General features: G+C 61.9%; 191 protein-coding genes and 12 pseudogenes (1 of these 203 cut by a window edge). 102 read left to right on the top strand and 101 right to left on the bottom strand.

Features of this window, described 5'->3' with window-relative positions; translation table 11 throughout:
- The 3 genes in view from bioA to A7A09_RS00990 are tightly spaced (each overlapping or abutting the next) and all read left to right on the top strand, a layout consistent with a single transcriptional unit that may run on beyond the window.
- Positions 1–53 carry the final stretch of an adenosylmethionine--8-amino-7-oxononanoate transaminase gene (gene bioA / locus A7A09_RS01000; protein ID WP_106689499.1) on the top strand. It extends 1,234 nt beyond the left edge of the window, so 53 of the gene's 1,287 nt are visible here — the last part of the coding sequence; its start codon lies off the left edge, out of view; the stop codon is at positions 51–53.
- Positions 50–670 (top strand): pimeloyl-ACP methyl esterase BioG family protein, encoded by a 621-nt coding sequence (locus A7A09_RS00995; protein WP_106689497.1) that lies wholly within the window; start codon positions 50–52, stop codon positions 668–670. The genes bioA and A7A09_RS00995 overlap by 4 nt, the downstream gene beginning before the upstream one ends.
- Positions 667–1,452 (top strand): methyltransferase domain-containing protein, encoded by a 786-nt coding sequence (locus A7A09_RS00990; protein ID WP_170166983.1) that lies wholly within the window; start codon positions 667–669, stop codon positions 1,450–1,452. Before A7A09_RS00995 ends, A7A09_RS00990 begins: the two co-directional genes overlap by 4 nt.
- On the opposite strand, the gene A7A09_RS00985 is transcribed toward A7A09_RS00990, so the two are convergent.
- The 3 genes from A7A09_RS00985 to A7A09_RS00975 form a co-directional block, all read right to left on the bottom strand.
- Positions 1,431–2,039, bottom strand: a complete 609-nt coding sequence (locus tag A7A09_RS00985; RefSeq protein ID WP_106689494.1) for a GntR family transcriptional regulator — start codon at positions 2,037–2,039, stop codon at positions 1,431–1,433. The genes A7A09_RS00990 and A7A09_RS00985 overlap by 22 nt on opposite strands.
- Positions 2,040–2,208: 169 nt before the next feature.
- A complete protein-coding gene (aptA, locus tag A7A09_RS00980) occupies positions 2,209–3,519 on the bottom strand; it encodes an omega-aminotransferase AptA (RefSeq protein WP_245999062.1) in 1,311 nt (436 codons plus the stop codon).
- 131 nt (positions 3,520–3,650) lie between these two features.
- The gene (locus A7A09_RS00975) at positions 3,651–4,973 is read right to left on the bottom strand and encodes an MFS transporter (protein WP_106689490.1); all 1,323 of its coding nucleotides are present in this window, start codon (positions 4,971–4,973) and stop codon (positions 3,651–3,653) included.
- 198 nt (positions 4,974–5,171) lie between these two features.
- On the opposite strand from A7A09_RS00975, the gene cyoA reads away from it, so the two are divergent.
- Genes cyoA through A7A09_RS00950 form a run of 5 tightly spaced genes read left to right on the top strand, consistent with a single transcriptional unit; the run spans position 5,172 to position 10,082 of the window.
- On the top strand, positions 5,172–6,377 hold the full coding sequence (cyoA, locus tag A7A09_RS00970; RefSeq protein ID WP_106689488.1) for a ubiquinol oxidase subunit II: 1,206 nt from the start codon (positions 5,172–5,174) through the stop codon (positions 6,375–6,377).
- Positions 6,378–6,390: 13 nt separating this feature from the next.
- Positions 6,391–8,394 (top strand): cytochrome o ubiquinol oxidase subunit I, encoded by a 2,004-nt coding sequence (cyoB, locus tag A7A09_RS00965; protein WP_106689486.1) that lies wholly within the window; start codon positions 6,391–6,393, stop codon positions 8,392–8,394.
- A gap of 4 nt (positions 8,395–8,398) precedes the next feature.
- Complete coding sequence (gene cyoC / locus A7A09_RS00960; RefSeq protein WP_106689484.1) at positions 8,399–9,004, top strand: cytochrome o ubiquinol oxidase subunit III; 606 nt, start codon at positions 8,399–8,401, stop codon at positions 9,002–9,004.
- On the top strand, positions 9,004–9,372 hold the full coding sequence (gene cyoD / locus A7A09_RS00955; protein ID WP_106689483.1) for a cytochrome o ubiquinol oxidase subunit IV: 369 nt from the start codon (positions 9,004–9,006) through the stop codon (positions 9,370–9,372). The genes cyoC and cyoD overlap by 1 nt, the downstream gene beginning before the upstream one ends.
- On the top strand, positions 9,369–10,082 hold the full coding sequence (locus A7A09_RS00950) for an SURF1 family protein (protein WP_245999061.1): 714 nt from the start codon (positions 9,369–9,371) through the stop codon (positions 10,080–10,082). The genes cyoD and A7A09_RS00950 overlap by 4 nt, the downstream gene beginning before the upstream one ends.
- On the opposite strand, the gene A7A09_RS00945 is transcribed toward A7A09_RS00950, so the two are convergent.
- Positions 10,051–10,980: a LysR family transcriptional regulator gene (locus A7A09_RS00945; protein ID WP_106689479.1), complete on the bottom strand. Its 930-nt coding sequence runs from the start codon at positions 10,978–10,980 to the stop codon at positions 10,051–10,053. The genes A7A09_RS00950 and A7A09_RS00945 overlap by 32 nt on opposite strands.
- Before the next feature lie 116 nt (positions 10,981–11,096).
- Between A7A09_RS00945 and A7A09_RS00940 the strand changes: the two genes are divergently transcribed.
- From A7A09_RS00940 to A7A09_RS00860, 18 genes and pseudogenes are all read left to right on the top strand, one after another.
- Positions 11,097–12,296 (top strand): acyl-CoA dehydrogenase, encoded by a 1,200-nt coding sequence (locus tag A7A09_RS00940; protein ID WP_106689477.1) that lies wholly within the window; start codon positions 11,097–11,099, stop codon positions 12,294–12,296.
- 1 nt (position 12,297) lies between these two features.
- Positions 12,298–13,452 (top strand): CaiB/BaiF CoA transferase family protein, encoded by a 1,155-nt coding sequence (locus A7A09_RS00935; protein ID WP_106689475.1) that lies wholly within the window; start codon positions 12,298–12,300, stop codon positions 13,450–13,452.
- Positions 13,453–13,509: 57 nt separating this feature from the next.
- Positions 13,510–14,073 carry a DUF4202 domain-containing protein gene (locus A7A09_RS00930; RefSeq protein ID WP_106689473.1) on the top strand — a complete coding sequence of 188 codons (564 nt, stop codon included), beginning with the start codon at positions 13,510–13,512 and terminating at the stop codon, positions 14,071–14,073.
- Between the two features lie 10 nt (positions 14,074–14,083).
- Positions 14,084–14,455 (top strand): CbiX/SirB N-terminal domain-containing protein, encoded by a 372-nt coding sequence (locus A7A09_RS21245; RefSeq protein ID WP_245999060.1) that lies wholly within the window; start codon positions 14,084–14,086, stop codon positions 14,453–14,455.
- Positions 14,419–14,775 carry a sirohydrochlorin chelatase gene (locus A7A09_RS21240; RefSeq protein WP_245999059.1) on the top strand — a complete coding sequence of 119 codons (357 nt, stop codon included), beginning with the start codon at positions 14,419–14,421 and terminating at the stop codon, positions 14,773–14,775. The genes A7A09_RS21245 and A7A09_RS21240 overlap by 37 nt, the downstream gene beginning before the upstream one ends.
- Before the next feature lie 41 nt (positions 14,776–14,816).
- Positions 14,817–17,102 (top strand): bifunctional salicylyl-CoA 5-hydroxylase/oxidoreductase, encoded by a 2,286-nt coding sequence (locus tag A7A09_RS00920; RefSeq protein WP_106689471.1) that lies wholly within the window; start codon positions 14,817–14,819, stop codon positions 17,100–17,102.
- Positions 17,099–17,827: an SDR family NAD(P)-dependent oxidoreductase gene (locus tag A7A09_RS00915; RefSeq protein ID WP_106689469.1), complete on the top strand. Its 729-nt coding sequence runs from the start codon at positions 17,099–17,101 to the stop codon at positions 17,825–17,827. Before A7A09_RS00920 ends, A7A09_RS00915 begins: the two co-directional genes overlap by 4 nt.
- Positions 17,824–18,261 carry a MarR family winged helix-turn-helix transcriptional regulator gene (locus tag A7A09_RS00910; protein WP_106689467.1) on the top strand — a complete coding sequence of 146 codons (438 nt, stop codon included), beginning with the start codon at positions 17,824–17,826 and terminating at the stop codon, positions 18,259–18,261. Before A7A09_RS00915 ends, A7A09_RS00910 begins: the two co-directional genes overlap by 4 nt.
- Entirely contained in the window at positions 18,258–19,070 is an 813-nt protein-coding gene (locus A7A09_RS00905; protein WP_106689465.1) for an enoyl-CoA hydratase family protein, read from the top strand. Before A7A09_RS00910 ends, A7A09_RS00905 begins: the two co-directional genes overlap by 4 nt.
- A gap of 57 nt (positions 19,071–19,127) precedes the next feature.
- Complete coding sequence (locus tag A7A09_RS00900; RefSeq protein ID WP_245999058.1) at positions 19,128–20,291, top strand: acyl-CoA dehydrogenase family protein; 1,164 nt, start codon at positions 19,128–19,130, stop codon at positions 20,289–20,291.
- Positions 20,288–20,677, top strand: a complete 390-nt coding sequence (locus tag A7A09_RS00895) for an acyl-CoA thioesterase (protein ID WP_106689463.1) — start codon at positions 20,288–20,290, stop codon at positions 20,675–20,677. Before A7A09_RS00900 ends, A7A09_RS00895 begins: the two co-directional genes overlap by 4 nt.
- Positions 20,670–21,065, top strand: a complete 396-nt coding sequence (locus A7A09_RS00890) for a RidA family protein (protein WP_106689461.1) — start codon at positions 20,670–20,672, stop codon at positions 21,063–21,065. The genes A7A09_RS00895 and A7A09_RS00890 overlap by 8 nt, the downstream gene beginning before the upstream one ends.
- Before the next feature lie 28 nt (positions 21,066–21,093).
- Positions 21,094–22,712, top strand: a pseudogene (locus A7A09_RS00885) (AMP-binding protein).
- Positions 22,709–23,530: a tryptophan 2,3-dioxygenase gene (gene kynA / locus A7A09_RS00880; protein WP_106689459.1), complete on the top strand. Its 822-nt coding sequence runs from the start codon at positions 22,709–22,711 to the stop codon at positions 23,528–23,530. The pseudogene A7A09_RS00885 and the gene kynA overlap by 4 nt, the downstream one beginning before the upstream one ends.
- 159 nt (positions 23,531–23,689) lie before the next feature.
- The gene (locus A7A09_RS00875) at positions 23,690–25,210 is read left to right on the top strand and encodes an ABC transporter ATP-binding protein (protein WP_106689457.1); all 1,521 of its coding nucleotides are present in this window, start codon (positions 23,690–23,692) and stop codon (positions 25,208–25,210) included.
- A 236-nt stretch (positions 25,211–25,446) separates the two neighbouring features.
- Positions 25,447–26,282: pseudogene (locus A7A09_RS00870) on the top strand (ABC transporter permease).
- The gene (locus A7A09_RS00865) at positions 26,279–27,166 is read left to right on the top strand and encodes an ABC transporter permease (protein ID WP_106689456.1); all 888 of its coding nucleotides are present in this window, start codon (positions 26,279–26,281) and stop codon (positions 27,164–27,166) included. Before A7A09_RS00870 ends, A7A09_RS00865 begins: the two are co-directional and overlap by 4 nt.
- Positions 27,167–27,197: 31 nt before the next feature.
- Entirely contained in the window at positions 27,198–28,277 is a 1,080-nt protein-coding gene (locus A7A09_RS00860) for a BMP family ABC transporter substrate-binding protein (protein ID WP_106689454.1), read from the top strand.
- A gap of 100 nt (positions 28,278–28,377) precedes the next feature.
- On the opposite strand, the gene A7A09_RS00855 is transcribed toward A7A09_RS00860, so the two are convergent.
- The gene (locus A7A09_RS00855) at positions 28,378–29,352 is read right to left on the bottom strand and encodes a glutathione S-transferase family protein (RefSeq protein ID WP_106689452.1); all 975 of its coding nucleotides are present in this window, start codon (positions 29,350–29,352) and stop codon (positions 28,378–28,380) included.
- 209 nt (positions 29,353–29,561) lie between these two features.
- Positions 29,562–30,302, bottom strand: a complete 741-nt coding sequence (locus tag A7A09_RS00850; RefSeq protein WP_106690011.1) for a glucose 1-dehydrogenase — start codon at positions 30,300–30,302, stop codon at positions 29,562–29,564.
- 91 nt (positions 30,303–30,393) lie between these two features.
- Between A7A09_RS00850 and A7A09_RS00845 the strand changes: the two genes are divergently transcribed.
- The 9 genes from A7A09_RS00845 (at position 30,394) to plsY (ending at position 41,226) form a co-directional block, all read left to right on the top strand.
- The gene (locus tag A7A09_RS00845; protein WP_106689450.1) at positions 30,394–31,335 is read left to right on the top strand and encodes an ABC transporter permease; all 942 of its coding nucleotides are present in this window, start codon (positions 30,394–30,396) and stop codon (positions 31,333–31,335) included.
- Complete coding sequence (locus A7A09_RS21235; protein ID WP_245999057.1) at positions 31,332–32,144, top strand: ABC transporter permease; 813 nt, start codon at positions 31,332–31,334, stop codon at positions 32,142–32,144. The genes A7A09_RS00845 and A7A09_RS21235 overlap by 4 nt, the downstream gene beginning before the upstream one ends.
- Positions 32,141–33,709 carry an ABC transporter ATP-binding protein gene (locus A7A09_RS00835; protein WP_245999055.1) on the top strand — a complete coding sequence of 523 codons (1,569 nt, stop codon included), beginning with the start codon at positions 32,141–32,143 and terminating at the stop codon, positions 33,707–33,709. Before A7A09_RS21235 ends, A7A09_RS00835 begins: the two co-directional genes overlap by 4 nt.
- 184 nt (positions 33,710–33,893) lie before the next feature.
- Positions 33,894–34,634, top strand: a complete 741-nt coding sequence (locus A7A09_RS00830) for a proteasome-type protease (RefSeq protein WP_106689444.1) — start codon at positions 33,894–33,896, stop codon at positions 34,632–34,634.
- A 42-nt stretch (positions 34,635–34,676) separates the two neighbouring features.
- Positions 34,677–35,948: an MFS transporter gene (locus A7A09_RS00825; RefSeq protein WP_106689442.1), complete on the top strand. Its 1,272-nt coding sequence runs from the start codon at positions 34,677–34,679 to the stop codon at positions 35,946–35,948.
- A gap of 53 nt (positions 35,949–36,001) precedes the next feature.
- On the top strand, positions 36,002–38,281 hold the full coding sequence (locus tag A7A09_RS00820) for an NADP-dependent malic enzyme (RefSeq protein ID WP_106689441.1): 2,280 nt from the start codon (positions 36,002–36,004) through the stop codon (positions 38,279–38,281).
- 115 nt (positions 38,282–38,396) lie between these two features.
- Positions 38,397–39,359 carry an aspartate carbamoyltransferase catalytic subunit gene (locus A7A09_RS00815; RefSeq protein WP_106689439.1) on the top strand — a complete coding sequence of 321 codons (963 nt, stop codon included), beginning with the start codon at positions 38,397–38,399 and terminating at the stop codon, positions 39,357–39,359.
- Positions 39,356–40,648 (top strand): dihydroorotase, encoded by a 1,293-nt coding sequence (gene pyrC / locus A7A09_RS00810; protein WP_106689437.1) that lies wholly within the window; start codon positions 39,356–39,358, stop codon positions 40,646–40,648. The genes A7A09_RS00815 and pyrC overlap by 4 nt, the downstream gene beginning before the upstream one ends.
- A complete protein-coding gene (gene plsY, locus A7A09_RS00805; RefSeq protein WP_106689435.1) occupies positions 40,645–41,226 on the top strand; it encodes a glycerol-3-phosphate 1-O-acyltransferase PlsY in 582 nt (193 codons plus the stop codon). The genes pyrC and plsY overlap by 4 nt, the downstream gene beginning before the upstream one ends.
- Positions 41,227–41,229: 3 nt before the next feature.
- On the opposite strand, the gene A7A09_RS00800 is transcribed toward plsY, so the two are convergent.
- From A7A09_RS00800 to A7A09_RS00745, 13 genes and pseudogenes are all read right to left on the bottom strand, one after another.
- Positions 41,230–41,649: a hypothetical protein gene (locus A7A09_RS00800; protein WP_148043594.1), complete on the bottom strand. Its 420-nt coding sequence runs from the start codon at positions 41,647–41,649 to the stop codon at positions 41,230–41,232.
- 108 nt (positions 41,650–41,757) lie between these two features.
- Positions 41,758–41,919 (bottom strand): hypothetical protein, encoded by a 162-nt coding sequence (locus A7A09_RS20700; protein WP_170166982.1) that lies wholly within the window; start codon positions 41,917–41,919, stop codon positions 41,758–41,760.
- A 156-nt stretch (positions 41,920–42,075) separates the two neighbouring features.
- The gene (locus tag A7A09_RS00795; protein WP_106689431.1) at positions 42,076–43,446 is read right to left on the bottom strand and encodes a glutamate--cysteine ligase; all 1,371 of its coding nucleotides are present in this window, start codon (positions 43,444–43,446) and stop codon (positions 42,076–42,078) included.
- Positions 43,447–43,687: 241 nt separating this feature from the next.
- Complete coding sequence (locus A7A09_RS00790) at positions 43,688–44,194, bottom strand: hypothetical protein (RefSeq protein ID WP_106689429.1); 507 nt, start codon at positions 44,192–44,194, stop codon at positions 43,688–43,690.
- Positions 44,195–44,326: 132 nt separating this feature from the next.
- The gene (locus A7A09_RS00785; protein WP_106689426.1) at positions 44,327–44,761 is read right to left on the bottom strand and encodes a molybdenum cofactor biosynthesis protein MoaE; all 435 of its coding nucleotides are present in this window, start codon (positions 44,759–44,761) and stop codon (positions 44,327–44,329) included.
- 3 nt (positions 44,762–44,764) lie between these two features.
- The gene (moaD, locus tag A7A09_RS00780) at positions 44,765–45,016 is read right to left on the bottom strand and encodes a molybdopterin converting factor subunit 1 (RefSeq protein WP_106689424.1); all 252 of its coding nucleotides are present in this window, start codon (positions 45,014–45,016) and stop codon (positions 44,765–44,767) included.
- Positions 45,006–45,637 (bottom strand): annotated as a pseudogene (gene pgsA / locus A7A09_RS00775) (CDP-diacylglycerol--glycerol-3-phosphate 3-phosphatidyltransferase). Before pgsA ends, moaD begins: the two are co-directional and overlap by 11 nt.
- A gap of 125 nt (positions 45,638–45,762) precedes the next feature.
- Entirely contained in the window at positions 45,763–46,149 is a 387-nt protein-coding gene (locus A7A09_RS00770; protein WP_106689422.1) for a hypothetical protein, read from the bottom strand.
- Positions 46,150–46,333: 184 nt separating this feature from the next.
- Positions 46,334–48,184 (bottom strand): excinuclease ABC subunit UvrC, encoded by a 1,851-nt coding sequence (uvrC, locus tag A7A09_RS00765; RefSeq protein WP_106689421.1) that lies wholly within the window; start codon positions 48,182–48,184, stop codon positions 46,334–46,336.
- A 301-nt stretch (positions 48,185–48,485) separates the two neighbouring features.
- Positions 48,486–49,262, bottom strand: coding sequence for an SDR family oxidoreductase (locus tag A7A09_RS00760; protein ID WP_106689419.1), 777 nt, complete (start codon positions 49,260–49,262; stop codon positions 48,486–48,488).
- Positions 49,259–50,185 (bottom strand): calcium/sodium antiporter, encoded by a 927-nt coding sequence (locus tag A7A09_RS00755; protein ID WP_106689417.1) that lies wholly within the window; start codon positions 50,183–50,185, stop codon positions 49,259–49,261. Before A7A09_RS00755 ends, A7A09_RS00760 begins: the two co-directional genes overlap by 4 nt.
- A gap of 105 nt (positions 50,186–50,290) precedes the next feature.
- Complete coding sequence (locus A7A09_RS00750; protein WP_106689415.1) at positions 50,291–51,100, bottom strand: S49 family peptidase; 810 nt, start codon at positions 51,098–51,100, stop codon at positions 50,291–50,293.
- A gap of 157 nt (positions 51,101–51,257) precedes the next feature.
- A complete protein-coding gene (locus tag A7A09_RS00745; RefSeq protein WP_211341005.1) occupies positions 51,258–52,661 on the bottom strand; it encodes an Nramp family divalent metal transporter in 1,404 nt (467 codons plus the stop codon).
- Between the two features lie 375 nt (positions 52,662–53,036).
- On the opposite strand from A7A09_RS00745, the gene A7A09_RS00740 reads away from it, so the two are divergent.
- Both A7A09_RS00740 and A7A09_RS00735 read left to right on the top strand, forming a co-directional pair.
- Positions 53,037–54,056: a 2-dehydropantoate 2-reductase gene (locus A7A09_RS00740; protein ID WP_106689414.1), complete on the top strand. Its 1,020-nt coding sequence runs from the start codon at positions 53,037–53,039 to the stop codon at positions 54,054–54,056.
- Positions 54,057–54,184: 128 nt separating this feature from the next.
- The gene (locus A7A09_RS00735; RefSeq protein WP_106690009.1) at positions 54,185–54,958 is read left to right on the top strand and encodes a fumarylacetoacetate hydrolase family protein; all 774 of its coding nucleotides are present in this window, start codon (positions 54,185–54,187) and stop codon (positions 54,956–54,958) included.
- 79 nt (positions 54,959–55,037) lie between these two features.
- On the opposite strand, the pseudogene A7A09_RS00730 reads toward A7A09_RS00735, so the two are convergent.
- From A7A09_RS00730 to A7A09_RS00710, 5 genes and pseudogenes are all read right to left on the bottom strand, one after another.
- Positions 55,038–56,041, bottom strand: a pseudogene (locus A7A09_RS00730) (NAD(P)H-quinone oxidoreductase).
- 69 nt (positions 56,042–56,110) lie between these two features.
- Positions 56,111–56,845 (bottom strand): GntR family transcriptional regulator, encoded by a 735-nt coding sequence (locus A7A09_RS00725; RefSeq protein WP_106690008.1) that lies wholly within the window; start codon positions 56,843–56,845, stop codon positions 56,111–56,113.
- A gap of 151 nt (positions 56,846–56,996) precedes the next feature.
- Complete coding sequence (gene sucD, locus A7A09_RS00720) at positions 56,997–57,914, bottom strand: succinate--CoA ligase subunit alpha (RefSeq protein ID WP_106689412.1); 918 nt, start codon at positions 57,912–57,914, stop codon at positions 56,997–56,999.
- Positions 57,914–59,113 (bottom strand): ADP-forming succinate--CoA ligase subunit beta, encoded by a 1,200-nt coding sequence (gene sucC / locus A7A09_RS00715; RefSeq protein ID WP_106689410.1) that lies wholly within the window; start codon positions 59,111–59,113, stop codon positions 57,914–57,916. The genes sucD and sucC overlap by 1 nt, the downstream gene beginning before the upstream one ends.
- An 84-nt stretch (positions 59,114–59,197) precedes the next feature.
- Complete coding sequence (locus A7A09_RS00710) at positions 59,198–61,324, bottom strand: acetate--CoA ligase family protein (protein WP_106689408.1); 2,127 nt, start codon at positions 61,322–61,324, stop codon at positions 59,198–59,200.
- Between the two features lie 414 nt (positions 61,325–61,738).
- Between A7A09_RS00710 and A7A09_RS20695 the strand changes: the two genes are divergently transcribed.
- The gene (locus A7A09_RS20695) at positions 61,739–61,894 is read left to right on the top strand and encodes a hypothetical protein (RefSeq protein ID WP_170166981.1); all 156 of its coding nucleotides are present in this window, start codon (positions 61,739–61,741) and stop codon (positions 61,892–61,894) included.
- Positions 61,895–62,043: 149 nt separating this feature from the next.
- Here the strand turns inward: A7A09_RS20695 and A7A09_RS00705 are convergent, their stop codons facing one another.
- The 18 genes from A7A09_RS00705 to trkA form a co-directional block, all read right to left on the bottom strand.
- Complete coding sequence (locus A7A09_RS00705; RefSeq protein ID WP_106689406.1) at positions 62,044–63,309, bottom strand: amidase; 1,266 nt, start codon at positions 63,307–63,309, stop codon at positions 62,044–62,046.
- The gene (locus tag A7A09_RS00700; protein WP_366465311.1) at positions 63,306–63,974 is read right to left on the bottom strand and encodes a DUF2848 domain-containing protein; all 669 of its coding nucleotides are present in this window, start codon (positions 63,972–63,974) and stop codon (positions 63,306–63,308) included. Before A7A09_RS00700 ends, A7A09_RS00705 begins: the two co-directional genes overlap by 4 nt.
- Positions 63,975–63,985: 11 nt before the next feature.
- A complete protein-coding gene (locus A7A09_RS00695) occupies positions 63,986–65,269 on the bottom strand; it encodes a TRAP transporter large permease (RefSeq protein WP_106689402.1) in 1,284 nt (427 codons plus the stop codon).
- On the bottom strand, positions 65,266–65,811 hold the full coding sequence (locus A7A09_RS00690) for a TRAP transporter small permease subunit (RefSeq protein ID WP_106689400.1): 546 nt from the start codon (positions 65,809–65,811) through the stop codon (positions 65,266–65,268). Before A7A09_RS00690 ends, A7A09_RS00695 begins: the two co-directional genes overlap by 4 nt.
- A 24-nt stretch (positions 65,812–65,835) precedes the next feature.
- Positions 65,836–66,873, bottom strand: coding sequence for a TRAP transporter substrate-binding protein (locus A7A09_RS00685; RefSeq protein ID WP_106689399.1), 1,038 nt, complete (start codon positions 66,871–66,873; stop codon positions 65,836–65,838).
- An 88-nt stretch (positions 66,874–66,961) separates the two neighbouring features.
- A complete protein-coding gene (locus A7A09_RS00680) occupies positions 66,962–67,723 on the bottom strand; it encodes a putative hydro-lyase (RefSeq protein ID WP_366465310.1) in 762 nt (253 codons plus the stop codon).
- A gap of 93 nt (positions 67,724–67,816) precedes the next feature.
- The gene (locus A7A09_RS00675; protein WP_211341004.1) at positions 67,817–68,734 is read right to left on the bottom strand and encodes a LysR family transcriptional regulator; all 918 of its coding nucleotides are present in this window, start codon (positions 68,732–68,734) and stop codon (positions 67,817–67,819) included.
- A gap of 16 nt (positions 68,735–68,750) precedes the next feature.
- Positions 68,751–69,563 carry an ATP-binding cassette domain-containing protein gene (locus A7A09_RS00670; protein WP_106689396.1) on the bottom strand — a complete coding sequence of 271 codons (813 nt, stop codon included), beginning with the start codon at positions 69,561–69,563 and terminating at the stop codon, positions 68,751–68,753.
- Positions 69,556–70,590, bottom strand: coding sequence for an ABC transporter ATP-binding protein (locus A7A09_RS00665; protein ID WP_106689394.1), 1,035 nt, complete (start codon positions 70,588–70,590; stop codon positions 69,556–69,558). The genes A7A09_RS00670 and A7A09_RS00665 overlap by 8 nt, the downstream gene beginning before the upstream one ends.
- 1 nt (position 70,591) lies before the next feature.
- Positions 70,592–71,488 carry an ABC transporter permease gene (locus tag A7A09_RS00660; protein WP_106689392.1) on the bottom strand — a complete coding sequence of 299 codons (897 nt, stop codon included), beginning with the start codon at positions 71,486–71,488 and terminating at the stop codon, positions 70,592–70,594.
- Positions 71,485–72,492, bottom strand: a complete 1,008-nt coding sequence (locus A7A09_RS00655) for an ABC transporter permease (protein ID WP_106689390.1) — start codon at positions 72,490–72,492, stop codon at positions 71,485–71,487. The genes A7A09_RS00660 and A7A09_RS00655 overlap by 4 nt, the downstream gene beginning before the upstream one ends.
- Positions 72,493–72,552: 60 nt before the next feature.
- Entirely contained in the window at positions 72,553–74,130 is a 1,578-nt protein-coding gene (locus tag A7A09_RS00650; RefSeq protein WP_106689388.1) for an ABC transporter substrate-binding protein, read from the bottom strand.
- 75 nt (positions 74,131–74,205) lie between these two features.
- Complete coding sequence (locus A7A09_RS00645) at positions 74,206–78,048, bottom strand: hydantoinase B/oxoprolinase family protein (protein WP_106689386.1); 3,843 nt, start codon at positions 78,046–78,048, stop codon at positions 74,206–74,208.
- 17 nt (positions 78,049–78,065) lie between these two features.
- Positions 78,066–78,803 carry an IclR family transcriptional regulator gene (locus tag A7A09_RS00640; protein ID WP_106689385.1) on the bottom strand — a complete coding sequence of 246 codons (738 nt, stop codon included), beginning with the start codon at positions 78,801–78,803 and terminating at the stop codon, positions 78,066–78,068.
- Between the two features lie 363 nt (positions 78,804–79,166).
- Positions 79,167–80,507 (bottom strand): GTPase HflX, encoded by a 1,341-nt coding sequence (hflX, locus tag A7A09_RS00635; RefSeq protein WP_106689383.1) that lies wholly within the window; start codon positions 80,505–80,507, stop codon positions 79,167–79,169.
- Positions 80,508–80,741 (bottom strand): RNA chaperone Hfq, encoded by a 234-nt coding sequence (gene hfq / locus A7A09_RS00630; RefSeq protein ID WP_106689381.1) that lies wholly within the window; start codon positions 80,739–80,741, stop codon positions 80,508–80,510.
- 143 nt (positions 80,742–80,884) lie between these two features.
- The gene (locus A7A09_RS00625) at positions 80,885–82,513 is read right to left on the bottom strand and encodes a potassium transporter TrkG (protein ID WP_106690007.1); all 1,629 of its coding nucleotides are present in this window, start codon (positions 82,511–82,513) and stop codon (positions 80,885–80,887) included.
- Between the two features lie 10 nt (positions 82,514–82,523).
- Positions 82,524–83,900 carry a Trk system potassium transporter TrkA gene (gene trkA, locus A7A09_RS00620; RefSeq protein WP_106689379.1) on the bottom strand — a complete coding sequence of 459 codons (1,377 nt, stop codon included), beginning with the start codon at positions 83,898–83,900 and terminating at the stop codon, positions 82,524–82,526.
- Positions 83,901–84,187: 287 nt separating this feature from the next.
- On the opposite strand from trkA, the gene A7A09_RS00615 reads away from it, so the two are divergent.
- The gene (locus A7A09_RS00615) at positions 84,188–84,592 is read left to right on the top strand and encodes a hypothetical protein (protein WP_148043593.1); all 405 of its coding nucleotides are present in this window, start codon (positions 84,188–84,190) and stop codon (positions 84,590–84,592) included.
- 132 nt (positions 84,593–84,724) lie between these two features.
- Here A7A09_RS00615 and A7A09_RS00610 read toward each other — a convergent pair whose 3' ends face one another.
- Both A7A09_RS00610 and A7A09_RS00605 read right to left on the bottom strand, forming a co-directional pair.
- Positions 84,725–86,059: a condensation domain-containing protein gene (locus A7A09_RS00610; RefSeq protein ID WP_106689375.1), complete on the bottom strand. Its 1,335-nt coding sequence runs from the start codon at positions 86,057–86,059 to the stop codon at positions 84,725–84,727.
- 55 nt (positions 86,060–86,114) lie between these two features.
- The gene (locus A7A09_RS00605; protein WP_211341003.1) at positions 86,115–90,407 is read right to left on the bottom strand and encodes an AMP-binding protein; all 4,293 of its coding nucleotides are present in this window, start codon (positions 90,405–90,407) and stop codon (positions 86,115–86,117) included.
- 132 nt (positions 90,408–90,539) lie between these two features.
- On the opposite strand from A7A09_RS00605, the gene A7A09_RS00600 reads away from it, so the two are divergent.
- The 3 genes from A7A09_RS00600 to A7A09_RS00590 are packed head-to-tail and all read left to right on the top strand — an operon-like array spanning position 90,540 to position 93,056.
- The gene (locus tag A7A09_RS00600; protein ID WP_106689373.1) at positions 90,540–92,156 is read left to right on the top strand and encodes a (2,3-dihydroxybenzoyl)adenylate synthase; all 1,617 of its coding nucleotides are present in this window, start codon (positions 90,540–90,542) and stop codon (positions 92,154–92,156) included.
- Between the two features lie 28 nt (positions 92,157–92,184).
- The gene (locus tag A7A09_RS00595; RefSeq protein WP_211341002.1) at positions 92,185–92,424 is read left to right on the top strand and encodes a phosphopantetheine-binding protein; all 240 of its coding nucleotides are present in this window, start codon (positions 92,185–92,187) and stop codon (positions 92,422–92,424) included.
- Positions 92,421–93,056, top strand: a complete 636-nt coding sequence (locus tag A7A09_RS00590; RefSeq protein WP_148043592.1) for a 4'-phosphopantetheinyl transferase family protein — start codon at positions 92,421–92,423, stop codon at positions 93,054–93,056. Before A7A09_RS00595 ends, A7A09_RS00590 begins: the two co-directional genes overlap by 4 nt.
- Here the strand turns inward: A7A09_RS00590 and A7A09_RS00585 are convergent.
- The 6 genes and pseudogenes from A7A09_RS00585 to A7A09_RS00560 all read right to left on the bottom strand — a co-directional run bounded on the left by A7A09_RS00585 (position 92,993) and on the right by A7A09_RS00560 (position 98,494).
- On the bottom strand, positions 92,993–93,766 hold the full coding sequence (locus A7A09_RS00585; RefSeq protein ID WP_106689367.1) for a 2,3-dihydro-2,3-dihydroxybenzoate dehydrogenase: 774 nt from the start codon (positions 93,764–93,766) through the stop codon (positions 92,993–92,995). The genes A7A09_RS00590 and A7A09_RS00585 overlap by 64 nt on opposite strands.
- Positions 93,763–94,407 carry an isochorismatase family protein gene (locus tag A7A09_RS00580; RefSeq protein WP_106689366.1) on the bottom strand — a complete coding sequence of 215 codons (645 nt, stop codon included), beginning with the start codon at positions 94,405–94,407 and terminating at the stop codon, positions 93,763–93,765. The genes A7A09_RS00585 and A7A09_RS00580 overlap by 4 nt, the downstream gene beginning before the upstream one ends.
- Positions 94,408–94,422: 15 nt before the next feature.
- A pseudogene (locus A7A09_RS00575) lies at positions 94,423–95,318 on the bottom strand (isochorismate synthase).
- A gap of 275 nt (positions 95,319–95,593) precedes the next feature.
- On the bottom strand, positions 95,594–95,995 hold the full coding sequence (locus tag A7A09_RS00570; protein ID WP_106689364.1) for a chorismate mutase: 402 nt from the start codon (positions 95,993–95,995) through the stop codon (positions 95,594–95,596).
- Complete coding sequence (locus tag A7A09_RS00565) at positions 95,992–97,614, bottom strand: (2,3-dihydroxybenzoyl)adenylate synthase (protein WP_106689362.1); 1,623 nt, start codon at positions 97,612–97,614, stop codon at positions 95,992–95,994. The genes A7A09_RS00570 and A7A09_RS00565 overlap by 4 nt, the downstream gene beginning before the upstream one ends.
- 223 nt (positions 97,615–97,837) lie before the next feature.
- Positions 97,838–98,494, bottom strand: coding sequence for a GntR family transcriptional regulator (locus tag A7A09_RS00560; protein WP_106689360.1), 657 nt, complete (start codon positions 98,492–98,494; stop codon positions 97,838–97,840).
- 180 nt (positions 98,495–98,674) lie between these two features.
- On the opposite strand from A7A09_RS00560, the gene A7A09_RS00555 reads away from it, so the two are divergent.
- The gene (locus tag A7A09_RS00555; protein WP_211341001.1) at positions 98,675–100,111 is read left to right on the top strand and encodes a YfcC family protein; all 1,437 of its coding nucleotides are present in this window, start codon (positions 98,675–98,677) and stop codon (positions 100,109–100,111) included.
- A 227-nt stretch (positions 100,112–100,338) separates the two neighbouring features.
- On the opposite strand, the gene A7A09_RS00550 is transcribed toward A7A09_RS00555, so the two are convergent.
- The 8 genes from A7A09_RS00550 to A7A09_RS00515 form a co-directional block, all read right to left on the bottom strand.
- Positions 100,339–101,595: a glycerate kinase type-2 family protein gene (locus A7A09_RS00550; protein ID WP_106689359.1), complete on the bottom strand. Its 1,257-nt coding sequence runs from the start codon at positions 101,593–101,595 to the stop codon at positions 100,339–100,341.
- Positions 101,596–101,600: 5 nt separating this feature from the next.
- A complete protein-coding gene (locus A7A09_RS00545) occupies positions 101,601–102,578 on the bottom strand; it encodes an HpcH/HpaI aldolase/citrate lyase family protein (protein ID WP_106689357.1) in 978 nt (325 codons plus the stop codon).
- Positions 102,579–102,615: 37 nt separating this feature from the next.
- Positions 102,616–103,515: a bifunctional methylenetetrahydrofolate dehydrogenase/methenyltetrahydrofolate cyclohydrolase FolD gene (folD, locus tag A7A09_RS00540; RefSeq protein WP_106689355.1), complete on the bottom strand. Its 900-nt coding sequence runs from the start codon at positions 103,513–103,515 to the stop codon at positions 102,616–102,618.
- 88 nt (positions 103,516–103,603) lie between these two features.
- Positions 103,604–105,280 carry a formate--tetrahydrofolate ligase gene (locus tag A7A09_RS00535; protein WP_211341000.1) on the bottom strand — a complete coding sequence of 559 codons (1,677 nt, stop codon included), beginning with the start codon at positions 105,278–105,280 and terminating at the stop codon, positions 103,604–103,606.
- A gap of 184 nt (positions 105,281–105,464) precedes the next feature.
- Positions 105,465–107,054 carry an OFA family MFS transporter gene (locus A7A09_RS00530; RefSeq protein WP_245999053.1) on the bottom strand — a complete coding sequence of 530 codons (1,590 nt, stop codon included), beginning with the start codon at positions 107,052–107,054 and terminating at the stop codon, positions 105,465–105,467.
- Between the two features lie 363 nt (positions 107,055–107,417).
- Complete coding sequence (locus tag A7A09_RS00525) at positions 107,418–109,385, bottom strand: sensor histidine kinase (RefSeq protein WP_106689353.1); 1,968 nt, start codon at positions 109,383–109,385, stop codon at positions 107,418–107,420.
- 3 nt (positions 109,386–109,388) lie between these two features.
- Positions 109,389–110,741 carry a sigma-54-dependent transcriptional regulator gene (locus A7A09_RS00520; protein ID WP_106689351.1) on the bottom strand — a complete coding sequence of 451 codons (1,353 nt, stop codon included), beginning with the start codon at positions 110,739–110,741 and terminating at the stop codon, positions 109,389–109,391.
- 629 nt (positions 110,742–111,370) lie between these two features.
- Positions 111,371–113,443: a serine/threonine protein kinase gene (locus tag A7A09_RS00515; RefSeq protein ID WP_106689349.1), complete on the bottom strand. Its 2,073-nt coding sequence runs from the start codon at positions 113,441–113,443 to the stop codon at positions 111,371–111,373.
- A 249-nt stretch (positions 113,444–113,692) separates the two neighbouring features.
- Between A7A09_RS00515 and A7A09_RS00510 the strand changes: the two genes are divergently transcribed.
- Genes A7A09_RS00510 through A7A09_RS00495 form a run of 4 tightly spaced genes read left to right on the top strand, consistent with a single transcriptional unit; the run spans position 113,693 to position 117,622 of the window.
- Positions 113,693–114,778 (top strand): DUF2169 family type VI secretion system accessory protein, encoded by a 1,086-nt coding sequence (locus A7A09_RS00510; RefSeq protein WP_106690003.1) that lies wholly within the window; start codon positions 113,693–113,695, stop codon positions 114,776–114,778.
- Positions 114,775–115,800 (top strand): 3-oxoacyl-ACP synthase, encoded by a 1,026-nt coding sequence (locus tag A7A09_RS00505; protein ID WP_106689348.1) that lies wholly within the window; start codon positions 114,775–114,777, stop codon positions 115,798–115,800. The genes A7A09_RS00510 and A7A09_RS00505 overlap by 4 nt, the downstream gene beginning before the upstream one ends.
- Entirely contained in the window at positions 115,797–116,768 is a 972-nt protein-coding gene (locus A7A09_RS00500; protein ID WP_106689346.1) for a DUF4150 domain-containing protein, read from the top strand. The genes A7A09_RS00505 and A7A09_RS00500 overlap by 4 nt, the downstream gene beginning before the upstream one ends.
- An 11-nt stretch (positions 116,769–116,779) precedes the next feature.
- Entirely contained in the window at positions 116,780–117,622 is an 843-nt protein-coding gene (locus tag A7A09_RS00495) for a WD40/YVTN/BNR-like repeat-containing protein (protein ID WP_106689344.1), read from the top strand.
- On the opposite strand, the gene A7A09_RS00490 is transcribed toward A7A09_RS00495, so the two are convergent.
- A complete protein-coding gene (locus tag A7A09_RS00490; RefSeq protein WP_106689342.1) occupies positions 117,619–117,972 on the bottom strand; it encodes a hypothetical protein in 354 nt (117 codons plus the stop codon). The two genes, A7A09_RS00495 and A7A09_RS00490, sit on opposite strands and share 4 nt — an antisense overlap.
- Positions 117,972–118,400: a DUF6484 domain-containing protein gene (locus tag A7A09_RS00485; protein ID WP_106689340.1), complete on the bottom strand. Its 429-nt coding sequence runs from the start codon at positions 118,398–118,400 to the stop codon at positions 117,972–117,974. Before A7A09_RS00485 ends, A7A09_RS00490 begins: the two co-directional genes overlap by 1 nt.
- A gap of 226 nt (positions 118,401–118,626) precedes the next feature.
- Here A7A09_RS00485 and A7A09_RS00480 point away from each other — a divergent pair, with 226 nt between their 5' ends.
- The 14 genes and pseudogenes from A7A09_RS00480 to tagF all read left to right on the top strand — a co-directional run bounded on the left by A7A09_RS00480 (position 118,627) and on the right by tagF (position 134,767).
- Positions 118,627–119,793, top strand: coding sequence for a type VI secretion system protein TssA (locus A7A09_RS00480; protein WP_245999100.1), 1,167 nt, complete (start codon positions 118,627–118,629; stop codon positions 119,791–119,793).
- 39 nt (positions 119,794–119,832) lie between these two features.
- Positions 119,833–120,372, top strand: a complete 540-nt coding sequence (tssB, locus tag A7A09_RS00475) for a type VI secretion system contractile sheath small subunit (protein ID WP_106689338.1) — start codon at positions 119,833–119,835, stop codon at positions 120,370–120,372.
- 2 nt (positions 120,373–120,374) lie between these two features.
- A complete protein-coding gene (tssC, locus tag A7A09_RS00470) occupies positions 120,375–121,883 on the top strand; it encodes a type VI secretion system contractile sheath large subunit (RefSeq protein WP_170166979.1) in 1,509 nt (502 codons plus the stop codon).
- A gap of 134 nt (positions 121,884–122,017) precedes the next feature.
- Positions 122,018–122,494: an Hcp family type VI secretion system effector gene (locus A7A09_RS00465; RefSeq protein ID WP_106689334.1), complete on the top strand. Its 477-nt coding sequence runs from the start codon at positions 122,018–122,020 to the stop codon at positions 122,492–122,494.
- Between the two features lie 44 nt (positions 122,495–122,538).
- Positions 122,539–123,240: a type VI secretion system baseplate subunit TssE gene (locus tag A7A09_RS00460; protein ID WP_106690002.1), complete on the top strand. Its 702-nt coding sequence runs from the start codon at positions 122,539–122,541 to the stop codon at positions 123,238–123,240.
- Positions 123,240–125,123: a type VI secretion system baseplate subunit TssF gene (tssF, locus tag A7A09_RS00455; RefSeq protein ID WP_106689332.1), complete on the top strand. Its 1,884-nt coding sequence runs from the start codon at positions 123,240–123,242 to the stop codon at positions 125,121–125,123. Before A7A09_RS00460 ends, tssF begins: the two co-directional genes overlap by 1 nt.
- The gene (gene tssG / locus A7A09_RS00450) at positions 125,087–126,154 is read left to right on the top strand and encodes a type VI secretion system baseplate subunit TssG (protein ID WP_106689330.1); all 1,068 of its coding nucleotides are present in this window, start codon (positions 125,087–125,089) and stop codon (positions 126,152–126,154) included. The genes tssF and tssG overlap by 37 nt, the downstream gene beginning before the upstream one ends.
- A pseudogene (locus tag A7A09_RS21950) lies at positions 126,151–126,297 on the top strand (type VI secretion system-associated FHA domain protein TagH); the annotation flags it as partial. The gene tssG and the pseudogene A7A09_RS21950, both read left to right, overlap by 4 nt.
- A 56-nt stretch (positions 126,298–126,353) precedes the next feature.
- Positions 126,354–128,015 carry a type VI secretion system-associated FHA domain protein TagH gene (gene tagH, locus A7A09_RS00440; RefSeq protein ID WP_106689328.1) on the top strand — a complete coding sequence of 554 codons (1,662 nt, stop codon included), beginning with the start codon at positions 126,354–126,356 and terminating at the stop codon, positions 128,013–128,015.
- A 20-nt stretch (positions 128,016–128,035) separates the two neighbouring features.
- Complete coding sequence (gene tssK, locus A7A09_RS00435; protein ID WP_106689326.1) at positions 128,036–129,370, top strand: type VI secretion system baseplate subunit TssK; 1,335 nt, start codon at positions 128,036–128,038, stop codon at positions 129,368–129,370.
- Between the two features lie 7 nt (positions 129,371–129,377).
- Complete coding sequence (gene icmH / locus A7A09_RS00430; protein WP_106689324.1) at positions 129,378–130,730, top strand: type IVB secretion system protein IcmH/DotU; 1,353 nt, start codon at positions 129,378–129,380, stop codon at positions 130,728–130,730.
- Between the two features lie 3 nt (positions 130,731–130,733).
- Entirely contained in the window at positions 130,734–131,378 is a 645-nt protein-coding gene (locus A7A09_RS21230) for a hypothetical protein (RefSeq protein WP_245999052.1), read from the top strand.
- A complete protein-coding gene (tssM, locus tag A7A09_RS00425; RefSeq protein WP_245999051.1) occupies positions 131,375–134,287 on the top strand; it encodes a type VI secretion system membrane subunit TssM in 2,913 nt (970 codons plus the stop codon). The genes A7A09_RS21230 and tssM overlap by 4 nt, the downstream gene beginning before the upstream one ends.
- A gap of 3 nt (positions 134,288–134,290) precedes the next feature.
- Positions 134,291–134,767, top strand: coding sequence for a type VI secretion system-associated protein TagF (tagF, locus tag A7A09_RS00420; RefSeq protein ID WP_106689322.1), 477 nt, complete (start codon positions 134,291–134,293; stop codon positions 134,765–134,767).
- A gap of 7 nt (positions 134,768–134,774) precedes the next feature.
- Here the strand turns inward: tagF and A7A09_RS21735 are convergent, their stop codons facing one another.
- From A7A09_RS21735 to A7A09_RS00395, 5 genes are all read right to left on the bottom strand, one after another.
- Positions 134,775–135,992, bottom strand: a complete 1,218-nt coding sequence (locus tag A7A09_RS21735) for a type VI secretion system Vgr family protein (RefSeq protein ID WP_281277291.1) — start codon at positions 135,990–135,992, stop codon at positions 134,775–134,777.
- A complete protein-coding gene (locus A7A09_RS21730; RefSeq protein WP_106689319.1) occupies positions 135,965–137,164 on the bottom strand; it encodes a type VI secretion system Vgr family protein in 1,200 nt (399 codons plus the stop codon). The genes A7A09_RS21735 and A7A09_RS21730 overlap by 28 nt, the downstream gene beginning before the upstream one ends.
- 94 nt (positions 137,165–137,258) lie before the next feature.
- The gene (locus A7A09_RS00405) at positions 137,259–139,703 is read right to left on the bottom strand and encodes an ImcF-related family protein (protein ID WP_106689317.1); all 2,445 of its coding nucleotides are present in this window, start codon (positions 139,701–139,703) and stop codon (positions 137,259–137,261) included.
- 3 nt (positions 139,704–139,706) lie between these two features.
- On the bottom strand, positions 139,707–140,588 hold the full coding sequence (locus A7A09_RS00400; RefSeq protein ID WP_106689315.1) for a M15 family metallopeptidase: 882 nt from the start codon (positions 140,586–140,588) through the stop codon (positions 139,707–139,709).
- A complete protein-coding gene (locus A7A09_RS00395) occupies positions 140,588–141,280 on the bottom strand; it encodes a PP2C family protein-serine/threonine phosphatase (protein ID WP_245999050.1) in 693 nt (230 codons plus the stop codon). Before A7A09_RS00395 ends, A7A09_RS00400 begins: the two co-directional genes overlap by 1 nt.
- Before the next feature lie 198 nt (positions 141,281–141,478).
- Between A7A09_RS00395 and A7A09_RS00390 the strand changes: the two genes are divergently transcribed.
- The 4 genes from A7A09_RS00390 (at position 141,479) to A7A09_RS00375 (ending at position 150,756) form a co-directional block, all read left to right on the top strand.
- Positions 141,479–142,129 (top strand): OmpA family protein, encoded by a 651-nt coding sequence (locus tag A7A09_RS00390; protein WP_245999049.1) that lies wholly within the window; start codon positions 141,479–141,481, stop codon positions 142,127–142,129.
- Between the two features lie 416 nt (positions 142,130–142,545).
- Positions 142,546–144,309, top strand: coding sequence for a ShlB/FhaC/HecB family hemolysin secretion/activation protein (locus A7A09_RS00385; RefSeq protein WP_106689313.1), 1,764 nt, complete (start codon positions 142,546–142,548; stop codon positions 144,307–144,309).
- Positions 144,260–148,834, top strand: coding sequence for a two-partner secretion domain-containing protein (locus tag A7A09_RS00380; protein ID WP_106689311.1), 4,575 nt, complete (start codon positions 144,260–144,262; stop codon positions 148,832–148,834). The genes A7A09_RS00385 and A7A09_RS00380 overlap by 50 nt, the downstream gene beginning before the upstream one ends.
- The gene (locus A7A09_RS00375; protein ID WP_106689309.1) at positions 148,834–150,756 is read left to right on the top strand and encodes a caspase family protein; all 1,923 of its coding nucleotides are present in this window, start codon (positions 148,834–148,836) and stop codon (positions 150,754–150,756) included. The genes A7A09_RS00380 and A7A09_RS00375 overlap by 1 nt, the downstream gene beginning before the upstream one ends.
- A 203-nt stretch (positions 150,757–150,959) precedes the next feature.
- Here A7A09_RS00375 and tssH read toward each other — a convergent pair whose 3' ends face one another.
- The 4 genes from tssH to A7A09_RS00355 form a co-directional block, all read right to left on the bottom strand.
- Positions 150,960–153,689, bottom strand: a complete 2,730-nt coding sequence (tssH, locus tag A7A09_RS00370; RefSeq protein WP_106689307.1) for a type VI secretion system ATPase TssH — start codon at positions 153,687–153,689, stop codon at positions 150,960–150,962.
- 637 nt (positions 153,690–154,326) lie between these two features.
- On the bottom strand, positions 154,327–155,037 hold the full coding sequence (locus A7A09_RS00365; RefSeq protein ID WP_106689305.1) for a sulfite exporter TauE/SafE family protein: 711 nt from the start codon (positions 155,035–155,037) through the stop codon (positions 154,327–154,329).
- Positions 155,034–156,443 (bottom strand): amidohydrolase, encoded by a 1,410-nt coding sequence (locus A7A09_RS00360; protein WP_106689303.1) that lies wholly within the window; start codon positions 156,441–156,443, stop codon positions 155,034–155,036. Before A7A09_RS00360 ends, A7A09_RS00365 begins: the two co-directional genes overlap by 4 nt.
- The gene (locus A7A09_RS00355; protein WP_106689302.1) at positions 156,443–157,777 is read right to left on the bottom strand and encodes a uracil-xanthine permease family protein; all 1,335 of its coding nucleotides are present in this window, start codon (positions 157,775–157,777) and stop codon (positions 156,443–156,445) included. Before A7A09_RS00355 ends, A7A09_RS00360 begins: the two co-directional genes overlap by 1 nt.
- 253 nt (positions 157,778–158,030) lie before the next feature.
- Here A7A09_RS00355 and A7A09_RS00350 point away from each other — a divergent pair, with 253 nt between their 5' ends.
- Positions 158,031–159,023 (top strand): substrate-binding domain-containing protein, encoded by a 993-nt coding sequence (locus tag A7A09_RS00350; RefSeq protein WP_106689300.1) that lies wholly within the window; start codon positions 158,031–158,033, stop codon positions 159,021–159,023.
- Between the two features lie 27 nt (positions 159,024–159,050).
- Here A7A09_RS00350 and A7A09_RS00345 read toward each other — a convergent pair whose 3' ends face one another.
- From A7A09_RS00345 to A7A09_RS00320, 6 genes are all read right to left on the bottom strand, one after another.
- A complete protein-coding gene (locus A7A09_RS00345) occupies positions 159,051–160,073 on the bottom strand; it encodes an ABC transporter ATP-binding protein (RefSeq protein WP_245999048.1) in 1,023 nt (340 codons plus the stop codon).
- A complete protein-coding gene (locus A7A09_RS00340) occupies positions 160,073–161,059 on the bottom strand; it encodes an ABC transporter ATP-binding protein (RefSeq protein ID WP_106689296.1) in 987 nt (328 codons plus the stop codon). The genes A7A09_RS00345 and A7A09_RS00340 overlap by 1 nt, the downstream gene beginning before the upstream one ends.
- Positions 161,059–161,937 (bottom strand): ABC transporter permease, encoded by an 879-nt coding sequence (locus A7A09_RS00335; protein ID WP_106689294.1) that lies wholly within the window; start codon positions 161,935–161,937, stop codon positions 161,059–161,061. Before A7A09_RS00335 ends, A7A09_RS00340 begins: the two co-directional genes overlap by 1 nt.
- Positions 161,934–162,911, bottom strand: coding sequence for an ABC transporter permease (locus A7A09_RS00330; RefSeq protein WP_245999046.1), 978 nt, complete (start codon positions 162,909–162,911; stop codon positions 161,934–161,936). Before A7A09_RS00330 ends, A7A09_RS00335 begins: the two co-directional genes overlap by 4 nt.
- 78 nt (positions 162,912–162,989) lie before the next feature.
- On the bottom strand, positions 162,990–164,567 hold the full coding sequence (locus tag A7A09_RS00325) for an ABC transporter substrate-binding protein (RefSeq protein ID WP_245999045.1): 1,578 nt from the start codon (positions 164,565–164,567) through the stop codon (positions 162,990–162,992).
- Between the two features lie 114 nt (positions 164,568–164,681).
- Positions 164,682–165,617 carry a LysR family transcriptional regulator gene (locus A7A09_RS00320; RefSeq protein WP_170166978.1) on the bottom strand — a complete coding sequence of 312 codons (936 nt, stop codon included), beginning with the start codon at positions 165,615–165,617 and terminating at the stop codon, positions 164,682–164,684.
- 113 nt (positions 165,618–165,730) lie between these two features.
- Here A7A09_RS00320 and A7A09_RS00315 point away from each other — a divergent pair, with 113 nt between their 5' ends.
- The 3 genes from A7A09_RS00315 to A7A09_RS21945 are packed head-to-tail and all read left to right on the top strand — an operon-like array spanning position 165,731 to position 168,280.
- Positions 165,731–167,371, top strand: a complete 1,641-nt coding sequence (locus tag A7A09_RS00315) for an amidohydrolase (protein WP_106689288.1) — start codon at positions 165,731–165,733, stop codon at positions 167,369–167,371.
- The gene (locus tag A7A09_RS00310) at positions 167,371–168,027 is read left to right on the top strand and encodes a CobW family GTP-binding protein (RefSeq protein WP_170166977.1); all 657 of its coding nucleotides are present in this window, start codon (positions 167,371–167,373) and stop codon (positions 168,025–168,027) included. Before A7A09_RS00315 ends, A7A09_RS00310 begins: the two co-directional genes overlap by 1 nt.
- Positions 167,975–168,280 carry a GTP-binding protein gene (locus A7A09_RS21945; protein WP_170166976.1) on the top strand — a complete coding sequence of 102 codons (306 nt, stop codon included), beginning with the start codon at positions 167,975–167,977 and terminating at the stop codon, positions 168,278–168,280. Before A7A09_RS00310 ends, A7A09_RS21945 begins: the two co-directional genes overlap by 53 nt.
- Before the next feature lie 18 nt (positions 168,281–168,298).
- On the opposite strand, the pseudogene A7A09_RS00300 reads toward A7A09_RS21945, so the two are convergent.
- Positions 168,299–168,463 (bottom strand): annotated as a pseudogene (locus A7A09_RS00300) (phosphate acyltransferase); the annotation flags it as partial.
- A 369-nt stretch (positions 168,464–168,832) separates the two neighbouring features.
- Between A7A09_RS00300 and A7A09_RS00295 the strand changes: the two are divergent.
- The 4 genes from A7A09_RS00295 (at position 168,833) to A7A09_RS00280 (ending at position 172,833) form a co-directional block, all read left to right on the top strand.
- Entirely contained in the window at positions 168,833–170,119 is a 1,287-nt protein-coding gene (locus A7A09_RS00295) for a flavin-containing monooxygenase (RefSeq protein WP_106689283.1), read from the top strand.
- Between the two features lie 105 nt (positions 170,120–170,224).
- Positions 170,225–170,641 (top strand): RidA family protein, encoded by a 417-nt coding sequence (locus tag A7A09_RS00290; RefSeq protein ID WP_106689999.1) that lies wholly within the window; start codon positions 170,225–170,227, stop codon positions 170,639–170,641.
- Positions 170,642–170,645: 4 nt separating this feature from the next.
- Positions 170,646–171,320, top strand: a complete 675-nt coding sequence (locus A7A09_RS00285; RefSeq protein ID WP_106689282.1) for a DUF1028 domain-containing protein — start codon at positions 170,646–170,648, stop codon at positions 171,318–171,320.
- Between the two features lie 16 nt (positions 171,321–171,336).
- Complete coding sequence (locus A7A09_RS00280; protein ID WP_106689281.1) at positions 171,337–172,833, top strand: aldehyde dehydrogenase; 1,497 nt, start codon at positions 171,337–171,339, stop codon at positions 172,831–172,833.
- A gap of 15 nt (positions 172,834–172,848) precedes the next feature.
- Here the strand turns inward: A7A09_RS00280 and A7A09_RS00275 are convergent.
- From A7A09_RS00275 to A7A09_RS00250, 5 genes and pseudogenes are all read right to left on the bottom strand, one after another.
- Positions 172,849–174,332: pseudogene (locus A7A09_RS00275) on the bottom strand (amidohydrolase).
- A gap of 222 nt (positions 174,333–174,554) precedes the next feature.
- Positions 174,555–175,571 carry an extracellular solute-binding protein gene (locus A7A09_RS00265; protein WP_106689278.1) on the bottom strand — a complete coding sequence of 339 codons (1,017 nt, stop codon included), beginning with the start codon at positions 175,569–175,571 and terminating at the stop codon, positions 174,555–174,557.
- A gap of 31 nt (positions 175,572–175,602) precedes the next feature.
- Entirely contained in the window at positions 175,603–176,406 is an 804-nt protein-coding gene (locus tag A7A09_RS00260) for an ABC transporter permease (protein WP_106689277.1), read from the bottom strand.
- Entirely contained in the window at positions 176,403–177,341 is a 939-nt protein-coding gene (locus A7A09_RS00255; RefSeq protein ID WP_106689276.1) for an ABC transporter permease, read from the bottom strand. Before A7A09_RS00255 ends, A7A09_RS00260 begins: the two co-directional genes overlap by 4 nt.
- Positions 177,338–178,411 carry an ABC transporter ATP-binding protein gene (locus tag A7A09_RS00250; protein WP_106689998.1) on the bottom strand — a complete coding sequence of 358 codons (1,074 nt, stop codon included), beginning with the start codon at positions 178,409–178,411 and terminating at the stop codon, positions 177,338–177,340. The genes A7A09_RS00255 and A7A09_RS00250 overlap by 4 nt, the downstream gene beginning before the upstream one ends.
- Positions 178,412–178,957: 546 nt before the next feature.
- Between A7A09_RS00250 and A7A09_RS00245 the strand changes: the two genes are divergently transcribed.
- The 3 genes from A7A09_RS00245 to A7A09_RS21940 all read left to right on the top strand — a co-directional run bounded on the left by A7A09_RS00245 (position 178,958) and on the right by A7A09_RS21940 (position 182,534).
- A complete protein-coding gene (locus tag A7A09_RS00245; RefSeq protein ID WP_106689275.1) occupies positions 178,958–179,899 on the top strand; it encodes a LysR family transcriptional regulator in 942 nt (313 codons plus the stop codon).
- 87 nt (positions 179,900–179,986) lie between these two features.
- Entirely contained in the window at positions 179,987–182,056 is a 2,070-nt protein-coding gene (locus A7A09_RS00240) for an oxidoreductase (protein WP_106689997.1), read from the top strand.
- Entirely contained in the window at positions 181,977–182,534 is a 558-nt protein-coding gene (locus A7A09_RS21940) for a M20/M25/M40 family metallo-hydrolase (protein ID WP_106689274.1), read from the top strand. The genes A7A09_RS00240 and A7A09_RS21940 overlap by 80 nt, the downstream gene beginning before the upstream one ends.
- Positions 182,535–183,400: 866 nt before the next feature.
- On the opposite strand, the gene A7A09_RS00230 is transcribed toward A7A09_RS21940, so the two are convergent.
- The gene (locus tag A7A09_RS00230; RefSeq protein ID WP_211340998.1) at positions 183,401–184,516 is read right to left on the bottom strand and encodes a LacI family DNA-binding transcriptional regulator; all 1,116 of its coding nucleotides are present in this window, start codon (positions 184,514–184,516) and stop codon (positions 183,401–183,403) included.
- A gap of 123 nt (positions 184,517–184,639) precedes the next feature.
- Here A7A09_RS00230 and A7A09_RS21225 point away from each other — a divergent pair, with 123 nt between their 5' ends.
- The 5 genes from A7A09_RS21225 (at position 184,640) to A7A09_RS00205 (ending at position 190,182) form a co-directional block, all read left to right on the top strand.
- The gene (locus tag A7A09_RS21225) at positions 184,640–187,135 is read left to right on the top strand and encodes a substrate-binding domain-containing protein (protein WP_245999044.1); all 2,496 of its coding nucleotides are present in this window, start codon (positions 184,640–184,642) and stop codon (positions 187,133–187,135) included.
- A 123-nt stretch (positions 187,136–187,258) separates the two neighbouring features.
- The gene (locus tag A7A09_RS00215; RefSeq protein WP_245999043.1) at positions 187,259–188,128 is read left to right on the top strand and encodes an ABC transporter permease; all 870 of its coding nucleotides are present in this window, start codon (positions 187,259–187,261) and stop codon (positions 188,126–188,128) included.
- Positions 188,125–188,283, top strand: a complete 159-nt coding sequence (locus A7A09_RS21220) for a hypothetical protein (protein ID WP_245999042.1) — start codon at positions 188,125–188,127, stop codon at positions 188,281–188,283. Before A7A09_RS00215 ends, A7A09_RS21220 begins: the two co-directional genes overlap by 4 nt.
- Positions 188,280–189,296 carry an ABC transporter permease gene (locus A7A09_RS00210; RefSeq protein ID WP_106689272.1) on the top strand — a complete coding sequence of 339 codons (1,017 nt, stop codon included), beginning with the start codon at positions 188,280–188,282 and terminating at the stop codon, positions 189,294–189,296. Before A7A09_RS21220 ends, A7A09_RS00210 begins: the two co-directional genes overlap by 4 nt.
- 31 nt (positions 189,297–189,327) lie before the next feature.
- Entirely contained in the window at positions 189,328–190,182 is an 855-nt protein-coding gene (locus A7A09_RS00205; RefSeq protein ID WP_106689271.1) for a sugar phosphate isomerase/epimerase family protein, read from the top strand.
- A 501-nt stretch (positions 190,183–190,683) separates the two neighbouring features.
- On the opposite strand, the gene A7A09_RS00200 is transcribed toward A7A09_RS00205, so the two are convergent.
- The 8 genes and pseudogenes from A7A09_RS00200 to A7A09_RS00165 all read right to left on the bottom strand — a co-directional run bounded on the left by A7A09_RS00200 (position 190,684) and on the right by A7A09_RS00165 (position 199,343).
- Positions 190,684–191,121, bottom strand: a complete 438-nt coding sequence (locus A7A09_RS00200; protein ID WP_106689270.1) for a carboxymuconolactone decarboxylase family protein — start codon at positions 191,119–191,121, stop codon at positions 190,684–190,686.
- Positions 191,122–191,263: 142 nt separating this feature from the next.
- Positions 191,264–192,712 (bottom strand): NAD-dependent succinate-semialdehyde dehydrogenase, encoded by a 1,449-nt coding sequence (locus tag A7A09_RS00195; protein WP_106689269.1) that lies wholly within the window; start codon positions 192,710–192,712, stop codon positions 191,264–191,266.
- Positions 192,713–192,781: 69 nt separating this feature from the next.
- On the bottom strand, positions 192,782–194,452 hold the full coding sequence (locus A7A09_RS00190) for a BCCT family transporter (RefSeq protein ID WP_245999041.1): 1,671 nt from the start codon (positions 194,450–194,452) through the stop codon (positions 192,782–192,784).
- Between the two features lie 72 nt (positions 194,453–194,524).
- A complete protein-coding gene (locus A7A09_RS00185; RefSeq protein WP_106689267.1) occupies positions 194,525–195,991 on the bottom strand; it encodes an aldehyde dehydrogenase in 1,467 nt (488 codons plus the stop codon).
- 9 nt (positions 195,992–196,000) lie between these two features.
- Positions 196,001–197,038 (bottom strand): LLM class flavin-dependent oxidoreductase, encoded by a 1,038-nt coding sequence (locus A7A09_RS00180; protein ID WP_106689266.1) that lies wholly within the window; start codon positions 197,036–197,038, stop codon positions 196,001–196,003.
- Complete coding sequence (locus A7A09_RS00175) at positions 197,035–197,961, bottom strand: flavin reductase family protein (RefSeq protein ID WP_106689265.1); 927 nt, start codon at positions 197,959–197,961, stop codon at positions 197,035–197,037. Before A7A09_RS00175 ends, A7A09_RS00180 begins: the two co-directional genes overlap by 4 nt.
- Complete coding sequence (locus A7A09_RS00170) at positions 197,958–198,767, bottom strand: alpha/beta fold hydrolase (protein WP_106689264.1); 810 nt, start codon at positions 198,765–198,767, stop codon at positions 197,958–197,960. Before A7A09_RS00170 ends, A7A09_RS00175 begins: the two co-directional genes overlap by 4 nt.
- A pseudogene (locus A7A09_RS00165) lies at positions 198,742–199,343 on the bottom strand (amino acid synthesis family protein). Before A7A09_RS00165 ends, A7A09_RS00170 begins: the two are co-directional and overlap by 26 nt.
- A gap of 101 nt (positions 199,344–199,444) precedes the next feature.
- Between A7A09_RS00165 and A7A09_RS00160 the strand changes: the two are divergent.
- The 6 genes from A7A09_RS00160 to A7A09_RS00135 all read left to right on the top strand — a co-directional run bounded on the left by A7A09_RS00160 (position 199,445) and on the right by A7A09_RS00135 (position 205,108).
- A complete protein-coding gene (locus A7A09_RS00160; RefSeq protein ID WP_106689263.1) occupies positions 199,445–200,131 on the top strand; it encodes a GntR family transcriptional regulator in 687 nt (228 codons plus the stop codon).
- Positions 200,132–200,136: 5 nt separating this feature from the next.
- Entirely contained in the window at positions 200,137–200,424 is a 288-nt protein-coding gene (locus tag A7A09_RS00155) for a DUF1330 domain-containing protein (protein ID WP_106689262.1), read from the top strand.
- 86 nt (positions 200,425–200,510) lie between these two features.
- A complete protein-coding gene (locus A7A09_RS00150; protein ID WP_106689261.1) occupies positions 200,511–201,278 on the top strand; it encodes a GntR family transcriptional regulator in 768 nt (255 codons plus the stop codon).
- A gap of 122 nt (positions 201,279–201,400) precedes the next feature.
- Positions 201,401–202,240, top strand: coding sequence for an alpha/beta fold hydrolase (locus A7A09_RS00145; protein ID WP_106689260.1), 840 nt, complete (start codon positions 201,401–201,403; stop codon positions 202,238–202,240).
- Positions 202,241–202,612: 372 nt separating this feature from the next.
- On the top strand, positions 202,613–204,115 hold the full coding sequence (locus tag A7A09_RS00140; RefSeq protein WP_106689259.1) for a TRAP transporter permease: 1,503 nt from the start codon (positions 202,613–202,615) through the stop codon (positions 204,113–204,115).
- 30 nt (positions 204,116–204,145) lie between these two features.
- On the top strand, positions 204,146–205,108 hold the full coding sequence (locus A7A09_RS00135) for a TAXI family TRAP transporter solute-binding subunit (protein WP_106689258.1): 963 nt from the start codon (positions 204,146–204,148) through the stop codon (positions 205,106–205,108).
- A 305-nt stretch (positions 205,109–205,413) separates the two neighbouring features.
- Here the strand turns inward: A7A09_RS00135 and A7A09_RS00130 are convergent, their stop codons facing one another.
- The gene (locus tag A7A09_RS00130) at positions 205,414–205,794 is read right to left on the bottom strand and encodes a winged helix-turn-helix transcriptional regulator (RefSeq protein ID WP_106689257.1); all 381 of its coding nucleotides are present in this window, start codon (positions 205,792–205,794) and stop codon (positions 205,414–205,416) included.
- A gap of 153 nt (positions 205,795–205,947) precedes the next feature.
- Here A7A09_RS00130 and A7A09_RS00125 point away from each other — a divergent pair, with 153 nt between their 5' ends.
- The 3 genes and pseudogenes from A7A09_RS00125 to A7A09_RS00115 form a co-directional block, all read left to right on the top strand.
- A complete protein-coding gene (locus A7A09_RS00125) occupies positions 205,948–206,559 on the top strand; it encodes an NAD(P)-dependent oxidoreductase (protein WP_106689256.1) in 612 nt (203 codons plus the stop codon).
- Positions 206,560–206,614: 55 nt separating this feature from the next.
- Positions 206,615–207,169 (top strand): DsbA family protein, encoded by a 555-nt coding sequence (locus tag A7A09_RS00120; RefSeq protein ID WP_106689255.1) that lies wholly within the window; start codon positions 206,615–206,617, stop codon positions 207,167–207,169.
- A pseudogene (locus tag A7A09_RS00115) lies at positions 207,150–207,979 on the top strand (integrase core domain-containing protein); the annotation flags it as partial. The gene A7A09_RS00120 and the pseudogene A7A09_RS00115, both read left to right, overlap by 20 nt.
- 75 nt (positions 207,980–208,054) lie before the next feature.
- On the opposite strand, the gene A7A09_RS00110 reads toward A7A09_RS00115, so the two are convergent.
- The 3 genes from A7A09_RS00110 to A7A09_RS00100 form a co-directional block, all read right to left on the bottom strand.
- A complete protein-coding gene (locus A7A09_RS00110) occupies positions 208,055–209,089 on the bottom strand; it encodes a class I SAM-dependent methyltransferase (RefSeq protein ID WP_106689254.1) in 1,035 nt (344 codons plus the stop codon).
- A 465-nt stretch (positions 209,090–209,554) separates the two neighbouring features.
- On the bottom strand, positions 209,555–210,625 hold the full coding sequence (locus A7A09_RS00105) for a helix-turn-helix domain-containing protein (protein WP_211340997.1): 1,071 nt from the start codon (positions 210,623–210,625) through the stop codon (positions 209,555–209,557).
- 55 nt (positions 210,626–210,680) lie between these two features.
- Positions 210,681–211,895 (bottom strand): GGDEF domain-containing protein, encoded by a 1,215-nt coding sequence (locus A7A09_RS00100; protein ID WP_106689996.1) that lies wholly within the window; start codon positions 211,893–211,895, stop codon positions 210,681–210,683.
- 269 nt (positions 211,896–212,164) lie between these two features.
- Between A7A09_RS00100 and A7A09_RS00095 the strand changes: the two genes are divergently transcribed.
- The 6 genes from A7A09_RS00095 (at position 212,165) to A7A09_RS00070 (ending at position 219,096) form a co-directional block, all read left to right on the top strand.
- Positions 212,165–213,178, top strand: a complete 1,014-nt coding sequence (locus tag A7A09_RS00095; protein WP_106689252.1) for a UDP-glucuronic acid decarboxylase family protein — start codon at positions 212,165–212,167, stop codon at positions 213,176–213,178.
- Positions 213,179–213,320: 142 nt separating this feature from the next.
- Positions 213,321–214,304: a UDP-glucose 4-epimerase GalE gene (galE, locus tag A7A09_RS00090; protein ID WP_211341015.1), complete on the top strand. Its 984-nt coding sequence runs from the start codon at positions 213,321–213,323 to the stop codon at positions 214,302–214,304.
- A 155-nt stretch (positions 214,305–214,459) separates the two neighbouring features.
- Positions 214,460–216,145: a glycosyltransferase family 2 protein gene (locus A7A09_RS00085; RefSeq protein ID WP_211340996.1), complete on the top strand. Its 1,686-nt coding sequence runs from the start codon at positions 214,460–214,462 to the stop codon at positions 216,143–216,145.
- A gap of 18 nt (positions 216,146–216,163) precedes the next feature.
- A complete protein-coding gene (locus tag A7A09_RS00080) occupies positions 216,164–217,594 on the top strand; it encodes a UDP-glucose dehydrogenase family protein (RefSeq protein ID WP_106689249.1) in 1,431 nt (476 codons plus the stop codon).
- Positions 217,581–218,144, top strand: a complete 564-nt coding sequence (locus A7A09_RS00075; RefSeq protein ID WP_106689248.1) for a DUF995 domain-containing protein — start codon at positions 217,581–217,583, stop codon at positions 218,142–218,144. The genes A7A09_RS00080 and A7A09_RS00075 overlap by 14 nt, the downstream gene beginning before the upstream one ends.
- Positions 218,145–218,148: 4 nt before the next feature.
- Positions 218,149–219,096 (top strand): glycoside hydrolase family 26 protein, encoded by a 948-nt coding sequence (locus A7A09_RS00070; RefSeq protein WP_106689247.1) that lies wholly within the window; start codon positions 218,149–218,151, stop codon positions 219,094–219,096.
- Between the two features lie 123 nt (positions 219,097–219,219).
- Here the strand turns inward: A7A09_RS00070 and A7A09_RS20960 are convergent, their stop codons facing one another.
- Complete coding sequence (locus tag A7A09_RS20960; protein WP_211340995.1) at positions 219,220–219,513, bottom strand: hypothetical protein; 294 nt, start codon at positions 219,511–219,513, stop codon at positions 219,220–219,222.
- A 723-nt stretch (positions 219,514–220,236) separates the two neighbouring features.
- Between A7A09_RS20960 and A7A09_RS20460 the strand changes: the two genes are divergently transcribed.
- The 4 genes from A7A09_RS20460 (at position 220,237) to A7A09_RS00040 (ending at position 225,381) form a co-directional block, all read left to right on the top strand.
- Positions 220,237–220,545, top strand: coding sequence for a hypothetical protein (locus A7A09_RS20460; protein ID WP_148043589.1), 309 nt, complete (start codon positions 220,237–220,239; stop codon positions 220,543–220,545).
- Positions 220,546–221,075: 530 nt separating this feature from the next.
- Positions 221,076–223,034 (top strand): putative bifunctional diguanylate cyclase/phosphodiesterase, encoded by a 1,959-nt coding sequence (locus A7A09_RS00050; protein ID WP_106689244.1) that lies wholly within the window; start codon positions 221,076–221,078, stop codon positions 223,032–223,034.
- A gap of 527 nt (positions 223,035–223,561) precedes the next feature.
- Positions 223,562–224,734 carry a GGDEF domain-containing protein gene (locus A7A09_RS00045; protein ID WP_106689243.1) on the top strand — a complete coding sequence of 391 codons (1,173 nt, stop codon included), beginning with the start codon at positions 223,562–223,564 and terminating at the stop codon, positions 224,732–224,734.
- 197 nt (positions 224,735–224,931) lie between these two features.
- Positions 224,932–225,381, top strand: a complete 450-nt coding sequence (locus A7A09_RS00040; protein WP_106689242.1) for an RrF2 family transcriptional regulator — start codon at positions 224,932–224,934, stop codon at positions 225,379–225,381.
- A 174-nt stretch (positions 225,382–225,555) separates the two neighbouring features.
- Here the strand turns inward: A7A09_RS00040 and A7A09_RS20685 are convergent, their stop codons facing one another.
- A complete protein-coding gene (locus tag A7A09_RS20685; protein WP_170166972.1) occupies positions 225,556–225,795 on the bottom strand; it encodes a hypothetical protein in 240 nt (79 codons plus the stop codon).
- On the opposite strand from A7A09_RS20685, the gene tnpC reads away from it, so the two are divergent.
- Positions 225,785–227,026: an IS66 family transposase gene (tnpC, locus tag A7A09_RS00035; RefSeq protein WP_170166971.1), complete on the top strand. Its 1,242-nt coding sequence runs from the start codon at positions 225,785–225,787 to the stop codon at positions 227,024–227,026. The genes A7A09_RS20685 and tnpC overlap by 11 nt on opposite strands.
- 90 nt (positions 227,027–227,116) lie before the next feature.
- Here the strand turns inward: tnpC and A7A09_RS00030 are convergent, their stop codons facing one another.
- From A7A09_RS00030 to blaOXA, 3 genes are all read right to left on the bottom strand, one after another.
- A complete protein-coding gene (locus A7A09_RS00030) occupies positions 227,117–227,710 on the bottom strand; it encodes a type 2 periplasmic-binding domain-containing protein (protein WP_106689240.1) in 594 nt (197 codons plus the stop codon).
- Positions 227,711–227,811: 101 nt separating this feature from the next.
- The gene (locus tag A7A09_RS00025; RefSeq protein WP_106689239.1) at positions 227,812–228,039 is read right to left on the bottom strand and encodes a helix-turn-helix domain-containing protein; all 228 of its coding nucleotides are present in this window, start codon (positions 228,037–228,039) and stop codon (positions 227,812–227,814) included.
- Between the two features lie 6 nt (positions 228,040–228,045).
- Positions 228,046–228,852, bottom strand: coding sequence for a class D beta-lactamase (gene blaOXA, locus A7A09_RS00020; protein ID WP_170166970.1), 807 nt, complete (start codon positions 228,850–228,852; stop codon positions 228,046–228,048).
- A 338-nt stretch (positions 228,853–229,190) separates the two neighbouring features.
- On the opposite strand from blaOXA, the pseudogene A7A09_RS21215 reads away from it, so the two are divergent.
- Positions 229,191–229,559 (top strand): annotated as a pseudogene (locus tag A7A09_RS21215) (sulfate ABC transporter substrate-binding protein); the annotation flags it as partial.
- A gap of 654 nt (positions 229,560–230,213) precedes the next feature.
- Here A7A09_RS21215 and A7A09_RS00010 read toward each other — a convergent pair.
- A complete protein-coding gene (locus tag A7A09_RS00010; RefSeq protein WP_106689236.1) occupies positions 230,214–230,498 on the bottom strand; it encodes a hypothetical protein in 285 nt (94 codons plus the stop codon).
- 41 nt (positions 230,499–230,539) lie between these two features.
- Positions 230,540–230,686 (bottom strand): annotated as a pseudogene (locus A7A09_RS00005) (lipoyl synthase); the annotation flags it as partial.

Here is a 230,686-nt window from a genome sequence, read left to right as displayed (position 1 = left end):
AACTCTCGCGCGTGACCGCCGAAATGGTTTCGCTGGCCGCTGGCGCGTCATGAAACGACACTGGCTGCAACGGAACGGGGCGCGTCATCTGCTGATCGTTTTCGGGGGCTGGGGCCTCGGGCCAGGGATCTTCGCGGGCATGCAAAGCAGGGCGGATCTGCTGGTCGTCGAGGATTACCGGCAACTCGATCTCGATCCGATGATTGCAGCTTCTTACGAGCAAAGCAGCCTGCTGGGATATTCCTTCGGGGTGGCCTCGATGCTGCATTGGCTTCACGGGACCGGCTGGCATCCGGCCCGGCTTGTCGCCGTGAACGGGACCGCCCATCCCGCGAGCAGGGACATGGGCATTGCACCCGAGATCATAGAGGCAACGGCGCGCAGCTTGTCCCCCGCCAGTTTTGCCGGCTTCGCCCGGCGCTGCGGGCATTCCGCTTCACTTCCCGCAATCGATCCCGATGCAAGGCAGCAGGAACTGCGCGCCATCATCCAGCGGGGATCCGCGCCTGAACGGTCATTTGACAGGATCTGGATCGCGGAACGGGACCGGATCATCCCGCCCCGGGCGCAGATCGCCGCCTGGTCCGCACAGGCTGATGCGGTTCGCTTCCTGTCCGCTGCGCATCAGCCTTTCGCGGCGGGGCAGAGATGGGAGGATTGGCTGACATGAGCGCCATCGCGGCGCCGCGGATCCGGCGCAGTTTCGAGCGCAGCTTCGACAGCTATCACCGATGCGCCACCCAGCAGGCCGCGATCGCCCGGTTTCTGATCGCGCGCCTGGCAGCCAAGGGTGCACCCGACAAGTTCGAGAATGTCTTCGAGTTCGGATGCGGCACCGGGCACCTGACACAGGCCTTGCGCCGCAGCTTTCAGGTCACGAGGCTCTCGCTCAACGATCTGGCCATGCCGGCCGCAGAAACCGCCGCAACATTCAATGCGGAATTCATCTGCGGCGATCTGCGCGATATCGCCTGGCCGGAGGCGCCGGACCTGATCCTTTCGGCCTCGACCATCCAATGGCTGGACGATCCGGCGTCGCTGGCAAGACGTGCTGCGGAAAGGCTGAGGCCCGGCGGGTGGCTGGCGATTTCCGGCTTCGGGCCGTCGCAATATCGCGAACTCTCCGGGCTGGGTTTTGAGCCGCAGGCACCGGGCCTCTGTCGTCCGGAAACGCTGGCCGATGCGCTTTGCGATACCGGCGTCACCATTGTCGAAACCGGGGAGAGGCTTCATCGCCTGACCTTCGATACGCCCATGGATGTGCTGCGTCATCTTCGCGCGACGGGGGTGAATGCGGGTTCCTCACGCAACTGGACCAGGGGAGATCTGAACAGGTTCTCGCGGGATTATATCCGGCAATTCGGCGGTCCCGGCGGCGTGCCGCTGACCTATCATCCGATATGGATCATCGCGCGCAGGAACCGGCGCGATCAGGTCAACCGCGACAGGTGACGTTGCAGGACCACGGATGCCCGGCGGGCGTCACGGGCGCGGATCGCGGACATGATCGCCTGGTGATCCGTGTCATCGCGCTGCCGCCAGCGGGCCGTGTGATGGGCCAGGAAATGCCGCGCATAGAGGAGTTGCAGCTTGCCGATCTCCTCGATCAGCCGCGGCATCCCGCAGCCTGCGATCACCAGGTTATGGAAGGACCTGTTGGCCTCCTCCCATTCGAAGACGGCCTGCGCCGCATCGCATCTCAGCCGCGCCTCATCGGCCGCCTCGATCTGCTCGCCGGTCAGGTTCGGCACCGAATGCAGCAAGGCGGTCGGCTCCAGCGCCTGCCGCATCACCTTGAGTTCGTGAATGGCGGTCTGATCCATCGGCGCCACGCAGATACCACGGCGCGGCAGGCTGATGGCAAGTCCCTGCGCGACAAGCTGCAAGAGCGCCTCCCGCACCGGTACATGGCTGGTCCCGAATTCCTGTGAGATCCGATCCTGGCGCAGCTTTTCGCCGGGCGCGAACCTGCCCCTGACGATCTCCATCGCAAGGGTCTGCGCGACATGATCGGATTTCTTGCGTCTTTCTGTGGCCATCGGAATTTTTCTGCTGGTTTCAGCCGTCTATAGCGCGAGAAGCAATTGACTTGGAGTGGAAAACGCATCCGGCCCGGGCCAGGCCGGCGGCCTGCGCAACCATTTCACCCTGCAGGAGACGGCAGGCCGCGGAGCATCGCCGCGGCCTGCCTATTCGACGACGCGAGGATCAGGCCGTTTCGGCCAGGACCCCGCGCAGCGTATCGGTCATGAAGCCGATATCGGCTTCCGACAGGATCAGCGGCGGCGACAGGGCGATGATGTCTCCGGTCACGCGGACCATGAGCCCCTTGGCCCAGGCCCGTTTCATCACCTCATAGGCCCGTGCACCGGGGGCGCCGTCACGGCTGGCAAGCTCCACCCCCGCAACCAGCCCGATGGTGCGGATATCGGTAACATATGCGGCATCCTTCAGCGCATGGAACGCATCGCCCCAGGCCTGCTCCAGATTGGCGGCGTTCTCGAACATCCCCTCTTCGGTATAGGCACGCAGGGTCGCCAATGCCGCCGCCGTGGCGACCGGGTGGGCCGAATAGGTATAGCCGTGGAACAGTTCGATCGGAGTCTCGGAATTCTCGACCACCGCATCATAGATGAATTGCGCCGCCGCCACGCCCCCCATCGGGATCGTGCCGCTGGTCACCCCCTTGGCGAAGGTGATCAGGTCGGGTGTCACGCCGAAATATTCCGAGGCGGTCGCACGGCCCAAGCGACCGAAGCCAGTGATCACCTCGTCGAAGATCAGCAGGATGTCATGTTTCGTCGCGATCTCGCGCAGGCGCTCAAGGTAACCCTGCGGAGGCGGCAGAACGCCGGTCGAGCCCGCCACCGGCTCGACGATCACGGCGGCGATGGTTTCCGCGCCATGCAACGCCACCAGACGCTCCAGGTCATCGGCCAGCTCGGCGCCATGCGACACCGCACCGCGGGTGAAACGGTTCCGATCCGGGTCATGGGTGTGGCGCATGTGATCGACGCCGGGCAGATGGGTGTTGAACTGCTTGCGATTCGCCACGATGCCGCCGACCGAGATGCCGCCGAATCCCACCCCGTGATAACCCCGCTCGCGCCCGATGAAACGGGTCTTTCCGGCCTTGCCCCGCGCCTTGTGATAGGCCAGCGAAATCTTCAGCGCCGTATCCACCGCCTCCGAGCCGGAATTGGCAAAGAAGATGCGGTTCAACGGATCGGGAAACAGCGTCGCAAGCTGGGCCGCCAGCCGGAACGCCTCGGGATGGCCGAAATTGAACATCGGCGCGAAATCCAGCGTCTTGGCAGTGCTGGAAATCGCCTCGACGATCAGCGGGTGGCTGTGCCCGGCATTGGCGCACCACAGGCCCGCGGAGCCATCCATGATCTGCCGCCCGTCCTCCGAGGTATAATACATCCCCTCGGCCGACACGACCATGCGCGGATCGGCCTTGAAATCGCGATTCGCGGTAAACGGCATCCAGTAGTTTTCGAGCGTATTCGGATTCATCGAATCCTCCCTATCCATGTCCTGGCCCCACTCTGTCCCGGACGGCATGGAAAATGAAGATGCCATCTGCCGCAGAAATCCGGGCGGCGCAAAGCCGCGCCGCCCATGTGCCGGTCACGGGACGGGATGGATCAGGATTTGCCGAATTCCAGCCTGCGCGCCAGCCACAGGGCCAGGAACGTGCATATCGCGCCCGACAGCAGGTAAAGTCCCGAGGCAGGCAAGCCGCCCCATGCCGACAGGGCCAGCGCAGCCAGGGGTGCAAATCCCGCCCCGAACAGCCATGCCAGGTCCGACACGATGGCCGAGCCGGTATAGCGGCGGCGCCTCTCGAACAGCGAGGCGACCGCGCCGGAGGACTGGCCGAAATTCAGGCCCAGAATGACGAAACCCATGATCATGTAGATCGCCTCACCCAGATCCCCCTGTGCCAGGAGCAGCGGCGCGAGGATGGCGTAGCCTGCGATATAGACCGCCCCCTGAAACAGGAACTTCCGGTGCCCCATCCGGTCGGCGAGCAAACCCGAGAAGAAGATGGCCGCGATGCCGAACACTGCGGCCAGGGATTCGATCAGCAGGAAGCGGGTCAGGCTTTCATCGGTGTAAAGAAACACCCAGGACAGCGGGAACACCGTGACCATGTGGAACAGGGCGAAGGTTGCCAGCGGCACGAAAGCGCCGACCAGGATCGTCATTCCGTCATTGGCGACCGCCTCGCGCAGGGTCGAGGGCTCCAATTCCCGGGCATGGAACATCCGTTCATATTCCGGCGTCACCACGATTCGCAGCCGGGCGAACAGGGCCACCACGTTGATCGCGAAGGCGACGAAGAACGGGTAGCGCCATCCCCAATCGAGGAAATCCTCTTGCGGAAGCTGGGCGACGAGATAGGCGAACAGGAGGCTCGCCACGATCAGGCCAAGCGGGGCGCCGAGCTGCGGCACCATCGCGTAAAACCCCCTTTGATCCTTCGGCGCGGTTACCGCCAGCAGGGCGGGCAGCCCGTCCCATGCGCCGCCGAGCGCCACGCCCTGCCCGATTCGCAAAATGCACAGGAAGACGATCGCGGCTGCGCCGATATTTTCATAGGATGGCACCAACCCCATCGCGACGGTCGAAGTTCCCAGCAAAAGCAGGGCGATGGTCAGTTTGACCCCCTTCCCGTAGACGCGGTCGATTGCGGTGAAGATCGCCGTTCCCAAGGGGCGGGCGAGAAACGCGAGCGCAAAGATCGCGAAAGACCAAAGCGTCGCCCTCAGCGGCTCTTCGAACGGGAAGTATCGCAGCGGGAAGACGATCACCGAGGCGATCGCGAAAACGAAGAAATCGAAGAACTCGGAGGTCCGCCCGATGATGACGCCGACGGCGATATCCGACGGTGACACGGCATGTCCCGAGTCGCCCGCATCACCCGAACTATTGTGAGCAGGTTCGGAGATTGATCTATTGCTCATATCAGATGAACTCCTTCATCGCTCGGCGGTGATCCCGTTGTGCTGATCCCGACCTTATCGCAGTTCAGACCGTTCCTAGCCAAGAATGTGCATCGAATTGTATGTGTCAAATTGTCCAATATCGGACGGATGTCGTACAAACTAGAAACCGCATCGATCACGTTCCGCTTCCCTCGTCATGAGAGGACACAGATTTTCATGTCCAGATTATCAGGCACTGCTCGACTCGCCGCACTGGTTCTTGCCTCCTCATCGCTCTCGGCCTGCAAAGCCGTCGTTCTTTCCCCCGCCGGCGACATTGCCGAGCGGCAGAAGGATCTCTTGCTGGCGGCAACCGGCCTGATGCTCATCATCATCATTCCCGTCATGGCACTGACCGTCTTCTTCGCGTGGAAATACCGGGCATCGAAAAAGGCGGTCTACAGCCCTGATTGGGACCATTCGACCAAGTTCGAACTGGTGATCTGGGCCGCTCCGCTGCTGATCATCATCTGCCTGGGCGCCCTGACCTGGGTCGGCACGCATCTGCTCGATCCCTATCGCCCGCTGGACCGGCTGAGCGCCACCGAAGAGATCGCCGGGGATCATGAACCGTTGAAGGTCCAGGTCGTCGCCCTGGATTGGAAATGGCTGTTCATCTACCCGGAACAGGGTGTCGCCTCGGTCAACGAACTGGCCGTCCCGGTCAACCGCGAGGTCGAATTCAGCCTGACCTCCTCCTCGGTGATGAACGCCTTCTATATCCCGGCGATGGCGGGGATGATCTATGCCATGCCGGGGATGGAAACCAAGCTGCACGGCGTGTTCAACAATCCCGGCAGCTACCAGGGGCTTGCCTCGCATTATTCGGGCTGGGGCTTTTCGGGCATGCGCTTCAAGGCCCATGCCACCGACCAGGCGGGTTTCGAGGAATGGCTGGCCAAGGCCCGCGAAGCGGGCGGTGAGCTGAGTCGGGAAGAATACCTGGATCTCGAGGCGCCCAGCCAGAACGTCCCGCCCCGTCTCTATGCCGAGGTCGATCCGGAATTGTTCAACCGCGTGGTGAACCTGTGCGTGGAGCCGGGCAAGATGTGCATGGCCGAAATGATGGACATAGATGACCGGGGCGGGCTGGGGCTGGAAGGCACGGTCAATATCCAGGCCCTGACCCATGACAAGCATATCCGCCGCGGCTCCGGCGAGCCGGTGCTGGGCAAGACGCCTTTCATGGTCTCGTCCATCTGCACGCCGCAGGACACCGCGATAATGCTGGCCGGTATCGACGAAGGGCCGGCCAGGCGCGTCGACCGGACCCCGATGCGCGGTCATGCCCTGCCCGTGCCCACCGGGATCTTCGAGCGACTGAACGCGCCGGTGATCCGCGATGCCCGGACGAGCGCCGGCACCCCAGAACAGAAACTTTGAACGGATATTCGCGATGGCCATCCCTGCCAATGTCGAGACCACCTTCCTGCTTGGCCGCCTGAACTGGGACGCCATTCCAAAGGAGCCCATCGTGATCGCCACCTTCGTGGTCGTCGCGGTCGGGGGCATCGCAATGCTCGCGGCTTTGACCCGATACCGGCTCTGGGGATATTTGTGGCGCGAATGGTTCACCTCGGTCGATCACAAGAAGATCGGGATCATGTACATGATCCTTGGCCTGATCATGTTCGTCCGAGGCTTTGCCGATGCCATCATGATGCGGCTGCAGCAGGCGATGGCCTTCAACGGCTCCGAAGGTTACCTGAACGCGCATCACTACGACCAGATTTTCACCGCCCATGGCGTGATCATGATCTTCTTCGTGGCGATGCCATTCGTCACCGGGCTGATGAATTATATCGTGCCCCTGCAGATCGGCGCGCGCGACGTGTCCTTTCCCTTCCTCAACAATTTCTCGTTCTGGATGACCGTGGGCGGCGCGGTGATCGTGATGGCCTCGCTTTTCGTGGGCGAGTTCGCGCAGACCGGCTGGCTGGCCTTTCCGCCGCTTTCGGGCTTGTCCTACAGCCCTTGGGTCGGCGTCGATTACTATATCTGGGGCCTGCAGGTCGCGGGCGTCGGCACGACATTGTCGGGGATCAACCTCTTGGTGACGATCCTCAAGATGCGCGCGCCGGGCATGACCATGATGCGGATGCCGGTGTTCACCTGGACATCCTTTTGCACGAATATCCTGATCGTCGCCTCTTTCCCGGTGCTGACCGCGACCCTCGTGCTGCTGACGCTGGACCGTTATGTCGGGACGAATTTCTTCACCAATGACCTTGGCGGCAATTCGATGATGTATATCAACCTCATCTGGATTTGGGGCCATCCCGAGGTCTATATCCTGATCCTGCCGCTCTTCGGGGTCTTTTCCGAGGTCACCTCGACCTTCTCGGGCAAGAAACTGTTCGGCTATACCTCGATGGTCTATGCGACGGTCTGCATCACCATCCTCAGCTATGTCGTCTGGCTGCACCATTTCTTTACCATGGGGTCGGGCGCTTCGGTGAACTCCTTCTTCGGGATCACAACGATGATTATCTCGATCCCGACCGGCGCCAAGATCTTCAACTGGCTGTTCACCATGTACCAGGGACGGTTGCGCTTCGAACTGCCGCTGATGTGGACCATCGCCTTCATGCTGACCTTCGTTGTCGGCGGCATGACCGGGGTGCTGCTGGCCGTTCCGCCGGCGGATTTCGTGCTGCACAACTCGCTGTTCCTGGTGGCGCATTTCCATAACGTGATCATCGGCGGCGTGCTGTTCGGCATCTTCGCGGCGATCAATTTCTGGTGGCCCAAGGCCTTCGGCTACAAGCTGGACGTTTTCTGGGGGAAGGTGTCCTTCTGGTTCTGGGTCATCGGCTTCTGGGCCGCCTTCATGCCGCTTTACATCCTCGGCCTGATGGGCGTGACCCGGCGCATGCGCGTCTTCGACGACCCCGGGCTGCAGATCTGGTTCGTCATAGCGGGCTTCGGCGCGGTCCTGATCGCCTGCGGCATCGCAGCCATGTTCGTCCAGTTCGGAGTCTCGATCTGGCGACGGGACCGCAACCGCGACCTGACCGGCGATCCATGGGACGGGCGGACATTGGAATGGGCGACCTCCTCGCCGCCCGCAGCCTATAATTTCGCCTTCACGCCGGTGGTGCGGGGGCTGGACGCATGGGCCGAGATCAAGGCGCATGGCGCCGCGCGGCCCGAGGCCGCTCACCTGCCCATCCACATGCCGCGCAACACCGGGGCGGGGGTGATCCTCGCGGCGCTCTCCACCATCTGCGGCATGGCGCTTATCTGGTATATCTGGTGGCTGGCGGCGCTGTCCTTTGTCGCGCTGATAGCTACGGCCATTGCGCATAGCTTCAACTATCACCGCGATTACCACATCCCCGCCGACGAGGTGCGCCGCACCGAGGAAACCCGATCGCGCCTTCTGGCACAGGGAGCCTGAACCGATGAGCATGACCACGCGAGATTTCTGGCAGACCGAGCCGCATCACCACGAGGAAGGCGCCTCGACCAATATCGGCTTCTGGGTCTACCTGATGAGCGATTGCCTGATGTTCGCGGTCCTTTTCGCGACATTCGGCGTGCTGCACGGCAATTACGCCGCGGGCCCCGGCCCCAAGGACCTGTTCGACCTGAAACTGGTCGCGGTGAACACGGCAATGCTGCTGCTGTCCTCGATCACCTATGGTTTCGCAATGCTGGCCATGATGCAGGACAACCGGGCCGGGACGCTTCGCTGGCTGGGGATCACGCTGGTCTTCGGGCTGTGTTTCCTGGGCATCGAGCTTTACGAGTTCCGCCACATGATCCACGAGGGTGCGGGACCGCAGCGTTCGGCCTTTCTCTCGGCCTTCTTCACGCTGGTCGGCACGCATGGGCTGCATGTCACCTTCGGTTCGGTCTGGCTGGTGACGCTGATGGTGCAGGTCTCGAAACACGGGCTGATCGCCGCGAACCGGCGGCGGCTGATGTGTCTCAGCCTGTTCTGGCATTTCCTCGACGTGATCTGGATCGGGGTATTCACGCTTGTCTATCTGCTGGGGATGATCTGATGTCGGCACATACGCATTATGACAACAACCATGACCACGGCAGCTACCGCGGCTATATCACCGGCTTCCTGCTGTCGGTGGTCCTGACCGCGATCCCCTTCGGGCTGGTCATGGCCGGAGGATTTGAAAGCCATCTGCTGACCGTCGGCATGGTGGTCGGCTGCGCGATCGTGCAGGTTCTGGTCCACATGGTGTATTTCCTGCATATGAACAGCCGCGCGGAAGAGGGCTGGACGCTACTTTCGACCCTGTTCACCGTCATCATCGTGGTCATCATGATCGCAGGCTCGCTATGGGTCATGTATCACCTGAATACGAACATGATGCCGCAGATGAACCACGACCTGCTGCCCGAGCAGTTGCGGTGACATCCGCCACGCCCCATCGCCGGAAAGCCCTGACCGGGTTTCTGGTGTTGGTGCTGGTCGTGGTGCTGATGGGGCTTGGCATCTGGCAGGTCCAGCGCCTTGGCTGGAAAACCGACCTGATCGCCCGGGTCGAGGAACGTGTTGCCGCCCCGGTCGTCGAGGCCCCCGCCCCGCCCGGCTGGCCCGATCTGAATGCGCGCGAGGACGAATATCGCCGCGTCACGGTGACCGGCGCCTACCTGCCAGAGAGCGAGGCGCTGGTGAAGGCGGTCACCGAGTATGGGGCCGGTTTCTGGGTCATGTCGCCGCTGAGCACGCCCGAAGGCTGGACCGTCTGGATCAATCGCGGCTTCGTCCCGCAGGAGCGAAGCGCCGAGCCGAACCGCCCCCTGCCCGCCAGACAACAGCAGATCACCGGTCTCTTGCGCATGAGCCAGCCAGGCGGCGCCTTCCTGCGAGGCAACGATCCCGCCGCCGACCGCTGGTTTTCGCGCGATACCGGGGCGCTGGCCCTTTCGCGCGATATTGGCGAGGTCGCCCCCTATTTCATCGACGCGGCCCGCAATGACGAAAGCGAGCTTCCGATCGGCGGATTGACGGTGGTCAGGTTCCGCAATCCTCATCTGGGCTATGCGCTGACCTGGTTCGCGCTCGCGGCGGGACTGGCCATAGCCAGTTTCATCCTTCTGCGCCGGGAATGGCGTCGCTGAATTCATCCGCGATCCGGGCGGTGATCCAGCCCCGGAACGCCTCCAGCGGCTTCAACCCCTGCCGGGCCGCCGGCCAGGCCAGCCAATAGGCCCCCGTCCCCGGCACCGCCGTCCGCAGGATCGGCCGCAAGCGACCCTCGGCGATCTCGATTCGGGCGAGGTAATCCGGCAGCAGCGCCACCCCCAGCCCCGAAATCGCCGCCTGTATCATCATCGAGAACTGGTCCATCAGCATCCCGTTGCGGACCGGCGGCGCCGCGGCCCCCTGCCCCGCGAACCAATCCGTCCATGCGCTCAACCGGGTCTCGAGTTGCAGCAGCACCAGGTCATGCAGATCCTCGGCCCGCTCCACCGGGTGCTGGCGCAGGAATTCGGGCGAGGCGCAGGCCGTGACGCGCTCATCGAACAGCTTGACATGCACCGCGCCCGGCCAGTCGTCATGACCGAAATAGATCACCGCGTCGAACCGCTCGGCATCGAAGCTGAAGGCCTTGAAGCGCGTCGCCAGGTTGATCGACACTCCCGGGTTGGCAGAAAGGAAAGCAGGCAGCCGGGGCGCGAGCCAACGGGTGGCGAAGGTCGGCAAAACCGCCAGATCAAGGCTGCCGCCATCGGGATTGGCGATTAGCGACATGCTAGAGCGCTGGATCTGGTCCAATGCCTGCGAGATCTCGCGGAAATAGCGATGCGCGGCCTCGGTCGGAACCAGCCGCTTGCGATGGCGGATGAACAGCGGCTGCCCCAGCTGCGCCTCCAGCGACTGGACCAGGCGGCTGACCGTGCTTTGCGTCAGGCTCAGATCCTGCGCCGCGCCGGTGACCGATCCGTTGCGCATAACCGCATCGAACGCCATCAGCAGGCTGAGATTGGGAAGAAAGCGCCGTTGTCGCAACTTCATTCATTCCATGCATGAACTGATACGGATTATCCGATTTCCGTGCGGCTTGCAAAGCGTTATCTGTTGCCGCCAGAATATCAGGCGCGGCAAGCTGCCGCCCAAGAGGGAGAATTCCGATGTCCACCAAATCGCATAAGGGTGCGCCCTTCTCGTGGTCCGATCCGTTCCTGCTGGATGAGCAGTTGACCGAGGAAGAGCGGATGATCCGCGATTCCGCCGCCGCCTTCGCCGCGGAAAGCCTCGCGCCGCGCGTGCAGGACGCCTACATGAACGAACATACCGACCCGGAAATCTTCCGCGAGATGGGCGCGGCGGGCATGCTGGGCGTGACGGTGGCCGAGGAATATGGTGGTGTCGGCGCCTCCTACGTCTCCTATGGCCTCGTCGCCCGCGAGATCGAGCGGATCGATTCAGGCTATCGTTCGATGGCCTCGGTGCAGTCCTCGCTGGTGATGTTCCCGATCGAGGCCTATGGCAGCGAAGAGCAGAAGCAGAAATACCTGCCGAAACTCGCCAGCGGCGAATATATCGGCTGTTTCGGCCTGACCGAACCCGATGCGGGCTCGGACCCCGCCGGAATGCGCACCCGCGCGGTCAAGACCGATGGCGGTTACCGGCTGACCGGCGCCAAGATGTGGATCTCGAACGCGCCCATCGCGGATGTCTTCGTGGTATGGGCGAAATCCGAGGCGCATGGCGGCAAGGTCCGCGGCTTCGTCCTGGAAAAGGGCATGAAGGGCCTGTCTGCGCCCAAGATCGGGGGCAAGCTGTCCCTGCGCGCCTCGATTACCGGCGAGATCGTCATGGATAATGTCGAGGTCGGCGAGGATGCGCTCCTGCCCAATATCGAGGGCATGGGCGGTCCCTTCGGCTGTCTCAACCGGGCCCGCTACGGCATCAGCTGGGGCGCGATGGGCGCAGCCGAGGATTGCTGGTTCCGCGCCCGCCAATACGGGCTGGACCGGCACCAGTTCAACCGCCCGCTTGCCGCGACGCAGCTTTGGCAGAAGAAGCTGGCCGACATGCAGACCGAGATCGCCCTTGGCCTGCAAGCCAGCCTGCGCGTGGGCCGGCTGTTCGACGAGGGCAAGTTCGCGCCCGAGATGATCTCGATCGTCAAGCGCAACAATTGCGGCAAGGCGCTGGACATCGCCCGCATGGCCCGCGACATGCATGGCGGCAACGGCATCCAGATCGAATATCACGTGATGCGCCACGCCCAGAACCTGGAAACCGTGAACACCTACGAGGGCACGCATGATGTCCATGCGCTGATCCTTGGCCGTGCGCAAACCGGCCTGCAGGCATTCGGTTGAAATGTCCGACGCACCGCTGAAGGGGCTGAAGGTCGTCGAATTGGCCCGGATTCTCGCCGGGCCATGGATCGGCCAGACCTTGGCCGATCTGGGCGCCGAGGTGATCAAGGTCGAAGCCCCCGAGGGCGACGACACCCGCCGATGGGGTCCGCCCTTCATCGACCGCCCCCGCGCCGACGGCACCACCGAAAGGGTCGCCGCCTATTTCCACGCCGCCAATCGCGGCAAACGCTCGGTCACCTGCGATTTCAAGAATCCCGACGACCTGGAACGGCTCAAGCGGTTGATCGACAGTGCCGATGTGGTGATCGAGAATTTCAAGCTGGGCGGCTTGCGCCGTTTCGGGCTGGATTACGACAGCCTCGCCGCGCGCAACCCGCGCCTCGTCTATGCCTCGATCACCGGTTTCGGACAGGACGGGCCGCGCGCGGCGCAGCCGGGCTATGATTTCCTGATCCAGGGAATGAGCGGCATCATGGACCTGACCGGCGAACCGGGAGGGGAGCCGCAAAAGGTCGGCGTCGCCTGGATCGACATCTTCACCGGCCTCTATGGCGTCATTGCGGTGCAGGCGGCGCTGACCGAGCGCGAAGGCTCGGGGCGCGGTCAGCAGATCGACCTGTCGCTGCTGGATTGCGGTGTGGCGGTGCTGGCCAACCAGGCCACGAATTACCTGCTGGGCGGGGCCGTGCCGCATCGGCTTGGGAATGCCCATCCGAATATCGTGCCTTACCAGTTGTTTCCGGCATCCGACGGCCATGCGATCATCGCCTGCGGGAATGACCGGCAATTCGCCGCCCTCTGCCGCGTGCTGGAGCTGCCGTCCCTGCCCGAGGATCCCGATTACGCGACCAACCCCGCCCGCGTGGCCAACCGGGCGCGCCTGACCCCGCTACTTGCACAAACCACGGAACGCTTCACCCGCTCCGATCTGATATCGATGCTGGAAGGTGCCGGTGTTCCCGCCGGGCCGGTCAATGACGTGGCCGAGGCCCTGGCCGACCCGCAGATCATGGCGCGCGGGTTGCAGGTCGCCCCCGAAGGTATTCCCGGCCTGCGCAGCCCGATCCGCTTTTCACGCAGCGATACCGTGGCCGAACGCGCCTCGCCCGCATTGGGGGAAGGGGACTGGGCGTTCAGCAGAGAGGGCGAATAACGGCTTGCAGCATGGGGTCCGGTCGGGCGACACTGGGGCAGCAGATCGGAACAAGCCATGACCACACAGCTAGATCACGTCTTTACCGCCATCGACGCCGCCAATGCCAAGGATCCCACGCTGGAAGGCGACCAGCCCGCAGCCCTGCTGTACGGGCAAAGGATGACCGCCGAACAGCAGCGGCTCTTTCCCGACGCATCCGAGCCGCTGCGTATCGCCTGCCGTGGCCAGCATATCGAACGCTGGCTCCTGCCGCGCAGCAACTATCCGATGGACCGGTCGGGCTACCTGCAATGGCGACAGGAACAGGGCCGCCGCCATGCCGAGCGGATCGCCGGGATCATGACCGAGGCGGGCTATGGCGACGATGATATCGACCATACCCGCAAGATGCTGATGAAACAGGGGCTCAAGCGTGACGCGGATGTGCAGGCGCTGGAGGACGTGATCTGCTTCACCTTCATCCGCTGGTATCTGGGCGATTTCGCCGCCGAGCAACCGGACGAAAAAATACCCCGCATCATCGAAAAGACTGCCCGCAAGATGTCCGCCGAGTCCCGCGCGAAGGCGCTGGAGGAATTCGACATCCCCGACGCATTCGCGCCATATTTCCGCGATTGACGGGCGCGGGATGAGGCGCGCCGTCATCGTTTCCCACGGACAACCCGGAGATCCGGGGCCACAGCAGCGCGCCATCGAGGAATTGGCGGCACGGGTGGCCGATCACGACCCCGGCTGCCCGGTTCTTGGCGCAACGCTTGCCATGCCCGGCGCGCTGAACGGAACCTGCGACAATGATAGCCTGATCTACCCGATGTTCATGGCCGAGGGCTGGTTCACCGGCAGCGAGCTCCCACGCCGGCTGACTGCCGCAGGGGCGGCGAATGCGCATGTCATGCGCCCCTTCGGGACCGATCCCGCCCTGCCCGCGCTGATCGTGGCCAAGGCACATGAGGCGGCAGCTCGATGGGTTGGCATCCGCAGGAAACCACGCTTCTGCTGACCGCGCATGGCTCGCAACGCTCGCAGGCCAGCTTTCATATCACCCAAGCGCTGGCCGACCTGATCGCACCCCGTTTTGCCTGCGTTGTCACCGGCTTTGTCGAACAGGAACCCTTCATCGCCAAGGCCGCAAGCGGCCTCGGGCAAGCCGTCAGCCTGCCGCTATTCGCGCTCAGGGCAGAGCATGTGCTGGACGACCTGCCCTCAGCGCTGGACGAGGCTGGCTTCACCGGCCCCCGCCTTCCCCCCATCGGGCTTGCCCCCGAGGTGCCCGGGTTGATCGCCGCCGCCATCCGTCAAGAAATTTCAAACTTGAAATAATTTTGCTCCTGTGCCAGCTTCTGCGCAGGAGGTAGTCCAGCATGAAGATTCTTTGCCTCGGCGGCGGCCCTGCAGGTTTGTATTTCGCGATTTCCATGAAGCTGCGCGATCCGGCGCATGAGGTGACGGTGATCGAACGCAACCGCGCCAATGATACCTTCGGTTGGGGCGTGGTGCTGTCGGATGACGCGCTGTCGCGGATGCAGAACAACGATCCCAAATCGACCGACGCGATCCGCGACAGTTTCATCTACTGGGACGACATCGCCGTCATTCGCGACGGGCGGCGGGATGTTTCAGGCGGGCACGGCTTTGCAGGCATCGGGCGCAAGAAGATGCTGACCTTGCTGCAGGAACGTGCCCGCGAGCTGGGCATCGAAATGCGCTTCGAGACAGAGTTCGACAGCGCCGAATCCTATCGCGCGGATTACGATCTGGTGGTTGCTTCGGATGGGCTGAACAGCAGGATCCGGGGCGAATATCAGGATGTGTTCAAACCCGATATCGACACAAGGCTGTGCAAGTTCATCTGGCTTGGCACGCATCAGAAATTCAACGACGCCTTCACCTTCATCTTCGAGCGGACCGAACATGGCTGGATGTGGGCGCATGTCTACCAGTTCGATGATGAGACTGCGACCTTCATCGTCGAATGCAGCCAGCAGACATGGGACAATTTCGGCTTTGAATTCATGTCCAAGGAAGAGATCGTCGAGACCTGCCGTAGGGTCTTCGAAAATCATCTGGACGGGCATGAACTGATGTCGAACGCCGCCCATCTGCGCGGCTCGGCGGTCTGGATGAACTTCCCCCGGGTGATCTGCGAGCGCTGGTATCACGACAATGTCGTGCTGATGGGGGATGCGGCGGCGACCGGGCATTTCTCGATCGGATCGGGCACGCGGCTGGCATTCGACAGCGCCATCGCGCTGGCCGATTACCTGCATAGCGAGCCGACATTGCAGGCCGCCTTCGAACGCTACCAGGAAGAGCGGCGGCTGGAGGTCCTGCGCCTGCAATCGGCGGCCCGCAACTCGCTGGAATGGTTCGAGGATGTCGAGCGTTATTTCGACCTGCACCCGATCCAGTTCACCTATTCGCTGCTCACCCGTTCGCAGCGCATCAGCCATGAAAACCTGCGCCTGCGCGATCCCGAATGGGTGCGCCGCGCCGAGGACTGGTTCCAGGAGCAGGCAGGCGGGCAAACGGGACGCGCGCCGATGTTCGCGCCCTTCAAGCTGCGAGAAATGACGCTGAAGAACCGCGTCGTCGTTTCGCCCATGGCGCAATACAAGGCGGTCGACGGCAAGCCGACCAACTGGCACCTCGTGCATTACGGCGAGCGCGCCAAGGGCGGCGCCGGGCTGGTCTATACCGAGATGACCTGCGTCTCGCCCGAGGGCCGCATCACCCCCGGCTGCCCCGGCCTCTATACGCCCGAGCATGAGGCCGCATGGACCGAGATCGTGGATTTCGTGCATGGCGAGACCGATGCGAAAATCTGTTGCCAGATCGGCCATTCGGGCCGCAAGGGCAGCACGAATATCGGTTGGGAAGGCATGGACAAGTCGCTCAAGGATGGCAACTGGCCTGTGATCTCGGCCTCGCCCATTCCCTGGTCGCCGGAAAATGCCGTGCCGCAGGAGATGACGCGGGCGCAGATGACCGAGGTCACGGACCAATTCGTTACTGCTACAAGGATGGCCGAGCGGGCGGGCTTCGACATGATAGAGTTGCACGCCGCCCATGGCTATCTGGTCAGCGGCTTCATCTCGCCCGTCTCGAACCAGCGCGGCGACGAATATGGCGGCTCGCTGGAAAACCGGATGCGCTGGCCGCTGGAGGTCTTGCGGGCGATGCGTGCGGCATGGCCCGGGAACAAGCCGATGTCGGTCAGGATCTCGGCCAATGACTGGATCGGCGAGGATGGCGTCACCCCGCAGGAAGCGGTCGAGATCGCCCGGATGTTCCGCGAGGCGGGGGCCGATATCATCGACGTCTCGGCCGGGCAGACCACGACCGAGGCCCGCCCGGTCTATGGCCGCATGTTCCAGACCCCCTTTTCGGACCGCATCCGCAACGAGGCCGGGATCGCGACCATGGCCGTCGGCAATATCTATGAAACCGACCATGTGAACTCGATCCTCATGGCGGGCCGCGCCGATCTGGTCTGCCTTGCCCGCCCGCACCTGGCCGATCCCTACTGGACGCTGCATGCGGCGGTGAAGCTGGGAGATACCGCCAGCGAATGGCCGCTGCCCTATCTGGCGGGCCGCGACCAGGCCCGCCGGCTGGCCGAGCGCGAAGCCGAGGAGATCCGGGCATGAGCCCCCGCGTCCTCATCACCGGCGGCGGCAGCGGCACCGGCGCGGACATGGCCCGGGCCTTTGCCGCGCAGGGGCATGAGGTCGTCATCACCGGCCGCAGCATGGACAAGCTGCAAGAGGTGGCGGGGGACGGTATTCGCGCCGTGCAAGGCGACGTCACCGAACCGGATCAGCTTCGCAGCATCTTCGAGGCCGCAGGCCCCTGCCAGATCATCATCGCCAATGCGGGGATGGCCGAGGCCGCGCCCTTCCAAAAGGTCACGGCGGATCACTGGCACCGGATGATCGCCACCAACCTGACCGGCGTTTTCCTGACCTTCCAGCATGGTCTGGCACAGATGTCCGAGGGCGGGCGGCTGATCGCCATCTCCTCCATCGCGGGCATCCGCGGTGCTGCCTATGCCGCGCCCTATGCGGCCAGCAAGCATGGGGTGATGGGGCTGGTCCGCTCGCTCGCGCTGGAAGTCGCGCGCAAGGGCATCACCGTCAATGCCATCTGCCCGGGTTACCTGGATACCGAGATGACGCAGCGGACGCTCTCCAACATTACCGAGAAGACCGGGCGCAGCCGGGACGAGGCGCTGGCCTCGCTGACCGCCAAGAACCCGCAGGGGCGGTTAGTCGCGCCGGGGGAGGTGACGGCAGCGGCGCTTTGGCTGGCCTCGGAAGGCGCGGCCAGCGTCAACGGGCAGGCGATCCTGCTGGACGGAGGGGAAAGCGCATGAGCGAGTTGTCGAAACGCCGTCTCAAGCTGTGGATCAGGATGCTGGGCGTCACCCGCGCCGCCGAGAACCGCTTGCGCGACTACCTGCGGCGCGAGCATAATACCACCCTGCCCCGTTTCGACGTGATGGCCGCCCTGTGGCGGCGGCGCGAGGGCGTGACCATGTCGGAACTGTCGCGGATGCTGCTGGTCTCGAACGGCAATGCCACGGCGGTGATGGATCGGCTGGAGGCGGACGGGTTGGCCAAGCGCGAATCCGAGGATGGCGACCGTCGCCGGGTCCGCGTGCGACTGACGCCCGAAGGGCTGGCCGCTTTCGAGGCGATGGCCGTGGGCCACGAGGCCGAGGTCGATGCGATCTTCGCCGATCTGACCGAAACCGATCTTGATACGATGCGCGAGATACTGGCGCGCGCAGGCAGGAGGGCCGAATGAAGAAAACCCAGATGGCCGGGCTGAAACCCGAACATTTCCTGTGGGAGATCACGGACCGCATCGCGGTGATCAGGCTGAACATCCCCGAACGCAAGAACCCCCTGACCTTCGACAGCTATTCCGAGTTGCGCGACACGTTTCGCGCGCTGGCCCAAGCCGATGACGTGGATGCTGTCGTGCTGGCCTCGAATGGCGGCAATTTCTGCTCGGGCGGGGATGTGCATGACATCATCGGCCCGCTGGTCGCGATGGAAATGCCGGAGCTGCTGGCCTTCACCCGCATGACGGGCGATCTGGTGCGTGCAATGATTCATTGCGGCAAGCCGATCATCGCCTCGGTCGAGGGTGTCTGCGTCGGCGCGGGCGCGATCATGGCGATGGCATCGGACCTGCGGCTGGCCGCGCCTTCGGCCAAGGCAGCCTTCCTGTTCACCCGGGTCGGTCTGGCGGGCTGCGACATGGGCGCTTGCGCGATGCTGCCCCGGATCGTCGGACAGGGCCGGGCGGCGGAGCTGCTTTACACGGGCCGGGTGCTGCGCGCCGAGGAAGGCGAGCGTTGGGGCTTCTGGAACAGCCTGCACGAGGATGTCGAGGCGGCGGCACTTGATCTGGCGCGGCAGATCGCGGCAGGGCCTGTCTGGGCGCATGGCATCACCAAGACCCAGCTGAACCAGGAATGGAACATGGGGCTGGACCAGGCGATCGAGGCCGAGGCGCAGGCACAGGCGATCTGCATGCAGACCCGTGATTTCGAGCGCGCCTATCGGGCCTTCGTCGCCAAGGAGACGCCGGTTTTCGAGGGAAACTGAGGGATCGGGGGCGCTGCCCCCGTCGCGCCGATAGCGCGACTCCCCCGGGATATTTGGATGAAGAAGATGGATCGAAGCTTTCTGGATTGGCCGTTTTTCGAGGATCGTCATCGCGAGTTGGCGGCGGGGCTGGACGGATGGGCGCAAACCGCCTTGCCAGTGGGTCATGACGATGTCGATGCCGCCTGTCGCGGGCTGGTCGCGGCCCTGGGCGATGGCGGATGGTTGCGCCATTCGGGGGGCGAGAAGCTGGATATCCGCAGCCTCTGCCTAATCCGCGAGACATTGGCACGGCATGACGGGCTGGCGGATTTCGCCTTTGCGATGCAGGGGCTTGGCATGGGGGCAGTGAGCCTGTTCGGAACACCAGCGCAGCGGGAATGGCTGGATCGCACGCGGGCGGGGCGGGCGATTTCCGCCTTTGCCCTGACCGAGCCGGGATCAGGGTCGGACGTGGCCCGCACTTCGACCACGGCGCGGCGCGAAGGCGGCGAATGGGTGCTGGATGGCGAAAAGACCTATATCTCGAATGGCGGCATCGCCGATATCTACGTGATCTTCGCTCGCACCGGCGAGGCGGAAGGCGCCAGGGGCCTCTCGGCTTTCCTGTTGCCCGCCGACACGCCGGGGCTTGGGGTCGTCAGCCGCATCGAGGTGATCGCGCCGCATCCGCTGGCGCATCTGCGGCTGGACGGGGTTCGGCTGCCCGAAGACGCCCTGATCGGAGAGGCGGGGGCGGGTTTCCGCATCGCCATGACGGTGCTTGACCATTTCCGCCCCACGGTCGGGGCTGCGGCACTGGGCTTTGCCCGCCGCGCGCTGGACGAGGCGATGGCGCGGGTCACCGAGCGGCAATTGTTCGGCGCGCCGATGTCGGAATTGCAGATGGTCCAGGGCCATATCGCGGACATGGCGCTGAAGGTCGATGCAAGCGCGTTGCTGGTCTATCGTGCAGCATGGGCCAAGGATCAGGGCGCGGCTCGGATCACCCGCGAGGCGGCGATGGCCAAGCTGCATGCGACCGAGGCCGCGCAGCAGGTGATCGATCAGGCCGTGCAGCTTTTCGGCGGCGATGGCGTGCGCAGCGGCACTCCGGTCGAAAGCCTCTATCGCGAGATCCGGGCGCTGCGCATCTACGAGGGGGCCTCGGACGTGCAGAAGCTGATCATCGCGCGGGCCGCCCTGGGCGATTTCCTTGCGGATCGGGACAGGACGTCATGAGCTATTCGCGCATCATCCCCATCGAATTCTGCCATTGCGACCCGGCGGGCATCGTCTTTTATCCCCGCTATGCCGAGATGGTGAATTCGATGGTGGAAAATTTTTTCATCGATGAGGTCGAATATCCTTTCGCGCGGATGATGGCGGCAGGCCAGGGCATGCCGACCGTCCGGCTGGAGATCGACTTCCGCAAGCCTTCGCGCCTTGGCGACCGGCTGGAATGGCAACTCCGGGTCGAACATGTCGGGCGCAGCTCTGTCCGCTTCCTTGTGAATGCCGGAGACCGGCTGGAGGCGCGCAGCACCGTGGTCTGGATGGATCGCGACTTCACCCCTTCGCCATGGCCCGACCATATCCGTCAAACATTGGAGGCGCATCATGCATGAACAGCTTCACCCCGCGAACTGGAAACGTGCCGTGGGCTACGCGAACGGTATCTCGGCCCGTGGCCGGATGATCTTTACCGGCGGTCTTGTCGGGTGGGACGCGGATCAGCAGTTCCAGAGCGATGATTTCGCCGCCCAGACCCGGCAGGTGCTGGAAAATATCGTGGCGGTGCTGGCCGAAGGCGGGGCCGGGCCCGAGCACCTGGTGCGGCTGACATGGTATGTGACCGACAAGCGGGAATACCTTGACGCCCTGCGCGAGATCGGCACGGCCTATCGCGAGGTGATCGGGCGGCATTTCCCGGCCATGGCACTGGTGCAGGTCGTCGCGCTGGTCGAGGACCGCGCCAAGGTGGAAATCGAGGCAACGGCGGTCGTGCCTGACTGAACAAGAAGAAAACCGACAGGAGAGGAAAATGGCAAATCTGGGACCAAGCGGGCATATCGACAGCTTCACCCGCGACAATTTGCCGAAGCCCGGGGAATGGCCGCAGATCGAGTTGTCGGGCTTTGACTATCCCGACTGGATCAATGCCGGGGCAGAGCTGACCGATCACATGGTCGAGCGCGGCTTTGGCGACCGCAACGCGCTGGTCGGCAATGGCCGGGCGCGAACCTACAAGGAACTGTCCGACTGGACCAACCGCCTCGCCCATGCGCTGGTCGAGGATTACGGGGTCAAGCCGGGCAACCGCGTCCTGATCCGCTCGGCTAACAATCCCGCCATGGTGGCCTGCTGGCTGGCTGCGACCAAGGCCGGGGCGGTGGTGGTCAACTCCATGCCGATGCTGCGGGCGGGGGAACTGACCAAGATCATCGACAAGGCGGAAATCAGCCACGCGCTTTGCGACACAAGGCTGATGGACGAACTGGTCTCGGCCGCCAAGGGCTCGAAACACCTGAACACCGTGATCGGTTTCGACGGCACCGCCAATCACGATGCCGAACTGGATCGCGCCGCATTGACCAAGCCGGTGCGTTTCGACGCCATCCGCACCGGCCGCGACGACGTGGCACTGCTCGGGTTCACCTCGGGCAGCACGGGCGAGCCCAAGGCGACCATGCATTTTCATCGCGACCTGCTGATCATCGCCGACGGCTATGCCAGGGAGGTGCTGGGCGTCACCCCCGAGGATGTCTTTGTCGCTCGCCGCCACTGGCCTTTACCTTCGGCCTTGGCGGGTTGGCGGTGTTTCCGCTGCGCTTCGGCGCCTCGGCGGTGCTGCTGGAGAACGCCTCGCCTCCGAACATGATCGAGATCATCGAGAAACACCGCGCCACCATCTGCTTCACCGCCCCCACCGCCTATCGCGTCATGCTGCGGGCGATGGATGACGGTGCCGACCTGTCCAGCCTTCGCGCCGCGATCAGCGCGGGCGAGACCCTGCCCGCACCGATATGGGAGGAATGGCAACAAAAGACCGGCAAGCCGATGCTGGACGGCATCGGCGCAACAGAGATGCTGCATATCTTCATCACCAACCGCTTCGACGACAGCCATCCCGGCTGCACCGGTCGCCCCGTCGGCGGCTACCGCGCCCGCATCGTGGACGAGGACGGCAAGGAGGTGCAGCGCGGCGAGACCGGGCGGCTCGCGGTGATCGGCCCGACCGGCTGCCGCTACCTCAACGATGAGCGGCAGGCCGAATATGTGAAGGACGGCTGGAACCTGACCGGCGACAGCTTCTGGCAGGACGAGGACGGGCGCTTTCACTTCGCCGCCCGCTCGGACGACATCATCCTGTCCTCGGGCTACAATATCGCCGGTCCCGATGTCGAAGCCGCGCTTCTCGCGCATGACGAGGTGCTGGAATGCGCAGTCATCGGCATCCCCGACGAGGAACGCGGCCAGATCGTGCAGGCCCATGTCGTGCTGGCCGAGGGCGTTTCCGCCGACGAGGCGACGGTCCTGCGGCTGCAACAGCATGTCAAGGACACGATCGCGCCCTATAAATACCCGCGCAGCGTGGTCTTTTGCACCTCGCTGCCAAAGACACAGACCGGCAAGATCCAGCGTTTCAGGTTGCGGCAATGAGCTATGATCCCTCTGACGACGGCGCCCGCATGTCCTTTGACGGCAGGATGTCCTATGGCGATTACCTGGGGCTCGACCGGATCCTGACTGCGCAGCATCCGCTGTCCAAGGCCCATGACGAGATGCTGTTCATCATCCAGCACCAGACATCCGAGCTGTGGATGAAGCTGGCACTGCACGAGATGAACGCCGCACGCGAGGCCATCGCAGCGGGCAACCTGCAACCCGCCTTCAAGATGCTGACCCGGGTGGCGCGGATCATGGAGCAGCTCAACTCGGCATGGGATGTGCTGCGCACCATGACCCCGTCCGAATATACCGAGTTCCGCGAAAGCCTTGGCGAAAGCAGCGGGTTCCAGTCCTACCAATATCGGATGATCGAATTCGTCGCCGGAAACCGCAACATGGCGATGCTCCGCCCGCACGAACATCGCGAGGAACTGATCGCCCCCTTGCGCACCGAGGCCACGCGACCCTCGCTTTACGACGAGGTGCTGGCACGGCTGCGGGCGGCGGGTTTCGATGTGCCCGAACGCGAAAGACTGGACCAGCCGCACCGCCCCGATCCGGCCGCCCGCGCCGCATGGGCTGCCGTCTATCGTGATCCGGCGCAGTGGTGGGAACTCTATGAACTGGCCGAGAAGCTGGTCGATTTCGAGGACTACTTCCGCCGCTGGCGTTTCAACCACGTCACCACGGTAGAGCGCATCATCGGCTTCAAGCGCGGCTCTGGCGGCACCTCGGGGGTGAACTATTTGCGCCGGATGCTGGATGTCGTCCTGTTCCCCGACCTGTGGGAATTGCGGACCGAGTTATAGCCCCCGCAGACCCGGCATGCCCGCGAAATGTGCATGCCGGAAAAAACCGGAAGTTTTCTAAAGACATATCGGGACAAATCCGCAAGCATGTCGCAGCCCACGATTGCCCGCATGGATGATGCCGGGTTATGAAAGGAAAAATTGACCGGAGGGACAAGATTGACCGAGGCCGCAGTGTTCCGGGCCGAAGGGATCGGCAAGAGCTATCCCGGCGTGCGCGCCAATGACGACCTGTCCTTCACAGTGACGCGGGGCGAAATTCATGCGCTGCTGGGAGAGAACGGGGCAGGAAAATCCACGCTGGTCAAGATGATATACGGGCTTGTGCGGCCCGATGACGGGCGGATGTTCCTGAATGACCGCCCCCATGCCCCGACCGATCCACGTGCCGCCCGCAATGCCGGTGTCGCGATGGTGTTCCAGCATTTCTCGCTTTTCGATGCCCTGAGCGTGGCGGAAAACATCTCGCTCGGGATGGAGAACCCGCCTCCGCGGCGCGAGCTGAAAGCCCGGATCTCCCGTGTCAGCCAGGAATATGGCCTGCCGCTTGATCCTTCGCGCCGCGTCGCCACCCTCTCGGCCGGGGAACGGCAGCGGGTCGAGATCATCCGTTGCCTGCTGCAGGATCCTCGCCTTCTGATCATGGACGAGCCAACCAGCGTGCTGACCCCGCAAGAGGCGGAACTCCTGTTCGCGACCCTGCGCAAACTGGCGGATATGGGCAGATCGATCCTCTATATCAGCCACAAGCTCGAGGAAATCCGCAGCCATTGCGACCGGGCCACCATCCTGCGTAACGGCAAGGTCGTGGCAAGCTGCGATCCCCGCGCCCATTCCGCCCGGGAACTCGCCGCGATGATGGTCGGCGGCGAGATGCGGCTGATCGACCGGAGCGGACGGCAGGCGGGCGAGGAATTGCTGCGGGTCGCAGGGCTGTCCCTGCCTGCCGTGAGCGCCGAGGGCACGGCACTGAAGAATGTCTCGCTTTCCCTGAAGGCGGGGGAAATCCTTGGAATCGGCGGTGTGGCCGGCAATGGGCAAGAGGAATTGCTGGCGGCCCTGTCCGGCGAGCATCCGAGCGCCCCCGGCGCGATCACATTCGAAGGCCACAGCATGGGCACGCTCGGCCCGCAGCAAAGGCGGGCAGCGGGGCTTCTGGCCGCGCCGGAGGATCGGTTGGGACATGCCGCGGTCCCCGATTTCAGCCTGACCGAGAACAGCCTGCTGACCGCCGGTCCGCGCAAGGGGCTGGTCCGGCACGGGCTGATCGACCATGCGGGCGCGCGCGCCTTTACCGAGGACGTGATCCGCGCTTTCGATGTGCGGACCCCCGGCCCCGACACCGCTGCCCGGGCGCTGTCCGGCGGCAATCTGCAGAAATTCGTGATCGGGCGGGAGGTCATGCAAGCCCCCCGCGTGCTGGTCGTGAATCAGCCGACTTGGGGCGTCGATGCCGGGGCCGCCGCTGCGGTCCGGCAATCGCTGCTGGACCTGGCGCGGGACGGCGCGGGCGTCATCGTCATCAGCCAGGACCTGGATGAACTCATGGAACTGTCCGACCGCTTCTGCGCCCTGAACGAAGGGCGCCTGTCCGAGCCGCGCATGACCGCGTCTCTCAGCCTCGACGAGATCGGGCTGATGCTGGGCGGCGCGCATGGCATGGAGGATGCGCAGATATGATCCGGCTGATCCCACGCGACGAAATCTCTGCGGGCTGGCAGATCGCGACTCCGCTGCTGGCCGTCCTGGCCACCATGATCGCCGGAGGGTTCCTGTTCGCGGTAATGGGCTATGACCCGGTCGCCGCGATCCGCACGATCTTCTGGGATCCGTTGTTCGGATCGGCAGCCTCCTATTCACGGCCGCAACTTCTGGTCAAGGCCGCGCCGCTGATCCTGATCGCCTCGGGACTGGCCATGGGGTTCCGCGCCGGTATCTGGAATATCGGCGCCGAGGGGCAATATATCATCGGCGGCATCACCGGCGCGGCGGTGGCGCTGGCCGCTATCCCGCCGATGGGATGTGGATCTTCCCGGCGATGGTGCTGGCCGGGGCCTTGGGCGGTTGGGCCTGGGGCATGATCCCCGCGATGCTGCGCAACTGGTTCGGGGCATCCGAGATCCTGGTCTCGCTGATGCTGGTCTATGTCGCGCAGAAGGTAGCCGCCTGGATGGCCTTTGGCCCGATGAAGAACCCCGAGGGATTCGGCTTTCCCGGCTCCCGCAACCTGCAGCAATACCCGGCCGCCTCGAACCCCGAACTGATCGCCGGAACCGGGGCGCATTGGGGGGTGGTCGCGGCTGCGCTCGCGGTGCTGGCCACGTGGTTCCTGATCAGCCGCCATATCCGCGGCTTTCATATCCGCGCGGCTGGCCTCGCCCCTCGTGCGGCACGTTTCGCAGGGGTCCGGCCCGAAACCCTTGTCGCTTTCTGTCTTGGCCTGTCGGGCGCCTGTGCCGGGATGGCAGGGCTGTTCGAAGTATCCGGCCCCGCCGGTCAGATCACCGACAGTTTCGGCTCGGGCTACGGCTTCACCGCAATCATCGTGGCCTTTCTTGGCCGTCTGCACCCGGTGGGCATCCTGCTGGCGGGCCTGCTGCTGGCGCTGACCTATATCGGAGGCGAGTTGGCGCAACTGACCCTGCAACTGCCCGCCGCAACGGTGCAGGTATTCCAGGGGATGCTGCTGTTCTTCCTGCTTGGCTTCGACTTGCTGACCCGTTTCCGTCTCCAGCGGAGGATTACCGCATGATCGACCCGCTTTCCGTTTTCCTGCTGCTCCTGTCCGCCTCGACCCCGATCGTGTTCGCCGCCCTGGGCGAGTTGGTTACCGAGCGCGCCGGTGTGCTGAACCTCGGGGTCGAAGGGATGATGATCGTCGGGGCGCTGGCCGGGTTCGCGGCGGCCCATGCGACCGGCAGCCCGTTCATCGGCTTCGTGGTGGCCGCACTCGCCGGTGCCGCGGTCTCGATGACATTCGCGATGCTGACGCAATTCCTGCTGGCCAACCAGGTGGCCTCGGGCCTTGCGTTGACCCTGTTCGGGCTGGGGCTGGCGGCACTGTTCGGCAAGCCGCTGGAGGGGATCAAGGCCCCTGCGATGGTCCCCGGACCGCTGCGCATCAACTGGATCGTCTGGCTGGGGATCGCGATGGTGCCGCTGATCTGGTGGTTCCTGAACCGGTCCCGGGCAGGATTGATCCTGCGCGGCGTGGGCGAGAATCACGACGCGGCCCATGCCCTCGGCTACCCGGTGCGCATTGTGCGGATCACGGCAATCGGCTTCGGCGGCGCGATGGCGGGTGTCGGCGGGGCCTTTCTCTCGATCGCGATCGTGCTGCAATGGACCGAGGGCATGACCGCGGGCGCGGGCTGGATCGCGCTGGCCATCGTTGTGTTTTCCAACTGGACCGCGCTCGGCGTTCTTGCCGGGGCCTGGCTGTTTGGCGGCGTCACCGTGCTGCAATTGCGATTGCAGGCGGCAGGGGTGGCGGTGCCGGTGCAGTTCCTGTCGATGGCGCCCTATCTTGCCACGATCATCGTGCTCGTGCTGATATCGGCACAGCAAAAATACAGCAGGCGGTCTGGCCGCGCCGCGCCCGGTTCGCTTGGACAAAACTTTTATGCGCTGCGCTGAGACGTGGCGACAACCCAGCAGGAGAGTAATCATGAATCGCAGAAAACTGATGGCAAGCCTTGCCGTGATCCCGGCAATCGGCCTCGCCACCCCTGTATTCGCACAGGAAGAGCCGCTGAAGGTCGGCTTCATCTATGTCGGCCCGGTAGGCGATGGCGGCTGGACCTATCAGCATGACCTGGGCCGCCAGGCCATCGAGGAGGAGTTCGGCGACAGGGTCGAAACGACATTCATCGAAAGCGTTCCCGAAGGTGCCGATGCCGAACGTGCGCTCAGCCAGCTCGCGCTGGCGGGCAACGAATTGATCTTTGCCACCAGTTTCGGCTTCATGGATCCGGTGATCAATGTCGCCGCCAAGTTCCCCGATGTGAAATTCGAGCACGCCACCGGCTACAAGCGCGCCGAGAATGTCGCCACCTATGACGCCCGCTTCTACGAGGGCCGCGCCGTGATGGGGACCATCGCCGGCCGGATGACCGAGTCGAACAAGATCGGCTATATCGGCTCTTTCCCCATCCCCGAGGTGATCCAGGGGATCAACAGCAGCTTCATCCATGCCCGCAAGGTGAACCCCGATGTCGAGATGAAGGTGGTCTGGGCCTATAGCTGGTTCGATCCCGCGAAAGAGGCCGACGCGGCCTCGGCCCTGATCGCCGAGGGCGTGGACGTGATCCTGCAACATACCGACTCGACCGCCCCCTTGGCCAAGGCGCAGGAAGCCGGCGCCATCGGTTTTGGCCAGGCCAGCGACATGTCGAATTTCGCGCCCTCGCCCCGGGTGTCATCGATCATCGACAACTGGGCGCCCTATTATATCGAGCGCGTCGGCCAGGTTCTTGACGGCACCTGGGAATCCAAGGGCACATGGGCGGGGATCGCCGGTGGCGAGGTCGAGATCGGCGAAATCACCGAAGCCGTTCCCGCCGAGGTGAAGGAAGAGGCGCTGGCGCTGAAGGACAGCATCGCCTCGGGCGAATATCATCCTTTCACGGGGCCGTTGAACAGGCAGGACGGCAGCGAATGGCTGGCCGAGGGGCAGGTCGCGACGGATGAGGAACTTTCAGGCATGAACTTCTTCGTCGAAGGGATCACCGCCAAGATCCCCGAATAGGTGAACCGAACGTGACGATCCGACAGGCCGGATGATCCCCCGGCCTGTCGGAAAGCATTCCTCATCCGTTTCCGACAGTCAGCCCTGCTGGATCGGCAGTTCAGCCGCGGCCATGTGGCGCGGTCCAGTCGATCACCGGATTGACCGGGATGATCCGGTTCGGGTTTATCGTGTCATGGCTGTAATGGTAATGCCGCACGATATGATCGAAATTCACCGTCCCGGCAATTCCCGGCACCTGGTATAGTTCCCGCGTCCAGCCCCAGAGATTGGGGTATTCCCGCAACCACGCCCGATTGCATTTGAAATGCGTGTGATAGACCGGATCGAAACGCACCAATGTGGTGAACAGCCGCCAATCGGCCTCGGTCAGCCGATCACCGGTCAGGTAGCGGCGCGTGCTCAGGAGTTCCTCCAACCAGTCGAGGCTGTCGAATAGCGGAACCACCGCCTCGTCATAGGCCTGCTGGCTGGTGGCGAAACCGGCCTTGTAGACGCCGTTATTGACGTTGTCGTAAATTCGCTCGTTCAGCGTGTCGATCTCGGGGCGCAGATCGGCGGGGTAATAATCATCCGTGTTTCCGGTCATCCCGTCGAATGCCGAGTTGAACATTCGGATGATCTCGGCGCTTTCATTGCTGACGATCGTGCCGCGCTGCTTGTCCCACAGCACCGGAACGGTCACGCGCCCCGAGGCCTTGGGATCGGCGCGCAGATAGATGTCGCGCAGGAATTTCTTGCCGAACAGGTCGTCACCTGTCGCACCCGGGAAATCGGTGCGAAACTCCCACCCGTCGGACATCATGTCCGGATGGACGACAGAAACGCCGATATGGGACGCCAACCCCTTGAGTTCGCGAAAGATCAGCGTCCGGTGCGCCCAGGGACAGGCAAGGCTGACATAGAGATGGTAACGCCCGCTTTCGGCGGGAAACCCGCCCTCGCCGGATGGTCCCTTCGCCCCGTCGGCGGTGATCCAGTTGCGCCACGAGGTCGTGCTGCGCTGGAACCGCCCGCCGGTGCTTTTCGTGTCATACCAGATGTCATGCCAGACGCCGTCGACAAGCTGTCCCATCTGAAACCTCTCCTGATTTTCGCCTTGGCCGGTGCCGGTTGCACGGGCCTTTCATGTCACGCATCGCAAGGACAATGCCCATTCGAGCCGTTCCGATCCAGACAAGGAGGCCGGAACTCCGCGTTCGCTTGTGCCGAACACCAGAGGCTTTTGCGGCGGCAAGCGGGATAACGAGCCGGGACGATGGCCGGGCAAGCGGCATGTCCCGCCTAGATGCAGCGCCCGCCATCGACCTCCATCGCGACCCCGGTGATCATCGAGGCTTCGTCCGAGGCCAGGAAACAGGCGGCATTGCCCAGGTCCTCGGGCGTCGAGAAACGGCCGAGCGGGATCGTCGACAGGAATTTCGCCCGCATTTCCGGCGTATCCTCGCCCATGAAACGTTTCAGCAGGGGCGTTTCGCCCGCGACAGGGTTGAGCGCGTTCACGCGGATGCCGAAAGGCGCGAGTTCCACCGCCATGGCCTTGGTCGCGGTGATCAGCCAGCCCTTCGAGGCATTGTACCAGTTCAACCGCGGGCGCGGAGAGACCCCCGCGGTCGAGGCGATATTGACGATCGCGCCCCGCCCCGCCTCTTTCATGATCGGCACGATCTCTCGCGACATCAGGTAGACCGACTTGCAATTGACCGACATCACCCGGTCGAAATCCGCCTCGCTGACCTCTTCCATAAGGGCGGGCAGATGCGTCACCCCGGCATTGTTCACGACGATATCGATCCCGCCCAGCCTTGCCCGCGTCTCTCGTGCCAGTTCGGCCACGCTCCGGGCGTCGGCCACATCCGCGCGAACGGCCTGACCGCCGATCTCATCGGCGATCCGCGCGGCGGCTTCGCCATTGATGTCGGCCACCATGACCCGCGCGCCCTCCGCCGCGAATTTACGGGCGATGCCCGCGCCAAAGCCCGAACCGCCTCCGGTGACGATCGCCGTCTTGTCCTGCAATCTCATCTTCGCCTCCATCCTTTGCCGGCATGATCGCAGAGTGAGCCGCCGCCGCAAGCCACTTTACCGCGCCCGATGCGCGGATTAACGTCCTGTCATGCTGCGTTATTCCTTCCGCCGGATATTGTCGTTGGGGCTGAGCCTGCTGGTCGCCTCGGCGGTGATCTTTTCGGTGGTCGAACTGGTGCCCGGAGACCCGGCAAGCTTCATGCTGGGAACCGGCGCGCAGCCCGAGACCATCGCCGCATTGCGCGAGCAGATGGGGTTGGACCAGCCCCTGCCGCTGCGCTACGCGAACTGGCTGGGGGCGCTGCTGCAGGGCGATTTCGGGCAAAGCTTCACCTACAAGGCCCCCATTTCCGAACTGATCGGCGACCGGTTGCAAGTGTCGCTGGCGCTGGCGGTTCTGGCCTTGCTCCTGGCGGTTGCCATCGCGCTGCCGGTGGGCGTCTATGCCGCCGCCCGCCGGGGGCAGGCCGGAGATGCGGCGGTGATGGGAGGCACGCAGCTTGGGATCGCGCTGCCGAATTTCTGGTTCGCGATGCTGCTGGTGCTGCTTTTCGCGGTCAAGCTGCGATGGCTGCCTGCCGGTGGTTTCCCCGGCTGGTCCGATCCGCTGGCCGGGCTGAAGGCGCTGATCCTGCCCGCCGTGGCGCTGGCCCTGCCGCAGGCCGCGATCCTTGCCCGGGTGCTGCGATCCGCGCTGATCGAGACGCAGGGACAGGATTATATCCGCACCGCCCGCGCCAAGGGGCTGAGTGCCGGGCAGGTGCTGCGTCGGCACGCACTGCGCAACGCGCTGATCCCGGTGCTGACGATCATGGGGATGCAGTTTTCCTTCCTGCTGGCCGGGGCGATCATCATCGAGAATGTCTTCTACTTGCCGGGGCTGGGGCGGCTGATATTCCAGGCGATCAACCAGCGCGACCTGATCGTCGTGCAATCCGCCGTCCTGGTATTGGTGGCGGCAGTCATCACCGTGACCTTCATCGTCGATCTCGCCTATGCGCTGGTCGATCCGCGATTGAGGCGGCGATGAGGCCCGGCACGATCCTTGGCGCCCTGCTTGCCGGTTTGGCGGTGCTGGCGGCGGCGGTCTCGTTCCTGTGGACGCCCTATGACGTGACGCAGATGGCCATCGCGGACAAGCTGATGCCGCCAAATGCCGGGCATTGGCTGGGCACCGATCATTTCGGGCGGGACATCCTGTCGATGATCATGGTCGGCGCAAGGGTGTCCATCGCCGTGGCGCTGGTCGCAGTCGGGATCGGCATGGGGTTGGGCGTGCCCCTGGGGTTGATCGCGGCAGCGCGGCGCGGCAGTTGGCTGGAAGAGACGATCATGCGGGGCAATGACCTGATCTTCGCCTTTCCCTCGTTGGTCATCGCGATCCTGATCACGGCGATTTTCGGGCCGTCGGCGGTCAATGCCATCATCGCCATCGGCATCTTCAACATCCCCGTCTTCGCCCGTGTCACAAGGGGCGGCGCCCTGCCCTTATGGACGCTGGACTATATCCGCGCCGCCGAGGTCTCGGGCAAGGGGGCGGCCTTGATCAGCCTGCAGTATATCCTGCCCAATATAGCCAACCTGCTGATCGTGCAGGGCACCATCCAGTTCAGCCTCGGCATCCTGGCCGAGGCCGGGCTGTCCTATGTCGGCCTTGGCGCGCAGCCGCCCACCCCAAGCTGGGGCCGGATGCTGGCCGAGGCGCAGACCATGGTGACGCTGGCCCCGCATGTCGCGATCATCCCGGGGCTCTGCATCCTGCTGACGGTGCTGGGGCTGAACCTGCTGGGCGACGGGCTGCGGGACGCGCTCGACCCGAGACTGAAGGTGATGCGGTGATCGAGACTCAGGAATTATCCGTATCGATCAACGGCACCGCGATCCTGCAAAAGGTCGATCTGCAGCTCACCCCCGGCACGATCACCGGGTTGGTGGGTGAATCCGGCAGCGGCAAGTCCATGACATCGCTGGCGATTATGGGGCTATTGCCGCGCGGGGCAAGGACATCGGGGCAGGTCACACTGGATGGGCAGGACCTGCTGACCACGCCCGAGCCGCAGATGTGCAAGATTCGCGGCAACCGGATCGGAATGATTTTCCAGGAACCGATGACCGCCTTGAATCCGTTGATGAATATCGGCGACCAGGTGGCCGAGGTTCTGCGCATCCATCATCGTATGGACCGGACGGAGGCGCTGGCCCGTGCGCGTGAGAAACTGGACCGCGTCGGCCTGCCAGAGCCGCGTTTTCCCCTGACCCTCTTCCCGCATGAACTGTCGGGCGGGCAACGTCAGCGGGTCGCCATCGCGCTGGCCATCGCCGAGCGTCCCGACCTGCTGATCGCGGATGAGCCGACCACCGCGCTGGACGTGACGACACAGGCGCAAATCCTTGACTTGCTGGCAGGCCTGGTCCGTGACGAAGGCATGGCGCTGCTGCTGATCACCCATGATCTGGCGGTGGTGGCGGGCATCGCCGACCGGGTGGCGGTGATGAAGGCCGGAGAGATCGTCGAGGAAGGCCCGACCGAGATGCTGTTCCGCAGGCAGGCGCATCCCTATACGCGCGAACTTTTCGCAGCCTCGCGCCATGTTCCGGCAGGTGGCGGCCAGATAGCCGAGCAAGAACCGCTGCTGCAGGTCGAGAACGCGGTGCGGGAATACCGGCTACCGGGCAAGGCAGGTGTCCTGCGGGCGGTGGATGGCGTCAGCCTGACAATCGGGCGCGGCGAAAGCGTCGGGCTGGTGGGGGAATCCGGCTGCGGAAAATCCACGCTGACACGGGCGATCCTTGGGCTCGACCCTCTGCAAGGGGGAAGGATCCGCATTTCAGGGCAAGAGGTCACGGCAGGCCGTTCGATGCCACGAGAGTTGCGGGCCAAGGTGCAGGTGGTCTTTCAGGATCCGTTCGGCAGCTTCAACCCGCGCTGGCGGGTGGACCGGCTGGTGGCCGAGCCATTCCACCTGACCGGCCGCCCCTCCGACTGGCGCGACCGGGTCGGCGCGGCTTTGGAAGAGGTTGGTTTATCAGCGGCGGACAGTCGGAAATACATCCATGAATTCTCGGGTGGGCAACGCCAGCGAATCGCAATCGCCCGCGCGCTGATCATCCGTCCCGATCTTATCGTTCTGGACGAGGCGGTCAGCGCGCTGGATGTGCGGGTCCGGTCACAAGTGCTCGATTTGCTGGCCGATCTGAGGCAGAGCCACGGGCTTTCCTATCTCTTCATCAGCCATGACCTGTCGGTGGTGCGGGGCGTGGCCGACCGGGTCCTGGTGATGGAAAAGGGCCGGATCGTCGAGGACGGCCCCGCCGGGCAGGTGATCGAGACGCCAGCCCATCCCTATACGCAAAGCCTGATCAGGGCGATGCCACGTATCCCCGAGGATTGGGTCGCCGCCTGAATCTTGCCATCCGGGGATGAAGGCGCAGAAGCAGGTGCTCTGGCGAGGACAGGGCGGGACCGTGTTCCGGGCGCGAGGCCTCATCAGGCCGAAACACTCTTGCCAAAACAGATCATAGAGCAGAAATTACGCTCGGAAATCCCGGCCCTCCCGTGTCGGGCGGTTAAATCGGAACACTTTTACAATGACCTATTGCGTCGGTCTGAAACTGAATGCCGGGCTTGTGCTGTTGTCTGACACGCGCACCAATGCCGGGCTCGACAATATCGCCAGTTATCGCAAGATGTTCTTCTTCCAGCAGCCGGGAGAGCGCGTGATCGCGATCATGACCGCCGGCTCGCTGTCGCTGACCCAGACCACGCTTGCGCGGCTGGAGGAAGCCACCGAGGGAGAGGAGGCGGACGAGACCAGCTCGATCCTCAAGGCCCCTTCGATGCTGCGCGTCGCCTCGATCATCGGGGATACGCTGGCCCGCACACGGCGCGAGATCGTCGAGCAGCATCGCGAACTCAGCCAGCAGGCGACGGCCAGCATGATCGTTGCCGGGCAGCGCAAGGGCGGGGATATGCGGATGTTCCTGATCTACCCGGAGGGCAATTTCATCGAGGCGACCGAGGACACGCCCTTCCTGCAGATCGGCGAGCATAAATACGGCAAGCCGATCCTCGACCGGGTGGTCCGCCCCGAGACCAGCCTGGCCGATGCGCAGAAGGCCGTGCTTCTGTCGATGGATTCGACTCTGCGTTCCAACCTGTCGGTAGGGATGCCGCTGGACCTGGCGGTGATCGAAAAGGATGCCTGCGCCATCACTATGAGGCGCCGGATCGAAGAAGGTGATCCGGATTTCATGCAGATGAGCGCCGCATGGTCCGCCGCCCTGCGCGACAGCTTTGCCAAGGTCTCGCTCGGACGCCAGGACGAATAACCGCCGCTTGCGGGTCATGATGCGCGGCGCTAGCTTCCGCTGATGCGCAGCCCCCTTGCCCGTTTCATCGCAGCTTCCGGCCTCACCAATCTGGGCGACGGAATCGCCTTGGTCGCATGGGCATGGCTGGCCACGCAACTGACCCGCGACCCGTTGCTGATCGCCCTGGTGCCCGTGGCGCTCAAGGCGCCGTGGTTCGTATTCTCGCTGCCTGCGGGGCTGCTGATCGACCGGATGGACCGGCGCCGGGCGATCCTTGCCGCCGATTTGGTCCGCGTCATCGCCTATGCCAGCGCCGCCCTTGCCGTCTGGCTGGCACTGCCCTTCGATCCGCCGCCGCTGCGCGGCACCGACCGGCCTGCCATCTTCACCCTGATCGCGATCTGCGCCATCACCGTCGGCGCGGCCGAGGTCCTGCGCGACAATGCCGCCCAGACCATCCTGCCCGCGCTGATCCCCGAGGAAGGGCTGGAGCGCGCGAATGGCCGGCTCTGGTCGGTCGAGATGGTGATGAATCTTTTCGTCGGCACGGCACTGGCCGGGGTTCTGATCGGCGTCTCGCTGGCGCTGCCATTCGCCGTCAACGCCGCCGCCATGGCGCTGGCCGTGGGGCTGGTCTTCTGCCTGCAGGGCGATTTCCGCGCTGATATCTCGGGCGAGGCAACGCAGGACCGCAACTGGCGCGTCGAGTTGCGCGAGGGTATCGCCTTCCTGCTCGGCCAGCCGATCCTGCGTGGGCTGGCAATCTTGACCGGCTTCTTCAATTTCGGTTTCGAGGCGATGATGGTCACGCTGGTCCTGATCGTGCAGGAACGGCTGCAACTCGGCCCGCTGGCCCTTTCGGCGATCATGGCCTCGGGAGCGGTGGGCGGGGTCGCGGCCGGGCTGGTCAATGACCGCATCGTGACCTGCTTTGGCCGGGGCCGCGTGCTGCAAGCGGCGATGATCTCGACCTTTGCCTTTCCACTGACGGTCCTGCTGTCGGGCAGCGGCTACGGTGCGCTGATCCTGATCTGTGCGGGTTTTCTCGTCAGCGAGTTCTGGGGAATCCTGTGGAACACGGTTTCGGTCTCGTACCGCCAGCGGCATATCCCGCGCAAACTGCTGGGGCGGGTGAACTCTGCCTATCGGTTATTCGCCATCGGCATGGCTCCTTTCGGGATGCTGGTGGCGGGCCTCTTGACCCGCGGTGCCGGAAACATCTTCGGGCGGGAACTCGCGCTGACCGTGCCGTTCTGGCTGGCGGTGGCCACTTTCGCCACGATCACCCTGCTTTACTGGCGTTTCCTTGGCCGTTCATTTGAAATCCGTTGAGGCCCCCGTCGCAGCACGCTAAGCAGGTCAGACGCAGTCCGGGGGGAACCAGTATGGTCGATAAGAACCGCAGCAAGTCACGCATCACGCCCGAAGAGGCGCTGGCCTATCACATGGAGCCGCGGCCGGGGAAATTCGACATCGTCGCCTCGACCCCGATGACCACGCAGCGCGACCTTTCGCTGGCCTATTCTCCCGGCGTCGCGGTGCCGGTGCAGGCCATCGCCGACCAGCCCGAGACCGCATATGACTACACCACCAAGGGCAACATGGTCGCGGTCATCTCGAATGGCACGGCCATCCTGGGGCTCGGCAATCTGGGCGCGCTGGCCTCCAAGCCGGTGATGGAGGGCAAGGCAGTGCTGTTCAAGCGCTTTGCCGATGTCAACGCCATCGATATCGAACTGGACAGCGAGGACGCCGAAGAGATCATCAATGCCGTCCGCCTGATGGGTCCGACATTCGGCGGGATCAATCTCGAGGACATCAAGGCGCCGGAATGTTTCATCATCGAACAGCGCCTGAAGGAATTGATGGACATCCCGGTCTTCCATGACGACCAGCATGGCACCGCCGTGATCTGCGCCGCCGGGCTGATCAACGCGCTGGAGCTGTCGGGCAAGAAGATCGAGGATGTGAAGATCGTGCTCAACGGCGCCGGGGCTGCGGGGATCGCCTGCCTGGAGTTGCTGAAATCCATGGGCGCGCAGCATGACAACTGCATCATGTGCGACACCAAGGGCGTGATCTACCAGGGCCGGACCGAGGGCATGAACCAGTGGAAATCGGCCCATGCAGTGACGACCGAGGCGCGCAGCCTCGAAGACGCGATGAAGGGTGCCGACGTGTTCCTGGGCGTGTCCGTCAAGGGGGCGGTGACACAGGACATGGTGCAATCCATGGCCGACAACCCGGTCATCTTCGCCATGGCCAATCCCGATCCCGAGATCACCCCAGAGGATGCCCATGCCGTGCGCGCCGACGCCATCGTGGCCACGGGGCGCAGCGATTACCCCAACCAGGTCAACAATGTGCTGGGCTTTCCCTATCTGTTCAGGGGCGCATTGGACATCCATGCCCGCGCCATCAATGACGAGATGAAGATCGCCTGCGCCCGCGCCCTGGCGGAACTGGCGCGCGAGGATGTCCCCGACGAGGTCGCCGCCGCCTATGGCCGCAAGCTGCAATTCGGCCGCGATTACATCATCCCCGCCCCATTCGACCCCCGGCTGATCCATGTGGTGCCCCCGGCGGTGGCCAGGGCCGGGATGGATACCGGGGTCGCCCGCCGCCCGATCATCGACATGGAGGGCTACATCCAGTCGCTGAAGGCCCGGATGGATCCCACCGCCGCCATCCTTCAGGGCATGCATGCCCGCGCGCGCAAGACTCAGGCCCGGATGATCTTTGCCGAGGGCGACGATCCGCGCGTGCTGCGCGCAGCCGTGGCATGGCAACGTGGCGGCATGGGACAGGCTCTGGTTGTGGGCCGCGAGAATGACGTAAAGGAAAAGCTGGAGGCAGCGGGACTTGCCGATGCCGTCCGCGAGATCGCGGTGGTCAACGCCGCAAATACCCGCCATCTCGAAGCCTATCACGATTTCCTCTATGCCCGGCTTCAGCGCAAGGGCATGGACCGCGAGGACACCAACCGGCTGGCCAATCGTGACCGGCATGTCTTTGCCGCCCTGATGCTGGCGCATGGGCATGGCGACGGGCTTGTCACGGGGGCTACGCGCAAGAGCGCGCATGTGCTCGACCAGATGGGCCAGGTCTTCGATCTGCGCCCACAGGACGGGGCGGTGGGGATCACCGCGGTTCTGCACAAGGGCCGGATCGTGCTGATCGGCGATACGCTGGTGCATGAATGGCCCGAGGCCGAGGATCTGGCCGACATCGCCACGCGCGGCGCGGTCGTGGCGCGGGGGTTGGGGCTGGATCCGCGTGTCGCCTTCCTGTCATTCTCGAATTTCGGGTATCCGGTCAGCGAGCGGGCCACCAAGATGGCACAGGCGCCGATGGTGCTGGACGCGCGCAAGGTGGATTTCGAATATGAGGGCGAGATGACGGTGGATGTCGCCCTGAACCCGGAATCGGCGGCGCGCTATCCCTTCAGCCGCCTGACCGGGCCTGCCAATATCCTGGTGATGCCTGCAAGGCATTCGGCCTCGATCTCGGTCAAGCTGCTGCAAGAGATGGGCGGCGCGACGGTGATCGGGCCGATCCTGACCGGGGTGCCGCAGCCGATCCAGATCTGCTCGACCACCTCGACGGTGAACGACATCCTGAACATGGCCGCCATCTCGGCCGGTGGTTTGGGGACGGTGAAATAGGGTGACGAGGCCACCTCGGATCCTTTGCTGTTCAGCTTGTAGAAAGACCGCCGCTTGCCGCACCGTCCGCCATCTGCGATAGAAGACCCGATCCCGTCCCGATCAGAGGCCGCCCATGACATTCCGCGCCCGTCATCTTCTGGGCATCGACCACCTCGCCCCTGTGGAAATCACCACCCTGCTGGATCTGGCCGAGGAATATGTCGCCCTGAACCAGCGCACGGTGAAACATTCCGACGCGTTGGCGGGGATGACCCAGATCAACATGTTCTTCGAGAATTCGACCCGCACGCAGGCCAGTTTCGAACTGGCCGGAAAGCGGCTCGGGGCGGATGTGATGAACATGGCCGTGGCACAGTCCAGCGTGAAGAAAGGTGAGACGCTGATCGACACCGCGCTGACGCTGAACGCCATGCATCCCGACCTGCTGGTCGTGCGCCATGACCATTCCGGCGCGGTGAACCTCCTGGCCGAAAAGGTGAACTGCGCCGTCATCAACGCCGGGGACGGGCGGCATGAGCATCCTACCCAGGCATTGCTTGACGCGCTGACCATCCGCCGCGCCAAGGGCAGGCTGCAACGGCTGACCATCGCCATCTGCGGCGATATCGCCCATAGCCGGGTGGCGCGCTCGAACCTGATCCTGCTGGGCAAGATGGAGAACCGGATCCGCCTGATCGGGCCTTCGACGCTGATGCCCTCGGGCGTGGAGGAGATGGGGGTCGAGCTCTACGAGGACATGCGCGAGGGGCTGAAGGGGGCCGATGTCGTCATGATGCTGCGCCTTCAGCGTGAACGCATGGATGGCGGCTTCATCCCGTCGGAACGGGAATATTACCACCGTTGGGGGCTGGATGCCGAGAAGCTGGCGCTGGCAGCGGATGATGCCATCGTCATGCATCCCGGCCCGATGAATCGCGGCGTCGAGATCGATGGCACCATCGCCGATGACATCAATCGCAGCGTCATCCAGGACCAGGTCGAGATGGGCGTGGCCGTGCGCATGGCGGCGCTGGACCTGCTGGCCCGGAACCTGCGCGCCGAACGGGGACGCGCGGCGGCGGAGGTGACGGTATGAGCGCGGATGCGACCATTCTCTTCGCCAATGCCCGCCTGATCGACCCCGAGGCGCAGAGCGACATGCCGGGCAGCCTTCTGGTCAGGAATGGCCGGATCGAGGGGACCGGCGCCCCGGACGAGGCCGCCCCCGAAGGTGCGAGTGTGATCGATTGCGGCGGCCGCGCGCTGGCCCCCGGCTTGGTCGATTGGGGCGTCAAGATCGGCGAACCGGGAGAGCGGCACAAGGAAAGCTTCCGCAGCGCCGGCCTTGCGGCGGCGGCGGGCGGCGTGACCACCCTGATCGCCCGGCCCGACACATTGCCGCCCATCGACACGCCGGAGTCACTGGAATTCGTGACCCGCCGCGCCCTGGACGCGCCGGTGAACATCCGTCACATGGCAGCGCTGACCAAGGCGCGCGAGGGCCGCGAGATGGTCGAGATCGGCTTTCTGACCGATCTTGGCGCCGTGGCCTTCACCGATGGCGTTCGCGCAGTCACCGATACCAAGCTGCTGTCGCGCTGCATGAGCTATGCCCGAGGCACCGGCGCGCTGATCGTCGGCCATCCGCAGGACGCGGGACTGTCGAAAGGTGCGGCGGCGACCAGCGGCAAATTCGCCTCACTCTACGGGATCCCCTCGGTGTCGCCCATGGCCGAGGTGATGGGGCTGGACCGCGACCTGTCGCTGGTCGCCATGACAGGCTGCCGCTGGCATGCCGACCAGATCACCACGGCGCGCGCCCTGCCCGCGCTGGCCCGCGCTCGTGATGCCGGGCTGGACGTGACGGCGGGGATCTCGATCCACCACCTGACGCTGAACGAATATGACGTCGGCGATTACCGCACATTCTTTCGCTTCACCCCGCCGCTGCGCTCGGAAGAGGACCGGCTGGCGATGGTGCAGGCGGTGGCGGATGGGGTGATCGACGTGATCGCCAGTTTCCACACCCCGCAGGACGAGGAATCCAAGCGCCTGCCCTTCGAAGCCGCCGCGCCGGGTGCTGTCGGGTTGCAGACATTGCTACCCGCGGCGATGCGGCTTTACCATCAGGGCGGGTTGTCGCTGCCGCAGCTTTGGCGGGCGCTGGCGCTGAACCCGGCCCGCAGGCTGGGGCTGGAAGCCGGGCGGCTGAGCAAGAGCGCCCCCGCCGACCTGGTCCTGTTCGATCCCGATGCACCCTTTGTGCTGGACCGTTTCAAGCTGCTGTCCAAATCCAAGAACACCCCCTTTGACGGCGCCCGGATGGAGGGACGCGTGCTGGGCACCTGGGTCGCGGGCAAGCGGGTATTCGGAGGCGAGAAATGAGCCTGATCCTGTGGACGGTGCTTGGCTACCTGCTTGGTTCGATCCCCTTCGGCATGGTCATCGCGCGGCTCATGGGGCTGGGCGATCTGCGCCAGATCGGCTCGGGCAATATCGGGGCGACCAATGTGCTGCGCACCGGCAACAAGCCCGCCGCATTGGCCACGCTGCTGCTGGATTCCGGCAAGGGGGCTGCTGCCGTGCTGCTGGCGCGCTGTTTTGCCGGCGACCTCGCGGCCATGCTGGCAGGCGGAGCTGCCTTTCTGGGCCATTGCTTCCCCGTCTGGCTTGGTTTCAGGGGCGGCAAGGGCGTGGCCACGTTCCTTGGCACCCTGATCGCGTTGCACTGGCCCCTGGGGCTCGGCGCCTGCGCCATCTGGCTGCTGACCGCGATCATCAGCCGTATCAGCAGTCTTTCGGCATTGATGGCTGCCGCCTTTGCACCGGTGCTGGCATGGGCAATGGGCCGGAGCGACCTGGTCCTTGTCTGCCTGTTCATCGCGGCGCTGATCTTTATCCGCCACAAGACCAATATCACCCGGCTTCTGGACGGATCGGAGCCCCGGATCGGCAGGAAATAACGCTTAACGCTGCGCGACCAGGCGCTTGCCTTCGGGACGGGAGGGACGCGAGGGTGCCGTGATTGCGTCAGGTTCGGGCTCGGGCTCTTTCGCGGCTTCGCGGATCGGGCTGGAGGAGAAGGGACGTGCCGGAGCCGCGACCGGAGCGGCCACCCCGCCCTGAGCGGCCATGCGCCGCAATGCATCCGCCCCACGCCGTGCCGATACCGCGATGGAGATCAGCGCCAGGCAGGCCCCGGCCAGCAATATCAGCGCCACGGCCCCGACCAGACCGGCATAGATCGGCAGTGGCGGCACGCCCTCGGCCTGACGGACAAGCGTCGTTATTGCCGCAACCAGGGCCACCAGCCCGATCACGAATACCATAGCCACCAATCGCTGCACCCAGCCCATCAGATCCGCCCGCATCTCATCCTCGGTCACATATCCGCTTTCCTTCGGGTGCCACCGGAGGCCGCCCTTTTCAAGCGGGCAGGACGATGCGTGCGGTCACCTTGTCGTGCGTTGTCTGGCAGGTCCAGATCGAAGAGATCACGAACGCGCGTTCAACTGTTCGATCGCGTCGGCGGTGCGACGGGTGTTGTTATAAATCCCCAGCCCGAGATAGATCATGCCACCCATCAGGACCAGGTAGATCGCACCGATGGCCCAGACCAACAGGCCCTGCAGGAAACCGCCCTGGGCGTTGAACATGGTGGCGAAGCCGCAATCACCACGACAATCGCACCGAGGACGATCACCACATTGATGATCCGCTCCATCCACAGAATGAAAAAGTCACGCATCCAATAATCTCCATAAATTCTCACGATACCGTGAGGCTGTCATGGCGACTATCGGAGCGCAAGTTCAGTAGGAATATTCACCATAGATTTTCGACAGATCGCCGTGCCAGTCGCCGTGATATCGGTCCAGCAACTCGTCGGCGGGCACCTTGCCGGTATCGACGCTTTCCCTGAGCGCGTTCAGGAAATGCGTCTCGTCCGGCACAAGGCCGCCTGCACCCTCGCGGCGGCGGTTCTTTAGCCCCTGTTCGGCGATTGCCAGCACCTCGCGCGCGAGATCATGCAAGCGGATCCCGCCCGCCTCTCCGGCCAGGGCATGCTTGCCCGCCGCGCGCCGCAGCCCCTCGCGGGTCTCGTGGTCCCAACCCTTGACCAGGTCCCATGCGGCATCCAGCGCCTCCTGGTCATAGGTCAGCCCGACCCAAAGCGCCGGCAAGGCGCATAGCCTGCGCCACGGACCGCCATCGGCGCCGCGCATCTCGATGAATTTCTTGACCCGCGCCTCGGGAAACACCGTGGTCAGGTGATCGGCCCAGTCCGACAGCGTCGGGATCTCGCCCGGCAAGGCGGGCAGCCTGCCCTGCAGGAAGTCGCGGAAGCTCTGGCCAAGCGCGTCGATATAGCGCCCATCGCGATAGACGAAATACATCGGCACATCGAGGACGTAATCCACCCAGGCATCATATCCGAAGCCGTCCTCGAAGACGAAGGGCAGCATCCCGGTCCGCGCATCGTCCAGATTCTGCCAGATATGCGCGCGCCAGCTTTTCATGCCGTTGGGCTTGCCGTCGAGGAAGGGAGAATTGGCAAACAGTGCCGTTGCCACCGGCTGCAGCGACAGCGCCACGCGCAGTTTCTGCACCATGTCGGGTTCAGAGGCAAAATCCAGGTTCACCTGCACGGTGCAGGTGCGATACATCATCTGCTTGCCCAGGGTGCCGACGCGATCCATGTAATCGGTCATCAGCCGGTAACGCCCCTTTGGCATCATCGGCATCTGATCCTGCGTCCAGATCGGCGCGGCGCCCAGGCCGATAAAGCCCGCGCCGATCTCGTCGGCGACGGTTTTCACCTCGGCCAGATGCTGGTTCACCTCGTCGCATGTCTGGTGGATCGTCTCAAGCGGCGCGCCGGAAAGTTCAAGCTGCCCGCCGGGTTCCAGGCTGACATTGGCGCCATCGCGTTCCAGCCCGATGATGTTGCCCTGCTCAAGGACCGGGCTCCAACCGAACCGCTCCTGCAGGCCGGTCAGCATCGCCTTGATCGAACATGCCCCCTCATAGGGGAGCGGCAGTCGCTTGTCCTTGCAATAGCCGAATTTCTCGTGCTCGGTGCCGATCCGCCACGCATCGCGGGGCTTTTCTCCGGCGGCAAGATAAGCGGCCAGTTGATCGCGGCTTTCGATCGGGCCTCCGCCCTGTTGGGGAATGGACATGGGAACGGGGCCTCTCCAAGGTTACCGGTCGGTCACAGGTGGCAACAGGCGGAGCCCAAGTCAACCCGCCGTGGACCGTTTCCGCTTTTGGTCGGAGCCGTTTCATCGCATCCCGCGATAGCCGGGGGCTGACGGCCCGCCACCGGGTGGTTCTAGAACTGGTGGCGCACCCATCGGAGATCCCGGATGATATTTGCATGAGGATAAAGGGTGGAGCGAATTCCGGGCGTGAAAGCCGCCATCAATCCGGTCTTCGCCAGACCGTGCGGACCGCATCGCTCTGTTCCGCGACATGCTCCAGTGCCGCTGAAAGCGCCCCCATATCCAGCCCCGGCAGAGCGGTGAAGGCATGTGCCAGCCCATCGGCCCCGGCCGCATCAACCGGCACCAGCAAAGCCTCCTGACTGCTTGAGCGCAGCCACCAGTAACCGCGCCCCTTCAGGCGCAGCAACCGGATCTCGGTCAGGTCACGCAGGGCGACCTCACCCCCCAGAACGGTTGCACCGTAATAGCGGATCGCGCCTTCATCGATCTCGACCACACCTTGCGCCCGGACCTGTCGGCGAAAGGGCAGACGCCGCCATGCGCCAATCAGCAGCGCAGCCCCAACCAGAACGACCAGCGCCCCGACCAATGCGAAGAACCAGCCACCCCGCAGGATCAGCCAGAGACCGGCCAGCGTCACGGCGGCGGCGACCAATGCTTCGGACCAGCGGGACAACCATATGCGCAGTTCAGGACGTATCATGACCGGATCTCGACCGGGTTTTCATGGATGATGAGCCTCATCCGGCCTGCCGGCTGGAAACCCAAGGCGGCATAGGCGCGGGCATATGGGCGGGCTGGCGGCCATGGGCAGGTATTTGGACAAAGAAGAAGCTCACCACCTGGTCAGGGCCTCTTCATCGCTGGTCCTGGCTTCGACCCATTTCCCGCTGCCGTCGCGGGCGATCTCGCGCTTCCAGAAGGGGGCGCGGGATTTCAGCCAGTCCATCAGGTAATCGGCGGCGTCGAATGCCGCGCGGCGGTGGCGGGCGGCGGTGGCGACCATCATGATCTGCTCGCCCACGGCGAGACGCCCGTGGCGATGGATAATCCGCCAATCGGCGAGATCGAAGCGCCGTGCGGCTTCCTGCCCGTAATCGTTCAGGGCCCGTTCGGTCATGCCGGGATAATGCTCGATCTCCAGCGCGGTCATCCGGCCGTTATCGTCGCGCACGATGCCGGAGAAGGTGACGACGGCACCCGCACCCTCGCCAAAGCCGCGCAGCTCGGCGGCCAGATCGAACGGAGCGGTCTGGACGCGGGCGCTCATGGCTCAGCCTCCCGTCATGGGCGGGAAGAAGGCCACCTCACGGCTTCCCGCCAGCGGCGTGTCCAGATCGGCCAGTTGCTGATCGACGGCGCAGCGCACCGCCGACATGTCGGCAAAGGCGGCGGCATGCCATTCATCGCGGGCGGCCAGTTCCGCCACCAGGTCGCGGATCGTGGTGGCCCCGGTCTCGACGCGTTCGCGGGGCTGGCCGATGCGTTCGCGCAACCAGGCGAAATAGAGGATATCAAGCGTCATCTCTCGGCTCCCGCAGGTAGGGCAGCGCTTGGTGAAATATTCCCATCCGGTCCAGCCGGTCAGCGCCGCCGCCATCCAGATCAGCAGCAGGCCAAGCTGGGTGGCAAGATCGGACCAGCTGTCGGACCATGGCAATTCCCCCTCGCCGACCAGCGGCGGGCGGCCGTGCTCGACATAGGCGAGGCCGGTGCCCAGGAACAGAACGGCGATGGCGACCATCTGGAAGGTGGTTTTCCATTTCGCCAGCCGGGTGACTTTCAGCAGCCTGGCATTCGCGCCCAGGAATTCGCGCAGGCCCGACACGAAGACCTCGCGGAACAGGATCACCGCCGCGGGCAGGATCAGCCAGGGATTCATCCCCGAATAGCCGGTGATGACCACGAGGGCGATCACCACCATGGCCTTGTCTGCGATCGGGTCCATCGCCGCACCGAACCGGCTTTCCTGCTGCCAGGCGCGGGCCAGATAGCCATCGAACCAGTCCGTAACGGCCGCCAGCAGGAACAGCGCCAGCGCCGCCCAATCCGCCCATGGCCGATGGAAATACAGGAACATCAGCGGCACGGCAGGCGCCGCGATCAGCCTCAGCAGGGTCAGGATATTCGGGACGGTCCAATGCATGCCGGCAAGCTAGTCTTTGCCGGCGCGCTTGGAAAGGGGCAGCTTCGCCGCGATGACAGCAAAATGACAACGGAACGCGCCACGGGGATCGCGGCCGGCGCAGGGCCGGGCACGGAGCCCCCCGGTCAGGAGGCGCCGTTCGGTTCTTCGGGATAAAGCTGGTAATCGCGATCACCGATGGTCAGTTTGACCGCCTTGATACGGTTCTCGCCAAAGTGATGCGTGCGGCGGCCGACGACCAGGACCGGATCGCCCGGTATTGCGGGCGCATCCTCCAGTCCCGCCTCGCGGTTGCGGCCGTGACCGCCCAGTTCAATGGTCCAGTTGACGCCATCGCTGGCGCGAACCTGCAGCGTCGGGTCGCTGCCCGAGATATTGATATCGGTGATCGTGGCATCCAGCCGGGTCAGGTCATCCTCGAAATCCGACCAGCGGTCATGCGACAGCGCATCGTCGGGCGCGAACAGGCGCGTGGGGGTGGCACTGATGCCAAGGCATGGAAATCGGGGCATGGCAGCCTCCTTCTGCGATATGGGTGAGCAGGGGGAAACCTTAGCCTGATTCTGGCATATTCGAGCGGTAGCATAGCACCCACCCCGCTGCTGCCCCGGACATTGCAAGGCTTTAGTTGAAGGAATGCCGGAAAGTTGAACGAAAGCAGGCCACCAAGGAGATCGGCAAGAAGCCGCCTATCCTTCAACCCTTGGCGTGGAAATGGTCATAGACCTTCTGCGCCAGCGCCGCCGAGATCCCCTCGACCGCCTGCAGATCCGGCAATCCCGCCCGGCTGACCGCCTTGGCGCTGCCGAAATGCGCCAGGAGCGCGCGTTTGCGGGCCGCGCCCACCCCGGCGATCTCGTCCAGCGGATTGGCCATCACCGATTTGGCCCGCCGTGCCCGATGCGTGCCGATCGCCCATCGATGCGCCTCATCGCGCAGCCGCTGGACGAAATACAGAACCGGATCGTTCATCCGCAATGCGAAGGGCCGTCTGCCGGGGCGGTGGAATTCTTCCTTGCCGTGATCCCGATCCACCCCCTTGGCGACGCCGATGATGGGAACGTCGTTGACGCCCAGTTCGGTCAGGATGCTTTCGACCGCCGAGACCTGCCCCGCCCCACCATCGATCAGCAGCAGATCTGGCCATGCCTCGGTCTGCCGGTCGGGATCCTCTTTCAGCAAGCGCTGGAACCGGCGGGTGAGAACCTCTTTCATCATCCCGAAATCGTCGCCCGGCGTGATCTCGGTGCCCTTGATATTGAACTTGCGATACTGGCTTTTGACATAGCCCTCCGGTCCGGCGACGACCATGCCGCCCACGGCATTGCTGCCCTGGATATGGCTGTTGTCATAGACCTCGATCCGGCGCGGCGCGGCTGGCAGGTCGAAGGCCTCGGCGATCCCGGTCAGCAATTTTTGCTGTGCCGCGCTTTCCGACATGCGGCGGGCAAGGCTTTCGCGGGCATTGCGCAGGGCATTGGTTACCAGTTCGAATTTCTCGCCCCGCTGCGGTGCTAGAACCTCGACCCGGCGCCCCGCCCGCTGGCCCAGCACCTCGGCGGTCAGCTCCGGATCCTCGGGCGGATGCGACAGCAGGATCATCCGGGGAGGCGGCTTGTCGTCATAGAACTGCATCAGGAAAGCCTGCATCACCTCGTCCGGCGCTTCCGCACCGCCAAGACGCGGGTAGAAATCGCGGTTCCCCCAGCTTTGATTGCCGCGGATGAAGAACACCTGCACGCAGGCCTGCCCGCTTTCCATATGCAGCGCGACGATATCGGCCTCGGGCACGCCGCGCGGGTTGATGGCCTGTACAGATTGCACGGCGGTCAGCGCCTTGATCCGGTCACGCAGGGCGGCGGCACGCTCATATTCCATCGCCTCGGCGGCCTCGGTCATCTCGCGGGCCAGCGTCGCCTGGATATCGGTGGATTTGCCCTGCAGGAACCGTTCGGCATCCGAGACCAGCCCGGCATAATCCTCTTCCGAGATCCGGCCCACGCAGGGCGCACTGCAACGCTTGATCTGAAAAAGCAGGCACGGGCGGGTGCGGGACTCGAATACCGAGTCCGTGCAATTGCGCAGCAGGAACACCCGCTGTAACTGGTTCAGCGTCCGGTTCACGGCCCCCGCGCTGGCGAAAGGCCCGTAATAGTCGCCCTTCTCGGACTTGGCGCCGCGATGTTTCTTGATCTGCGGGAAGGCATGCGACTTGGCGACCAGGATGTTGGGAAAGGACTTGTCGTCGCGCAGCAGCACGTTGTAGCGCGGCTTGAGCTGCTTGATCAGGTTCTGCTCCAGCAGCAGCGCCTCGGTCTCGGTCCGCGTGGTCAGGAACATCATCGAGCAGGTTTCGCGGATCATCCGCGCAATCCGCGCCGAATGCCCCGAAGGACGTGCATAATTCGACACCCGCGCCCGCAGGTCGCGCGCCTTGCCGACGTAAAGCACCGCCCCCTGCGCATCCAGCATCCGGTAAACCCCGGGGCTGCGCTCGAGCGTGCGAAGATAATCCTGGATCAGCGCGTGGCCGGTCTTTTGGGTCATGGCATCAGATTGGTGATTCCCGCCCCGGGCTGCAAGTTCCCGCAGCCAAATGCAAGCTTTAACCTTTCCACGGAATCTGTGGATAACTCTGTGGAGGGGCTGTTGGGGAGCAAGGCTTTGTCCTGCAATTGTTACGGTTTTGTTACCATGCCTAAAAGTTAAGCAAATATTGAGGCGACTGAAAACAAATAGTTTTTTACCTTAGCTCGCCAATAGGCTGAAAAAACGGCAAGAATCCGCAACCGGCGTGAACAAAAATGTTCTCGGTGGACAAGACGCGGCGTCAAGCGCTCCCTCGCGGTTATTCCAGCCCCCTGATATCCGGCGTCCGCCAGCCCAGATGCTGCCCCCCATCGACGCAGATCAACTGCCCGGTCACCGCCTTCGCATCCAGGAAATATGCCAGCGCATCAGTCACATCACCCGGGTTCGCACCGCGCTGCAAAATCGTCGCGGCACGCTGCGCGGCGAAATGCTCCTGGCTCTGCCGGGCGCCGATCATGGTCGGCCCCGGCCCGATCGCATTCACCCTGATCCCCGGCGCCAGCGCCTGCGCAGCGGTGCGGGTCAGCGCCCACAGCCCCGCCTTGGCCAGCGAATAGGTCATGAATTCCGGCGTCGGCTTGAGCACCCGCTGATCGACCATGTTGACCACCAGGCCGGTCGCGACAGGCTCGCCCCCTTCATCGGTCCCGGCAGGGGCTGCCTGCGCGGCAAACGCCTGTATCAACTGGAACGGCGCCCGCAGATTCGATCCGATATGACGATCCCAACCCGCCATCGTGGCATTGTGGATATTGTCGTAGTCGAAGATCGAGGCATTGTTCACCAGCACCTCCAGACGGCCCATCCGCTCGGCCACTTGCGGGATCAGGGCCGCCGTTGCCGCCTCGTCCAGCAGATCGACCCGGAATGCCTCCGCCGATACCCCCATGGCACGCGCTTCGGCCGCGGTGGCTTCGGCCGCGTCGGCAGAGCGATCGTAATGGATTGCCACGTCATGACCACGCCCGGCGAGGCATAACACCATCGCGCGCCCCAACCGCCTTGCTCCTCCGGTCACCAATGCGACGCTCATAGCAGCACCCAGACATAAGCCGCATAAGCGGCCAGAAACGCCGCTCCCACCTGTCGTGTCATCGGGATGCCGCGAAACAGGAACGGCGCAAGCAGCAAGGAGCTGCCCAGCATCACCCACAGGTCGAAATGCAGCATCTGCGACGGAACCGGCAATGGCGCGACCACGGATGTGATACCAAGAATGGCCAGGATATTGAAGATATTCGACCCGACCACATTGCCAAGCGCCAGATCCGCCCGCCCGCGCACCGCCGAAGCGACCGAGGCCGCCATCTCGGGCAGCGAGGTGCCGATGGCAACCAGAGTCAGCCCGATCACCGCCTCGCTTATCCCCATCAGCCGGGCGATATCGCTTGCCCCGGTAACCAGCAGATGCGCTCCCGCAGGAAGGGCGACCAGCCCGCCGATCAGCCAGAAGCCGATCTGCCGCCCCGTCGCGCCCGGCTCGGCGCCCTCGATCTGCTCCGGCCTTTTGGCCCTGGCTCCCGATATCTGCCGCCACAGCACCAGGACCAGCGCCGCCAGCAGCACGAAGCCCTCGATCCGCCCGATCTCGCCGGTGAAAGCCAGCGCGATCACCAGCGCAGAGGCCGCAATCATCATGACCCAGCTTTCGCGCAGGTCATGCCCCTTCGTGACGATCCCCGAAACGACGGCGGAGGCACCCAGGATGATCAGCACATTCGCGATATTCGAACCAACGACATTACCAAGCGCGATATCTGTCGATCCCCTCAGTGCCGCCGAGAGCGAGACCAGCAATTCGGGCGCAGAGGTGCCGAAAGCCACGACCGTCAACCCGACAACGATCGGCGCCACACCCAATCTCAGCGACAGGTTCACCGCTCCCTTGACCAACAGATCACCACCCAGAACCAACAGCAGCAACCCGGCAAGCACCAGCAACAGATCAACGACCACGTCGATTTATCCCCAACAATTTCAACAGGAATTTGCGGAAACCCGGGCCACTGACCAATGCCAGGATCACCATGATCAGCAGGAATACGATAACGAAACGGACACTCATCCCCTTGCACCGAAACTGGCGAAGGCCGCCCGTTCCTCGGCCGCATCCAGCACCGCGTCGGCAGATAATCCAAGACGGCGGAACAGTGGCCGGCGCGGGCTGTGAACCGAGAACCGGACCTTTTCGCCATACAGCGCCTTCATCCTCGGCACCAGGTGGCCGATCCCGTCCGCGAGCCCCAGTTCGACGGCCTCACGCCCCGCCCAGAACTCGCCGGTGAACAGGTCCCGCCCCTCGGGCAGGCGGTCGCCTCGGCGGGAGGTGACATGCGCCTTGAAGGCGGCATGGATCGGCTCCAGCACATTGCGCAGGCGCTCTACATCCTCGGGGTTCTCGGGGCGGAACGGATCCAGCGTCGATTTCGAGTGCCCGGCGGTATGCACCCGCCGCTCCACGCCCCAACGCCCGATCAACTCGTGAAAACCGAACCCCGCCGAGATCACCCCGATCGAGCCCAGGACGGAACTGTCATCCGCCCAGATGTCATCGGCCGCGCAGGCCAGCCAATAGCCGCCCGAGGCCGCAACATCCTCGACGAAGGCGTGGACGGGAATCCCGGTCTCATCCGCCAGCCGCCGGATTCGCGCCGCGATGAGCGAGGACTGCACCGGCGAGCCCCCGGGAGAGTTGATCGCCAGGGCCACTGCAACGGGTTTGCCCCGGCGGAAGGCCCGCTCGACCAGCGGAGCAAGCGCCGCATCGTTCAGCCCACCACCACGCCCCGCCATGCCGATGGCGCCCTGCATGCGAAGCACGGATACGAGCGGCCCACGGTTCAGGATTCTGTTGAGAAATGGAATATGCATGCCGTCTCACATAGGCCCACCCCGCACATCCGGCAAGGCGGGATGCCCGCCTTTCGTCGAAGCCATCTTCGCGATTCGTGCCCGCGTCCCGGGCGATCATTGAAAAAAGGGGCCTTACGGCCCCTTTTCATCTTGATACCAATATGTTCAGAGGCGGTCAGCTCAGAAATTGCAGGTAGAGGACGTAAAGGCTGATAATGCCCAGCCCGATCGTTCCGCACCACGCCCAGGTGAACATGAGCTTGGAGGGCAGGAACTCCGCATCCTGCTCGGTGAAGTTCTCCTTCACGGCCCTGATATTCAGCCAGTAGATCACCGGCGAGAACAGCAAGGCGAGAACCGAAGCGATCTGCACCACGAAAATCGGGCGCGGCAGCCCGTAGATGATCGCCGCACCGGCAATCACCCACAGAACCTGGAAGCCACGATACAGCAGCTTTCGCATGCGGGGCTCGTCCCAGACACTGTTCAGGCGGACACAGCATTCCTCGAAAATCCGCGCCTGCCCGTCGAAATAGGTGAACACGGTCGAGAACAATGCCGAAACGCCGCCGGCGATGATGACCGGGAAGATCCATGCACCGAAGGTTTCCGTGTACATGAACGCGATGGTCGTTCCCATTTCGGCCTTCGCCGGAACGATCCCCTTGGGGAACAGCACGACGGCCCCGACGATGAGGAACGCGATACCGGTCAGCATCGAGATGATATAGCTGATATTCATGTCGCGCTTGAACAGGGTGAAGTAGTTGCGCATGTAGTTCGGCGCGAGATCCACCTTGTAGCCCTGGCGCTCCAGTTCACGCACCTTCACCATGCCCGTCTTCTTGTCGACGGCCCAGTTGGATTGCATCGGCGACACCTCGACCGTGGTCGGGAAATAGCCGAACATCGCACCGAACAGTATCGCCGCGCCGATCGGCGGCAGCGTCGGCAGCAACCGCCCCATATATTCCGAAGGCGACGGCATCTGCAGAAGGAATGCGATCAGCGATGCACCGGCAAAGACGATGATCGCGATCTTCACGGCTCCTTCCAGGGCCGCGTATTTCCCTGCCCAGAGAATGCCGACACAGGCCACAAGGATGACCAGCGCCCAGATTTCCAGTGGCAGGAACGGGAATGCCGCCCAAAGAAGCGCCGCGCATCCAAGGGCGCGGCCGGCGATTCCGAAGGTGTTCACGAGAGACTGGAAGCCCAAATACCAGAACGGCCATTTGCCGACCCGGCCATAGGCCTCCATGATGCTTTCGCCACGAACCAATGTGTAACGATGCGCGAACTCGAAGGCGCAGTATTTCATGAGATATGCGAATGGAATGATCCATAGCAGGGCATATTCGTATTGCGCCCCCGCTGTGGGCCCATGCATGATGTGGCTTGCGCCGATACCGGTCATCGCCGCCGCGATACCGGGCCCCATCGCCCTCCATGTATCCCTTGCGCCTGTTCCCGGCGCGTCCAGCGTTATGACCTTGCCTTTTCCGGCCAGTTCGGTCTCCTCTTCCCGAACCAACGGATCCGTCAGGTTGTCTGTTTCCAAGTCCGATGCTGTACTCACGGCATCCCTCCCCCGTTTGATGTTTTCTACAACTTGCTATTGACCCGCTTGCAGGCCGACTCGTTCATCACCTCTTGTCTTCTGGCAAAACCATCTGGCATAACGTATTACCAATTTCTCATACATGCAACAACATTGATCAAATGCCGCAATCAACGGCTGAATTCGTCTGATCGGAAATAGGACGAATCCGGAAACGCAAGATTTCCGACCGCTTTAATCCCCAGCCAAACACGCCTTTTCCGCCCCCATGACGTTGCCAGCGGATGTCCATGGGAAAGGACAGGGTTTGACTTGCATATTTTCTGGCATTACATATTCCACAACTATTCGGCGCATTCTGTGCGCGCTCCGTTTCCAGACCAGGGAGGAACAATGAAAATCTGCATCTACGGCGCAGGTGCCATCGGCGGTTACATGGCGGTGATGTTGAAGCGCGGTGGCGCTGATGTCTCGCTCATTGCCCGCGGGCCGCATCTTCAGGCGATTCGGGATCACGGCCTCACCCTGCGAATCGATGGCGAGGAGATCGTTGAACATATGACCGCCAGCGACGATCCGGCGGCAATCGGTCCGCAGGATCATGTAATTGTCGCGCTCAAGGCGCATCAGGCCTGGGAGACCGCAAGGGCACTCTCTCCGCTATTGCATGATCGGACAGCGGTGGTGACGGCGCAAAACGGGCTTCCGTGGTGGTATTTCCACGGGCTCGATCCGGCCTATGCCGATCTGCGCCTGAAAAGCGTCGATCCCGACAACCGTCAATGGAACGCGATCGGACCGGAGCGGGTCATCGGCTGCACCGTGTATCCCGCAGCCGAAATCGTCGAGCCCGGCATCATCCAGCATATCTATGGCAATCAGTTTGGCCTGGGCGAGCCTGATCGCAGCAACAGCGCGCGGATCGCGGAACTGGCTGCGGCATTGGAGGCGGGCGGGCTGAAAGCGCGGATCTATGACGATATTCGCGACGATATCTGGCTCAAGCTGTGGGGCAATCTCTGCTTCAATCCCATTTCCGCCCTGACAGGTGCGACGCTCGATGTCGTGGCGACAGAGCCGGGCACCCGCGCTCTTGCCCGCGGAATGATGCTCGAGGCACAGGAAATCGCCGAACATTTCGGCGCCAGTTTCCGCGTCGACGTGGACCGCCGCATCAACGGTGCCGCCAAGGTGGGCGCACATCGCACATCCATGTTGCAGGATGTCTCGCGCGGCAGGCCGATCGAGCTGGACGCGCTGCTGACCTCGGTCCAGGAGATGGGGCGGCTCGCCAATTTCGAAACGCCGTTCATCGACAGCGTGCTGGCGCTGGCTCAGCAAATGGGGCGTGTGAAAGGAATCTATCCCACATTCCCGGACAGCGAAACGATTCAGGCTCGACGCGCATCCTGAGCCCCTTCCGATTCGGAATGGGCGAGGCTCCAAAGCCCGGAAAAACGGCACGCAAGATCGCGATGCCGTTGCGCATCGGCATGCATGGCGAACAGCACGCAACAACGCGAGAATATGAGGAGGAGACAATGGCAAAATGGGTATGTTTCGAGGATGAGGGCCAGGAACGGATCGGTCTGCTGGAGGGCGAAACCATCATCGCCCATACCGGGGACCTGTTCGACAGCCCGGCGCCGACGGATATCCGGCGCCCGCTCGGCGCGGTCCGGCTCTTGCCGCCTTGCCGCCCGTCGAAAGTCATCGCCCTGTGGAACAATTTCCGTCAGTTGGCCGCAAAGCTGGACGTGCCCGAACCCGATGAGCCGCTTTACCTGCTCAAGGCCGTGTCCAGCATCGCCGCACCGGGAGCCACAATCACCCGCCCGTCCAGCTATAGCGGCAAAGTCGTCTATGAGGGCGAGTTGGGCATCGTCATCGGACGCCCCCTCGGCAACGCAACCGAGGCAGAGGCCGAGGCCGGGATTTTCGGCTATACCTGCGTCAACGACATCACGGCCGCCGAGATCATTGGCCGCGACAAGACATTCGCCCAATGGGCACGCGCCAAGAGCTTCGACGGTTTCGGCCCGTTCGGCCCGGTGATCGCCACCGGCCTCGATCCCAGGGGGCTGCATGTCCGGACCGAGCTCAACGGGGCGGAGCGGCAAAACTACCCGCTCGACGACATGATCTTTCCGCCTGCGCGCCTGATCAGCGCCCTGTCGCGGGACATGACCCTGCTTCCGGGCGACCTGATCTGCTGCGGTACCTCGCTCGGGGTCGGTTCAATCAAGGAGGCGAGCAATTCCGTCACGGTCACGATAGACGGAATCGGAACCCTGTCGAACAGGTTCACCCAATAGCCGAGCCGATATCGAAACCCGGCCCGCGCTAGGTAGCGGGTCGGAAGCTCTTGCCGACATTGGTGGCACTCGGTGCGGTTCAGGCCCCGCCGACCTCCAGCACGATCTTGCCGATATGCGCGTTGGATTCCATCAATTCATGCGCTCGGAACGCCTCGGCAAACGGGAAGCGGGCATGAATCAATGGCAGGCATTGCCCCCTTTCCAGTAATGGCCACACCTGTGCTTCCAACCGGGCCGCGATCCCGGCCTTCACCTCGATCGGTTGGGCCCGCAGGGTCGATCCGGTATGGGTCAGCCGTTTCATCATCAGCCGCATGAAATCCACCTCCCCGCGCGATCCCTGCAGGAAGGCGATGCTGACGATCCGTCCTCCGACGGCTGCGGCCTGGTAATTCTTTTGCAGATAGGGGCCACCGACGATGTCGAGGATCACATCCGCACCCCGGCCGGATGTTGCTTCCTTGATGGCGGCAACCCAGTCCTCATCGCGATAGTTGATCGCGATATCCGCCCCCAGTTTCCGGCAGGCGGCACATTTCTCGTCCGATCCCGCGGTAACCGCGACCGTGGCGCCGAAAGCTTGGCAAGCATCGTCGCCGTCGTTCCGATGCCCGACGCCCCTCCGTGCAGCAGCAATGTCTCACCCGGCTGCAATGCCGCGCGGTCAAAGACATTGTGCCAGACGGTGAAGAAGGTTTCAGGTATGGCGGCAGCCTGCAAATCCGATACGCCTGCGGGTATCGGCAGGGTGTTACTGCCATCGACCAGAACATATTCCGCGTAACCGCCGCCCGGCGTCAAGGCGCAGACCGCGTCACCCGGCTTCCATCGCGTGACCCCGGTGCCGACAGCCGCAACCCGTCCCGCGACCTCGAGTCCCGGAATATCCGACGCCCCCTTCGGAGGCGGATAGACCCCGGAGCGTTGCAGGACATCGGGACGGTTCACCCCGGCGGCCATGACCCGGATCAGGATTTCGCCGTCACCTGGACGCGGAACCGGCCGTTGCTCGGGCTTCAGCATCTCCGGTCCGCCAGGCGCAGAAATGCCTATGGCAGTCATGCTTTCAGGAATATCCATTCCGCAGCCTCTCCGTGGGTTGCTTGCAGACAGACCTATTCGGCACGCCCATATCGCAGGGCAACTGCGTCAGTCGAACAGGTCCTCGCTGTGTTTTTCGACATAATCGGCCAGGCCAAGCGTATGATCGCGGCAGAGCTTCTCCGCCCGCTCGGTATCGCGCTTTTCGAGAGCGTCGATGATCGCCAGGTGATCGTTGATCGATTGCTTGGCACGGTCGTGACGGCCAATGGTCATCTTGCGGATACCGCGTACATGCAGCACGATATCCTCGATCATCTCTTGCAGGGTCGGCGATCCGGTCATCTGGATCAGCGTCTGGTGAAACAGCAGATTGGCCTCGGAATATTCGCTCAGGTAATCCTCGGGCGCATGTCCGTCATGGAACTTCTCGAAAATCTTCCGCAGGCGCCCGATATCGCGATTACCGGCATTCAGCGTGATCAGCCGGGCAGCCATGCTTTCCAGGGCCGCCCAGATCTGGATCATCTCGATCACCTCGCGCTTGGTCTTGCGCAAAACGATGATCCCCCGCCGCGGAACGGATTTCACGAAGCCCTGCTGCTCCAGCATGGCCAATGCCTCGCGGATCGGGGTGCGGCTGACGCCCAGGCGTTCGGCCAGATGCCGCTCGTCCAGCCAGGTATCCTCGGACACGCCATAGATATCCATCCCGGTGATCGCCTGTTTCAGCATCGCGTAGATCCGCGTCTTGAAATTCGGCTCCGCCGCAAAAGGCTCCAGGACAAGGTCTGGCCCTGTCTTGTCGGAAACCGGCCAACGTGTCTGGGATTTGGAACTCACAAATGCCTCCTGCAATCAACGGGTGGAATCCATAATAACATATCTCAACTGGAACAGATCACCGGATAATGCAAGGGTTGCAGACTGTTTGGCACGGCCGGGGAAAGCCGTCGCGAACGATCCCCGGCCGGGAACAGCCCTTCACGAAGGGCTATTCCGCAGCGGCGATCTGCGCGTCCTCGGACCGTCCGTCGAGCAGCCCTACCAGCGTCTCACCGATCCGTGCAGGCGTGGGTGAAACCCGGATCCCCGCTTCCCGCATCGCCGCGATCTTGTCCTCGGCCCCACCCTTGCCGCCCGAGATGACAGCCCCGGCATGACCCATGCGCCGTCCCGGAGGTGCCGTGCGTCCCGCAATGAACCCGACCGTCGGCTTGGAGCGTCCGCGCCGCGCCTCGTCGGCAAGGAACTGGGCGGCGTCCTCTTCGGCCTGACCGCCGATCTCGCCGATCATGACGATGGATTCGGTCGCGGGATCGGCCAGGAACATCTCGAGCACGTCGATGAACTCGGTCCCCTTGATCGGATCCCCCCCGATCCCGACCGCCGTGGTCTGGCCCAAGCCCTGCTGCGATGTCTGGAACACAGCCTCGTAGGTCAGCGTCCCCGAGCGCGAGACAATCCCGACCGAACCCTTGCGAAAGATCGACGTGGGCATGATGCCGATCTTGCATTCATCCGTGGTGATCAGTCCCGGGCAGTTCGGCCCGAGCAGGCGGGACTTAGAGCCCGTCAGCGCACGATTTACCCGCTGCATGTCGAGAACCGGAATCCCCTCGGTAATGCAGACGATCAGTGGAATCTCGGCATGAATGGCTTCGCAGATGGCATCGGCGGCGCCAAGCGGCGGCACATAGATGACAGTCGCATCAGCATCAGTCGCTTGACGCGCTTCCATCACCGTGTCGAAAACCGGCAGATCCAGATGCGAAGATCCACCCTTTCCGGGTGCCACGCCACCGACCATCTTCGTGCCGTATTCGAGTGCGGCCCTGGTGTGAAAAGTGGCTGTCTTGCCCGTCATGCCCTGGCAAAGGACACGGGTATCCTTGTCGATGAGAATGGACATCAGTTGGAGCCTCCGACCGCCTTGACTATCTTTTGCGCTGCATCGTCGAGATCGTCGGCGGAAATGACGTTCAACCCCGACCCTTCGATGATCTGCTTGCCCTCGGCGACATTGGTGCCTTCAAGACGCACCACCAGCGGCACGGAGAGCCCGACCTCCCTGACCGCCGAGACGATCCCCTCGGCGATCACGTCGCAGCGCATGATCCCGCCGAAGATATTGACGAGAATGCCTTTCACATTCGGATCGGCGGTGATGATCTTGAACGCGGCCGCGACCTTCTCTGTCGTCGCACCGCCGCCGACATCAAGGAAATTGGCGGGCGTGCCGCCGTGATACTTGATGATATCCATCGTGCCCATGGCAAGACCGGCGCCATTGACCATGCAGCCGATATCTCCATCAAGCGCGATATAGGACAGGTCGTGGCGCGAGGCCTCGATCTCCTTGGCGTCCTCTTCGGTCTCGTCGCGCATCTCCGCGATATCCGGGTGGCGGGGCAGCGCGTTGGAATCGAAACCGATCTTCGCATCCAGGCAACGCAGCTCACCGTCGCCGGTCAGCACCAGCGGATTGATCTCCAGCATTTCCATATCGCGGGCGGTAAAGGCGGCATAAAGCTTGGCCGCCAGCGCCTCGGCCTGTTTCGCAAGATCGCCGGTCAGGCCCAACGCCTTTGCCACCGCGCGTCCGTGATGCGGCATGAAGCCCGTCGCCGGATCGACGCCAAGCGTCAGGATCTTGTCGGGCGTTTCCTCCGCCACCGCCTCGATATCCATGCCGCCCTCGGTCGAAACGACAAAGGATGTGTAACCCGTCGCACGGTCGACCAGCAGGGACAGGTAGAATTCCTTGTCGATCTCTGATCCCGCCTCGACATAAAGCCGGTTCACCTGCTTGCCATCCGGTCCGGTCTGCACCGTGACCAGCGTATTGTTCAGCATTTGCACGGCATGCTCGCGCACTTCACTTGCCGACCGCGCCAACCGCACGCCACCCCCGGCATCTGCGCCGAGTTCCTTGAAACTGCCCTTGCCGCGCCCCCCGGCATGGATCTGCGCCTTGACGACGTAGACCGGACCGGGAAGCTTGTCCGCCGCATCCCCTGCGGCATCGGCATCCATCGCCGCGAACCCGTCGGGAACCGGCACGCCATAGGATCTCAGGACATCCTTGGCCTGATATTCATGTATATGCATTATGTAGTTTTCCTCTCTCGGACCGCCAGAATTTCAATGCGGCCCGGCCCCGGCACAAAACCGGAGCCAGACCGGGTAGGAAAATCAGAGCAGGCCCGCGCCGCGCGCCCATTTATACTTGGCGCCCAGCACCTCGACCGGCAGTTCCGTGGAATAGGCATAGGCGGGAATGCCATGCTGGTAGAGATATTCCGCCGCCTCCTCGACCTCGACATCACCGGCAAGCGAGGCAACCATCGGCTTCTCGATCCCCTTGGCCGCCATTTCCTCCTTCACCTCGACCATAAGCTTGGCAAAGACCATGGGCGGCGTGACGATGGTGTGCCAGTAACCAAGGATGAGCGAATGGATGCGGTCATCCTCCAGCCCGAGGCGGACGGTGTTCTTGTAAGTCTCGGGAGGCTCGCCGCCGGTGATGTCCACCGGGTTGCCCGCCGCGCCGAAAGGCGGAATGAACTTGCGGAACGCCGCGTCCAGATCATCCGGCATCGACATCAGGTTCAGATCATTATCGACGCAGGCATCCGACAGAAGCACGCCGGATCCGCCTGCCCCGGTGATGATCACCACGTTTTCGCCCTTTGGCGTGGGCATGACCGGAATGCCTCGCGCGAATTCCAGAAGCTGCTTGAGCGACCGGGCGCGGATCACGCCGGATTGCTTGAACACATCCTCGTAGATCTTGTCGTTCCCGGCCAGTGCCCCGGTATGCGACGAGGCCGCCTTTGCGCCAGCCGAAGTGCGTCCGGCCTTCAGCACCACCACCGGCTTGGTTTTCGAGACGCGCTTGGCGACTTCCGCAAAGGCACGCCCGTCCTTCAGATCCTCGCAATGCTGGGCGATGATCTTGGTGTTCTCGTCCTGCTCGAAGAAGGTCAGCAGGTCGTCCTCGTCGATATCGGACTTGTTGCCCAACCCGACGATCGCGGACACGCCCATCTTCGCCGAACGCGAGAAACCGATGATCGCCATGCCGATCCCGCCGGATTGCGACGACAGCGCGGCCGAGCCCTTCACATCGTAGGCGGTGCAGAATGTCGCGCATAGATTGTCCGGGGTATAATAGAAGCCATAGATATTCGGCCCCATCATGCGGATATTGTATTTGCGGCCGATCTTGACGATCTCTTCCTGCAGTTCCGGCGCGCCCGCCTCGGCGAACCCCGAGGGAATCAGCACCGCACCGGGAATGCCCTTCTCGCCGCATTCCGTCAGCGCACCGGCCACGAGCTTGGCGGGGATGGCAAAGACGGCTGTATCGATCTCGCCCGGCACGTCCTTGACGCTTCTATAGGCCTTGTAGCCAAGGATATCGTCAGCCTTCGGGTGAATCGGATAGATATCGCCGTTATATCCCCCGTCGATCAGGTTGCGCATCACCGAGTTGCCGATCTTGCCCTGCTCGTTCGAGGCTCCGATGACCGCAACCGCACGCGGACGCATCACCTTGTTCATCGCCGTGACGATCTCTTCCTGGCTGGGCCGGTGACGAGGCTCGGGCTGATCATGGTCGAGCACGATCCGCACATCCGCGGCAATGGCGCCATCCTTCGTCGCGAAGACCGGGTTCAGGTCGAGCTCCGAGATTTCCGGATGATCGCTGATCAATTGCGAGACGCGCACGATCATGTCGGCCAGCGCCTCGCGGTTGACGGGTTCGCCGCCACGGACCCCCTTGAGCATTTCGGACGCCTGGATGCCGTCGAGCATCGACAGCGCCTCGTCCTTGTCGACAGGCGCGAGCCGGAATGTGATGTCCTTCAGGACCTCGACCAGCACGCCGCCAAGGCCGAACGCCACCAGCTTGCCGAAACTGCCATCGGTCACGGCGCCGATAATGACTTCCTGCCCCGCGGGCACCATCTGCTGGACCTGGACACCGCTGATATCGGCATCGGGCTTGTAGCGCTTTGCATTGGCGATGATCGTGGCATAGGCCGCGCGCGCGTCCTCGGCCGATTCGACGCCGACGATCACCCCGCCTGCATCGGTCTTGTGAAGAATATCCTGCGAGACGATCTTCATCACCACGGGGAATCCCATGTCGGAGGCCAGTTTCACGGCCTCGTCAGCACTTGTAGCCAGCCCCTCGTCGGGGACGGCGATACCATAGGCATCGCACAACAGCTTGCCCTCGGGCGCGGTCAGCGCCGTACGGCCTTCGGCCTTTACTGTTTCCAGCGTTTTCCGGACATTGGTCTTGTCGAGCATGATTCCCCTCTCTGACGGCCATTTCCTCTTCGAATCGCGCGGGTTCGATTATCCGTGCCATTCGCCCTTTTCTGGCATTACGAATGATGAATGCCAGATACCTGTCATGTCAACCCAAAGTTTCCCGGGCAGGCGAACAAGAGGGAGAGAAGTTAACTTTGATCATTAAGATCAGCGCAATAGCAGGCATCGACTCATGATCGCAGGCCGACGAGACCGTCCCGCTCACGCTTACCCGGCCGGGAAATCACGATGGATAGTGCACAAGGAAACCGCTCCCTTCGCGCATGCAGAAAGCTATGCTGCAAATGCAAAGGCGGTATGCGCGCCCTGGTATATCTAATTGCAGAAAGATCCCCTACATAGCCCGCAGAAGCGAGAAATATGTCGATCTGAAAAGCAAGGAGAGAGCAAATGACCTACATCACTTCCGACGCCGCCCCGAAATCCCAAGGCTGGCTGAACAATTTCGGCAAGGCTGTCGCCGCTTTCATGCGCGAAACCTCGGATCGTAGCCTGTCGGTCACCGAGGCACCCTGGCCCGCGCAAGACCGCCACGAGGTTAAGTAATCTCGCAAAGACCGGCTCCCAAGCCGCGAAAGGCCGCCTCTCGGCGGCCTTTGCCCTACCTATCCGGCGGGTGCTGACGCGACCTCATGCTGCTGGCTTCACGCCCTCCCGGATCGCGATTCCAACCGGCACCCGTATCATATCGCGCCTTACGCGCCCTTCAACGAGTCGACAGCAGCGAAGAGCGCGGCATCCGCCCGGTTTTTCCCGATCAGCATCGTCATCGACCATTCCGGTGTCAGATCGGCTGTCGGCATGACCACGGCGCAGCCATTCACCAGGTTCACCAGGGACGTATTGCGCAGCATCGCCGCATTGAGCCGGTCGAAATCCGCTTCCACCTCGGTAATGCTGGGCGGCAATTGCATCAATGCCGGCGCCAGCGCCGCGTCGAACCCGGCCATTGACCGATCGAATGCCGCCACGATCTCGGCCCGCCTGGCAAAGGCCTCGGCGATCTGCTCTTCGGAAAGAGTTTCGGCGAAGCGAATACGGGCAAGGACACGCGGATCGCCGATCTCCGCCAATTTTTCCAGGTCGTCGCAGTAAATTCGATGCGCCTCGACCGAAACAATGATCCGGTTCAGCCCGATCCCTTCGCCGACCTCATGCATATCGACAGGCTCCAACCGATGGCCGGCATCACGCAGCCGGGCCGTCTCGGCGGCAAACAGCGCCTCCACATCCCGTGACAACCCATCGGTGAACGCACCCTCCGGTATCGCCAATCTCAGTTGGCGCGGGGACGGGGCAGACAGCTCCGTCGCCCCCATCACCTCCAGCATCTGCCGCAGCAGAGCCGCATCGCATGCCATCGGCCCGGCTGTATCGAAGCTTGGCGCAAGCGGATGCACACCGGTCGAATCCACCAATGTCTGGCTCGGCTTGATCCCCCAGATCCCGTTCGCAGCCGCCGGTATCCGCAGCGAGCCGCCGGTATCCGTGCCGATCGCCGCATCCGTCAGCCCCATCGCCACGGTCACCGCCCCACCCGAACTGGAGCCTCCGGGAATGACGCCATCCGCCAAAACACTTGACGGCGTGCCGTGATGCGGGTTCAGCCCGACACCGGAATAGGCGAATTCCGACATCGAGGTCCTGCCGAACATCAGCGCTCCCGCCTTGCGCAGCCGGGCAACGGCAACCGCATCGCGAGAGGCGGGCACGCGAGAGGCGAGCAGGCGCGATCCCGCCCCGGTAACCTGCCCCGCCTCATCGTAAAGATCCTTGACCGAGACCAGCCTGCCGAACAGGGGCAGTTCCTCCCCCGCTTCGTGCCGCGCGATCAGCCCATCGGCCTCGGCCCGGATGCGCTCGGGGGTGAACTCGGTAAAGATCGCGCGGCGGGTGGCCTCGGGCAAGGCCCCTACACGGGCAATGGCGGCATCCACCTTGTTTCGGAAAGCGGCGGTCATGCGACCTCCGGCAAGGTCGTGACCGCGTATTCGTGGGCGATCTCGCGGCCGCGCAGGGTATCGGTCATCCGCATCCGAAAGCGCGAAGCCGGGCGCACCCCACCCTTGGCTCCGAAAGTGCCGCACATCATCGCCGCCGCACCATCCGCCGCCAGCCTGTCAAGCCCGGCTCCGGCGATCAGTTCCACCAGCGGCCGGATCGAGGCGAGCGTTCCCTGTTGATAGGGAACCCATTCGCCATTTTCCTCGATCCAGCTTTCGAGGGCGATCTGTTCCAGGTGATCGGCCACCTCGTCCCAGGCCCATAGCTCGGCTGCACAGGGCTTGGCGCATACCTGTTTCGACAGCGCAACCGAATGCGCCTCGAGCGCCCGGTCAGTATGGTCCGAGCCAAGGCCGAGAAACCGCCGGTCGCCAAGCTGGACGATCATCGGCTCGACCTCGCCCGAGGAACTGCTGCCCACGACCTCGACATGCGGCGCCAAGGTCAGCAGCGACGCTGATACACGGTAATAAAGCGGAGTTGCGGATGGCGGCTCGACACCCAATGCCGCCAGTTCCTCGATGTGATGGCTGATCGCTTCGGGATCGCGGCCGGTCCACCCCGCGATGACCAGATGCGACAATTCGGCATTCAACGCAGTGCCGCCGACGATAAAGTTCATTTGCATTCCTCTCACAGGATCGAAGGGAGCCACAAGGCGAGGCCGGGCATTGCGATAAGCGCCGCGATCATCGCGATCATGACCAGGACATATGGAATGGCGCCCACGATCACCTCGTTCATCGAGCCCGATTTGCGCGCGCCCTGAACCACGAACAGGTTGAGCCCGACCGGCGGGGTGATGAGGGCCATCTCGATCAGCACGATCATCAGCACGCCAAGCCAGATCTTGTCATAACCCAGCCCCGCCATGATTGGCACGACAATGGGAATGGTCGCGACCATCAGCGAAAGCGTCTCGATGAAGAAGCCCAGCACCAGGTACAAAAGGATCACCAGCATCAAGGTCCCGAATGGCGACAAACCCGAGCCTTCGATCATCTGGCTCAGCTGACGACCAAGACCGGCGGATGTCATGGCGAAATTCAGAAATGAAGCGCCTGCGACGACCAGCATGATCATCGCCGAGATCCGGATCGTGCCGTGCATTGCCTCGGCGATGGCACCGCGCCCAAGCCCGTCGCCCAGGAACACCGCGATCAATACGGCCATCATCACGCCGATCGCCGCGGATTCCGTGGGCGTGGCCCAGCCCGCATAGATCGATCCGATGACGACCGCGAAAAGGATCAGGATCGGCACAAGCTGGATCAGGCTGCGCAGCCTCTCCCCCCAGCCAAAGCTGCGCGAGGCACCGCCAAGCGCAGGGCGGATACTGCAGATCACCGCGGTCACCACGACGAAGGCCAGTGCCATCAGGAACCCCGGCAAAAGCCCGGCCGAGAACAGCTTCGGGATCGAGGTTTCGGTCAGGAACCCATAGACAATCAGATTGATCGAGGGCGGAATCAGGATGCCCAACGTGCCCCCCGCCGCGATCGCGCCGGAAAACAGGCGCGGATCGTAACGCAGCTTTTCGGCTTGCGGCATGGCCACGGTGGCCACCGTGGCAGCCGTCGCCACCGACGAACCGGAGGTGGCGGAAAACATCGTCGCGGTGGCGATATTGGCATGGATCAAGCCACCCGGCAGCCATGACAGCCACTTGTCCAGCGCGGCATAGGTCCGCTCGGCCACGCCACCCCGGACAAGGATCTCGCCCAGAAGGACGAATAGCGGGATGGCGATCAGCGTCGAGGAGGCCGAAGAGGACCAGACCACCTGGCCGAGGCCGCGAAGCAGCGGGAAGGCCGAGTAGAATTCACCGACACCGATACCCAGGATGAACAGCACGATGCCGACCGGGATCGACAGGGCCATCAGGCCCAACAGAGAAGCCGCGATGGTCCAGATCATGTGTCCAACTCCGATCCGATCCCCAAAAATGCATCGAAGGCATCACGTTGCCCGCGAAGGAAATAGACCAGGCCGATCAGCGTCAGCGCAGTCGCGCTGAAGGCAAACCACAGCCACCCGCCAAACCAGATCCCCTGCGGTATCCACAATGGCGTTTCCAGGGCGGTGTTCGCACGCGATCCCCGCTCGATCGTCTTTTGCAGCACCGGCCAGCAATACCAGGCGATCAACAACACGATCCCCGAGGTCACGATCATCGCGAAGATATCCATCAATGCCTGCCCGGGTCTCGGCAGTTTCTGCCGGATCACGTCGATGCGGACATGGGCGCGTTCGACCAGCCCGCAAGCAAGGCCCCAACTGGCGACCGCCGCCATGACATAGCCCGAGATCTCGTCCGAGCCTCCAAGCGATCCCCATCCGAATTTGCGCATGACGACGTCGGTGACAATGAACAGAACCGTCAGCCCCAAGGTGATGCCGAGGATCAGGGCGATCAGGCGATTGGCGCGCACAAGCGCGCCATGCAGATTCTCGATCATGGCGGCAAGCCTCTCTTCCGCGCTCTATTGACCGACCGACATGCCGACCGCCTGGCCGACCGTGTCGTTCCATCGCGTCGCCCATTCGTCCCCGGCACGGCTGGCCCAATCGGGAAGCACTTCCTCGGCCAGGATCTTGCGCGCGGCCTCGACATCTTCCTCGGAAGGCTCGACCAATGTCATCGAGGCGGACTCGCCAGAGGCGCATTCCCCGCTACCGGTCAGGCAGGCGATGTCATTCGCCAGCCCACCTTGGGCTGCATCCCATGCAGGAGCTTCCAGCCCCTCGACGACGGCCTTGCTCAACATTTCCTGCTGCTCGGTGGACAGGTCATCGAAACGATCCGCGTTCATCGCGATTACAACAGGGTCCCAACCTCCAAGCGGCAATGTCATCAGGTGATCGGACACCTCCCACCATCCGGCGGAATAACCGGAACCGGCTCCGGTCACGGCGCAGTCGATCACGCTGCGTTCCAGCGATCCCGGAACCTCGGAGAACGCGATATTGACGCCCTCCGCCCCCAGGGCTTCAAGGAATTTCGTGGTCATCCGGCCCGAGCCGCGCACCTTCTTGCCCTGCAGATCGGCCAGCGAGGATATCTCGCCCTTGCAGAAAACCACCTGCGGAGGATAGGGCGCGATGCCCAGCACTTGCGCGCCGAACCGGTCGCGCATGATGTCTTCGACCATCGGGCGGGCGGCATCGACCATCGCTCTGGCCTCTTCCGCAGTGGTGGCCAGCAATGGCACATCCAGCCCTTCGAGTTCCGGCGCATCGCCCACGGTGTAATCGGCCACGGTAGCCCCGACATCAAAGACCCCGTCACCAAGCATCCGGTAGACATCCGCTCCGGCGACGCCCATCTGATCGAAGCTGGTCAGCTGTGCCGTGAACTCTCCCGCTGTCAGTTCGGGCAGTTTCTCGGTCCAGAACGGGGTCTCGAAATCCTGGTACAGGGGCAGGTTGCTCCAGCTTCCGACCACGGCCAGCTCCTCGGCAATTGCCGGGGCCGACAGCGAAGTCCCTGCCATGAGGCAAATAATCGTAAGTTTTTTCATGTTTCTTTCCTGTTGGTTGCGTGCTGCTATTTCGTGAATTCGCCCAACCCCGCCAAAACACGGGTTGCCCGCGCCGAGGGGATATCGGTCACCAGCATATGACCGGGCGCATGGGTGATCGCCAAAGCCGGACGAGCGGCGGCGATCGCGCCTGCGGAGTCACTCCGCAGGCCCAGAAGACCGGAATATCTCCGGGCTCGATGATCGGGGCATCGCCGTAATCCGGGCGCATGATATCGGCGATGCCGATCTGCGCTGGATCCCCAAGATGCACCGGTGCGCCATGCGCGAGCGGAAACCGGTCGCATATCTTGACCGCTTCGATCGCATCGGCCGCAGGCATGGCCCGCATGCTGACAACCAGCGGGCCAGAGAAACGACCTGCCGGGCGAGTTGCGATATCAGTGCGATACATCGCCACGTTTCGCCCGGCCTGCTGATGACGCACAGGGATCCCGGCTTGGCATAGTGCATCCTCGAAGCTGAACGAACAGCCAAGCGCGAAGGCAACCATGTCGTCCCGCCACAGCGCCGCGATATCGGTGGGCTCCCCGGCAAGCTCGCCATCTCGCCAGACCCGATAGCGGGGAAGGTCATGTCGCAGATCGATCCCCCGGCCCAATAGCGGCAGTCCGGGATCTCCGGCCTCACCAACGGCCAGCACGGGGCAGGGACGCGGGTTCATCTGGCAGAAGCGCAGGAAATCGATGGCATCCTCGGCTCCGAGGATCACCAGATTGGCCTGTAGCGCGTCGCCCCCCTGCCCTGCCGTCGGCCCCTCGAAACGACCGGCACGAATTTCAGCGCGCAGGCGGGCGGGGTCGGACAATACCGGGTGCGACTTGCTCATCGGCGGTTCCTTCAATCTGCATATGCAAGAATCCGCGGGCAGGCCGATGAAATCAACAGTTCAGTTATCACCAGTTATGATCACTTTATGAGATCAGTCTTGCGCTGTCTCGACCGCGGCCCGGGCAACTTCCCGGCCGATTTCCGCATTGCGCTCAGGCATGTAGCAGATGGCGAATTCCAGATCCGGCAGCCGGGCTTCAGGCAGGACCGTGATTTCCTCCAGCCCCGCATGCGGCCATGCCGCCACGATATCATGAGGAATCGTGCCAATCCCGAATCCCTGTCCCACGAGATGCAGCACCGTAGCCAACGATGCCGAACCATGCACCACCACGGCCTGCTTGCGGCCCGGAGACAAGAGCTCGATTACCCGGCGATGCGGAATCGTGCCTTTCGGAAAGGACACGATGGGAAGCGCGGCCAGATCATCGACACTGGCGGGGCAAGGCAGCGTGAAATGCGCCGGTGCCACATACCAGCCCAGACCAACCGGGGGCAACGCCGTCAGGTTGATGCCGCGTGGCGCCTGATCGCGCAGCATGATGACCACGTCCAGCCCGTCATCGGCAAGCTCCTGTCCCATCTGCCCAGAGGTATCGACCGAGATCTCGAAGCGAAGCTGCGGATGCCGCGCCCGCAGGCTGGTCAGCATCCGGGGCAGGATGGTATGCGTCATGGTCTCGGCGACGCCGAGACGGACGACGCCGGCCATCACGCCCTGCGTCAGTTCTTCGAGGATATGGTCGCGTTGGGCAACCAGCACTTCGGCCTCGTCGCAGAGCCTCCGCCCCGCCGCAGTGAGCCGGACTCCGCGCCCGTCACGCTCGAAAATCTTGATCTTCATCCGATCCTCGAGATGCCGCACCCGACGGGAGATGGCCGATTGCGCGATCCCGGTCGCGTCGGAGGCTGCCCGAAAGCCGCCCTGGCGCACGATGGCGCGGATCACCTCGATGTCGCGAAAATCGAACATGTCACCCAGTAGCAGGCAGGCCGCGCATCGCGTCAAGCGGATGATGAGCCGATCAGGCCGCTGGCGGGACCTTGACTTCGGGCATCGCGCCGATCAACGCGCGGGCATATTCGGTTTCCGGCGCATCGAAGACCGACGCGCAATCCCCCTGCTCGACAATCTCGCCGCGATAGATCAGCGCCAGCCGGTCACAGAGATAGCGCACCACGCCAAGGTCATGACTGATGAAGAAATAGGTCAGCCCCAGCTTGTCCTGCAATTCGCAGAGCAGGTTCAGCACCTGCGCCTGCACCGAGACATCCAGCGCCGAGGTCGGCTCATCCAGCACCAGCAGGTCGGGACCCGGGGCAAGCGCCCGGGCGATACAGATACGCTGGCGCTGCCCGCCCGAGAATTCATGCGGATGGCGATACAGATGCTGCGCCCCCAACCCGACCAGGGACAGAAGCTCGACGGCACGCTCGGTCCGTTGGCGGCGGTTCAGGCCAAGCGTCTCGCGGTGGATCAGCATCGGTTCGGTGACGATGTCATGCACGGACATACGCGGATTCAGCGAGGCATAGGGGTCCTGGAACACGATCTGGATACGCGCGCGCAGCCACCGCATCTCGGCTGTCGAGAGCTGCCCCAGATCCATGCCCTCAAACAGGACCCTGCCGGATGTCGGTCGCTCCAGTTGCAGGATCGAGCGGGTCAGCGTGGTCTTGCCCGAGCCGCTTTCCCCCACGAGTCCAAAGCTTTCGCCGCGCCGAACCGACAGCGACACATGTTTCAGCGCTTCCACCATATGCGAGCGGCCGAACATGCCACGCTTGCCCGCATAGATTTTCGAGACGTCATCGATTTCCAGCATGATCTCAGACATGGGCGGTCTCCGGCTCCTTGGCATGGATGCAGGCGGCGGCGTGATCCCTGCCGACCCGCACCGGCGCGGGAACGCCGGTCATGCAGGCCGCCGTGGCATGAGGGCAGCGTGGTGCGAAACGGCAGCCGGGCGGCGGCGTGATCAGGTTCGGAACCGACCCGGCCAGGCCCCGCAGCATTCCGCGCCTGGTGTCCCGCGTCGGGATCGAGGCCATCAGGGCGCGGGTATAGGGATGCTCGGGCCGCTCGATCACCGCCGCAACCGGGCCGCTTTCGACGATATTGCCCGCATACATCACGGCAACATGGCTACAGGTTTCGGCCACCACGCCAAGGTTATGGGTGATCAGGATCACGCCCATGTCGTAATCGGCGACGCATCCTTTCAGCAGTTTCAGGATCTGCGCCTGCACGGACACATCCAGCGCCGTGGTCGGCTCGTCCGCGATCAACAGGTCCGGACGTCCGATCAGCGCCATGGCGATCAGCACCCGCTGCCGCATCCCGCCCGAGAACTGGTGCGGATAGCTGTCGAGGCGCATCCCCGCATCGGGAATGCCGACCCGCTCCAGCATGTCTCGGGCCAGCTTGCGGGCGGCGCGCTTGCGCTCCGATCTGCCCGCTCCGGGCGGGCAATCGAGGATGCCGGGTTTCCAACGCGCCGCCGCGAGCGCCACGTCGACAAGCTGATCGCCGATCCGGAAAGCCGGGTTCAGGTTGGTGGTCGGATCCTGAAAGATCATGCCGATGCGGTTGCCGCGCAGTTTCTGCAGCTCAGGCCGGGGCAGTTTCAGCATATCGCGCCCCTCCAGCATGATCTCTCCGGCCATGTAATCCGCCGGCGGCGATGGCAGAAGCTGCGAGATCGACAGCCCGGTCAGCGACTTGCCGCAGCCGCTTTCGCCGACCAGCCCCCAGATCTCGCCCCGGTTCACGGTCAGGTCGATGCCGTTCAGCACATGCGCCTTGCCGTCATAGCTGGACATCGACAGATGCAGATCGCGGATCGACAGGAGTGGAGCAGTCATCTCAGCGCCTCGCTTTCGGGTCGAGAATGTCGCGCAGCCCGTCGCCCAGCAGGTTGAAACCGAACACCGCAAAGAACATCGCCATGCCGGGCGCCATCGCCGTCCACCAGTAATCCGGCATGTAGGAGCGCGAAACCGAGAGCAGCGTGCCCCATTCCGGCGTGGGCGGGCGGATACCGATGCCGATAAAGCCCAGCCCGGCGACCATCAGGATCGCGAACCCCATGTCCAGCGACATCTTGACGATGATCGGAGAGACGGTGTTGGGCAGGATATGCCGCAGCAGGATGCGCGACGGGCTGGCACCGATGGCGCGGGCGGCATTGACATAGGATTCCTCGCGCACGGCCAGGACCTCGCCCCGCACCAGCCGTGCATAGCCGGGCCACCATGACAGCGAGATGGCGATGATCATGTTGGTGAAGCCCGGGCCGAGCGCCGCCGCCACCGCCATGGCGAGGATCAGCCCGGGAATGGTCAGAGTCAGGTCGGTCAGGCGCATCAGGATCTCGTCGATCCAGCCGCCCGCGAAACCGGCGATTGCGCCGACCAGCGTGCCGATGACCGTGCCGATCAGCACCACGCTCAGCCCGGCCAGCACTGACACCGTCGTGCCCGCCATCACCAGCGACAACACGTCCTGCCCAAGCTCGTTGGTGCCGAAGGGATGCGCCCATGACGGCGGCTGGAAACGGGCGGCGGTATCTACGCCACCGGCGATATGCTCGGGGAAGGGGGCCAGCAGCGTGCCAAAGGCGGTGAAGAACACCACCAGCGCCACCATTACCGCCCCCAGCATCGACAGCCTGCTTTGCCGGAACCGGAACAGCGCGCGTTGCAGCTTGTCCTGCTTGGGCAGTTCCGGCTCGGTCGCGATATGTTCTGCGGTATCGGTCATGAGTAACGGACCTTCGGGTTGATGACGCCATAGAGCAGGTCGATGACGAGATTGGCGAGGACGAATAGCAGGCCGATCACCAGCGCGACGCCGATCACCGGCATCATGTCCTGCGAGACGATGGCCTTGGTGGCGTAAAGGCCAAGGCCGGGCCAGTCGAAAACCGTCTCGACCAGCACCGTGCCGCCGAGCAACCAGCCGAAATAGAGCCCGATCACCGTCAACGTGGCCGAGACCGCGTTGCGGGCGACATATTTGGTGATGATCTGGCGGCGGGGCAGGCCAAGCGCGCGGGCGGTCATCACGTAATCCTGCTGCATCACCTCGATGGTAGAGGACCGCATCATCCGCATGATCGTGGCCAAGGGGGACAGCGACATGGCGATGGCCGGCATGGCCAGGTGACTCAGGGCGGTGGTGAAAGCCGTCCAGTCTCCCGCGATCAGTGCATCGATGGTCAGGAAACCGGTGACACTGGGTGGCGGGATCACGATGATCGGCAACCGCCCGCCCAGGGGCAGCCAAGCCAGCCACATCGCGAAACATAATTGCAGCAGCAACCCGAGGAAGAAGCGCGGCATCGAGATCGCCCCGATAGCTGCCACCTGCGAGAGGTAATCGGGCCAGCGGTTGCGCCAGACAGCAGTCACGAGGCCAAGCGGAATGCCGAGCAGGACCGCGATTGCCATGGCCGCGAAGACCAGTTCCAGCGTGGCAGGCAGATAGGCTGCGATATCAGCCGCGACAGGCCGTCGGGTCAGCAACGAGGTGCCCAGATCCCCTTGCAGCAGCCCCGAGACATAGTGACCATACTGAACCCAGACAGGCTGATCGAGGCCATATTCCACGGTCAGCGCTTCGATCTCGGCCTGCGTCGCGTTGGGTCCGGCCGCCAGCGCCACCGGATCGCCCGGCAGGATCCGGGCGATGGCGAACATGATGACGGTCAGCCCGACCAGGACCGGGATCAGCAGCAGGACGCGCCTGACGATGAATTGCAGCATGGTCCGTTTCCTTCCTTCGAAACCCGGCGGGCCGGCTTTCTTGCCCGCCGGGCAATCGCATCAGCCGAGCGACAGTGGCCAGGCTTCGATGGCGTTCGACGCGACCGGGGTGAACTGATAGCCTTTCACCGCATCGCGCATCGCCAGCTTGCGCCGTTCCAGCACGCCAAAGATGTCGGGGGCGTCCTCGACCAGTTTGCGCTGGAACTTTCCATAGATCTCCACCCGCTTCTCCGGATCGATCTCGGTCCGGGCGGCTTCGATCAGCGCATCGGTATCCGGGTCGTTATAGACCGCGTTCTGCCAGTTTCCATTGCGCGAGGAATGATAGGCCGCATAGGCGATATTGTCCGTGTCGCCGTAATTCGCCGTCTGGTAGACCGGGAACATGTCGGGGAAGGTCTCGGGCGAACGGCAGGCCGCGACCATGTCGGGCCAGTTCATCGGCACGATCTCGAGGCCGATATTCAACTGCTTGAGACTGTCCAGCATGATCAGCGCCCAACGCCGCTGCTGCTCCAGCCCCGAGACATGCATCATCTTCAGCGTGAAGCCGCCCTCGGGAGTCTCGGTCTTGGCCATGTATTCCTTGGCCTTGTCCAGATCGGTGCGATAGACTTCAAGCTCGGGGTCATGGCCAAGGATACCATGCGGCAGCGGCCCGATCATCAGATCCGCGTAACCCGCCGCATCCAGGATGGCATCGTAATTCGTGGCATAGGAGATCGCCTTGCGCAGGTTCACATCCGCACAGGGGCCATGTTCGGTGTTCATCTTGATCGAGAAGGTCCGGTATTCCGGCTCGATCACCCGGACCACGCCCGGCGCATCTTCCAGCGAATCCATGTCTTCGCTGGTCAGATCGACGGCGATATGCGCCTCGCCCCGCTCGATCATCAGGCGTTGGGTCGCGGTTTCGCGCACGATCTGCCAGACGACGCCATCAAGATTGCCGCCGCCCGCCTGCCACGCTTCGGGTGCGCGGGCCAGGTGGTAGAGCGTGCCGATCTCGACCCGCGCCACGTCGAACGGACCCGATCCAGCAGTATTCGTCATCAGGTAGGTTTCGCCATCATCCGAGCCGAGGTTTTCTTCCACCACCGCCTTCTCGACGACGAATATCCAGGGCAGGACCTGCAGGAACGGCGCATAGGGTGCGGTCAGCGAGAATTTCACCGTGGCGGGATCGATGGCCGTCACACCCTCGGGTGTCACGATATCGCGGATCATCCATGAATTGCCCTTGGCAAGCCTCAGCGCCCGGCCAAAGGAATAGACGACATCTTCGGCGGTCACCGGGTTCCCGCTGTGGAACTTCGCCGCCGGGTTCAGCTTGAAGATGAACTCGGTGCCGTCCTCGTTGACCTCCCAGCTTTCGGCAAGGGCGGGCTGGGGTTCGGGCGGGTTGCCCGAGACCCGCACCAGCGGATCATAGACATTGCGCATGAAGAACGAGGCCGAATAGCCCGTGGCGGTGTGGGGATCGAAATTCGGGATATCCTGCCCGGAAGCGATGACGAGCACGCCACCACCCGCTTGGGCAAATATCTTGCGCGGAAAGACCGTGCTGGCCAGACCGATGCCCGCCATCGCCAACAGGCCGCGGCGGGACAGGGAAAAAGAGGAGGAGCTGTTCATGGATGGTCTCCGTGCTGGATCATTTGTCATTCTGGTTGAATGGCGGCACGGTTTCTCTGCCGCGCCGCCCGCATGTCATGCATCAAGCGGGCTGGCTTCGGCAGCCGCCGCTTCGGGGATGTGGCGATAGTGGCGGCTGACATGTTCGGGCGTCACGAAGCCCAATGCCAGATCGCGCGAGATCAGCGCCGGGTCACGCTCGACCGGGTCGCCATAGCCGGACCCGCCCGCAAGCACGATCTCCACGATCTCATCTGGCGACGAGACCGACACCAATTCACCCGCACCGCAATCACGCAGCAACCTGCCATCCGAGGACAACACCCGCCCGACCGCGCCCATGCCGGGCAGGCCGCCGAACAAGCCATCGATGGGGTTGTCCACGCCTTCAGGATAGACCGAGACCAGCGCCGACAACCCGTCGGCATCACGCTTGCAGAAACGGACGATCTGGCCCAAGCCGCCGCGATGCTTGCCCGGACCGCCGCTGTCCGGCAGCAGTGACTTCTCCAGCACAAGCACCGGCACCCGGCTTTCCATCAGCTCGATCGAGGTATTTGCCGCCGAAGTCGGCCAGAGCAGGGCGGATTTGCCGTCGCCCCGCTCGGATCCGCCCTGACCGCCGCCACAGAACAGCATGTCGGAATAGAACCGGCCATCCCGGTCCTGGCCATAGATATTCGCCGCCACGCAAAGCCCGGTGAAGGATTGCACCTGATCGGGCGCGGCGTCCGCAATGGCGCGGAAGATATTCGGCGCCAGATACCAGCCGGTGCGCGTGCGCAGGTTCACCGAGGCCGGATAGGTCGGGTTCAGGATCGAGCCTTCGGGCGCCGTCACGGTAAAGGGCCGATAGCATCCCGCATTGCCGCGCACCGTCGGTGTCAGCATGCATTTCAACGGATAGGTGGCATGCGCCGCGGTGTAGTTCAGCGTCGAGTTCAGCCCACCTTGCGGCAATTGCGGTGGCACCCCGTCGAAATCGACCGTGATCCGGTCGTCCTCGACCTTGACCAGGACCGGATAGCTGATCTTCTCGCCCAACGGGTTGTTGGTGATTTCCGAGCGGTAATCGCCATCGGGCAAGGCCCGGATCGCGTCGCGCATCGCCTTTTCCGACAGGCCCTGCACCACCTCGGCCAATGCGCCCAAATCATGCATGCCGTAATCGCGCATGAACGAGTCCAGCCGCTCGGCCCCCAGCTTGTTGGCCGCGACAAAGGAAAAGATGTCACCCAGGACCTGCTCGCCATTGCGGACATTCTGGCGGATCATCTCGACCAGCGTCTCGTTCGGACGCCCGGCCTCGAACAGTTTCATCGGCGGGATCTGCAAGCCTTCCTCGTAGATCTCGCGCGCATGCAGCGAATCCTTGGTGCCGCCGATATCCGAGACATGCCCGACCGTTCCCATCAGCCCGACCAGCCGCCCATCGCGGAAGGCTGGCGTGACGATGGCGATGTCGAACAGGTGGCCCGCGCAAAGCCACGGATCATTGGTGATCAGCACGTCGCCGGGTTTCAGCGTTTCGGCCGGATAACGCTTGAGCAGCGCCTTGACCGCACGCGGCAGGGTCAGGTTGAAGACCGGCATGGCGCGCGGGCTATGCGCCAGCGTCTCGCCATCGCGGTCCAGCAATTCGCAGGCGAAATCCTGAGCCTCGGCGATGACCAGCGAAAAGGCCGTGCGGCAGACCGTCAGCCACATCTCCTCGACGACATTGACGAGCCGCGACCACATGATCTCCAGCCCGATCGGATCGGCCTCGATCCGTGCCACGGCCTCGGCCCGCGACATCTCGGGCGTGACCAGCGCTTCGCCAGCCTTCACGGCTCCGATCTGCACGCAAAGGTTCAGGCCCGCGTCAATGGTCACGCTATCCGCCGGTCCGACCACCGTGGTCGATTCACGTTCCTCGATGATCGCGGGACCGTTGATGACATCGCCTGCGCCAAGGGAATAACGGTCATAGACAGCCGTGCTGAACTCGCCCTCGTCGAACCAGCACTGACGATGCCCCTTGATCTTGGCCTCCATGTCTCCGCCGCCCGCGGCCCCTGTCAGCGCAAGCTGCGGCGTCGGCCCGGCTACCCGGACACGGAAATTCACCGTCTCGAAGCGCGCGCCCTCGAAAGGCTCGGCATAGCGGGCGGAATAGGCGCGGGTGAAAGCCTCGCGGATGGCAGGCAGTTCAGCCTCGCCGATCTCGCCATCGGGCAGATCGACCGAGATGTCATGCATCTGCCCCACGAGCCGCATATCCGCGCTGCGTTCGATCACCGCGTCCTCGCGTGCGATCCCGGCGCGGGTCAGGTGGTGCAACCCTTCCTCTTCCAGATCCCGCAGCAACCCGTTCAATGCCGCCGCATCGAAACCCGGCGCCAGTTCGATCCGCATCGAGCGCACCCCGTCATAGGACAGTGGCGCCGCAAGGAACCCGAGCGCCGAGGCCGCACCGGATGCGGGCGGGATCAGCACCGAGGAAATCCCCATCGCCCGCGCCACATCCGTGGCATGGGCAGGGCCGGCGCCGCCGAAGCCGACCATGGAATAGGCGCGCGGATCCTTGCCACGCTCGACCAGATGCACCCGCGCGGCAGCGGCCATGCTTTCCACGACAACCTTGTGAATGCCCAGGGCTGCCTTTTCGACACCCAGGCCAAGCGGCTCCGCCACACGCGCGATGGCTGTCCGTGCCGCCTTAAGGTCCAGCTTCATCCGTCCGCCCAGGAAAAAGCCCGGATCGTAATAGCCCAGCACCAGGTTGGCATCGGTCACCGTCGGCTGTTCACCACCCATGCCGTAGCAGGCAGGGCCGGGATCCGAGCCCGCCGAATGCGGCCCGACTTTCAGCAGCCCGACCTCGTCGATTGCCGCGATCGAGCCGCCACCGGCACCGATCTCGATCATCTCGATCACCGGTGCCTTGATCGGCAGGCCCGAGCCCTTGGTGAAACGGTGAACCCGTGCCGCCTCCATCATCGGCGAAATCTCGGCCCGGCCATCCTCGATCATGCAGGCCTTGGCAGTTGTGCCGCCCATGTCGAAGGAAATGACGTCCTTCTGTCCCGCCGCCTGCCCGAACAGCGCCGTCGCCAGCCCGCCACCGGCCGGTCCACTCTCCAGCAACCGGATCGGGAAGTCGCGCGCCGTCTCCAGCGACACCAAGCCGCCCGCAGAATGCATAAGACGCAGCGCCCCGTCAAAGCCCGATTCGCGCAGGGCGCCTTCCATCTTGGTCAGGTAGCGGTTCATCAGCGGCTGCACGAAAGCGTTGGCGCAGGTTGTCACCGCGCGCTGATATTCGCCCATCTCGGCCACCACCTCGGAGGACAGCGAAACCAAGAGTTCCGGGAAGGCGGCCCGGACGATTTCGGCCGCGCGCTGCTCATGCGCGGGGTTGATGTAGGAATGCAGGAAAACCAGCGCGATGGCCTCGCAACCCTCGGCCACCAGCTTTTCGGCGGCGGTCAGGACCGCGCCCTCGTCCAGAGGCGTCACCACCTTGCCCTGCGCCGTCATCCGCTCGTCCACCTCAAGCCGCAGATCGCGGCTGACCATCGGATCGGGGAAGCTCACGAACAGGTCATAGATATCGTAACGCTGCTCGGTGCCCATCTCCAGGATATCACGGAAGCCCCGCGTCGTGATCAGCCCGACCGGGGCCCCCTTGCGTTCGATCACCGCATTGGTGACCAGCGTGGTGCCATGCACGATCTCTGACACATCGGCGTGCCCGATCCCTTCCATGTCCAGCAGTTCCTGTAATCCCAAAAGCGCCGCCTCCGAGGGATCATGCGGCGTCGTCAGGCGCTTGTGCAGTTTGACCGAGGCCTGCTCGCCGTCATACAGCACGAAATCGGTGAATGTGCCGCCGATATCGAAACCGACGCGCCAGCGATGTGATGAAGCATTCATCCGGGTCTTCCTCTTTCTCAGATCCTGGGCGGGACGAAGGCGGTATCGCCCAACTCGCCCGCGATTCTTGCGGCCCCTTCGGAGAGGGCGGCGATCATCTCGTCGCGGCCTTTGTCATCGACGAGGGAATGGGGATAGACGATGCACAGACTGACCGCCTCTTCGGTGGCCGGATCGCCCACCGCGATGGCAATCGCGTCGACGCCGGGCGTGGCCTCCTGGCTGGACAGCGCGAAACCGTCGCGGCGAATATCGGCGAGCTTTTCGTCAAGTTCCGCCGGCATATCCCGCCCGGCAAACAGTGCCCGCACTTCGTCACCCGTCAGTCGGGCCAGCAGCGAGCGTCCCGTCGCGCTCTCATGCGCCGTCAGCCGGCGACCGATCGCACCCACGACACGCAACGCATTGGTGCCGGGAAAATCGGCGACGCCGGTGACCTCCAGCCCCTCGCGTATCGAGACATAGCCGGTATGGCCGAAACGCTGCGACACCTCGCCCACGGCCTCGCCGGCGCGGGCGATCAGGTTCGACGAACTGCGATAGGCGGTGCCGAGATCCAGCATCAGCCGGCCCGGACGATGCCGATAACTGTCGCCAATGGTCTCCAGCAACCCGGCTTCGCGCATGGCCTTCAAAAGCCGCGAGGCATTGGCCTTGGGAATGCCCAGCCTGCGCACGACCTCGGTCACCGTCAGGTCGGGACATTCCTTGCTGAAACATCTCAACACATCCGCGGCATTCTGAAGTATGGACATGGCCTCCCCGCACGATGTTCCATAAAATGGAACCAATGTTCCGATTCATGCAACTTCATGTGCCAGACGGTCGATTCGGTCAACAAGAAAATTCGGCGGCGCCGTCTCGGACGCGATGACCAGCGGACATGGTAGTGAATACGGCATGAGAAGACGGCCCTTGCCCACCAGATGGGCAGAGCAGGACCGGATCTTATGCAAGATAGTGAAAATCAGGCCTTAATTACGCCCGGTGACCAAGGCGGTCCGCCAGTCCCACGGCTCGCGGCGGGACTGCCGATGCTTGTGGCCTATCGCATGAAGGGAGGGAGGGGGATCAATCGGCATGGCCGGAATTGCCGGTCGCGCGACCTGACCTGTCGGTCACTTGCCGCCGTCCGAAGAGCCATCCAGCGCCGCAAACCCCGCCTTTTGACGCGCGGTCCAGCTGAGATGCAGCCGCAGGCCGGTCTCGGTCGCCTCTTCTCGCTCGACCACGCCCGCCTCGTGCAACCATGCGCGGCGGCGGCCATCACTGAAAGGCAGGGTGACGATATCGGTGCCGCGGGCCTCGTCCAACGCCCGTGTCAGATGCGCATCTATGGCGATAACCAGATCGTCCAGCCCCTCGCCGCTCAGCGCGCTGACCGCCTGAACCCCTTCGGTCCGGGCATCGGTGCGCCGCAAGGCCGAGCGGGTATCCTCCGACAAGGCATCGATCTTGTTCCAGACCTCGATCAGTTCGACATCCTCGTCCACGCCGAGGCTACCGAGGATCTCGGCCACATCCGCCGCCTGCTCTTCGGTTTCCGGGTGGCTGATGTCGCGGACATGGAGGATCAGATCGGCCTCGAGCACCTCTTCCAGCGTGGCGCGGAACGCCGCGACCAGTTCGGTCGGCAAATCCGAGATGAACCCCACCGTGTCCGACAGGATGATCTTGCGCCCGGAGCTGCCGCCGCCCGCATCCGGCAACCGTATCGCCCGCATGGTCGGGTCCAGCGTGGCGAAAAGCATGTCCTTTGCCATCACCTCGGCCCCGGTCATCCGGTTGAACAGCGTCGATTTCCCCGCATTGGTATAGCCGACCAGGGCCACGATCGGGTAAGGCACCTTGGCCCGCGCCGCACGGTGGAGCGTCCGGGTCTTGACGACACGTTCAAGCTGTCGCCGGAGCCGGGTCATTTGCTCGTCGATGGCGCGGCGGTCGGCCTCGATCTGCGTCTCACCGGGGCCACCGACGAATCCAAGCCCACCGCGCTGTCGTTCCAGGTGGGTCCAGGCGCGCACCAGCCGTGTCCGCTGATAGGACAACGCGGCAAGTTCCACCTGCAGCACACCCTCGCGCGTCCGCGCCCGGTCGGCGAAGATTTCCAGGATCAGCCCGGTCCGGTCCAGCAGCTTGACGTCCCAGGCCTGCTCCAGGTTACGTTGCTGCACGGGACTGACCGGACCATCGACCAGCACCAGATCCGCTTCGGCGGCTTCAAGGCGCTCTCCGATTTCCGCCAGCTTGCCCTTGCCGAACAGGGTGCCGGGATTGGGTTCACGCAGCCGGGCGACCTCTTCGCCGATGATCTCGATCCCCGGCAGGGCATGTGCCAGCGCCACGGCTTCGGCCAGCGCATGCTCGGGCTCACGCCGCTGCGTGCGGGCATGGCCCAGATCGGGATGGATCACATAGGCGCGGGTCGGGCTGGCCTCGGTCGAGGTCGGTTCGGCCAATCAATCCTCGCCTTCATAGAGCGAAATCGGCTGGCCCGGCATGATCGTGCTGATCGCATGCTTGTAGACAAGCTGAGACTGCCCGTCGCGGCGCAAAAGCACGCAGAAATTGTCGAACCAGGTGATCACGCCCTGCAACTTGACACCGTTGATCAGGAAGACCGTCACCGGCACCTTGGCCTTGCGGACGTGATTGAGAAAGGCGTCCTGCAGGTTTTGCTTATCGTTGGCCATTTGTTTTCTTGTCCGTTTTCTTGCTGTCGGGCATCAAGCAACATCTATGCGAGTGCCGCCGACCTTGCAAGCACGGCGCGTCATCGGCAGGACCCGCGCGACCGAACTGCAACTCTGGCTGGCACACATCCGGCAGGAACGGATCAACGCCGCCAGAAATCCGGCGTGAACAGCGCCAGAATCGCCAGGGTTTCCAGCCGTCCGACAACCATCGCACCGGCCAGAACCGTTTTCGTCATGACGGAAAGCCCCGACCAGCCCTCCCACGGGGCCGATGCGACGCCCGCGGTTCCCTCGAAAACGGGCGTCAGCGGAATCGCCGATGCCAGCGGCCCGGTATTGGTCAGGGCCGCGATCGACAGGATCGTCGCGGTCTCGAACTCGATCTGCTGGATCGACACCAGAATCACTGTCACCGCGATCGAGGCCGCGAACAGCATGAAGAAGATGAAGGCCAGATACGCCCCCTCGCGGCGCAGCCGCCGTGCCATCCGCCCCCCTCCGGCAACGGAGCTGGGATGGATGATCCGTTCCATCTCGCGTTCGCCGTGACGCGCCAGCGCATAGATGCGCAACAGCTTGACGCCCCCGGCGGTGGTTGCGACCCCTCCGCCCATGATCGCAAGCCCGGCAAGGATGAGGCCCGGGCTCGACAATCCCGACCAGGCCCGCGCGCCCTGCCAGTCGGTCGAACCCCACCCAGTGGTCGTCAGATAGCTCAGCGCGCTGAACAGGCCGCCCCACAAGGCCGACAATCCCATCTGGATATCGGCCAGCAAGAGCGGGGTGTCCGGATCCTCCGCACCGATTTCGATGGCCGCAAAGAAATGCCTGGCGAACAGGACCAGGGCGACCAGGATCACGACCCCTGCGGCAAGCCTCAGCTCGGGGTCGCGGATCATGCGCTCGGTCGCCCGCAATTCGCCGCCCCCGGGCCAGAACCTGCGGGACAGCGCCGGGATCAGGAACAGGAACACCGCCATCTCGCCAGGCACGCCGGAACTTTCCCCGGCCGGACCGAGCGTCGGGGTGATGCCGCTGGTCGACAGGGTTCCCAGGGCCCGGCACAGCGCCACCAGCGAATCGTCCCCCAGCAGCAAAAGCACCAGCCACAACACCAGGGTCAGCCCGGCATAGACCGGGAACACGTCACGCCCCGCCCGGATCAGGCGATAGGCGGGATCGGTCAGCTCGGTCTGGAAGGCCGGCGAGGACAGATGCGATACCGGCTGACGCGGATTGGCGCTTTCGGGCAGGCGTTCGAATTGTTCGCTGCGGCCATAGGGCGAAGACATGATCTCGAACCCGCCGACCCGCAGCGGCGCAAGGATGGCAATCGCCGCGACCAGCATGAACAACCCTCCCATCCAGCCGACCAGGGCCCGCCACAGATGCAGCGGCGCCGGCAGCAGATCGGCGGAGTAAAGCGACGCACCGGTGGTTGTCAGCGATGACACCATCTCCCACCAGGCATTGAAAAGCCCCGTATCGGGCAGGCTTTCGGCAAAGGGAAAGGCAAGGATCACCGGCAGCAGCGCCACCGCAGCAACGCTGGTCAGCAACATGTTGCGTGCCTGCTGTCGCTTGGGATTGGCGGCAGTCGCCAGCCCCACCATGCCGGAGAATGTCAGGCACAGAAGCGCCGCGTAGAAGAAATTCCGGGCGATGGCGTCTTCGTCGATGGACGAGGCGTAAACCGCCGGGACCAGCATCGCCAGCGCCGCGATCAGGGTCAGCAGGATCAGGATATGCAAGCGCAGGAGGATCGACACCGCCACGCCCTCAGAAGAAGTCGATCGAGACCTGCAACAGGCGCTCGACCTCGGGCACGTCATGGGTCAGGGCAAAGATCAGCACGATATCGCCCTCTTCGATCCGCGTGTCCGACGAGGGCTTGACGATCCTGTCGCCCTTTTGCACCGCGCCGATCAGGACGCCTTCGGGGAATTCGATATCGCGGATCGCCCGGCCCGACATGGGCGAGGTCGACAGCACCTGCGCCTCCATCACCTCGGCCTCGGCATCGCCGATGGAATAGATGTCGCGGACCCGGCCATGGCGGATATGACGCAGGATCGTCGAGACGGTGGTGCTGCGCGGATTGATATATGCGTCGATATCCAGCGCCCCCATCAGCGGCACCAGCGTGGGATCGTTGATCAGCGCGATGGCCATCTTGGTGCCTGCCTGCTTGGCCCGGATCGAGGCGAGGATGTTGGTCTTGTCGTCATCCGTCACCGCCAGGACCGCGTCGGTGATCGGCACCGAGGCCTCTTCGAGCAGCTCGGCCGACAGGCCGTCGCCATGCAGGACGATGGTGCGCTCCAACCGGTCGGCGGCGAATTCCGCGCGTGCCCGATCAAGTTCGATGACCTTGGCGCGGATCCGGTCGGGCCGCGCCTCGAGCGCGCGGGCAACGGAAAGACCCACGTTTCCGGCACCGATAATCGCCACGCGTTCCTGCTTTCGCGCAGGCTTTCCGAATATTTCCAGGGTGCGGGCCACATCGTCGATATGGGAGAAGACATAGATCTGGTCACCGGCGAAAAGCTGGTCCCCCGCATCCGGCGCAAAGAGCCGCCGGTCACGGCGTACACCGGCGACGATGGCCCGCAGGCTGGAGAAAATCTCGTTCAACTGCCGCAGCGGCGTGTTCAAGGCCGGGCAATCCTCTTCCAGGACGATACCGAGAAGTTGCATCTTCCCGTCAAGGAAGGTCTCGACATCGAAGGTCGAGGGAGCATCGAGGCGCTGAAGGGCGGCCTTGGCGACCTCGCGCTCGGGGCTGATGACCACATCGATGGGCAGGTGGTCGGTGCGGTAGAGATCCGAATAGATCGCGTCCAGATAGGCGCTGGAGCGCAGCCGGGCAATCTTGCGCGGAACCTGGAAGACCGAATGGGCGACCTGGCAGGTGACCATGTTCACCTCGTCGGAATAGGTCGCGGCGATGATCAGGTCGGCATCGCGCGCGCCCGCCCGGTCCAGCACGTCGGGATGGCTTGCAAAACCGGTCACCCCCTGGACATCCAGCGCATCCGTCGCGCGGCGGATCAGCTCTGCCTTGTTGTCGATGACGGTGACGTCGTTGCGCTCTCCCGACAGGTGACGGGCGATCTGCCAGCCGACCTGACCTGCGCCGCATATGATGATTTTCATGCCAGCCCTCGTCCAGCCGCCGCAATCCGGTTCCGTTCATGCCTATGCCGCTCCGGCCATGGACGCAACCGGAGACAGCGCCCGGTCAAACAGGTGACCGGGAAAGGCAGGCTCGGCGTGACGCCCGCGCCACCATCGTGACGTTCCGAGGGCAGGATATGGAAATGCCCTGCTTGCGATCGGAACGAATGGCTCGTTATCCCCCCGACATTGTCCCTACCATATGATCTGCCGCTGCTTTAAGCCTGCATCCGGTTCCCGGAAAATGGTTTCCAGATCCGGAGCCGATGAAACAAGTCATCCAAGAGAGCTCATTGATGAAACCCATTTTATTTCTATGCATAGCTGCGATTCTACTGGCCGCCGGCTCCTATTTGCACTTCGCGGGTTCTATGGTCCCTGCTGCCGATCAGCAGCGATGCGAAGGGATTGTCGCGGATATCTACGGGGATAGCGAAGAAGCGGCCACGTCGCTTGCCGGGCAATGCGACCAGCCGGGAATGGTGGCCATGATGGATGCCAGGGCAAATAACCTTGGCGCCGAGGAAGCGGCAGAGGCGATCTCATCCGCCAATGGCGGCCTTATCGGAACTTTCCTGCCCTATGCGCTGATCGGTGCGGGCATCGGCGCCTTGGGAGGCGCGTTCGCCGCCTTTCGCCAGCGCCGCGGCAATCCGGAAGGCCGGGCCTGAAACCCGTCTCGACACGCGGGATCGGCACCCTGCAGGACACTGCGCGCTTCCTGCAGGGTGAGACCGCTCATGCGCCAGGCTTGTATGCCCCCTGGATAAAGAACGAAGAGCCGTATCGCGCATCGGTTGGCGTCAAGCCGCCACGGTTTCCTTGTCCAACAATGCCTCGACGCTGTAGCCGGCCTTCTCCGGATCGAGCGCATGCAGCAGGAAGGCGGGAAGCTCCCGGCAATGCCGCTCGAATTCGGCAGAGGAAGTCATCGCCGGGTCTGCTTCGAGATAGAGCGACATGCCAGAGCCGTCCACGCCGGAACGGAAGGTGATGTTGAACCCGTCCGCCGGGCCGTTCGACAGGACGTGACGCTCGCAGATGCAGCCGTCGAATTCCGGCGGATCAAAGGGCAGCACATTGACCAATGGCGAAAAGAAGAACCGGCTGCCCCCACAGACACCGCGGTCGGCGGCGAGTTGTTCAACCCGGTAGCGCCCATGTTTCCGCATCCGGCGCAGGTCGCCCGACAGGCGCGCGACATGATCCGCCAGCGTCTCGCCATCCGGGATATCGACCAGCAGCGGCAGGATATTCACCGCAAGCGCCGGAATCGCGGCGGCGACACTGCCCATCCGGCTCATGAAAGGCAGCCATAATGGCAGGGTGGCGCCGGAAAAGGGCAGCCGCCGCGCGAGATAGGCGCCAGACAGCAGCACCAGCAGGTCGGGCCAGCCGATCTTCAGCCGCTCGGCGCAACCCTTCATTCGCTGCGGGAAATCGCCGGGCAAGGCGCAATCCGCCGCCAGGCCCTCGGTGCCGTAATCCTCGCCGCCCTTTTGCAGAACCGGCAGCGGCAGGTCACCGTCGAGATAGGCGGCCCAGTAATCCCGGTCGGTCCGGAAACCTGGACTTTGGGCATAGGCCCGGTCTTCCTCGATGAAGCGGGCGAAGGGCAGGAAGGACTCGCCCGCCGGTCCCTTGCCGATGAGATGGTGATAGAGCCGGGCGCAGCGCTGTTCCAAAAGCAGCATGCTGTAGCCGTCCAGCACCGAGTGATGCCCGCGATTGTACCAGGTCCAGCGGGTTTCGCCCGTGCGGATCAGCCATTGCGCCGACAGCGGATCGCGGCGCAGGTCCAGGACCGTCTCGAAGTCTCCGCGCATCCGCGCCATGGCCGCACACTCCGGGTCGGGCTCGCCGCGCAGGTCCAGCTCCAGCAGGCGGGGCGCATGGGCGGGCTCGTGCCTCTGGCGAATGCTGCCATCCGGCATTTCCCGGAAACGCAAGGTCAGCGCATCGGCCTCGGCTGCGGTGCGGGTAATGGCCTCGGCCAAAGCCGCAGGGTCGGCAGGGCCTTCGATGGTCACGTAATGGGCAACGGTCGAGACCGGCTTGTCGGGGTGAAAGCAGAACTCCTCCCAGAAATCGAGTTGCGCGAGGGTCAGCGGCATCCAGCCGTCATTCTGGTCGGGCATCGGGGATCCTTTGCGATTGCGATGCTGGCGCGCGGCTGGCGGGTGGGTTTTGCCGTCAGGCCGTCTCAAGGCATAGCCGCGACATATCGCGCGCCGTGCGGCACCGGCTGAGCTGGGTCGGCCGAACTTGCTTGCCATATGCGATGGAGAGACCCTCGGCGATGGGTTTGAGATGCACGGGCCGCAGTCCCAGTGACAGCAGCGGCTGATCAGGATTGGCATCCTGGGCTGGGCCGATGACGCCAAGGCAGATATCCAGAACTTGCTGGGCCGCGTTGCCCGCTGCCGGGGCGGGCAGCGCCATCGTGGCGGGCGGTGCGGATTCGCTCAGCATCTGCCGCGCCCGGTGACGGTCGGACTTGCCATTGGCCGACAGGGGCAGCGTCTCGACCAGTTGGAAATGCGAAGGAATATGCGATTCCGGCAAATGCTCGCGGGCATAGATGCGCAGATCGGCGACGGGAATCGCAGCATCCGCGACATAGAGGGCCGCCAACGTGACATCCGCACCCTCGCCGCAATCCACCGCCATGACGTGACGGATGGAGGGATGACCGATCAGGCCGATCTCGACATCGGCAAGCGACAGGCGAACACCCCGGATCTTGACATAGCCGCCCACGCGCCCGGCAAAGACGATGCTGCCATCATCGCGGTAATATCCCAGGTCACCGGTGCGGAAGGCACGGACCGGCAGGCCCCGATCATCGTTCAGGGTGACGAAATCCTCGCCCCCGATCCGCCCGCCCGACAGATAGCCGAGCGCGAGATTCACCCCTGCCGTATGGATGCGACCGACAACACCTGCCGGGCAATGCTCCCCCGTATCGGTGCAGATGAAATAGCTGTTGCCCGGCAATGCGCGGCCATAGGGGATAGTGCCGGTGTCATCCGCGCCGATCTCGTGCCAGATGCTCCAGATCGTGGTTTCGGTCGGGCCGCCGAGCGAGACCATCCGCGTCTGCGGCAGCAGCCCGCGCAGGGTCGAGATCGTGGCAGGCTTGATGTAGTCGCCACCCTGTGCGACCAGCCTCAGACTGTCCAGCTCCCCGGGCTGGCGGCAAGCCAGCAGCATTTCGAGAATCGCCGGAACCGAGCACCAGATCGTCACCCCATGCCGCCGGATCAGGCGGCACCAGTGGATTGCGTCCTTCTCGCGGTCGGGCATGACCAGTGTCGCACCGGCAGAGAGAGTGCCGAAGAGGTCGAACACCGACATGTCGTGATGCAGCGGGGTGACCGAAATTGTCACGTCTTTGGGTCCGATTTGCCAATTTTTCCGCGTGGCGGCGATAGTATTGGCAGTGGCGCGATTGGTCAGCACCACGCATTTCGGCCGCCCCGTCGTGCCGGAGGTATAAAGGTAATAGGCGGGTTCCTGCGAGAGGCTGCGGCGGAGCAGGGTATCCGGGTCGGCCGGGCGCGCATCCGACGGTATCGTCAGCAGCGTCTCGGCTAAAATCGAGGGAAAATCGTCAACCTCGTCCGAGGCGACGATCAGGGCCGGATCGCAGTTTTCCAGCAGATAGCGGCGGCGTTCCACCGGCGCGGAGGCGTCGATCGGCACCCAGATCAGCCCCTCCAGGGCACAGGCCAGTTGCAGCGCAAGATGCTGCGGACCGCGCGGCAGGCAGATCGCCACCACATCGCCCTCTGCCAGTCCCCGAACCCGCAATCCGCCGATTGCCGATGCCACCATGCGGCCAAGCTGCGCATAGCTGACAGATTGCGTCCCGTAATGCAGCGCCGTTTGCGCGCAGTCGCCGTCAAAGAGGTTCCGGGCGATGGCCGACAGGAAATCCACCTCCGGTTCGGCCAGCATGTCCTGCATGGCGTTGTAGCGATAATGATCCAGTGCCAGCACCTCATGCGCGGCAAGCTCCAACGCGCCCCTGCCGCAGACAGCCCGGATCGCCCGGCCCATGGCGGCAAGCATCTCTTGTGCGAGTGCCTCGTCAATCGCCCGTGCGGCATGGTCGATATTCAGCTCCAGCCCACCTTCGGCATCCAGGGCCAGCCTCAGATCCAGGGCCACCTGCGGTGTCTGGGTCAGGCCACGGATCAGCCGCATCGGGCCAGGGGCGGGACGTTCCCACCCCATCCCGTTGGTCAGCACCACTGGCAGGGGCAGCGCGCCGCTCCCTGCGTTCATCAGCAGCCGCCCGATCTCGGGCCCGCTGAACGCGGTCTGTTCCAGCCCGGCCATCATGTCGGCCTGGCATGCTGCGGCCCGTTCAGACAGCGTGCCCCGTGTCGCGTCGAAACGCAGCGGAATGAAGGTCGAAGCATTCTGCGTTCCCGCCCCTCCGGCTGTGGCATCCGGCGGAGTCACGGGCACCGCGACGCATAGCTGCCCGTCAGTCGTCCAACGCGCCAGCACGTCAAGCAGGATTGCGGTCAGGACTGAGTTCAGGAACAATCCCTGCCCGGCGCCGATACGGCGCAACTGCCCCAGCACATCCCGAGGCAAACGCAGGCTCTGACGGCGATAGCGGGAGCTGTCGATCCCTTCCAGCGGAGCAAGCCATGGCAGGCGCGGCGGGGTTTCGAGCCCGGCCAGGTAATCGCGCCAGTAAGCGGCGGCCCTGCGGCGGGCGGCGGGATCCAGACGTGGCCGGGCAGCGGAAGGCTGTGCCTTCAGCGGCGCAGCGTCGAACATCCGCGCCAGCAGCGAACAGATCGACTGCCCATCCAGGATCAGCGCGTCGAAGCGCGCGAAAACCACCACCGGATCGCGGTCATCGGGCATCAGGAAGGCCCGCACATGCCAAAGCGGACCGTCGAGCTCGAACAGGGCATGGGCATATTCGTCGCGCAGCCCGTCAACCTGCGCCTTGGCCTCGGCAAGCGGTAGATGACGCAGATCCGTCACCTCGAATGGCAACTCCATCCCAACCTCTTGGCAGGTCAGGCCAACCGGGTCGATCCGGGTACGCAGGGCCGGATTGACCGACATCAGCTCCGCCAGCCGCGCGCGCAGATCGGCTATCCTCAGTTCGCCACGGTACTCGCGGAATTTCTGCATCGCCACGCCGCCCAGTGGCAGATGCGCCTCGCGCCCCATCAGATAGGCCTGTTGCAGCATCGTCAACGGCCGCCGGGCGGTATCCTGCCATGCCGCAAGAGGCAGCTCCGCTGCCTCGGGATTGGCCGCTAGATAGCGGGCCGAGGCAACAAAACGGTCAAACAGTTCGCGCGCCCAGGCTTCGCTGACCCGATCTGTCCGCAGGTCCCAGTTGACCAGCAGCCCCTCGGGCAGCATGCCTAGCTGCACGTCCAGGGCAACCTGCGGTGCCTGCGACATCACCCAGACCATCGGCCCGAACAACCGTGACGCCACCGGCCCCAGGATCACCCGCCCCGACAGGTCCAGCCCGGCAGTGAACACCACCGGCGCAGTCTCGATCGTGCCTCGCAGCCGTGACAGGTCACGCAGCACCGAAGTGCCGGAATAGCCTCGATGCGAGAGCGCGGCGAACAGGTCCTCCTGCTGCCTCCGGCACAGCGAGGCAAAGGGCAGATCGGCAATCTCGATTCCCAGCACGAGCAGATCGGAAATATCGCCCACCGCCGCCGGATCACCACCGTCACGCAGGAAGGTCGGTAGGTTCAGCCGAAACCTTTCCTGCCCGATAGCCTTGCCCAGATGCGCCGCGAACAGCGTCATCATCAGCGCCGAGAAGGTGACGCGGCTGCGCCGGGCCACCTGCCGCAGCGCCTGTGCTTCGGCGGTGGTCAGCAATGAGAAAAGCCGCAAACTCGCAGGCTGGCCACCGGTGCCTTCGGGCAGGGCAGGCGCCTCGAACAATGTTGCCAATCGATCACGCCACCAGTCCCGATCCTCCGGGCTGGTTTGACGCAGCGGCGGGGTTGCCCGGCGTGACGGTTCTTCGCCCTCATAAGCTAGCGCCAGATCTTCGACGATCTGCCCGAAACAGGACGGATCCGCCGTGATCATGTCCAGATCGAGATGCAGGCGCGCGCGCTCCGGCCCCAGCAGGCTAAGCGACAGCTGCATCCCCGCCCCCTGATCCAGGGCCAGCCGCTGATGGGATTTCCGCTGCCGAATCATCTCGAGTCTGCGCTCTTGCCCGGCAAGAGGCAGATCGCGCAGGTCTTCGACCTCCAGCGACGGAGGCGCGGCGTGAAAGGGCATCCCGTCGGCATCCACCGCGACGGACAGGGCTGGATGAGCGGCGAAAAGCCGCCCAATGGCGTCCTGCAGCCGCTGCGGATCCAGCGATCCGGTGTCGAATTCGGCATAGAGATGCGCCGAAACGCCCTCGGTCGCGCGGGGGGAATGCCCCCAGACCCAGTAGGCGGCTTGCATCGCGGTCAAGTCCTGCATGATGTCCTGTCGGGATGGTTGACAAATCATGATAAAAATACTCAGTTATAATCGGCGGTCAACACGCACCGAAGCCACGGGCAGATTTCAGCCCTCAGCCAGACATCGAACGACAATCGCATCAGGTGACTTATGGTTGAGTTTACCCCCTGGCCGGAGGCGCTGGCCGATCGCTATCGCGAGCTGGGCTATTGGATCGGGCGCCCCCTGCATCATGCCGTGACCCGGCAGGCGCAGGAGCGCCCCAAGGCGATTGCAGTGATCTGCGGCGATCGCCGGATCGATTACGGGGAATTGCACCGGGCATCCTCCGCATTGGCCGCACGATTGCAGGCGGCCGGGTTGCGTCCCGGGGATACCGCATTGGTGCAGCTGCCGAATGTCGCGGAATTCTACATGGTGTTCACGGCACTGATGAAAGCCGGGATCGTGCCGCTGAACGCGCTGTTCACCCATCGCCGGACCGAGCTTTCGGCCTACGCCGAACAGATCCGGCCTCGCCTGCTGATCGCCGCACGAGAGCATGAGCTGTTCCGAGATGATCGTTTCGCAAAGGAATTGCGGCGATTCTCACCGGACATGCTGACCCTGTTCCACGGCGAGCTCGATACCGGTCATTCGCTGCAACACTGGCTCGCGGGTCCAGTGCCGCAGGGTTTTGACGAAACCCCTACCTGCCCGGATAGCGTGGCCTTCTTCCAGCTTTCCGGAGGCAGCACCGGCACGCCAAAGCTGATCCCCCGCACCCATGACGATTATGACTACAGCATCCGCGAAAGCGCTGCGATCTGCGGATTGACGCCGGAAACCCGCTATCTCTGCGCCATGCCCGCGCCGCATAACTACCTGATGAGTTCGCCCGGCGCGCTTGGTGTTTTCCATGCGGGTGGAACCGTCGTCCTGGCGGCCAACCCCGATCCGGCGCCGTGCTTCGACCTGATCCGGCGGCATCGGGTGACGATGGCCGCATTGGTGCCCTCGGCGGTGCTGCTGTGGCTGGAGGCCGCCGAGCGCGACAATTCCGCCCTGGCCTCGCTGCAACTGGTGCAGGTGGGCGGTGCGAGCTTTGCCGAGGCGACCGCCCGCCGGGTGCCCGGAACACTGGGCTGCACGTTGCAACAGGTATTCGGCATGGCCGAGGGGCTGGTGAACTACACCCGCCTGGACGATCCTGCCGAGCGCATCTTTACCACGCAGGGCCGCCCGATCAGTCCCGATGATGAAGTTCGGGTCATTGGCCCGGACGGGCACGACCTGCCGGATGGCAAGGCCGGATTGCTGGCGGTGCGGGGGCCTTATACCTTCCGCGGCTATTATCGCAGCCCCGAGCACAACGCCCGCAGCTTCGATGCCGACGGTTTCTATTTCACCGGCGATATCGTCGAACGCACAGCCGATGGCTATCTGCGCGTCGTCGGGCGGGTCAAGGACCAGATCAATCGCGGCGGCGAAAAGATCGCCGCCGAGGAAATCGAGCACCTTCTTCAACGCCACCCCGCCGTGCACGCCGCCGCTCTCGTGGCGATGGGCGATGCGCGTTTGGGAGAGCGCAGCTGCGCCTTCATTGTCGCCCGTGACAACATCAAGGCGGCGGATTTGCGGCGGCACCTGATCGCGCAGGGGATCGCCGAATACAAGCTGCCGGACAGGGTCCGCTTCATCGAGCAGATGCCGCTGACCCCGGTGGGCAAGACCGACAAGGTGAGACTGCGCGAGATGCTGATGCGGGAAGATATCGCATGCGCATGAAATCATGAAAATGAAAGGATTTTCCAGAATGACCGAGACACTTTCCGATCTCGATTGGCTGCAAGCCCGTGTCACCGAGCTGATCGAGGATGAGGACAGCATCGATCCCGACGAAAGCCTGATCTTCTACGGTCTCGATTCGATCCGCGTCATGACCCTGGCCGGGGAGTTGAAAGAGCGTGGCATCCAGGTCAGCTTCGAGGAACTGGCCCGCACTCCAACCCTGAACGCATGGTCGGCCCTGATCCGCGAACGCCGCGCCGGGTGACCGGCCTTACCCTTGCGCTGCGGCAGGTGGGCGGCGAGACGGGGATGCCCTTGCCCGCGGCAATCGCCGCTGCCCGCCCCCCGAGACGGGTGGAATATGTGGCCGGCAGGATGGCGGCGCAGGTAGCCCTGCATCGGCTGACCGGGCAAGCCGCCCTTGTCGGCATGGGCCCCGACCGGTTGCCGGTATGGCCCGAAGGCATCATCGGCTCGATCAGTCACAACCGGCAGAACGCCGTCGCCCTGGCCGCCTGCGCCCGGCGCTACCATGCGGTCGGGGTCGATATCGAAACGCTGATGGATGCCGTCACGGCGCGCGAGGTCCTCCCGGTGCTCGGCCCGGTCGGGGCGGAGGATCCGCTGAACCTGACACTTGCCTTCTCGGCCAAGGAAAGCCTGTTCAAAGCGCTTTATCCGCATGTCGGCTTTTTCGGCTTCGAGGATGCGCGCTTCGATCCCCCCTGCGCGCTGGTGCTTACGCGGGACTTGTCACCCGACTGGCCAGCGGGACGCCGCTTTACGGTCAATTGCCGGATCGGGCACGGGCGGGTGCTGACATGGGTCGCGCTTCAGGCGCGCAATGTCGCCCCGCCATCGACATATAGATCCGCCATGGTGATCTGCCCGGCCTGATCGGACAACAGGAACATCGCGGCGGCAGCGATATCCTCGGGCGTGGCCAGCTTGCCCAACGGGATGCCGGTGCGGAAACCGGCCGGATCGCCGGCAATCACCCTTTCGGCACCATTGTCATCGGCCCACATCCCGGTCTGCATCGGCGTCAGCGTCGAACCCGGCGCAAGGATATTGCAGCGGATTCCATGCGCCGCCAGTTCCAACCCCACGCAGCGCGTCAGCATCGCCACCGCCGCCTTCGAGGCCGCATAGGCCGCCATGTGCTGCCGGGGGATCCCCGCCGCGTTCGAGCCGATCACCACGATCGCCCCCCTGCCCTGCGGAACCATCACCCTGCCCAGAGCCTGAAGAATATTGAAGCTGCCCCCGGCATTGACCCCCATCACCCGGTCCCATTCGTCAGGCGTCAGGTCGAGGGCTGGCGTCGTGGACAGCACCCCCGCCGCATGAACGGCAAGCGCCAGCGGGCCGACGCTTTCCTCGGCCAATCCGATACAGCCCGCCACCGCGTCGGGATCGCTGACATCCAGCGGGTGCCAGTGAACCGTGCTGCCGTCCTGTTGCGGCAACCGCTCCAATGCCGCAGGGATGTCGGTCGCGAATACCCTGGCCCCGGCCTCGGACAGCATCCTGACCACGGCCAGACCGATCCCGCCCGCCGCGCCGGTCACGAAAGCGGCATGGCCGGAAAAACCTTCCAGTTTCATGATGTCGCCTCCAGAGCCTTGATAAAACTGCCTGTTCCGGTAACCACGCCGCTGTAACGAGCCGCCATCGACATCGCCATATCATGCCCGCTCCGGTCGAAATCGGCCTGCGCATCGGCAAGGACGAAAGGCTGGATATCACGCTGGAACGCCTCGACCGCGGTGGCGAAACAGCCGATATGCGCATAGATCCCGGCAATCGCCAGCTGATCCCGCCCACGGGCACGCATCAGATGTTCCAGATTCGAGCGCTGGAAGGCGCTGTAGCGATGCTTGACCAGGACGATATCGCCGGGCATCGGCGCCAGTTCGGCCAGAATGTCTTCATGTTCGGGAACGGCCTTCATTCCCGGCCCCCACAGATCGGCCTGCAAGCCGCGATCCTCGCGAAGCTGGCCGCCCTTCTGCGCGGTGTAGAAGACCGGCACATCCAACTGCCGCGCGGACTGCAACAGACAGGAGATATTGGCGACCACCTCGGCAAGCGGGCCGGTGCCCTGCGCGAAGGCGGCGCAGAAATACCGCTGCATGTCATGCACCAGCAGGGCCATCCGCCCGCGATCCGCCTGCCACGGCGCCTTCGAAGGGGGCAGTTCGTGCGGGACCGGCAGATCATAGGCGGCGATGGAAGGAAGAGACATCAAGGGTTCTCCGGATCAGTGTTCTCGGGCAACGCCGGTTGCGGAAGGCAGGCCAAAGGCCCTCAGCAGCGCCTCGAACTTGGCAGCGGTCTCGGCCGCCTCGGCCTCCGGGTCCGAACCGGGGACGATACCCGCGCCGCGTAAAGACGGGCTTCGCTGCCGCAAAGCTCGGCGCAGCGGATGGCCACATACCAGGCACCGTCGCCATTTGCCGCGCTCCAGCCTACCGCTCCGGCGTAGAAGCCGCGCGCCACCGGTTCCAGCCTGCGGATCAACCCGGCGGCACGGTCGCGCGGCAAGCCACAGACGGCAGGGGTGGGATGCAGGCTTCCCGCCAGGACCACCGAGGGGATATCACCGTCCTTCAACTGCCCCTCGATACGGGTGCCCAGGTGCCACATGCTGCGGGTCGAGGTCAGGCCGGTGCCCTCGGGTGCACCGAGTTCGCGGCACCAGGGAGCAAGCGTGTCGAGGATATATTCGACCACCATCGCATGTTCCCGCCGATCCTTTTCGGATGCAGCCAGGCTGCTGGCCGCCGCCGCATCCGCCCGGGGATCGCGGCTGCGCCGTGCCGATCCGGCAAGGGGAAAGGACGATACCCGCCGCCCGGCTTTTTCCACCAGCAGTTCCGGTGTCGCCCCGACAAGGGACCTTCCCTGTCGCCCGGCGCTGTCGGGCAAGGCCACCCGGTAGGCGGTGGCCGCCGGATCCTCGGTCAGCCGCGACAACAGCGCCGCCGGAGAGATCGGACGTTCGGCCTGAACCGCCAGCGTGCGGGCCAGCACGATCTTGCGCAGACCTTCGGCGCCCTTTTCCGCATCCATGATCCGCAGCGCCTCGGCAACGGCATCCGCGTATTCTTGCGCCGAGGGTTCGGCACGGACACCCACTGTCGGCGCAATCGCCATGCCGGTGGCGGCGGACGAAGTCTCGTAGCCGAGATGCTCGGTCAGCCACAGGTAATCGTCGGCATCGCGGTCGAAGGGCAGCGCCCCGCCAATCGCCGCATCCGTGCCGGCCGAGCGCCATACCGTCGCCACACGCTCTTCCAGCGTTGCGGCCGGACCGCGCGCGACCGGGCATGCGACGCCACGGCCGGTGATAAATCCGCGCGCGCCGCCAAAGGCGAAACAGGGTACAGCGGTTTCCGCCCTGTCGGGCGCGAAATCCTGCAGCATCGAGGTCATGGAGCATCCCTTCGGTTATCTGCGCCGGGCGCAGGGGTCGGGTCGGGCTTGCTCTCGCTGGCGACGGGGTTGCGGTCGGGCCAATGCGCGATCTGCTGGCGGATGAACCACTCGCTGATCTGCGCGAACAATGGCGCGATGAAATCGGGGGACAGGCCGACAAACCCGGCCCATTCGGCACGGTCGTCCAGCATTGCACGGACGCGCTCGGGCGCGGGAACCGAGCCGAGATCGGATTTGAAATCCGCCGCACGGTGAACGTAAGCGAGGCGCAGCGCCAGCAATTCGATGATCCGGCGGTCGATGCCGTCGATCCCCGCGCGGATATCGTCGAGGGAACGCGCTTCCCCCGGAGGAACCGGGTGCAGGCCGGTTTCGTCGCGTCCTGGACGGGTCATGCTGGGACATCCCCGCCGAAATGCTGCCGCTGCAACATCTCGCGCAATTGCCGCTTGTTGACCTTGCCGACGCCGGTTTGCGGGAAGGCATCGACAAAGATCACCTCGTCGGGGATCTTGAACCCGGCAAGGCCCGCATCGCGCAAATGCCGGCGCAGCGACAGCGCCGAGGGGCGTGGATCGCGCGGAATGACGATGGCGCAGGCACGCTCGCCCATCCTGTCATCCGGACGCGCCACGACAGCGGCATCCACAACCGATGGGTGGTAAAGCAACAGATCCTCGACCTCGTCCACACCGATCTTTTCTCCGCCGCAATTGATCTGGTCCTTGTCGCGGCCCTCGACGGTCAGGTAACCGTCGCTGTCGCGGCTGACGATATCGCCGCTGCGGTAGAACCCATCCGCCGTGAAGGCATCCGCATCGACATCGGGGCGATTGAAATAGCCCCGGATGGTATAGGGGCCGCGCGTCTGCAACTCACCGGTTTCGCCGGGAGCGGCCTCGACTCCGTCGGACCGGACGACCCGAACCTCGTCATATTCGGACATCGGCCTGCCCTGCGTATGGATGATGCGCTGTTCCGGGTCGTCCAGCCGGGTGTAGCAGATCAGTCCCTCGGCCATGCCCAGAACCTGCTGCAGGCGGCATCCCAGTTCCGGACCGATCCTCCGCGCTGTTGCAGGGTTGATCTTGGCGCCCCCGACCTGCAACAGTTCCAGCGACAGAGGCTCGCGCGCCGTTTCCAGCCATAGCACCGCCAATGGCGGGACCAGGGCGGTGACGGTGACGCCATGTTCCGCGATCAGCGCAAAGCAAGTATCGGGAGAGGGATTGGGCGCGATCACCACGCAGCCTCCGGACATCAGCGCCCCGAGAAACCCGGGACAGGCCATCGGGAAATTATGCGACATCGGTAGGGCGCAGAGGTAACGGGTCGCCTGCGTGAAGCCGCTGACCTTCGCCGCGCAGCGCACGTTATAGATATATTCCATATGCCGGCGCGGGATCAGCTTGGGAATCCCGGTCGTGCCGCCCGAGATCTGGAAGCAGGCGACATCCTCGGCAACCGGGCCCTCCCAATCAGCGGGGCCGTCAGGCTGGTAGAGTGCCTCGAACCCTTCTCCCAACACGATGACATGGCGCATCGAGGCCGTGGCTTTCTGAACCCGCCGGGCCATCGCAACCATGTCGAAGCCTTCGACCGTCGCCGGGATGAAACATGCCTTCGCCTCGGAAAACGCGGCGAACTGACCTATTTCCAGATCACGATGGGCGGGAAGGGCCAACACCGGCACCACTCCGAGACGGAACAACGCAAAGCAAAGCTCGACGAATTCAGCACAATTGGGAAGCTGGACGATGACCCGGTCGCCGCGGCGCAGGCCGAGAACCCGAAGCCCATGAGCTAGGGCCAGAGCGCGGTTGCGCAGTTCGGCATAGCCAAGGCGGCGCGCCCCGTCGATCACCGCCAGCCGGTCACCATGAGCCGCCACCAGGCCGTCGAGGACGTCAAAAAAGGTCTCCGCCTGCCAAATTCCCGCCGCGCGATAACCTTGGGCGGTTGCGGCGGGCCAGAATGGGCAAAGGGATTGCCAGTCAGGCGGGGTCTGGGACATGTGCCGTCCTTTCGCGCAAAACATCCAGCGGTCACGTGAACCACTTTGGCTTTGGCTAGGATGGACCGGCTGCTGTCCCGACCTTGCTTTATCTTACAATTTTGATAGGGAATATATGCCACCCAATTCCCATGGATGTAAAGAGCCATTCGGGAAGACCCGGATCACCCCATGCCCGATCACATCGGCCCCGAACAGATGGTCAAGCACTGCTGCAATTTCTTCAGGCAGCCGTGCCCACGCCCCACCAGCGAAGCGTCAACTGAAGATGACATTCGATCCGCTCGACCGCTACATCGGCGTCACCACTTTCCAGCGCCGCAATGATCTCCAGATGTTCCTGCATGGCAGGCACCACTCGGTCAGCAAGGAAGCTGCGGGCGTTCTGAATGATCGAGATACGGTTGCGATTGGCCGCATAGGCCTGTTGCAGGAACGGATTGTCGAGGCCCGAGGCCATGAAATCATGCAGGGACAGATCCGTCGCGATCGCGCGGCGCGAGAGATCGGCGGCAGGCTCGCGCCGGGCCACGGCCAGCAAGGCCTCATGCGTCGCGCGCAGTTCCGACATTTCCGGCCTGCCCGCACCAAGCAGGCGTCGCACGCCTTCCTTCTCCAATGCGGCGCGCATATCCATGCAGGCGCGGGTGGTTTCCGGTCCAGTCTCCATGATGATCACGCCGCGCTTGGGCAGAACGCTCAGCAAGGATTGTTCCTCGGCACGTTTGATCGCCTCACGCGTGGCGGCCAGCGGAAAATCGATCGTTTCGGCCAGCGCCGGCATGGTCAGAAACTCGCTACTACGCAGCCTGCCGCTGCGCAACGTCGCCAGAAGTGCCTCGAACGCCTGGTTCGATTGCAGTTCCCGTGTCGCCTTCATCGCAGATACCCTTGACCACCGAAGATAGACTTTCAAGAAATCCAGAAGAATGATTTCCGGATTCCGGCATAGTCGTCATGCTGCTATATCATGTAACATTTTACAAGAGATATAAGAACAGATGTCAGACAACTGACGCAACCAATCAGCGCCAAGCGCGCGACCATATGGGAGACGACGATGTCAGATGGTGTAACCGACAACTGCGAGGAAGAAACCGGCGGCCGCTTCCGGATGCCGCATATCTATGTGATCCTGTTCGTATTCACGGCAATCGCCGCCTTGCTGACCCATGTGATTCCTGCAGGGCAATATGACCGGATCACACTGCCGAATGGCCGCGCCGCAGTCGATCCCGAGACCTTCCGTTATATCGACGCCTCTCCGGTCGGGCTGGAGCAATTCATGATGGCCGTGCCGCGCGGGTTGATCGATGCCGCCCAGGTTGTCTTCTTCACGCTCATCATCGGTGGCATGTTCATGGTGATCCGGCGCACCGGCATCATCGATGTGGCCGTGGACAAGCTGACCCGACGCTTTGCCGGGCGCAGCGTGTTGATGATCCCGACCCTGATGATCGTTTTCGCGATCATTGCCACGCTTATCGGCACGCAGGAACTGGCATTGGTCTATGTGCCCGTGATCCTGCCCCTGATGATCGCCCTGCGCTTCGATTCGGTTGTTGCCGTGGGCACCGCCTTGCTGGCGACGACGGCGGGATTCTCTGCCGGAGTCCTGAACCCGATCAATACCGGGCTGGGCCAGACCATCGCCGAACTGCCGCTCTATTCAGGCTTTGGCTTGCGGGCATTGCTGTTCGTTGCGTTGACCGGCGCGGCCATCCTCTACCTGATACGCTACGCCCTGAAGGTCCGCGCCAATCCCGAGTTCAGCCTGATGGCGGATAGTTCGCTCGAACAGGAAAAGCGCCGCGTTTACGTCCATGATCTCGACACACCCGCGATGAGCTTCAGCAACCGCCAGAAATGGGGCGGCATCGCGGCCATCGGATTTTTCGCGATCATGGTCTGGGGCGTTCTGACGCGCGGCTGGTTCATGACCGAGATGGCTGGGCTGTTCGTGGTCATGGGAATCAGCGTGGGCCTGATCGCCGGTCTTCGCACCGGAAAGATCTGCGAGGCTTTCAACGAGGGCTTTCAGGATGTGCTGGTCGGCGCCATCATCGTCGGTCTCGCCCGCGCCGTTGCCGTGATGCTGGAGCAAGGCCAGGTCATGGACACCCTGGTCCACGGGCTTGGCAACCTGGTCGGCGGACTGCCTTCGACCTTCTCGGCCCTGGGAATGTTCGTCTCGCAACTCGGCTTCAACTTCGTCGTGCCTTCGGGCAGCGGCCAGGCTCTGGTTACCATGCCGATCATGGCACCATTGTCCGACCTGATCGGCGTGACGCGGCAAAGCTCGGTCCTCGCCTATCAACTGGGCGACGGACTTTCGAACATCCTTTATCCGACATCGGGCTATTTCATGGCAACGCTGGCTTTGGCAGGTGTGACATGGGATCGTTGGGTGCGCTTCTTCCTGCCGCTCTTCGGCATCTGGATCGCGATTTCCGCACTGTTCCTGATCTATGCACAAGCGGTGAGCTGGATCGGCTGACCTCCCTTCAGCCGATGCAGATGGCGGGCGAGGCATGTTCCCGTCCGCCATCTGCATGATTTTCGACGCAAGGTCGGTGCTGGAAGTTCCGGGTTCAAGACCGGCTCACGCACGGCATGAGCGTATTTCTCGCCGAACGGGCTGTTCTTCTACCAGGCATCCACGGCCTCAATGACCACGCGGCAACCGGCAATATTCGCCATTCAGTTGAATGCGTCGCCGCCCAATCACCGGCCGAGCAGCAGGATTTGAACATCGGCGACATTCGTGCCGGTTCCTCCGGTAATCAGAAGGTCATCGGCCAGCCTGAGCGCCGTGTAACTGTCATTGTCGGCAAGAAGTGCTTCGGGATTGGCCCCTTGGGCGCGAATCCGGTCCGCAGTCCCTGCATCGACGAGCCCACCGGCAGCATCGGTCGGGCCATCACGGCCATCTGTACCGCCTGATAGGAAAACCCAGTCCCGTCCAAGATCGGGCATCGCCAGCGCCACGCGAAGTGCAAGTTCCTGGTTCCGCCCCCCAAGCCCTTTGCCAGCAAGCGTCACCGTGGTTTCACCACCGAAAATCAGGCAGGCCGGATGGCCCTGCGGCACGGCGCATGCGGCATCGACGATAGAGGCGGCCGCATCGGACACATCTCCGGTCAGTTGGCTATCGACGATCACCGGGTTGAGCCCCGCGGCGGCTGCCGCGACCGCCTCGAGGCTTTGGCAATTCGAGCCGATCAGGTGATTTTGGGCAGCCGGAGGAGGCGCCCCTTCAACCGTTCCACGGCCGAGATGCTCGCGGACCGCTTCGGGCAAGAGCAGCCACATCCCCCGCGCTTCAAGCAGGGACCGGGCGTCCTCTCGTGTCCCGATCGGTGACACCGTCGGGCCGGACGCGATAATTTCAAGTTCGTCGCTGACGACGTCGGACAGGATATACGCGGTGACAGGAGCCGGATCAGCAAAGTAGAGCATCCCGCCGCCTTTCAGCCGCGATAGCTGTTGACGAACGAGATTCATCGCGGCGATCTCGAAGCCGTTCTCAAGCATGAGACGGTTGACTTCCGCCTTGTCGTCCAGTGTCAGATCACCTGCCGGTGCCGCAAGAAGAGCTGAACCACCGCCGGAAATCAGGGCAATCACCCGGTCACCTGCCGTGCAGCCGGCCAGAAGCGAGGTAATTGCGTCAGCGGCCCGGACACCGTTCTCGTCAGGGATCGGATGGCCGGCCTCCATGACCGTCGCCCCGGGCAGCTGGCGGATGTTCTCGCGATTCGTGACCACCACCGCCCGGGTTGGATAGGTTGCAAGTTGCGCGAGCGTTTCCCTGGCCATCGGAACAGCAGCCTTGCCGACGGCAACAATGATGTAACGGCCGTTCTCCCCCAAGGCAGGTGGTGGATTCCTCGCCATCGCGGCACGCAGCGCATTCACCGGATCGGCGGCTTCGCAGGCCATCGCGAAAAGTGTCCTGGCAATGCGTCCGAGCGTGCCCATTGCAATCAGGCTCCTGCTATCTGCCGGGCCTTTTCGACCAGCACCTCGGCCTGACGGATCGACGCATAATCGATCAGGCGCCCATCGAGCGAAACCGCCCCCTGCCCCGAGGCTTCGGCCTCTGCCATGGCATCGAGAATACGCTTTGCCTTGGTCACCTCGGCCTCCGACGGGCTCATGACCTCGTTGGCAAGCGCGATCTGGCTCGGGTGGATCGCCCATTTCCCTTCGCAGCCCAGAACCGCTGCGCGGCGGCAGGCGGCGAGATACCCCTCCTTGTCTCCGAAATCACCGAAGGGACCATCGATGGGGCGCAGCCCATTTGCCCGGGCGGCAACCACCATTCGGGCAATCGCATAATGCCACATATCGCCCCAATGCGTTTCGCGCGTCCCGTCATCGGCGGGATCGGTCAGCACCGAGTAATCGGGATTGACGCCGCCGATGATCGTCGTCCGCGCCCGAGTCGAGGCGGCATAATCGGCAACGCCGAAATGCAGGCTTTCATTGCGCTTCGAGGCAGCCGCGATTTCGGAGACATTCTGCATGCCGAGCGCAGTCTCGATGATATGCTCGAAGCCGATGCGTTTCTTGTAGCCCTTCGCGTCCTCGATCTGGGTGACCATCATGTCCACGGCATAAACATCCGCCGCCGTGCCGACCTTTGGTATCATGATCAGGTCAAGCCGTTCGCCTGCCTGCTCTACCACATCGACCACATCGCGATACATGTAGTGGGTATCAAGGCCGTTGATCCGGACCGACATGGTCTTGCTCCCCCAATCGATCTCGTTCAACGCCCTGATGATGTTCTTGCGGGCCTCGGCCTTCTCGTCGGGCGCAACGGCATCCTCGAGATCGAAGAAAATCACGTCCACATCCGATTGCGCCGCTTTCTCGAACATTTGCGGGGCGCTTCCCGGCACCGCAAGCTCGCTGCGGTTAAGGCGCGCCGGGGCTTGTTCGACAGGATGAAAACTCATGGAAAGTTCCTTTCTGTATTGTCGTTTCAGAGGTGTTTCAGACCGTCAGCCCTTCCGGTTCGGCAAGACCATGCGCGCGCGAGCAGGCGGTGAGCGTATTGGCCAGCAGACAGGCTATCGTCATGGGCCCGACGCCGCCCGGCACCGGGGTGATCGCACCCGCGGCCTTCGCCGCAGATTCGAAATCCACATCGCCCACGAGCCTGGTCTTGCCCTCTTTTTCCGGATGCGGGATGCGGTTGATACCGACATCGATGACCGTCGCGCCCGGTTTCACCCAGTCTCCGGGAACCATTTCGGGCCGTCCGACGGCAGCCACGAGGATATCGGCGCTGCGGCAGACCTGGTCGAGGTCCCTGGTACGGGAATGGGCGATGGTGACGGTGCAGCTGTCTCCCAAGAGAAGCTGCGCCATCGGTTTGCCCACGATATTGGACCTGCCAAGGACGACCGCGTTCAGACCGGACAAGGAACCGTGATGCTCACGCAGCATCATCAGGCAACCAAGCGGCGTGCAGGGCACCATGGATTTCTGTCCCGTCCCAAGCAGGCCGACATTCGAGATATGAAAGCCGTCGACATCCTTCGCGGGATCGAGCGCATTGATCACGAGATCGGAGTCGAGATGATCCGGAAGCGGCAATTGCACGAGAATGCCGTGAACATCCGGATCGTTGTTCAGCCGGTCTATGAGTTCGAGAAGCGTCTCTTCCGAGCTGTCCGCCGGAAGATTATGCTCGTAGGAGTTCATCCCCGCCTCGACCGTCGCCTTGCCCTTCGAGCGCACATAGACTTCGCTTGCCGGATCCTCACCGACGAGCACGACCGCGAGACCCGGCGTGATCCCGTGCTCGCTCTTGAGACGCGCCGTATGTTCGGCCACCTTCTCCCGGACCTTTGCCGCGAATGCCTTGCCGTCGATTATATTGGGGCTCATCTCTGCTCTCCCTGAACGTTGTGCCGATTTCCGGGGACTGGCCGGTTTTGTTCGACTTCCTCGCGCCCCCTCTTCCCTGTGACCCGTGTCAGAAAAGCCCCTCGACTTCGCCGGTTTCGCTCAGCCTGATGGCTTCGGCCGCCGGCTTTCTGGGCAGGCCCGGCATGGTCATGATCTCGCCGCAGATGGCCACGATGAAGCCTGCCCCCGCCGCCAGCCGCACTTCCCGGATCGGCACCGAATGGTTCACCGGCGCACCGCGCATGTTCGGATCGGTGGTGAAGCTATACTGGGTCTTGGCCATGCAGATCGGCAGGTTGCCGTATCCCTGCTGTTCCCATTCATGCAATTGGTCGCGGATTTTCTTGTCGGCCAGAACCTTGTCGGCATAGTAGATCCGCTTGGCGATGGTCTCGATCTTCTCGAACAGTGGCATGTCGTCGGGATAGAGCGGAGCAAATTCCGCCTGGCCGGATTCCGCGAGCTGCACGACCTTGGTGGCCAGATCGACCGCCCCTTCCGATCCCTCGGCCCAATGCCTGCAAAGGATCGCCTCGGCACCCTGCTCGGCCACGTAATCCCTGACCGCCTGGATCTCGGCCTGCGCATCGGAATGGAAATGGTTGATCGCCACCACCACCGGGACACCAAACCCCTTCACATTGGCGATGTGGCGTCCGAGATTCGGGCAACCCCGTTTCACCGCCGCCACATCCTCGGCCCCAAGGGCGTCCTTGGTCACTCCGCCATTCATCTTCATCGCCCGCACCGTCGCGACGATGACCGCGACCGCAGGCTTGAGCCCTGCCTTGCGGCACTTGATGTCAAAGAACTTCTCGGCCCCCAGATCGGCGCCGAAGCCTGCCTCGGTCACCACGTAATCCGCAAGTTTCAACGCGGTCGTGGTCGCGATGACAGAATTGCAGCCATGGGCGATGTTCGCAAACGGGCCGCCATGCACGAAGGCCGGGTTGTTTTCCAGCGTCTGCACAAGGTTCGGCTGCATCGCGTCCCGCAGAAGTACCGTCATCGCCCCGTCCGCCTTGAGATCGCGGGCATAAACCGGGGACTTGTCGCGCCTGTAGGCGACGATCATGTCGCCAAGCCGGTTCTGCAGATCGGCAAGGTCTTTCGACAGGCACAGGATCGCCATGACTTCCGAGGCGACCGTGATGTCGAACCCGGTTTCGCGCGGGAAGCCGTTCGCGACACCGCCAAGCGAGGCGTTTATCTGCCGCAGCGCCCGGTCGTTCATGTCCATCACCCGGCGCCAGACGACCCGGCGGATGTCGATCCCCAACTCGTTGCCCCAGTAGATATGGTTGTCGATGATGGCAGCCAGCAGGTTATGCGCGGTGGTGATGGCATGGAAATCACCGGTGAAGTGGAGATTCATCTCCTCCATCGGCACGACCTGCGCATGACCGCCGCCCGCGGCACCACCCTTCATCCCGAAATTGGGGCCAAGCGATGCCTCGCGGATGCAGATCGCTGCCTTCTTGCCGATCCTGTTCAGCCCGTCGCCAAGGCCCACCGTCGTGGTCGTCTTGCCTTCGCCGGCAGGTGTCGGGTTGATCGCGGTCACCAGGATCAGCCCGCCATTGCCGCGATCCTGAACAGAGTTGATGAACTCCTGGCTGACCTTGGCCTTGTCATGGCCGTAAGGCAGCAGGGCTTCATACGGGATTCCGAGCTTCTCGCCGATCTCCCGTATCGGTTTCTTGCTGGCGCCGCGCGCGATGTCGATGTCGGTCATATGTACCACGGCTATTCCCCGTCTGGTTTCCTGTCGTGATGTCGCGCGCCACCATGCAGCCGCATGGCTGTCACGGGCCGCACTGGCCGTTGATTGGCGAAATGTGGATCGCGGCGACATCAGCCCCGGTGGGCTGCCCCCGATGATTGACCGAGGTCACATGTGACCCGGTCTCAGCGGGGGCAGGAGCGAGTCATTCGACCGGTATGGCCTGCAATTCCGGCTCGTCGTGGTGATGATGCTCTTTCACCGGACGCATCATCAGATTGGCAAAGAACGCGATCACCAGCAGGCCCGCCATGGCATACATGGTGGTGTTGTACAGGCTCGAGGTTGGATCGATAGTGCCCTCGGGCGCGATCTCCATCAGCTTGGCGATGGTCACGGTCTTGGCCGCGACAAGCTGGTCGAGCTGCCCGATAGGTGCGCCGAACTTCTCGGCGAAGGCTGCCGGATCGATCCTGCCGGTCAAATCCGAGATCGCCCGGCCCACCGACATGTCGCGCAGAGAGGTGATCGCCAGCGGTCCCAGCACGCCCGCCGCCGACCACGCGGTCAACAGACGCCCGTGGATGCCGCCCACATGCATGGTGCCGAACATGTCCGCCAGGTAGGCCGGGATGGTCGCGAACCCGCCGCCATACATCGAGAAGATGATCATCGTGGCGACATAGAAGCCGACCAGGTAGATCACGTTCGGGCTCTCTGCCCCCGCCGAGGCGAAGAACGGAATCGACAGGTACAGCAGCGTGCCCAGCACGAAGAAGCAGTGATAGGTCATCTTGCGGCCGATGAAATCCGAGGTCGAGGCCCAGAAGAACCGCCCGCACATGTTGAAGACCGAGATCATCAGCACATAGGTCGAGGCGAAGGCCGCGGTGACGATGCCCGGCATGGTGGTGCCATAGATCTCGGACATCATCGTCTTGGCGACGCCGATCACCCCGATCCCGGCAGTGACATTGAAGCACAGCATCAGCCACATCTGCCAGAATTGCGGCGTCTTCAGCGCCTGGTCGATATGCACGTTGTTCTGCGTGACCAGTCCGGATTTGGCGGGTTTGGGCACCCAGCCCTCGGGCTTCCAGTCCTTGGCAGGCACGCGATACATGAAGGAGGCGAAGATCATCACGCAGAAATAGACGATCCCGAGCGTCATGAAGGTCTGCGCAGCGCCCGTATTGCCGGTGCCGACGACATACAACCCGGCCTCGCCCCCGATCTCGGCAGCCTGGGCGGCATTGGCGATCACCACCTCGACCTTGCCGGCAGCGGTTTCGGCAAATACCCGGCCGTTCTCGACGATGGTCTGCACCGTGCCCTGCGCGCCCAGGTAATCCGGCGCCTTCTGATACAGGTTCAGCAGCCAGCCATTGACCGGCGCGCCGATCATCGCGCCGCCGCCAAAGCCCATGATGGCCATGCCTGTCGCCATGCCGCGACGGTCGGGGAACCAGCGCAGCAGGGTCGAGACCGGCGAGACATATCCCAGCCCCAGCCCGCAGCCGCCCAGCACCCCGTAACCCAGGTAGATCAGCCAGAGCTGATGCAGCGCGATACCGACCGAGCCGATGAGAAAGCCCCCGCCCCACAGGAAGGCCGCCAGCACTCCGACCATGCGCGGGCCGACCTCTTCCAGCCATTTGCCGGCAAAGGCGGCGGCAAGGCCGAGAAACACGATCGCCACCGAGAAAATCCAGACGACCGAGCCGAGGCTCCAGTCCTCGCGCTCGACGCCACGACACCGAGTTCGCGGGTCAGCGGCGGGTTGAACACCGACCACGCATAGACCGAGCCGATGCAGAGATGAATGGCAATGGATGCGGGCGGCACGAGCCAGCGATTGAAACCGGGCTTGGCGACGATGTTCTCTTTGCGCAGGAATGCGAGCGCGCCGCCGGGCTTGGCGTTTTCCATGAATCCTCCTCCCAAGGTCGTGGTTCGCGCCGGTTCCACTCGACGTCCCCCACAGTTCATGCCAAGGGATTGTGGTCATGCCGATGTCGCGCGTCAATTTATTTTTATAATAATATCAATATGTTAATAGACATTCTGACCAACGGAAGCAGCAGCAGCGCCGATAATCGTGACAATCTGTCCGCCGCCTCACTCGCAAACCGGCCGGAATTGGGACATTTTGTCCTTTTCAGGAATTTTCGGCGGCAGGCAGAATAATGTCGAAACGGCTGCCCTGACCGGGCTCGGACGCCGCCACGATGCGCCCGCCGATTCGTCCGGTCAGCTGTTGGCTGATGGACAGGCCAAGCCCGGTGCCCTGCGCCTGCTTGGTGGTGAAGAACGGATCGAAGATGCGCTTCAGCGTCTCTGGCGGGATGCCGGATCCCGTGTCCTCGATCCGGATGACGACATGATCGTCCTCATCCATGACGCTCACCGTCAGGATACCTCCTTCCGGCATGGCGTGAACGGCATTGAGGATCAGGTTGACGACCACCTGCTGAAGCTCGGTCCGTTCCATCAGCACCGCGCGCGTTGTAGCGAAGTTCGTGCGGATCTCGACCCGGGCCTTCTCGATCTGTTGACGGGTCAAAACCAGGCAGTCGCGCGCGACCTCTGCCGGAACGATCAGGTTGGCGGCGCCCGAGTATTCAGCCGGGCGCGCGAATTGCAGCAGCTTCGAGACGATCACGCCGACGCGATAAACCTGGTCGTCGATCAGCCGGAACTCCGTCTCCACTTTTTCTGCATCCTTCCCCAGCAAGTCGCGCGCGACCTCCAGATTGCCCTGAATCACCGCGATGGGATTGTTGATCTCATGCGCGACACCGGCGGTGATCTCGCCCACCGCGGCCAGTTTCTCGGACATGATCAGGCGTTCGGTCGCGCGTTCCAGCTTGCTGTTGGCCTCTTGCAGGTCACGGGTGCGCTCCTCGACCTTCTGCTCCAGGCTTTCACCCCAATCGCGCAGTTGCCGATCACGCTCTTGCACGGCGTTCAGCAGCCCGTCGAGATGCTGCGCGACCTGCGCAATCTCACCGCTTTCGCCCTGCGAACCGTTCCGCGCCTCCAGGTTCCCGGCTTCGACCTCCGCGATGGTCTGGGTCATCCGTTCCAACGGCCGGAAAATCCGCCCTGCCCAACGCAGGAAGATCGGGACCGAAATCGCGGCAACGAACAAAAAGATCAGCGACAGCGCCACGATCGTGTTGATTTTCTGGCGCTGGAACGGTGCTTCGAGAAAGCCGACATAGAGCATGCCGACATTCTCGCCCTTGCTGTCGGTGATCGGCTGATAGGCAGAGATATACCAGTCATTGACCACGAAGGCGCGATCCAGCCATGTCGCCCCATCGCCCAGCACCTGCTGACGCACCTCGGCAGAGACCCGGGTGCCAAGGGCGCGGACATTCTCGAACAGCCGCACATTGGTCGAGATACGCACATCGTCCAGGAACAGCGTCGCCGTGCCCTGGCTGCCCTCGGGCAAGGAGCGTTCGCGATAGACCAGCGCATTGATCGTATCGATGAAATCGAGATTGCGGTTCAGAAGCACCCCGCCGACCAATGCCCGGCGCGAGCCGTCGGGCATGGCGACCGGGGCGGCAGAGTGGATGATCATGCCGCGATCTTCCGTCATGCGCTCGGTTGGCCGGGCGGCGCGGGTCGGCACAAGCCGGATCGCGGCCCGTTCCGGCAGGCCGGGCGACAGCGCCTCAAGCTGGCCAGCGCTCAGGATATCGATGGCGCTGCGGGGCTGTCCGGCCAGCGCGTCCTCGATGACGGGCCAATCCCTCGGGACAAAGCCCCGGGGTAACGGGCGTCCGTCCGACAGATAGAGGAAATCCAGCCCGAGCTCCTCCTTGCGTGCCGCGATATAGGCCTTGGTCCCGCCCCTTTGCAGCGCCTCTTCGAAGGCGACCGAACCGGCCAGCGCGTCAAGCCGTTCTACAGAGTTTCCCAGCAGGTGCTGCAGATATTGATCGGCGATGGTCAGGTCGCTGTTGACCTTGACGATCAGCAGGTTGTCCATCTTGTTCGACCAGCGCAGCATCGCGCCGCCCAGCAAGACCGGGAACAGCACCAGCATTGGCAACAGGGCGATGACCAGCAGGCGCACCCGGACGGAGCGCAGGAGGCGTCCCGGATCCGGCATGCCTCACAGCCCCCAGGCCGCACATTTGCGGTCGATGGTCTTGCGCGAGACGCCAAGACGCCGAGCCGCTTCCGAACGGTTGCCACCGGTCACATCGAGGGCGCGCAGGATTTCCCGCCTCTCGACCTGCGTCAAGGGCTCGATAGGGCCTTGATCCGTGGGCGGCGCCAGGGTTTCGAGCGGAAACCGCCCGAAAATCAGCGATCTTTCGATGAAGTTCCGCAATTCGCGGATATTGCCTGGCCAGTCGTGGCGCAGCATGGCGGCGCGGGTAGTGTTGTCGATCTCCAATCGGGGAAGGTCGAGACGAGCAGCGATTTCGCGCAGGAACAATGCCGCCAGTTCTACGATGTCCCCTTCGCGTTCCGCCAGAGCCGGCATTCGCAGCTCGATGACATTGATGCGAAAGAACAGGTCCTCGCGGAAGCGGCCTTCGGCGACTTCCCGGTCCAATGCCCTGCTGGTGGCCAGAACGAAGCGCAGGTCAAGCTGCGTCTCACGCTCCGCGCCAACAGGACGGACCGTCCCGTCCTCAAGCACCCGCCGCAACGCCGACTGCGCCGAAGGGCTGAGCCCGGCGACATCGTCGAGAAAGACCGTGCCCCCCTGGGCCGATGGCAGCAGGCCTTCCCGTGCCGCCCCCGCGCCGGGAAACGCCCCCGCCACATGGCCGAACAACTCGCTTTCGATCATCTCGGCAGGTATGGCAGAGCAATTGATCGGCACGAATGGCGCCGTTGAACGATGCGAGGTCATGTGCATATGCCGCGCCGCGACCTCCTTGCCGGTTCCCGACGCACCCGTGATCAGCACCGGCGTGGTCACGTCGCGGATACGGGCCAGCATGTCGCGCGTGGCGGCGATGGCGGGCGACGATCCGATCAGTTCGCGGCGTTGCTGACCGATATCCTGCCCGTCCAGTTCGCGCCGGAGCAGCATGTTCTCGCGCCGCAGCTGCGCCATCTGGATGCATCGCCCCACGGCGTTGAGCAACTGGTTCGAGCGGAAAGGTTTCAGCACGAAATCGGCGGCGCCCGCCCGCATCGCCTCGATCGCTGTTTCCAGGTCGGCATAGGCGGTGACCATGATCGTATCCGTGAAACCGCCCTTGCCGCGCTGCTCGGCCAGCCAGTCCAGACCGCGCCTGCCCGGCATCATGTTGTCAAGGATCATGACGTCGAAATGCCGCCGGGCAAGCTCGACCTCCGCCTCTGCCGTGTTCCCGGCCTCGGCAACCGACAGGCAATGCGGGGCCAGCGTCTTGACCAGGAAATTCCGCATGCCCGGCTCGTCATCCACGACCAGCACGCTGGCGCGCGCCAGATGCCCGGTCAGTTGCTGCTCTCCGCTATCCATTCGAGATCCCGTTTCCTCCTTGTGTCATCGTGACGCGATCAAACGGAAAAGACCAGTAATCCGTGTGGCTTGGCTGTTATGATATATCGGCAACCGTTGAAACGCTTCGAGGATCGCGCCCGCGGTCCAACTGCTCCCGGGATGATCCGAAGCCTGCCGAGGATATGGCCAATCCCGCCCGGGCTACGAAACTCACTTCGGCCGGGTGAAGGGCCAAGCCTCGACCACCATCCTTAATTTTCTGCGCAAATTAAGGAAATCTGCAGCTATGCCAAAGAAAATCTTGCCCCAAAGCGCAAGTTTCGTGTCGCGCTGCCCCTTGAGGCCCGGCATCCGGGTTCTGGAAATCTGTTGCGAACCTGGCATTGCAGCCGGGGAAGTCTCACAGTGTATCGGCGATGGCACAATTCTCGGGATGGATCGCCCGGGAAAAGCCATCAAACTTGCGATAAAGAGGCAAGTTCGGAGATTGGGACCAGTCAGAGCAGGGTCACACCGGGTCTCTGAACCTACGGAATTCGCAAGGCAAATGCCTCCCGAAGCCGAGTTCCACAACAGCGCCGCGGGACAGGAAGTTCACATCAGGCAATAAAATTATCGGTATCTGTGGTCGCTGCAGGGCGCACAGGCTATGGCCGGGCGTCGATGATGCGCGAGGCAACGCCGATGATCTGATCATCGCGGCCCGCCAGCGTTTCCGCCAGCGCCTCGGCCACCGAGCTTACGCTTTCGTCACGCGGGCGGCGCAGGTCGAAAAGCGGGGTCGTGGACAGGATCGCGATGATCTCGGACTTGCCGAAATTGTCCTCGGTCACCCGGATGCCAATGCGCTCGGCATTCCCGCGCATCTGGTCCAGCGACCACAGGACGCGCACCCGCCGCACGCCGCTGTCAACCGTGCCCAGATCATCAACCAGCGAAACGGGCTGGTTGATATTGGGCAGGATGTGAAAGACCTTGCCGGTATTGTCGACCACCATGACCCAAAGCGATGCCCCCGTGACCGTGGCGGGCAGTTGCACATCTACCACCGGATTCTCGCCGGTCTGGAAAACACCGTTCAGCACCGCCTCGCCGGTCGCGCCACGCCCCAGCCACAGCGACATGCCACCCGAGGCCGCAACCGGGAGAACCGCGCGGATCTTGCACAGATCCTCGTTCAAGACCGTCGTTTCGAGCCTGAGTTCACGATCACCGATCACCGGCGCAAGCGTGTTGCGGATGATGTCCGCATCCCCGGCGCTGGCAAGGTCGCCGATCACCGTGATGCGATCATGCAGCGCGAAATCCGTCGGCTGATCGGCAGGCGCGCGCAGCGCCCCGCAAGTCGCCATCTGGTCCAGATAGGGTTGCAGCGCCGCCCAGCTCAGGTTTTCGGGACCCGCCGCCAAATCGGTCACGACGGACATGCCCGATTGCGCCTGCCATCCGGTGAGCGTCTCGGTCAGCGCATCGCGCGTCGCCATATCGGGCGCCAGCCCGGACAGTCTCGCGCTGCTGTCGCTGACCGCAAGCTCCCAATTGGCAAGCGCAGAGGCGAGCACCAAGAGATCGGCCACGTCATCGGGCCAGGTTTCGTCAGGCATCCCGCGCGCCAGGCTCAGCGCATCCTCGGGCGGCATCACGTCCGAGACTTCGCGGAAGGCGGTGCGCAGGGCGTTAGCGATCCCGGCGTCCGGAGCATTGCCCGACAGCGTGCCATGGCCATCGGCATCCAGGCTGGCATTCAGCCGATAGGGCACCGCCTCGGGCAAGGCCGGGGAAAACCTGCCAGAGGCCCAAAGCCAGATCCCGGTCCCGGTCAGCAACGCAAGAAGCGTAGCCAGAACCAGCGGAGCGCGCGCCCTGCCCGGCTTCTTCGGGGCGCTGTCACGCGCCGTGTCCGGTTTCAGCCAACCCTCCAGCCGGTTCAGCGCCTCGGCCGCGCTTTGCGGGCGATCGGCGGGATCGGGCCGGGCCAGCCAGTCGATCAGATCCTTCAGCGGCGGCTTGATCCCTGTGCTATCCAGCGGATTGCGCTTGAAGCGAACGACCTCGCCCGGGCTCGTGCCGACCTGCGGAATATCCCCGCGTGCCGCCGCCAGCAACAGCGATCCCAGCCCATAAAGATCAGAGCGCGCATCGGCCTTGCCGTCCAGCTGCTCGGGTGCGGCATATTCGTATTTGCCGGCGAACTCGTTCCCGACGATCGTGCGCGCACCTGCCGCCGTGTCCTTGGCGATGCCGAAATCGATGATCGTCGCGCGCTCGGGCAGGCCGTCGCGCAGGATGATATTGTCGGGCGACAGATCGCGATGCACGATGCCGCGGCCATGGGTGGCGACCAGCCCTTCCAGCACCCGATGGGCGACGATCATCAGCGCGTGATCGTCCAGCCGCCGGTCCAGCATGAGCTGGTTCAGCGACTCCCCCTCGATATAGTCCATCACCAGGAACACATGCCCGGCATCCGAGCGCGAACATTCCGAATAGCGCACCACTGCGTCATTGACGATATTGCGCATCTGTTCTTCGCGCTTAATCAGTTCGACATAATCCGAATTTCCGGAAAAGCGCGCATTCAGCGCCTTGATGGCAACGTTGCGTTCGACCACCAGATTATGTGCCAGATAAACCTCTCCAGTTCCCCCGCGCCCCAGAACCCGAATGATTTCATAGGTGTTGTTGAGAATCTGACCGGGGCTGAAAATATCGGACTGCATGGGATCCCTGACCAGACGGCGTTATCGGCTGTTCTTCAATATTGTCGCACCGAACCGGAAAATAGTCTATCATAACAAAGAACGGTGCTTGCGGGTAAAATACCCTACCCACTGGAAATATATGTTGTTTCTTGCCGGAGGTTTTCAGATCATGCAGCCAGGTCGCGAAAAACGGTTCATGGCGACAAGATTATCGGTCAGCCGGATCGCACAGGTCCCGGGGCCAGCATGCGGCAAGACGAGGCACGGATGCGAGTTCTGAACCAGACGCCTTTCCTCCACCAGTTCACCATGGGCATGGACAAGTCGGGCCGCGAATATCTGTCCTTCGTGGTCAAGGGCAGCTTTGCCTTTCCCGACAGCGCGACCGACAGGCCCCGCCCCGCGGCGGTGCAGCGGCCACTGGTCATGGCCGATGAATTTTTCGGGGAGCCGGGGCACTCGGCGACCTTGTGGGAAACGGATTTCGCCTTCCGAAAATCCCGCTGCGACGTGGTGCTGCAGGGTGCGGCCTATGCCCCGGGCGGCAAGGCGGCCGAGCGTGTGCGCGTCGGGCTGAAGGTCGGTCAATGGTCCAAGCAGTTCGATGTGGTCGGGCCGCGCGAATGGCGGGTGATCGGCCCGGCGGTCACGGCGACGAAGCCCTGGCCGTTCCAGAGGCAGGCGTTTTCCTACGGCACGGCCTTTGGCGGCCCCGACCGCACCAATCCCGAGGATCAGGCCCCGCCCTGCTATGCCGGGAACCCCGTGGGCATAGGCTTTGCAAGCGTCCACTCCCAGTCCCGGCTGACCGGCGCCCCCCTGCCCAATACCGAAGAGGTGGGCAAGCCCGTCACCTCTCCCTATGGCGATTACCGGCCCATGGCATTTGGCCCGATCGGACGCGGTTTTCCCGAACGGCTGCGCCATGCGGGGACCTATGACCAGATCTGGATCGACAATGTCTTTCCCTTCCTGCCCCCGGATTTCGACGAGCGCTATTTCCAGATGGCGCCCGAGGACCAGCAGATCCCCTTTCCCGAAACCGGCACGCCGATCACGCTGGTGAACCTGACGCCAAAGGGCCGCGAGGCTTTTCGCCTGCCCGAGACCGCGCTGCCCATCCGCATCTTCCGCGGACGCGAGACCTGCCTTGATGCCGCGCCCCGCCCCGACACGCTGATCTTCGACCCCGAGGCGCGGGTTTTCATGATGGTCTGGCGGGTCTCGGTGCCGATGCAGAGAGTCATCACCGAATTCACCCAGGCCTGGATCGGCCCGCCGACACCCGCGATGAAACGTGCCTTCGCGACCGGCAAGCGCTATATCCGCAGCTTCTCGGCGGAATCCGCATGAGCACGCCGCTGCATATCCGTGCGGCCGGCATGGTGACGGCGGTAGGGCTGGACTGCGCCTCGGCCGCCGCCGCGATGCGCGCCCGGCTGGATGGCTTCCAAGAAACCCGCTTCATCGGCGCGGGTGGCGAATGGCTGATCGGCGCGCCCGTGCCCCTGCCCCGCAACTGGATCGGCGAAAAGCGCCTGGCCCATCTGGCCGCCGGCGCCATTGTCGATACCCTAAGCCAGGCGCCCGATGCGCAAACCGACTGCGCCCTGATCCTGTGCCTGCCCGAGACTGACCGCCCCGGCCGCCCCATCCGCGACGACACCGCCTTTGCCCGGCAGGTGCTGGACTGCGCCGAATTGCCTCGCGGCCTGAAAACCCGGATCGTCGCCCATGGCCGCCCCTCGGGCTTCGTCGCGCTGGAGCGCGCCCGCCGCATCCTGTCCGAGGGCAAAGCGGCGAATGTGCTGATCGCGGGTGTCGACAGCTATCTGACCACCTTGTCGGTCGCGCATTACCTTGCCGAGTCGCGCATCCAGACCCCTGAAAACGCCAATGGCTTCATCCCCGGCGAGGCTGCCGCCGCCGTGCTGTGTTCACGCGATGGTCCCTTGAAGCTGACAGGGCTGGGGCTGAGCCGCGAGAAGGCATTCACCTATAACAAGCTGGGCGAAGACGGGCTGGATCTGCCCCTGCGCGCGGACGGCATGACAGCGGCCTATCAGGCGGCATTCGCGGAATCCGGACGCCGGCATTCCGATATAGGCATCAAGATCGGCGACCTGATCGGCGAGGCATTCTGGTTCAAGCAGACGGCGCTGGCCATGCTGCGCACACAACGCGAACGCAGCGAGGTCCAGCCGATCTGGCCGGTCGCCGCCAGCCTCGGGAATATCGGCGCAGCCGTGGTGCCCCTGATGCTGGGCTGGGCGCTTGAGGCCAAACCCAAGGGCTATGGCGGAGCGGGACCCATCCTCGTCGAAGCATCCGCCGATGACGGTGCCTGCGCCGCAGCCGTGGCGGAGGCAGCATGACGGTTTTCGCCAACGGGCTGGAGATTTCATCGAAGAAACAGGGCTGCAAGGTTATCGCGGCCTTCCCCGACACCTGCTTTACGCCACCGCAAACCCCGGCGACACCACCTGGGGTGCCGATCCCCTATCCCGATTTCGGCAAGGATTCCGACCTGACCTCGGGCACCGGCACGGTCAAGATCGGCGGCGAGCCGGTCAGCCAGGAGAATTCCAGCAAATACAGCAAATGCTCGGGCGACGAGGCCGGATCAGCGCCGAAGAAGGGGATCATCACATCCAAGAATACCGGCGCGGTCTATGCCCAGAAATGGTCGATGGATGTGAAGTTCGAAGGCAAGGGCGTGGTGCGCTTCAGCGATATGGCGACCTCGAACCATTCTTCCAATCCGGGGGACAGCCCGCCGATGGTGGTGACCGGCGGTGCAAATCTCTCGATGGCCGAATGCGCAAAAATCCTGCTTGAGCTTGGGATGGTGGTGCATCCCTATAACCAAGCCAGCAAGCATTGCAGCTCTAGCCAGCAGTCAGACCACATCCTGCAGAATGCGTGTTTCCAGAACTCACGTGGTGGGCAGGCCATTTCGACGATGCCGGACTACAAGATCGGCCGGGCGCCATGCGTATGCCTGGACGACAAGACGACACGTGGCACGGAGCACGGCGAAAAGACGGCTGCGCAGAATGCTTGGACATCCACGCAGAAGGCGACAGGAAAGAATCCGACCTACGCGGAAGTCCGAGAGGCAAACCTTGATGCAATGAAAAAGGCCAAGGCTCCGGCGATGGATGATGGACCTGACGGAAAAGAGCATCCTGCGATAGGATGCCTGAGAATGATCTGTGATCAACATTACAAACCCTTGGTCGCGGGAGATGATGACTCCGCCAAGGAGCAAACCCAATGTCGGTGCCCGCGGACTGGTAAATTCAAACAGCAAGCCAGTTCCACGACCGTCGATCTGAAATAAGGAGCCGAACCATGGCAAATTACAGCGTGAGTTGCGACGGCGTCGCCTTGGATGAAGCCGGCGGTCTTTACAGCTTGGCTGTTTACACCGATGGCGAAGGCTTCAATTCATACGTCTATCACTCTTCCGATGTCGCATTGGGAGCCGAGAACAGGCAGACTGAACTGTTGGATGTGCAGGAATGGCTTACAGATATCTGGCGCTCCCGCGATAAGAAGCTCGTTGTCGTAGATGCGTCGGGAAATGCCCGTCATTTTGACGGCGCCGATTGGAGCGTGCTCGAAGTCTCGGGAAACGCGCTGACTTGCATATGGGGGATTGACGAGCACACGGTCTTCACTGCGGGCGACGCCGGCATTGTCTATCGTTGGGACGGGCGGGTTTGGACCCCTATTAGCGCGGCACTGGGCACGACAATCTTCTGCGTCCGCGGAACAAGTGATAGGAATCTGTATGCATGTGGCGAGCGTGGCGCCTTTTTTCACTATGACGGAACGGACTGGACACGGATCGAACTACCGACCAATCAGCGGCTATTGGGGCTGCTCGTGATGGCGCCGAACGATACACTGGTTTGCGGCAACGGTGGCGTCCTGTATCGGGGCGACGGCACAAACTGGCGCGATATCAGCCAGCCTATTGGCCACCTTTTCTCCTTGGTGCGTTTCCAAAAGGGCATTTACGTAGCTGGCGCCGCCTCAGGAATTTTCCGGCTGCGGGATGACAGTCTTGAACCTGTGAAAGGACTCACATCCTACAAGCTTTCCTCGAACAAGAATTTCCTTGCAAGCTCGGGCGATCAATTGGCTGCGCGATTTGACGGCAGTCTTTGGTTCGGCACGAGGTTCGATTAGGACGCGCGCTCCAACATCCGCGTCAGCGCAAGCCGCACGTGAGCCGGATCAAGATCCGCCACACACATCCCCGCCGCCCCCGGCTGCAGCATCCGAACCACGAACAACTCGCCCGCCTCGGGATATTCGGCGTAGCGTTCTTCCGCCACGCGCAACCCGTCCGCGCCCGCCACCCGCAACCCGTCGATATGCGCGTCGAGGCGTTCGATCAGGCGGGACATGCGTTCCTCGTCCATCTCGGGATTCTCGTCGGGATGCAGCAGGTTGTAGTCGTAGAGCGTCCACAGGAACGCCGCCTGCTCGGCGTGCTGGCGCAGCATTTCCTCGATGACGGGGGCGCGGTAGGGCATCAGTTCAGGTTGATAGAGCCGCCCCGGATGCGGTTCGAGGCCGAGGCGTGGCTGACGAGATTGGTTCCGCGAATGGTGATATGGCCGTCCTTTTCCATGATGATCGAGGCGCGGCCGACGCGCAGTTCGAGGCGCTGTTCGGCCTTGACCTTTACCGTCTCGCCATCACTGACCACTTTCGGCGCCCCGGCCATGTCGCGGCGCGGGGGGTCGACGATGCGGCCGATGATCAGGGGGCGCGCAAGATCGCCATCCTCGAAAAGCAGCGCGACCTCGGATCCCGTCTCCTCGGCGGAAAGCGGGGTCAGGCTGCGGGCCGGGATCGCATGATCCCTGGTATTGGACGGAAATACCACCAATGGCATACCGTCCTGAAACCCCATCAGAAGTCCGATGACAACACCGTCCAAACGGTCCTTGACGTCCATAAGCCGCCTCGCAATCCGTGAAATATCGCGATCACCAGTATTTCACAGTGCGCCTATTTCACCAAGTCCCGGATTTGGTTTTTCGCGAATCCGGCCTGCGATTTCGGCTTTTCGAATATCCGAAATATCGGCGCATTTTCCAAGAACGTTGCAAGAATCACAACTGTCTGCAACAATGCGATAATTCCCGGTAAGCTTGTTATTAACCGATTGTCTTTTTCGGAAGGTGAAGGCAGGGCGGTATGGATGGCGGTATGAATCTGGAAGGCCTCCTCTCCCCACTCGGTGGCGACCAGCCTCGGGCGTTGAATTGAGGAACGATGCGAGGTTCCATTCGATCGAACGATTGCTTGCACCCGCCGCACGCGAGCATCGGGTAAAGGCGGATGGCTCGGTCAACGAGTCCGCGCCGCCGGTCGACTGGTCCGCAATCCTGTCCAAAGGCGAAGCACTGGCAGCAGATGGCCGGGATCTGCGATTGCTGGTGATCCTGTTGCGCGGGCTTTACGCGACCGAGGGTTTCAAGGGCCTGTCCCGGGGAATTGGCCTGTTGACGCGCAGCGTCGGCGATTACTGGGACAGCCTGCATCCTGCATTGCGCGACCGTGACGATCCGCAAATGGCGGCGATGGCGCGCAGCAACGCGCTGCGGCAGCTGGACAATGACGATAACGGGCTGCTGGGCGATCTGCGCTTTGGCATCGCCTTCAGCCCACGCGGCATCGGGCCGGTCTCTTTCGACGATATGTCGGTCATGCTCCAGTCGGATTACGATGTTCTGGCCAAGACAGCCACGGGGCTGAGCAAGGACGAGAAAGACGCGATCGTCGCGCGGCATCAGAGCCGGGCTAGCCGCACCAGGGGCGCGTGCCGCGCGATGGCCACCGAAGAAGGCGCAGAGATTGCGGCAATGGTCGCGGATATGGGGGCCTGTCTGACCGGGCTGGAGACGCTGTGCAAGACTTTTGGAGAGAAAGGCGGCTTTGACGGCACGACCGGTCTGAGGCTGCCCGAATTGACCGAGTTTCTGTCCAATTGCCGAAAATCGTTGGAAAAGGCGATTGCCGAAACCGAGGCCGAGACCACGGAAATCAGCCTTGAATCCGAACCCGAAAATGAGCGCGCCGCAGCACCGCCCGCAGCCGCACCGGCCGGTAAAAAAAACACCGGCAGCGACAATGGTGCAATCAATTCGCGTGAAGATGTCGAGGCCGCGCTGGACCGGATCGTCGCGTTTTACGAACGGACCGAACCGTCAAGCCCGATTCCCCATGTTGCGCGGCGCCTGAGGCGTATGGTTGCAATGGATTTTTTGCAATTGATGCAAGAAGTCGCACCGTCTGGCTTGAAAGAATTTCACAACATTGCTGGTATTAATGAAAATAAAAAGTAAACATTAATATAGAGCACGGGAAACTAGAAAGGGCCCCGGATGAGCGAAAGCAAACAGAAGGTAATCGAACGAAACAGGGCGCCGCGCGTCCAGATCGCTTACGACGTCGAACATTATGGCAGCCCGACCACCATCGAACTGCCCTTTGTCATGGGTGTCATGGCCGACCTTGCAGGCGAATCCGAGACGGCCGAGGCCCGGAAACCGGTTGGCGACCGAAAATTCGTCGAAACCGATGCGGGCCGTTTCAACAAGTTCATGGAATCGCTGGCGCCACGGGTGAAGACACGGGTTCCCAACGCGCTGCCCGCCGCCGAGGGCGAAGAGACCGAGGAAGAGCTGTTCGTCGATCTCAGCTTCAAGAGCATGAGCGATTTCGCCCCCGACAGGATCGCCCAGCAGGTGCCCGCCCTGAACGAGCTGCTGAAGATGCGGCAGCAGCTGGAGCAGTTGCTCAGCTATATGGACGGCAAGGTCGATGCCGAAAAGCGTATCGCGCAATTGCTGAACAACGAGCCCTTGCTGCAGCAGGCCGCCGAGGCGGCCATCGCCGCGGGCAAGACCGATGAGGAGGGCTGAACATGGCTGAAGAGAAACAGGAAGCCGCCACCGGCGCGGCCGAAGCGGAAGCCATCGATCTGGCCGAATTCAGCGACCTGCTGGAAAAGGATTTCAGGGTCAAGGACAGCGAGAGCGAAAAGCTGAAGGCGCTGGTCTCGAATCTGGCCATCGCCGCGAAAGAACGTTCGGGCACGGCCACGATCTCGGGCAATGCGATCAAGTCGATCAAGTCGCTGATTGCCGGGATCGACCAGATGCTGTCCAAGCAGATGAACGTGATCCTGCATGACGAAAAGGTCCGCAGGATCGAGGGCACCTGGCGCGGACTGCATTATCTGGTCAACAATACCGAGACCGATTCCAAGCTGAAAATCCGCGTCCTGAACATCAAGAAGGACGAGCTGGCCGATATTCTTGAAGATTATGAAGGCCAGATGTGGGACCAGTCGCCGATCTTCAAGAAGGTCTATACCGACGAATATTCGATGTTCGGCGGCGAACCGATCGGCTGCATCCTGGGCGATTACGAATTCGGCCACAAGCCCAAGGATGTCGGCCTGTTGCGCAATCTGTCGGGCGTCTGCGCCTCGGCCCATGCGCCCTTCATCGCGGCTGCCGCGCCGCAATTGTTCCGCATGGAAAGCTGGCAGGAACTGCCCAACCCGCAGGATCTGCAGCAGATCGTGTCGGGGCCGGAATTTGCAAGCTGGCAATCGCTGCGCGAAAGCGAGGATGCCCGCTATATCGGGCTGGCCATGCCGCGCGTGCTGGGGCGTCTGCCCTATGGCGCGGAAACGGTGCCGGTGAAAGGCTTTGACTTCGAAGAGGTCATCGACGGCAAGCATGACAATTATGTCTGGATGAACGCGTCCTTCGCGATGGGCGTGAACATCAACCGCAGTCACAAGCTGTATGGCTGGGGCACGCAGATCAGGGGCGTGGAATCGGGTGGCACGGTGCTGAACCTGCCGGTCCATACCTTCCCGACCGACGATGGCAGCGTGGCGATGAAATGCCCGACCGAAATCGCCATCGACGACCGGCGCGAGGCGGAACTGGCCAAGCTGGGCATGATGCCGATCCTGCACCGCAAGAATACCGATGTCGCGGCCTTCATCGGCGCGCATAGCCTGCAGGACGATGATGCGCGGGCCGGGCGGCTGGTCGATCCCGACGCGCAGGCGAATGAACGGCTGTCGGCGAACCTGCCCTATCTGTTCCCGGTCTCGCGCTTTGCCCATTACCTCAAGGCCATCGCACGCGACAAGGTCGGCACGTTCAAGGAACGTTCGGACATGCAGAAATGGTTGTCGGAATGGATCAACCGCTATGTGCTGGCGAACCCCTCGATGGCCGACGACCGGGCCAAGGCAAAGCGGCCCTTGGCGGCGGCAGAGGTTCAGGTGGACAGCGTCGAAGGGCGGCCGGGCTATTACAATGCCCGCTTCTTCCTGCGCCCGCATTACCAGCTGGAAGGCATCAATGCGAGCCTGCGGCTGGTCTCGGAACTGCCGTCGGTCAAGGGCTGACAGCGCGGCGCAAGATGCCCGCGCCGCCTGACAACGGATAACAGGCCGGAACCCGACCTGACATTTCACCGGCAGCCCCTGGCCGCCGGCATTGGGTGATGAAACCCGCAACAAGGCGATGAAAGGACAATCCAATGGCATTCAGTGGTTATCTGGCGATTGAGGACATCCCGGGCGAAAGCAAGCGTTCGGGCCACGAGGACGAGATTGTCGTCTCCGGCTTTTCCTGGGGCGCATCCCGTTCGGCCTTCCGCAATTCCGGAGGGCAGCGCGAAAGCGGTCTGGCCGAAATTCAGGCCATGTCGCTGATCAAGGATTTCGATGCGTCCTCGCCCTATCTGGCGCTGGCCTGCATCAAGGCCAAGAACCTTGGCGAAGCCGTGCTGACGTTGCGCAAGGACCAGGGCGACGAGCATTCGGACTATCTGACCATCACGATGACCAACACCATCGTAGAAAGCTATCAGACCTCGGGCGGCGACAGCGGCAACCCGATCGACAGCCTGAACCTCAGCTTCGACACGTTCAAGATAAAATACATCCAGGATGCCGACGATCTGACTGCGGGCGACGAGCACGAGGTCGAATACGACATGGTGGCCGCGACATGACTGCAGCCTGCGGGTTGGCGTGACAGGTGGCCGAGCAGACCGACATGCAGCCATCCATCCGCGAGGCGGTTCAGCCCTCCTTATGGGACCGCCTTGTGGACGAATTGCATGGTCTGGGCGCCGAAACGGCCGCACTGAGACGAGAGTTGGCCAGGAAACTGGGCGGCGATCAGGCGGTCGGGATGCTGCTGGCCGAGGGCGCCAGGTCGATCGAGCGGGACGAAAGCCTCGACGACGAAACACGGCGGCTGGCCCACAGGCTGGCCGGGCTTTTGCGGCGCCAGCGGCGGCTTGAGGAAGGCGGCGTCATCGTCACCCCGGATCTTCTGCGCGAGGCCGTCCGGCGAGATATCGAGATGCTGTTCAATATCGAGCGGCTCGAAGCGGATTACCTGCTGAGCGAACGCGAAATGACCAGCACCAGCAGCCCCGGTGAACTGCTGGCCGATTACCCCGAGATCCGCCGTTCGGTCCTGAATTACGGGGTGCCATCCTTTTCCGGCCGGCACGGTTCCGACTTCGATCCTGATGTGCTGTCACGCGAATTGACCGAGGTGCTGCGCATATTCGAGCCGCGCCTGAAAGGCGAAACGATCCGCGTCAAGGTCTCGACCAGCGACAAGACCGGCCTGCGGATCGAGATCGACGCGCTGTTGATGCTGACCCCGGTTCCCGAGCGGTTGCGCCTGTCCACGATGATCGACCTGGATAATGGCCGCGCGATCACCTCGATGGAGGATCGTTGATGGACCGGGTCTTCCTCGATTACTACGAAGAAGAGTTGCAGCATATCCGTACGCTGGCGACCGAGTTTTCGGCGCTGCATCCCAATGTCGCGCGCAACCTGTCGCTGGATTCGGTGCCCTGTCCAGACCCTTATGTCGAGCGTCTGCTGGAGGGCGTGGCCTTTCTGGCGGCCCGCACGCGGCTGAAGGTGGACGCGGAATCCAGCCGCTATGTCCGCGACATGCTCGACACGCTGTATCCCGATCTTGCCGGGCCGGCCCCGGCGATGACCATCGCCGAACTGGCACCCGGCCCGCAGGTCGACGTGATGCTGGATGGCCATATCGTGCGGCGCGGCACGCGGCTGGTCTCGTCACTGCGCGAAGGGACGCGGACACGCTGCACCTATACCACCGCGCAGGATGTCAGCATGTGGCCGCTGCGGCTGCTGTCGGGAGATTACCTGCAGGACAAGGGCGCGCTGGTGCAGGCCGGGCTGTCCGAGCGCGCGACCCGCAATGCCTCGGCCGGCCTTCGGCTGAAGATCGGCCGTCGGGGCGCCGGATCCCTGTCCGAGTTGTCGCTGGATGCGCTGCCCGTCTTTTTCGGCGCGGGCCAGCGGGGCGGTGCGATCTTCGATGCCATTTTCGGTTTTGGCGAGGGGGCGCTGGCACGGCCTGCTGACGGTAGCCTGCCCTTCCGGCAGATCGGTCGGCCTGCCATGGTCGGGATCGGGGATGACGAAGCCCTGCTGCCCCGGGTGCGGCATTCATTCGAGGGCTATCGGCTGCTACGCGAATATTTCCTGATGCCCGAGCGGTTCCATTTCGTCCACCTGAGCGGGCTGTCTCCCATGGTCCGTGCCTGCACCACGGTGCAGGCGGCGCTTGAGGTGATTATCCCCCTCTCGCGCCAGCGTGCCGAGCTTGCGGGCATATCGGCCGGCGATTTCCGGCTGTTCGCGACGCCGCTGGTCAACCTGTTCGAACATGAATGCAATATCGTCGAACTGCGCCCGGGCCGCGCGGCACATCCGGTTCACGCCGACCGGACCCGGCCCAAGGATTTCGAGATCTACCGCCTGCTGCGCGTCGATGACGCCGCCGTCGAGGGACCGCAGGCCCGGGTCGCGCCGCTCATCTCGGTCGAGGCGCGGGCCGAAAGCGGCCATGTCTACACGACCGAGCGCCGCCCCCGCCGTCCCGACACCGAAGAGGTGCGGCGCGGCCAGACGCGCTCCAGCTATTCGGGTGATGATTTCTATATCTCGGTCTCACGCCCCGCCGATGCCCGTGCGATTCCGCCGATCACGCAGCTTGATATCCGGGCGCTGTGCACGAACCGCGATCTGCCGATCCTGGATGACCGCCCGACGCTGACACTGGAAACCGGCGATCCGGTCCAGCAGGTCAGGCTGCTTGGGGCGATGCGGCGCCCGCGCGCCTCGTTGCGGGCCGCGTTGCCGTCGGGAGCCACCAATGACAGGCAGATGGACGATCTGACCTGGCGCTGGATTTCGCAGCTCAGCCTCAATCACATCTCGCTGGCCGTCGATGAAAAGGATGCCGAGCCGCTGCGTGCGCTGATCCGGCTTTATGCTGATCGGGGCGATCCGGCGCTGACCCAGCATGGCGATGCGCTTGGCCGGGTGATGTCGCGTGCTGTCGTGGACCGGCTGCAGATCCCCGGCCCGCTATGCTTTGCACATGGCACCGAGATCACGCTGGACATCAACGAGGCCCTGCTGTCCGGCGGCAGCCAGTTGCTGCTTTCTGCGCTGCTGGCGCGTCTGTTCAACCGGCAGGCAGCCATCAATTCCTTTGTCCGCACCAAGGCGCGGCTGGTTCAGTCACAAACGGAGGTGGTATGGCCGATGACAACCGGCACCCGCGCCCTGATCTGACGGCCGCGCCAGTGCCCGACATCGCCAATATGGATTTCTTCGAATTGCTGCGGCAGCTCGAAACCGAAACCATGCGCTTTGGCCGGTGCGGCGGCGCCGATGCCGAGCCCGCACGGCTGGCCCAGCAGCCCCGGCAGGGTTTTGCGGTCGGCGACCTGGCCGAGTTCACGCCAGGCACGGAAACCGGCAAGCCGCAGGTATGCGTGAATGTGCTGGGCCTGATCGGGCCCGAAGGTCCGATGCCACTGCATCTGACACGCTGGATCATCGCGCGCCAGTCCAGCCGCTGGTTCGCCGGCGGCAGCCATAGCGGCGCGACCTCGGACACCTCCTTCCTCGACTTCCTCAACATGCTGCAACACCGGATGATGGCGCTGTACTGGCGGGCCTGGGCCGATGCGCGGGCAGGCGTGCAGATCGCCCATGGCGAAGGAGGCCAGGTCATGGCGATGATGCGGGCGCTGGCCGGTATCGGCCTGCCCGGCAGCCGCAGCGACGATCCGCGCATCGACGGATCGAAACTGCACCACGCCACCTCACTGGCGCAAGTGGTGCGGGGGCCGGGGCGGCTGACCTCGTTTCTGGAATCGGTGCTGGGCATGCCGGTGACGCTGTCGGAATTCGTGGGGGTCTGGCTGGATATTCCCGAAAATCTGCAAACCCGCATCGGCGTTCAGCATACCGGCCTGGGCACCGGGGCCATGGTCGGAGCGCGCCGCTTTGACCGGCAATCCCGCGCCGAGATACGGCTTGGTCCGCTATCGCGTGCGGAATTCGACCGCTTCACCGACGATCCGCTCAGCCGCGGGCGGCTGCGTCACGCGCTGCTCTTTGCGCAGGGCAACGATATCGATTTCGATGTGCGTCTGGTTCTGGCCGCCGACGAGGTGCCGCAGGCAAGGCTTGGCGCCTGCCGCGTGGGCCTGACAAGCTGGATCGAGCCCAAGACAGGCCACGATGCCGATGATCTCTGCTATACTCGGATCAATCGCAGGCCCGTGACCGCCGGTGCAGAAAGGGGCGCGGCATGAATGTAAGACTAGTCATCGAATCTGCCCCCCATGCGCAGCCCGAAACCGAGCGCGTCTTTACCGGCGGACGCATGGTGATCGGGCGCAGCGACGATGCCGATTGGCCGCTGCACGATCCCGACATGTATGTCTCGCGCCAGCACTGCATCCTGACCGAGGCCGATGACCGGGTCATGGTCACGGATGCATCAGCAGCGGGTTGTTCATCGACAATGCCGCCAATCCGGTGGGCGCCGGCAAGGCCGTACCGATCGAACCCGGCATGCGGCTGCGCATGGGCGATATCGTTATGCGGGTCGAGGCGTTGTCGGGCACCGAAACCGAACCCCGCAAGCCTGAAACGGCTGGCGGTCTGGTCTTTGACTTTGACCGCAACGAGGGCGAACCGCCCCCGCCCGAACCCTTGCCGCGGCCCAAGGACCTGCCCGATCCGTTCGGCCTGTCCAGCAAGGCCCGCAGCCACGAACGGCCGCGCGCACCCGCACCGCCAAAGCCGCTGGATCAAGAGGATGCCTTTGGTCTCGATCTGCGCAAACCCTTTGACCGGCCCGAAGAGGCGACAACGCCCCAATCCGGACCGGCCCAGAAGCGGGGCGGGTATTTCACCGACACGCCCACGCCTCCTGCCCCGCCACCCGACGACACACCCGCACCGGCATCAGCGCCCAAATCCGATATCTTCGCCGATTGGGACGGGCCAGAGGCCAGGCCGGCGCCCCCGGCGGAAGAACCCGCCGCCGGGCAGGTGTCGCCCGCGCCGGAACCGCCACCACCGCCCCCGCCCGAGCCGGAACCACCCGCGCCTTTGCCAGAGGGCGCCGAGCGCGACATTCACGCAGCCCTGCTGCGTGGCATGGGGCTGGACCCGTCGCAATTCACCGGCGATCCGGCTCAGCAGGCCGAGCGGATCGGGCGCGCCATGCGCCTTCTGGTCGATGGGTTGATGCAGCAGCTTCGGACCCGTGCGCAGGCCAAGCAGAAGGCACGGGTGGCGCAAACGATCATCGCCAGTTCCGATGTGAACCCGCTGAAATTCCTGGCCACGCCCGAGGATGTGCTCGCCAGCTTTGTCCGGCCGCGCGGGCGGGGCTATCTGGACCCCGAGGAGGCGCTGGAACAGGCCTTTCGTGACCTGACCGATCACCAGTTGCGCATATGGACCGCGCTGCAGGCCGCGCTGCGGCGGATGATCGACAGGTTCGACCCCGAGGAAATCGAGAAGGCGATGGCGGATGTCGGCCTTCTGGAAAGCCTGATCGCCGGGGGCCGCAGCGCCAAGCTGTGGCGCCTTTACGAAGAACGCTATCGCGAGATCGCCCGTTCGGCCGAGGATCAGTTCCTGGGCGAGGTCGCGCCGATTTTCGCGATGCGTATGAAAGTGGAAGGAGGACGCAAGATGACAAGCGGTCTTAACAGAAGGCTCCTGCTGGCCGCCGGAGCGAGTGCCGCGCTGCTGCTGGCGGGCTGCGGGGGGGAAACGCCGCCGACGGTTCTTGCCGTCACGGCGACGGGATCGGCGGGCATGAACCCCGGCTCGGATGGGGCGGACCGCCCGGTGACGGTGCAGGTGCTGCAGCTTTCCGGCACCGGCGCGTTCGATTCCGCCGACTACCTGGCCCTGCAGGATCCTGCGGCGGCGCTTGGCGGCGATCTGGTCAAGGCCGATCAACTGGTGTTGGGGCCGGGCGCCACGGTGTCGAAAGCCATTACCGTGCAGGCGGGCACCACCGCCATCGGCGTCACGGCAGGCTTCCGCGATCCAACCGGGCGAACCCTGCGCCAACGGATCCCGGTTCCGGCAAAATCGGCCCCGGTGACGATCACCGTCGGATCCAGCGGCATCGCCGTCAGCGGCGGCTAGTCTTTAGCAACGGGAAGCGAATGACGGATAGAAACAAGGTTGTCTGGTCCGAGGGGCTGTATCTCAGGACCCAGCATCTGCAACAGCAGGACCGGCATCTGGGCTGGCTGGTGCGGCAGGCCCTCCGGGCAACGCCGCTGCAAAGCTTTGGCTTTGTCGCGCTGGAACTGGACGGCGCTGCGCTGGATGCCGGGCAGGTGGCGCTGAGCGTCGCCGATGGGGTGATGCCCGATGGCACCGTCTTTTCGGCAAGCGCAAGCTGCCTGCCGATCGAGCCGCTGCCGGTCACCTCAAAGACCGAAGCCGGGCTGATCCATCTTGCGGTTCCCTCTGAAACCACCGGCGGGGCCGAGATCGACCCGGCCCATGCCGAGCCTTCGGGCATGCGTTATCGCGGCGATTACATCACGATCCGCGATGCCATCGCCGCTGGCGCCGAACCGACCGAGATCGAGGTTGCGCGGCTGGCGCCGAAACTGCTGCTGCCGGGGCAGGAAACGCGCGGCTATACGACGCTGCCGCTGGCCCGGTTGACCGGCCTGACATCCGAAGGCGCCGTGGCGCTGGACGATGGATTTCTGGCGCCATCGCCGAATATCTCGGCAGTGCCGTGGTACGGGCAATTCCTGAAGGAGCTGGTCACCGGCATCGACCGGATCGCCGACGCGCATGGCTCGATGGTGCTGGGCGGCGCGGGTGCCTCGATGGAGAACCTGTTGATCCTGGAACTGGCCAATCGCGCGCGGCCGAGACTGGCGCATCTGATGGCACAGAACGATTGCCATCCGTCCGAATTGCTGTGCGAACTGGCCGGGCTGGCCGGACAGATGGCGACCTACGGCGCCTCGTCCCGGCGGATGACGGAACTGCCGATCTATGACCATGCGGATCCGCAGGCGGCCTTTACCACCCTGGCAGATACGCTGCGTTCGCTGATGCTGTCCCTGCGCCATGTCGAACCGAAATCACGGGCGCTGCGTGTCTCGCATCATTCGGAAAACATCTGGACCGTGCGGATCGACAATCCCGAGATCCTGAAATCCAACCGCATCGTGCTGCGCATCGGCGGTGACATGTCCGAGGCGATGCTGCGCAAGATCTTCGTCGATCAGGCGACGGTCGGCGCGGCGGGCGATTTCGACAAGCTGTGGAAATCCAAGCTGCCGGGCATTCCGCTGAAACCGCTGAACTCGCAGCCGCGCGAGATCCCCTATGACGGCGACCGGCTGTGCCTGGAACTTGACCGCGCATCCGAACATTACGCCGCTCTGTCCGATGCGCCGGGCTTCGTGCTGGGCGTGGCCGGCAAGCTGGAACGAGAACCGGAAATCGATTGCTATGCGGTGAACCGATAGGACCAAGATGACCAATGACGATCCCTTCGGGCTGGAAGACGACGCGGCGCGAACCCGCGTCCGGCCACGGCGTTCGGGCGATGCGCGGCAGCCCGCACCCGCGCCTGCGCCTGCGCCTGCGCCTGCGCGCAGCGCGCCGCTGAGGGATGCCAGGGCCAGCGACAACCCCCTTATCCGCGCATTTGCCGCCCTGCTGGGGATCGCGCCCGAACTGGAACGCGCGGTCGCGCCCGAAAATCCCGACCTGTTGCGTAACCGGCTGCAGGACAATCTGACCCATGCCCGCGATGCGGCGGTGACGATGGGCGTGCCGCTGACCCGCGCCGATCAGGGTGCCTGGTTCGTGGGCGCATTGCTGGACGATGTGGCGATCAACACGCCCTGGGGCGGCTCCAGCGGCTGGCCGCGTCAGCCGCTGGTCGCCTCGATGTATGGTAATGTCGATGCCGGCGAGCGTTTCTATGATCTGGCCGAGGAATTGCTGCGCTATCCCGAACGCGATCCGCAACTGCTGGAACTGGTCTTCCTGTGCCTGTCGCTTGGCTTTCGCGGCAAATACCGCATCAGCGGCCCGGCGGGCGAGGCCGAGATCGCCCGCCTGCGCGCCCAGATGGCGCGCGTGCTGCATGATCGCGATGCGGCCGATGCGCCGCTGTCGCCGCATTGGCAGGGCGTGGTGGCCGAGGATGAGGACCGCAAGTTCATCGTGCCGATCTGGTCGCTGGCGCTGATGGCCATTGCGCTGGTCACGGCGATCTATGTGGGTCTCGGCATCCGCCTGTCGGGTCGTGGCGAGGATCTGTTCACGCTGGCGGGCGTGCTGCCACCGCCCGAACGCGCGGCAATCTATCGTCCGGTGATCGAGACCGAGGAACAGCCGCAGTTGACCGCGAACCCGCTGTTGTTCGAATTGCTGCCACTGTTTGCCGAAGCCGCTCCCGCCGACACCGCAGCCGCGCTGACCGGGCGCGAGGATGTGTCGCTTGCCGTGGTCGTGGTGCAGGCCAGCGACCCCGAGGTATTCCGCTCGGCCAAGGCCGATATCAACGATGCCTATGGCCCGCTGATCACCTCGATTGCCGCGGTCATCATCGACAATGCGGACCTGATCGGCTCGGTCCGCGTGGCCGGGCATACCGACAGCGTGCCGGTTCAGACCTCGAACCCGTTCCGGTCCAATCAGGGGCTCAGCGAGGCGCGCGCCAGGACCATCGCCGACCTGCTGGTCGCGGCGGGCGTGCCGGCAGGGCTGGTCACATCCGAAGGCAAGGCCGCGACGGAACCCATCGCCGATAACGGAACCCGGGAAGGCCGGGCCCGCAATCGCCGGGTCGAGATCATCCTGCAGAAGAAGGTCTAGGCGATGACGGTGCTCAAGAAGATCTTCGGCTTCCTCTTCTCGCGCTTCCTGTGGACGCTGATCGGGGTTGCCATCCTGTGTGCGCTGATCTGGTTTTACGGTCCGCTGATCTCGTTCGGCAACAGCCAGCCGCTGGCATCGGACCTGACGCGGATCATCGTGATCGGGATCATCATCATCCTGTGGCTGCTATCGATGCTGATCCGCCAGATGCGCGCGGCCAGGGCCAACCGCGTCTTCGTGCAGGAACTGGCCGCCCCCCCGCCCGAGATCGAGCGCGGTCCGGGCGACGAGAACCTGGCCGAGGTGCAAAGCAAGTTCCAGGGTGTTCTGGAACAGATGAAACGCTCGAAACTGGGCAGCCGCAAATTCCTGCGCGACATGCCCTGGTATGTCATCATCGGCCCGCCCGGCACCGGCAAGACCACGGCGCTGCGCCAGTCGGGCCTGCATTTCCCCATCGACCTGTCCGACGATCTGAAAGGCGTCGGCGGCACGCGCAATTGCGATTGGTTCTTTACCGAGGACGCCGTGCTGATCGACACCGCCGGACGCTATGTCGAGCAGCAATCCGACCCCGAGGCCGACGCGGCCGAGTGGAAGGGCTTCATGGATCTGCTGGTCAAGCATCGCGGGCGGCGGGCGTGAACGGCGTGATCCTGACCCTGTCGGTGCAGGAACTGACCGCCGATGACGCCACGATCCGCGATTACGGGCGCGAGATCAGGAAACGGCTGGCCGAGCTGCGCGAACAGACCGGGCTGAAGCTGCCGGTTTATCTGATGATCACGAAATCCGACCTGATCCCCGGATTCGAGGCGTTTTTCGGCGATCTGAACACGCGCGAGCGCGAACAGGTCTGGGGCGCGACCCTGGGCACCGCCGACCGTGTCGACGGGCTGACGGTCGAACGCGAAATGAAGGTCTTGCAGGAATCGCTGGAAAACCGCCTGATCGACCGCATCAATGACGATCTGCCGCTGTCCGAACGCGCGCTGGTGTTCCGCTTCCCCTCGCAACTGGACCGGCTGACCGGCCCGCTGAAAGTACTGGTCGAGGCGGCGTTCGGCGAAAGCCGTTACGAAGAAAGCCCATGGCTGCGCGGGGTCTATTTCACATCGGCCACGCAGGAAGGCTCCCCCATCGATCAGATGCTGGGCGGCATTGCCGGGTCACTTGGCCTCTCCGCGCCACAGCCCGAACAGCGCCGCCATGGCGACAAGCGCAGCTTCTTCCTGCGCAACCTGCTGACCGACCTCATCTTCCCCGAAGCCGGTCTTGGCACGTTCGATCCCCGGGCCGAGGAACGCCGCCGCTGGATCTGGCGCGGCTCGCTGGCCGCGTCGGCGATTGCGGTCGTGCTGCTGGGTACCTTGTTCCTGTTTTCCTATCTGCGATGGAACGGCGCGCTTGACGATCAGGAACGCCAGCTTGCCGATCTGACTGCACGGCTGGCCAATGTCGCCGCGCGCGAGGCCCCGACCGATCCCCTGGACCTGAACCTGGCGCTGGATGCCGCGAATTCCACCGCGCTGGCGGCAACACCCACCCCCGGGGGCCCGCTAACCTTGGCAGGCCCCGGTGCCGCGCCGGAACTGGAGCAGGTGCATCGCATCGCCTATGACCGGACGCTGAGGAATATCCTCGAGCCCCGCATGGTGGCGATGACCGAGGCGACCATGTGGCGCCACAGCCGTGACCCGGAATTCCTGCTGGACGCGCTGAAAGCCTATCAGATGCTGACTGGGCAGGCACCCTATGACGCCGATTTCCTGGGCGCCTGGTGGCAAGGCGCACTGCCGGAATATGCCCCTATCGACCCTTTCCCGACCGAGGAAAGCCTGGATCATCAGCTTGCCGCGCTGGACCGGATGCGGTCCGAGGAAAACAAGATCGCACCCGATCCGCAACTGATCTCGGCCGCGCTGCAAAGCATCTGCACCATTCCCCTGGCGGTCCGGGCCTATCGCAGCCTGCGCTCGGATCCGTTGGTGGCGGGCCTGCCGGATTGGGTGCCCGCCGAAAATACCGGGCCGAACGGCGCCCGCGTCCTGACCCGGTTGTCGGAAAAATCGCTGCGCGTCGGATTGCCCGGTGCCTTCACCTATGACGGGTTCCACAACTCCGTACTGCCCCTGATCCCCGAGGTTGCGGCGCAGGCGGCACTGGATCGCGCCGTCTTTGCCGGGGGCTGCAACGAAAACGCCGAAGCCTCGGAAGAGACCCTGGAGGCCGATATCCTCAAGCTCTATTACGATGATTTCATCGCGCAATGGGATGGATTCCTGCGAGATATCCGCCTGACCCCGATCACCGATCTGGCCGAGGCGCAGCGCAACCTGAAAGACCTGTCCTCGGCCGACAGCGCGCTGAAACGGCTGCTGGAATCGGTGGTGGCGGAAACCGATCTCGCCCGCCCCACAGAGGAAGAAGGCGGCGGCGACAACGCCGCGCTGCAAAAGGGCGGAACGAAGGCGGCATCGAAACTGGGCAAGCTTGGCAAGCTGGTGAAAGCCGGCACCAAGATCGCCAGAAAGACCGGCGCCGGCGGGTCGGAGGCCGAACCGCCGCCCCCGCCGGGCCAGCCGGTCTCGGATCATTTCTTGACCATCCGCAGCACCGTGCAAGAGGTCGATGGCCAACCGCCGCTGCTGGACGACGCCGTGGCCGCGCTGGCCGCGCTGTCGAGCGAATTGCAGACCGTCGCCGCCAGCCCCGATCCGCAATCGGCGCTGCTGGCGCGGGGCGGCCTGCCGGAACTGACCGGCACAATCGCGAACGAGGCCGCCCTCCTGCCCGACCCGATCGACAAATGGGTCGCTGGCATTGCGGGCGATACGATCAGCGTTACGCGCGAGGCGGTGATCGCCCAGCTGAACGCGCGCTGGCGGGCCGATGTGCTGCCTTTCTGCCGGTCCGCGACAGGTGGGCGCTATCCCTTTGACCAAAGTTCGGCCATCGATGTGAACACGCAGGATTTCCAGCGCCTGTTCGGACCGGGCGGGCTGATCGACACATTCGTCAACGACAATCTGGCGGCCTATGTGGACAGCACCGTCAGGCCCTGGCAATGGCGCGCCGATTTCGGGCTGGACGCGGGCCTGCTGGCCCCGTTCGAGCGCGCCCGGTCCATGCGCGACGCGCTGTTCCCTGGCGGCTCCGGTCCGGTCATGGCTTTCACGCTGCAGGCGACCGACCTGTCGGCCAATGCCAGCCGGGTGACGCTGAACGTGGACGGGCAGGCGCTGACCTATTTCAACGCCGCCACCCGGCCCGAGCCGATGACATGGCCCGGCAGTGACGGGACCAACATGATCACGCTCAGCTTTGCGCCCATCGATGGCGCGGCCGAGGTCATCACCTCGGAAAGCGGCAGTTGGGCATTCCTGCGCCTGATCCGCGGCGGGGCGCTGTCCAAGACGGCGCAGCCCGATGTCTTTGCCCTGCGGCTGTCGGCACAGGGATTTTCGTCCAGCTTCGACCTGCGCGCCAATTCGGTCGAGAACCCCTTTGATCTGACCATGTTCTCGGGCTTCAACTGCCCGTCCGGGTTCTGAACGGTGGCAACGGGTTTCTTTGGCAAGCTGCCCGTGCGCGGCGATTTCGTGGCCCGGGGCCTGCCGTCCGGCGCGCGCCCGGTCGTGGATCGCTGGCTGACCCGTGTTCTGTCGCCCATGGCCCGCCGGCCCGAATGCTGGCCCGGAGGCGGATTGCGCGGCCTGATCGCCCATGGCGAGGGTGCGCTGGCCCTGCTGATCCTGCCAAGCCGCGACGCTGCCGGGCGCCACTTCATGCTTGCCGCCGTCGTCCCGTCAAACGGCACCGGACAGGCACAGGTCGATGCATGGGCTGAACAGGTGCTGCCCGCGCTGACCCGCGCGGTCGAGGGCGATCTGGACGCAAACAATCTGATCGCGCTGCTGGCCGATCTGACATTGCCTGCGGGCGGCACTGCGTCAAGCCCGCCGCTGCTTTGGGCCGAAAACGGTGCGCCCCAGGATCCGGCAACCTTTGTCGCGCAGATGGCAGGCGCCTGACGGCCCGTCAGTTCTGGTTGATCTTGCTGCCCTTGATGGTGACTTCGCTGTCGGCCTTGACGTTGATCTTGCCCGATCCCTTTGTCGTGATATCCTTGCCTTCCATGGTGACCGTGCCGTCCTTTTTCATCGTCAGCGCCGCCTTGCCGCATTTCAGGACAATCTGATCCGCCGCCTCGATCACGATGGTCTTGCCCGCGCTGATGGCAAGATCTTCCCCGATCTGTTCGCTGGCCGATTTCCCGACCGAGATCGTGCTGGCCTCGCCCACGGTGATGCTGCTGTTCTTGCCGACATCCAGCGAACGGTCCTTGCCGATCGTGGTGCTTTCATTGCCGCCGATGGTCCAGCTGTCATCCTTGCCGATGAAATGCTGCTGTTCCGCCGCCACCGTCACCGAGCGTTCGGCCCCGATGGTGTTTGTCTGGGCGGCACCGACCAGCCGCGTCTCGACCGCACCAACCGTATCGGTTCGAGCGGCCTTGACGGTGATGGTCTGGTTCAAGCCAACGGTCTGGCTGTGATTGGAGCCGATATTTTCGGTCGAGTTGCTGCCGATGTCGATGGTTTCATCAACGCCAACCTTCAACGCGCGGTTCGTGCCCACCGTCTCGTCGTCGTTATTGCCGATATTGACGGTCCGGTCGACGCCGACCGTGGTCGATTTATTGTTGTCGACCGCTTCCGTGCGGTCATGGCCCACCCATTGCGTCGCGTCATTCACGACCTCTTCCGAGAAGTCATTGCCGATATGACGGGATTCGTTGTTCTTGACCAGTTCGTTATGGTCTTTCTGGGCCTGGAAATAGACCTCTTCGCTGCCGGCCTTGTCCTCGAAGCGCAACTCGTTCCAGCCACCGCCGCCGGGGCTGGAATTCGATTTCCAGCCCGATTGCGTGGCGCTGCCGGGCAGGCCGTAAGGGGGCATCTGCTCGGCATTATAGACACGGCCGGTGATGATCGGCTGATCGGGGTCGCCTTCCAGAAAATCGACGATCACCTCCTGCCCGATGCGCGGGATCTGGATGAAACCCCAGCCCGAACCCGCCCAGGCACTGCTGACGCGAATGAAACAGGTGGTGTTTTCGTCCTTCTTACCCGCGCGGTCCCAGTGGAACTGAACCTTCACGCGGCTGTATTCGTCGGTATAGATCTCTTCGCCGCCCGGCCCCACGACAATAGCGGTTTGCGGGCCCTTCATCGCCGGCCTCGGCGTCTTGCGCAACGGACGATACGCCCGCCCTGCGGCACCAGCGTATAGATCGCGGAAAAGCCGCCCCCATCGGCTGTCCGCGCCAGGTCGTCCTCGATCGACAGCGCGCGGCTGGTCGCGTCACTCACGTCGCGCCCGCGCGTGCGATAGCGGCTGCCACGAATGTCATAGACCGCCCGCTCGATGACATAGGCGTCATTTTCGGCGCTGCGGGGAAACCCGGTCAGCTTGAACATATTGCCCGAAGACGGGCCGGCTGCCGTCGACAGCGCCGTAATCACGCAGGCATGGGACTGGTCCTGCCTGTTGCGGATCCGGGCCAGATCGTCGCCGCGGCCATGTTCGATGTAATTCCCCGGATAGCTGTATCGCGCACCGCCGCTTTCGCTGTGATCCAGTGCATTCTCCGACCGCGCCGTCAGGTCGGCGGATGGTTTCTCGAAATCGTAATCAGTCAGGCTGTGACTGCCGGGCACGATGCTGTCCACCCGGCTGAACCGGGTGATCCGCCCAGTGCCGGTATGCCGATCCGCCCGGCTGTCCCTGAATTCCAGCGTGCCGTAAGGCGCGGCCGGTTTCAGCTTGTCGACATCATCGCACAAAACCAGCGCATGCTTGCCGTCCTCGAAGCGGAAGAAATAGAATATGCCCTCATGCTCCAGCAGCCGCTGGACGAAATTCAGGTCGCTTTCGTCATATTGAACGCAGTAATCGCGCTGCGGCGGCTTGGACAGCAGGTTCCATTCGTAATCGGTGCAGCCATGCTGATCCAGGATCTCACTGACAATATCGACCACCGTCATTTCCTGAAAAATGCGATTATCGGTCGTCTTGCCCAGCAGCCAAAGCCGCGGCCGCAGGATCAGATGGTAAAGCCAGTGCCCTTCGTCATCCGATCCCGCAAAGCGGAACCCGTCGACTATGCCATGGAAAAAGCGCGCCACATCGGGATTGTCACGATCCGCCGTCAGCTTCAGGCCGACCTCCTGCCCCAGCAGATCGTTGGACTTGAGGTCGGGCGTGCCGCTGATCGCGCTGATATCGAATTCAAAGCAGCGGCTCAGCGAATCATGGCCGCTGAGCGCCATGAAAGCCAGCCCCTTGAAATCCGCCATCGGCGTCGTGTCCAGCGCGGCCTCTGTAGGCAGAGGCGTTTTCAGCAAGGCGAAGCGATCGGCGGGCATGGCTGCTCTTTCCAAAAAGGTCGCGGAATATCGGGGCGGTAAATCTTCGCCAATTGATTATACCGCGAAAAGGCAAATCCTGGAAATATCCGTGCTATAAACTTGGCGGGCAATCAAATCCCTGCATTACGCCGCGCACGGAGACCGGGTTCAGTTTATCCGCGAATGTCATTTCCAGAAAGACGCGGCCGGTATCGCTACGCATATCCAGCAACACCCGCGCGCCGTCATCGCGCAGCCGCAGGCGCAGCGTGTCCATCAGATGCAACAGCCCCCAGGGGCCGGGATGGATCAGCCGCCCCGCATCCGAGCCCTCGCGAAAGCTGACCTCGACGCCTGAATCGGGCGCGGGACCGGGCCAGGACAGCTGCACCGGCGCGCCGGTCGCCAGCACGGGCCTGGCCTCGCCACCGATGGCAACCAGCGTCTGCCCCCGCTCGGCCAGCGCGGCCAGGGTCAGCGGCCTGTCCAGCGTGCCGGATTGGGCGAAAAGCCCCTGCGATATCTGCGCCGCGCGTTCAAAGAAGGCCGCGCTTTCCGGGCTGAGCCCCTCGAACCGGGCCTCGGGTTTCCAGCGCCAAGGGGTTTCATCGGCCTCCAGCAGCGGCAGCGCGTTATTGGCCATGAAAACGCTCAGCGTGCCCTGCGGCCCCAGCAGCCCGGCCAGTCCGGCCATGTCGGTATCCGGTCCCTCGGCGAAGGGATAGCGCCCCTGCACGATCTGTTGGCAGGCCGGAAAGACCTGTTGTTGCCATTGTCGGGTCAGGGCGTTGCCCTCGGCCAATGCGTTTTGCGGCAAGGCCGATTGCGCCAGCACATCCTCGGCGATCTGCACGACGATGCGCGGCGCGGCCTGCAGCGCGGTGATCGAGCGCGCGCGGTCGCCGATGCTCATCAGCCGGTCCGTGCCGTAACGCTGATCCAGGTCCACCGCACCGAGCGCCACGTTCAGCTGGGCAAACAGCGCCTCGATTTCCGCCATGCGGCCCTGTTCGACATATTGGATCGCCGGTCCGAATTCGCGCGCAAGCCGAAGCTGCTGCTCATGGCTGCGCTGCCGGTCCTGACCGCCGACCTGCGCCCAGACCTCGTGCAGAAGACGGGTCAGCGGGTTCTCGGGCCGCGCCAGCGCACCCGAGACGACGATCGCGGTCTCGCGCTGAGCAAAGGGCCGCACGCGCAAATCGGCCAGCCAGTCATCCCATGTCACGACGGTCTGATCCAACAGCCGGTCCATCAGCAGATCCGGCGTCCGGTTTTCAGCCGCCAGAGCCTGGCCGATCACCACGGGCGCGATCGCCCGCGCCTTCTGCACGGCGACACCCACGCCGTAATCGCGCGCATAGTTCCAGCCATCCTGCGTGAACAGCCCCGGCAGGGGCGTGTGCAGCTGCAGGCCCGACCGGCGCATCAGCACCTGTGACAGGCCCGGGACCCGGTCCTCGGGCTGCCATGGCGGCAAGGCGCGCGCCCGATCGGCGCGCAGCAGTTCCAGCCAGGCGCGGTCGGCCTCGGGAATTTCGGCGGCGAAGGCCCGGGCCTGATCGCGCAATTCGGTATCGCGCGGTGCGATGGTCTTGTCCGGGCCGGTCAGCGGGCCGACATGGGCCTCGAGCCCGGCCAGTCCGACACGGGCGCCGTTATCTTCCAGCCAGCCCGCCAGGTATCCCGGGGTCCAACTATCCTGCCCCGTCAGAACCGACCACGCCCTCAGTGCATCATACAGCACCAGCCCGTCGCCCTGTGTCGCGATGGTCAGTTCGATCCCGTCGGCGATGGCGGTGGGCACATAGCTCCGCACGGCCTTGGCATAGACCGCCCTGGCCCGTGCCTCGCTGTCAAGGACGGGCAGGCGGATCATGCGTTTCAGCGGTGCCTGCCCGGCCGCGTCCGCGACCCGATCCACCGCCGCGCGCAGATCGTCCAGCCGGCGCACCAGATCGTCACCGCTGCGCGGGCGATCCAGACCGATGGCCCGCATCTCGGCCTCGAAATTGGCATTAATGCGCTGATGATAGCGGTATTCCAGAAAACCGGCATAGCCGGCCAGCCCCAGCAGCAGCAGCAGCACAAAGCCCGCCACCTTCAGGCCCCAGCCACCGCTTTTGCGGTGCCGATGCGCATCACGGTCGGAATCGGCGCGTTCGAGCAACCCGAGCAGGAACCGGCCCAGATCGGCATAATCTGCGCCCTGCGCGGCAGCGGTGTGCTGAAAATCGCGGATCCGTGCCAGCGACATGTCGCGCCCGTCAAATAGTTGCCGCCGCGCCAGAACCGACCAGGTACCCAGATCGACCTGCGGCAGGGTCCGTGCCCGGCGATCCAGCAGCACCGCCAGACCATAACGCGCCGGTTTCACCGCCTGTTTCGGCGCCCCGGCCCGCAGGGCATCGCCCTCGAACCGGTCCAGCAGTTCCTTCGCCTCGTCGATCAGCCGCGCGGCCCCGCGTCCGGCGCGCAGGTCCAGATCGTCGATCATCTGCAGGACCGGCGCAGCGGCGGGATCAAAGGGTGAAGGCGGCGCGCGTCCGGCGGGCATGGGCTAAAGCAGCCCCTCGGCCTGCCATTTGCGCATGGTCTCGACGCCGACCTCGAAATGCATCGAATCTTCGCGGCTATAGGTGGCGCCCCAATACCAGCCTTCCTTGTTGAACAGCTCGGCCAGCAGCAGCAGCCCGAACTGCGTGCCGCCATCGCCGAAACCGTCCAGCTTGCCTTCCAGTTTCAGGTCGATCGCCGTGCCCCAGGAATGATTCGAGACCGACTTGCGCGAACCCCGGATCAGCCGCGCGCAGATCGCGCCAGCTGTGCCAAGCGCGGCATGGATATCGGGCTCGCTTTGCTGCAATTCGGCCAGGATACTTTCCAGACTGTCCAGCGCCGGTTTGATCATCGTCACCCGGATCGGCCCGATCTGCCGCGTTTCCAGAAGCGAGCGCAGATACGGCTGCGTCACCGACTGGCAATCGTTCGAATAACTGTCGCGCGGATGACCCAGTATCTCCAGCATGACGCGGTTGCCGGGCTGGGTGATTCCCTGATTGAACCGCGCCTTGGCCAGCCGCATCACCTCGGTCATCGCCGCCGTGCCGCCGTGATCCTCTATCTCGTCCTCGCCGGTCACTTCCGGCGCGGTGATCGTCACATCGGGTATCTGCGGCTGCGGGGCATGGCGTGGCTGAGCGGCCTGCAAGGCCAGTTCCTCGGACAGCCGGTCGATCTCGACCTGGGCATCGCGCAACTCGGCCCGCAATGTCTCGATATCGCCGCGCTGCGCGGCCAGTTCCGCCTCGTTCCGGTTCAGCCGCAACTCGGCGCTGCCATCAGCCGTTTCCAGCAGCGCCCCGACCACGGCAAAGGAAATCGCGGCAATCACCAACCCGATTGCCACGATGATGGGTCCGATCAGCGCACCCTGCCGCATCAATCGGCCTCTTGAGCAAAGACGCTGACCACCGACACATTGTCCGGCGCCCCGTTATCCAGCGCCTGCATCGCCAGCGAGCGGCACAGGCTGCGCGGATCGGCTGGCCGGGTCATGATCCGGGCGATCTCGTCCTCGCTGACGCAAGCAGCCAGGCCGTCCGAACACAGGATCAGCCGGTCCTTCAGCACCAGTTGCAGCAAGGATATATCGACCTCGACATGCGATGCCGCGCCAACGGCGCGCGTGACGATATGGCGTTCGGGGTGGGACTCGCGCTCGTCGTCGCGCAGCAGGCCCGAATCCACCAGTTCCTGCACCACCGAATGATCGCAGGTCACCAGCCGCAACTGGCCGCCCCGCCACAGATAGGCGCGGCAATCCCCGACCCAGGCAATCGTCGCGATATTGTTCTGGATCATTGCCGCCACCACCGTGGCACCCATCTGTGCTATCCCCTGCGCGCGAGCGTGTTCCCGAATGGCATGATTGGCATCCTGGATCATGCTGCGCAGGCCCGATTCGGCGGGTATGTCATCGGCCAGGCGGGAAATGCGGTCGACGACGATATCGGCCGCCACCTCGCCATTGCCATAGCCGCCCATGCCATCCGCCACCGCCCAGAGCACCCCGTCGGGATCGGTCAGGATCGCGTCCTCGTTCCGCGCACGCACGCGGCCGACATGGGTCAAGCCGCTGCCCCGGAAAACCAGGGGCCTATTGCCCGGAAAAATCGGCGGCTGGCGGGTGATGGGCGCAGACATTACCGGCGCTTGCCTTCCTTTTTGGGCGCGGGCGTCATCGCGGGCCTCGGAAAGTGGCTGAATTTCGCTTTGAATAATGATACCCTAGTGTTCGATCATATCAAAACTTTTCCCCCCGGTGTCGAAATGTGCTTCACGCGATCCCTGCTTTCCCTGCTTTTCTGCGCCATGACGGCCCTGCCCGCCGCGGCGCAAGAGGATCTGTCGGTCCAGGATCTGGTCGAAATATGGAACAAACAGAAAGAAGTCTTTCACGAAGCGCAATCGAACGGGCTTGGCAAAACCCGCGGATTGGAACTGATCACCATAGACGAGACCGGAGCCGCCGAAACCGGCGCCTCGGTCACGGCAACGGCACAGCCTTCCCCGACCGATCCCAACGAGCCGCTGGCCGCCACCGGGGAAACCGTTCAGCCGGTCGTTTTCGGCCAGCTCGACCCCGATCTGCAGGTGAACCTGCAGATCAATTTCGGCTTTGACAGCGCCGCGCTGGCCGATACAGAAAAGCCGAAACTGCAGAAAATCTGCCAGGCCATGCAGCAAAGCAAGGTGCAACTGTTCCGCATCGTCGGCCATACCGATACCGCCGGAACGGACGAATATAACGAACGCCTGTCTGTATTGCGCGCGAAAGAGGTCGTGCGCCATCTGGTCGAGGATTGTGGCATCCCGGCCGCGCGGCTGGAAACCATGGGCATGGGCGAGCGCTTTCCTTTCAACGAACAAGACCCGCAGGCGGATGAAAACCGCCGGGTCGAGTTTCAGGCACTCAGCTGACCTGAAACAGGCATATTGTGTGCAAATCTCCCGAAAACGAGGGAGTTCCCGAAAAGCGGCCATTGTTGACTGCAACCATGTGCTTATGAATATACGGCACCCCAGATCATTTGCGGAATTTTGAAACCGCCTGTCATCATTCGGATTTTCCAAACGAGTGAGAAATAGTGGCAGCCACCCGATTTTTAACCGCATCATCCCCGCAGTGTTTGCAGATAATGAAATATTTTCCGGCAGCGGATCGGAAAATTAATTTTACGCCCGACCAAAGCGTTTCCAGTTCGCGTTTCAGCCTAACTGGCAGCCAAGGGATTCCCTGCATCTCGATATGAAATGGAACCGCTCTGGACATAAAGAAACTTCCGGTTATCCTGTATTATAATTACTCAAATAAAATCGTCTCGGAGGGATTCAGTATGGCTAAAACTGATACCACCCCGGCTGGCCCCGTCGCAATCTGGCAGCGGGTTCTGGTGATCTCTGCCGCGACGCTGTGTCTGCTGGCGCCGCCGGCTCAGACCCAGACGGCAAGCTCGGTCACCCCGGAAAGCTTCCAGCCATCGCTGCGCGATCTGTCGGGCTCCGTGGTGTTCTCGGGCAATACCGGCACGCAGGCGCCTGCCGGGTCCGACCAGATCGGGATCACGCTGGCAGGCGTCGATCTGCAAGGCGCCTTTCCCCAGATGGCTGCCGCCAATATCGCCTTCGAACAGCGGCTGACCCGCGGGCGGATTCCGGTTTCGGAACTGTTCGAGGCCAGCTCCGATCTTGAGGCCGCCTATGCCGAGGCCGGTTATGTGCTGGCCCGGGTGGTTCTGCCACAGCAGACTCTGCGCGATGGCGGCGTGCTGCGGATCACGGTCGTGGACGGTTTTGTCGAGGCGGTCGATACCTCGCAGACGCCGCCCGAAATCCGCAGCCGGATCGAGACGCTGACCGATCCGCTGGTCAATCGCCGGGGCCTGACCATGACCCAGCTTGAACGTCAGCTTCTGCTGGCGGGCGATGTGACCGGTGTGGCCCTGGGTTCGGCGCTGGCAGCCGGGCAGCGTCCCGGCGGCACGGTCATCGCGCTGGATCCGCAATTCCGCAAGGTGACGGGCTTTATCGGCTTTGACAATTTCGCCCCTTCGGGTCTGGGCAGCATCGCGCCTGACGATCTGAACGGGCTGGTCGTCAATTCGGGATTCGAGCTGAACAGCCTGCTCAGCTATGGCGAAACCTTCTATGGGCGGCTGTCGGCGTCACCCAAGGGCCTGTTCACCAGCGATCCCCGCTACCGCGTCCTCGCGGTCGGCGCGGTCATGCCGGTCGGCCCCTCGGGTCTGGCGCTGAATGTCGAAGTCACCACGAGCGACACGACCCCCGATACCGACGGGATCGCGACGCGCTCCGATTTCGACCGCCAATCCTTCCGCCTGATCTATCCATGGATCCGGACGCGCAAATTGAACCTGACAACGCAGCTTATGCTGGACCGCCAGAAGGACCGGCTGACCCTGCTGGATACCGGGCTCGATCCCGTATTCCGCGACCAGATCACCGCGCTGCGCCTTGGTGCCAGCCTGTCCTATCCGCATGATGACGGCAGCCTGTCCGAAGCCGGGCTGACCCTGTCGCGCGGCATCGATGCCCTGGGCGCGCGCACGGCCGCCGATGCCGCCGCCGACGGCGTGCCGCTGTCACGGCAGGGCGCGGATGCGACCTTTACCAAGCTTGTCGTATCGGCCACGCATCAGCGCGCCATCGGCGAGCGGTTCGCGCTTGACCTGACCGGCCGGTTCCAGACTTCTTTCGGCGATCCGCTGGTGACCTCGGAACAGTTCAGCATTGCCGGACCCGGCGAATTGTCGGCCTTCGATACCGGCGATCTGCGCGGAGACAGCGGCTGGGTCATCCGGGCCGAATTGTCCAGCCCGCGCGATATCGAGGTCAGGGGCACACCGCTGACCTTCAGCCCCTATCTGTTTGCGGGCGCCGGGGAGGTCAGGATCGCACAGCCTACCGCATTGGAGACCGCCGACGAATCGGCCCATGCCTTTGGCATCGGGATCGACCTGATATCACGGACCGGATCACGTTTCCGGTCGAATTCCCTGAGAATCGAATATGGCAGAGGAGAGCGGGATAATGGCTCGGACAACACGCGTGTCAGCCTTTCCGGGAATTTTCGGTTCTGAACGCCACAAGCGCCTGCGGGCCGCGCTTTATACCAGCACGCTGCTGATCGCAGTGCCGGCCCTTGCACCAGCCCAGGAGCTGCCATCGGGCGGCACCGTCGCCAGCGGCGATGTCTCGATCAGCACACCGGGCGCGGCCGACATGCTGATCCACCAGCGCTCGGACCGGGCGGTGGTCAACTGGAACGGCTTCTCGATTGGCCGGGACGCCTCGGTCAATATCGACCAGCCGGGCCGTAGCAGCGCCATCCTGAACCGAGTGACCGGCGAGGCCACCAGCGGTATCCACGGCTCGCTGACGGCGAATGGCCGGGTCTTCATCGTCAATCCGAACGGCATCGTGATCGGCACAGATGGCGTAGTCAGCACCGGCGGCGGTTTCGTTGCCTCGACGCTGGATATCTCGGACCAGGATTTCAACGAGGGCCGGTTGCGTTTCGGCGGCAATGGCCGTTCGGCCGAGGTCGCGAACCACGGCACCATCGCAATTCAGCGTGGCGGCTATGCCGCGCTGATCGGCGGGCGGGTCAATAACAGCGGCACCATCGTGGCGCCGCTTGGCAGGATCGGGCTTGGGGCCGGTGAACGGGTCACGCTGGATCTGTCGGGCGACGGCTTCCTGCAGGTCGCCCTGCCCTCTGAAGATGATGGCGAGGATCGCGCGCTGATCCGGAATTCGGGCCGGATTTCCGCCGATGGCGGCCGGATCGAGATGAAGGCCGCGACCGCCCGGAATGCCGCACGCAACGCGATCAACCTGTCCGGCGTGGCCGAGGCGCGCTCGGTCTCGATGCGGAACGGCGCCATCGTGCTGGGCGGCGGCGGTGGCGGCACCGTTCGCGTCAGCGGCACGGTCAGAACACGTGCGCCACGCCCCGACCTGACGCTAGCCGCATCGGAACGCCCGCCACGGCAACGTGGCGGGAATATCGACATCACCGGCGCGCGCATCGCGCTGAACGGCGCCCGTCTGGATGCCAGCGGCGCGGCAGGCGGCGGACGCATCCGGATTGGCGGCAGCTTCGGCGGCAAGGGATCGCTCCCCCATGCCGAGACCGTCAGCGGCGATGCCGATACGCGCATCCTGGCCAATGGCATGAGCCAGGGCGATGGCGGCCGGATCGTCCTGTGGTCGCAACGCCGCACCAGCTTTGTGGGCAACATGTCCGCGCGCGGCGGCAGCGAGGGCGGCAATGGCGGCTTTGTCGAGGTCTCGAGCGCCGGGCAGGTCAACTATGACGGGCGCACCGATCTGCGCGCGCCGAATGGCCATTGGGGGACCCTGCTGATCGATCCCACGGACATATCGGTGCCGGGAACTCACAGCGAAGACATGATCGAGACCGCCCTCGCAGTTGGGAACCTCACGCTGGATACGTCGTCGCCCGATGATCAGGCGGGAAATATTTTCATCGGGGACGACTCGCTCGATGGAGGCGACATCAGCTGGACCGCGGACACGAGGTTTCGGTTGATCGCGGATAACGACATCCTGATCACCAGTTCGATAATGGGCGAGAATGGTCGGCTGAACCTTGAGGCTGACGGCGACATCACGCTTCGCGGTGCCGATATAACCGTTTCGGGCCTGACCATGAATGCCGCGACTATCGGTATAACCGACTCATCCGTGATCGGGAATTCCGCCCGAGGCCAGGTCAGCGCCGATACCTTCATCATGTCCAGCGGTACATGGACCCAAGGCGGAAGCGATCTCTCTCCCTTCGACGTAACCGATTTCCGTCTGAACGGCTTCGACGCCACCTTCCTCCGTGTTCTGGGCGGAAGCGGTGGGGCCGGCGACCCCTATCTGCTGGCCGATGTCTACGGGCTTCAGGGCATGGATTCATCCGAACTGAGCGGATCCCACTTCGCCCTGGCGAATGACATCGACGCCAGCGGGACCGCGACCTGGGACAATTTCGGCGAGGGCTATGGCGGCTTCGATCCGATCGGCTATCTCGGCGAGGGAGGGGAAGGCGCATTCACGGGCGGCCTTGACGGCCGCGAACGCAGTATCAACGGACTATATGTCGGGACAAGCAGGTTCCGTGGTGGCCTGTTCGATACGACCGACGGCGCGGCGATCCGCAACCTGCACCTGACAGGGCTGCGGATCAACGCCCAGGGAACCGCAGGCGGTCTTGTCGCGAACGCCCATGACACCACGATGGAAAACATTCACACCACGGGCCAGGTCAGGCTGGACGGAGACAACAGCTCAAGGCGCGCGGGCGGGATCGTAGGCACGATGTCCGATGGCGGCAGCATAACCGATTCATCTGCCGGAACGAATATTCACGTCGGGCTCGGCGAGCCGAATGAATATACGATCATCGCGGGCGGGCTGGCGGGTTCGGTCGCGGCAGGCAGCACGATATCCCGCTCTTTCTCGACCGGGAACGTGACGGTCAGCGCGGATGTGCCGTCTTATATCGAGGCCAGTATCGGCGGTTTCGTCGGCATGTTGGGTGGCACGATCACCGACGCCTATAGCAGCGGCGATGTCAGCTTCAACCAGGAGGCTCCCGGAGAAGGGAGCGGCCAGATCTCGATTGGCGGCTTTGCCGGATTGCATGACACCGCCCCGTCCCCGGGCACGATGATCCGAACCGCCGCCCATGGCGATGTGCGTGTCGACGGCGGCGGCATCGAGATACGTGCCGGTGGCCATACCGGCACGAATTTCTTTGGCGATATCATCGACAGCTATGCCGATGGCGATGTCACATCGTCATCGAACAGCACACAGCAAGTCGGCGGGCTGATCGGCTATACATGGCAAGGCAATGTCACGAACACCTATGCCAGCGGCGCAGTCGATGCCAGCGGTACGGTCGATACCAGCAGTACGGGCACGATTTCGGTTCACGGGCTGATCGGCACCAACGCCGGTATCGGAAGCGTGGGATCGCCCTCGACCACCGTTACCGCATCCTTCTTTGACCGGGACAGAACCGGGCAGACGGCGGGCGGGGCAGCCACGGCCTATGGTCAGGGCATCAGCACCGCGAGTTTCCGCGACACCGCCGCCTTTCTGGCGCAGGCCGGGGCGCAGGGCTGGGATTTCGCCAATGTCTGGGCGCCCGGCGACAGCGCCGGGCATCCGGAGATCTATACCATCGACCGGGTGATCTTCGCCGTGCCCGATGACGTAACCCTGCAATATGGCCAGGCCGAGACGACCGGCACCACCGGTACCACATTCGGCGGCCCCTCGGTCTATGTCTTTGCGCCCACGGGCGATACGGCGGCGACGGCCACAGTTTTTGACAGCTTGACCTTCCCCAGTCGTAACGTGGGCACCGGCCAGTTCACTCTGACAGCCACCTCGCTGACCAGCACGGCCGGCCAAAACTACCGGGTCGTCGATCTGCCCGCCGATTATGAGATCACCCCTGCTCCGCTAGTCATCACCGCCAATGATCAGGTCAAGACCTATGGTCAGGGCTTCGCCTTCCTCGGGCAGGAATTCACCACCTCGACCCTGTTCAACGACGACACCGTCGACAGCATCGATCTGGCCAGCGACGGCGCCGACAACCGCGCGAATGTCGGCGAATACGCCATCACCGGGTCGAGTGCGACTGGGTCAGGCCTGTCGAATTATGACATCACCTATGCCGATGGCCTCATGACGGTGGACCCGGCCTCGCTGACGGTCACGGCCAACAACCAGACGAAACCACAGGGAGAGACCTTCACCTTCAACGGAACCGAGTTCACCTCGACCGGTGTTTTCGCATGGGACAGCATCGACAGTGTCGATCTGGCCAGCGACGGTGCCGCGGGCACGGCAGGTATCGATGGCAGCCCCTACACGATCACGGCGGCCAATGCGCAGGGCAGCGGGCTGGAAAATTATATCATCGACTACCAGCCCGGCGAATTGACGGTCACGGCAACGCCCGAGGACAATCTGCCGCGCCCCGATCCACCCTTCTTCGACCTGCCGGAACCCGGGGATGACGACGATACCGAACTGATCCCGCCTTGGGCAACTGCCCCGCTTGGCCCGAGCGGGCAGCCCACGGTCCTCATCCCGCGCAGCAGCGCCGAGGCAACGCTGGCGCGCATCGACGAGATCGCCGCCGTTCTGGAAATCGCCGCCGAAAGCTGCTCGCAGAACGATACGGATGTCAGCCGTTACCTCGCCTGCCTGTCCGACGCGCTGGATGATTTCGCCAACAAGCTGGACGAGATCGCGACCGACCTGCCGCCCGGCATGGAAAACGTGGCCGAGATCGTGCGCGACGCGCGGCGCAATATCGACACGGCCCGCACCCGCGCCGAACAGCGCCTTGCCACCGCGACCACTGCCGCCGAACGCGAGGCCATCCGTCAGGATGCCATCGGCGAGGCCCGCGTGGCCATCGCCACCGCCTCGGCCGAAATCCGCAGCGCGATCAACTTCGTGCGCGCGGAGGATCCGGAACTGGCCGGCGTGCAGACGGCAACGATCAACCGCGTGGCCGAGGCGGTGGACAGCGTCGGCGTCGAACTGTCCCGCGCCGTGGGTCTTTGATGGCGGCCCTGCGTCATGTCCTGCTGATCGCGCTGACGATCATCTGGGCAGGCGCCGCGCTGGCCGAGGGTCGGGTCGCACTGGTCATCGGCAATTCGGATTATGCCTCGGTCGCATCACTGGACAATCCGAGCAATGACGCGCTGGATATCTCGGTCGCGCTGGAGGGGCTGGGCTTCGATGTGATCCTTGGCCGCGACCTGACGCGTGAGGGCATGCGGCAATCGACCGCCGATTTCGCCGACGCCGCGCGGGATGCCGATGTGGCGCTGTTCTATTACGCGGGACACGGTTTCCAGATCGGGGGAGAGAACTATCTGGTGCCGATCGACGCGCGGATCGCCGGAACCGGGGATGCGACCGGACAGATCCTGGCCGTCACCGAGATCCTGCGCGCCTTGGAGGGCTCGCCGGGGCTGAAACTGGTCGTTCTGGATGCCTGCCGCGACAATCCCTTCGGCACTTCGCTGCCGGAGGCGGAGAACGGCCTTGCCCGCATCGGCACCGAGGCCGATTTCATGTTCGCCTACGCCACCCAGCCCGGCAATGTCGCCTATGACGGCACCGGGCGGAACAGCTTTTTCACCGAGGCGCTGCTGCATCATCTCTATACTCCCGGCCAGGTGATTTCCGACATGATGATCGCCGTTCGCCGCGACGTGATCACCGCGACCGGCGGCCAGCAGATCCCGTGGGAGAATTCCTCGCTGACGCGGCAATTCGCCTTCGACACCGGCCCGCCCGACATGTCCGAGGAAACGATGTTCTACCAGGTCGCGACCAGCGCGCGGGACGATGCGCTGATGCGGCTTTACGTCGATCTTTACCCTCAGGGTGCGCATGTTGGCGAGGCACTGGCCTGGCTGGAAACCGGCACGCGCACCCGTTCGATCGATCGCAGAGAGCCCGACGAACAGGCCGAACAGCTGTGGACACTGGCACAGCGCAGCCGTGTGCGGCCGCTGCTGCAATTCTATCTGGATCGCTACCCAGATGGCGCCCATGCGGCGCAGGCCCGGCAGCTTATGGCGCTGTTGCCGGATTTGCAGGACATGACCCCTGCCGCGCTGTGCGACCGGCTGGCCACCCATCCGCGCGACGCCACCGCAGGCACATCCGGCGTGCCCTTCGAGCGGCTGCAGCAAAACGCCGTTGCCGCCATTCAGGCCTGCTCGGCCGCGGTCACGCAATCGCCGAACCTGCCGCATTACGTCGCCCTTCTGGCCCGCGCGACTGCAGCCTCGGGCGATCTGAGCCGGGCGATTGCGCTATATGAGATCGCCGCCGAGCGCGGCGATCTGCGCGCCATGGTCAGCCTTGCCCAGCTGAAGGAAAACGGCAACGGCATGGCGCAGGACATTCCCGGCGCGATGGAACTGTATGAACAGGCCGCCGAGGGCGGCAGCGAGGACGCCATGATCAACCTCGCCATCACCCTGTTCCAGGGCGAATTGCTGCCCAAGGACGACGACCGCGCCATCGCCCTGCTGGAACGCGCCTCGGCCGAGGGCTCGGCCAAGGCCACCTTCAACCTGGGCGTCCTGGCGCTGGACGGCGTGATTGGCGAACCCGCCGACGCGCTCGACTATTTCCGCCGCGCCGCGCGGGACGGCGAGTATCAGGGCTATCGCGCCGCCGCGATCATGCTGGACAAGGGCGGCGATTTCGTCCCCCGCGACCCGGCGCAGGCGGCCAACATGCTCCTGCGCGGAGCCGCCGAGGATAGCGGTCAGATCGTCACCGAACTGACCGACGGTGCCGGGCAATGGTCCGGCGAGACCATCACGCAGGTACAGTTGCGACTGGCGGCGGCGGGGCTTTACACCAGCGATGTCGACGGCAAGCCCGGCCCGAATTTCACCACAGCCCTGAACGGCTGGCGCAATGGCGGGTTTCAATCAGACGTGCTGACACATCAATAGGACAAGGCAACCGCGACCGGCGCGATACACATTCTCGACATTATTCATGTTTGCCGGAATATCGGGACACGGAACGACGCCTTTTCTCCACGACCTGCCCTGTACGCAATATCGTATTGGGCAATCATCGGCGAAGCATCTGAAGCCTTGCAGGTCCTTCACCTTGTTTTCGCGCCGACGGTCGCCATGACGCGGCAGCCGCGCTATTCGAACATATATTCGAACCCGCCCTCCCCACCATTTACCACCACCTTCCGCAACTCTTTCCCCTCCAGCCGATAGCCCAGTATCCGCCGGCTCAATTCCGGCATCAGCGTGTTGGTCAGGATCGCGTCGATCATGCGGCCGCCCGACTCGATTTCGGTGCAGCGGTCCTTGATGACCTGCATGGCGCCATCGCCGATGACCAGTTCGGCGCCATAGCCTTCGCCCAGGCGCCGCGCCAAACCACGCAGCTTATGCCCGGCAATTGCCTCGATCATGGAATCCGACAGCGGGTAATAGGGGATCGTCACCACGCGGCCCAGCAGTGCCGCCGGAAAGACCCGAAGCAGGGGCGAGCGCAGCGCCGCGTTCAGTTCCTCGGTATCGGCGGCGGTCCTGCCGTCGTCGGTCATTGCCATGATTTCCTCGGACCCGACATTCGACGTCAGCAGGATCAGCGTGTTCTTGAAATCGATCCGGCGGCCCTCGCTGTCATCCATCATCCCCTTGTCGAAGACCTGGAAGAAAATCTCGTGCACATCCGGATGCGCCTTTTCGACCTCGTCCAGCAGCACCACCGAATAGGGCCGCCGCCGCACCGCCTCGGTCAGGATGCCGCCCTTGCCATAGCCGACATAGCCCGGCGGCGCGCCCTTCAGCGTGCTGACGGTATGAGCCTCCTGGAACTCGGACATGTTGATCGAGATGACGTTATCCTCACCGCCATACATCAGTTCGGCCAAGGCCAGCGCGGTTTCGGTCTTGCCGACACCGGACGGGCCACACAGCATGAAGACGCCCACCGGCTTTTCGGGCGATTTCAGCCCGGCGGCCGAGGTCTGGATACGGTTGGCAATCATCTGCATCGCGTGATCCTGACCGACGACGCGCTCGGCCAGGTTGGCGGCCAGCGACAGCGCCTTTTCGGTCTGGCTGGCCAGCATCCGGCCCATGGGAATACCGGTCCAGTCCTGCACGACCGAGGCCACCGCGGCCTTGTCCACCGCCGGCAGGATCAGCGGCGTTTCACCCTGCGCGGCGATCAGTTCGGCCATCTTGTCCTTCAGCGCGGCCAGCGCCCCCGCGCGATCAAAGGGCGATCCCTCGGCAGGTTCCCCTTCCCCGGCGGCATCGATCCCGTCAGTCGGTATCCCGTCTGCATCGCCGATATCGCCGGTCTCGTCCACCCGCGCACCTGCGCTGCGCAATTGCGCCCGCAGGTTCAGGATTTCACCGACCAGGGCCTTCTCGGTCTCCCACCGTTCGCGAGCGGCATCCAGCGCCCGATGCGCCTCTGCCAGTGCGGCCACGACCTCGGCCTGCCGCTCGGCCACCTCGATGCCGATGGCCTCCTCGCGTTCGATGATGCCCTGTTCGATCTGCAACGCGGCCACGCGGCGTTCCAGATCCTCGACCTCGGCGGGGGTGGCATGCTGCGATACCGCCACACGCGCACAGGCCGTATCCAGCAGGCTGATCGCCTTGTCGGGCAATTGCCGCGAGGGAATATAGCGATGCGACAGCTTGACCGCCGCCTCGATGCTTTCATCCAGCAATTCGACCTTGTGGTGCTTTTCCAGAACCCCCGCGATGCCCCGGCACATCAACACGGCCTTGGCCTCGTCGGGTTCCTCGACCTTTACCGTCTGGAAACGCCGGGTCAGCGCCGGGTCGGATTCGATATGCTGCTTGTATTCGGCCCATGTCGTCGCCGCGATGGTCCGCAATTCGCCCCGTGCCAGGGGCGGTTTCAGCAGGTTCGCCGCATCGCCCGTGCCCGCCGCGCCTCCTGCCCCGATCAGGGTATGGGCCTCGTCGATGAACAGGATGATCGGCACATCGGATGACTGCACCTCCTGGATCACCGATTTCAGTCGCTTTTCGAACTCGCCCTTCACGCTGGCCCCGGCCTGCATCAGCCCGATATCCAGCATCTGCAATTCGACATTGCGCAGTTGCGGCGGCACGTCGCCCCTGGCCAGTCGCTGCGCGAAACCCTCGACCACCGCCGTCTTGCCCACGCCGGCCTCGCCGGTCAGGATCGGATTGTTCTGCTTGCGGCGCAGCAGGATATCGACGATCTGCCGGATTTCCGCGTCGCGCCCGACCACCGGGTCCATCTTGCCGTCACGCGCACGAGCCGTCAGGTTGGTGGCGAACTGATCCAGCGCCGATTTTCCGCCCGGCCGCGGTTTGGCGGGCTTGTCCGGCGCGTCATTGGCCGTGCCGGTCCGTTCCAGCGATTCCGCCAGCAGATCGTCCAGTTGCGCCGACATGGCAGCCGGGTCCAGCTTGTCGAATTCCAGGCAGATCTTGAACAACAGCCCTTCCAGCACCGGCACCTGCAATGCCCCGAGCAGTACATAGGCCGACCGCACCGTGTCGTCGCCGAATTCCAGCGAACCGAAATTCCACGCCTCCTGAATCGCGCGGAAAATATGGTCGGAAAACTCCTCGACCGAGCCCGCGCCGTGCGGTAAAGCATCCGTGGCCCGCATCAGGTCGCCATCGAACCTGTGCCGGTCCACCCCCGCCGCTTCCAGCAGGATCGCCACATCCGAACGTTCGGTATCGGCCAGCGCGGTGATGAAATGCACCAGTTCGACATAGGGATTGCCGCGCCGTTTCGCGGCCTGCGCGGCCTCTGAAAAGGCCTTCAGGCAGATCGGATTCAGCTTGCCGACAAGCTCTTTGCGTTTGATGGTGGCCTGCGATCCGCGTGCGGTCATTTGAAACACCTCCTGAATCGCCGACAGTTATCGGCGGCTCGTGTCAGAATTCATCTCGGGCGGCGTTTCTTAATAATATATTGGTTCCGGTTATAATGCGACAATATTAGTGAAACTTCGGGAAGGAACCGTTTGATGCGACAATCGGCTGGCTGAAATTTGATTACGACAATTCGTAAGCGTTGCATCTGCCCCCCCTGCAAATCGGTCTTCCTCTTGAATACGCAGGGACCTATCTCGGCGCTACGCGCAAGATGAAGTTTCATTTTGCACTGATAATTTCGACAGGTCGAGCACGAAAGCATCAATAAGACCCTGCTAATATTCAGGAATGGAGGCCTCTGATTTTAGTCTTGAGTGCCTGTGCAGACATCGCAGTTTCGTCCTTGCGATCAGCAATCGCCTCTCCCACACCGAACCATAGCAACAGATAAATCCCCTGATGATCGGCATCCGGATGGATCGCATATTGATCATAAAGTCGAGCCGAGGCTATAGTGAACAATTCAGGGGTTCATAGCCCCTTCACTTCGATTGACCTGCCCCTGAGCCTTCATCCAGCGGCGGCTGGAGCCCGGTTGCTATTGCTGTGCCTACCAATTCTGGACCACCAAATACATACCGTTCGGGTCCCAGGTCAGGATTTCAGGATCAGGAAGGCGCCGCTGAGGATCGCGAAGATCAGCACGCCAAAGCGCAGGGCGCGGCCACTGATATGGGCGTGGGTCATCCGTGAGAGACCGCTGCCAATCAGCACGGCAGGCATCAGCATCAGCGCGGCGGTGGCCTGACCGGCCTGGAACATGCCCATCGCGGCAAGAATGACCAGCGAGAATACCTCGCCGACAAAAAAGCAGGTCGCAACGGTCGAGCGCAGCACCGGCCCCGGCGCATGCTGATACAGCAGCGCCAGCGGCGGCCCGCCGATACCGGTTGCGGTTTCGGTAACGCCGGTGAACAGCCCGACGCCAAGCGCGGCGTGACGGTTCGGATCGAATGGCGGGGCAGCCAATGCGGCGGCGGCGGCGATGATAGTGAACCAGCCGACCGCCAGCCCCAACTGCTGAGTGCTGAGCGCGGCCAGCATCCACAGCCCGGCGAATGTGCCGAAAAAACGCCCCAGCGTGATCCAGCCGGTGCCCGGCCGGTCGATCGCCACGCGCTCCCGCCATGCGACGTGGAAGTTCAGCGGCAGCATCAGGATAAGCAGTGTGACCGGCAGGAATTCCGGTTGCAGGATACCGAAGACCGGCGCCACGATCAGGGCAAAGCCGATGCCGATGGCGCCCTGGATGAAGGCTGCCACGAACACGACGCTGGAGAGAAGCAGGAACAGGCTGAATGTCACGAGGCGGCCTTTGGGCTGGTCAGGGCGCGGTGGCGCTCTGCGGTGGGATGAATGCGGGTGATCGGTGCGCGGGCGATGGCCTCGGCGGTGGTCTCGCGGATCTCGGCCAGCAATGCGCGGGCGTCCCAACCGATGGGCCAGCCCTGCCACAACCGCAACTGCCCCGCCGTGAAAACCGCGTCGATCTGGTCGCGATTGCCGTAGCGGACCAGTTCCCAGGTCAGGTCATGCGAAGGAGTGAATTCCGGCCGGTCCAGATCGATCAGCAGGAAATCGGCGGCCAGTCCCGGCGCGATGCACCCCGTAACAGCACCGAGCCCGCTGACATCGGCGGCCATGCCAGTCGCGGCCGCCAGCCACAACCAGCCGCCACCGCAGGAACTGTCGCCCGAAGCAAGCCCACAACCGGCACGCTGCAACGTCTCGGCCGCGTCCATCAACCTGAAACCATCCGCGCGGGTGCCGTCGGTCCCCAGTCCGAAACGAACGCCCAAGGCCGCCATTTGCAGGGCCGGTGCGATGGCATTGCCCTTCCAGACCGACGCGACCGGGTTATAGGCAACCGCCGTGCCGGTGTCGCGCAGGATGTTCAGTTCGGACGGCGTGACCAGCGTCGCATGCGCGATCAGCACATGCGGCCCAAGTGCCCCGATATCGGCCAGATGTTCCAATGGGCGGCGGCCATGGGCGACCAGCGACCGTTCGACCGCCACCAGATGCTCGTTCACATGGGTCTGGAAGATCGCCCCCGCCTCGCCAGCCATCCGGGAAATACGCGCCAGCATCTCGTCGCTGCCCGCCTCGGGGATCGAGATCGCCAACGACGGGTGAATCAGCGGATCAGCGTTGAAACGCGCCAGATGTTCCTGCGCGCGGGCGATGATCCGGTCGGGCGGCGGAACCTCCGCCGCGCCGCCCAGATCGTTGCAGATCAACCCGATGACCGAGCGCATCCCGGTTTCCCGCGCCGCCTGCGTCAGGGCATCCAGATGCCCCGCCGAACGGGTGCCCGCATCGACCGCGGTGGTAAAGCCGCCCCGCAGGCATTCCAGGGCTGCCAGTTTGGAGGACAGATAGACCATGCGCTGATCCAGGCTGCCTTCCAGCGGCACCCAGATGCGGCGGAAAATCTCGGACGGCTCGCCAAAGACCAGCGATTTGCCGAGTGACTGGGTCAGGTGCGTATGGCTGTCGATGAAGCCCGGCATCATCAGATGCCCGGGCAGATCGGCGCGGCGCGCCTCGGGGTGCCGGGCGATCAGTTCGCCTGCCGTGCCGATTTCGGCGAACCGGCCGTCCCGGATCAGCGCCGCCATGCCGGGAGCGGGCCCTTCCTCAAGCAGCATCTGCCCGGGACAGACCAGCAGATCGCCGGATCGGGCGAGAAGGTCGCGCAGCTCATTCATCAGTGGTTCTCCTGCGGGGTGGGTTCCGCGACCGGGCGGACATGCTGGAACAGCGCGTTGACGAGCACCGCAGTGATGGTTCCGGCGGCCAGGCCGTTGCCGATGATCATCTGCGACCATTGCGGAAACTGGCTGTAGATGCCGGGCACGAGGATCGGCAGCATTCCCATCGACAACCCGGCGGCCAGCGTGAACATCGCGCCATGTTCGCGCAGATCTGTCCGGCGCAGCAGGTCGATACCGATCACGCCGATGATGGCGAAGACGATTACCGCCGTGCCGCCGATCACCGGTCCGGGCAGAGCCGTGGCAAGCCTCGAAACCGGGGCCAGCAGTGCGATCAGGACCAGGATCACCCCGGCGGCCGCGGTGACGTAACGCGATTTGACATTCGTTGCCCTAACGATGCCGACATTCTCGCCCGAGGTGATGATCAGCGAGGTGCCCAGCATCCCGCCCAATAGCGAAGCAACCGCATCGCCTCGGATCGTCCTCGGCACGATGCCATGGGCATTCTCGCGGCGGCCGACGATCTCGGCGGTGGCGATGGTCTGTCCCGTCGCCTCGGCCATCGAGATGATCGAGAAGACGATCAGGGGCAGCGCGGCGATCACATCGAATTTGGGCATGCCGAAGGGAAACAGCTGTGGCACCGCGATCAGCGGCCCGTCAGCGACATTCGAGATGTCGATCTGCCCGAATATCGCCGCCAGAACCGTTCCCGCAACCAGACCCAGCATCACCGAGATGCGACGTAACGTGCCGGTAAAGCCCCATGCAAACAGCACCGTCAGCGCGATGGTCGCGAGTGCCAGCCCGACATTCAGCGGAGCCGCGAAATTTTCAGCGCCGGGCTTGCCGGTGATGGTGCCGCCATAGATGCGCACCAGGTTGACCGCGACCAGCAGCAGCATGGTGCCCACGACGATCGGCGGAAAATAACGCAGCAACCGCCGAAAGACCGGCAGCGCGACGAAATAGAAGACCGAGGTCATCAGCACCGCGCCCACCGCGGTCTGGATATCGGTCTGGGTCGCGATGGCGAGGAAGATCGCGATGGGCGCGCCTCCCGGCACCATGATGAAGGGCAGCTTTGCTCCGAACCCGCCAGGGCCGAAGCTCTGCAAGATCGAGCCCAGCCCGCAGATCAGGAAGGTGGCGCTGATGACGCTGGCCGTCAGAGCGGCATCGAAGCCCAGCGTCTGCGCGACCAGAAAGACGGCGGTGATGGGCGAGGCGGCCATGACCAGCACATGCTGGAGCCCGAAAAGAACCAGGCTGCGCATCGGCAGGACTTGGTCAACGGGATCGCCTTCCCGAATCGAGGTTTCCATTGAAGACATCCGAAACATTCCCTGTTGCGTCGTTTTTGTTGGACGTCACCGATCGGGAAAGTTTGACCGACCCAACCGGCGCCGCCAATGCAATCCGTCTTGCGGCACATTGGCAGCAAAACGTTTTGCATTGACTGTATCTAGCACGGAAACCGATTCGCACAAAACGTTTTGGTGAAATCTTCTCCCGCCTGTTGATTTTCCGGGCAGAGCGGTAAAGCTTGGGCAAAGGCCGGGCAGAACAGGGGCAGGCATGCGCAAACCGACGATCATCGATCTGGCCAAGGCGGCGGGGGTGTCGCCGACGACCATCTCTCATGCCTTCAGTGGGCGGAGAAAAGTCGATCCGGCAACGCGCGAACGGATCATCGCACTGGCGGAAGAAATGGGCTATCGCCCCAACCAGGCCGCCCAGAGGCTGCGCAGCGGCCGCACCGGCACCATCGCCCTGGCCTCGTCGATGCCCTTCGCGGTGGCCGCCGGGGCCTCGCGGTTCGGCTTCTTGATGGAGATCGCGGCCTCGGCTGCGATGACCGCGCTGACCCGCAACATGGCGCTGTGCCTGGTTCCCCCGCTGGCGCCCGGCAGCAATCTCGACAGCCTCGCCCTCGACGGGGTGATCGTCGTCGAGCCAACTCGCGACGATCCGCTGATCTCTCATTTCGAGGCGCGCTACACCCCCATCGTCTCGATCGGCAAGGTGCCGGGGCGCGACGATATCCCCGCCGTCGATCTACGCTCGGCGCAAACCGCCCTGCTGCTTCTGGACCATCTGCATCAGGCGGGAAGCCGGAGGATCGGGTTGATCACCGGCGAGCGCCGCCGCACCTCCTACGAGGAAACCGAGGCCGCCTATGCCGGTTTTGCGGCAGGCCACGGCATGCAGCCGGTCACGCTGCGTCTGGATGAAAGCGGTGGCGAGGGACTGGCCGAAACCGAGACCGCCCGGTTGCTGCGCGACCATAAGGAACTCGACGGTCTGCTGGTCACCGTTGACGCCTTTGCCACCGGCGCGCTGACTGCACTGGCCGGGCTTGGGCGGCGCGTGCCGCAGGATATCCGGCTTGCCACGCGCTATGACGGGCTGCGTGCACGCCTGGCCCAGCCTCCCCTGACGGCGGTGGACCTGCATCTGGACAAGATCGCCAGTATCGCCGTGGAGATGATTTTCGCCCGCATCGAAGGGCGCGACAGCCTGATCGATGCGCCCGAGGTTACGCTTCTTGCCCGGCAATCCAGCGGCTAGCCCAGATGTCCCGCGAGTAACCACGGGCTACAATCCCGCTTCCCTCACCGATTGCATAGGTGAGACAAGGTTCGCGTCAACCAGATGACAGGCTGTGCGATGATCCGTGCCGTTTCCGGTCAGCTCCGGCGCAAGTTCCCGACAGCGGGTCTGTGCGACCGGGCAGCGCGATACGAAACGGCAGCCCGCCGGCAGGTTCAGGGGATCGGGCGGATCGCCCGGAATCAGAATGCGCCTGCTCTGGTCGCGCAGGGTCGGATCGACAGAAGGCACGGCCGACAGCAGCGCCGTGGTATAGGGGTGCAGCGGATTGTTGAACAGCGACAGCCGGTCGGTATGTTCGACGATTTTTCCCATATACATGACCGCGACGCTATCACACATATGTTGCACCACACCCAGATCATGGCTGATGAACACATAGGTCAGCCCGAATTCCGACTGCAAGCGACGAAGCAGATTCAGGATCTGCGCCTGCACGGCAACATCAAGCGCGGAAACAGGCTCGTCGCAGATGATAACGTCCGGCTGAGTGCTCAGGGCGCGGGCGATGCCGATACGCTGGCGTTGACCGCCCGAGAACTGATGCGGGAAAAGGCGTTTCTGTTCGGGCCTCAGCCCCACGGCCTCGAACAGCCGGTCGACGATCTCCTGCTTTTCCGCCGCAGGTTTGTCGGTCAGGTTGTCCAAGGGCTCGCGCACGATCTCCTCGGCGCGCTTGCGGGGGTTCAGCGAGGAATAGGGATCCTGAAAGATCACCTGCACCCTGCGCCGCATCGCCCGCAGCTGATCGCGATTGGCAGGCATGATGTCCTGCCCGTCAAGCATCACCCGGCCAGAGGTTTCGCCCCCCACCAACTGCGCGATCGCAAGCGCGGCGGTGGTCTTGCCCGAGCCGGATTCGCCGACGATGGCAAGCGTTTCGCCCTTCCGGACGGTAAAGGAAATATCGTCTACGGCGGTCAGGTAGCTTACCTGCCCCCAGCCGGCACCCTTGCGACCAACCGGGAAGCGCACGGACAGGTTCCGAACATCGAGTAGCTGGGACATCATACCTCCTCCGCGTGCCAGCAGGCCGAAGCCTGACGGCCGCCGAATATCGCCGTTTCCGGCCGGGCCTTGCGGCATTTGTCGGTGACCTGCGGGCAACGTGCCGAGAACAGGCATCTGTCCTGCCCGAACTCGCCGAGTCCCGGCACGATTCCGGGTATCTCGGTGAGTTCCTCTCGCGCATCGGTCAGGTTCGCGACGATATGCGGAACGCAGCTTATCAGCCCGCGGGTATATGGATGCCGCGCATGGGCAATGATATCCGCGACCGGCCCTTCCTCGGCCTTGCGCCCGGCATACATCACGATCATCCTTTCGGCCATTTCGGCGACGGCGCCCATATCGTGGGTAATCATGATGATAGACGTGCCGGTCTGCCTGCGAAGATCGCGGAGCAGATCAAAGATCTGCGCCTGCACCGTGACATCAAGCGCGGTGGTCGGCTCGTCCGCGATCAGGATCTTGGGTTTGCAGGCAAGCGCGATGGCAATCATGACCCGCTGACGCTGACCACCGGACATCTGGAACGGGTAATCATTGATCCGCCGTCCGGGATTGGGGATACGCACCGCGTCCAGCAATTCGGTCGCCATGGCCCATGCGGCCTTCTGGCCCAGGTTCTGATGCGCGCGCAGCACCTCGGCGATCTGTTCGCCAACGGTGTAAACCGGGTTGAGCGAGGTCATCGGCTCCTGAAAGATCATGCTGATCTCGTTGCCGCGAATATCGCGCAGACGCCGGTCAGACACCACGGTCAAATCCTCGCCGTCGAACAGGATCCGGCCCGATGCCACGCGTCCGATCCCCTCGGGCAGCAGTCCCATGATAGCGAGCGCAGTCATGGATTTACCGCAGCCGGATTCGCCGACGAAACTAATGCTTTCGCCATGCCCCAGCTCGAAGCTCAGATCGTCGATCACCGGCGCGACTCCGGCTCGGGTCTTCAGTTCGATGCGAAGATTCTCGACTTTCAGCAGCGGTTCCATCAGCGTTTCCTCAGCTTGGGGTTCAGCGCATCGTTCAACCCGTCACCAACAAGACTGATGGCGAGAACGGTGATGAAGATCGCCAACCCCGGAATGGTGACGGTATATCCCGCTTCGAGGATATATTGCCGGTTCGAGCCGATGATCTGCCCCCAGCTGACAACATTCGGATCGGTCAGACCGAGAAAGCTCAACCCGGCTTCGAACAGGATGGCCGAGCCCACCATCAGCGCCGATTGCACGATGATCGGCGGCAGGGAATTGGGCAGGATCACGGTGAACATCAGTTTAAGGCCCGGAGCCCCCGACGCGCGGCTGGCCATCACGTAGTCCATCTCGCGGATCCGCAGGAACTCGGCGCGGGTGATCCGGGCGACGGCGGTCCAGCTGACCACGCCGATGGCAAAGGTGATCATCGGCAGGCTGGCCCCGAACAGCGATACGATCACCATCGAGAACAACAGCGTAGGCAGCACCTGGAAGAACTCGGTGAAGCGCATCAGGAACTCTTCGACGGCACCGCCGTAAAACCCGGCCATCGCGCCGATGGTTATGCCGATCACCACGGTAACGAAGGCTGCGGCCAGACCGATGATAAGCGTTACCCGGGCACCGTTCAGAAGCTGCGCGAGGATATCGCGGCCCAGGTAATCGGTGCCCAGAAGGAAGCCCTCTGCCCCGGGTGGCGAGAACGGCGCCCAAACCATTTCATATGGATCGGTCGGATAAAGGATCGGTCCGAATATCGCGCCCAGCACGATCAGGATCAGCAAACCCAGCCCAACCATGGCCAGATGGTTCTGCCGAAACATCTCCCATGCTTCTGCAAGCGGCGAACGAGCTTTCTCGACGGGTGTGTGAAAGGTTTCGTCACTCATGCGCGTGCCCTCAATCTCGGATCGACAAGGCGCAGGACGAAATCGGTCAGCAGGTTGCCGACGATCACCATCAGTGCCGAAAAGAACAGGATGCCCAGGATCGTCGGAGTATCGCGGACAAGGATCGACTCGAATGCCAGCGTGCCAAGGCCGGGCCATGCAAAGACCGTTTCGACCAGCACAGCGCCCGAGACGACAGCGCTGAATTGCAGACCGGCCAGCGTGATGACGGGCGAGAGCGCATTCTTCAGCGCGTGCTTGTAGACCACCTGCCTCTGGGTCAGCCCCTTGGCCTTGGCCGTGCGCACGTAATCCGACCCGAGCGTTTCCATCATGGTTGCCCGTGAAAGCCGTGAATAGAGCGCCAGGAAGATGGAACTGAGCGTCAGTGTCGGCAGCACCATATGCCGGGCGACATCCACCGCATGGACCCAGAAACCACCGCTGATCGTCACATCGCGCATTCCGGACACCGGGAACCACTGGATTTTCAGCGAGAACGCGATGAGCAACAGGATCCCGGTCCAGAAAACCGGCGCGGAATATCCGAATAATGCGAAGAAGGTCACGAAATGCGACAGGATGCCGTTCGGTTTGCGCGCCGAGATCACGCCCAGCACCACACCCAGAAGCAACGCGAATATCTGCGCGGTGAACACCAACAGCAATGTCGCTGGCAAACGTTGCAGGATCAGATCGGTGACCGGGGCATTGTGATAATAGGAATATCCGAGATCAAAGCTCAGCACGCCGCCCATGTAGCGGGCAAGCTGCACCAGGAATGGCTGATCAAGCCCGTAATCGGTGCGGATTTGCGCGAGAACCTCTTCATCCGCACCTCCCATCGATTGGGCGATGGTATCGGCCACGTCTCCGGGCGCGAGATGCATCATGGTGAAGTTGAGAAGCAGAACCGCCATCAACAGGATGACAGCATAGAAAAGCCGGATCGTCGTGATACGCAACAGGTTCAAATTACCTACCTCCGTCTGGTTGGCCACAGCCCTGGGACGATCCGCGGCCCGAAGGCCGCGGCGGGTTGGTATTGCGGGTCAGTCCTTGAGATAGACCTTGTCGTAAGGCGAGCTCGAGGCCCAGATGCCCATGGGCGGATTGCCCACCTTGTCGGCATAGATCGTGTGCATCGGCACGGCATTGGTGACGTAGATCGGCACTTCCTCGGCGACGATCTCCTGGAACTCCTTGTAGAGCGCCTTGCGCTTTTCGGGATCGCTCTCGGTCGCGGCGGTATTCAGCAGCTCGTCCACGCGCTCGTTCGAGTAGCCCTGCGTATTCGACCAGATACCCTTGTCGATATTCGAGGACAGGTAGGTCCGATTGACGCCGATCACCGGATCGCCCCAATTATAGACGCTGTCGAAGGACAGGTCGAACTCCATCGAGCCCACTTTCTCGGCCCAGCTCGGGAAATCCGGATGCGAGCGCACATTCACCGCGATCCCCACCTTGGCCAGTGCCGCCTTCACATATTCGGTCTGCGCCTTGTAGCCGGGGAAACCGGGCAGTTCGATATTCAGTTCGAACCGCTTGCCACCCTCCAGTGGATACCCCGCCTCGTCCAGAAGCGCATTGGCCTTGTCGAGGTCGAGCTCATAGGCATTCACATCGGGATTATAGAGCGGGCTGTCAGGATGGATACCGGTTCTCGCCTCTGTCGCGGTTCCGCGCAAAAGCGCATTGAGAATGAAATTCTTGTCGATGGCGTAGGCGATGGCCTGCCGCACCTTGACATCTTTCAGCGGCCCCCGCGTGGTATTCATGGCCAGCCAATCGATAGGTCCGACGCCGCCATAACCATCGGTTGTCAGGTTGAGACCTTCCGCGTCCTGCAAGCGGGACAGTATCGTCGGCTCATTCTCGAAGGTGGCCATCTGGATTTCGCCATTCTGCAGCGCGATGGCGCGCGCCGAGCTGTCATTGATGATCCGGGCGACGATCCGGTCCAGATAGGGCAACCCTTCTTCCCAGTAGCCCTCGTAACGTTCAAGAACCACGTGCTCACCAGGCTTGAACTCGACCAGCTTGAACGGTCCGGATCCGACCACGTCCTGATTGTTCCGGGGATGGCTCTTGGGATCCTGCCCGTCGCCGTAGATATGTTTCGGGATGATCGCCATGAGCTGCCCTGACATCGCCAGCATCAAGGCCGGATGCGGGTGCGCCAGGTTCAGGACGGCAGTGTGTTCGTCGGGCGTATCGACGCTGGTCACCGGTTCGAACATGGATTTGAACGGATGATGTTCCTTGATGACCTCGACCGAGAAGGCCACATCTTCCGAGGTGATCGGTTCCCCGTCATGGAAGGTCGCGTTCTCTTGCAGATGCAGGGTGACTTTCAGCCCGTCCTCGCTGATCTCCCAGCTTTTGGCCAGGTAGGGCTGCGGCGTCCAGTCCTCATCGTAGCGCAGCGGGGCGGCAAAAAGCTGCGTCCCCGGAAAGCCGGTCGCCACGCCGGACTGGACTGCGGGGTTCAAGGAGCGGGGTGTTCCGCCGGGCAGCGAGACCACAAGGGTGCCGCCCTGCTTCGGGGCATCCTGTGCCATGGCGGGCGCGCAAGCCAGCACCGTGACCATTGCGGCGGCCAGATAGCTTCTCAGTTTCAGATTCACGTCGAGTTCTCCCAGTTGCATGAACTGTCGCGATATTCGCGATCTGTTATTGCGAGGGAGACTAACGCAGGTAGATTGTGTCAAAAAATTGATAAATTGAGCGGATATACTGCATTATTTAGTGGATTGACCGACCACGAGATTAGCGAAAGCATTTTTTTCTTTGAGTTCAAGGCAGTTCTGAATAAACGCACTGACGAATCTCGGCGGGCTGGACGAAGCGGTCGTCGCGATACCGAATGTGGGTGGCTTCCCGCCATCGGCGATTGGCACGATACAGTAACCCGATTCTCCCGCACGATAATCAAGCGGCCGGATATTGAGGAACGACGCGCCGAAACCACCCGCGACCAGTGCCCTGAGTATCTCTGAAGATCGTGTCGAATGCGCCACGTCGAGCTTGAGGCCCGCCGCTTCGAACAGCCTCATGTAATAGTCCCGCGCTCCCGGTAAATCCAGCAAGACCAATCGGCGTTTCGCCAGTTCGCTCAGGGTCGTGACCCCTGCCCCGGCAATCGGATCGTCACTTGGCACGATCGCATAGGGCGGAGCATCGAATAGCGGTTCGAACCTGTGCCGTTGATCGACATATTGCTCATAGGTGAATGCCAGGTCGGCTTCGCCGTCATTCACGTAATCCATGATCTGGTGAAGCGATCCTTCCAGCACCGTGATGGAAATCTCGGGAAAGGTTTCCGTCACGCTGCGCAGGATGATTGGCAGGAAAGCAGGGGCGGCAGTGGCATAACATGCGATGCGGAGCGCGCCTCGAGTCACGCCTGAAACCGACTGCATCTCGGCCTCGAAGTGCCGGTTCTGATGCAGGAAGCGCCGGATCAATGTCAGGGCTTCGGCCCCCTGGGGCGTGGTGCGGATCCCTTTTGCGGGCGTACGGATGAACAGATCGTAACCCAGCCCATCCTCGAGCGCGTCAATCGCCGCAGTGATCGAGCTTTGCGATATGGCCTGTTCGATCGCGGCGTTCGAGATGGACCCCAATCGTCCCGCCGCCTCGACATAGCGCAACTGTTTCAAAGTGTAATTAAGCATGCGCTTCATTCCACCATAAAAAAGAGGTTTATCCTTAGTTAAATCTATTTTTTTGAAATAAGAAAGCGCCCTACGATTCCTGCGACTCGAAATATCGCCGGACGGGAGGGCAGATGAATACCAAGATTTATGCCGCGAAGAAGATCATCACGATGAATCCGAACCAGCCCGTTGTTTCGCATGTCGCGATACGTAACGGCCGTATCCTGGGTGCCGGTACGCTCGAACAGCTGCAAGGCTGGGGGCCATACGAACTCGACACCCGTTTCGCCGACAAGGTCCTGATGCCGGGTCTGATCGAGGGGCATGCGCATAGCATGGAAGGCGCATTGTGGCAGTTCACCTATGTCGGCTGGTTCGATCGCATGGATCCTGACGGCAAGGTCTGGCCGGGGGCAAAATCCATCGACGAGGTCGTTGCGCGGCTGAAGGAAGCCGAAACGCGAATGGACGATCCCGACGCACCGCTGCTGGGCTGGGGGCTGGATCCGATCTATATGGATAACCTGCGCATGACACGGGCGGATCTGGACCGGGTATCATCCACGCGGCCCGTGGGGATCATGCACGCCTCGGGTCATATCCTCAACGTCAATACCAAGGGGCTGGAACTGGCCGGCCTGCTGAAACAGGGGAACGACCATCCCGGGATCCCGCTGGCCGGTGACGGGCTGCCCACGGGCGAGTTGAAAAGTCCCGAGATCATGATGCCAGCAGGCAAGCATGTCGGAATGGATCGCGCCTTTCTTGCCGCCGATGCGAACGGATTGAGGAATTACGGCAGGCTCTGTGTCCGTGCCGGGGTCACCACCTCGTCGGATCTCGGACAGCAACTGAATGATGATCTGGTGAAACTGTTTACCGATGTCACCAATGCAGAGGATTTTCCGGTCTGTCTTGCCGCTTTCCGGATCAATTTCGGCATGTCGCCCGCCGAACTGGTCGATTACACGGCTTCGCTGCGAAAGCTCAGCACCGAGCGGCTTGACCTGGGCCGGATCAAGGTCATCGCCGATGGGTCAATTCAGGGTTTCTCGGCACGGCTGCAATGGCCCGGCTATTACAACGGCTCGGAGAACGGCTTGTGGTATGTCGCGCCCGATCAACTGGCAGAAATCTACGAACGGGCTCTGGCCGCCGGGGTACAGGTTCATACCCATACCAACGGGGATCAGGCCACCCAGTTGGCCATCGAAACGCTGGAGGCCGCGCTGCGGAAGCATCCGGATTTCGATCACCGCTTCACGCTGCAACATTGCCAACTGGCTTCCGCCGCCCAGTTCCGCAAGATGGGCCGGTTGGGGATGTGCGTGAACCTGTTCGCCAACCATCACTTTTACTGGGGCGATGAACATTATGCACTGACCGTCGGCCCGGAACGCGCCGAGCGCATGAATGCCTGCAAAAGCGCATTGGAGGCGAATGTGCCGATGACAATCCATTCCGATGCCCCGGTGACGCCGCTTGGCCCCCTGTTCACCGCATGGGCTGCCGTCAACCGATTGACGGCCTCGGGCCGGGTGCAGGGCGAGAAAGAGCGGATAGAGGTCGCGCAGGCCCTGCATGCAATCACGCTAGGCGCGGCGATCACGATGAAGATGGATCACCTGATCGGCTCGGTCGAGGTCGGCAAACGTGCGGATTTCGCGGTACTCGAAGATGATCCGACAGAGGTTCCCGCAGAGGCACTGAAGGATATATCCGTATGGGGAACCGTTCAGGGCGGGCGCGTCTTTGCGGCGGCCGATATCTGATGAAACTTCCCGTCACCGTTATCGGCGGTTATCTGGGCGCAGGTAAAACCACGCTTATCAATCACTTGCTGCGCAACAACGATGGCCTGCGCCTTGCCGTTCTGGTGAACGAATTCGGCGAATTGTCCATCGACTCGGAACTGATCGAGGCGCAGGAGGATGGGTTGATCTCGATCTCGGGCGGCTGTGTCTGCTGCGCATTCGGCAGCGACCTGATCGGAGCATTGGACGATATCAAATCCATGAATCCGCCCGTGGATCACGTACTTGTCGAAGCGTCGGGTGTGGCATTGCCTGCATCGATCATCGCGACGGTGGGTCTTGTCGACGGTCTGCGGGCCGATGCCGTTATTGTTCTGGCCGATGCCGAACAGATCCGCCGGAACGCAGCGGATCCCTATCTGGGTGACACGATCCATCGGCAGTTTTCGCAGGCCGATATCATATTACTGACCAAATCCGACCTCGCCCCGAAAGAAGAACTGGACGATCTGCGCGGCTGGTTGCGCGGCAAAGCTCCGAAAGCGCGGATCCTGCCGGTGCAACACGGGAACTTGCCGATCTCTGCCCTGATCGCGCTTGCCCGTCCCTGCCCGAGGCCATGTGCCAACCCCGGCCCCGCACGGCCAGTTCGCCAGCCTGCTGCTGACCCCTGACGGACTCGTGGATGCCGAAGGGCTTGCGCAAGCCCTGGCCGGGGACCCGGATATTACCCGCGCCAAGGGTTTCGTCCCGACCCGGACCGGACTTGCCCTGCTCCATGTCGTAGGCCATCGCAATTCCGTCGAAGCCGCGACAGGCGATCATCCGGTCGGAGTGGTATGTATCGGGTTGAAGGGCAGGCTCGACCCTGCCCGACTGAATCGCGCAATGTCTGATGCTGAAGCAGCGGTGAGGCCCGTTTCCTGAACCTCCCGCGCTATCCGGTTATCCGGCCTGCAACGCGGTGATCGCGGCTGCGGCGAGGCCTTCCCCAACGATGCAACCGCGCAGCAGATCGTTTGCCGGTTTCGCAAGCTCTTTCAGGATCGGCCCCAGCGCCGTCAGCTCGCCAAGGCACTCTGCGATCTTGTAGCCGATATTGCCGTAAGCGTTTGCCTCTGACCCCATTTCTTCCCCTGCAAGGCCCGTTCCATGACCTGCCAGCATACTTTCGAGCAAGCGCGGGAGATCGGCATGCCGGAATACGAGGTCCGGGTGTGGATCGGCTTCCAAGAGCAGCCCTGGTCACGTGTGTTATTTCAACACGCTTGTAGTGCCTATCCGCGTCGGGATTCCACGCCGATTCACAGCACCGGCCTATAAATCAACCACTAGAACAGGCCTTCAGGACGTTTAGGGCCAGCCTAAGCATTGCTGCATGAAATCGTAATTTTCGTAATGCGACCTTCAGCTTAACACCAGAATACGACTTCTGACGAACACGACGAAGTCCTTTAACAGCCAGAGAAGGACGCAGAAATGCCAGTAGAGAAAACGGATACGCTCGTCGTGGGCGGCGGCCAGGCCGGCGTGGCGATGAGCGAACATCTGACCCGGGCGGGCATTCCTCACATCGTCCTTGAGCGCTACAGGATTGCCGAACGCTGGCGTTCGGAACGGTGGGATTCCCTGGTCGCCAACGGTCCTGCCTGGCATGACCGTTTCCCCGGTATGACATTCGGGAATATTGATCCCGATGGCTTTGCTGCCAAGGAGGATGTCGCCGATTACTTCGTCGCCTATGCGGAAAAATTCGGCGCACCGATCCGCTGTGGCGTGGAGGTCACCGAGGTTCGCCGGATTGACGGCCGTCCCGGCTTCTCTGCCACCACCTCGGAGGGCATGATCGAAGCGAACAATATCGTTGCGGCGACCGGCCCCTTTCAGAAACCTGTCATCCCGAATCTGTTCTCGGTGGATCCGGGCATTCCGCAAATGCATTCCAGTGCCTATCGCAACCCGGAACAGCTTCCCGAAGGTGCGGTTCTGGTCATCGGCGCGGGATCGTCCGGGGTCCAGATCGCCGAGGAATTGATGCGGTCCGGCAAGAAGACCTACCTATCGGTCGGCCCCCACGACCGCCCACCCAGAGCCTATCGCGGACGGGATTTCTGCTGGTGGCTGGGGGTTCTCGGCAAATGGGACATGCCGGCCCCGCAACCGGGAACCGAGCACGTGACCATCGCGGTCAGCGGGGCGCGTGGCGGCCATACCGTCGATTTCCGGCAGTTGGGCAATCAGGGGATGATCCTGCTGGGCCGTACCGAAGGATATAGTGACGGGCTCGCGAAATTCGCCCCCGATCTGGTCGAGAATCTGACGAATGGCGACGCCAATTACCTGTCACTGCTGGATGAGGCCGACGCCTATGTGAAACGTAACGGCCTCGACCTGCCCGAAGAGCCCCAAGCCCGCCGAATGGCGCCCGACCCGGATTGCGTGATCCGGCCTATCCGCGAGCTCGACCTTGCCGCGGCCGGTATCACCTCGATTATCTGGGCCACGGGTTTCGTCACCGATTACAGCTGGTTGAAGATCGATGCCTTCGACGGCAAAGGCCGGCCCCGGCATCAGCGCGGGGTGTCGGTCGAACCGGGCGTCTACTTCCTGGGCCTGCCCTGGCAGTCGAGACGCGGTTCGAGCTTTATCTGGGGCGTCTGGCATGACGCAAGGCATGTGGCGGATCAGATCGCGATCCGACGAAACTACATGGAGTATCACGCCTCCAAAAGAGAATTCCTGGAGGCGCAAGCCCTGGCAAAATGACATCATGCCCATCCTTGTCAGAACAAGTCGGACTTTACTTTCGAATATTCCCCGCGCCGTGAAACTCTGATCTCGATCACCGCGCCAGAACCAATGGAAATCGGAATGACCCATACCCGCATTCGCAAGTTCAACACCAGGGATACTTATCCCGAGCAGGCGCTGGACAATGATCTGTGCCAGGCGGTCGTGACCAGCGGCGGCAGGATCGTCTGGTTACGAGGCCAATGCCCGCAGGATCTGGACACCGCGCAGAACATCGAAAGCCACGATCCGGTCGAACAGACGCACAAGGTCATGCAGAATATCAGGCAGCTGATCGAGGAAGCCGGTGGCAGCATCGAGCATCTGGTCAAGGTCGTGGTCTACATCACCGATGTGCGCCACCGCGAAGCCGTCTACCGCACCATGGGAGAATATCTGAAGGGCGTGCATCCGGTTTCGACGGGGTTGGTGGTCCAAGCTCTCGCCCGCCCGGAATGGCTGGTCGAGATAGACGGCACCGCAGTGATCCCGGAGTGAGACGATGACCTTCTCGCTCGTTGCCCGCTGTCCCGATACCGGCATGTTCGGCGTCGCTATATCGTCTTCCTCGCCGGCGGTTGCGGCCCGGTGCTCTTATGCGCGTGCCGGAGTGGGCGCCGTCGCCTCGCAAAATGTCACCGATCCGACACTCGGGCCGCTGGCACTTGACCTGATGGAACATGGTCTGGATGCCGAGGCGGCCATCGCCGAGGTCCAGAGGCGTGGCCGCTTCATCGAATATCGGCAGGTTCTGGCCGTGGACCGTAACGGAAGAACCGCGATCCATTCCGGACCCAATTCTCTGGGGATATGGACGCAGGCGCAGGCCGAGAATGTCGCTTCGGGCGGTAATCTTCTGGCCAATGACGGCGTGCCGCTGGCGATTGTCGAGGGTTTCCTTTCCTCGTCAGGTCATCTGGGCGACCGGCTGATCGCCGCAATGCGCGCCGGGCTGGTTGCCGGCGGGGAAGCCGGACCCGTGCATTCGGCAGGAATGAAAATCGTCGATAAAGTGAGTTGGCCAGTTGCGGATCTGCGCTGCGACTGGACCGAGGATTGCCCCATCGAGGCCGTCGCCACCGCGTGGGAGATCTACAAGCCCCAGCTTGACGCCTACGTGCAGCGCGCGCTCGATCCGCGCGACGCTCCGTCATATGGCGTCCCCGGAGACGAATAGAAGGAAGGGAAACGCCATGCAGGAACTCAGCTATCAGGACTGGAAATCGCGCGCGGCGCAGCTTTCTTTCCGGGGGCAGGCATTTATCGACGGAAAATTCGTCGATGCCAGATCGGGCAGGACTTTCGACAGTATCAACCCGGCTACGGGTGAGGTGCTGACGGCCGTGGCCGAGTGCGCCTCTGCCGATATCGACCTGGCGGTGGCCGCCGGACGCCGCGCTTTCGAGGACGGGCGCTGGTCGCGGATGGCCCCCGGCGACCGCAAGACCGTGCTGTTGAAGCTGGCCGAGTTGATCCGCACCAATCTGGAAGAGATGGCGCTGCTGGACAGCCTCGACATGGGCAAGCTGGTGACCGACGCGGCAACCATCGACGCGCCCGGATCGGCCCATTTCTTCCAATGGTATGCCGAGGCCATCGACAAGCTTTACGACGAGGTCGCCCCGACCGGCCCCGGCGACCTGGCCCTGGTGCGTCGCGTTCCGGTGGGCGTCGTTGGTGCGGTGGTGCCATGGAATTTTCCGCTGGACATGGCGACATGGAAGGCCGCCGCAGCATTGGCCGCGGGCAATTCGGTGGTCCTCAAGCCAGCCGAACAATCGCCCCTGTCCGCCCTGCGGCTGGCGGAACTGGCCACTGAGGCGGGCATTCCCGACGGTGTCTTCAATGTCGTGCCGGGATTTGGCGAAACCGCCGGCAAGGCACTGGGGCTGCATATGGATGTAGACTGCCTTGCATTTACCGGCTCGACCGCGACCGGCAAGATGTTCATGCAATATTCGGGCCAGTCGAACCTGAAGCAGGTCTGGCCCGAAACCGGCGGCAAAAGTCCGAATATCGTCTTTGCCGATTGCGAGGATCTCGATGCCGCGGCGGACATGGCAGCCTTCGGCATCTTCTTCAATCAGGGCGAGGTCTGCTCGGCCAATTCGCGGCTATATGTCGAACGCTCGATCAAGGATGCCTTCGTGGAAAAGCTGATCGCGCGGGCGCGGGCGATGCAACCTGGCGATCCGCTCGACCCGGCATCGAAGATGGGCGCGATCGTGGATGAAAGGCAGACCCAAGCCATCATGCGTTTTGTCGAAGCGGGACAGGCTACCGCCAAGCTGGTCACTGGCGGCGAACGCGTCCGCATCGATGGCAAGGGATGTTTCGTGCAGCCGACCATATTCGACGATGTCAGACAGGACGATCCGCTGGCGAAGGATGAAATCTTCGGCCCGGTTCTATCGGTGCTGCCGTTCGACAGCGAGGCGGAAGCGGTCTCGATGGCCAACGACTCCATCTATGGCCTGGCCGCGTCAGTCTGGACCGACAATCTGAGCCGGGCCTGCCGCGTGTCAGAAAATCTTCACGTCGGCACGGTTTCGGTGAATACCGTTGACGCGCTATCCGCCCAGACCCCCTTTGGGGGAATGAAGCAATCCGGTTTCGGGCGCGACCTGTCCCTGCACTCGCTGGATAAATATACGGCGCTGAAAACGACCTGGATCAAGTACAAGACCTGATTGGAGCATGTGCCGCTATTCTCGGAATTGCCCCTGCATATAAGTGATCCGGCCGCCGCAGATCGTCAGAGCCACCTCAGCCGCATCGGGCGCTTGCGCAAGATCTTCGAGCGACCCGTCGATCAGCACGAGATCGGCGTCGTAACCAACCCGCAACGCTCCCCTGCGATCCTCGGCGAAATCGGCATAGGCACCGCCGCTGGTATAGGCGGTCAGACATTCATCCAATGCAAGGCGTTGATCGGGCATGTCATCCGACCATGGGTGCCGCGTCAACGCGCAATGGATCGCATATAGCGGCGAAATCGGTGAAACCGGCCAGTCGGTTCCGAAGGCAAGCGGAACGCCACGGTCATGGATCATCCGCCAAGGGAAAGCCGTCGCCCAACGCATCTTTCCCATGATCGAGATCGTCGGCTCCAGCGGTAATCCGGCCGAGCCCGGCGGATGGACCGGCTGCATGGAGGCCACGATCCCGAGCGGCTTGAGACGATCCAGAGCCTCGGGCGTGACCGTATCGATATGCTCGATCCTGTGACGGGCATCACGCGGACCATTCGCCTTTGCGGCAGCCTCATATCCGTTGATCGCGGCGCGCACGGCTCCGTCCCCCACGGCATGGGTGGCGATCTGGAAACCGCGCCGGTCGGCCTCGATGCAGATCGCGTCAAAGGTCTCCTGCGCGATCAGCGGTTCCGAGCGGAAACCGGGTTTGTCGGGATAGTCGCTGACGGTCAGGGCCGTCCAGGTGTCATATACCCCATCCATGAACAGCTTGATCCGCCCGAAACGCAGCCAGCCCGGCACCTCTTCGCCAAAATCATCGATGCGCGAAACACCTTCGGGACCGTCACCCTCAACCAATCGTAGCGGCAGGCTGACCCGCACCGGCATTTCGCCTGCCCGCGCAAGATCACGCATCAGGCCGGCCTGATACGGATTGCCGTCCATATTGACCGCGGTGGTTATCCCGTGCCGGGCGCAGTATTCCCCGGCAAGGCGGATAAGCCCACGATCATGAGCGCGATCCTCTTCGGGCAGAGCTTCATCCCCCTTGTAATCGAGCCCGTCCCGCCCCTTCAGCCGGGACAGCATCTTGACCCGATTCATCGCGGCGAATTCGCGCAACTCGCCCGTGGCCGTCCCGTCCTCCCCCATCACCACCTCGCGCCCGGTCCGACATCCGCGCCATGCAGGATGCCCGCCATTTCCAGCGCGCGTGTGTTTGCCCATGCGCAATGCAGATCGGTCGCCAACAGGCATAGCGGTCGGTCAACTACGATCCGGTCAAGGATATGCCGGTCCGGGCGGCGATCCTCGCCGAAGATCACGTAATTGACGGCATATCCGAACAGAATGTCATCGCCCGGATTGTCCCGGATGAAAGCGGCGAAAGCGGCCTGCACGGCCTCGAACCCGAAAACCGAGCCCAGGTTCAGCATCGAAAGCGTCGCCCCGCCCATGAACAGGTGCAGGTGACTTTCGATGAAGCCGGGCATCAGTTCGCGCCCCCCGGCATCGATCACATGGGTTTCCGGTCCGATATGTGCCCGCATGGTGGAAACGTCGCCAAGTGCCATGATGCGATCGCCCTTGATGGCGATCGCAGTGGTTCCGGCAGGTGCGAACAGCGCACGAATGCGTGCGTTCAGAATGACAATACTGGCCGACATGTTTCCTCCGGCATTCCACATGGACGGCAAGCCGCCCATGCCAGGACGTTATTGCAGCAACTGGGTCCAGACGCGCGTGACGAGATCCTGTGCCTGAGGCGAACAGGTGCGGGAGAATTCGACAGGAACTTCGGGATACAGCTCAGGCGCTTTCTCCTTGGTGTAGACCACGTCCTCCTGGATCAGCTTCATCGGCGAAGAATGGGCATAGAAGTTCATCTGCTCGGTCGCGTTCTCGGGCGTGGACATGAATTCGATGAACTCGATCGCGTTGTCTCGGTTCGGCGCACCCTTCGGGATCACCATGCTGTCGATCCAGCCGACCAGTCCCTCTTTCGGCATCGCATAGGCGAGGGGCGCGCCATTTGTGCGGGCCTTCAATTCCTCACCGTCCCACCAGAAATGCGCCGCGACCTCACCGGACCCCAAGCGACTGTCGATATTGTCCGACGAATAGACGGCGACATCGGGTTTTTGCGCCATCAGCAGGTCAAGCACCTTCTTCATCTCGTCCGGATTTTCCGAGCAGAAGGGAACACCGAGATAAAGCTGGGCGGCGCCAATCACCTCGTCGGGATAGGATAGCATCGCGATCTTGCCCGTCAGTTCCTCACCGGGTTCGAAAAAATATTCGAGGCTGTCCAGGGGACCGTCATAACTTTCGGTATTCACCGCGAACCCGGCCGTGCCATAGGCGATCGGGATCGAGTATTCCTGAGTCTCGTCCCACCACTGGTTGCGCCAGCGCTCATCTATGTTTTCATAGGCTTCCAGCTTGTTGGCATCGTAATCCTCGATCAGCCCCTCATCGATCATGATGCGCAGAAAATGCTGGGATGGGGTCGAGATATCGTAACCCGATGCGCCGGCCTGCAGCTTGGTCAGCAGGTCCTCGTTCGAGGTATAACCATCCACGCTGACATCGACATCATGCTCTTCGGAGAATTTTTCGATGAGATCGGGCGATATCGACTCGGACCACACATACAGGTTGAGCTTCCCTTCGGCCTGCGCGGTTGACGCAAGGCAAAGCCCAAGGGCCGTGGCAACGAGATATTTTGTCATGATTATTCTCCTGTTGGACGTCTTGTTAGTATTATTCGTGGTCGCGCTCGCCGCGGGACGCGACAAGCAGCGCGATTGTTGCGAGGATCAAAGAGGCCAGGATCAGCATGGTCGCGATGGCGTTCAGTTCAGGCGAGGTGCCGGCGCGGATCAGCGAGAAGATATAGACCGGCAAGGTGGTCGTTCCGCCGGAACTGAGCATATTCGAGGTGATGAAATCGTCCATCGAGATCAGGAAAGCCAGCATCGCTCCCGAAAACAGTCCCGGCAGGATCAACGGCAGCGTGACCCGGCGAAACACCGTCAGCCGCGACGCGTAAAGATCGCTTGCCGCCTCCTCGAAATCCAGCGACATGCCTTGCAATCTCGCGCGGATGGGCAGGAAGGCAAAGGGCGTGCAGAAAGCCGAATGAGCAATGATCAGCTTCAACATGCCGTTTTGCAGGCCGATCAGCGAAAACAGGATCAGCGTCGCCACGGCCAGCACGATCTCGGGCAGCAGCAAAGGCAGGTTCACGACCGTCTCGGAAACCCTGCGGAAGCGGAGATCCCTGCCGCGAATGATCGCGAGGGCCGCCGATAGCGCAATGGTCGTCGCGATCACCGTCGCGGTTACCGCGACGATCAACGAGGTTTTCAACGCGTCCATCAGTGCATCGTTCTGCAGCGCGGATGCATACCATTTCGTCGAGAACTGCGTCCAGACGCCTGTGATGCGGTTCTCGTTGAAGGAGTAAACCACGACAACGGCCAGAGGCGCGTAGAGATAGACGAAGAACAGCAAGCTCAGCGCACCGAGACCGGGATAGCGTTTGACGTCGTTGCGGTCGCTCATGTGGTGACCTCCCTCATGGCGGCACGACGAGCGATCAGGATCAGCACGATGGTCACGAAGATCAGAAGCGTCATCGCGATGGCCGCGCCGAAGGGCCAGTTACGGCCGCCGCCGAATTGAAGCTGGATCAGAGAGCCCATCATCATCTGCTTCCCGCCGCCCATCAGCGTCGGCTCCAATACCGCACCGAGCGCGGGAACAAAGACAAGGATCGCACCTGCCGCGATGCCGGGTGCCGTCAGCGGCAGGATGACCCGGCGCAAGGTGATCCAGCGGTTCCCGTAAAGATCGTGGGCCGCCTCGATCAGCGTGCCGTCCAGCTTTTCGATGGAGGCAAAGACAGGCAGCACCATCAGCGGCATATAGGTGTAGACCATGGCCGCAAGCGTGGCACCGTCATTATACATGAAGCTCAGCCCGCCCGGCGCTCCGAACAATTCCAGCAGACGCGGCATCGGGCCATGGCGGCCAAGGATAATCATCCAGGCATAGATGCGCAGGATCATCGAGATCCAGAATGGCAGGGTAACCAGATAGACCAAGATCGTTTTCAGGTGCCGTGGCTGATTGGCAATGTAATAAGCGACCGGCACAGCCATCAGCAGGCACAAAAGGGTCGTGGTCCCCGCAAGCAGCAATGTGCGCAGGATGATAACCATGTATTGCGGGGTGAACTCCAGTTCGCCCGTCCACCCTTCGTTGAACAGGATCTGACGATAGCCGGCGAGGTTGAAGCCCCAATCGAAACCCCCATAGGCACCACGCGTCGCAAATGAGACCGCGGCGATGATGATAATGGGAACTAGCAGCGCAAAGCCCATCAGCAGCCAGGATGGCAGCAATCCCCAAACAGCGAGGTTTCGCCAGATTCCCCCGCGTGACGGCTCGGCGGCCACCGAGGGTAATACGGGATCGTGATGAGCGATGTCGCTCATGATGCAAGCACCCGCACGGCGGCCTGGACAAAATCGACCGAAACAGTGCTGTTCACCGGGATCGTGTCACCTTCGCGCGACGCATTGCGGCGCGAAGCCCGGAACTCGATTCCGTTGGCCTCCAAAATGTAATGGGTGTAGCCGCCCATGTAATTCTTGCCGATCACCGTGGCGTTGAAGGTGTTTCCTTGGGCCTGATTGCCGAGATTGATTTTTTCCGGGCGAACTGAAAGCGTCGCCATGCCGGGTTGCACCTGTCCGGGTGTCGGCACGGTCATGACCTGCCCGAACGGCGTGCGGATCGTGGCCCAGCCATCCCGGCTTTCGAGGACCTCGATCTCGACGAAATTCGTCTCGCCCACGAAATCCGCCACGAAACGATTGACCGGTTCCTCGTAGATTTGTGTCGGCGAGCCGAGTTGCTGCACCTCTCCGTCGCCCAGCACGGCTATACGGTCCGACATGTCGAGGGCCTCTTCCTGATCATGCGTCACGAAAACGAAGGTGATCCCGGTATCCCGCTGAAGATTGCGTAATTCGTTCCGCATTGCCTGCCGCAATTTGAGATCGAGGGCCGACAGGGGCTCGTCCAGAAGCAAGACCTCGGGTTCGGGAGCAAGAGCACGGGCCAGTGCCACCCGTTGACGCTGGCCACCTGACAATTGCGCCGGTTTCCGCCTGGCGAAATCGGACATATGCACCCGTTCCAGCATTTCGCCGACGCGGTTACGGATACGGGATTTGTCCCATCCCAGATTCTCGAGCCCGAAGGCGACATTCTGTTCCAGCGTCATATGTGGAAAAAGCGCATAGCTCTGAAAAACGGTATTCACGCGCCGCTTGTGAGGCGGGACATCCACCAGGTTCCGTCCCTTCAACAGGATCGTGCCTTCGTTGGGGTTTTCGAAACCCGCAAGCATTCGCAGCAAGGTCGTCTTTCCGCAACCCGATGGTCCCAGCATGGTAAAGAATTCATTGTTCCGGATCTCGAAACTGATGGACTTCAATGCCCGGAAGGTGCCGAAATGCTTGGAAACTCCTACGACCTCGATCGCATTTTGTTGATTCATCTGGCGGCTTTCATCCTGGCATGGGACTGGCTGTGGCGTCGAAATCTCGGCGGTTTGCTCCCGCCCGAACCGGGCGACGAAGTTCGAGAACGGGGAGAATACCGTTCGGCTGGGTTTCTTGAGGCTGTCGATTACCATGTCCATAGTCCTGCATTGAATGGTGAAACGATCCGTTCAGTAAATGAGGACTTTCGGAACCTCTGGTTAGGATGAAACTAAAGTACAGAAATCATTGCAAGAATAGCTAAATTCCCCGGCGTCTTCGAACGGCTCTGCCTACCCTGTGCTCAGCCATGCATATCGAACGGGCAGGATCGATCCGCCGGTTTTACCCGATACCGGACTGTTGCCGAACCGATTGCTCCGACGCAGGTTCTCTTGTGAGGCGCGATGGTTTGGGCGATATTGCCCTTGGCAAGTTTGCGTCGCTCACCCCGGAGGGTCCGGAACATTCATCCGCGATCACCCGTCACGGAGCAAACGCGCCAGGCAGGAAGGAACCGGAATTGCGGGCGTTCCGGAATTACGACGGAAGCGAGGTCAGGAATGCCCCTTCGTTACACGCTGCGGCAACTGGAATATTTCGTTGCTGTTGGCGAAACGGGCAGCATTGCCGCTGCCTCACAGCAGGTGAATGTTTCGTCCCCGTCGATTTCGGCAGGTATCTCGCAGCTTGAAGAGGAACTGGGGGTCCAGCTCTTCGTTCGCCATCATGCGCAGGGCCTGACGCCAACATTGCCGGGGCGCAAGTTGCTGGATCACGCGCAGATGGTGTTGCGGCAGGCGGCGGCGCTGCGCGATCTGGCGGGAGACCTGTCCGGCTCGATCCGTGGGCCACTGGCGATCGGGTGCCTGAGCACCTTCGCGCAGATCGTGCTGCCGGGGCTCAGACGCAGCTTTCTGGAAGCGCATGACGAGGTCAGGATATCGCAGGTCGAGGCCGATCAGTCCGAACTGTTCAGTTTGCTGCGGCAAGCCAAGATCGACATGGCGCTGACCTATGATCTGGATTTGCCGCGCGATCTGCGGTTCTTTCCTATCATCGAATTGCCGCCCGTTGTCGCGATGGGCGACGATCATCCACTGGCGCGGCAATCCTCTGTCTCGATCCAGGAACTTGCGCCGCATTCCATGGTGCTTCTGGATTTACCTCATAGCGCGGATTATTTTCTGTCCTTCTTCTCCAAGGCCGGTTTGCGGGCAAATATCACCGAGAGGACCCGCGACATGGCGGTGATGCGCGGCCTTGTCGCTAACGGTTTCGGCTATTCGATCGTCAATGTTCGCCCGATCTACGATCAAGCCCCGGACGGAAAGCCATTGCGTTTCGTTCCCCTGTCCGGCGATCAGCGGCCGATGAAACTGGGATTGCTGATGGGCGCGGCCACTGACCGGACCCAGCTTCACAAGGCCTTCGTGACCCATGCCCAAAGCTGGATCGAGGCCCAGACCAACCGGTTGCTGGGGGTAAGGCCGCAGCCGGATTAGCTTCTGCCGAAGCGAGAGTTATGCAAGCACGAATTTTCTTTGCCTTGCCGCCAGCTATGGTGACGGGAAACCGAGATGGAGAATAGATTGCGCGACCCTCGCTACGATGTGCTGTTCGAGCCGATGCGGATCGGTCCTGTCATCGCAAAGAACCGCTTTTACCAAGTCCCGCATTGCAATGGCGGGGGATACCGCGATCCCTCTGCCGCCGCCGAGATGCGCGGGACCAAGGCGGAAGGTGGCTGGGGCGTCATCTTCACTGAACAATGCGAAATGCATCATAGCTCGGAGATCACCCCTTTCATCGAGTTGCGGCTATGGGAGGACAAGGACATCCCGCAACTGCGCCGAATGTCCGAGAAGATGAAAACCCATGGCGCATTGGCCGGTATCCAGTTGGCCTATTCCGGGATCAACGGCCCGAACCTCTATACCAAGGAGGTTCCGCTGGCCCCCTCGCCCCTGCCGATCAGAACCTTTACCAATGACCCGGTTCAGGCCCGCGCGCTGTCGAAATCCGAAATACGCGATCTTCGCCGCTGGTTCGTGAACGCCGCAAAACGCTCGAAACTGGCCGGTTTCGACCTGATCTGTCTTTACGGCGCGCATGGCTTTGGCATCTTTCAGCATTTCCTGAGCCGTGCGACCAATCAGCGAACCGACGAATATGGCGGCTCGCTGGAGAACCGCGCCCGCTTCGTGAACGAAGTGATTGCCGATATTCGCGACGCCGTGGGCGATACGATGGGGCTGACCCTGCGGGTCAGTCTGGACGAATCCATCGGAGAGCTGGGCTTCTCCAACTCGGAACTGCGCGAATTCATCGAGATGAATCGTGACCTGCCGGATTTATGGGATCTGGCGCATGGCACATGGGAAGATTGTTCGGGGCCATCACGCTTCAAGGAAGAAGCCGCGCAAGAGCAACTGGTACGCGGCATCCGCGAACTCTCCGGCAAGCCTGTGGTCGGGGTCGGTCGTTTTACCTCGCCGGATGTGATGGTGAAGATGATCAAGTCCGGCACGCTGGATTTCATCGGCTGCGCCCGACCGTCCATCGCCGATCCCTTCCTGCCGAAAAAGGTCGAGGAAGGCCGGATCGAGGATATTCGCGAATGCATCGGCTGCAATATCTGCATCACCGGCGATATGACCATGTCGATCAGCCGCTGCACGCAGAACCCGACCTTCATGGAAGAATGGCGCAAGGGCTGGCATCCCGAGCATATGAACGCCAAGGGCGACAGCGAAAACGTGCTGATCGTCGGCTCCGGTCCAGCAGGACTGGAGGCGGCATGGGCATTGTGCCGGCGCGGCTATGATGTCGCGATCGCCGAGGCCCGGACCGAGATCGGCGGGCGAGTAGCACGTGAATGCAGGCTGCCGGGGCTGAGCGCATGGGGGCGCGTCAGGGATTACCGCGCATACCAATTGAGCCAGCGGGCAAATGTGGAGACCTATCTCGACAGTCAACTGACCGCCGAGAATATCATGGAATTCGGTTTTCAGAACATTGCCATCGCCACCGGCGCGACCTGGCGCCGGGACGGCGTCGCGCGGCAGCATGTCGTTCCGATGATGATTTCTGACAAAGCTGCAATCTATACCCCGGACGATCTGATGGAGGGCAGGATTCCCGGCGGCAACGTGGTGATCTTTGACGACGATCATTACTACATGGGGGGCGTCCTTGCCGAACTTCTGGTTCGGAAAGGGGCCAGGGTTACGCTGATCACGCCCTCGGCCTATGTCTCGGACTGGACCAACAACACGTTGGAACAGGCAACAATCCACGCCCGGCTTGACGAGATGGGTGTCGAAATCGTGCTGAACCGGGGGATAACCGAAATCGCCGCCGATCACGTGCTCAGCAATTGCGTTTATACCGGCAAGACCTGCAGCTACGCGGCGGATGCGGTCGTGGTGGTGACCTCACGTGTCGGCGATGATCTGTTGTACCAGGAACTGCTGGCGCGGCAGGAAGATTGGAGCGATGCGGGCATCAGGTCGGTGAAACTCTTTGGCGACGCCGAAGCCGCAGGACCGATTGCCTGGGCGACCTACGCCGGCCACCGCTATGCTCGCGAACTGGACTGTGCACCGCTGGGAGACGCATTGCCCTTCCGTCGGGAAATCACCGAGCTCGCTGCAGAATGACGACAGCCAGCCCCAGACTGCTACGCTGGACATACTTGAACAGCTGGTTGCTTTTCCGATCATCAGTGCTGAGAGCAATCTTGAACTGATCGGACAGGTCGGGAGCCTGCTGACGGAACGGGCTTTCGGACCGAGCGATTGCCCGATCCCACCGGCACGAAGGCCGGTCTGCTGGCATGATTGGTCGATGATGGCCCAGGGGGGATTACTTTCGGCTCATAGCAATGTGGTTCCGGTAGCCGGGCAGGAATGGATGGGGGATCCCTTTCGCCTGAGATGTCACGACGAAATGCTGTTTGGCAGGGGGACCACGGACATGAGGGGCTTTATGGCCTCCATGCTGTCAATGGCTCAACACGCGGCCCAAACGCGCCTGAACCGGCCACCGATGATCGCGATTGCCTGTAATGAGGAGGTCGGGCACCCAGATACTCCTCAGATGCTTCCAAGCCTCAAGGCAACTGATCGAGTTCGGTAAGCTCATCAGGAGGGCGGGCATCCTGCACCGGCCGCCAGCTATACGGCGGGCGTGTTGCCGGGTAGGCATATGACACACTCTGCCAGAATATGAGGGAGCGATTGTGATGGGCATACACAACCGAAATCGAGCCCGAATTCCTGGATGCCTGATCTGGACGGGGCGGAGGCCACTCCTGTGCGGCAAGGCTATCTGCCCCCCTTCGGATTCGGTCGAGATCCGCTTGCGGCAGAAAGGCGACAAGCTGTTGATGACCTTGAAGTCCGGCGCGGTCTGGAGTGGGAGGAACGCGAAACCACCAACTCGACAACCTCAAGACCGTTATACACCGGTCCGACATTTAGCGCGGCCATTGCTGTTACTTTACCTGTTCCGTGAAGGATTCTGTAGGGCCTGCGTATGATTGAGGTGGCAATCGAGAAGAGCCCCATACAAACAGCTACGGCCGGTGATCTCAGACACAACATGAATAATTAATAAAAACATTAGCATGGACACCCAGGATTATTGATATTGGCCCACGACAAAGATGATTCTACTGGCGCTCTTCAACGACACTTTCGCGCTAACAGATCAGGCGGCGCATGACGACGATCGCCATGCGCTCCCGGTTGCGCGCCTTCATTGAGACTAATAGCTTTCCGATCGCCGCAGCACCTTCGCGGTCCGATATGAACCAAGCCCAAAACCGGAAAAGCTCCTCACCGACATAAATAACTGTTAAATTTCGCCTTCACCTTTCACTCCATACTATTCCAGATGGACGCAGCGAGGCTTGGTGGACTGTTGCCCGCCACAGCACAGATCCGCTCAAACTCAACAGTCCGGCAACCATTTCGCTCAGGCTGTCAAGCAGTTCTGGGTAATTACTCCCCATCGACATCTGAACCGGTTTTTCCGTCATCAGCAAGATCATCGACCATCAGACGCGGCGTTACGAAGACCATTTCGCCGGCGCGTTCTTCGCTGGCGTCGAACCATTCGAAGCACCGAGCGATCAATCCTTCGACATCCTGCCGCAGCATGACCGCGTCGATCGGCAGGCAAGCGGCGAACGGATCCCAGTCGAAACTTGCGATCCGAGCACCTTCGAACAAGCTGGGATTGATGCGCCAGAAGGCCGCGAACCCCTCAAACGCAGAAATCGAGTTTACCAGCAATGCGCAAGGCAGCGCCTCGCCGGATCCAACAACATGTTCAAGCGCCTCATAGGCAGCCTGCGGACTATAGCCGCAGCACATCACGGTCGCGGCTTCCCCGTCCCGGCCCATCTCTATCAGCGCCTTCCGAAACCCGTCGAGTCGCAATTCGGTCGCGTATTCCTGCCTGCGCCCGCCGAGAAACATGACCGGCACATTCCCGGACAGCCCGGACAACAGGCGGCGGGTCAGCTGATACGCCCCGTTCATATTGTCCGTCACCACCGAGAATGTATCCTTTCCCGGCAAGTCGACATTCGCGCATCGAACGCCAGCCTCACGGCAGATGGCATTTATACGCGACGGGTTTTCGACGCCGGCAAGTACCAGAAGTTCGACCTCCTGCGCGATCATCGAATCCGCGATTTTATCCTCTATCCGCGGATCACGCTGGGTGCTGCCGATAATCGGGACAAGGTTTCGGTTCAGCGATTCGCGTTCGAAATTCTCGGTCAAGCCGGCAAAGAAGCGGTTGCGATGATGGGGAATCATCAGCCCGGACAGTGATGACCGGTTCAGCCGCAATGCCTGCGCCCTTTGATTCGGCCGATAACCCATAATTTTTGCCTGTTCCCTGACCCGTTCGGCGGTCTCAGGATTGATGCGATGGGCCTTCCAGCCCCCATTCATCACCAGGCTGACGGTCGCAACCGAGGTCCCCGCCGCCTGAGCCAGGTCTCTGATCGTATGCCGCTTTTTTGACTCTCGCATAAGGTTCGCGCCCTTTCTTGCAGGCAGCGCACCTTGCCATCCGACCTGGGGCGCCCCGCCACATGTCGTCACTATCACGATTTCTCGTTGACACACCAGCTAAAAGGTTTTAGCAAACTGGAAAGCTAAAACCTTTTAGCAGCCATCGGGCCCGCCACGACCGGCAGGCGCCGTCCATCACGAAGGGAGGAACAGATGATCAAATTCGGCCTTACCCGCCGCAGCCTGATCGGGGCCGCTGTCGCCAGCACGCTTCTGGCCGGGGGTGCCTTTGCGCAGGACGACCAGACGACCATCGGCGTGGTGGTGAAGATCGGCGGCATTCCATGGTTCAACGCGATGGAAGCCGGGATCAAGGAACGCGCCGAGGAACTGGGCGTGAACGCCTTCATGGTCGGGCCGACCAGTGCCGACCCCGCCTTGCAGGTCCGCGCCATAGAAGATCTGATCGCACAGGGCGTCGATGTGATCGGCGTGGTGCCGAACGATGCCGCAGTGCTGGAACCCGTGCTGGCCCGCGCCAGGGAACAGGGCATCCATGTCCTGACCCATGAATCGCCCGATCAGGAAAATGTCGACTGGAACTTCGAGCTCGCCTCGGCGCAAGGTTTTGGCGAGGCCTATGGCAAGCAGCTCGGCGAGATGCTGAACGGTCAGGGCAAATATGCCGTCTTCGTCGGTGGTCTCACCGTGCCCCTGCACAATGCCTGGGCCGACGCCGCCATCGCCTATATCGAAGCGAATTACCCCGATATGGAACCCGCAGGCGACCGCTATGGCGTGGCCGAGGATGTGGACGCCTCGCGCCGCACCGCGCTTGACCTCATGCGCGCGCATGACGACCTGAAAGGTTTCCTCGCCTTCGGCAGCCAGGGCCCGATCGGTGCGGCCCGCGCGGTCGAGGAGCGCCGCAAGGGTGGCGAGGTTCTGGTGATGGGGCCGTTCTCGCCCGGTCAAGGTCGCAGTCTCATGCATGACGGCATCCTGACCGGCGGCTATATGTGGAACCCCAAACAGGCGGGCGAGGTCTTCGTGACGCTCGGCAACATGATCGCCAATGGCGAAGCGTCGAGGCCGGGATGGAGATCGAGGGGCTGGGCGTCGTCCAGCCGGATGTCGAGAACAAGGACATCATCGTCGACCAGCTGGTCGAGATCAACGACGAGACCGTCGACGATCTTGCGGCCATGGGCCTCTGAAACAGGACGGCCCCGGGAGGGGCTGGCGCCCTCCCCGCCAGCCCCATCTCCTCATTCTCTCCAGCACAACATCGACGCCGGTTCCTCCGGGCCGCGCGAGGAGAATCCTGTCATGACCAACACCGCGACCGGCAACGGCGCCTATCTTCTGCGGCTCGAACATGTATCCAAAAGGTTTGGTGGCGTTCAGGCGCTGGATGACATCACCTTCAATATCTATCCCGGCGAGGTGCTGTGCCTTGCCGGTGAAAACGGCTGCGGAAAATCGACGCTGATCAAGACAATCAGCGGCGTGCACCGGCCCGAGGCGGGCGCGGTCATGGAATGGGACGGCACCGATATGACCGGCCTCGACCCAGCCAAGGCGCGCGCGCTGGGGATTCAGGTCATCTGGCAGGATTTGGCGCTGTTCCCGGAAATGTCGGTCGCCGAGAACATCGCCTTCGAGCGCAATCTGGGCGCCCGACCCGCATTGGTCGACAACCGCGCCATGCGGGCCGAGGCGGGGGCGATCCTCGACCGTCTGGGCGTGAACATTCCGCTTGATGCGCCTGTCCGCAGCCTCTCCATCGCCAATCGCCAGCTGGTCGCCATTGCCCGCGCTCTTGTCGCCGATGCGAGATTGGTCTTCATGGACGAACCCACCGCCAGCCTGTCGCAGAAGGAAACCGACGCGCTGATCGAGATCGTACGGCGGCTGAGCGAACAGAATATTGCCGTGGTCTTTGTCTCGCACCGGCTGAAAGAGGTGCTGGACATCTCGTCGCGCGTGACCGTGCTGCGCGATGGCCGCTATGTCGGCACTTATCCGACTAAGGGGATGACACAGGCGCGGCTGACCGAATTGATGACCGGCAGCAATTTCGACTATGCCGCTCGACCCGAAAAGACGGAGGAGCCCTCCCCGATCCTGTCGGTCGAGAACCTGTCGCGCAGCGGCGAATATGAAGATGTCAGTTTTGCCATCGCACCGGGAGAGATCGTCGGCCTGACCGGGCGGCTCGGATCCGGGCGGACGGAACTGGCGCTGTCGCTGTTCGGCATGACCCGGCCCGATGCGGGGCGCATCACCTGGCAGGGCGCGCCGTTGCGGATGCGGTCGAACCGCGACGCCATCCGCGCGGGCATCGCCTATGTGTCCGAAGACCGGCTGTCGCTGGGGTTGGTCCAGCCGCAATCCATCGCCGACAACACCGTCGTGACGGTGCTGGACCGGCTGCTGGGGGCCGGCAAGCTTCTGTCCCCGACGAAAAAACAACGCCTCGTGGATCACTGGATCCAGCGGCTTCGGGTCAAGGTCGGGGCGCCGGAAGATCCCGTCTCAACCCTGTCGGGCGGCAATCAGCAGCGCATCGTGCTGTCGAAATGGCTGGCGACCGAACCGCGGCTGCTGATCCTCGACAGCCCGACCGTCGGTGTCGATGTCGCGCCCGCGCCGGGATCTTCGCCGTCATCGACCAGCTTGCCAAAGAGGGGCTGGCGATCCTGCTGATCTCGGACGAGGCGCCGGAGGTCTATTTCAACGCGGACCGGATCCTGCACATGCGCGACGGGCGCCTGATCGAGGAATTCGTTCCCGCCCGCACCACACTCGACCATGTCGAAGAGGCCGTCCATGCCTAAGCTGCTTTCCTTTATCGGCCCCACCGAACGCTGGCTGATCATCGTCATCGCCTGCATCTGCGCGGGGCTTGCGCTGACGACGGACACGTTCTTCACCCTCGTCAACGCCTTCGATCTGCTGAACTATTCGGCGGTCAACGTCATCTTCGCGGCCGGCCTGCTTGTGGTACTGGTCGCCGGCGGAATCGACATTTCGTTCGCGGTCGGCGCCTCGGTCGTGCAATATCTGGCGGTTACGCTGCTGATGCAGATCGGCGGCGGGAACTGGGCGCTTGGCTTTATCCTGTCGGCCTTTCTCGGTTTCTGCCTGGGGGCGATCAATGCGACGCTGATCTATCGGTTCCGGCTGATCTCGATCGTGGTGACCATCGCCACCTTCAACCTGTTCTTCGGCCTGCTGATGTTCTTCTCTGGCGGGGTGTCGATCTATTTGCTGCCCGACTGGATGACGCGGCGGGTGATCCTGTTCGAACATGAAACCGCGGCCGGCTGGGCCGAGATCACGCTGCCGGTTCTGGTCATGGCCGTGGTGGTCTTGGCAACCTGGTTCCTGCTGCGCAAGCTGAGCTATGGCCGCCAGCTTTTCGCCATGGGCGACAATGTCGAAGGCGCCCGGCGTCTCGGCATCAATATCGGCGCGATGCATTACCTCGCCTATGGTTGGCTGGGAGCCTGCGCCGGGATCGCCGGGCTGATGCAGGCGCATCACGCGCAAGAGGTGGTGCCGAACGCCCTTTACGGCCGCGAACTGGAGGTGCTGGCCGCCGTCGTTCTGGGCGCGCCCGGCTGGGCGGCGGGCGCGGTACTCTGCTGGGGGCGATCCTTGGCCTCGCGCTTGTCGCCGTCACCCAGAACGGATTGAACCTGCTGGGCGTCTCGCCCTATGCGTTCCGCATGATCGTGGGGTTCATCATCCTCGTGGCGATCAGCATGTCCGGCGAAACGCTCGGCTTCCTGTCCGAGCGGCTGCGCCGCCCCCGCCCGCCCCATAACCTGACCGACGGAGCCCGCAAATGAGGGACCTTCTTGCCAAAATGACCGCGGGCGGGGCAGGTAAAGCCTCGGTTCCGGCGGCGCGCGAAAACCTTGCCCTGATCGGCGTTCTGCTGGCACTGATCGCGCTGTTTTCGGCGATCAGCGACCGCTTCCTGACCGGGGCGACCTTTTCGTCGATCGCTTATCAGCTGCCGGAAATGGGGCTGTTGACGCTGGCCATGCTGATCCCGATCCTGTCGGGTGGGCTTAACCTTGCTACCACCTTCTCGGCGAATATCTCGGGTCTCGTGCTGGCCTGGGTGCTGATATGGGGCGGCGGCGCAGAGGCCGGGCCGGGGGTGCTGCTGATAGCCATCCTGCTGGCGCTTGCCAGCGGCGCAGCCATCGGCTGGCTGCTGGGGGCGGTGGTCGCCTATACCGGCGCGCATCCCATCCTCGCCTCGCTGGCGATGATGATCTTCCTGCGCGGGCTGGGCGAATTCCTGACCCGTGGCGGCAGCATCTCGGGCTTTCCGCCGGAACTGGTCTGGCTGGGTCAGGGCCAGATCGCCGGCATCCCGGTCCCATTGCTGATCTTCGCGATTTGTGCCCTGATCTGGACGGTGATCCTGAACCGGACCCGACTTGGGTTCTGCATCTACCAGATCGGCTCGAACACCGAGGCGACGCGCTATTCCGGCATCAACACCAAATGGGCGCTGACCATGGTTTATGTGCTGTCGGGCATCATGTGCGCTGTGGCCGGCATCGTGATGGCCAGCCGCTTCAACTCGGTCCGGGTGGGCCATGGCGAGGCTTATCTGCTGATCACCGTTCTGGCCTGCTTTCTGGGCCGGGTGGACCCGTTCGGCGGTTTCGGCCGCGTCGCGCCGGTAATCCTCGCGCTTGTGATCCTGCAGGTGATCGGCTCGGGCCTGAACCTGCTGGGCACAAATCAGCATCTCGCGACCGCGCTTTGGGGCGGCATTCTCATCATGGTGATGGTGGCCCGCTTCGTCTGGAGCAGGTTCGCGATCCGGATCGGACGCACCTGATCCCTTCCCTCTCATGACAAGGAACAGAAATATGAGTGTCAGCGGCTTTGGTGTGCATACCGCGATGTGGGCGATGGAATGGAACCGCGAGGCGGCGGAATTCGCCATCCCCGAGGCAGTGAAATACGACATCGATTTTCTCGAAATCACCATGCTGGATCCAGAGCATCTCGACATCGCCCATACGCGCGGCCTGCTGGAAAAGCATGAGGTTGATTGCGTCGCCTCGCTGGGGCTGCCGTTGGACAAGCTGCCCACCAATAACCCCGAGGGGGCGCTGGATTTCCTGAAAAAGGCGCTGGATGTCACCGAGGCGATCGGAGCAAAGGCGTTGAGTGGGGTGATCTATGGCGGTATCGGCCAGCGGACCGGGACCCGCCCGACCGAGGAAGAATACGACATGACCGCCCGCGTCGTCGAAAAGGCCGCCGCCTATGCGCGCACGAAGGGGCTGGATTACGGGCTGGAGGCCGTGAACCGCTATGAAAATCACCTGCTGAATTCGGCCGATCAGGCGGTGCGGCTGTGCGAAAGGATCGGGGCGGACAATATCTTTGTCCATCTCGACACCTATCACATGAATATCGAAGAAAAGGGGCTGGCGAACGGCATCCTGCGCGCGCGCGAACATCTGAAATACATCCATCTCTCGGCCTCGGATCGCGGCACACCGGGCATGGACACGATCCAGTGGGATGAGGTTTTCAGCGCGTTGGCGGCCATTCAGTTCAAGGGTGGTATGGCGATGGAAAGCTTCATCACCGTCCCACCGCAGATCGCCGCAGGCCTGTCGGTCTGGCGCGAGGTTGCGCCCTCGCGTGAAGAGGTGCTCACCGATGGCCTGAGCTTTCTGAAGATGAAGGCAAGGCAATACGGCCTGATCTGATGACAGATCGGGGGACAATTGTGGCAAGCGTTGTGCCTGTAGCGTGGCCGGCGCTTGTCACTTATCGCTGCACAGCAAAGCCCGGTCACATGCCGTGTCGGCGCGTTCGAAGGAACATCGATCCACCAGCAGGGATAGTCCCTATAATTTTTAAAACCAGCGCCTTACGTGATTCGCGCTGACCTGCCCCTGAGTTTTCATCCAGCGACACCTGGAGTCCGGTTGCCATTTACGCCAATCGGCGTGGGTTGGCCGACAAGGACCTCAACCTGCCGCAACTTGGTGACAATTTCTTCGGGCTTGTAACGCTTGTTCGCCATCTCTGGTCCTCCGCTTTCCTAAACATAACGGTGGACCAATCCAGTAGGGAAGCATCGGTCCCGGGACGCACGCACCATCAGCTTGCCTAAGGCGAGAAGCCATCCCCTCTCCGCACCTGGAATCTCAAGAATTTTTTGTGCCTATCGGCGTCGAAACAATGTGCCCAAGACCAGCCGCAATCTATTCTGCTGTGTCATGAACTGAGACTGTCGGCTCAATGGCTTCCGCCCCCACGATTTCCGCCCAAACCTCGAACCCATGCTGAAACGCGACGATGCCAGCTTCCGGCAAAACGATCTCTATGGCCTCAAGAATCTCTATCGGCGAAACACCCAGATCCAGAGCCACACGTATATGGCTTGCGATTTGCCCCTTGGGTGCGCGTAGAGCGGTCAGGCTATTGACAAAAATCAACTCTTTCGTAGCCCTGCTCAGATGACGCTGATCCGTATAGGCTGCGGCCACAAGGTTGTTTGCGGCCTTCAGCACCGGCAGATCGGCATTTGCCATCAGCTTGTGATATGGCAGCACATATCCGCGGGCTTGGGCAATCTTGTCGATATATTCCTGTGCTTCTTCTCGATCCTGGCTGGAGCCGACTTCCGGAATGTCAGACATGGGATATCCCTTCTCGGGTTGGTGATGTGATTGGAAAATGGCGGTCGATATTCTTCTGCACATCCATGACAAAATGTCGTGTCCATGCGATCTCGGGCAGTTTTTATCCGCAGGGCCAGTATCCAGAGCATAATTTCTGCCCTCAGACAGATAGGCAGCAATATTTGAGCTCGACATAGTCCTCAATACCATGACGCGATCCCTCACGCCCAAGGCCGGATTGCTTGATCCCGCCAAAAGGCGCGACCTCTGTCGAAATCAGCCCGGTATTGACTCCCACCATGCCGTATTCGAGCCCTTCCATCATTCGCCAGATACGAGACAGATCCCGGCTATAGAAATAGGACGCCAGTCCGAATTCCGTGTCATTCGCCGCAGCCAGCACCTCTTCCTCGGTAGAGAAGCGAAACACCGGAGCGAGAGGGCCGAAAGTTTCCTCGCGGGCAACCATCATATCGGTGGTAACATCTCGCAGCACGGTGGGTTGAAAGAAGGTTCCACCAAGTGCATGCGGGTTACCGCCAGTAATTGCCTTTGCGCCCTTGGACACGGCATCAGCGATATGATGGCAAACCTTGTCCATGGCGGTATCGCTGATGAGCGGCCCAATCGCGGTGCCTTCGGCAAAACCGTCACCAACCGAAAGCGCCCCCACTGCGGCAGCCAACCTGTCGATGAAGGCTTCGTAGATCGTGTCCTGCACGTAAATCCGGTTGGTGCAGACGCAGGTCTGGCCGGCATTGCGGAACTTGGACAGGATCGCTCCCTCAACTGCCGCATCCAAATCCGCATCGTCAAACACGATGAATGGCGCATTCCCGCCCAGTTCCAGGGAAAGCTTCTTGATCTGATCCGCCCCCTGACGCATCAGAATGCGGCCGACATTTGTCGAGCCGGTAAAACTGATCTTGCGCACCGAGGGGTTTTCGCTGAACTCCAATCCGATACCGGCGCTGTCCGTTGCGGGTAATACCGAAAGAATGCCGGAAGGAAGCCCGGCTTCCTGTCCAAGCTTGGCCAGTGCCAGTGCCGAAAGCGGCGTCTCTGCTGCCGGTTTCACCACCATGGCACAACCTGCGGCCAAAGCGGGCGCAGCCTTTCGGGCTATCATGGCATTTGGAAAGTTCCAGGGTGTGATGGCCCCGACAACGCCAACTGGCTGCCTGATAACCATGATGCGCTTGTCACGCTGGTGTCCGGGGATTGTTTCACCGTAAACGCGCTTTGCCTCCTCCGCGAACCATTCGATGAAGTTGGCGCCGTAAAGAACTTCGCCCTTGGCTTCAGGCAGGGGCTTTCCCATCTCTGCAGTCAGAATTGCCGCGAGATCGTCGGCGTGAGCAATCAACAGATCGAACCAGCGGCGCAAAATGTCTGCCCGCTCCTTGCCGGTCCGAGCGGCCCATTCCTTTTGTGCCGCAGCGGCCACGTCAATTGCATGCCGAGCATGCTCCCTGGTGCAATCGGCCACATCCGCTAGCACCTCTCCGGTCGAAGGATTCGTTACGGCAAAGCGATTTGACAAGCTGATCCATTCGCCTGCGATAAAGGCGTCATCGATCAGCAGATCGGCACGGGACAGGTGCAGCATTTGCTTTCTCCGGAAGGCATGAAACAAGGGCGGAAGCGATCCGCCCTTGCATGTCGTTTTCAAAGTGTTTCAACCACGCAGATCGTCATCAAGCACCGTACCATCCGGGGCAAAACCACCATGAGCGATCTCGGCACGCGGATCTTCCATCAATGATTTCAGAACCCCGACGGCCATAAGCACAACGAGGATCGATGTTGGCAAAGCTGCGGCAATGGATGCCGTTTGCAACGCTCCCAATCCGCCGGCCATCAGCAGTACGGCAGCGACAAGTGCCTGCGCCCCTCCCCAGATGATGCGGTACCGCTTTGGCGGATGCGGATTGCCCATGGAAAGTATCGTCGTCACAACGAGCGTTCCGGAATCCGAGCTGGTGATGAACCATGTTGCCAGCAGGAAGGTCGCAAGCGCGGATATGATCCATGTCAGGGCTCCTCCGCCCGCCAGCCCATCGATGGTCCCGAACAGCGTGCCACCCAGGTTCCAGTTGTTGACCATCTCGATCAACCCGGCAGAACCGACGCCATCTACCGCATTCATCTCGATATGCAGCGCGTTGCCGCCGAAGATCGATATCCAGATGAAGGCCATCGCGGTTGGGACCAGCATAGCGCCGAACATGAACTCGCGGATGGTACGCCCCTTCGAGATCCGGGCGATGAACATGCCGACGAAAGGCGCCCAGCTCAGCCACCATCCCCAGTAGAAGATGGTCCAGCCCCCCTGCCATGCGACATCGCCGGGCTCGGAAGCGGTCCAGAACCCCATCGGCACGAAATGCGTCACATAGGCTCCTAGAGAGTTCAGGAAGAACCCGACAAGCCATTGCGTGGGTCCTGCGAACAGGAAGAACAGGATCAGCACGATGGTCAGGATGATGTTCCATTCCGACAGGATCTTGACGCCACGACCGATGCCGGACACCGCGCTCAGGGTGGCCACGACGGAAACTCCCAGGACCAGCAGGACCTGTGTCAGGATTCCCGAATCGACACCAAACAGCACGTTCATGCCCTGCGCCATCTGGGTTGCACCCAGGCCCAGAGAGGTCGCGATACCGAAAACGGTGCCGAAAATCGCCAGCAGATCCACCGCATGTCCGGCCGGGCCATAGATCCGGTCTCCAAGGATCGGGTAGAGCGCAGAGCGGAAGGTCAGCGGCAGTTTCTTGCGAAAGGCGAAGTAGCCCAGACACAGCCCGGTGATCGTATAGATCGCCCAGCCATGCAGACCCCAGTGGAAATTGGTTACCCTTACCGCGTCAACCGCGCGCTCGGGTGTCAGCCCGGTATGGCCAAGCCTGTCCGCGAAGGGATTGTTGGGATAGCCCCAACCTGCCGAATTGTCGAAATAGAACAGTGGCTCGGCCACGCCGAAGAACATGATGCCGATCGACACCGAGGCGGAAAACAGCATCGCGAACCATGAAAAATTGCTGAACTCGGGGCGGCTGTCGTCATCGCCCAGCCGGATCGAGCCAAAGCGGCTGAACATCAGGAACAGGCAGACGAAGAACAGCACGACAACCGAACTGATATAATACCAACTTAGCGCGCTCTCGACCCAGGAGCGGATCGAGCCGTAAAGCTTTCCCGCCAGTTCGACATTGAGGACGGTGAAAACGACGAATGCCGCGACCATCGCCTTGGATGCGATGCTCATGCCATTGTGCAAGCCTTTGAAGGGTCCCTTGTCCGAAACCATCCGGTCTTCGGGCGGAGCCCCGGTGTCCTGTGCCATTTCTTGTCTCCCTGTTATGGGACCGGGCACGGTGCGGGAGGCGCCGGACCACGGCCGTGGACGCGGTGAGGTTCAGCGCATGATGAATGGATCCGGGATCGGCTCGTCGCTGGTCCGCAGCCAGACGGATTTGACGCGGGTGTAATCGAGTGCCGCCTGCAAACCACCTTCGCGGCCATGCCCGGACAGGCCGTGCCCACCGAAGGGGACGATGGGACTTACTGCGCGATAGGTGTTGACCCAGACGATACCTGCGCGAATGCCCCGGATCATCCGATGCGCGCGGGCCAGATCGCGGGTGAATAAACCCGAGGCCAGCCCGAATTCGGTGTTGTTGGCAATCTCGAGCGCCTCGGCCTCGGTATCGAATCCGAGAACCGAGAGAATGGGCGCAAAGAACTCGCAGGTCACGGCGGGCGTTTCGGGGGCATCCGAGCAATCCAGAATCGTCGGCGGGAAATAAAATCCCTCGCCCTCCGATACCACCCCACCGGCCACGATCCGGGCACCTTGCCTCACCGATGCCGCGATCAGTTCCGCAGCATGATCGCGTTGACGCTGCGTGCAAAGCGGGCCGATCTCGGTCGCCATATCATCCGGCGCACCGATCACGATCTTTTCAGCTTTTTCCTTCAACCGGGCCAGGAATTCTTCCTTGATCGAATTCTGCACCACGAGGCGCGACCCCGCGACACAGCTTTGCCCGGTCGCCGCGAAGATGCCCGCGATCTGGGCGTTCACGGCGCTTTCCAGATCGGCATCCTCGAAGACGATGAAGGGCGACTTCCCGCCCAGTTCCAGCGAGGTCGAAGCAAGGTTTTCCGCCGAATTTCTCACGATATGGCGGGCGGTCGAGGGTCCGCCGGTAAAGGCGACATGGTTCACCTTGGGATGACTGGTCAGCACCGAACCACATTGATCACCGAAGCCGGTGATGACATTGAGCACCCCCTTGGGAAATCCCGCCTGATCGAAGATGCGGGCAAATTCCAGCATTGGCGCTGGAGCGTCCTCCGAGGCTTTCAGCACCACGGTGCATCCCGCGGCCAATGCCGGGCCGATCTTCACGGCGGAAAGAAATAGCTGCGAATTCCACGGCACAATGGCGGCAACAACACCAATCGGTTCGCGGCGCAGCCAGACCTCCATGTCGGGTTTGTCCACGGGCAGATGCGCCCCTTCGATCTTGTCGGCGAGACCGGCATAATAGCGGTAATATTCCGCGACATAAGCAATCTGGGCACTGGTCTCGCGAATGATCTTGCCGGTGTCGCGGGTTTCAAGCTCTGCCAGTCGCCCGGCATTCTCGGCCACCAGTTCCGCCAGACGATACAGCAACCTGCCACGCTGACTTGCCGCCATTCCCGACCATTCGGGTGAGAACAGGGCATGCTCCGCCGCCTCGACCGCGCGGTTCACGTCATCAACACGGGCCTCCGGCATCAGCGCCCACGGGCGCCCTGTCGCGGGATCAATGCTTTCGAACTGGGCGCCGCCGCCGGAAAACTCGCCGCCGATATACTGCTGGAATTTCTGCATTTCGACCTCCTATCGAAAAGCTGGCATCACCTCGGCGATGAAGCGTTCAAGCGATGCCTTCTTGCGTTCGAAGGACATGCCGGAATCGATCCAGAACGCATATTCGTCATAACCGAGCGCCTCGTAGCCCTTGAGCCGTTCGATGACCTGATCGGGTTGACCTATCACCAGGTCGCGTTCCATCGCGTCAGGCGTATAAAAGGGATGCGCCGCGATCTCGTCGTCCGACAGGGGCGCGATCAGGCCCTGGCTGGTGTCACGCTTGTTCATGAACCAGGCACCGAAATAGCAATAGAAACGGTTGAGCTCCTCGGCGGCTCTCTGCACATCCGCCTCGCTATCGGCAACGTAAGTATGCAGCAAAAGCATGATCCTCGGGCGGGGACGGTCAGCAAATTTCGCGCAAGCCTCGTTGAACTTGTCCATCAGTTCGGTGATTTCCCCGTCGCCTCTCCACAGCGGCGTGACCTGCACGTTGCAGCCTTGCGAGACGGCGAATTCGTGGCTGTTGGGATCGCGGGCAGCCACCCAGATCGGCGGGCCATCCGGCTGCACCGGCTGCGGCGAGGAGGTGGTCTTGGGGAATGAATGGAACTCCCCCTCCTGAGCGTGATCACCTTTCCACAAGGCCTTCACCGCCGGAACCAGCTCCCGCATACGCTGCCCGGCCTCCCACGCGTCCATGCCGGGCATCAGGCGTTCGTATTCGAAGGTATAGGCACCACGGGCGATGCCCAGTTCCAGCCGTCCGCCGGTGAGGATGTCGGTCATCGCCGCCTCGCCCGCCAGCCGGATCGGGTGCCAGAAGGGCGCGATCACCGTGCCGGTGCCAAGGCGGACGTTATTCGTGCGCCGCGCGAGATCGACCAGGTTCAGCATCGGGTTCGGCGCAATGGTGAAATTCATCGCGTGATGCTCGCCCGTCCAGATCGCATGCATGCCACCCTCATCTGCGATCCTGCACAGTTCGATGAATTCCTCGTAGAGTTGCCGCTGATCCTGTTCGGGCGAGATACGTTCCATATGCGCGAAAAGGGAAAACTTCATTGCGATCCACTCCCTGCGGCGATGGGACGAATCTTGCCGCTGACCTGATTTCCGTAATAGACGCCGAAATTGCCGATCCGGCTTTCCGCCGCGAAACGCTCCAACATGGTGCGCATGGCCGGGTCCTCGATTTTCGCCAGCACCGAGGGGACCAGTGCCTTGAAGACCCCGTGCCTGGATACGGGCCCGGCTGCCTGACACAGGAAGGAAATGTGCTGGCAGCCCGCATCGTCGTCTTCATAGACGGCATAGATGAAACCCGGCTCGATCCCTGCACCATGTTCCGCGATCAGTTGCGCCAGGGCCGCTGAAACGCCCTCCTTGCCGACCCTGGCCACCGGCAGGGCAAGACTATCGTCGTCATTCGGGACCAGAAGCACCTCCCCCTGATGCTCGATCAGGGCAGACACCATCAGATCCGCCCGCGACGCCAATGCCCGCGCTTCCATCGCCGGGGTGACATAAGCCCCGCGCGCATAACCCAATCCGGGCGCGGGGGAATCGTCGAAAGCTTCGACCTTGCCGATGAGGATGACATGATCACCCGCTTCGACAAGCTTGTGCCGGGAGCAGTCGAACCACGCCGACACGTCGTCGAGAACCGGTGCGCCAAAGGGGCCATCGCGCCAGGTTACGGCCTCGAAACGATCCTCGACCGGGCGGGCAAAGGTATTGGAAATGTGTTTTTGCCCCTCCGAGAGGACATTGACCGCAAAGCCCGGCGTTTCGGCGAAAACCGCCCGGTTGCGCGAAGAGTTCGCCAGGCAAACCAGCACCAGTGGTGGATCGAGCGACACCGAGGTAAAGGAATTCGCAGTAAACCCTACCGGTTTCCCCTCGGGATCCCTGGTCGTGACAACGGTTACACCGGTCATGAAGGTTCCAAAGGCGTTGCGCAGCGCGCGCGGATCGATTGCGCTCATGTCATCTCCTCCTGTGTCGCCGACCTGTTCAACCAGTGCAGCAATTCGCGATTGACCTCTTCCGCAGCGGTGAGGTTGATCATGTGCCGATGCCCTTTCAGGACCACGGCCCGCCCATATTGCGCGGCGGCGGCCATGGATCGGGACATCTCGGGAGTCGAATTCGGATCGCCTTCGCCGGTCATGGCCAGCAGCGGACAAGCGATGTCTCCGAACCTGTCGGCATAGGTCCGGTCTCCGCAAGCGAAGGCCGCATAGGCTGTCGCATAGCCTTGCAGATCGACCGCCCGCAACCAGTGGGAGACTTTTTCACGCACTGGGCGATCAGCCGCGTCGTCTCCGAACCAGCGGGCCAGTGGCGCCTCCATATCCACCACCCCCGCCCGTATCTCGGCGGCACGCGCTTCGACGGCGGCACGGGCAGATGCGTCACGCCGGAAAACTCCGTTCAACAGTGCCACCCGGACAACCATCTTCTGATGCGTAACTGTATAACCGGCTGCGATCAGCGCCCCCATGGAATGCCCGGCAAGGCTGACCGGTCCCAGATCGAGCGCCGTCAGCGCAACGTGCAGCCAATCCACGAAATCCGGCAAAGCGGCAACCCCGCGCAAACGCCCGCTGCCTCCATGCCCCGGCATATCCAGTGCGATCACGCGATACCTGTCCGACAGGGCGGCAATCTGCGGCTCCCACGCCGCCGATTGCATCCCGACCCCGTGGATCAGCACCACTGGCGCTCCTTGCCCGGCCTCGCGCCAGGAAAGCCGGCCGTATGAATCAGACAGATGCAGGGTTTTCGACATCGTGACCCAGCTCCTTCAGATCCTGATAACGGTCGCCGATCCGGTGATGCGGCCGCCCGCCCACTGATGCGCCAAGGGCAACCACGATCTCATCCGGTCCGGGAGCATCCGCCACCGAAAGCTGGATCGTCAGGTAATGGCTGCGACGGCCGCCATCGTTCTTGTCCATCAGCGGGATTTGCAGCGGAGCATTCGCTGGACCACGCGTATTGGTGAAGGCAAGGTAGGATTTCGCCCCGACCGCCTCGCGATAGTGATTGCCGAAACGCAGCGTATGGATCAGCGCGGAGGCATGCTCCACCTCGCCATTCACACCGACTATGGCCGATTTTCCATATCCCTCGACCTTCTCTCCACCACCGGCGGTCCCGAGGATCATGCCAGTCAGCAATTCGCCCAGCCCCGGAGCACAATCAAGGATCCCGGGCCGAAGGTCCTCGACAAAGCCCTGCCCCGCCCACGGGTTCTCGATGACGGCGATAGCGCGATCATCTTCAGCGGTACCGGCGCGGTCTTGCCACCTTCGATCAGGGTCTCTTCGACATGCAGCAGCGTTTTACGGATCCTGGCGGACATGATCACACCTCTATTTTTGACATTACTGTATGATGGTATACAATCATATCGTCTGTCAATCAATACTTGTTTACTTCGCCCTGTGCTGGTATCCGACGAGCATGGAAAACGCCCCTCTCAGCAAGATCGACAAGCCCCCCGCAACCCTGCGAGATATGGTTCAGGAGCGCATGCGCGAAGCGATCATCGACGGTCACTTCAAGCCCGGTGAGCGGCTGATCGAACGGGTCATGTGCGAGCAGCTTGGCGTCAGCCGCACCGTGATTCGAGAAACGATTCGCTATCTGGAAGCGGAAGGGCTGGTGGAATACTTGCCCCATAAAGGTCCGATCATAGCCCGGATGAGTTGGAACGAAGCGCGTCAGATCTATGATATCCGACGCATGCTCGAAACGGCGGCCGCCACGACCTGCGCCTCCAACATGACGCCACAGCTTGCCGGACAGCTGCAGGCGACACTGGCGGAACTGAAACAAAGCTACGGTGAAAAATCTCCCGGCACATTGTTCAGGGCAACCGCGCGTTTCTACCAGGTCATTTTCGAAGGCGCCGGGCACAGCGTCGCCTGGGAAATCGTGCAGCGGCTCAATGGGCGTATCTCGCGGCTGCGGATGATGACCCTGTCGAGTTCCGACCGCAAACAACCCGGGCAAGCGCATATGAAGGCGATCTGCGACGCTATCGTCAGCGGTGAGCCGGAAGCCGCCCGCCACGCAGTCAACCGCCATTTGGACGACGTAACCACGATCGCCGAACACCTGCTTGCAGCCGAAGACCTGGAGAAGTGACATCGATGGCAAAAGCCTATTGGATCGCCAATGTCACGGTGACCGATCCCGAAAGATACGCGAGCTACCAGGCCCTCGCCGTGAAAGCCTTCAGCAAATACGGGGCGCGTTTCCTGGTTCGCAGCGGTCTTGCAGAAACACTCGAAGGAACCGCGTGGGAGCGTCACGTGGTGATCGAGTTCGACAGCAGGGAACAAGCCAACGCCTGTTACAACTCTCCTGAATACAGCGCCGCGAGGGATGCCCGAAGAGACGCCTGCATCGCCGATATAGCCATCATTGACGGGATGTGATCCGGTCCGAGCCTGCCACTGCGTCATTTCGATGTTTCTTTGAATATGGTAGATCGGAATGCCTGCCATATTGTCTATCAATATGAATGTCTGCTCGCGATTTGGCGGGTAGACCAGCATATTGTGGAAGCGCAAGAGTTCGTAACATAGGTAGTCATATGACGATTTCCTCCTCGGCCAAGGGACAGCGTTTGCGTGTTCCACGCCCCACCAGCCTTCGGGATCATGTCCAGGAGACGCTGCGCAGCTCGATTCTCAACGGAGAGTTTCAATTGGGAGAACATCTCGTCGAGCGGGAACTTTGCGAGGCGATGGGGGTAAGCCGGCCTCTTTTGCGTGAGGCGCTTGTTCATCTCGAGGCGCGTGGCCTGATCGATCGGATTCCCGCTCGTGGTTTCGTGGTCGCGCAGCCATCCATCGATCGCGTTGCCGCGCTTTACGAGCTTCGCAGTGCCTTGGAAGGGCTTGCGGCACAGTTCTTTGCGGAACGCGGCACCGAGGCAGATATCGCATCGTTGAAAGCCCGGTTCGGCGAACTTTACGCGCTCATCGACAAGCCGGAATTAAGCAGTGTCCGGGCCGCCACATCCGCCTTTTACGCTATCCTCATGGATCGATGCGGCAACCCGGAAATCCGAACGGTGCTCGAGCCGGTTCTCGACCGCATCGCCTTCCTGCGCACGCAGTCGATGACACGACCGGGGCGGCTTGGTCAGAGCGTGGCGGAAATCGGAAAGATCGTCGAGGCAATCAAGGCACGCGATGTTGATGCAGCGCGTATCGCCAGTGAGACACATATTGCCGCTGCTGCTGAATCCGCGCTGATACGCCTTCGCGATTTTCCGCAGGACTGACCGGATATATCGAGGCCCACGCCTGAGCCTGTCAGACCCTACACCAAGTCGCATCCGTCTTCTTGCTTGCATTTCGACAGATTGTATGACAATAATACCGTCACACAATAATGAGGCCGTAAATGCTTGATGCCCGATGGGATCAGACCGCATACGATCTTCATGGCTCCGCGAATGCACCATCGCTTGTGCTGATTCATGGGCTTGGACTTCATCGGGGGCTGTGGCGAAGATTTTTGCCTGCATTATCGGCGCGCTATCATGTCCTGACCTACGATCTTTACGGGCACGGCAAGAGCGGTGCCTCACCTACAACTACCTCGCTCGACCTTTATTCAGAGCAATTGCATGGGCTGATGAGCCACGCCGGGATTTCGTCGGCCACGATAGCAGGCTTTTCACTTGGAGGGATGATCAACCGCCGTTTCGCGATGGCATATCCCGAGATGACGGATGCGCTGATCATCATGAATTCGCCACATACACGCGATCCGGATTTGCAGCGCAAGGTCGAAGCACAAGCCAAGCAAAGCGCTGATGGTGGACCTGCGGCGACCATAGACGCGGCGCTTTCACGCTGGTTCACGGAGGAATTCCGGAATAGCAGCCCCGAATCAATGGAAAAGATCAGGGAATGGGTTCTTTCCTGTAATGCCGACAGCTATGCGCAGGCCCGCCGGGTTCTGGCATTTGGCATCAGGGAACTGATCGCACCGCAGCCAACCCTGGACACGCCGACGCTGATAATCACCTCTGAACACGACATCGGCAGCACGCCGGCAATGGCCAGGGTCATGAAATCGGAAATGCCGAATTCCCGGTTACACGTGGTTCCTGGGCTCAAGCATCTCGGGCTCGTGGAAAAGCCCGATCTTTTCATATCCCCGATACTGGACTTCCTTCGCGGCCAAACAAACCCGACGGAAATTCAACCAGATGAGGAAGTGTCCAATGACGGCTGAAACGGAACAGGAAACACCGATCCTACTGGGTTTTGCCTTGCGAACAGTCGGCCTCGGGCTTTTCTCATATATGGCCTACGCGACCCTGTTCGGACCCTACAAGACGACGGTGGTTCATCTCGCGATCTTCGCGGGCGCCACCTTGTTCATCGCATTTCTTGCCCGCTCGAGATCCCGGAAACCCTTGTTGCGGAATGGTCAATGGGGGCTGGATATCCTTGCCGCGGCAATAGCCGTTACCAGCATGGTCTATCTGGTCATCGAATATGAACGGCTTCTGAACCTCTGGGGCGCAAACTATCTTACTCCACTGGATGTCTGGATGGGTCTTGCGATGGTTGCTGTCGCCCTAGAGGCAGCCCGTCGCAATCGGTGGTTCTGGCCCTGCTCGGACTGGCAAGCGTTGCCTATATGCTCTGGGGCAATCATCTACCGGGTGTATTTTCGCACGCCGGAATGGATATCCAGCGCTTCACCTATCTCGTGTCCTATACCAATGAGGGATTGTTCGGCACCGGCCTGCAGGTCGCCGCCACCTATCTCTTCATGTTCATGCTGTTCGGGGCAACCCTGCAGGCCACGAAAACCGGCGATTTCATCATCAATCTCGCGAATGCCGCACTCGGACGGCAAACCGGCGGCGCGGCAAAGGGCGCCATGGCTGCCAGTGCCGGGCTTGGCACCATGGTGGGCAGTTCCGTCGGGAATGTCGTTGCCACCGGCACCTTTACCATTCCGCTCATGATCAAGACCGGATTCCGCCGCCATGTCGCCGCCGCGATCGAGACCAACACCTCGGAAGGCGCCCAACTGGTTCCACCGATCATGGGGGCGGCCGCCTTCATCATGGCGCAGATCACCGGTATCTCTTATGCGACCATCGCCATGGCCGCGATATTGCCGGCGATCCTGTATTACCTCTCCCTGTACTGGGTAATCCATATCGAAGCCCTGAAGGAAGGGCTGCATGGCATGCCGGAAAGCGAAATTCCTTCAGCCCGTCAGGCAATGCGCGACGGCTGGCATCTGCTTATCGCCCCGGCATTGCTGTTCTGGCTACTGATCGTGGAGAGTTTCACGCCTGCCTATGCCAGCCTCATTTCCCTGGCTGTGGCTCTGGTCGCAGGCATGGCTCGTGCGTCGACACGCATATCCTTGACGGAATTACTGAACCAGTTCGACATAGGTATCCGTCAGGCGGCCGGGATTACCGCACTCATCGTTTCAATCGGCATATTGCAGGCGGGGATTGTCTCCACGGGGCTGGGCCCTCGCCTAACCGAAATCATTCTGGCCGTGAGTGACGGCTCACTGCTTGTCACAGCATTCCTGGCGGTCATTGCCGCGACTCTTCTGGGCATGGGCATGCCCACGCCCATCGCTTACCTGCTACTGGCGATGTTCGCCGCACCGGCCCTGATCACCGCGGGCGCGCCGAAGCTCGGAGCGCATCTGTTCCTGTTCTACTTCGCGATCAAATCCGGCTCGACTCCTCCGGTCGCGCTGGTCGCGGTTGTTGCCGCTGGTATCGCGAATGCGAACTGGTGGAAAACGGCCGTCACCGCTTTCGTGCATTCCCTGCCGGGCTTCATCGTGGCCTTCATGTTCCTGTATTCCGACGCACTTTTGTTGCAGGGCAACGCGGTTCAGATCGCGATGGCAGCAGTCACGGCGGGCGTTGGAGTTTTTGCAATGGCGGCTGGCATCCAGGGCTGGTGCGGTGACTGGATCGGTTGGCCAGAGCGGGCGGCACTGGTGGCCGCTGCGATTGCGTTGATCGATTCCGGTTCCATAACGGATCTCGCCGGTCTTGCTGCCGTCGGAGCTATCTTGACCCTTCGGCTCGCCCGCAAAACCCCCAGAAAGCATGCTTAGCAAGCTGAAAATCCAACAGAGGAGAAACTCATGAAACTCGTGACATCACTGGCAACGGTCTTGACCGGCATCACCTTTCTGTCAAGCCCCGCATTCGCGCAAGACCAGGTCTCGATCGGATCGAGCTCATCCGGTTCAGGCCCCTACGTAAACGGGGCATTGATGGCCGATGTCGCCAACAAGGCACAGAGTGATTACAGGTTTTCGGTTCAGACAACCGGTGGCTACAAGGATAATCTCGGCCTTGTCCTGAACGATGATGTCGATATTGGCCTCAATACCCTGATCGATCTGAGCTTCGCCTATCAGCAAAAAGGCGATTTTGCCGACGTTCCGATCAAGGAGCAGTTCAAGGATCTGCGCATGCTCTTCACCTTCGGCATCGTTCCGGAGAATTTCTTTGTCCGTGACGACAGCGGCATCACATCAATTGACGGTATCAAGGGCCAGTCCTTCAATATCAACGTTCCCGCGAGCTTCACCCATGGCCTCAATGTCGAGCTCCTCAAGGCCGCCGGGATCTCCATGACCGACTTTCTGCCCGGAAATGTCCCGACGGGCCAGGTATTCGACGAGATTCAGAACGGGATCTTTGTTGGCGGTAGTCATGTATTCCAGCTTGGGCTTGGAAATGCGCAAAGGCTTTCTGCAACCACGCCCATCAGGTATCTAGATATCCCGAAATCTGTCATCGACGCTATGAACGAGGCCTATGACGGACTTCTGGTACCATTCGAGATCCCCGCCGGAACATACAAAGGGCAAGACGAGGTGGTCCAGACATTCGGGTTGGCACAGGTCGTGTTTGCCGATGCGAATGCCGATGAAGAGATGATCTACGGCTTCACGAAGAACTTCTGGGAAAATCTCGAAGCACTGCAGGAACAGAACTCGAGCTTCGCGGGAATCACGCCCGAGTTGGGAGCCAAGGACTACGGGGTTCCCATGCACCCAGGAGCCGAACGCTATTTCGAGGAAGCGGGCCTTCGTTGATCCGTTGCTCAACGAAATTCACGGCTTCGCAAATAGCGTGTTTGAAGCCATCCGGTGACCTTTCGCATGGTACTGCGGAAGATAATCATTTCGTCGGGTTTGAGGACATCAATATCTAACCTCTTCGCTCTTTGCTTTAGCGAACCTTGAAGCGACTAAGCCGAAATGGGGCAAACCTCTGGCGCACCCGTCTTCGCTCTGCTTCTCACCTGTTTCGGTGCCGGACCGGCGGCGTTGGTTTTGGCCACATTCGCAATATTGACTGACCGCTCCAAGCGCGGTGCGCTGCACCTGCGCGTCCTTCATCATTCGGCCCGGGCGGCATGCTTCGCCCGCGCCTCACAGATTGCACGGTGATGTACATCCGCCCAGGCAATGAGCCCCTTCATCGGCACAAGGAAAGAGCGGCCGAGATCTGTCAATTCGTATTCGACGCGCGGCGGCACTTCCGGGTAAAGCGTGCGCCAGATGAACCCGTCCTCCTCCAAGCGCTTCAACGTCTTGGAGAGCATCTGCTTGGAGATGTCGCCGATCGCGCGGTTGATCGCGCTAAACCGCATGGTGCCGTGCTCCAGCACTTGCAGGATCAACAAGCTCCATTGATCGCCGATCCGGTCGAGAACATCACGGATCGGACAGGGCTGTTCAAAGACGAAGGGAATCGGGATGAGGTTGTCTTGCTCCACTCTGAGCACTCCTTGCTTTGGTGGCCGGGAGGTCAGCACAGGCTGACCTGATCACCGCAAGATGACGTCTTGCGAGATGTGTTCGGTACGATAAATGACAGACAAGGTCTAGAACATAGACTTGATCTCGAATCTGAACGGAAGGATAGAACAATGGCAAGAATTGCTCTCATCGGGGCCTCTGGCAATGCCGGTTCGCGCATTCTCAAGGAACTGTCGGACCGTGGCCATGAGGTGACCGCCATCGCCCGCAGCCCCGAAAAAATCGCCGAGTTGCCGGGCGTTACCCCTGTCGCCGGCGATGCACAGGACGGGGCAGCGCTGGCCGAGTTGCTCCGGGGGCATGACGCCGTGGTCAGTTCGCTGCGCTTCACCGGCACCGATTTTTCGATCATCGTCAATGCACTGCGCGAGACCGGTATCATGCGCTATCTGGTGGTCGGTGGCGCCGCCAGCCTAGAGGTCGCCCCCGGTCAGCGCCTGCTCGACCAGCCCGATTTCCCCGAAGCCTATAAGGAAGAGGCCAGCCATGGCACCGCCACGCTGGACTACCTGCGCAGGCTCGACGATCTGGAATGGACCTTCCTGTCGCCCTCCGCGATGTTCGTGCCCGGCGAGCGCACCAGCAAATTCCGGCTCGGCAAGGACGAATTGCTGACGGGCGAGAACGGGTCGAGCATCTCCTTCGAGGATTATGCCATCGCCATGGTGGACGAAATCGATAACCCCAAACATATCCGCCAACGTTTCACCGTCGGCTACTGAGCCTGACCCGGCGGCGGTCCAGCCGTCGCCCCGCTCCCATAAGCACGAGCCCTCCATGCCCGACACAATCCGCCTGATCTATCTTTTCGATCCGCTCTGCGGCTGGTGCTACGGCGCATCGCCGACGATTGAACAGCTCAAGCAGCAGGACGGCATCGTCGCCACCGCCCTGCCCTCCGGCCTGTTCGCCGGTGCCGGTGCGTTCCCGATGGATGCCGGTTTTGCCGCCCATGCATGGGAAGCCGATCAGCGCATCGCCGAACTCACCGGCCAGGTATTCAGCGAAGACTATCGCCGGAATATTCTGGAAAGCGGCGCAGGCAATGTCGATTCCGGCCCTGCGACCCTGGCGCTGAGCGCTGTGCATCTGACAGCGCCCGACCGGGAGCTCGACGCCCTGAAAGCCATCCAGCGCGCCCGCTACCTCGAAGGGCGTGACAATGGCGACGCGCCTGTGATCGCCGCTCTTCTGGCCGAGTTGGGGCTCGACATCCCCGCCAAGCGCTTTGCCGCGCCGGATGAGGAGTTGCTGGCATTCAACCAAAGTCGGATCGAGGCGGCGCAGTCCGAGATGCGCCGCTTTGGCGCGCATGACCGAACAGACCTATGACCGCTGGCGCAAGCAGTCTGGCGGTATAGGAAGCGACCAACTGAAAGAACTCAAGCGGCTTCAGATGGAAAATGAACGGCTCAGAAAGGCCGTGTCGGATCTGGCGCTGGACAAGCTGATCCTGAGGAAATGAGGCATGGATTGCCACTGCTCCCAATGGCATGGCTGAACGGCAGATCATGCATCTGGCTCCAGCCGGAATATCGTGATCATGTCTGGTCCTATTACTTCGTTCTTGGCCGCACCGATGATGCCGAGATGTTCCGAACAGTAAACATCCTGGATGAACACGGCCCAGAATGCCTGACGATCAGAGGCAGGCGCAAGTGGAGCTAGAATGACGTGATCAATGCGTTGAGCGACCTGTTCATCATGCGCGGCGTGCCGGGGTTCATTCGCTCCGACAATGGTCCCGAGTTCGTGGCCCCGGCTGTTCAGGACTGGATCAGGGCCGTCGGTGCCAGAACGGCCGATATCGAGCCCGGCTCACCTTGGGAGAACGGCTATTGCGAGAGCTTCAATGCCTGGTTCAGGGATGAGCTGCTCGACGGCGAGATCTTTTACAGCCTGCGAGAAGCACAAATCCTGATCGAACAATGGAGGAAGCACTACAACACGGAACGACCGCAAAGTGCTCTGGGCTATCGCCCGCCGGCACCGGAAACCATCGTCTCGATAGATCGGACCAATCGGATGGGGCGGGTCAACAGCATAAGGCACAGAACTTCTCGGCAAGCGTCGTGCTTGAATATGGCTATGATGCTGGTTCTCAGACAAATCAGCGCCCAGCAGCATTCTCATCAACAATAAATCCCATTCGGTGGGATCACAACTTCAACGGTAGTGAAGGCGGGAGGAGTGGAGCCCCTTCAATGACACTTGTTGTCAGCATGACTTAATGACTCCGTAAACGATATTTCTATTGTTGCCAAAATACACATCCGACTTCGCGCTTCCATGCGTTGCACTTGCCGTGATGATATTTGACATGTCGATCTCCGTGCGCAGTAACAACGCCCAGTTCATGAAAGCCTCCATATAGCCGTCGACCATAATATCGCGTGCAAAATTGGCGAAGAGAAAGACGCCGTTTGGTTTCAGCATGTTCAGGCAGTGCTGGGTGAGTTTCACCGCGACCTTGTCAGGAAGATAATCGTATAAACCAGCCGCATAAATGAAATCGAACTTTCCAAACCCGTGGGCATTTCTCAGGAGACTGCGAACGGAGCCCTCTACGGCCTCGACACAAGTTGCCTTGAAGTCCCGATCAATTGACTCAACACTCAGTGGATCCTGATCGAGTGCAATCCAGCGCCTGATCTTTTTATCTCGAAGAGCGTTAGACCGGCTGGCCTCCCGCAGATGGCCCGCTGCGATCGTCAGGATTTCCGTATCTTTCCCCCGAGTAGATGCAATTTCATCGATATATCGGGTCAATAGATCGCGCCGTTCTCGTACCGCTATCGACGACGAGGCGTCCTTTGTGTAGGCGTAAATCTTTCGTCCAATCGAAGAAGCTTTTTGAACTTCCGACCTGACATTGGGATGCTCATAGATGAAATCGAGCAAATGCGCATCACCTGAATAGCCGCGAGGCTTCGTGAAAGACCAGTTCGTGAACGGATCTTGAAGAAAGAACTCGGCAACCGGATGTTCTTGCGCTATCGGGATCAAATTTTTCCACGTGTCATAATCCAGACTCGAACGAAGTTCGTGAAGCCGTCTTGAAGTGTCCCCGACTATGTCGTCAACATTCATCGACGATCGGAATTTTTTTTCCGCATCGTCAAGTGTTTCGTCGAGTATTTCCTGCGCCTTGACTATCTCGGGTGCAGAAGACGCAATACCCCCTTTGGTAAGTTCGTTTGAAATTAATAATGGAGTTATAAGGCTTTGATTGTCGAGCGTTACGTTCCTCATTTCTAGTCTCCTTGCATTAAGAGCATATAGCCTGGTTGTTTCGGAGTTTCCGATCTGGCTTCTTGCGTGCTCTATATCATATGGCTCGGTCGATCTGAGTGGTGACCTGCCGTCAACATGAGGCGATACATATGGCGCCAAACCTATTGCCTTGGTGTATGGCTTCTTTCATAAACCAGTTTCCAATTCCTTTTCGATTCACCGATGCAACCAGAAGGGCGCTAAAATTTCGTTGTCATGCTGTTCCTCCAGCAAATGCGCGCTATTTTGAATGGTTGCCCAGCACCTTGAGGTTATTTTACCCATCATGGAAAAATGGTATCATGGACAACCAAATAGGCAAGAAAGCATATCCCGTGTGGCTGAAAATCGCTCAAGTCCCTCGGGAATCGAGTGGTGGATGTCATTTGATCGAGAAACGTGTCATCAGCCACTCCCATGATGCCATTCGGCCAGGTGTCGAAATTAACATGAACTAAGCGTTCTCAGCAGATCTTCGAATGTAACCTGCTGCTTTCCATGAGATTCCGTATCCGGATGCGAGCCGTTCCCGGGCATTTGCTTGCGTATATTGCTTGGGCTATACCCGAATTGCTGCGTGAAGGCGCGGCTGAAATTTGCGGCAGATTCAAAGCCTACCGCCATTCCGACCTCGGATATTTTTCGGGTATCGGACGGGTCTGCCAATATGGCACGGGCGGCGAGCAACTTTCGTTGGCGAATATAATTCGCAACACCACCAGATGCTTCAAACAGTTCATAGAGTCGCGTCCGTGAGATCGCCAGTTCCCGACTGAGCGCCTCCGGGGTCAGATCGGGCGATGCGATATTGTTCGAAATGAAGCGTCTTGCTCGTGCCATCAGCCCGGTTTGCAAAGTCGTGCTGTTGCTATCGTCGCGATCCACCAGGGGCACAACCGTGTCGTATATCATTGCCCGCAAGCGATCTCTGATGCAGGGCAGTTCATCTTGCGTAAGATAAGCCAACTGAGTTTCGATGCTCGATAGATAATCGATGAACAACCTGGCTCGATGACCGCTGATGGCGACATTATCGCTTGCGGATGGCAGTCCGCCGTGATCGGAGAACAGGTCGATCGGAACGATCAGGCTGACGGACTCTGCCGCCAGGGTTCGCCCGCTGAACGGGCGGGCAAGCGAACGAACCTCAATCATGCCGGGTTCGTTCTGAACCACACATCCTTCGACGCCTGTCCAGCTACGGCCAGTGCGAAGGAAGGTGATCGACCAGTGATCGATCGGACTGAAGCGCACCATGTCCGGTGAACGGTCATAGCTGAAAGCTGGGGTGAGTTGCTGCACAATGATCGCACCGCGCAAGTCCCATACGGTTTGTCGAACGGCAAATCCGTCTTCGGAACGGGTATCATCCGGCAAGCGTGTTTGCCATATTGCCGCCATGTGATCCTGCCATGCGAGAAACTGCTGACAGGGGGGCAAGTCTCTCGTATCGAAGCGAAGAGGTGTCAGGCCGGGGTTTTTGACGGTATCATCACCCAAAGGGGCGCGCGACACTCGTGGCCACCGCCGACGTTCCGCGAATGCGGGTTCAGAAGGGGGCTGGTTGTGTTCATTGGGCATGGCTGGAACCTCCCGCCACCACTCGAAATGCGGGGACATCGTCTTTGACAGCGGTCACGCTGGTCGTCGCATAGCCGTCTCTCCCTGCCTTCTTGACATTGTAGAGCGCCATGTCGGCCCGGGCCAAGACATCAATGTCCGCCCAGATGTTGTTGGCAGCACGTGCCGCAATGCCGATACTTGCCGATATTGTGACAGACAGATCTGCATGCCGCAATGGGGAGCATCGGAGACGAATGATGAGCCGGCGCGCCAGTTCCGTTGCCTCCGCTTCTCCCGCAAGAGGCATGAGCAACGCGAATTCATCGCCCCCGGTCCGTGCCAGAATGTCGTCATTGCGTATGGTGGTAGATGCCACCCTGGCGAAATGCATGAGAGCAAGGTCGCCTAGCTTGTGGCCATATTTGTCATTCCATTGCTTGAAGTGATCGATGTCGATCATCATGACCGAATAGGGCATTCCGTCATGCAGGAATCTTTCCTCGGACTGGGCCAACTGCCCCATGAAATGCCGGCGATTGGGGAGATCGGTCAACTCGTCCGTTTCCGCGACCTTGACGATGTCGCCATGCAAGCGATTGACCGCCATCACGATAAAGCCGAAATGCCAGATGATGCCGCCGTAGATCACGCAAACCAGCGCATAGCTTTCTACGGCAAAGTAAAGATCCTGATCGTACCGGCCCGACCATGCCGCAAGGTTCAGAGCTGTCTCGATCGCATGACCTCCGATGCCAAGAAGAATGGCGATCATGGCTATCTGGCCGCCGAAGCCAATGCGACGCTGTCTGAACAGGAAGATCGCCGTCAATGCCATAGGCACGGACTGGCCCACGGCATAAACAACATTTCTGCCCTGCCAGATCGTGTGAAAAATCGCCATGAAGAAAAAACTTGCAAGTGAAATGATTAGTGCATTCTTCCAGCCGGATTTTTCGTCGTAAAAATACCGTATACCAATCCACAAAAGGCAGAATGAATAAATAATGATAGTGTTTCCAATTGTGGCTGGCCAGAATGCTCCCTCATTTCCCTGAAGCGATAAAATCGCTCCGCCGATGCAAGACAGGATGACCGAGGCAAGCCAAATCCTGGAAGGCGTGAAGTTGCTGTAAGTCGCGACGACACCAGTCCAAATTACGCAAACAGTTAAGGAATTCAGGATTATAACTATGTAGAGTGTAAGAAAGTCAAGTTGCAGCATGGTCATCGCCTTTCAGCGTCAACAATGATTCTCTACTTATAAACACCCATGCGGGATCGAAAATCCATAGTTTCTTTTGGAAATGGACGCTTTGAAAAGTTTCCGGATTCCCTGATATCGCCATGCAGGGTTAATGAGAGTTATCAACCTTCAATAGAATTAATATTCGCAAGAAGACCCGCGTTTTCAGGTGTCGTTTTGATTTGATCGCCGCCGCATATAAGGCGGCGGGTGGTAATAGGGCGCTTCTTTACAGCTTGGAGGTCCTTATGAGCATGGCATTTCCGCCTTCGAACCCCAGATCGGTCGGTAAATCAAAGCGTCGCATTCTCGTGGCGGGAGGGGCGGGTTTTCTTGGAACTCATCTTTGCATGCGCCTCTTGTGCGAGGGGCATTTCGTGATTTGCGTGGACAATTTCACCACCGGGCAGATGAAAAATCTGCGGTATTTACTGCAATTCGATACCTTCAGCTTCGTTCGCCACGATGTGACCGAGCCGCTTGATCTGCCCGTTGACGAAATTTACAATCTTGCTTGCCCCGCCTCGCCGCCGCATTATCAGGCCGATCCGGTCCATACGCTGAAGACCAGCATGTTTGGCTCGCTCAATCTGCTGGAACTCGCGGTACGCTATCAGGCACGTATTTTCCAGGCCTCCACTTCGGAGGTTTATGGCGATCCCCTGATGCATCCACAGGCCGAGACCTATTGGGGCAATGTAAATCCGTTCGGACCGCGCTCCTGCTATGACGAGGGCAAGAGAGCTGCCGAGACGCTCTTTCACGATTTCCACAACCAATACGGCACGGATATTCGTATCGCGCGCATCTTCAACACTTATGGTCCCCGCATGCGGCCGGATGATGGCCGGGTCGTGTCCAATTTCGTCGTCCAGGCTCTCAGGAACGAAGATATCACCGTTTACGGCGACGGATCACAGACCCGCTCCTTCTGTTATGTGGATGACCTGATCGAAGGTTTCCATCGGCTCATGTACAGCCCGCATGTCATTCATGCCCCGGTCAACATGGGCAATCCGAATGAATTCACGGTGCGTGAGCTGGCTGAACGAGTCATGGATATAACCGGTTCGTCCTCGCGGATCGTCCATCGGCCATTGCCTGTGGATGATCCGCGGCAGCGCAGACCCGACATCACTGTGGCCAAGCGCGAACTCGGATGGGAGCCAAGGGTCGTGCTCGATGATGGGCTGAAGGCAACCATCGCCTTTTTCGAGCGTCAGCTCATGAAGCCGGCGGAGGAACTCGCAGAGGTCGCATAGGTCGTGGTCGAACGGCTCTGTTCGGGCAGCCGTTGACGCCATTCGAAGGTTCCAGACAGCCCGAACGGGAAAATTGACGCGAGTTCCGTGCATTCGGGAATGTGCGGTGGATTCGCGCACAACAGGGAAGCTATCTACCATGATCGGAAATGCAGTCATTGTCACTGGAGGCGCCGGCTTTATCGGCAGCCATACTGCCAAGCTGCTTGCCGGGCGGGGGTTCCAACCTGTCGTGTATGACAATCTTTCAACCGGACATCGGGCGGCTGTTCGTTGGGGCGACCTCATCGAGGGTGACATTCTCGATACGCCCAAGCTGATCGATGCGCTTGAAGAATATCGCCCGGTTGCGGTCGTTCACTTCGCTGCATCCGCGTATGTCGGTGAATCCGTGAAAGAGCCGGGGAAATATTATCGCAACAATGTCGAGGGGACGCTGTCCTTGCTGGACGCCTGCCGCATGGCAGGGATCCCCAGGGTCATCTTCTCGTCGAGCTGCGCCACCTACGGCATCCCAGATCATCTTCCTGTCCGCGAGCAGGATGCGCAATGTCCCATTAACCCCTATGGCCGTACGAAACTGATCGCCGAGCAGATGCTGGCCGATTATTGGGCGGCGTATGATCTCCGTTACGTCTCGCTAAGGTATTTCAACGCATGCGGCGCCGATCTCGATGGAGAATTGGGCGAAACACATGACCCGGAAACGCATCTCATTCCACGAGCCTTGATGGCCGCGGCAGGCACCATCCATTCGCTTGAGATCTATGGCGGCGATTATGACACGCCGGATGGGACCTGCATTCGCGACTACATACATGTTGTCGATCTGGCACGCGCCCATGTGCTGGCGGTTGAATGGCTTGCCGGTGGCGGCAGCAACTTGTCTGTCAATCTCGGCACAGGTCATGGCACATCGGTGAGGGAAATTCTCCGGGCGATCGGCCGCCTGACAGGCCGCGCTGTTCCTTTCGTGATGCGGGATCGCCGTGAGGGCGATCCCCCCGTGCTCTATGCCGATCCCGCGCTTGCGGCAAAAACGCTGGGCTTCGAAACGGCCTGTTCCGACCTCGACACGATCATTCGCACCGCAGCCCCGTTTTTCGGACTGGAGCCGCGGACATGAAACTGCCTCGAATGACAAGCAGGAGAACCCGGGATGCTTCCCTCATGTCGCCGGTCTTTGCCGGATCGCGGCGGCTGGAATATCTGCTTGGGGCCGGAGCGTGGGCCGCTGCCCTGATCTATTTCTGGTCCTGGTGGATTGAACCGGCCAATCACGTGCAATTGACCGGCTCCGTCGTGATTACGGTGGTGTTGGCCTGGGTTACCTTGCTGCCGATATATTTCATCGTGATCTTCTTCCGGGCACGCCGTCCGGATGGGCCGCTCAAACTACCTGCGAATAGCCGTGTCGCGATGGTCGTGACGAAGGCTCCGTCCGAACCTTTCGAGGTTGTGGCCGAGACGCTGCGGGCCATGCTCGCGCAGGATGTGCCCCATGACACATGGCTTGCCGATGAGGATCCGTCGCTGGACACGCTCGCGTGGTGCCGGGAGAACGGCGTATTTGTTTCCACGCGCAGGGGAAGGCCCGATTATCACCTCAGGACCTGGCCGCGCCGGACGCGCTGCAAGGAAGGCAATCTGGCCTTCTTCTACGACCATTACGGTTACGAGCGTTACGACTATGTGGTGCAGCTCGATGCGGATCATGTGCCGGACCCGGGCTACCTGTTCCAGATGCTGCGGCCGTTTGCCGATCCCGCGGTAGGCTACGTTTCCGCACCCAGCATTTGTGATCGCAATGCGGCAGCAAGCTGGTCAGCGCGTGGACGCCTTTATGCGGAAGCCAGCATGCACGGTGCTCTGCAGGCCGGTTATAACAATGGGCTGGCTCCGCTGTGTATCGGTTCGCATTATGCCGCCCGCACGGCGGCACTGAAACAGATCGGCGGCCTTGGTCCCGAACTGGCGGAAGATCATTCCACCACGCTGATGATGAATGCGGGCGGGTGGCGTGGGGCGCACGCGCTCGATGCAATTGCTCACGGCGACGGGCCATGCAGTTTCTCTGATCTCGTAACGCAGGAATTCCAGTGGTCCCGCAGCCTGGTGACGATCCTGCTGCAATATACGCCCAGGCTGATCGGCAAACTGCCTTTGCGGTTGAAGTTCCAGTTCCTGTTCTCGCAGCTCTGGTATCCGCTGTTCTCCCTGTTCATGGCGCTGATGTTCGCCCTGCCCATTATCGCGCTGACGAGTGGCGAGAATTTCGTTGCCGTCACCTATCCCGATTTCCTCGAGCATTTTCTGCCGCAGGCCATCCTGCTGATCCTGCTGGCCTATCGCTGGCGGGCCAGCGGCACATTCCGGCCGCATGACGCGAAGATACTCAGTTTCGAAATGACGTTGTTCCTGTTCGCGCGCTGGCCTTGGGCGCTCGCGGGAGCTCTGGCTGCGCTACGCGACCGGCTGACAGGTTCCTTCGTGGATTTCCGTGTCACCCCAAAGGGCGCGTCCGACGTGGATCCGCTGCCGGGGCGGGTCCTGGCCCCTTACGGTGTTCTGGCAATCATCTCTGCCTTGCCGGTTCTGCTCGTTGCGGATGCCAGCATCAACAGCCGAGGCTTCTACGTTTTCGCTATTGCCAACGCCCTCATTTATACGCTGCTCCTGTTCGTCATTGTTATTCAGCATGCCCGCGAGAACGCGGTTCGTTGCCGATCATGGCTTTATCGCCCCGCGCTTGCAGTCAGCCTGCTTGTTCTGGCCATCCTGCCGGGATTCGCGGTGTTCGAGCGGGGCCGTGACGGTGTCGAGGCGCTTTCCTGGGGGGCCGAGAGCTTTTCGCTTTTCGATTATCGCTATTCGGTGGCCGGTGCGGGAGTCGGAGGGCGGGACCTTTACAGAACCGTTTTCCATCCGCGCTGGCGAGCGAACCCCGCCAGTCAATCCAACCAGTAACAAAAAGGGAGTAGATGCATGAAGATCGCAGTTATTGGAACCGGCTATGTCGGATTGGTCAGCGGAACCTGTTTTGCCTCCTGGGGACATGACGTCTTTTGTGTCGACAAGGATATACAGAAGATCCGCAGCCTGGAGCGCGGTGTCGTGCCGATATATGAACCCGGCCTGGATGAGTTGATCGAGCGTAACTCCGCGATCGGCCGCCTGAACTTCACATGCAATCTGACCGAAGCCCTGAAAGGGGCCGCGATCGTGTTTATCGCTGTTGGCACCCCGCCACGGGCCGAACACGGGGACGCGGATCTGTCATTTGTATTCGCGGCCATTCGCGAGATCGCGCCACTGATAGAGGATGATACCGTTGTGGTGGTGAAATCCACCGTCCCGGTCGGGACGGGCGATGTCGTGCAGAAAATAATCGACTCGGCCCGCAAGGCCGGATCGTTTTCGGTGGCCTCCAACCCCGAATTTCTACGCGAAGGCTCGGCAATTCGCGACTTTCGGGAACCGGATCGGGTCGTCATCGGTGCCGAGGATGAACGCTCGCGCAGGGTGCTGACTCAACTTTACACTCCACCACTCGCGGCAAGCAATACGCCCATCGTCGTGACCCGGCGGCGCACTTCGGAACTCATCAAATATGCCGCGAATGCGTTTCTGGCGACCAAGATCACCTTCATCAACGAATTGGCCGATGTCTGTGAACAGGTGGGCTGTGATGTGGGCGAACTGGCGTTGGGGATTGGTCTTGATAAGCGCATCGGAACAAGTTTCCTCAACGCCGGCCCGGGCTATGGAGGATCCTGCTTCCCGAAGGACACGATGGCGCTGTTGAGAACCGCCCAGGATTATGGCGTCGCGTTGCGGATCGTCGAGGAAACGGTAAGCGCCAACGAGGCGCGAAAGCGTCGCATGGCGCTGAAAGTGACGGACGCCCTGAACGGGGATGTGGACGGCCGGACGATAGCGGTTCTCGGCCTGACCTTCAAACCCGATACGGATGATATGCGCGACGCGCCTTCCCTGCCGCTTATTGAGACATTGCAGCGGTTCGGTGCCCGTATTCGTGCCTATGACCCGGTCGGCAACGAAAATGCCAGGCAGCTCATGCCGGATGTCAAGTTCCATGACGATGCTTATGAATGCGCGCGCGATGCCGACGCCGTCGTCATCATGACCGATTGGGACAATATTCGCGAGCTTGACCTGACGCGTCTCAAGCGGGTCATGCGCCGCGCTGTTCTTATCGATCTCAGAAACGCCTTTGAACCCGGCCTTGCAGAAAAAATCGGTTTCCGCGTGTCGGCCATTGGCCGTGCGGCGGTGGGCCGGAGCGAGATCGATGCCATGAGAGAAATGCCAAATATGCGGCGGCAGATCCGTCACGATCAATTGGGGCGGTCTGCTTATCTTGAACCGATGGGAGGCTTCAATGAACATCTCTGAAACTCGACTGGTTCGCGTCTTGCTTCGGCCTCGCATGTTGATGCCGATCGTTTTGATCGCTGCCGGCTGTGCCGAACCGTCTTCCACCAATCCGCCACGCGATACCGCAAAATATCCCACGGCACGGTTCATGACCGTTGCTGAAATCCAGGACATCTACAAGGACAAGAGCTGGCAGTGGGATAATGGCGTCGGATATATGAAGGGGTCGCCGCAACTATTCAGCGCATGGAGCGAAGATGAGGCCGGGAAAACCTGGGCCGAAGGCCGCTGGCTCGCCACCAATTCCAGCCGCATGTGCTTTGACGCAACGTGGCATGTGCGGGACGGCACATTTCCCGACAGGACCTGCTTTTCGCATCGGGTTCACGAAGGCACCGTCTATCAAAAGCGTGAACCCGATGGCGAATGGTATATTTTCCGTCATGCTCCACCCCGCGCGGAAGACGAAGCCAGCAAACTGATCCCCGATGACCTGGTATCCGAGGAGCTTGAGGGCGTGAAAGCCGCACTCGCCTCGGCTCGGTCATCCGAACAACGAGGAAGGTAAGATCATGGAAAATCTTTCTAAACCAATTGTCGCTCTGCTAGGAAGCATCGCCGTTTCAGGCGGCGCTTACGCACAAAGCGGTGTTTCAGGGGCGAGTGTGGACCGTCGCAGCCAGTTTCACGACAAGCGCCCCATAGTTGCATCGGAACCCGTGACACCCGGAGCATATGATCCGCACGGGGACTATGCCAGCGACGCCAGCTCAAAGATCGAGCATCTGTTTCTACCGTGGGAAGATGTGGATCTGACGACTCTCGAAGCTGCGGATACCTATGCCCAAGAACGCGGCCGCTCTTTGCTGATCACGGTCGAGCCGTGGTCATGGGCGCGAGACTGGCGCGTCAGCCCCGATGATCTCTTGAATGGAATCCTGGCCGGGCGCTACGATTCCAACATGGCCGCGATCTGTTCATCGGCTGCCAAACTTGAAAGCCCTGTTACGATCCGTTGGGCGCAGGAAATGGAGGATCGTGAGGAAGGGAACTTCACCTGGGCATATTGGAACCCGCAAGGCTATGTGAAGGCCTATCGGCACGTCATCGACATTTGCCGCGAACATCTGCCATCCGCCAAATACATGTGGTCGCCAAAAGGGATGGAGGGGTTGGAAGCCTATTATCCCGGGGATGACTATCTGGATGTCATCGGCCTGTCGGTATTCGGGTATCAGCCCTATGATGAGCTTGAGTTCGGGCGCGATATGACCTTCGCCGAGCGTACGAAGCCAAGTTATGATCGCGTCGCGGGTTTCGGAAAGCCGATCGTGATCGCCGAACTCGGCTATGAAGGAAACGACGATTACGTGCGGGCCTGGGCCGCAGAAGCGAACAAGCCGCACGAAGAGTTTCCCGCGATGACTGCGGTAGTCTATTTCAATGATCGCGAGACTTATCCTTGGCCCAGAGATGTAGGACACCCCGACTGGCGTGTCGCAAATCACCCGCTTGACTGATCCCCAGACATCAAGGGAGTGGCTCGCTCGTCGCCAGACGGTCGAACCCTCCCATCCACCGGGTGAAGGAGGATGAGGGGCAGCAATTCCAGAATATTATGCGGAAACCATGGAAGGTGGAAATCAATGTTTGGAGTGAGTGGAATAACACCGGGATTTCTGACCGAAACCGCTTGGTGTGCAGGTATAAGGGTTGCTGCTCAAATATTTGCTGGCAGGGATTTTTACAATTTTCCCCGAGGAGGCTTTATTATAGCGGACCTGGTCGTTGACCCAGTATTTGACCAGATATACTGAACGCACCCTTTCTTTGGCACCATGATCACCTTCGGCATGGGCGATTGAGGAAAAAGTCGTGAGGGCCATAATCCCGACAGCAACCCCGGCTATCCATCTTCGATTAATGTTAAGGGCCATTGAAGTGGATTTCCTGAACGCCATACAGTTTCCTCAATTATTCCTGGTTTGCAAGCCATGCAGTACATGCACTGTGATTGTGTCGCAGGGCACCGGTTCATAGAGCCTTTTCTAGCAGCCTCGCTCTTCTGTCAACAGACACGGGTCACTCCCCCCTTGCAGAACCCGCTATTCCGCCGCAACATACGGGACTGCATGGCAGCAATAGGCGGATTCTTGCGAGCCGGAGGTGATTCGATCACATTTACTTAGTAGATTAGGTCTTTCTGACCCCTTGCGGACGTACAGTTCGCGTGAGGGGGCACAGCTTTCCCGTCGATTTCACATGTGTCCCGCAACATCGGTGCACTGCCCGATTCCATTTTCTCAGTAGTGGCCTTTTCATGCGACTGCTCGAGATCATGCTGGAGCGTGGATTCGGAGAGACAATAAAATTCAATGAAAACAAACCATTGATTGGTTTTTTCGGACGAGGACATAGGGGGAGAAACTGATGAGCCGAAAACCACATGCTGCGACAGGTGATCTTGCACTGCGGCCACCCTCCGGTGGCGGTGGGTGGTCGCATCAACAATTCACGTTGCTTTCGCGAGGAATCCTTGCGCGTAGCTTCTGTTCAGTGATCTAATGTTCTTGTTGTGATCCATGTTTCGAGAACTTCTGCCCTGGATTGGGTGCCGATAGTTCCGAACAGCTCCATTGAAGATGGATGAAGATGACCAAATGACCCGTCATTCCCTTGCCAGTGCATTGAATATTGCTTCCGAACGAACCGGTGACGTTGTGGATCATGAGATTGCTGCTTTGTTGCGGCGTGCGGCAATCAGAATTCGTAATAGCAACACAGTCATGATTGATGCGGATGTCGATTTCGCGCTTGCCGAAGTGGCGTTCGAGAAGAAAATCGAAAAAGATGAACTTATCCGGCACATCCTCAGAAACTGGGTGCAGGAAAATTACCTGTCGGAAATAACTGAGATCGAAGACAGTAACGAGGCAAGAAAGGGTGCTCGCTTATCGCTAAGGCATTGAGTGAATGCCGCGAGAGTATGTTTATTTTGATGGTGATATCTGTATATGTGGATCGGCAGAGTCACGCCGGAAATCACATTGCAGGTGCTTGATGCTGGTGCGGGATAATCCGATATGTCACGGAATAATTCCGGCGGTGATGATGAACGGTATCGCCACATCTCTGGGCCAGGAGAGGAGATCGGGAGAAATGACTTGGTTCGCACGGAGTTTCCGGTTCCGAATTGCTGCGCAAGAAGGGCAGTGGAGATAGACCGCTGCGGTCGTTTCAGTCACCAGGAACGTTGCGGGGGCGGATATGCTTGGCTGCGCTGCGTATCGGGTTTAACTACATCTACTGAATCTGTGATGAACCGGATGGCTGGTTCGAAACCGAGTTGGCCGTTTTCCTTGATCGCAGATGTTGCATACTCCTTTCTCAATGATTCGCGATCCGGGTTCTGTGGAACGTTCCGGCTTTCCGCTCCGGAAGGCGGGCATGTAATCCGGATGACTCGGTTGAGCGTGTCAACCGGATTGGCGGTGGAAAGATGACGGATCAGCAGTCAGATCGCGCGCCGGCAGCAACGAAGAACATAGATCGCGGCGCTCGACATGAAGGTCAGGCCAGTCGAGATCTTCATGTTCTCTGGAGGAAAGATAGTGAGTCGTCTCAAAGAGTGGCGACGAGACGTGGGCTTTGGCTGGCAGTAGTCGTCTATCTGCTGTTCTCGATCATGGATATCATCATGATTCCTGATATTGCCAGCTACACTATAGCAGCCAGGTTTTTTGTTGCTGTTTTTTCGGTAATTGTTTTGGAGGTACAGTTTCGATCTGACATTGACAGGTATTGGCTGGATCTTACTTGTGCTTCTGCGGTTGTTTTTGGCCACTTGGCATGGCTTGTTCCGTCTGTTGCGACGGGGCATGTCGATAATTTATCGTATTATATCGCCTACGGCGCTCTGTTTCTGATCGGAGCTAATGTATTCTTTACCTTCGGGATTGCTTTGTCCGTTGTGTCTTCTTTCATCATTTTGATCTCTCTCATTATCGTTTCACAGATCGTGTCGCATTCTACTTCCTACGGGATTTCCATGCCTGTATACTTTTTCTCGTGTTATGTTTTTGCATCATACATAAATTGGAGACTAAACAGGGAACGCTATAACGCGTTTCTCAAGTCCGTGGAGGCGAAGAGAAGGGCCAGCGAGCTTAGACGAGCGCTATTGAGGTTGTCGAAAACGGACTCCCTTACGGGGCTGGATAATCGCCGCGCTGTAGATGGGGTGCTGCGAAAATATTGGAATGATTGGCTGATATCGAAAAGAAAGTTCTCGATAATCCTGATCAATATCGATTTTTTCAGGAGCTTCAATGATGCCTGCGGGAGTCAGCAGGGTGATCAGTGCCTGCGTTTTATCGCCGATACGTTGAGGGAGCTGATGAGCCCATACGAGGCAACAATTGGCCGGTATAGTGGAGACGAATTTATTGTAGTCATGCCGAAACAGGAGTGTAAACGGATCTCCGCCCTGTCAGAGGAATTGCGCAGAAGGGTGGAAGGCATGGGTATGCAGTACCGGAATCAATCAGACCAACCTGCTGCTGTGACGGTCAGTGTCGGCGTCTCATATTCCAGGGCAGGGAGCGATGAGAGGCTGGAGAGGGTAATCGACGAAGCAGGTCACGCTCTATACATGGCCAAGGCGGGCGGTGGAAATAGCGTCCGCATATTCGATCCGGAAAATCGCGAAAATATTGATTTCAGCAAGAATATAGCCTCGCTGCTGCGAGTGGCTGTCGGTCGGGACCTCGTGTCGCTCGTATACCAACCCGTAAAAAATGTCGCATCGGGCCGGATAGAAGCATTTGAGGCATTGATGCGTCTGACTGCGCCCGATGGCACCTCTGTTCCGCCATATGTCTTCATACCGATAGCGGAGCGCACGGGGGCAATCCTGGAATTGGGTTACTGGGTGATCCGAAGGGCATGCGAGGAAATTTTGACCAGAGAGCCGGACTCATTGACCGTTAGTATTAATGTTTCACCGGTGCAGCTCATGGCACCTGAGTTTGCGAATTCCGTTACGGCTATTCTCCGGGAAATGGAAGTGCCCGGCGACAGGCTCGTTTTCGAGCTTACCGAGCGATTGGAGATGGAGTCGGAAGAGGATGTCGCCGCCTGTATAAATGATCTCAAGTTACTTGGCATCCGTTTCTGGCTGGATGACTTTGGAACAGGATTTTCTGGTCTTTCCTGGCTTCGTTTTATCGAATTCGATACAGTGAAGATAGATAAAATATTCCTTCGTGACTGTGAAACCCGTGAAGGAAGGAAGATGTTTCGCGATATTGTCCAGCTGGTGAAAAATCGTGGGACGAATATCCTCGTCGAGGGTGTGGAGACCGAAAGGCAAATGGCGATCGTTCGGGAGTTTGAAATAGATTACGCGCAGGGATTCTATATCGGGGCGCCAAAAGCCATCATGCATTTGAAGACGTGACGCCGGAACTCGTGGTGGAGATCGCTGCCGCCATGGGCAGACGCGGGATGGCGGCGGGGCGATGATTTTGTCGAAGTTGTCAGCCATATGGGTATCTGGCAGATTGAATGGCGCGATTTTAAGGCGGCGAACTCCACGTTCTAACACCTGATAAATTGATCGCCCGGGTGGAAAGAAATTGCAAAGATGACCTTTGCGTTACGTGCAAATCTTCCCTGACATACGGCGAAGGGACGATCCGGATTTTCGCAGCACTGACTACTTACGATGACCCGGGATTCCGAAAATATCGATGCCCAGATCAAGAATGCGGATGGAGCGTTTCATATTATCCAACACAAGCGATCGAAACGGAGTCGCAATTACCTTTTCCACGCTGTAAAGTGATACCTGTTCCGGCAAAGAATTGAGCAGCGAAGGGAGCGGCGCCGGACACGTCAAAGAACAATCATTTCGTATCGCGATTTACAGGTGCAAAGTATATTTTTTCAATGAGATGGGGATGATTGGCAGAACAGGATATTGCTATGATCTTCATTCTTTCCGCCTCTGCGGTCGCCATTGCCATCATGCTGCCCATTTTGCTTTGCCTGCGTACTTCCGGAGTGCCGGGTCTGTCGTATTTTTCCGCCTCGGCCGCGCTGGCTTCGATCACCATAGCACTCAGTGCAGGCGGAGAACTGATCCAGAGTAATCTGGTGCCCCTCCTGTCCACACCTCCGATGATTCTGGCGGTGCTTTTGCTGCTGTCGGGATTTCGGAAGTTTGTTTCAAGGCCCGCGCTCCATCCGCTTGCCGTCATTGGTGTTGTCCTGGTGGTTGCGGGTTTCAATACCGTATTCAGCGTGGTGCAGGAAAGCTTCGTGCGAAGGACGTTCGTTGCCGCCGGTTCGGCTGCCGTCATCCTTGCCGCCATCGCCTGGACAATGCTGCATGGATGGCGGGAAGCCAATGCGCCAAAAACGTTTATACTGTTTGCAATCATTTCCAGTGCGGCCGTCTCGGTGCTCTTCTTGCTGCGCTGCGTGACGGCTGTAACGGGTATCGACGGCGCTACCCATTTCACCGACCCGACGCCCTGGAACCTTGCCACCTCCTCGATCCGCATCCTGGCGTTCCCGATCTTGTACCTGTCCGCGATCCTGCTCGTCCTCGGCAGAACTATCACGAGACAGGAACGGTCACTGACATATGATGATTTGACGGGTGCATTGTCACGGCGGGCATTTTTCGACGCCGTCGCTCCCCAACTCGATCACGGTCGTGCGTATCCCGGCGACGCGGTGTTGCTTTTCCTCGATCTCGACCACTTCAAGCAGCTCAACGATCGCTATGGTCACGAGGCGGGAGACAGGGCGCTCAGACATTTCGTCGAGGTCGTATCGAAGGTTCTGCCTTTGCAGGCAAAATTTGGCCGGTTAGGTGGCGAGGAGTTCGGGATCCTGCTTCGGGCAAGTTCCCCCGCGGCCATTTCAATCGCGGATACGATACTGAATGTCCTCAGAAATACTCCTCTCCACATAGATGGGCAGTCGCTCCCCTTGACGGCCAGCATCGGGATCGCCACCCTGCAGCCGGGCGATACGATCGGGGATGTTCTGAAACGTGCCGACGCTGCCCTTTTTCAGGCCAAGACGGGCGGTCGTGATCGTGTTTACCTTGCCGAGAGCTGCGGTGTATCGTTGGAACGTGCGATGTAGCCAGGGCCATGATGGGGCGGCGCTCCAGCCCCTTCCAGATGGTGTAGCCGGTTGCGGGGCCTCGCTAACCACGGAGAAGCTGTGCGTCTCCGTTGATGCTCCCGATGCGTCACTTTTTTTCTGTATGCTTCTCGCTACTATTCTGATTATCGATTATGTTTATCGTAATAGCCATCTTGGTGCCTGCCTGACTGCCGATGATAACCTCGAAGACCAAATATGCGTTGAAGGCTCTGACGGTTCTGGCCGACGAAAAGGCCGGAAACGGGGAATCGTTGCGGATCGAGGAAATCGCCGAGCGCTCGGGAGCCCCAAAGCGATTTCTTGAGCACATCCTTCTGGATTTGAAACGGGCGGGCTTGATCGGCAGCCGGCGGGGGCGCAGGGGCGGCTACGAGTTGATCAAGGATGCCCGAACGATCTCGCTGGCAGTCGTGCTGCGGCTGATAGACGGTCCCATGGCACCACTGCCTTGCTTGTCGCGCAATGCCTATCGGAGATGCGAAGACTGCATTGACGAAGAGACATGCCGGGTCCGGGAAGTCTTCGGCGGCTTCTATTCGGCCTATGTCCTGATGATCGAATCACTGACGCTGGCGGATCTTCAACGTGATGTGCACCAACTGGAACAGTTGATCGAGCCATAGCAATATATTGAAGATCAACGATAATAATCACGACAAAAATAGGCGTGATTTTTCTGTTGCAATACACGATTATATCTGTCGTAATTATCGTGTTGAAGGGGTTCAATGCGCGAACCAACGGCAGAGCACATATCCTGCGGGTCCGCATCTCCTTCGACATGAACTCATATGGGGTCAGAAGAGGAGGTCCCGATGTATCGCACAGTCAAGACTGGAACCCATGTGCTTGCGCAGGGAACATTCGTCCGCCGTCACAGCGATGGCAGGATCGAGATCAACCTTGGCGACAGGCATGTCATCGGCCTGCCCATCGATACCGATGACAACACCGGGCCTGGCAATGCCGTCACGCGTCTGTTCGGCACGGGCTATTGGCGAGGCGGGCTGTTTGCGGCGCTTGCAGGTGATCGTCATCGAGCCCGATCCGTCGCAATTCTGCTCCTGCGGTTGCAAGACCGTACGTATGGGTGAGCAAATCATCGAGAAACTGGCGCATAAACCCGCCGAAATCTATGTGATTGAAGAACGGTACCCCAAATACACTTGCCGGAACTGCGATCGTTTCGTGCAGGCGCAAACCCCGGATCGCGCGATCGACTATTCACGTTTCGACACCAGCTTGGTCGTTGCGATTCTGGTCGCAAAATATGCTGATTTTTTACCCCTGTACCGACTCGAGCAGATCTTCGGTCGTTCAGGTGTTCAACTAAACCGGGCAACCCTCGGTCGATTAACCATGAGGGCTGGCGACGTCCTTAGGCCGATTTATGACGCACTGATCGCCGATCTGAAGTCCGGCCCCAAGTTGTTCGCGGACGAGACGGCCATCCCCTTGCTGGTCCCGGGTTTGGGCAGAACCAAGAACTGCTACGCGTGGGCCATGTGCCGGGACGATCGACGTTGGAAGGGTAACCTGCCGCCGGCTGTTACTTTTCATTTTGCCCAGTCCAGAGAGGGAAAACATGGCGAGGATTTCTTAGTTGGCTTCCACGGCATCCTACAGGTCGACGCCTATGGCGGCTATAACCGTCTGACACGTGCCGATTATCCCGGTGGACCGTTAACACTGGCCTATTGCTGGGCCCATGCCAGGCGCAAGTTCTGGGATATATCGCAAAGCACGAAGTCTGTCGAAGCCCGCAAGGTCCTAGAAATGATCGGCAAGTTATATGTGATCGAAAAAGAGCTGAAAGGGCAACCCGCACTTGTGCGGCAAACGGTTCGCGCCACTCGCAGCGCGCCGATCATCGATGAATTGTTCCGGTATCTCGAAGAACTTAGCAGCCAGATCCTGATGAAATCCAAGCTTGGCGAGGCGATCAGCTACACGTTGAAGCTGCGTGACGGGCTGCGTGTTCTTCTGTCTGATGGCCGGGTGGAGATCGACAACAATCCGGTGGAAAACACGATCCGGCCGCTCGCACTTCTGCGAAAGAACGCGCTCTTCGCGGGGTCGGAGTTTGGCGGCGAAGTCTGGGCGATCGTGTGCAGCTTGCTTGGAACCTGTAAGCTGAATTGCATCGAACCGCATGCTTATTTCACATGGGTCTTCGAGCAGGTCGCGAACAAGTTGCCACGATCACAATATGACAAACTATTACCGTGGCATTGCCCGAAAGGTCGGCACAACGGCCGGCCACCGTGACCCTGTCAGCACTTGGGGTTTAGCACGTTGACAAAACTAGGAGAAATTTGACCCGTTTGCCGTTGAACAGGCATTCCCAAACGTATCGCCTCAACCGGCATCCGGTGGACTGTTTTCGGCAGTTATTGTCCAAACTTGTTTCGCTCGTCGCGAGGCACCGGGGGCACAGAACAGGGATACGGCATAAGCCAGTTCCTTTTGCTCCTGCCGCACCACCAACCGACCTGACGCGATGTCTGCTTCGACCAATGTCTCGGGCAGGACACCTCGGGCCGGTCCGGCCAGGCAATGTGCCCGTATATACGCGGCCATGCCATGTGGTATTTCTTCCGTGACCGGCAGTTCGCAGCGACAAACCTGCCATATTTGTCCAATATAAGTTAGCGGATGCGAGATATGCAAAGGCAGCGCGGTATGACGTGGCGTGTCAGGCGGTTCCACGATTACCAGCCGTTCAGTCGCAATGTCGGCAGATCGAAACACTCTGAAGTCTTCGTCTATCTGTACCTTCGGGTGACGCGTGACGAGGGCAAGATCAATCTCTGATCGCGCCAACATTCGCGCCGCCATATCATGATTGGCAATCCGAGGCGCGAAATGGATGCTGGAAAACCTATGCGAGAGCCATTCCTTGAACTGTGGAAACACCGCTACCGTCGCACTATGCGGCATGACGATGGACACGCCCCCTTCGTCAGGACTCCAGGGAGACGATTGTCCGCGGAATATCTCGATTTCCGAAAGGATTTGCCGCGCCTTGGGAAGGAAATCTTCTCCTGCCTTGGTCAGCGAAAGCGGACGCTGCGCCGGTTGATCAATAATCGGCCGAGATATTCCTCTAGACCGCGCAGGCGCTTGCTCAGGTTGGATTGTGTAGTGTTCCGCCGGTCAGCTGCCAACGTCATGTTCAGCGTTTCCGCAACGCACAGAAAATCACGCAATTGCTCAATATTCATATGCCTGCCGTCGGTGAGTTTGCTTACAGCAAGCACCTGCGGAAGGTGTTCCGTCAAGCAACTTCACTTCAATGCACCATCCGAGCCGAACAGCACGCTCAGTAATCCGTCGCGGGCAATCGCCCCCGGTGTATTTTCCGGGCGCTCGCTGAACCGCAGCAATCGGGCGAAAACGACTGTGCGATCGTCCTTTTCTGCCCATCCGACATACCAGCCGAATGGCTGTCCCTTCAACAACTCCCCGTCATCGCTGAACGGCAGGCCAGCACCTGTCTTGCCGTAGATGTGCCAGCCCCTCGGCTGCTGGTCGAGTTGCATAAGCCGCTTGGTTTGCTCGACAGCGGTGGGGTCGACCGGAAGTTTGCCTTCGATCATGCGTGTCAGAAAATCGACCTGCTCCCTCGGGGAAATCTGCAAAGACGAACTGAGCCATGCATGAGTTAGCCCGTTGTCTTTGTCCACATCACCCGAGACGTCTCCATTGCCGTAATCGAAGGCATCGACATAAGCTTCGAATGTTTTGGCTCCGAGACGTTCGGTTGTGAGTTGCGAAAACCACACAACAGAATCCCGCATCCAGCTTTGTGGTGTGGTCACCTGCCGCCATTTCGGGTTCCAATCGACATATCCTTCTTTGAACGGCCATTTGGGCTCTGACAGCGAGGTGAAGATCCCACTGTCGAAACCCATGAGGCTGATCGCAACCTTGAAGGTTGAGGCCGAAGAAATGCGTTTGTTGCATTCGCCCTCCTGCAAGACAGTTTTGTCCGACCCGATTTCGATTGCGACAGTGCAGATCACGCGCTCTTTTGCCGCCGCCGAAAAACTGAGCACAATCAATGCGACGGTCGCGAGGATTATCTTTCTCATGGATTGTCCTTTCCTGCCTCGACCGCAAGATACAGTGAGCCAGACTGAATAATCCAAGTCATTTTCCGACTGCTTTAGCGCCATTCTGGAATGGTTAACGTTCGACCAGTTGGATATTGACCAGTGGGTCCTGGCGTTCCGTATGACTGGAGTTGATCAAGCGCTGTGAAGATCGGCCATTTAAGCTCCGCGATCATTGATCGAGTATGCGGATTCGGCTGTTTGCGCAGGAAAATCATGATAAATCAAAATCTTCATATTGGCGCGTAGCGCCAATATACAAGGAGAGCAGTCCCGTGGGAAGGTCTCAAGATCGGGATCAGTTGCAACGCTTACAACTGTTCAATGATTGGCGGAAATCCCAGGGCCATGATCCCGTCACCTTGCGGCAATCCCATGGCGGATCGGGCGGACAGGCATGTGCCGTGATCGACGGGCTTGAGGCGACGGTGGTCACCCTGGCGTTGTCGGCGGATATCTCGGCCATCGCGGAAAGGACCGGAAAGATTCCCGAGGATTGGCAATCCCGCCTGCCGCATAATTCCTCGCCTTATACCTCGACCATCGTGTTTCTGGTCCGCGAGGGGAATCCGAAAGGGATCGAGAATTGGGGTGACCTGGCCCGGCACGATGTCGAGGTGATCACCCCGAATCCGAAAACCTCGGGCGGAGCCCGGTGGAACTTCATGGCCGGATGGGCATGGGCGCTAACGGGGAACACCTGCCATTTGTAGATGAGGGCTCTCGCAACCTGACCCTCTTGCTCGACCTGCTGGATAGTCACCTCGCCGGTATTCAGCTTCTCGATGATGAATTTCTTGAAGCCGGACGACCAGATGCGGCGTCCGGTTGAACTGATAGGGATCGTAAAGCCGAATGGCTGGAAGGATGGGGTGTCTTTGGTCATGCTGTCCTCCGGGTTCGAGGCAGCTTAGCATGAACACAGACCAGTCTTTCAGAGTCTGTGACGGGGGTCAGATGCAACGCTTACGACTCGGCTGTTTGCGCAGAAAAATAATAATAAATCAAAATCGTCATATTGGCGCGTAGCGCCAATATACAATGAGAAAAGCCCCGTGGGAAGGTCTCAAGATTGGGGTCAGATGCAACGCTTACGATAAAACCTGGGTATCGTGGATCCAGGCGCGGTGAATGACCAGACCAAGCGTTTCGAGATTTGGAAATGCGAAAGCCCCGCCCCTTTCGAAGTCGGGGCTTTCCGATTTCGGCTTAATGCATTGTTATATAGTGATTATCAGCGAGTTATGCTGGCATTGGTTTCGGGGGGGGCCACAACCACCGATACCAACATTCGCTGCAAGTTATTGTATAATATATATAAAGTAGTTTCTTTACTTCAGTCAATGCCAGTTCAAGATCGTCAGACAGAACGTGGAGGGCTCCTGCAGGTACTCAAACCATTCAGCCAGGCGCACGATCTGATCATGGGCCCAGCCTTTGCAGTGGTCAAAAGGGCCGATGAATTCAATCACAAGACCAAGCGCCGCAACGAAATGCTGCAAACCAACTCCAGCATTTTCTAGATCATCGAGCGGGGCTGGGTGCAGTCTCATCAACGAGCCCATCCGGGATTGCTTATCGATCCGCGTCGATCGCAAACTCAGCTCAACCAACGCATTCGACATGCAAAACCGCTGAATATTTTCATAGCAAACGCCGCACAATCTCACGCCCGGCCAAGCTTCTCCAGCCGCGCAGAGCGCAACCGGGCGAAATCATCCCCTGCGTGATAGGAGGAGCGGGTCAATGGCGTGGCCGAAACCATCAGGAAACCCTTGCCATAGGCCGATTTTTCGTAACCCGCGAATTCCTC

Origin of the sequence: Paracoccus methylarcula (genome assembly GCF_003007735.2) — a bacterium.
Classification (GTDB): Bacteria; Pseudomonadota; Alphaproteobacteria; order Rhodobacterales; family Rhodobacteraceae; genus Paracoccus; species Paracoccus methylarcula.
The sequence above is the reverse complement of the archived record's forward strand: the minus strand, read 5'-3'. Positions and strand labels throughout refer to the sequence as shown.

What these genes read in the sequence shown, in the direction of transcription:
- A7A09_RS00150 (WP_106689261.1), top strand. Translation starts at nt 200,511, where the DNA reads ATGTCTGCTCGCGATTTGGCGGGTAGACCAGCATATTGTGGAAGCGCA.
- A7A09_RS00490 (WP_106689342.1), bottom strand. Translation starts at nt 117,972, where the DNA reads ATGCCCTACCGCGCCCCCGTCATCGAGGAAATGCTGCGCCAGCACGCC.
- A7A09_RS00910 (WP_106689467.1), top strand. Translation starts at nt 17,824, where the DNA reads ATGAGCGAGTTGTCGAAACGCCGTCTCAAGCTGTGGATCAGGATGCTG.
- A7A09_RS00940 (WP_106689477.1), top strand. Translation starts at nt 11,097, where the DNA reads ATGTCCACCAAATCGCATAAGGGTGCGCCCTTCTCGTGGTCCGATCCG.
- cyoB (WP_106689486.1), top strand. Translation starts at nt 6,391, where the DNA reads ATGGCCATCCCTGCCAATGTCGAGACCACCTTCCTGCTTGGCCGCCTG.
- A7A09_RS00180 (WP_106689266.1), bottom strand. Translation starts at nt 197,038, where the DNA reads ATGAAGTTTTCCCTTTTCGCGCATATGGAACGTATCTCGCCCGAACAG.
- A7A09_RS20960 (WP_211340995.1), bottom strand. Translation starts at nt 219,513, where the DNA reads ATGGCCCTTAACATTAATCGAAGATGGATAGCCGGGGTTGCTGTCGGG.
- A7A09_RS00460 (WP_106690002.1), top strand. Translation starts at nt 122,539, where the DNA reads ATGCAGCCATCCATCCGCGAGGCGGTTCAGCCCTCCTTATGGGACCGC.
- A7A09_RS00120 (WP_106689255.1), top strand. Translation starts at nt 206,615, where the DNA reads ATGCCCGACACAATCCGCCTGATCTATCTTTTCGATCCGCTCTGCGGC.
- A7A09_RS00945 (WP_106689479.1), bottom strand. Translation starts at nt 10,980, where the DNA reads ATGAAGTTGCGACAACGGCGCTTTCTTCCCAATCTCAGCCTGCTGATG.
- A7A09_RS00200 (WP_106689270.1), bottom strand. Translation starts at nt 191,121, where the DNA reads ATGTCTGACATTCCGGAAGTCGGCTCCAGCCAGGATCGAGAAGAAGCA.
- A7A09_RS00895 (WP_106689463.1), top strand. Translation starts at nt 20,288, where the DNA reads ATGAGCTATTCGCGCATCATCCCCATCGAATTCTGCCATTGCGACCCG.
- A7A09_RS00135 (WP_106689258.1), top strand. Translation starts at nt 204,146, where the DNA reads ATGAAACTCGTGACATCACTGGCAACGGTCTTGACCGGCATCACCTTT.
- A7A09_RS00555 (WP_211341001.1), top strand. Translation starts at nt 98,675, where the DNA reads ATGTCAGATGGTGTAACCGACAACTGCGAGGAAGAAACCGGCGGCCGC.
- A7A09_RS00040 (WP_106689242.1), top strand. Translation starts at nt 224,932, where the DNA reads ATGATAACCTCGAAGACCAAATATGCGTTGAAGGCTCTGACGGTTCTG.
- A7A09_RS00320 (WP_170166978.1), bottom strand. Translation starts at nt 165,617, where the DNA reads ATGCTTAATTACACTTTGAAACAGTTGCGCTATGTCGAGGCGGCGGGA.
- A7A09_RS00890 (WP_106689461.1), top strand. Translation starts at nt 20,670, where the DNA reads ATGCATGAACAGCTTCACCCCGCGAACTGGAAACGTGCCGTGGGCTAC.
- A7A09_RS00380 (WP_106689311.1), top strand. Translation starts at nt 144,260, where the DNA reads ATGGCTCGGACAACACGCGTGTCAGCCTTTCCGGGAATTTTCGGTTCT.
- A7A09_RS00640 (WP_106689385.1), bottom strand. Translation starts at nt 78,803, where the DNA reads ATGTCCATACTTCAGAATGCCGCGGATGTGTTGAGATGTTTCAGCAAG.
- A7A09_RS00855 (WP_106689452.1), bottom strand. Translation starts at nt 29,352, where the DNA reads ATGGGACAGCTTGTCGACGGCGTCTGGCATGACATCTGGTATGACACG.
- A7A09_RS00985 (WP_106689494.1), bottom strand. Translation starts at nt 2,039, where the DNA reads ATGGCCACAGAAAGACGCAAGAAATCCGATCATGTCGCGCAGACCCTT.
- sucC (WP_106689410.1), bottom strand. Translation starts at nt 59,113, where the DNA reads ATGCATATACATGAATATCAGGCCAAGGATGTCCTGAGATCCTATGGC.
- A7A09_RS00900 (WP_245999058.1), top strand. Translation starts at nt 19,128, where the DNA reads ATGAAGAAGATGGATCGAAGCTTTCTGGATTGGCCGTTTTTCGAGGAT.
- A7A09_RS00155 (WP_106689262.1), top strand. Translation starts at nt 200,137, where the DNA reads ATGGCAAAAGCCTATTGGATCGCCAATGTCACGGTGACCGATCCCGAA.
- A7A09_RS00655 (WP_106689390.1), bottom strand. Translation starts at nt 72,492, where the DNA reads ATGCTGCAATTCATCGTCAGGCGCGTCCTGCTGCTGATCCCGGTCCTG.
- A7A09_RS00345 (WP_245999048.1), bottom strand. Translation starts at nt 160,073, where the DNA reads ATGTCCCAGCTACTCGATGTTCGGAACCTGTCCGTGCGCTTCCCGGTT.
- cyoC (WP_106689484.1), top strand. Translation starts at nt 8,399, where the DNA reads ATGAGCATGACCACGCGAGATTTCTGGCAGACCGAGCCGCATCACCAC.
- A7A09_RS21940 (WP_106689274.1), top strand. Translation starts at nt 181,977, where the DNA reads ATGCTCGCGAACTGGACTGTGCACCGCTGGGAGACGCATTGCCCTTCC.
- A7A09_RS00785 (WP_106689426.1), bottom strand. Translation starts at nt 44,761, where the DNA reads ATGAGCGCCCGCGTCCAGACCGCTCCGTTCGATCTGGCCGCCGAGCTG.
- A7A09_RS00335 (WP_106689294.1), bottom strand. Translation starts at nt 161,937, where the DNA reads ATGAGTGACGAAACCTTTCACACACCCGTCGAGAAAGCTCGTTCGCCG.
- A7A09_RS00770 (WP_106689422.1), bottom strand. Translation starts at nt 46,149, where the DNA reads ATGCCCCGATTTCCATGCCTTGGCATCAGTGCCACCCCCACGCGCCTG.
- tssF (WP_106689332.1), top strand. Translation starts at nt 123,240, where the DNA reads ATGGACCGGGTCTTCCTCGATTACTACGAAGAAGAGTTGCAGCATATC.
- pyrC (WP_106689437.1), top strand. Translation starts at nt 39,356, where the DNA reads ATGAGCGCGGATGCGACCATTCTCTTCGCCAATGCCCGCCTGATCGAC.
- A7A09_RS21235 (WP_245999057.1), top strand. Translation starts at nt 31,332, where the DNA reads ATGAGGCCCGGCACGATCCTTGGCGCCCTGCTTGCCGGTTTGGCGGTG.
- A7A09_RS20700 (WP_170166982.1), bottom strand. Translation starts at nt 41,919, where the DNA reads ATGTTCAACGCCCAGGGCGGTTTCCTGCAGGGCCTGTTGGTCTGGGCC.
- A7A09_RS21245 (WP_245999060.1), top strand. Translation starts at nt 14,084, where the DNA reads ATGAGGCGCGCCGTCATCGTTTCCCACGGACAACCCGGAGATCCGGGG.
- uvrC (WP_106689421.1), bottom strand. Translation starts at nt 48,184, where the DNA reads ATGACCCAAAAGACCGGCCACGCGCTGATCCAGGATTATCTTCGCACG.
- A7A09_RS00860 (WP_106689454.1), top strand. Translation starts at nt 27,198, where the DNA reads ATGAATCGCAGAAAACTGATGGCAAGCCTTGCCGTGATCCCGGCAATC.
- A7A09_RS00830 (WP_106689444.1), top strand. Translation starts at nt 33,894, where the DNA reads ATGACCTATTGCGTCGGTCTGAAACTGAATGCCGGGCTTGTGCTGTTG.
- A7A09_RS00845 (WP_106689450.1), top strand. Translation starts at nt 30,394, where the DNA reads ATGCTGCGTTATTCCTTCCGCCGGATATTGTCGTTGGGGCTGAGCCTG.
- A7A09_RS00145 (WP_106689260.1), top strand. Translation starts at nt 201,401, where the DNA reads ATGCTTGATGCCCGATGGGATCAGACCGCATACGATCTTCATGGCTCC.
- A7A09_RS00690 (WP_106689400.1), bottom strand. Translation starts at nt 65,811, where the DNA reads ATGATCGAGAATCTGCATGGCGCGCTTGTGCGCGCCAATCGCCTGATC.
- A7A09_RS00550 (WP_106689359.1), bottom strand. Translation starts at nt 101,595, where the DNA reads ATGGGCACGCTCGGACGCATTGCCAGGACACTTTTCGCGATGGCCTGC.
- A7A09_RS00390 (WP_245999049.1), top strand. Translation starts at nt 141,479, where the DNA reads ATGTGCTTCACGCGATCCCTGCTTTCCCTGCTTTTCTGCGCCATGACG.
- A7A09_RS21730 (WP_106689319.1), bottom strand. Translation starts at nt 137,164, where the DNA reads ATGCCCGCCGATCGCTTCGCCTTGCTGAAAACGCCTCTGCCTACAGAG.
- A7A09_RS00195 (WP_106689269.1), bottom strand. Translation starts at nt 192,712, where the DNA reads ATGCTGCACCTGTCCCGTGCCGATCTGCTGATCGATGACGCCTTTATC.
- A7A09_RS00375 (WP_106689309.1), top strand. Translation starts at nt 148,834, where the DNA reads ATGGCGGCCCTGCGTCATGTCCTGCTGATCGCGCTGACGATCATCTGG.
- A7A09_RS00185 (WP_106689267.1), bottom strand. Translation starts at nt 195,991, where the DNA reads ATGCAGAAATTCCAGCAGTATATCGGCGGCGAGTTTTCCGGCGGCGGC.
- A7A09_RS00615 (WP_148043593.1), top strand. Translation starts at nt 84,188, where the DNA reads ATGAAACAAGTCATCCAAGAGAGCTCATTGATGAAACCCATTTTATTT.
- A7A09_RS00255 (WP_106689276.1), bottom strand. Translation starts at nt 177,341, where the DNA reads ATGAGCGACATCGCTCATCACGATCCCGTATTACCCTCGGTGGCCGCC.
- A7A09_RS00760 (WP_106689419.1), bottom strand. Translation starts at nt 49,262, where the DNA reads ATGAGCGTCGCATTGGTGACCGGAGGAGCAAGGCGGTTGGGGCGCGCG.
- A7A09_RS00660 (WP_106689392.1), bottom strand. Translation starts at nt 71,488, where the DNA reads ATGACCGATACCGCAGAACATATCGCGACCGAGCCGGAACTGCCCAAG.
- A7A09_RS00610 (WP_106689375.1), bottom strand. Translation starts at nt 86,059, where the DNA reads ATGCCCGACCAGAATGACGGCTGGATGCCGCTGACCCTCGCGCAACTC.
- A7A09_RS00740 (WP_106689414.1), top strand. Translation starts at nt 53,037, where the DNA reads ATGAAAATCTGCATCTACGGCGCAGGTGCCATCGGCGGTTACATGGCG.
- A7A09_RS00650 (WP_106689388.1), bottom strand. Translation starts at nt 74,130, where the DNA reads ATGAACAGCTCCTCCTCTTTTTCCCTGTCCCGCCGCGGCCTGTTGGCG.
- A7A09_RS00685 (WP_106689399.1), bottom strand. Translation starts at nt 66,873, where the DNA reads ATGAAAAAACTTACGATTATTTGCCTCATGGCAGGGACTTCGCTGTCG.
- A7A09_RS00920 (WP_106689471.1), top strand. Translation starts at nt 14,817, where the DNA reads ATGAAGATTCTTTGCCTCGGCGGCGGCCCTGCAGGTTTGTATTTCGCG.
- A7A09_RS00050 (WP_106689244.1), top strand. Translation starts at nt 221,076, where the DNA reads ATGACGGATCAGCAGTCAGATCGCGCGCCGGCAGCAACGAAGAACATA.
- A7A09_RS00295 (WP_106689283.1), top strand. Translation starts at nt 168,833, where the DNA reads ATGCCAGTAGAGAAAACGGATACGCTCGTCGTGGGCGGCGGCCAGGCC.
- A7A09_RS00680 (WP_366465310.1), bottom strand. Translation starts at nt 67,723, where the DNA reads ATGAGCAAGTCGCACCCGGTATTGTCCGACCCCGCCCGCCTGCGCGCT.
- A7A09_RS00340 (WP_106689296.1), bottom strand. Translation starts at nt 161,059, where the DNA reads ATGGAACCGCTGCTGAAAGTCGAGAATCTTCGCATCGAACTGAAGACC.
- A7A09_RS00080 (WP_106689249.1), top strand. Translation starts at nt 216,164, where the DNA reads ATGAAGATCGCAGTTATTGGAACCGGCTATGTCGGATTGGTCAGCGGA.
- A7A09_RS00250 (WP_106689998.1), bottom strand. Translation starts at nt 178,411, where the DNA reads ATGAATCAACAAAATGCGATCGAGGTCGTAGGAGTTTCCAAGCATTTC.
- A7A09_RS00190 (WP_245999041.1), bottom strand. Translation starts at nt 194,452, where the DNA reads ATGGCACAGGACACCGGGGCTCCGCCCGAAGACCGGATGGTTTCGGAC.
- A7A09_RS00160 (WP_106689263.1), top strand. Translation starts at nt 199,445, where the DNA reads ATGGAAAACGCCCCTCTCAGCAAGATCGACAAGCCCCCCGCAACCCTG.
- A7A09_RS00695 (WP_106689402.1), bottom strand. Translation starts at nt 65,269, where the DNA reads ATGATCTGGACCATCGCGGCTTCTCTGTTGGGCCTGATGGCCCTGTCG.
- A7A09_RS00350 (WP_106689300.1), top strand. Translation starts at nt 158,031, where the DNA reads ATGCGCAAACCGACGATCATCGATCTGGCCAAGGCGGCGGGGGTGTCG.
- A7A09_RS00465 (WP_106689334.1), top strand. Translation starts at nt 122,018, where the DNA reads ATGGCATTCAGTGGTTATCTGGCGATTGAGGACATCCCGGGCGAAAGC.
- moaD (WP_106689424.1), bottom strand. Translation starts at nt 45,016, where the DNA reads ATGACGCTTGATATCCTCTATTTCGCCTGGTTGCGCGAACGCATCGGC.
- A7A09_RS00510 (WP_106690003.1), top strand. Translation starts at nt 113,693, where the DNA reads ATGCGAGTTCTGAACCAGACGCCTTTCCTCCACCAGTTCACCATGGGC.
- A7A09_RS00585 (WP_106689367.1), bottom strand. Translation starts at nt 93,766, where the DNA reads ATGAAACTGGAAGGTTTTTCCGGCCATGCCGCTTTCGTGACCGGCGCG.
- A7A09_RS00360 (WP_106689303.1), bottom strand. Translation starts at nt 156,443, where the DNA reads ATGAATGAGCTGCGCGACCTTCTCGCCCGATCCGGCGATCTGCTGGTC.
- A7A09_RS00995 (WP_106689497.1), top strand. Translation starts at nt 50, where the DNA reads ATGAAACGACACTGGCTGCAACGGAACGGGGCGCGTCATCTGCTGATC.
- A7A09_RS00520 (WP_106689351.1), bottom strand. Translation starts at nt 110,741, where the DNA reads ATGGATAGCGGAGAGCAGCAACTGACCGGGCATCTGGCGCGCGCCAGC.
- A7A09_RS00265 (WP_106689278.1), bottom strand. Translation starts at nt 175,571, where the DNA reads ATGACAAAATATCTCGTTGCCACGGCCCTTGGGCTTTGCCTTGCGTCA.
- A7A09_RS00815 (WP_106689439.1), top strand. Translation starts at nt 38,397, where the DNA reads ATGACATTCCGCGCCCGTCATCTTCTGGGCATCGACCACCTCGCCCCT.
- A7A09_RS00865 (WP_106689456.1), top strand. Translation starts at nt 26,279, where the DNA reads ATGATCGACCCGCTTTCCGTTTTCCTGCTGCTCCTGTCCGCCTCGACC.
- trkA (WP_106689379.1), bottom strand. Translation starts at nt 83,900, where the DNA reads ATGAAAATCATCATATGCGGCGCAGGTCAGGTCGGCTGGCAGATCGCC.
- hfq (WP_106689381.1), bottom strand. Translation starts at nt 80,741, where the DNA reads ATGGCCAACGATAAGCAAAACCTGCAGGACGCCTTTCTCAATCACGTC.
- A7A09_RS00095 (WP_106689252.1), top strand. Translation starts at nt 212,165, where the DNA reads ATGAGCATGGCATTTCCGCCTTCGAACCCCAGATCGGTCGGTAAATCA.
- A7A09_RS00310 (WP_170166977.1), top strand. Translation starts at nt 167,371, where the DNA reads ATGAAACTTCCCGTCACCGTTATCGGCGGTTATCTGGGCGCAGGTAAA.
- A7A09_RS00110 (WP_106689254.1), bottom strand. Translation starts at nt 209,089, where the DNA reads ATGAGGAACGTAACGCTCGACAATCAAAGCCTTATAACTCCATTATTA.
- A7A09_RS00545 (WP_106689357.1), bottom strand. Translation starts at nt 102,578, where the DNA reads ATGAGTTTTCATCCTGTCGAACAAGCCCCGGCGCGCCTTAACCGCAGC.
- kynA (WP_106689459.1), top strand. Translation starts at nt 22,709, where the DNA reads ATGAGCTATGATCCCTCTGACGACGGCGCCCGCATGTCCTTTGACGGC.
- cyoD (WP_106689483.1), top strand. Translation starts at nt 9,004, where the DNA reads ATGTCGGCACATACGCATTATGACAACAACCATGACCACGGCAGCTAC.
- A7A09_RS00600 (WP_106689373.1), top strand. Translation starts at nt 90,540, where the DNA reads ATGGTTGAGTTTACCCCCTGGCCGGAGGCGCTGGCCGATCGCTATCGC.
- A7A09_RS00700 (WP_366465311.1), bottom strand. Translation starts at nt 63,974, where the DNA reads ATGAACTTTATCGTCGGCGGCACTGCGTTGAATGCCGAATTGTCGCAT.
- A7A09_RS00710 (WP_106689408.1), bottom strand. Translation starts at nt 61,324, where the DNA reads ATGCTCGACAAGACCAATGTCCGGAAAACGCTGGAAACAGTAAAGGCC.
- A7A09_RS00260 (WP_106689277.1), bottom strand. Translation starts at nt 176,406, where the DNA reads ATGAGCGACCGCAACGACGTCAAACGCTATCCCGGTCTCGGTGCGCTG.
- A7A09_RS00565 (WP_106689362.1), bottom strand. Translation starts at nt 97,614, where the DNA reads ATGTCCCAGACCCCGCCTGACTGGCAATCCCTTTGCCCATTCTGGCCC.
- A7A09_RS00385 (WP_106689313.1), top strand. Translation starts at nt 142,546, where the DNA reads ATGGCTAAAACTGATACCACCCCGGCTGGCCCCGTCGCAATCTGGCAG.
- A7A09_RS00045 (WP_106689243.1), top strand. Translation starts at nt 223,562, where the DNA reads ATGATCTTCATTCTTTCCGCCTCTGCGGTCGCCATTGCCATCATGCTG.
- cyoA (WP_106689488.1), top strand. Translation starts at nt 5,172, where the DNA reads ATGTCCAGATTATCAGGCACTGCTCGACTCGCCGCACTGGTTCTTGCC.
- A7A09_RS00405 (WP_106689317.1), bottom strand. Translation starts at nt 139,703, where the DNA reads ATGCCCGCCGGACGCGCGCCGCCTTCACCCTTTGATCCCGCCGCTGCG.
- A7A09_RS00515 (WP_106689349.1), bottom strand. Translation starts at nt 113,443, where the DNA reads ATGCAGTCCGATATTTTCAGCCCCGGTCAGATTCTCAACAACACCTAT.
- tssK (WP_106689326.1), top strand. Translation starts at nt 128,036, where the DNA reads ATGACGGATAGAAACAAGGTTGTCTGGTCCGAGGGGCTGTATCTCAGG.
- A7A09_RS00975 (WP_106689490.1), bottom strand. Translation starts at nt 4,973, where the DNA reads ATGAGCAATAGATCAATCTCCGAACCTGCTCACAATAGTTCGGGTGAT.
- A7A09_RS00645 (WP_106689386.1), bottom strand. Translation starts at nt 78,048, where the DNA reads ATGAATGCTTCATCACATCGCTGGCGCGTCGGTTTCGATATCGGCGGC.
- A7A09_RS00400 (WP_106689315.1), bottom strand. Translation starts at nt 140,588, where the DNA reads ATGCGGCAGGGTGCGCTGATCGGACCCATCATCGTGGCAATCGGGTTG.
- A7A09_RS00280 (WP_106689281.1), top strand. Translation starts at nt 171,337, where the DNA reads ATGCAGGAACTCAGCTATCAGGACTGGAAATCGCGCGCGGCGCAGCTT.
- A7A09_RS00595 (WP_211341002.1), top strand. Translation starts at nt 92,185, where the DNA reads ATGACCGAGACACTTTCCGATCTCGATTGGCTGCAAGCCCGTGTCACC.
- A7A09_RS00750 (WP_106689415.1), bottom strand. Translation starts at nt 51,100, where the DNA reads ATGCATATTCCATTTCTCAACAGAATCCTGAACCGTGGGCCGCTCGTA.
- A7A09_RS20695 (WP_170166981.1), top strand. Translation starts at nt 61,739, where the DNA reads ATGACCTACATCACTTCCGACGCCGCCCCGAAATCCCAAGGCTGGCTG.
- tssG (WP_106689330.1), top strand. Translation starts at nt 125,087, where the DNA reads ATGGCCGATGACAACCGGCACCCGCGCCCTGATCTGACGGCCGCGCCA.
- A7A09_RS00075 (WP_106689248.1), top strand. Translation starts at nt 217,581, where the DNA reads ATGAACATCTCTGAAACTCGACTGGTTCGCGTCTTGCTTCGGCCTCGC.
- A7A09_RS00570 (WP_106689364.1), bottom strand. Translation starts at nt 95,995, where the DNA reads ATGACCCGTCCAGGACGCGACGAAACCGGCCTGCACCCGGTTCCTCCG.
- A7A09_RS00820 (WP_106689441.1), top strand. Translation starts at nt 36,002, where the DNA reads ATGGTCGATAAGAACCGCAGCAAGTCACGCATCACGCCCGAAGAGGCG.
- A7A09_RS00935 (WP_106689475.1), top strand. Translation starts at nt 12,298, where the DNA reads ATGTCCGACGCACCGCTGAAGGGGCTGAAGGTCGTCGAATTGGCCCGG.
- tssH (WP_106689307.1), bottom strand. Translation starts at nt 153,689, where the DNA reads ATGACCGCACGCGGATCGCAGGCCACCATCAAACGCAAAGAGCTTGTC.
- A7A09_RS00580 (WP_106689366.1), bottom strand. Translation starts at nt 94,407, where the DNA reads ATGTCTCTTCCTTCCATCGCCGCCTATGATCTGCCGGTCCCGCACGAA.
- A7A09_RS00915 (WP_106689469.1), top strand. Translation starts at nt 17,099, where the DNA reads ATGAGCCCCCGCGTCCTCATCACCGGCGGCGGCAGCGGCACCGGCGCG.
- A7A09_RS21230 (WP_245999052.1), top strand. Translation starts at nt 130,734, where the DNA reads ATGACGGTGCTCAAGAAGATCTTCGGCTTCCTCTTCTCGCGCTTCCTG.
- A7A09_RS20685 (WP_170166972.1), bottom strand. Translation starts at nt 225,795, where the DNA reads ATGACGATCACCTGCAAGCGCCGCAAACAGCCCGCCTCGCCAATAGCC.
- A7A09_RS00790 (WP_106689429.1), bottom strand. Translation starts at nt 44,194, where the DNA reads ATGATACGTCCTGAACTGCGCATATGGTTGTCCCGCTGGTCCGAAGCA.
- A7A09_RS00560 (WP_106689360.1), bottom strand. Translation starts at nt 98,494, where the DNA reads ATGAAGGCGACACGGGAACTGCAATCGAACCAGGCGTTCGAGGCACTT.
- A7A09_RS00170 (WP_106689264.1), bottom strand. Translation starts at nt 198,767, where the DNA reads ATGTCGAAAACCCTGCATCTGTCTGATTCATACGGCCGGCTTTCCTGG.
- aptA (WP_245999062.1), bottom strand. Translation starts at nt 3,519, where the DNA reads ATGAATCCGAATACGCTCGAAAACTACTGGATGCCGTTTACCGCGAAT.
- A7A09_RS00215 (WP_245999043.1), top strand. Translation starts at nt 187,259, where the DNA reads ATGCCTAAGCTGCTTTCCTTTATCGGCCCCACCGAACGCTGGCTGATC.
- A7A09_RS00355 (WP_106689302.1), bottom strand. Translation starts at nt 157,777, where the DNA reads ATGGAAACCTCGATTCGGGAAGGCGATCCCGTTGACCAAGTCCTGCCG.
- plsY (WP_106689435.1), top strand. Translation starts at nt 40,645, where the DNA reads ATGAGCCTGATCCTGTGGACGGTGCTTGGCTACCTGCTTGGTTCGATC.
- A7A09_RS21225 (WP_245999044.1), top strand. Translation starts at nt 184,640, where the DNA reads ATGATCAAATTCGGCCTTACCCGCCGCAGCCTGATCGGGGCCGCTGTC.
- A7A09_RS00905 (WP_106689465.1), top strand. Translation starts at nt 18,258, where the DNA reads ATGAAGAAAACCCAGATGGCCGGGCTGAAACCCGAACATTTCCTGTGG.
- icmH (WP_106689324.1), top strand. Translation starts at nt 129,378, where the DNA reads ATGACCAATGACGATCCCTTCGGGCTGGAAGACGACGCGGCGCGAACC.
- A7A09_RS00100 (WP_106689996.1), bottom strand. Translation starts at nt 211,895, where the DNA reads ATGCTGCAACTTGACTTTCTTACACTCTACATAGTTATAATCCTGAAT.
- A7A09_RS00500 (WP_106689346.1), top strand. Translation starts at nt 115,797, where the DNA reads ATGACGGTTTTCGCCAACGGGCTGGAGATTTCATCGAAGAAACAGGGC.
- A7A09_RS00210 (WP_106689272.1), top strand. Translation starts at nt 188,280, where the DNA reads ATGAGGGACCTTCTTGCCAAAATGACCGCGGGCGGGGCAGGTAAAGCC.
- A7A09_RS00175 (WP_106689265.1), bottom strand. Translation starts at nt 197,961, where the DNA reads ATGAGCGCAATCGATCCGCGCGCGCTGCGCAACGCCTTTGGAACCTTC.
- folD (WP_106689355.1), bottom strand. Translation starts at nt 103,515, where the DNA reads ATGAGCCCCAATATAATCGACGGCAAGGCATTCGCGGCAAAGGTCCGG.
- A7A09_RS00665 (WP_106689394.1), bottom strand. Translation starts at nt 70,590, where the DNA reads ATGACTGCTCCACTCCTGTCGATCCGCGATCTGCATCTGTCGATGTCC.
- tssC (WP_170166979.1), top strand. Translation starts at nt 120,375, where the DNA reads ATGGCTGAAGAGAAACAGGAAGCCGCCACCGGCGCGGCCGAAGCGGAA.
- sucD (WP_106689412.1), bottom strand. Translation starts at nt 57,914, where the DNA reads ATGTCCATTCTCATCGACAAGGATACCCGTGTCCTTTGCCAGGGCATG.
- A7A09_RS00505 (WP_106689348.1), top strand. Translation starts at nt 114,775, where the DNA reads ATGAGCACGCCGCTGCATATCCGTGCGGCCGGCATGGTGACGGCGGTA.
- A7A09_RS00245 (WP_106689275.1), top strand. Translation starts at nt 178,958, where the DNA reads ATGCCCCTTCGTTACACGCTGCGGCAACTGGAATATTTCGTTGCTGTT.
- A7A09_RS00315 (WP_106689288.1), top strand. Translation starts at nt 165,731, where the DNA reads ATGAATACCAAGATTTATGCCGCGAAGAAGATCATCACGATGAATCCG.
- A7A09_RS00070 (WP_106689247.1), top strand. Translation starts at nt 218,149, where the DNA reads ATGGAAAATCTTTCTAAACCAATTGTCGCTCTGCTAGGAAGCATCGCC.
- A7A09_RS00125 (WP_106689256.1), top strand. Translation starts at nt 205,948, where the DNA reads ATGGCAAGAATTGCTCTCATCGGGGCCTCTGGCAATGCCGGTTCGCGC.
- A7A09_RS00485 (WP_106689340.1), bottom strand. Translation starts at nt 118,400, where the DNA reads ATGGACGTCAAGGACCGTTTGGACGGTGTTGTCATCGGACTTCTGATG.
- A7A09_RS21240 (WP_245999059.1), top strand. Translation starts at nt 14,419, where the DNA reads ATGGGTTGGCATCCGCAGGAAACCACGCTTCTGCTGACCGCGCATGGC.
- A7A09_RS00850 (WP_106690011.1), bottom strand. Translation starts at nt 30,302, where the DNA reads ATGAGATTGCAGGACAAGACGGCGATCGTCACCGGAGGCGGTTCGGGC.
- blaOXA (WP_170166970.1), bottom strand. Translation starts at nt 228,852, where the DNA reads ATGAGAAAGATAATCCTCGCGACCGTCGCATTGATTGTGCTCAGTTTT.
- A7A09_RS00525 (WP_106689353.1), bottom strand. Translation starts at nt 109,385, where the DNA reads ATGCCGGATCCGGGACGCCTCCTGCGCTCCGTCCGGGTGCGCCTGCTG.
- A7A09_RS00605 (WP_211341003.1), bottom strand. Translation starts at nt 90,407, where the DNA reads ATGCAGGACTTGACCGCGATGCAAGCCGCCTACTGGGTCTGGGGGCAT.
- A7A09_RS00990 (WP_170166983.1), top strand. Translation starts at nt 667, where the DNA reads ATGAGCGCCATCGCGGCGCCGCGGATCCGGCGCAGTTTCGAGCGCAGC.
- A7A09_RS00290 (WP_106689999.1), top strand. Translation starts at nt 170,225, where the DNA reads ATGACCCATACCCGCATTCGCAAGTTCAACACCAGGGATACTTATCCC.
- A7A09_RS00795 (WP_106689431.1), bottom strand. Translation starts at nt 43,446, where the DNA reads ATGTCCATTCCCCAACAGGGCGGAGGCCCGATCGAAAGCCGCGATCAA.
- A7A09_RS00285 (WP_106689282.1), top strand. Translation starts at nt 170,646, where the DNA reads ATGACCTTCTCGCTCGTTGCCCGCTGTCCCGATACCGGCATGTTCGGC.
- A7A09_RS00205 (WP_106689271.1), top strand. Translation starts at nt 189,328, where the DNA reads ATGAGTGTCAGCGGCTTTGGTGTGCATACCGCGATGTGGGCGATGGAA.
- A7A09_RS00930 (WP_106689473.1), top strand. Translation starts at nt 13,510, where the DNA reads ATGACCACACAGCTAGATCACGTCTTTACCGCCATCGACGCCGCCAAT.
- A7A09_RS00735 (WP_106690009.1), top strand. Translation starts at nt 54,185, where the DNA reads ATGGCAAAATGGGTATGTTTCGAGGATGAGGGCCAGGAACGGATCGGT.
- A7A09_RS00010 (WP_106689236.1), bottom strand. Translation starts at nt 230,498, where the DNA reads ATGTCGAATGCGTTGGTTGAGCTGAGTTTGCGATCGACGCGGATCGAT.
- tssB (WP_106689338.1), top strand. Translation starts at nt 119,833, where the DNA reads ATGAGCGAAAGCAAACAGAAGGTAATCGAACGAAACAGGGCGCCGCGC.
- A7A09_RS00495 (WP_106689344.1), top strand. Translation starts at nt 116,780, where the DNA reads ATGGCAAATTACAGCGTGAGTTGCGACGGCGTCGCCTTGGATGAAGCC.
- A7A09_RS20460 (WP_148043589.1), top strand. Translation starts at nt 220,237, where the DNA reads ATGACCCGTCATTCCCTTGCCAGTGCATTGAATATTGCTTCCGAACGA.
- A7A09_RS00670 (WP_106689396.1), bottom strand. Translation starts at nt 69,563, where the DNA reads ATGTCTGAGATCATGCTGGAAATCGATGACGTCTCGAAAATCTATGCG.
- A7A09_RS00705 (WP_106689406.1), bottom strand. Translation starts at nt 63,309, where the DNA reads ATGACCGCCGCTTTCCGAAACAAGGTGGATGCCGCCATTGCCCGTGTA.
- A7A09_RS00825 (WP_106689442.1), top strand. Translation starts at nt 34,677, where the DNA reads ATGCGCAGCCCCCTTGCCCGTTTCATCGCAGCTTCCGGCCTCACCAAT.